This is a genomic window from Trinickia symbiotica (genome assembly GCF_003028655.1).
In the GTDB taxonomy this organism is placed as follows: domain Bacteria; phylum Pseudomonadota; class Gammaproteobacteria; order Burkholderiales; family Burkholderiaceae; genus Trinickia; species Trinickia symbiotica_A.
The window spans coordinates 1-224,623 of the sequence record NZ_PYUC01000011.1 but is presented as its reverse complement, the minus strand read 5'-3'; the positions used below and the strand labels follow the sequence as shown (position 1 = coordinate 224,623).

Sequence of the window (224,623 nt, the reverse complement as noted above, 5' to 3'; positions counted from 1 at the left end):
TCTCAGTAAGCGCGCCCGTTGCTGATCGGTGCCGCCCGTCGCGCCGCGCGCCGGTTACAGGCGCGGCGTCGTCTCGTCAGCGTCGGTGCGTCGACCTCCCGAGCATGTCGCCGGCGGCCGGCGCCCGATCGGACGCTACAATAGAGGCCCGCGCAGGCCACCTGCCTGCGCGGGCTTTTCGTTTTCGAGCCCGATGATCCTCGCCGCCAAACCGATCGCCGCCGCTGTCAATCACCTGCTCGCTCGCGAAGCCTGGGCGCGCGAGCGCCTGGCGCCCTATGCGGGCAAGACGGCCCGGCTCGTCTTCTCGTCCGTCGTCCTGACGTTCGTCGTGGAACCCGAAGGCTATTTGAACGGTGTCGACGAGTCGGAGGCGCCGCAAGTCGACGTCGCCATCGCCGTACCGGCCGATGCTTTGCCTGCATTCGTGCAGGGCGGGCAAGCGGCGGTCATGAAGCACGTGAAAATCGAAGGCGACGCCGAGTTCGCGACGCTGCTCGGCAAGCTGGCCGAGCACTTACGTTGGGAACCCGAGGAAGACCTCGCGAAGCTGATCGGCGATGCGCCGGCACACCGTGTCGCCACGCTCGTGCGGACGGCCGGCGAGCAGGCGGCGCGCGCGGGCCGCAATTTGCGCGACTCGGTTGCCGAGTACCTGCTCGATGAGAATCCGCAACTCGTGCGCCGTCCATCGCTCGACCTTTTCAACGCGGAGCTCGCACGCGCACGTGACGCGCTCGCACGGCTCGAAAAGCGCATTGAACGCATCGAGCGCGGCGGGCGAGCGGTGAGCGTACCGATGCGCGGCATGCGCTAGACGTCGGCCCCGGGATTTTTCCTCCATGCGTCTTCTGCGCTTTATCAAGATCGTCTTCACCGTCATCCGTTTCGGCCTCGACGAGATGATGCTCGCGCGCATCAAGGATCGCCGCGTGCGATTCCTGCTTCGCATCGGCACGATCGGCCGCCGCTTCAAGTCGCCGCCGGCCGTGCGGCTGCGCCTTGCCCTCGAAAGCCTCGGCCCGATCTTCGTCAAGTTCGGCCAGGTGCTCTCGACGCGGCGCGACCTGCTTTCGACCGAAGTTGCCGTGGAGCTTGCGAAGCTCCAGGATCAGGTGCCCCCATTCGATTCCAACGTGGCGATCGGGATCATCGAAAAATCGCTCGGCGCGAGCGTCGACGTTCTCTTCGACGATTTCGAGCGAATTCCCGTGGCGAGCGCTTCCATCGCCCAGGTGCATTTCGCCAGAGTGAAATCGGGACAGCACGCCGGCAAGCCCGTGGCCGTGAAGGTGCTGCGGCCCAACATGCTGCCCGTCATCGATTCGGACCTCGCGCTCTTGCGCGATCTCGCCGTTTGGGCCGAGCGCCTTTGGGCCGACGGCAAGCGCTTGAAGCCGCGCGAAGTTGTCGCGGAGTTCGACAAGTATCTGCATGACGAGCTCGACCTCATGCGCGAGGCGGCCAACGGCAGCCAGCTGCGCCGCAACTTCGCCGGACTCGATCTGCTGCTCGTTCCCGAGATGTACTGGGAATTCTGCACGCCGAGCGTGCTCGTCATGGAGCGTATGGTCGGGGTGCCGATCAGCCAGGTCGAGACGCTGCGGGAGGCGGGGGTCGACATACCAAAGCTCGCGCGCGAAGGCGTCGAGATTTTTTTCACGCAGGTTTTCCGCGACGGCTTTTTTCATGCCGACATGCATCCGGGCAACATCCAGGTGAGCCTCGATCCCGCGCATTTCGGCCGCTACATCGCGCTCGATTTCGGCATCATCGGCGCGCTTTCGGACTTCGACAAGAATTACCTCGCCCAGAACTTCCTGGCATTTTTCAAGCGCGATTACCACCGCGTCGCGACGCTTCACCTCGAGTCGGGCTGGGTGCCGCCCACGACGCGCGTCGAGGAACTCGAAAGCGCGATCCGTGCCGTTTGCGAACCGTACTTCGACCGGGCGCTGAAGGACATCTCGCTCGGCCAGGTGCTGATGCGGCTTTTCTCGACCTCGCGACGCTTCAATGTCGAAATCCAGCCGCAACTCGTCCTGCTGCAGAAGACCATGCTCAACGTCGAAGGCCTCGGGCGCTCGCTCGACCCCGAGCTCGATCTCTGGAAGACCGCGAAGCCTTATCTCGAGCGCTGGATGAACGAGCAAGTCGGATTGCGCGGCTGGTTCGAGCGGCTCAAGATCGAGGCGCCGCAATGGAGCAAGACGCTGCCGCAGCTGCCGCGCCTCGTGCATAACGTGCTCGCCGACGTGCGCGAGGGCTCGCGGTCGCCGGACGACGCCGTCATGCAGATGCTGCTCGTCGAGCAACGGCGCACGAATCGGCTGCTCCAGGCGCTGCTGCTATTCGGCGTGGCGGTCGGCGTCGGGGCCGTCGTCGCGCGCTTCTGGCTCGTGGTGGCATATGGGGCTTGAATTTCCGAATCGCCGCCCCCATCTCACGAGTGGCTTTCGGCCGCGGCCCGACATCGGGGCGTCAGCCGATTACGGCTATAATTCAACGTTTTGCAAGCTTTGAACCGTTTTCGTCGGAATTGACGGGAAGAGAATCATGCCGATCTACGCTTATCGTTGCGAATCGTGCGGCTTCGAGAAAGACGTCCTGCAGAAGATCAGCGATGCGCCGCTCACGCAGTGTCCCGAATGCCTCAGTGAAACATTCCGCAAGCAGTTGACGGCGGCCGGCTTTCAATTGAAGGGCTCCGGCTGGTATGTCACCGATTTCCGCGGTGGCTCGAGCGGCGGAAAGGGCGCGAACGGCGCCAAGGGCGCCGAAGGCGGCAAGCCCGAAGCCGGCGGGTCGAATTCCGACGGGTCGAATTCCGGCGAGTCGAATGCCGGCGCGGCGACGGGCGCGTCCACGAGTACGGCGAGCTCGACGGCCGCTGCGTCCAGCACGTCGGACGCGTGACACGGGTTCGGGCGGAGGGCGTGGCCGGAATGCCGGCGAGCGCACCGTCCGGGCGCCGTCGCCAGCCGCTGCCGCTCGACCAGCAGTAAGCGGCTCGCACCCCGCGCCGACTCATTTCCGCGGCGCACGACTACTCTCCCCAAGGGGGCTTGCCCCCAGGGGATGTTCGTGGCGCCGGTTTCGCGCCAAGGCAGCCGAACTCCCTCGGGGGCACGGAACGAAGTGAGCGCGGGGGCTCTAAAAAATTTCTGGCGGTACTCATGAAGAAGACGACGCTCAAATCCGTGTTCCTTACCGGTCTGCTCGTTATCGTGCCCTTAGCCGTCACGCTTTGGGTGCTCGGGCTCATCATCGGCACGATGGACCAGACGCTGCTGCTCCTGCCGTCCTCGTGGCAACCGGAGAAGCTTTTCGGCTTCCATCTGCCGGGCATTGGTGCACTGCTGACGATCGCGTTCATATTCGTCGTCGGTCTCTTCACTCAGAACCTGGTCGGTCAGAAGCTCGTCACCTGGTGGGATGCGATCGTCCGCCACATCCCGGTCGTCGGGCCCCTTTATACGAGCGTGAAGCAGGTCTCCGACACGCTGCTTTCAAGCAGCGGCAACGCGTTTCGCAAGGCGCTGCTGATCGAGTATCCGCGGCGCGGCTCCTACACGATTGCATTTCTGACCGGCGCGCCCGGCGGCGACGTCGTCAATCATTTGCAGGAAGAGCATGTGAGCGTCTATGTCCCGACCACGCCGAATCCGACGTCGGGCTTTTTCCTGATGGTGCCGAGAAGCGAGGTCGTCGAGCTCGACATGAGCGTCGATGCGGCCCTGAAGTACATCGTCTCGATGGGCGTCGTCGCCCCGGCCGCGCCGACGCCGGTTGCGCCGATACGACGTCCGGTCGAGCCGCCCCTTTAATGCGAAGCGCGCCGCATGGCGCGTCTCGCTCATTCATGCAAACGAAAGACGAACACCATGTCGATGAGATCTGAATACTGCGGTCTGGTGACCGAACACCTGCTGGGCCAATCCGTCGCGCTGTGCGGATGGGTGCATCGCCGGCGCGATCATGGCGGCGTCATCTTCATCGACCTGCGCGATCGCGAGGGGCTCGTTCAGGTCGTCTGCGACCCGGATCGGCCCGAGATGTTCAAGGCGGCCGAGGGCGTGCGCAACGAGTTTTGCGTGCGCATCGTCGGTGTCGTGCGCAACCGCCCCGAGGGGACGGTCAACACCGGCTTGAAGAGCGGCAAGATCGAGGTGCTTTGCCATGAGCTGACGGTGTTGAACGCATCGGTCACGCCGCCATTCCAGCTCGACGACGACAATCTTTCCGAAACGACGCGCCTGACCCACCGCGTGCTCGATCTGCGCCGCCCGCAGATGCAGGAGAACCTGCGTCTGCGCTACCGGGTGGCCATGGAGGTGCGCAAGTACCTCGACGCGCAAGGCTTCATCGACATCGAAACGCCGATGCTGACGAAGAGCACGCCTGAAGGCGCGCGCGATTATCTCGTGCCGTCGCGCGTCAACGCTGGGCAATTCTTCGCGCTGCCGCAATCGCCGCAGCTCTTCAAGCAGCTTCTGATGGTTGCGAACTTCGATCGCTACTATCAGATCGTGAAGTGCTTCCGTGACGAGGACCTGCGCGCCGACCGCCAGCCCGAGTTCACGCAGATCGACTGCGAGACCTCGTTCCTTTCCGAGCAGGACATCCGCGACCTGTTCGAGAAGATGATTCGCCACGTCTTCAAGGAAACGATCGACGTGGCGCTCGACGATCCGTTCCCCGTCATGCAGTACGCCGAGGCGATGGCGCGCTTCGGCTCGGACAAGCCCGATCTGCGCGTGAAGCTCGAGTTCACCGAGCTCACCGATGCGATGAAGGACGTCGAGTTCAAGGTATTCAGCACGCCGGCCAACAGCAAGGATGGGCGAGTCGCCGCATTGCGCGTGCCGAAGGGCGGTGAGCTCACGCGCGGCGACATCGACGGTTATACCGAATTCGTGCGCATCTACGGCGCGAAGGGCCTCGCCTGGATCAAGGTCAACGATGCGGCGAAGGGGCGCGACGGTTTGCAAAGCCCGATCGTCAAGAACCTGCACGATGCCGCGATCGCCGCGATCCTCGAACGCACGGGTGCACGGGATGGCGACATCGTCTTCTTCGCCGCGGATCGCGCGAAGGTCGTCAACGACAGCCTCGGCGCGCTGCGTCTGAAGATTGGTCACTCGGAGTTCGGCAAGGCGAACGGCCTCGTCGAGCAGGGTTGGAAGCCGCTCTGGGTCATCGATTTTCCGATGTTCGAGTACGACGAAGAAGAAGCACGCTACGTCGCCGCGCATCACCCGTTCACGAGCCCGAAAGACGAGCATCTCGAGTATCTCGAGAGCGATCCTGGCCGATGCCTGGCCAAGGCCTACGATATGGTGCTGAACGGCTGGGAAATCGGCGGGGGCTCGGTGCGGATCTATCGCGAGGATGTTCAAAGCAAGGTGTTCCGTGCGCTGAAGATCGGGCCCGAGGAGGCGCGGGCGAAGTTCGGCTTCCTGCTCGACGCGTTGCAGTACGGCGCGCCGCCGCACGGCGGCATCGCGTTCGGTCTCGATCGCATCGTGACGATGATGGCCGGCGCCGATTCGATCCGCGACGTCATCGCCTTCCCGAAGACGCAGCGCGCGCAGGATCTGCTGACGCAGGCGCCGAGCGCTGTCGACGAGCGCCAGTTGCGCGAGCTGCATATCCGCTTGCGTCAGCCGGAACAATCGAAGGTCTGAGAGGGCCTCGCTGTTTTGTTGGAAGAAAAAAGGCGCGTTGGCGCCTTTTTTCTTCTCACGGGCTACGATTGAAAAACCATGCAAAAGCCGCCAAAGATTCCGGAGTCCGTCCTCGTCGTCATCTACACGCCCGAGCTCGACGTGTTGATTATCGAGCGCGCCGATCGCCCGGGGTTCTGGCAATCGGTGACGGGCTCGAAAGACCATTTCGATGAACCGCTCACGCAGACAGCCGTGCGCGAAGTAGCGGAGGAGACGGGGATCGAGATCGGCGGTGCGCAAGTGCGGGCCGATGCACTGATCGACTGGCATCACCAGATCGAGTACGAAATCTATCCCGTCTGGCGGCATCGATACGCCGAGGGCATCACCCGCAACGTCGAGCACTGGTTCGGGCTCGAGGTACCCTACCGGATGGCGGTGACGCTTGCGCCGCGCGAGCACACCGCGTATTTGTGGCTGCCCTATGCCGAAGCGGCGGCACGCTGCTTCTCTTCGTCGAACCGCGACGCGATCCTCGAACTGCCGCGCCGCGCGCGTGCACGGGACGCATGAGCCGGCGCCGCACGCGCCGGCTGGCGCGATTCGGCGCGGGCCTGCTCTCGCGCCGAGGCCTCGTGCGGCTGGCGTTCACCGCGGGCAACGACGTTCGTCTCCTGAGCTCGGGCGGCGACTACTTCGCGGCGCTGATCGCTCGCATCGATGCGGCGCAAGTGAGCGTCGCGCTCGAAACCTATATCTTCTGCGACGACGCGGCCGGGCAGCCCGTCTCGCACGCACTGATCCGCGCGGCAAAGCGCGGCGTGCGTGTGCGTATCATCACCGACGGTATCGGCACGGGGCGCCTGCCGTTTGTCGATGAATGGCTTGCCGCCGGCGTCGAGCATCGCGTCTACAATCCGCATCTTTTCGGCCGTTTCGGCTTTTCGCGCACGCACCGCAAGATCGCCGTCGTCGATGAGCGTTTTGCCTTTTGCGGCGGCATCAACATCGTCGACGACTACGACTCGAACGGCGTGAGCCTGCCGTTTCCGCGCTGGGACTTCGCCGTCGAGCTGGAGGGGCCCGTCGTCGCGCAGGTGAGCGCCGCGTTCGACATCCAATGGCGGCGCATCGAGGGCGGACATCGCCCGCATCCGCTGGAAGCGCTGCGAGCAGGCGCCTGGCTGCCGGCCTGGGCGCGCGGCCGGCGAGGCGCGTCGATTCCGCTCGGCGCGTCGGCCGTTGCCTTCGTGGCACGGGACAACCTCGTCAACCGGCGCGCGATCGAGAAGGCTTATCTCGTCGCGATCGGCCGGGCGCGACGCGAAATCCTCGTCGCGAATCCCTACTTCATGCCCGGACGCAAGATCCGCCGCGCCCTCGCGAGCGCGGCGCGCCGCGGCGTCGACGTGCGGCTCGTCGTCGGGCGCAAAGAGTTCGTGCTGCTCGACCACGCGGTCCGCTACCTCTACCGGACGCTGCTGAAAGCCGGCGTGCGCATAGCCGAGTATGAAAAGACGATGCTCCATGGCAAGGTGGCCGTGGTCGACTCCAACTGGGCGACGGTCGGCTCGTCCAATCTCGATGCGCTCAGTCTCGTCCTCAACAACGAGGCCAACGTCGTGCTCGTCGAGCATCCGGAAATCGCGCTGCTGCGCGAGGCGATGCTCGCCGCCTTCGACGAAGCGCGGCCGATCGATGCCGCTCGGTACGCCGCGCGGCCCTTTTTCGAGCGAGCGGTCAACGGGGTCGCCTACATCGCTTACCGGGCCGTCATGAAACTCATCACCATCGGCGGATACGATTGATGGGATCGAGGGGCTTAACGTAACGGCGCGGTAACGGAGCCGCAACGGCGGGCGCGCTATCGCAATCCGCGAAAGCCCTCTTTTCCGCCCTCGGCAAATGAGGCAAGAATAAGGCCCCCGGTTAGATACGGCGTTCTAATAAAGTCCTTGTTTCGACGACGGCCGCACTCAATAATAGTACGGCCGTTCTATTTTTTGGTTCGATCACGAAAAGAACGGTACGAGGCCATGCGAAAAGGTGAACAGACGCGCGCCGCGATTCTCGATGCAGCGCTGGACCTGGCGAGCCGCGACGGGCTCGAAGGTCTGACGATCGGTCTTCTGGCCGAGCGCATGCAGATGAGCAAAAGCGGCGTGTTTGCGCATTTCGGCTCGCGCGAGGATCTGCAGGTGGAAGTGGTGCGCGAGTACCACCGCCGGTTCGAGGAAGAGGTGTTTTACCCGAGCCTGCGCGAGCCGCGCGGTCTGCCGCGCTTGAAGGCGATGCTGTCTCGCTGGATGGATAAGCGCGTCCAGGAAGTGATGACGGGATGCATCTATATCAGCGGCGCCGTCGAGTACGACGATCGCGGTGACAACCCGGTGCGCGAGCAGCTCGTCGCGAGCGTTTCGACCTGGCGCGCGGCGCTTTTGCGCGCGATTTCGCAGGCGGTGGAAGAGGGGCATCTGCGTGCGGATACCGATCCGAACCTGATGCTATTCGAACTGTATAGCTTCACGCTCGGTCTGCATCACGACGCGCGGTTTCTGCATCTGCCCGATGCCGCGCGCCTCACGTGGGCCGCGTTGGAAAAGACGATCGTTTCTTACCAGAGCCGTTAGCGGGGCGCGTGGGAATGCCCGCCTCGATCGACGGCCGCGCTTGTCGCCGCAATCTTTGGGAGGGTAGTCATGGGCCAATACGCCGCGCCGCTGCGCGACATGCAGTTCGTTCTGCACGAGCTGCTCGACGTCGAAGCCGAACTGAAGGGCATGCCGAGGCACGCCGAACTCGACGCCGATACGATCAATCAGGTGCTCGAAGAAGCCGGCAAGTTCTGCGAAGAGGTGCTGTTCCCGCTCAATCAGAGCGGCGATCAGGAAGGGTGCGTCTACGAGGGCGAGGGCGTCGTCAAAACGCCCAAGGGTTTCAAGGAGGCCTACCGGCAGTACGTCGAAGCGGGATGGCCGGCGCTCTCCTGCGAACCCGAGTATGGCGGCCAGGGGCTGCCGAAGTTCGTCAACAACGCGCTGTTCGAGATGATGAATTCGGCGAACCAGGCCTGGACGATGTATCCGGGGCTCTCGCACGGCGCCTATGAGTGCCTCACCGCGCACGGCACACCCGAGCAACAGAGGGTCTATTTGCCGAAGCTCGTCGCCGGCATCTGGACGGGCACGATGTGCCTGACCGAGCCCCATTGCGGCACGGACCTCGGCATGCTGCGCACGAAGGCCGAATCGTATGGAGACGGCTCCTATTCGCTGTCGGGAACGAAGATCTTCATCTCGAGCGGCGAGCACGACCTCGCGGAGAACATCGTTCACCTCGTTCTCGCGCGGCTGCCGGATGCGCCGCCGGGGACGAAGGGAATCTCGCTTTTCATCGTGCCGAAGTTCGTTCCGACGGCGGACGGCGCGCCGGGTCAGCGCAATGCCATCCAGTGCGGATCGATCGAGCACAAGATGGGTATTCATGGCAACGCCACCTGCGTGATAAATCTCGACAACGCAAAGGGCTGGCTCGTCGGCGAGCCGAACCGCGGCCTGCAGGCGATGTTCGTCATGATGAACGCGGCGCGGCTCGGCGTTGCGATGCAGGGGCTCGGCCTCACCGAAGTGGCTTACCAGAACTCGCTCGCCTACGCGAAGGAGCGTCTGCAAATGCGCTCGCTCTCCGGCCCGAAGGCGCCGGATAAGCCGGCCGATCCGATCATCGTCCACCCCGACGTGCGCCGTATGCTGCTCACGCAAAAGGCCTACGCCGAAGGCGCGCGCGCGTTTTCGTACTGGGCCGCGGTGCAGATCGATCGCGAGCTCTCGCACGCCGACGAGTCCGTGCGCAAGGACGCGAGCGAGCTCGTCGCGCTGCTCACGCCGGTGCTGAAGGCATTCCTCACGGACAACGCGTTCGAGTGCACCAATCACGCGCTGCAGGTCTTCGGCGGGCACGGCTATATCGCCGAATGGGGCATGGAGCAGTACGTTCGCGACGCGCGCATCAACATGATCTACGAAGGCACGAATGCCGTGCAGGCGCTCGATCTGCTCGGCCGCAAGGTGCTCGCCGACATGGGCGCGAAGCTGAAGAAATTCGGCAAGCTCGTGACCGAGTTCGTCGAAGCGGAGGGCGTGAAGCCCGAGATGCAGGAGTTCGTCAACCCGCTCGCCGATATCGGCGAAAAGGTGCAGAAGCTCACGATGGAGATCGGCATGAAGGCGATGCAGAACCCCGACGAAGTGGGCGCTGCCGCCGTACCCTATCTGCGCACCGTCGGCCATCTCGTCTTCTCGTACTTCTGGGCCCGCATGGCACGCATCGCGCTCGACAAAGAGGCGTCGGGCGACCCGTTCTACAAGTCGAAGCTCGCCACCGCGCGCTTTTACTTCGCGAGGCTCCTGCCCGAGACGGCCGCGACGATCCGCATCGCGCGCGCGGGTGCGAAGCCGCTGATGGAGATCGACGAGGCGCTGTTTTAACTGGAGAGACACGTGAGCAACCTGATCATTCGCAAGGTGGCCGTTCTCGGCGCCGGCGTAATGGGCGCGCAGATCGCCGCGCACCTCATCAACGCCAAGGTGCCGGTGCTGCTGTTCGACCTTCCGGCCAAGGAAGGCCCGAAGAACGCGATCGCCCTCAAGGCGATCGACAATCTGAAGAAGCTCTCGCCGGCCCCGCTCGGCATCAAGGACGATGCGCGCTACATCGAACCGGCGAACTACGAAGACGATATTGCCCGGCTCGCCGAATGCGATCTCGTCATCGAGGCGATCGCCGAGCGCATGGACTGGAAGCACGATCTCTACCAGAAGGTCTCGCCGCATCTCGCGCCCCATGCGATTTTCGCGACGAATACGTCGGGCCTCTCGATCACTCAGTTGTCCGAAGGATTTTCGGACGAGCTGAAGTCGCGCTTTTGCGGTGTGCATTTCTTCAATCCGCCGCGCTATATGCATCTCGTCGAGTTGATTCCGACAGCGACGACGCGCGCGCAGATCCTCGACGATCTCGAGTCGTTCCTCACGAGCGTCGTCGGCAAGGGCGTCGTTCGTGCGAAAGACACGCCGAACTTCATTGCGAACCGCGTCGGCGTCTTTTCCATCCTCGCCGTCATGGCGGAAGCCGCGAAATACGGGCTGCGCTTCGACGAGGTCGACGACCTGACGGGTGCACGTCTCGGGCGCGCAAAGTCGGCGACGTTCCGTACAGCCGACGTCGTCGGCCTCGATACGTTGGTGCACGTCATCAAGACGATGCAGGACAATCTTCCCGAAGATCCGTTCTTCCCCGTCTACGAGACGCCTGCCGTGCTGGCATCGCTCGTGCAGAAGGGCGTGCTCGGACAGAAGAGCGGCAGCGGGTTCTATCGGAAGGAAGGCAAGACGATCAAGGTGCTCGATCCGAAGACGGGCGAGTACGTCGAGAGCGGTGCCAAGGCGGACGAGCTCGTCGGCCGCATCCTGAAGCGCGCGCCGGCGGAGCGCCTCAAGCTGCTGCGCGAATCGGAGCACCCGCAGGCGCAATTTCTCTGGGCCATTTTCCGCGATGTCTTCCATTACATCGCCGTGCATCTCGAATCGATCGCGGACAACGCGCGTGACGTCGATCTCGCGATTCGATGGGGCTTCGGCTGGAGCGACGGGCCGTTCGAAGGGTGGCAGGCCGCCGACTGGAAGCAAGTGGCCGAATGGGTGCGGGACGATATCGCCGCGGGCAAGGCGCTCGCGAAGGCGCCGCTGCCCTCGTGGGTGTTCGATGGCCCCGTGGCCGAGAAAGGCGGCGTCCATACCAACGAGGGATCGTGGTCGCCCGCCGCGAAGTCGTTCGTGCCGCGTTCCACGCTCGGCGTCTATGACAAGCAGATGTTCCGCGCACCGCTCGTCGGCGAGACGGGCCGCGATCCGAGAAAGCAGGGCAAGACGCTCTTCGAAAGCGAGACGCTGCGCGCGTGGGTCGACGATCGCGCCGGCGAAGACGATGTCGTCATCGTTTCGTTCAAGAGCAAGATGAACACGATGGGGCCGAGCGTCATCGACGGGCTCGTGCAGGCGATCGATCTCGCCGAGAAGGACTACCGCGCCGTCGTCATTTGGCAGCCGACCTCGTTGACGCTTGGCACGCCCGGCGGACCGTTCTCGGCCGGCGCGAACCTCGAGGAGGCGATGCCCGCGTTCATGATGGGCGGCGCGAAGGGCATCGAGCCGTTCGTGAAGAAGTTCCAGCAGGGCATGCTGCGCGTCAAATACGCGAACGTGCCCGTCGTGACGGCGGTGTCGGGCATCGCACTTGGCGGCGGTTGCGAGCTGATGCTCCACAGCGCAAAGCGTGTGGCGCATTTCGAGAGCTACGTTGGGCTCGTGGAAGTCGGCGTCGGGCTGTTGCCGGCCGGCGGCGGTCTCAAGGAGGCGGTGCTGCGCGCGGCAGAAACGGCCGCCGCCGTCGGCGCGCCGCAGGGCGAGCTGCTCAAGTTCGTCACCAAGTCGTTCGAGAACGCGGCGATGGCGAAGGTCTCGGGCTCCGCGCTCGAAGCGCGCGCAATGGGCTATCTGAAGCCGTCGGACACGATCGTCTTCAACGTCTTCGAGCTGCTGGATACGGCGAAGAAAGAAGCGCGCGCACTGGCGGCCGCCGGCTATCGCCCGCCGCTGCGGGCTTCGCAGATTCCCGTCGCGGGCCGCTCGGCGATTGCGACGATCAAGGCACAGCTCGTCAACATGCGCGACGGCAACTTCATCAGCGCACATGACTTCCTGATCGCCTCGCGCATCGCCGAGGTCATATGCGGCGGCGATGTGGAGGCGGGAAGCTTCGTCGACGAGGAGTGGCTCCTTACGCTCGAGCGCCGCGCGTTCGTCGAGCTGCTGGGCACGCAAAAGACGCAGGAGCGGATCATGGGCATGCTGCAGACCGGCAAGCCGGTGCGCAACTAACGCGGTGGCAATGAGGAGCTGCAAATGAGCAAACAGCTGCAAGACGCATACATCGTCGCGGCGAGCCGCACGCCGATCGGCAAGGCGCCGCGTGGGGCGTTCAAGAACACGCGCCCGGACGAGCTGCTCGTCCATGCGATCAAATCGGCCGTCGCGCAGGTGCCGGCGCTCGATACGAACGTCATCGAAGACGCGATCGTCGGCTGCGCGATTCCCGAGGCCGAGCAAGGGCTCAACGTCGCCCGCATGGGCGCGCTGCTCGCGGGCCTGCCGAGGTCGGTCGGCGGCGTGACGGTCAATCGTTTCTGCGCATCGGGCCTGACTGCGCTCGCGATGGCGGCCGACCGGATCCGTGTCGGCGAGTCCGATGCGATGATCGCGGGCGGGTGCGAATCGATGAGCATGGTGCCGATGATGGGCAATACGCCGTCGATGTCGCCGCATATCTTCGATCGCGACGAAGACTATGGCATCGCCTACGGCATGGGGCTGACGGCCGAGCGCGTCGCCGAGCGCTGGCAGGTGAGCCGCGAGGACCAGGATCGCTTTTCGCTGAGTTCACACGAGAAGGCGATCGCCGCGCAAAAGGCTGGCGAATTCAAGGATGAGATCGCGCCTTATGCGATCGTCGAGCGATTTCCGGATCTGGGCTCGGGCGAGGTCAAAGTCAGCACGCGCGAGCTCGCGCTCGATGAGGGCCCTCGGCCCGACACATCGATCGAAGGACTCGCGAAGCTCAAGCCTGTGTTCATGAGCAAGGGGTCGGTGACGGCCGGCAACAGCTCGCAGACGTCGGACGGTGCGGGCGCCCTTGTCGTCGTTTCGGAAAAGATCCTGAAGCAGTTCAACCTGACGCCGCTGGCGCGTTTCGTGAGCTTCGCCGTGCGTGGCGTGCCTCCCGAAGTGATGGGCATCGGGCCGAAAGAGGCCATTCCCGTTGCACTGAAGGCCGCCGGCCTCAAGCAGGACGATCTGGACTGGATCGAGCTCAACGAAGCGTTCGCGGCGCAGTCGCTCGCCGTCATTCGCGAGCTCGGGCTCGATCCGGCAAAGGTCAATCCGATCGGCGGCGCTATCGCGCTGGGGCATCCGCTCGGCGCGACCGGCGCGATTCGCGCGGCCACGGTCGTGCATGGCCTGCGCCGGCGCAACCTGAAGTACGGGATGGTGACGATGTGCGTCGGTACCGGGATGGGTGCGGCCGGCATTATCGAGCGCCTTTGATCGGCCTGACGCGGTGGACATCGGTGACGGCTCGCGGGCTCAATGATCGCTCGTCGACGATCGGACAGCTTCGCGAGCCATCGCTTTTTCTGGAGTCGACAGATGACGGACGAAATTCTGGTGGAGCGCGCCGATGGCGTGATGACGATTACGCTCAATCGTCCGAATAAAAAGAATGCGATCACGTCGGCGATGTATGCCGCGATGACCGAAGCGCTCGAGGATGCCCGCGACGATGCGGCCGTGCGTGCGATCGTGATTCGCGGCGTCGGGGGCGCATTCAGCGCGGGCAACGATCTCGAGGATTTCGTGAAGTCGCCGCCGATGGGCGAGGACGCGCCGGTTCTGCGGTTCCTGCGCAGCATCAGCACCGCGCCAAAGCCGGTTGTGGCATCGGTAGCGGGCCTCGCGGTCGGGATCGGCACGACGCTGCTGCTTCATTGCGATCTCGTCTATGCGGCCGATTCGGCGACGTTCTCGTTGCCGTTCGCGCAACTCGGGCTCTGCCCCGAGGCTGCTTCGAGCCTGCTGTTGCCGCGCCTGGCCGGTCATCAGCTCGCTGCGGAAAAATTGCTGCTGGGTGAGGCGTTCGACGCACGCGAGGCGCATCGGATGGGAATCGTGAACCGCCTCTTGCCGGTGGGTGAAGTCGATGCGTTTGCTCTCGCGCAGGCCGCCAAGCTGGCGACGTTGCCTGCCACGTCGCTGCGCGTGACGAAGCGCTTGATGAAGCAGGCGGGAGAACAGGAAGTCGAGCAGCGGATCAAGGAGGAAGTCGTGCACTTCGGCAAGATGCTGCTCGCGCCCGAAGCACGCGAAGCGATGACGGCATTTCTTCAAAAGCGCAAGCCGGACTTTCGCCAGTTCAATTAGCGGGCTGCGCCGATCCAGCGGTGCGCCGCCCCGGTCGCGGCGCGACGCTCCCTATGCCGTTTCGTAGTCGACATACCCGGCCTCGCGGCAAAAGCTCAACAGCCGGATGCCTGCCTGACGCGCGATCGTGACAGCCAGCGACGACGGTGCCGATATCGTCGCGACCATCGGGATGCCGACGCGCGCCGCCTTGCGTACCAGCTCGTAACTGGCACGGCTCGAAAGGAAGACGAAGCCGTCGGTCGTATCCGTGCGATCGAGGACGAGCTGGCCGATCAGCTTATCGAGCGCATTGTGTCGGCCGACGTCCTCGAAGGCGCGCCGAATCGAGCCGTCGGCCGCGCACCATGCGGCGGCATGCAGGCCGCCCGTGAGCTTCGTGAGCGCCTGATGCTCGGGCAGCGCGCGCGCCGCGTGTGCGATCGCGTCGGGTGCGAGGCGTGACAGGAATCCCGTATCGGGCACGCGCTCGGGCGCAAGATCGAGCAAGTCGATGCTCTCGATACCGCACACCCCGCATCCGGTGCGGCCGGTGAGCGCGCGCCGCTTTTCCTTGAGTGCGACGAACGCCTGCTGGACGACGGTCAGTTCGACCTGAGCGTGCGGAAACGGCAATTCTTCGCCGTGCATCGTCACTTCGATGTCGTGGATGTCGCTGCGGCGCTCGACGATCCCTTCGGAAATCGCGAAGCCGACCGCGAACGCCTCGAGATCGCGCGGCGTACACATCATGACGGCATGCGAGATGCCGTTGAAGACGAGCGCGACCGGCCACTCCTGGCCGATCCGGTCGGCGGCGGTCTCGACGGCGCTCCCGCGATGCCGGTGCACTCGCTGCTCAACGACGCCCGATTGCTCGGCGTAATCCAATGGTTCGTTCAAAATCGCTCCTTGCTGGCCGCATTGACGCGCCGATAGAAGTTCTAAAATACCCGAACCGGACCATATCTGCCTGCCGAAACAAGGCTTTCTTGACCGAGAGGACATCGTCATGGGACTGCTCGAAACGCCGTTCTTGTTCGATTTCGAAGTGGTGTCGTCAGAAGACTTCAAATTCATGCCGATGTCGGTGCGCTTCAACCTCGATCGCTTCGGGCTGCGCATCTCGCTCGCGCAATGGCAGATGCTGCCCTATCCGGACCGCGTGCTGCTCGCGCGCTTTCCCGTCGACGACGATACGGCGATCGAGCCGAATTTCGACCACGCGCTCTTCGAGATGATGCGCACGCATGCGAATGTCGAGCCGGAATGGTTCACGCCGGACGCCGACCCGGCATGGCGAAAGGTCGATACCGTACCCGAAGGCGTTGCCCATCAGTGCGGCATCGCCGGGATTCCTGTCCCCTCGAAGGACCGCTGGACACAGCTCGCGCCATTCAAGCGCTATGTGCTGGCGAAGCTGTCGCGCAAGCCGGAAGGCAATCACGACTTCATCCCGGCCATGAAGGAATTCGGGCTGGCGGCTTGAATTTAACAATCGTTGAGAATATTGCGCCGAGCGATCGAGCACCGATTCGTTTCGTGATTTCGTCATACGAATAATTGAGCATGTCGTTTTGCTTTTTTGCGCTCACACACTCAACTTTTGCGCGACGCTGCCGTTATCCACGAGTTGGCGTGTCAAAAAACCCGCATTCCTTCGTACTCCTTCAATAATGGGGTGCCTGCCCCGCAGGATGGGTGCGTCGTCCCCCGGTGCGAACGACGTTCGATAAATGACATCTTTTTTTTCGAAGCGGTTGCTGGTCAACTTCGTTGTCGTCGCGGCTGCGGTTGGCGCGAATGCATTTGTCGCCTATTCCCAGATCCGTACTGAACGCGCGACGAATCTACGAACTTTGCGCTCGATGAGCGTAACGAGCGATCTCGACGCCTATCGCGCCACGCTCGGCCGCGGACTCGCCGCGCTCGGCCGCTTCGGGTTGGAGGGTACGGCCGTGCCGCCCGCGCTCGATGCCGAGCAGGGTGCGGCGCTCGCGCGCATCCGGGAGCGGCTCGCCGGCGAGTTCGCGAACGACGAGACCACGCGCGCACAACTACGGGCGCTTTTTGCCGGCACCGACCCCATCGAGCGCGGGACGCAGGCGGCGTTGCGCCGAGCTCAGGCCGAGCCCGGCGGCGGCAACGCTGCGGGCGCGGGCCCGCGCGCCTGGGCGGCGGCGGCCTACGCGCGTCTCGGGGCACGGCTCGACGGCGTCGACGGTGCGCTGGCGGCTCTGCGGCAGCGCGAGCATGACGCGCTCGAGGTGTCGCTCGCCGCTTCGGCGCGTTCCACGCGTTTTGCCGTGCTGCTTCTCATCCTGACGATGATTGCGGGCTGCGGCCTGCTGATCTATACGTTCGGGGCGCGCGAGGGCGCCGCGCGCGCGAAGCTGCGTGTCGCACGCGCAATGCGCCGCAGCGACGAGCGCTTTCGCGAACTTTTCGACGCGCATCCGGTGCCGATGTGGATCTACGACCGCGAAACGCTGAGCTTTCTCGCGGCGAACGACGCTGCCGTCGAGCAATACGGTTACAGCGAAAGCGAGCTGCTTTCGATGACGATTCGCGAGATTCACCCGCCCGACGAGCTCGCGCGGCTCGATTCGTATCTGGGCCGCACCAGCGCGACGCCGCGCCGCGGCCGTGTCATGGCCGGGGTTTGGCGCCACCGGCGTCGCGACGGCTCCCTGCTCTCGGCCGATATCTCGAACCACCTGCTGAGCTTCATGGGCCGTCCGGCGATGTTCGTGCTGGCCGACGACGTGACCGATCAGATCAAGGCCGAAGCCGAGGCCCAGCGCTCGAACCAGATGCTCGAGACCGTCATCGACAACATCCCGCAGCGCATTTTCTGGAAGGACCGCGAATCGCGCTATCTCGGCTGCAATATGGCGTTCGCGCGCGACGCGGGGCTTGCCTATCCGGAGCAAGTGATCGGCAAGACCGACTACGACATGCCGTGGAAAAGCATGGCTGACTCGCTGCAGCGAGCCGATCGCGAAATCGTCGTGACCGGCGTGCCGAAGATGAATCTCGAGTTCGAAGTTGTGGTCGAAGGCGCCTTGCGCGCCGGCATCACGAGCAAGATTCCGCTCACGAACGGCGACGGCACGGTGATCGGCGTGCTCGGCTCTTACACCGACACGACGGATCGCAAGCGGTCCGACCTGGCACTGCGCCTGCAAAGCCGCGCGCTCGACGCGAGCGTGAATGCGATCGTCATCACGGGGCCGGCCGAAGGCGGCCATGTCATCGAGTACGCGAATCCCGCCTTCAAGCGGATCACGGGCTACGAGCCGGCCGAGGTCATCGGCCACGACGCCCGGCTCCTGCAGCGCGACGATCGCGAGCAGGACGGGCTCATCGCCATTCGCGAAGGACTCGCGGCGAACCGTGAAGTCAGCGCGGTTTTGCGCAACTACCGCAAGGATGGCGCGCTGTTCTGGAATCAGCTCTACGTCGCGCCCGTGCCCGATACGGACGGCCGAATCACGCACCATATCGGCGTCATCAACGATGTGACCGAGCTGATCCGCTATCAGGAACAGCTCGAATATCAGGCGAACTATGACAGTCTCACGAGGCTGCCCAATCGCATCCTCCTGCGCGAGCGGCTGCAGCAATCGATGGCGCGCGGCATCGAGCTCGCGGTTGTGTTCGTCGACCTCGACGGCTTCAAGAACGTCAACGACAGTCTCGGCCATAGCGTCGGCGACCGCCTGCTCGGCGTCGTTGCCGAGCGGCTTGCGCGCACGGTTCAGGCCGGCGATACCGTCGCGCGGCATGGCGGCGACGAGTTCGTGATCGTGCTGACGGAGCTCGTCGGCGACGGTGCGCTCGTGAAGTGGATGGAGCGCGTGCGCGCGGTGATCTCGGAGCCGGTCATGCTCGACGGCACCGAGCTCTATGTCGGCTGCAGCATGGGCGCGAGCCTCTTTCCGCAAGATGGTGAGGACGTCGAAACATTGCTGAAAAAGGCCGACCTCGCCATGTATCGCGCGAAGGACATGGGGCGCAACACGTTCCAGCTCTATCAGCCCGAGATGAACACGAGCGTCGGTGCGCGCCTGAGTCTCGAGCGGCGCCTGCGCCGCGCGCTTCGCGACGGCGAATTCCTGCTTCACTACCAGCCGCAAGTCGACATCGGGACCGGACGCATCGTCGGCATGGAAGCGCTCGTGCGCTGGCACGACCCGGAAGTCGGGCTCGTGCCGCCCTCGGCGTTCATTCCCGTCGCGGAAGAAAGCGGCCTCATCGGCCCGTTGTCGGAGTGGGTGCTGCGCGAGGCCTGCCGCCAGAACAAAGCCTGGCAGGACGAAGGGCTGCCGCCCGCGCGCGTCTCGGTGAATCTGTCGGCCCGCCAGTTTCAGCAGCGCGACATCGCCAAGCTCGTCATGTCGATCCTCGAGGAGACCGGGCTCGAGCCGCGCTACCTCGAGCTCGAGCTGACCGAGAGCACGATCATGCGCAATGCCGAGGAAGCGGTCATCATGCTCAACGAGCTTCACGCGCTCGGTATCGGCCTCGCGATCGACGATTTCGGGACCGGCTATTCGAGCCTCAGCTATCTGAAGCGGTTTCCGGTCGACCGGCTCAAGATCGATCGCTCGTTCGTCTCGGACATCGGCGACTCCAGCGATGACGAGACGATTACCTCGGCCATCATCGCGCTCGCGCATTCGCTCGATCTGCAGGTCATTGCGGAGGGTGTCGAGACGGCCGCGCAGCTCGACTTTCTGAAAGCCCGTGCCTGCCATGAAATGCAGGGCTACTATTTCGCACGGCCGATGCCGCAGGATGCGATTCCCCAGCTTTTGGAGCGCGACCGAGGGCGCACGGCCGAACACGCCGACGCATAGGCGCGGCGCCGGCGGTGCTTCAGCCGAGTTCCGGCAGCTTGCGCGGACGGCGATCGCGATCGGTGGCGACATAGGTGAGCGTGGCTTCCGTCACCTTCACGACCTCCTCGGCGAGGCTCATGCGCTGCGCGAACACCTCGACGTCCACCGTGATCGAGGTGTTGCCCGTCTTGACGATCTCGGCGTAAAAGCTCAACAGGTCGCCGACGAATACCGGCTGCTTGAAGACGAACGAGTTCACGGCCACCGTCGCGACGCGGCCGTTGGCGCGGCGGCTCGCGGGGATCGATCCCGCAATGTCGACCTGCGCCATGATCCAGCCGCCGAATACGTCGCCGTGGACGTTCGCGTCCGACGGTTGGGGCATGACGCGCAAGGCGCAGGATTTTTGCGGAAGCATGGGTGAAAAGGTCATCGGTGCACCGTGAAAAAGTAAAAACGATCCGCGCCGCGGCAATGCGCAAACGCCGCCGATCGGGTTCTGCGACAATACCGGCACGGGCGGTGTGACGGCGTTGGAATTGTACGGGCAACGTCGAGCCCGAGTCCCCACATTTTGCAGAGTTGTTGCCGCGGCTGTCGCCGCCGATTTCATGCGACGTTTTTCCGCTTCCACGGAGCTCGCTCCGCCGTCCGACGCGCCGCGCCGCGATTGGCAGACGATTCGCTCACTGCTGCCCTACCTCGCCACCTACAAGGGGCGCGTCGCGCTCGCGCTGACCTGCCTGGTCGGCGCGAAAGTCGCGAACCTCGGCGTACCGATCGTCATGAAGCGCATCGTCGATGGTCTCGCATCGATGCGGCATCTGACGGCGCTCGGCCGGGCCGAGCACGAACCGGCGATCGTGCTCGCGGGCGGCATCGCGCTGCTCGTCGTCGCCTATGCGGTCGTGCGGCTTTCGACATCGGCGTTCACCGAGCTGCGCGAGATTCTGTTCTCGAAAGTCACGGAAAGCGCCGTGCGAGAGCTTGCGTTGAAGGTCTTTCGTCACCTCCATTCGCTTTCGTTGCGCTTTCATCTCGAGCGGCAGACGGGCGGGATGTCGCGCGACATCGAACGCGGCACGCGAGGCATTCAGCAACTGATTTCGTATTCGCTCTACAGCATCTTGCCGACCCTCGTCGAAGTCGGTCTCGTGCTCGGCTTTTTCATCGTCAAGTACGAGGCCTACTACGCCGTGGTCGCGTTGATTGCGCTCGTCGTCTACATCGCGTTCACGGTGAAGGTCACGGAATGGCGGACGCATTTTCGCCGGACGATGAACGAACTCGATTCGCGTGCGAACTCGCGCGCCATCGATTCGCTGCTCAACTACGAGACCGTCAAGTACTTCGGGAACGAGGAGTGGGAGGCGAAGCGCTACGACGAAAACCTCAAGCGCTACCGCGCGGCGGCGATCAGATCGCAAAACTCGCTTTCGTTGCTGAACTTCGGGCAGCAGACGATCATCGGCACGGGTCTCGTCTTCATTCTCTGGCGCGCGACGTCGGGCGTGATGGCGGGACGGCTCACGCTCGGCGACCTCGTGCTCATCAACACGTTCATGCTCCAGCTTTATATCCCGCTGAACTTTCTCGGCGTGGTCTATCGCGAGCTGAAGCAGGCGCTCACCGATATGGACCGGATGTTCACGCTGCTGGGCGCCGCCCGCGAGATACCCGATGCGCCCGGCGCCGCGTCGCTCGCCGTACGCGGGGCAGAGCTCTCGTTCGAGCGCGTCTCGTTCGCCTACGAGCCGTCACGGCAGATCCTTCACGACGTGAGCTTCACGATCGCCGCCGGCACGACGACGGCCGTCGTCGGCGCGAGCGGTTCCGGCAAGTCGACGCTCGCGAGGCTCCTTTTTCGCTTTTACGATCTCGACCGGACGTCGGGCGGTGCGATCCGCATCGACGGGCAGGACATCCGTGACGTGAAGCAGGAGACGCTGCGGGCGGCGATCGGCATCGTGCCGCAGGACACGGTGCTATTCAACGATACGATCTACTACAACATCGCTTACGGCAGGCCGGGCGCCACGCGCGAGGAAGTCGTCGCCGCCGCGCGCGCCGCGCATATTCACGACTTCATCGAGGGATTGCCGAAGGGTTATGACACGCCCGTCGGCGAGCGCGGTCTCAAGCTATCGGGCGGCGAGAAGCAGCGCGTGGCGATCGCGCGCACGCTCCTGAAGGACCCGCCGATCCTCGTTTTCGACGAAGCCACCTCCGCGCTCGATTCTCGCTCGGAGCGCGCGATCCAGGCGGAGCTCGATCAGATCGCGCGCGGCCGCACGACGCTCGTCATCGCACACCGACTCTCGACGGTTGTCCACGCGCATCAGATCATCGTGATGGATCACGGCCGCATCGTCGAGCGCGGCACGCATGCCGAGCTCGTGCAGGCGGGCGGTCATTTTGCGCAGATGTGGGCGCTCCAACAGCAGCAGGCCGCGCGCGAGGCGCCGCTCGCCGACCCGGCGATCGTCAACGGGTCCGCGCGCTGAGTATCGAGTCGAGCTCGCGCAATTGCTGGGGCGTCCCGACGTTTTCCCAGAGTCCGTCATAGCGCTCGCCGCTTGCGCGGCCGGCTCCGATGGTTTCGCGGTAGTACGGCTTCAACGCGCAGCGCTCGCCGCGGCCGAGGCCGCGGAACATTCGTGTGTCGTAGAGCCCGATGTTGCCGAACGTGTAGCGCGGGGCGCCGTCGAGTGCAAGCTGACCGTCGATCAGCGCGAAATCGCCCGCCGGATGAAACGGCGGGTTCGGGACCATGACGAGGTGCATGCCCGGTTGCGCCGTTTGCGCGAGTCGCCCGGCGGGCTCGTGTAAGCGGGCGTAATCGAAATCACAGTAGATGTCCCCGCTCACCGCGACGAAGATCTGCGGTCGGCCGTCGTCCTCGAGAAGCGGCAGCGCCTGCGCGATGCCGCCCGCCGTTTCCAGTGCGACGGTTTCCGCCGAGTAGGCGAGATGCACGCCCCAGCGCGAGCCGTCGCCGAGCGCCGCTTCGATCCGCTCGCCGAGCCATGCATGATTGACGACGATCGTGGTGAAGCCCGCGCGAGCGAGGCGCTCGATCTGCCAGACGATGAGCGGCTTGCCGCCCACCTCGAGCAACGGCTTCGGGCAGGTATCGGTAAGCGGCCGCATTCTTTCGCCGCGGCCCGCCGCGAAAATCATCGCCTTGTTGATCGGCGCCGCGTTCGCGGCTTCTGCCGCCGCTCGTTGTGTCGCGTTGATCGGCTTGGCCGTCATGTCGTCTTGATTGTCCGGTTCTTGGAAACGTCGAAAGGCTCAGAATGTATAGCCGATTTCGACGGCACGGCCGTCGAGTTCGTCGATCAGTTGCGCGAACGGCGCGAGCGGCCGGTACCGTTCGCTGACCTTGCGCGCGTAGCCGATGAAGCGTGGAAGATCGGCGAGATAACGCGCTTTCCCGTCGCGGTGATTGAGTCGCGCGAAGAGTCCGAGGATCTTGATGTGGCGCTGCAGGCCCATCCACTCGATCTGCCTGTAGAACTCGCCAAAATCGGGGTCCACGGGAAGCCCCGCCTTTTTGGCGCGCTCCCAGTAGTAGACGAAGCAATCGAGCTCGAACTCCTCGTCCCAGGTCAGAAAGGCATCGCGCATGAGCGACGCGACGTCGTAAGTGATCGGCCCCATCACCGCATCCTGGAAGTCCAGCACGCCCGGGTTCGGCTCGCAGATCATGAGGTTGCGCGGCATGAAATCGCGCAGCATGTAGACCTGCGGCTGCGCGCGTGCACTCGCGATGATGAGCGCGTAGGTGCGGTCGAGCACGCCGCGCGTTTTCTCGTCGACGGGACGGTTCAGATGGCGGCCGATGTACCACTCGGGCATGAGCTCCATCTCGCGCCGCATGAACGCTTCGTCGAAAACGGGCAACACGCCTTCGCGCGATGCGAGCTGCCAGCGGATCAGCGCGTCGAGCGCGTCCCGCATGAGCGGCCGCGCGCTTTGTGGATCGTTCGTGTCGAGTGCCGCGATGTAGGACCGCGTGCCGAGATCGGTCACCAACATGAAGCCGCGCTCGAGATCGCATTCGAGCACTCGCGGCACGTGCACGCCCGCTTGCGCGAGCAGGCCCGCGATCTCCGCGAATTCGCGGCATTTCTCGGGCGGCGGGGCGTCGACGGCGATGAGCGTCGCGCCGTGATCGCCAGCCGATGCCAACCGGAAATAGCGGCGGAAGCTTGCATCGGCGGAAGCGGGTGCGAGCGTGGCAAGGTCGAGCGCATAGCGCGCCGCGTGCGTGCCAAGCCACTCGCCCAGCGAATCGAGGCGGGCGTCGGCGGGGGAGGTCGTCGTCATGAAAGGCGGGAGGCAAAACGTCTTGCCATATAATACCCGACGACTTTTTTTGATGCGCCCCGTGTTGGCCCTCGCACGGTCCCGTTGGACCGCCTTTCATCGCGCGCCCTGGCAAGCGGGCGCTCGATGAGACCGCCACGTCCCGCGGCGGTGCACGCAGGCAGCGACCGGCCCGTTGCCGGCCCGCCGGCCGATTCGAATATCGATACATGCCGCCCAGACACCTTCGAACGCATCCCTTCGGCTTCCGCATCTGCGATCGCGCCCCGCGCATGAAACGGCTCGCCGCGGCATTGATTGCCGTGCCGGGTCTCATGCCGTCGATCTCGAATGCGCAGCTTTCCGGCGCCGCAGCCGAGCCGCAGCAGATCGACGTGCCTTGGGGGCTGCGGCTCGCGCCGCAGATCGAGGAGCATCCGCTTGCCCCGGGCAACGCGCCCTCGACCTTCGTGCTCGGGGACCAGGCGAGCGGCACGGCGGACCGCGATCTGGCCGCGAAGGGTGCGGCCGAAGTGCGGCGCGGCCTGTCGGTCGTGAAAGGCGATGCGCTTCACTACGATCAGGACACCGACATGGCCGATGCGTACGGTCACGTGCGCATCAGCACGAACGGTGCGGTGTTTTACGGGCCCGAGGCCCATATGCAGGTCGAATCGAGCCAGGGCTTCATGCCGGTGCCGAAGTATCACTTTACGACGCGCGGCGGCTCGGGAAGCGCAAAAGAGGTCAAGCTGCTCGATAGCGAGCGTTCCGTATTCACCGATGCGACCTACACGGCGTGCCAGTGCGAAACACGCCCGGCCTGGTACATCCGCGGCAGCAAGTTCGAATTCGATACGGGCGAGGACGAGGGCGTCGCGCGCAACGGCGTGCTGTTTTTCCAGGGCGTGCCGATCTTCGCAAGCCCGTGGCTTTCGTTTCCGCTCAGCAACGAGCGCAAGAGCGGCCTGTTGCCGCCGACCTTTTCGTTCGGCTCGACGAATGGGTTCGATTTCTCGCAGCCGTACTATTTCAATATCGCGCCGAACCGCGACCTGACGGTGACGGGGCGCTACATCGAAAGGCGCGGCGTGCAATTGCAGCAGCAGTTCCGCTATCTTTCGCCGAGTTACTCGGGCACGTTCTATACCGATTACCTGCCGAACGACGCCGCCGCCCACCGAAACCGCTACGCGATCTTCTGGCAGCACAATCAGAACCTCGGCAACGGGTTCGGCTTTTACGTCAACTACAACAAGGTCTCGGATATCAACTATCCGTACCAGCTCGGCTCGGCGGGCAACCAGTACACGGTCGGCGCGCAGCTCGTGTATGCGCAGGAAGCCGGCTTCACCTATAACAGCGGGCCTTGGTCGGTGCTGTTGCGCGAGCAGCACTGGCTATCGTTCGATCCCGGTGCGACGCCTTACGGCCGCGAGCCGCAATTGAACGTCAAATACACGCGGTACAACGTCGGCGGCTTCGACTTCGGCGCGGAGGCCGACGCGACGCGTTTCACGATACCGGTTTCCAATTCCACGCAAGGCGACCGGTTTGCTTTCAATCCGTACGTGTCTTACGGCATCTATGCGCCCGGCTACTTCATCGTGCCGAAAGTGCAGGCCCACTTTGCCGCGTACAACCTCACGAATATCGGCACGGACGTGCCGGCGGGCGAGCCCAAGACCTTCACCGAGGCGGTCCCGACGTACAGTTTCGACAGCGGCCTCATCTTCGAACGATCGGTGCGGCTTTTCGGCGGCGACTACATCCAGACGCTCGAGCCGCGGCTCTACTACGTCTATTCGCCGTACCGCAATCAGAATCGCGCGCCGCTCTTCGACACGGCTCCGCTCGACTTCGGGCTTGCCGAGATGTTCATGCCCAATACGTTCGTCGGCAACGACCGGGTGGCCGACGCGAACCGCGTCACGACTGCGCTGACGACGCGATTCATCGACGCGGCCACGGGCGACGAGCGCGCGCGCTTCGTCATCGCCCAGCAATACAACTTCGTCAACCAGCGCGTGCTGGTCAGCACGACGAACGTGCAACCCGGGACAAAAGGCTCGAACGTCATCGCGGGCGGGTCGCTCAAGATCGGCGGCGGTTTTTCGACGCAGGCGGCGGTCCAATATAATGCCGAGCAGAGTCAGTTCGTCCAGGCCATCACCGGCTTCGGCTTCAGCCCCGCCGATCGCAAAGTGATCAACATGTCGTATCAATACACGCGGGCCGATCTGGCACTCAACAACAACGAGCCGATCAACCAGTTGCTGATCTCGGGCGAATGGCCGATCACGCGGCGCATCTTCGCGGTCGGGCGGATCGAGTACGATTTGGCCGACAACCGTGTTGTCGACGGACTGGTCGGCTTCCAGTACGATGCCGACTGCTGGGGCTTCGGGATCGGTCTGCAACGCTATGTGAACGGGATCACGGCCTCGGGCGTGCCGAGCTCCGGCACGCGCGTGCTCGCGCAACTGACGCTGAAGGGCCTGTCGCACGTGGACAACGGGCTCACGGCGGCGTTCAGGGCCGGTGTGGAAGGGTATCAGCCGCCCCCGCCGCCGGCGCCGCCGCTTTCGCGGTTCTCCGATTACGAGTGAGGACGAGGCGGCGGTCAGCATTTTCCGGCGCGCCCCGGGCGCGAGGAGCATTTTGCAAGACGACGGGGAAGGGCCTCGTTTTTCGACGGCCCGACAACAATGGAGTAGCTGTGGCAATCACGAATAAGCTTCGCATGGCAACGCTTGCGGCCAATATTGCCGCCGCTTGCGGCCTATTTGTCGTTTTTCTCGTCGTCCCGGCAACGCCGGCGGCGGCGCAGGCATTGCAAGGCGCGCCCGCGTCGACGCCCGGAGCGTCTCAGGCGGCGCAGCCCGTCGATTCCGTGGCGGCCGTCGTCAACGACGACGTCATCACCGAGCGCGAGCTGCAAATGCGCGTCGATCTGGTCGCGCGTCGTCTGCAGCAGCAAAATGCGCCGGTGCCGCCCGCCGAGCAGTTGAAGCAGCAGGTGCTCGACCAAATGGTGCTCGAGCGGATCCAGCTGCAAAAGGCGAAGGAAGACGGCATCAACATCGACGATGCGGCCGTCCAGTCGACGTTGCAACGCCTCGCCCAGGCCAACAACATGACGCTCGAAGTCTACCGGGCGAGGCTCGAAGCCGAAGGCGTGCCGTGGTCCGTCTTCACGCGCGACGCGCGCACCGAGCTCACGCTTTCGAAGCTGCGCGAGCGAGAGGTCGACAGCCGGATCAGCGTATCCGATGCGGAAGTCGTCAACTACATCGCGAGCCAACGCGGTCCCGGCTCGAAGGCGGAACAGGACTTGCGCATCGAGCATATCCTCGTGAAGGTGCCCGACGGCGCGACGCAAGACGTCCTCGCGGCGGCCCAGCAGAAGGCCCAGGCGATTCTCGATCGCGCCAAGAAGGACGGCGCGAACTTCGAGTCGCTCGCCAAGGACGAATCGCAGGCGGCCGACGCGAAAAAGGGCGGGGACCTCGGCTTCCAGCCGCCGTCACAGTTGCCGAGCGAGTTCGTCGAAGCGTCTTCGCAGTTGCGCCCCGGTCAGGTCAGCCCTAATTTGGTCCGCACGAGTGAAGGCTTCGAGATCATGCGTCTCGTCGATCGGCGCACGGGCGTCGGCGGGTCGACGAGCCAGGCGGCGAAGCTCATGCAGACGCATGTGCGCCATATCCTGCTGCGCGTGAGCCCGACCGGCCTGTCGGAGCAAGAGGCGCGCAGGAAGGAGCTCGAAATCCGTCAGCAGATCGAGGCCGGCGGCGACTTCTCGAAGTTCGCGCAGTCGTACTCGCAGGACGGCTCCGCTTCGCAAGGCGGCGACCTCGGCTGGATCAGCCCCGGCGAGACGGTGCCCGAGTTCGAGCGCGCCATGAATAACCTGAAGGACGGCGAGGTGAGCGAGCCCGTGCGCACCGAGTACGGCTATCACTTGATTCAGGTGCTCGGCAGGCGCGAGGCGCCGGGCTCCATCCAGCAGCAGATGGATATGGCGCGGCAGGCGATCGGCCAGCGCAAGGCCGAGCAGGCATACGCCGATTGGCTGCGGCAGCTGCGCGATTCGGCCTACGTCGAGTACAAGCTCGGCAGCTCGCTCGCGCAGCAGTAAGGCCACGAGAGAAGTGGCGCCGGGCGCGAGCGAGGCGCCGGCCGCTGCAAGTGAGGCGTGCAGCGGCGCACTGAGCGACGAGAGATGACGAACGCGACGACGAACGAAAAGCGTTCCCCCCTGCGGATCGCGATCACGACGGGCGAGCCGGCTGGCGTCGGCCCGGAGCTGACGGCGATGGCCGTCGCGGGCGCCGCGGCCCATTGGCCCGATGCCCACTTCACCGTATTCGGCGACGAGGCTTTGCTGGAGGCGCGCTCGCGCGCCGTCGGCGTCGACTGGACTGCGCTTGTCGGTGGCTCCGCTTCGGCCGGCATGACCGCAACCACCGGGCGCCCGCCGAGTGGCGTCCGCGTGCAGGTCGAGCATCGTCCGCTCGCTACCGCCGCTCAGGCCGGCCGGCTCGACGCGGCCAACGGTCGCTACGTACTCGGCCTGCTCGACGGCGCCATCGACGGCGCGCTCGCCGGCACATTCGATGCAGTCGTGACGGCTCCGCTCCAAAAGAGCACGATCAACGACGCGGGCGTGCCCTTCACGGGCCACACCGAGTATCTGGCTCAGCGCACGGGAACCGCGCGCGTCGTGATGATGCTCGCGGGCACGGGCGCGCGCCCGCTGCGCGTCGCGCTCGCTACGACGCATCTGCCGCTGAAAGACGTGCCGGCGGCGCTGACGATCGATGGGCTCGTCGAAACGCTCTCGATCATCGATCACGATTTGCGGCGCGACTTCGGGCTGCCCGTGCCGAGAATTCTCGTTACGGGCCTGAATCCGCACGCGGGCGAAAACGGCTATCTTGGGCGCGAGGAGATCGATGTGATCTCGCCGGCGCTGACGCTCGCGGAGCAGCGCGGCATCGATGCGCGCGGCCCTTATCCCGCCGATACGCTGTTTCAACCGCGCTACCTCGAGCAAGCCGATTGCGTGCTCGCGATGTTCCATGATCAGGGGCTGCCGGTGCTCAAGTACGCGACGTTCGGGGAAGGCGTGAACGTGACGCTTGGACTGCCGATCATCCGCACGTCGGTCGATCACGGCACGGCGCTCGATCTGGCCGGCACCGGGCAGGCCGATGCGGGCAGCCTCATCGCCGCGATCGACACGGCCGTCGCGATGGCGCGGAACCGGCGCGGCGCTTGAGCGAGCGCTCGAGCCGATTCGCCGCGCCGCTCGGCTATCCCTAACTTCGATCCCATCTTTTCCGCGCTTTTCACGACCCGATGTCCACGAGCAGACAGCATCAAAGCCGCCAGCATCAAGGCCACCTGGCGCGCAAACGGTTTGGGCAAAACTTTCTCGTCGACATGGGCATCATCGATTCGATCGTCGACGTGATTCGCCCTGAGCGGGGCCAGCGCATGGTCGAGATCGGCCCTGGCCTCGGCGCGCTGACGGAGCCGCTGATCGAGCGGATCGCGACGCCCGACTCGCCGCTGCATGCGGTCGAGCTCGATCGCGATCTTCTCGCGCGATTGGAGAAGAAGTTCGGGGAACGGCTCGCGCTGCACGCGGGCGATGCGCTCGCGTTCGATTTCGGCTCGCTCGTCGAGACGCGCGACAGGCCGACGCTGCGCATCGTCGGCAATCTGCCCTACAACATTTCCAGCCCGCTGCTCTTTCACCTGATGTCGTTCGCGCCGATCGTCGTCGACCAGCATTTCATGTTGCAGAACGAGGTAGTCGAGCGGATGGTCGCCGAGCCGGGCTCGAAGGCGTTCGGGCGCCTGTCGGTCATGCTGCAATACCGCTACGTGATGGACAAGCTGCTCGACGTGCCGCCCGAATCGTTCCAGCCGCCGCCGAAAGTCGATTCGGCGATCGTGCGGATGATTCCGTTTGCTCCGGACGAGCTCGCGCCCGTCGACGAGCGCGTATTCGCCGATCTCGTGCTGGCCGCGTTTTCGCAGCGGCGCAAGATGCTGCGCAATACGTTGTCCGCCTACCGGGAGCAGGTCGATTTCGATGCGCTCGGATTCGATCTCTCCCGTCGAGCCGAAGACGTGTCCGTCGACGAATACGTGCGTGTGGCGCAGGCGCTCGCGCCGGGGCGAGTGCCGTCAGCGTGAGCGCGCCGTGCGGCGTGCCGTTTCGGCGCTCGAATCGCGCCGGGCTCGCAGCGGCGTTCCGGCTTTCTTGATAGATTCCAGGTTTGTCGCGTTCCGTTTTTTGACCGAAGGGAGGACATCATGCGCCTGCTTCATACGATGCTGCGAGTCGGCGATCTCGATCGCTCGATCGCGTTTTATACGAACCTGCTCGGCATGAAGGTGTTGCGCCGGCAGGACTATCCGGAGGGCCGCTTCACGCTCGCATTCGTGGGGTATACGGACGAAAGCGAGGGCACCGTCATCGAGCTCACGCACAACTGGGACACGCCATCGTACGACCTCGGCACGGGATTCGGTCATCTGGCCGTCGAAGTCGACGACGCGTACGCGGCCTGCGAACAGATCAAGGCGCAAGGCGGCACGGTCGTGCGCGAGGCCGGCCCGATGAAACACGGCACGGCGGTGATCGCATTCGTCACCGATCCGGATGGCTACAAGATCGAGTTCATTCAGAAAAAGCGTTGACGTCGACGCGCCGTGCGCGCCATTGCGTGCGCGGCTCTGCGCTCCATCGCACTGTCCGATCGGCCTCGCGTCACCGCCCTCGCGCTCGAGCGCGACCCGCCAAAAGCCTCAACGCCGCACCAATCCGGTAAAATTCATCGTTTCGCAGCGCGGGTCGCATGAATTGTCGCGTCCCGCGTCCGGCCGCGCACACGAAAGTCCAGCCCGGCCGGCCTTTCGACACGTCGGCGGAACTCAGCGGCCTCATGCGCCGCCCGCCGCAAAAGGCACGACATGCTCACGTTCCAGCAAATCATCCTGACGCTGCAGTCCTATTGGGATCAACAGGGCTGCGCGCTGCTTCAGCCGATCGACATGGAAGTCGGCGCCGGCACCTCGCACGTGCACACATTCCTGCGCGCTGTCGGCCCCGAGCCGTGGCGTGCCGCCTATGTGCAGCCGTCGCGCCGCCCGAAGGACGGCCGCTACGGCGACAACCCGAACCGCTTGCAGCACTACTACCAGTACCAGGTCGTGCTGAAGCCCGCGCCCGAAAACATTCTCGATCTCTATCTCGGCTCGCTCGAGGCGCTCGGCTTCGACTTGAAGCTAAACGACGTGCGCTTCGTCGAAGATGACTGGGAGAACCCGACGCTCGGCGCCTGGGGGCTCGGCTGGGAAGTCTGGCTGAACGGCATGGAAGTGACGCAGTTCACTTATTTCCAGCAGGTCGGCGGCCTCGATTGCAAGCCGGTGCTCGGCGAAATCACCTACGGCCTCGAGCGCCTCGCGATGTATCTGCAAAAGGTCGAGAACGTCTACGACCTCGTCTGGACCGAATGGGAAGAGGCGGGCCCGAACGGTCCCGAGTTGCGGCGCCTCACCTATGGCGACGTCTATCACCAGAACGAGGTCGAGCAATCGACCTACAACTTCGAGTTCGCGAACGTCGATCTCCTCTTCACGCTCTTCAACAGCTACGAGTCCGAGGCGAAGCGGATGATCGAAGCGCAGCTCGCGCTGCCGGCCTACGAGCTGGTGCTGAAAGCTGCGCACACGTTCAACCTGCTCGATGCGCGCGGCGCGATTTCGGTCACGGAGCGCGCGGCCTATATCGGCCGGATCCGTGCGCTTTCGCGGCTCGTTGCGCAGGCCTACTACGATTCTCGCGAAAAGCTCGGCTTTCCGATGCTCGGCAACCCGGTGCACGGCGTGAGAGGCCTCACGACCGATGAGCAGGACGCCGCGATGCCGGCCTGGACGCCGCCGCTCAGAGCGGAGCGAGCGGTCGACGAGAAGTGACGAGACCCGACAAAGATCCGACAAAATGAATCAAGACTCCACCGCCTCCCTGCTCGTCGAACTGCTGACCGAGGAGCTGCCGCCGAAAGCGCTGGCGCGGCTCTCCGATGCCTTCGCGCAAGGGCTCGTCGAGCGGCTCGCGGCGCGCGATCTGATAGACGGCGAGCCGACTTTCGAGCGCTTCGCGACACCGCGCCGCCTGGCCGTGCTCGTCAAGCGCGTGCGCGCCGTCGCGCCCGAGAAGCATGTGCGCGAGAAAGTACTGCCCGTTTCGGTCGCGCTCGACGCGAACGGCCAGCCCACCGCGCCGCTCGCGAAAAAGCTCGCCGCGCTCGGCTTTCCCGACGCTCGGCTCGATGAGCTCGAACGCGCGTCCGACGGCAAGGCGGACGCGTTTTTCCTCCGCTACTCGGCGCCCGGCGCGACGCTTGCCGACGGCCTGCAGGCCGCGCTCGACGAAGCGCTCGCGAAGCTGCCGATCCCGAAGGTGATGACCTACCAGCGTCCCGACGGCACGAGCGTCCAATTCGTGCGCCCGGTCCAGCGGCTCACCGTCCTGCATGGCGAGGAGGTCGTCCCGGTCACGGCATTCGGCATCGATGCCGGCGACGCGACGCTCGGCCACCGCTTTATGTCCGACGGCCTGGTGGCGATTCTCCATGCCGACGAATACGCATCGACGCTGCGCACGAAGGGGCGCGTCGTCGCGAGCTTCACGGAGCGCCGCGAGACGATCGCCACCCAACTGCTCGCGCATGCGCAGGCCGACAAGGTGCTGATGCCGGATGCCTTGCTCGACGAAGTGACGGCGCTCGTCGAGTGGCCGGCGGTCTATGAATGCCGCTTCGAGGACGAGTTTCTGCAGGTCCCGCAGGAATGCCTGATTCTCACAATGCAGACCAACCAGAAGTACTTCGCGGTGACCGACGCGGCCGGCAAGCTGCGCTCGAGATTTCTGATCGTCTCGAATATCGAGACCAAAACGCCTGGCGAGATCGTCGAAGGCAACGAGCGCGTGGTGCGCCCCCGGCTGGCCGATGCCAAGTTCTTTTTCGAGCAGGACAAGAAGAAGCCGCTGGCCGAGCGCGTGCCCCTCCTCGCCAACGTGGTCTACCACAACAAGCTCGGGTCCCAACTGAAGCGCGTCGAGCGGCTCGTCGCGCTGACGGGGGCGATCGCTCCGTTCATTCATGCCGATGTCGAGCTCGCGCGGCGCGCTGCCTATCTGGCGAAGGCGGACCTGCTGACCGACATGGTCGGCGAGTTCCCCGAGTTGCAGGGCACGATGGGCACTTACTACGCGCGGCACGACGGCGAAGCCGAGGATGTCGCGCTTGCCTGCAGCGAGCACTATCAGCCGCGCTTCTCGGGGGACGCGCTGCCCTCTACGCGCGTGGGCACCGCGGTCGCGCTGGCCGACAAGCTCGAGACGCTCGTCGGCATCTGGGGGATCGGCCTCGTGCCGACCGGCGAAAAGGATCCGTTCGCGCTGCGCCGCCATGCGCTCGGCGTGCTGCGCCTCTTGATCGAAAAGCAGCTGCCGATCGATCTCGTCGATCTGCTGCACGCGGCCTATGCCTGCTTCGCGAGCGAGCCGCATGTTGCCGAAGCGACCGAAGCGCTCTACGCCTTCTTCGTGGACCGCCTGCGCGGCTTGCTGCGCGAGCGCGGCTATACGGCAGGCGAGGTCGAGGCCGTGCTGAGCCTCGAGCCGAGGCGGCTCGACGATATCGTCGAGCGGCTCGACGCGGTGCGCGAGTTCGCGGCGCTGCCTGAAGCCGAGGCGCTGGCCGCGGCCAACAAGCGGATCGCCAATATCCTCAGGAAGTCGGAAGCCGAGGCAAAGCCCGCGCCGACCACCGTGTCCGCGTTGGTTGCCGACATCCGGCCCGGCGTCGAGCCGAAGCTGCTCGTCGAAGCCGCTGAAAAGGCGCTCAACGACGAGCTCGGCAAGGTCGCGCCGGCAGTCCAGCTACAGCTCGCGCAGCGCGACTACACGCGCGCGCTGTCGGCGCTCGCGACGCTGCGGGACCCCGTCGATACCTTCTTCAACGACGTCATGGTCAACGCCGACGACGAGGCGCTGCGCAAGAACCGGCTCGCGCTGCTCGCCGCGCTGCACGCGCAAATGAATTGCGTCGCCGATATTTCGAAGCTTGCGGCCTAGCCCATGACCAAGAAACTCGTCATCCTCGATCGCGACGGAGTCATCAACGTCGATTCGGATGCGTTCATCAAGTCGCCCGACGAATGGGTCGCGATTCCGGGTAGTCTGGAGGCCATCGCGCGGCTCAATCAGGCGGGCTATCGCGTCGTCGTCGCCTCGAATCAGTCGGGCATCGGGCGCGGGCTCTTCGACATGGCCGCGCTCAACGCGATGCATGCGAAGATGCAACGCGCGGCGGCGGCCGTCGGCGGGCGCATCGACGCCGTGTTTTTCTGCCCGCACACGGCGGACGACCAGTGCGAGTGCAGAAAGCCGAAGCCAGGTCTCCTCAAGATGATCGTCGAGCGCTTCGAGATCGAGCCGGCCGTGACGCCCGTCGTCGGCGATTCGCTACGCGACTTGCAGGCGGGCGCCGCGCTCGGCTTTCCGACGCATCTCGTGCTGACGGGTAAGGGCGGCCAGACGCTGGTCGCGGGCGGCTTGCCCGAAGGCACGCGCGTGCACGAAAATCTGAAGGCGTTCGCACTCACGTACCTCGCCGATGAGAACGAGTGACGCCAATCGATCGACGACACCGATGCGCTTCCTCCGCTCGCTTCTGCTCTTCCTCTACTTCGTCGTCTACACGATTCCGTACGCGATCGCCTGTTTCATCGCCTTTCCGTTCCTGCGTGCCGACAAGCGGTACTGGATGGCCGTCGGCTGGTGCCGCTCGACACTCTTCGTGCTGCGGCACCTGAACGGGATCCGCCATCGTGTCGAGGGGCTCGAAAATCTGCCCGACGGACCCGCCGTGCTGCTCTCGAAGCATCAATCGGCCTGGGAAACGCTGGCGCTGCCGGCGACGATGCCGCACCCGCTTTGCTTCGTCTTCAAGCGTGAGCTGCTTTACGTGCCGTTCTTCGGCTGGGCGCTCGGCATGCTGAAGATGATCCATATCAATCGCAAGGAAGGAAAGTACGCCTTCGCTTCGGTCGTCAAGCAGGGGCGTCGGCGCCTCGAGGAAGGCGCCTGGGTCATCATGTTTCCCGAAGGCACACGCACGCCCGTCGGCAAGCAGGGCAAGTACAAGACCGGCGGTGCGCGTTTCGCGCTCGATACCGGAGCGCTCGTCGTCCCGATCGCGCACAATGCAGGACATGTTTGGCCGCGCAACTCGTTCATCAAGTACCCGGGCGTCGTCACCGTTTCGATCGGTAAGCCGATCGATCCGAAAGGATTGACCCCCGACGAGCTCAATACGCTCGTCGAGACATGGATCGAAGCCGAGATGCGCCGCATCGACCCAGGCGCCTATTCGAACAGGGAAGCCGATGCCGAAGCACGTAACGCCCCGTTCAGCCAAAGCACTCGATAGCCGGCAGCTCGACTTGCCGCTATTCGTCGAGCCGCACGTCGATGCCGCATTGCCGCCATCGGCCCCTTCGTCGCCGACTCAGACGCCGGCTTCTCCCTTTTCCCCCGCCACCAAGCTGCGCCGCCTGACGCTGAACGGACGCACGCTCGAGTACAGCTTGAAGCGGTCGGCCCGGCGCACGATCGGTTTCGCGATCGACGGCACCGGCCTCACGATCACGGCGCCGCGCTGGATCACGCTTGCCGACATCGAGGCGGCCATCGTCGGCAAGGAACGCTGGATCTTCGCCAAGCTGGCCGAATGGCAGACGCGCGCCGAGCAGCGCGCGCTGCCGCGGATCGACTGGCAGGACGGGGCGCAGATTCCCTACCTGGGCAAGCCGGTGCGCATCGCGCTCGCGTCGGCGCACGGAAGGTTGACCTTCGACTTGGACGCGGCCTTGCTTGCGCTCGCGCTGCCGGCGTCCGCCGACGCGCAGCAGATCAAGGACCGCGTGCAAGGTTGGCTGCAAGGCGAGGCGAAGCGGCTTTTCGGCGAGCGTCTTGACGTCTACGCGCAAAAGCTCGGCGTCGGCTTCAAGGGGTATGCGTTGTCATCGGCCGCGACGCGCTGGGGCAGCTGCTCGAGCGACGGGCGCATCCGGCTCAACTGGCGCCTCATTCACTTCCCGCTCTCGATCATCGATTACGTCGTCGCGCACGAACTCGCGCATCTGCGCGAGATGAACCATAGCCCGCGCTTTTGGCAAACGGTCGAGTCGATCTTTCCCGAGTTCCGCGAAGCGCGGCATACGCTCAAGCATCATCCGCCGGAGTTGCTGCCGGCGTTGTGAGGCGGGGCTGCGTTTCTCGCTTCTTCGATCCGCGTTGCAGCCCGCCAAGCCGTTGGGTGATCAGGCTGCCTGTGCTGGCGCTTCAGTCGTTGCGCCGCTTTTGCCTGGCCGGTCCGAACGCGAAGCCGAAGGCGAGCAGGATCAGCGACACGGCGAGCACGATGTTGTTGCCCGCCGCGATATAGGGGGTGCGGCCTGCCGTGCCCTGAACCGTCACATCGAGCGAGCCGATCGTCATCGCAGGCAGCTTCGCCACGACGCGGCCATGCGCGTCGATCGCGGCCGTCGTTCCCGTATTCGTCGCCGCGAGCATCGGGCGGCCCGTCTCGAGCGTGCGCATGCGCGCCATCTGCAAATGCTGATCGAGCGCGATCGTGTCGCCGAACCATGCGAGATTCGACACGTTGACGAGCACGCCGGCGGGCGTCGCCGTTTCGCGCAGCGAGCGCGCGATCTCTTCGCCGAAGATGTCTTCGTAGCAGATATCGACGTCGACCGGCTGGTTGTGGACCATGAACGGCCGCTGCACCGGCTGGCCGCGTGCAAGATCGCCGAGCGGGATGTTCATGAGCTGGACGAACCAATGAAAGCCCAACGGCACGAACTCGCCGAATGGGACGAGATGGCGTTTGTCGTAGCGATAAAGCTCGTTCGAGTTAGGCGTGATGCCGAACAGGCTGTTCGTTGGATCGATCATCTGGCCATCGGGCGTGATCGTCGCGCCGAACGCGCCAACGAGGATGGATGAGCCGGTGCTGTCGGCAAACTTTCGCACAGCCTGCGCGAACGGCGGCGGAAACTGCTGCGGCAGCAGCGGCACGGCTGTTTCCGGCGTGACGATCAGATCGGCCGGCTTCTCCGTGATCATCCTTTGATAGAGTGCGATAGCGTCCCTCACGCCCGCTTCGTCGAACTTCATTTCCTGCTTGACGTTGCCCTGCAGAACGCGTGCGTTGAGCGGCGCGTTCGCTGGCAGGGTCCACGTGACGCGCGTGAGCAGCATGCCGCTCGCGATGAGCGCCAGCGCGAGCAGCCCGGGCCATATCGCGGCGGCCACCCACCGCTCGCGGCCGCGGCGCGCGATGCCCGCATGGACCGCCTGAACGATGAGCGCCGCGACGAGCGCCCCGATCCACCCGACTCCATAGACGCCCGCGATCGGCGCGAAGCCCGCCAGCGGGCCGTCCACCTGTGCGTACCCGCTCGCGAGCCACGGAAAGCCGGTCAGCATCGTGCCGCGCAGCCATTCTCCGATTGCCCACGCGCTCGCGAACGCGAAGGTGCCGTGCCACGTCGGGTAGAACGGCAGTTCGCCGCGTCGCCTGCCGTTTTCGGCATGGCCGGCGCAAAACGACCATAGGCCCGCGGATAGGGCGGGGTAGAGCGCGAGATAGAGCGAAAACAGCACGACCGCCGCGCCCGCGAGCGGCGCCGCCATCCCGCCATAGTCGTGCATGCTGACGTAAAGCCACCAGACGCCCGTGACGAAGTTGCCGAGGCCGAACGCGCCACCCGTCAGCGCCGCGCTTTTCCATCCGGTCGTGCGCGTGAGCCACGCGTAGAGAAAAGCGAAGAGCGCGAGCGCGAGCCAGCCGCCGTGCGGCGTCGGCGCGAACGACAGCGTGTTGGCCGCGCCGGCCGCGAGCGCGGCAAGGTAATGCCAGCGGGGCAGCGCTCGCGGCGCCGAGAGCGGTCGGTCGACCGGGCGGCCGGGGCGATCGTAACGCCCCGCGCTACCGGAACGGAGGCTGGCGCCGGCGGCTTGCGCCGCATCGGCCGAGGTGGCGGCGCGTTGGCGCGCGCGAGGGAAACTCGGTTCGGCCACTCAGCTCTCCACGTGCTGCTGTTCGCGCTCGCGCTGGCCGGCGAGCGGATCGCGCCGTACGAGCAGCATGTGGATTTGGCGGGCGTCGGTGCGCAGCACCTCGAAGATCAGGTCGTCGATGCGCATACGCTCGCCGCGGTGCGGCACGCGGCCGAAGCGATGCGTGACGAGGCCGCCGATCGTGTCGACTTCCTCGTCGGAGAACTGCGTGCCGAAGGTCTCGTTGAACTGCTCGATTTCGGTCAGCGCCCGCACGCGGTAGCGGCCGTCGGGCGACGCGATGATGTTCCCGCTTTCTTCGTCGAAGTCGTACTCGTCCTCGATGTCGCCGACGATCTGCTCCAGCACGTCTTCGATCGTGATGACGCCGGCGACGCCGCCGTATTCGTCGACGACGATCGCGATGTGATTGCGGTTCACGCGGAAATCATGCAGCAGCACGTTGAGCCGCTTCGACTCGGGAATGAACACGGCGGGCCGCAACATGCCGCGCACGTCGAAATCCTCTTCGGCGTAGTAGCGCAACAGGTCCTTCGCGAGCAGGACGCCGATCACGTTGTCGCGATTGCCTTCATAGACGGGATAGCGCGAGTGGGCCTTCTCGAGGACGTACGGAATGAACTGCTCGGGGGGCTCGGCGATGTTGATCGCGTCCATCTGCGCGCGCGGGATCATGATGTCGCGCGCGGATAGGTCGGAGACCTGGAATACGCCTTCGATCATCGAGAGCGAATCTGCATCGATGAGATTGCGCGTATGCGCGTCCTGGAGGATTTCGAGCAGCTCGCTGCGCGTTTCGGGCTCGGGCGAGATGAGATCGGTCAGGCGTTCGAGCAGCGAACGCTTTTCGTGCGGTTTGTCGGTGTGTCGTCGACTGGGATAGGAGTCGTTCATGGCGAAGCGTCCGAGACGGCCGGACGCGTGGTAAGCGGAAAGTTAAGGATACACCAGGCGTAAGACTCTCCAAGCGCGCGCGCCATCCTGATAAAGTCGCGCAACGCGCATCGACGAATGCGCGCATACCTCATGCACGGTGCTCTTTTACCCTTCTCGCGCGAAACAAATATGTCGGACGATTTTGAAGTGCACGGTCCCCATGACGAGGCCCTCGAACATGCGGCTCATGGCGGTCATCATGCGCCGCCCGATCCGTTCGCGGGCCGGGTCGCGGTCATGACGGCCGTGTTCGCGACGTTGGGCGCCATTTTCTCGTATCAGGGCGGCTCGACGGAAGGGCTCGCGCTCTTTTACAAGAACGAAGCGGCGATCCGCAAGACCGAGGCGGCCGATCAGTGGAGCTACTATCAGGCGAAGGGCGAAAAGCAGAACCTCGCCGAGCTCGGTGCCGCCTTGACGAGCAAGGATGCGGCGGCGAGTGCGAAGTTCGGGGCCGATGTCGCCAAGTACGAGCAGCAGAAGGCGGCGATCCGCGAGCATGCCGAAGCGCTCGAGAAGGGCGTACGCGAAGCCGACGCCGAAAGCGAACAGCAGCTCCACAGGCATCATCGCTGGGCGCAGGCCACGACGCTTACGCAGATCGCGATTTCGCTGGCGGCCATTACGCTGCTGACGCGACGCCGATGGCTGCTCGTCGGGGCGTTGGGTGTGGCCGGCGTAGGCGTGCTCGTCGGCGTGGCGGCCGCGGCGGGATTTTGAGTCCGCGAAGACAGGGCCTTCGGAAAGCTCAATGGTCCGCGCGGCAGCGCGCGAGCAATGCCTCTAGCGCGCGATCGGGCATGCCGCTTTCGCGCAATGCCTGCACGGTGCGGCTCACATAATCGAGCGTCGTGCCGTAGCGCCCGCGCGCGCAGCCGAACACCGCCTTGACGACGGCATCGGGCAGCTTCCCGGTATAGGTGGGGACATCGCGCCGCATGACAAACGCGAGCGCCGGGACGCACCGCCCGTCGACGAGCCGGCAGGGCAGCCACTGCGGCCGATACGAGCCCATCGGCATTTCGCGTTGCCACAGCGCTTGCAGATGCGGCATCGCCGTTTCACCGGTGAGCCGGAAGGCCACGCCGGTACACGAGCCGCCGCGATCGAGCGCGAGTACGAGCCCCGGCTGCTCCGGGGTGCCGCGGTTCACTCGCGACCATAGGTAGAGCCCGCGGTGGTAACCGTTCACGCGCGCACGCACGCTTTCGGCCACCGGCATGCCCGGGTTCCAGATGAGGGATCCATAGCCGAAGAGCCAGAGATCGCGCTTGCCGTCCCAGTCTTTCAATGCACGGGCGAGCGACGCGGCGAGCTCCTCGTCGGACAGCAGCCGGCCTTCGGCCAACGCGGGCGGGTAGGCGCAATCGCCGGCGGCAGCGGCGCCGCTATCGAGGCGAAGGTTGGGGGAATCGGGAAATCGCGCCATGTCGAAATTCGTGGGACGCCGTCAACGCTCGTGCTCCGCGTAGGGATTGGCGAAACCGAGTCCTCCAAGAATATCGGTTTCGAGCGCCTCCATCTCGCGCGCTTCGTCCTCCTGCTCGTGGTCGTACCCCTGCGCGTGCAGCGTGCCGTGCACGATCATATGTGCGTAGTGCGCCTCGAGCGCCTTGCCTTGCTCGGCCGCTTCTCTCTCGATGACGGGGCAGCAGACGACGATGTCACCCGTGACCGGCTCGTCGGCGCTTTCGGCATAGGCGAACGTCAGCACGTTCGTCGCATAGTCCTTGCCGCGATAGGTGCGATTGAGCAGACGGCCTTCGTCGGCATCGACGAAGCGCAGCGTCAGCTCGCCGTCGGCGAAGAGGGCCGCCTTGATCCACTTCGCGACGCGCGCGCGCGTCAGCAGGGCCTTATGGCGCGGATAAGCCGACGCTGCCGGGAATTGCAGCGCGAGCGTCAGCTTGGGCGTATGCGTCGCGCTCATGTGGGCAAGCCGCCTCTGTCGTCGTCGCTTCCAAATGGCGCGCAACGCCATGATCCGCGCCGGCGCCGCGGCATACGGGCGCTAACGATCGTCGCGCCCGGGCTTTTCCTGGTCGTCGTTTTTCGCATGTTTGTCATAAGCCTCGACGATGCGGGCAACGAGCGGATGACGTACGACATCGACACTCGTGAACCGCGTGAGCGCGATGCCGCGCACGTTCGCGAGCACCTGCTGCGCTTCGATGAGCCCGCTTTTCGCCCCGCGCGGCAGGTCGACCTGCGTCGTGTCGCCGGTGACGACCGCTTTCGAGCCGAAGCCGATACGCGTAAGGAACATCTTCATCTGCTCGGGCGTCGTGTTCTGCGCTTCGTCGAGAATGATGAACGCATGATTGAGCGTGCGGCCGCGCATGTAGGCGAGCGGGGCGATCTCGATCATCTGCCGCTCGAACATCTTGGCCGTCTTGTCGAAGCCGAGCAGATCGTAGAGCGCGTCATAAAGCGGGCGCAGATAAGGATCGACCTTCTGCGCGAGGTCGCCCGGCAGGAAGCCGAGGCGCTCGCCGGCTTCGACGGCCGGCCGCGTGAGGACGATGCGCTTCACCTGATCGCGCTCGAGCGCATCGACGGCGCAGGCAACGGCGAGATAGGTCTTGCCGGTTCCGGCCGGCCCGACGCCGAACGTCACATCGTGCGAAACGATCTGTTTGAGGTATTCGCGCTGGTGCGGCGTGCGCCCGCGCAGATCGGCCCGGCGCGTATACAACTTGGGACCGAGCTCTTCCAGATCCTCGTCGTCGAGCCCCGCCGGCTCGTCGAACGGGTGATCGGGGTCATAGCGGACGCCCGCCGCCTCGAGCGGCTCGTCGGCCATGCCCGCGCCACGGTTGCCGGGATGGCGTGCCTCGACGAGGGCGAGCTGAATGTCGTCGACCGATAGCGGCTCGCGCGCGCGATTGTAGAAGTTCTCGAGCGCGCCGAGCGCAACCTTGGCGCCGCGCCCGCGGATCGCGATCCGGTGTCCGCGGCGCTGCAGCGTCACATCAAGTGCCTGCTCGATCTGCCGCAGATTCTCGTCGAGCGGTCCGCAAAGGTTGGCAAGGCGCGCATTGTCGTCGCGCGGTGCGTTGAATTCCAGGGGCTGGGCTGTTTTCAAGGTCAAACGGTGGTCCGGAACGGTAGTCCTGAAAGAGGGTTCTCAATGCGCCGCGGCGTCAGCGTCGGCGTCGGCGAGCACGAGCTCGCCGCGCAGCGAGTGCGGATAAGCATGGCCGATGCGCACGTCGATCATTTGCCCGATGAGGCGCGCGTGCGCCGCGGGCGGCGCGGGAAAGTTGACGACGCGATTGTTCGCCGTGCGTCCGGCGAGCTCGGTCGGATCCTTGCGCGACGGTCCTTCGACAAGAATGCGCTCCGTGCCGCCCACCATCGACTGGCTGATCCGCACGGCGTTGGCGTCGATCGTCGCCTGCAAGTGTTGCAGGCGCTTCAGCTTCACTTCGCGCGGCGTATCGTCGTGCAGGCTCGCGGCCGGCGTGCCGGGGCGCGGGCTGTAGATGAACGAAAAGCTCGTGTCGTAATTCATTTCGTCGACGAGCGCCATCGTCTTGGCGAAATCGGCTTCGGTTTCGCCCGGAAAGCCGACGATGATGTCGGTCGAGAGCGACAGGTCCGGGCGGATCGCGCGCAGCCGGCGGATCACCGATTTGTATTCGAGCACCGTATAGCCGCGCTTCATCGCCATGAGGATGCGGTCTGAGCCATGCTGCACCGGCAAGTGCAGGTGCGAAACGAGCTTGTCGACCTTCGCGTAGGTGTCGATGAGGCGCTGCGTGAACTCTTTGGGGTGCGAGGTCGTGTAGCGGATCCGCTCGATGCCGGGCATGTCGGCGACGTACTCGATCAGCGTGGCGAAGTCGGCGATCTCCGAGGCGCCCGCGGTGAGCGGTCCGCGGTACGCGTTGACGTTCTGGCCGAGCAGCGTCACTTCACGCACGCCCTGGTCGGCGAGGCCGGCGATTTCAGTCAGCACGTCGTCGAGCGGGCGCGAAACTTCCTCGCCGCGCGTGTACGGCACGACGCAGTAGCTACAGTACTTGCTGCAGCCTTCCATGATCGAGACGAACGCGCTCGGGCCTTCGACGCGCGCGGGCGGCAGATTGTCGAACTTCTCGATCTCGGGAAACGAAATATCGACTTGCGCCCGCCCCGTCGCGCGGCGTGCGCCGATCATCTGCGGCAGGCGATGCAGCGTCTGCGGGCCGAAGACGAGATCGACATAAGGCGCGCGCGCGACGATGGCCGCGCCTTCCTGGCTCGCGACACAACCGCCGACGCCGATCAGCAGATCGGGGTTCGCTTCCTTGAGCTCGCGCACGCGGCCGAGATCCGAGAAGACCTTTTCCTGCGCTTTTTCACGCACCGAGCACGTGTTGAAGAGGATGACGTCGGCCTCTTCGGGCGTATCCGTCTTGACGAGGCCCTCCGCCTGCCCGAGCACGTCGACCATCTTGTCGGAGTCGTACTCGTTCATCTGGCAGCCGAAGGTCTTTACATACACTTTTTTGGTCATGAAGTCGCCGATCGCAGTGGTTGACCTGGGGGCGGTGGAAGTCGAGAAAAAGGGCGCGATGTCGACCGGCCGGACCGGCACGCCACGCTCCGCATAGCCCTGAATTATAGCCCTTCGGGTTGCCGGCCTCGGCTCGGAGATACTCGGGCGAGGCGGCGAGCACGCGTCGGTTCGTAGCGAGCCGCCGCGCCACGTCGTTCGCCGGCATCGCCGCGCTCGTGCCGAATCGGCACGACGCGGGGCCCGTGGGCCTCGCGCGTGAACTGCGCGTGCTGAAGGAGCCGCAGGTCTGGTTCGCGCTCGCCATGACCGTGCTCGGGTTCGGCGGTGTATTCGTCGTCTTCACCTACATTGCGCCGATTCTCGAGCAGGTGACCGGCTTTGCGCCGCGCACCGTGACGTTGATCCTCGTGCTGTTCGGTGCGGGGCTGACGGTCGGCAATGTCGTCGGCGGCAAGCTCGCCGATCGCGCGCTGATGCCCTCGCTGATGGCGATTCTGGTCGCGCTCGCGGCCGTCATGGCCCTCTTCGCGAAGACGAGCCATCTGCCGCTGCCCGCCGCCATCACCGTGTTCGTCTGGGGCGTCATGGCTTTCGCGACCGTGCCGCCGCTGCAGATGCGCGTCGTCGAGAAGGCGCGGCACGCGCCCAACCTGGCGTCGACGCTGAACATCGGCGCGTTCAATGTCGGCAATGCCGGGGGCGCCTGGCTAGGCGGGCTCGCGCTCACGCATGGGTTCGAACTCGACGCGCTGCCGTGGGTGGCCGTCGCCGTGACTTTTGCCGCGCTTCTCGTCACGGTAGCGGCGGCGCGGATGGACCGCCGGCGCGTGACGGAGCCGCGCCGGGCAACCGAGCAGGTCTGCTGAGCCGAGGTGGTTGCAGCGCCGCCCGGAGCCTGGGTTCGATTACTGCCGCAGGGGGCGGAGTCCGCTATCGCCCCGGCTGGCGGCGACGGCACCGGCGAGCAGCCCCGGCAGCTCTTCCATCCGCTCGATGATGTGACGGACGCCGAGATGGCGCAGCACCTGCGCATAGCCGCCCGGCGACCGGCTGGCGCCGACGAACGCAATCGTGGTCATGCCGGCGTCGCGCGCGGCGGCGAGCCCGGCCACGTTGTCCGAAACGGCGATGCAACGGGCGGGCTCCGTGCCCAATTGCCGGGCCGCCGACTCGTAGAGATCGGGATACGGCTTCGGCCGGGCGACGTGCTCGGCGCTGAACAGGCGCTGCTCGAAAACGCGTGCGAGCCCAGCGCGCGCGATCGCGGCGGCAAGGTTCGCGCGTCGTTGATTCGAAATCGCCGCTGCCGGGAGCGGAACGCGGCCGAGCGCATCGCGGACCGCCGCGATCGGTGCGCGCGAGTGCTCGAGCGCGCGTTCGAGATTGGAGGAGAGCCGCGCCGCGAAATCGGGGGGCAACCTGATGCCGAAATGGCGCTCGATGCCCGCGAACGCCGTGGGCGTCTCGGGATACCACGCCGAACGCGATGCGGACGTCGCGTCGATCTCGGGAAACGCCGCCGTCAGCATCTCGACGAGCACCCGGTGAGCGATGACTTCGCTGACGACGAGCGCGCCATCGCAATCGCAAAGGAGATAGTCGTACATGGTCAAGGGGCGCATCCCTGGAGGCGGCCGACCTCGCGGGATGCTTTTTTGTGTGATAAGGCCCCATGATACGTAGATTGCGCGGTCGCTGCTCTACGTTCGTCGAGCGTGTCGGGGTTCGTCGTTTGCGCCGTCAATGCATATGCATATAGACCCACGATGCCATCGCCCCGCCCGCGAGCGGCCCGCAAACCGGGATCCACGCATAGCGCCAGTCGCTCCCGCGCTTGCCCGGAATCGGCAGCAGCGCATGCATGAGGCGCGGCGCCAGATCGCGCGCCGGACTCATCGCGTAGCCGGTCGGGCCGCCGAGCGAGATGCCGATACCCAGCACGAGCAGGCCGACGGGCAGTGCGTCGAGCGCGCCGAGCCCCACCTGCGGCGAGGCAAGATAGAGCACGCCGAGAATCAGCACGAACGTGCAGATCATTTCCGTTACGACGTTGTGCGGCACGCTGCGGATCGCCGGCGCGGTGCAGAAGCAGGCGAGCTTGACGTCGGGATCGTCGGTCTTCGAAAAGTGTTGCCGGTAGGCGAGCCAGACCAGCAAGGCGCCCGCCATCCCGCCGAGCATCTGCGCTGCCACGTAGCCGGGCACCTTGCTCCAGGCGAATTTGCCCGCGAGCGCGAGACTCACGGTGACGACCGGGTTCAGGTGAGCGCCGCTGAACGAAGCCGTGACGTACACGGCGACGAACACGGCCATTGCCCAGCCCCAGACGATGACGATGAGATCGGCGCCCTTGCCCTTCGTGCGCGCGAGCAACACGTTGGCAACGGCGCCGTTGCCGAGCAGCACGAGCAGCGCCGTGCCGACGAATTCAGCGATTAGAGGTGACATGGTTGTCTCCGGAATGGCATTCGTTGGTATTGAGTCGCGGGTTGGGGCGATGCCGACCGCGCTTGCTTTTTTGTCGTTCGGATCGGCTTCTCTCCGGTCGCACGGCCCATGCGATCGATGAGGGGGTCTCGGCCGTCCGCCGGCGCGAGTCAGGTGGCGTCCGCCCAGGCTTTCGCGGCCGCGACCGCGCGCTGCCAGCCGGCCAGGCACTCGCGCGCCGCCCCGCGCTCCATCGTCGGCGAGAAACGCTTGTCGAGTTGCCACTGGCTCTCGAGCTCGCCGATGTCTTTCCAGTACCCGACTGCCAGCCCGGCGAGATAGGCGGCGCCGAGCGCCGTCGTCTCGCTGATGCGCGGGCGCACGGCCGCCACGCCGAGCAAGTCGGCCTGAAACTGCATGAGCAGATCGTTCGCGCAGGCGCCGCCGTCGACACGCAACTCGCCGACGCGGATGCCCGAATCGGCTTGCATGGCCGTCAGCACGTCGACTGACTGATAGGCGATCGAGTCGAGCGCCGCGCGCGCGAGGTGTGCGCTCGTCGTGCCGCGCGTCACGCCGAACACGGTACCGCGCGCTCGCGGATTCCAATGAGGCGCGCCGAGGCCGGCGAAGGCCGGCACCATGTAGACGCCGTCGCAATGGGGCACGCTCGCGGCGAGCGCTTCGACTTCGCTCGCCGACTTGATGATGCCGAGCCCGTCGCGCAGCCACTGAACCACGGCCCCCGCGATGAAAATGCTGCCTTCGAGTGCGTAGTCGACACGATCGCCGATCTTCCAGGCGAGCGTGGTAACGAGGTTGTTCTTCGATTCGATCGGCTTCGCGCCCGTGTTCATGACGAGAAAGCAGCCGGTGCCGTAAGTGTTCTTCACCATGCCCGACTTCGTGCACATTTGCCCGAAGAGGGCGGCGTGCTGATCGCCCGCGATGCCCGCGAGCGGAATCTTCGAGGCAAAGACGGTCGTCACCGCCGGCCCGTAGACCTCGGACGAGGACCGCACTTCGGGCAGCATGCTGCGCGGGATATCGAGCGCTTCGAGCAGGTCGTCATCCCATTGCAGCGTATGGATGTTGAAGAGCATCGTGCGCGAGGCGTTCGTCACGTCAGTGACGTGCAGCGCGTGCTTCGTGAAGTTCCAGACGAGCCAGCTGTCCACCGTGCCGAATGCGAGCTTGCCTTGCTTGGCTTTTTCACGCGCGCCCTCGACGTTATCGAGAATCCAGCGGATTTTCGTCGCCGAAAAGTAGGCGTCGATCGGCAACCCTGTCTTCGCGCGGACCTTGGCCTCGAGCCCTTGTGCTTTGAGTGCGTCGCAGAGCTCGGCCGTGCGGCGGTCCTGCCAGACGATCGCGTGGTAGATGGGCTGGCCCGTCTCGCGATCCCAGACGATCGTCGTCTCGCGCTGATTCGTGATGCCGATCGCGGCGATCGAGCCGCCGTTCAAGCCTGCGCGCGTGACGGCTTCGGCTGCGACGCCGGCCTGCGTCGACCAGATCTCCTGCGGATCGTGCTCGACCCAGCCGGGCCGGGGGTAAATCTGCGTGAACTCCTTTTGGGCGACGGAGACGATATTGCCCATTCGGTCGAAGACCATCGCGCGCGAACTGGTCGTGCCTTGATCGAGCGCAAGAATGTATTGGTCCTGCATTGTCTGCCCTCCATGTGATTGTCGTCATTCGCCGCGGCCCGCGTGCGGCGTGTGTTTGGTCCGGCCGCGCTTTGCGCGCCGCCGGTTACTGCGAAAAAACGGAATCCCGCGAAGCGCTGTCACGCGACCGGGATCGGGTGAACCACGTGTCGATCCGCGATCGCACCGCGTCGAGCGTGCCCGGCGCGAGATGAAGACCGAGCTTCGAACGGCGCCAGAGCACGTCGTCGGCGCAGCGCGCCCACTCCGCGCCGCTCAGATAGGCCAGTTCGCGTTCGTACAGCCCGGGTGCCAGCTCGGCCCCGAGATCGGAGACCGAGCGCGCCTCGCCGATCATGCGCTCGGCCCGGGTGCCGTAAGCTCGCGCATAGCGGTGCACAAGCTCCGCCGGAAGCCAAGGATGCCCGCTCGCGAAACGTGCTGCAAACCGATCGAATTGCCCGTTCGCGATGTCGCCGCCCGGCAGCGCCGCACCCGCCGTCCATCCGGGCGCGCGGTGGTCGAGCGCCTCGCCGAGGAGGTCCACGGCCTCTTCGGCGAGCTTGCGAAACGTCGTGATCTTGCCCCCGAAGACCGACAACAGAGGGGCGTCTGATCCGCTCGCGTTCGTGCCGGTATCGAGTTCGAGCCGGTAGTCGCGCGTGACGGCCGACGGGTCGGCGGCGCCTTCCTCCTCGAGGAGCGGTCGCACGCCCGAGTAGCTCCAGCATACGTCGGCCGGTGCGATCTTGCGCTTGAAGTAGCGATTGATCGATTCGCAGAGGTAGCGTATCTCCGCGTCGTCGATGGCGACTCGGGCTGGATCGTCGTGATACTCGACGTCGGTCGTGCCGATCAGCGTGAACTCCCGCTCGTACGGGATCGCGAAGATGATCCGCTTGTCGGGGTTTTGAAAGATGTACGCGTGATCGTGCTCGAAGAGGCGCCGCGTCACGATATGACTGCCTTTGACCAGTCGCACGGTATGCTGTGCGCCGCGCCCTAGCGCCTCGTGCAGGAGCTGGCCGACCCACGGCCCCGCCGCGTTCGCGAGTGCGCGGGCACGGACGGCCAGCCGCGTGCCGTCGGCGCGCTCGAGCTCGGCTTGCCATTCGCCTCCGGCACGGACGGCTCTGACCAGCTTCGTGCGGGTTTCAATCGCGGCCCCGCGTTCGCTCGCGTCGAGCGCGTTCAGCACGACGAGCCGCGCGTCGTCGACCCAGCCGTCGGAGTAGACGAACCCGCGTTCGATCGAATCGACGAGCGGCGCTCCGGCCGGATGACGGCGCATGACGATGCCGCGCGAGCCCGGCAGCAGCTCGCGCCGCGCGAGGTGGTCGTAGAGGAAAAGCCCGGCGCGAATCAGCCACGCCGGACGCAGATTCGGCATATGCGGCATCACGAAGCGCAGCGGGCGGATGATGTGCGGTGCGGCGCGCAATAGTGTCTCGCGCTCCTTCAACGCTTTCCGAACGAGCGAAAACTCCTTGTATTCGAGGTAGCGCAGCCCGCCGTGAATGAGCTTCGTGCTCGACGACGAGGTATGTGCGGCGAGATCGTCCTGTTCGACGAGCAGCACGGCGAGCCCGCGCCCCGCGGCGTCTCGCGCGATTCCCGCTCCGTTGATGCCGCCGCCGACGACGAGCAGATCGTATCGCGCCCCTTCCCTCAGTTCTGTCACTCGCTCACCTCTTTGCCTGGCCATCTGCATGGCCGCGATTCGCCGGTATTGGAAAGCATAGCGAACGCGTCATGTTCGTTTTCGAAATCTATCGAACATTTTCGAAAAAGTAAAGGGAATGACTCGTGCGCCGCGAGAGCGGCGCGCATGCCGTCAGCGCGCGAGGGTGTGTGCGGCGCTACTATGACGAAAACTGCGAAGAGGTGGACGATGCGAGGATTCGGATGGTGCGGTGTGGCGCTGGCGGTCGTGCTCGCTACGGGATGCGCGGCGGGCGTGGCCGGATTCGGCGCGCCGCCGCTCTCGGCGCTGCAGGCGCAATGCGGCGTGCAGGCGGACTACGGTGCGGATGCGCCGGCCGTCTATTCGGCGCTGCTCGACGCCTATGTCGGCTATCGGCACCGCCGCGTGACACAGGCCGACTTTTGCGCGTTTCAAAACTCCATTGCCGAGAGGCATGCGGCGCTGGTCGCGGGCGGTCCGGACGCCCGCCCCGCCTGGGCGGAGTTTTTCAACGAGGCGCGCGTGAAGGCGATCGATTGGCGCGCGAACGTGGATCCGTCGCTGCGCGGAGGCTAGGGGTGAACTGAAGGGCGCAGTGGAGCGGTTCCACCCGAACCCGAGCGCGCCGCATCGCGGCGGGTGCGCTGCCGGCCTGAGTAGACCACGGGATCGGCCTGCGGTGGCGCCGCACGCAAGCCCGCCTTGCGGCGCGGTGCGCCGTAAGGCATTCGAAAGCGGGTGAAACCGGTGGACCCTACGACAGGCGTTTGATTGCTTTGACCGCCGAATCGCCCGATTCGGTCAGGCGCAATTCGCGGTGGCCCGAGGCTAGGCTCTCGAGACTCACGAGTTGTTGCTCGAGGAGTGCATCGAGTTCTTCTCGGTCCATATCGACTTGGTTTGGAGCATCCTTCACGAGTAGCAACGTAGCGAATTCATGCGGACTCAGCATCGTTCTCTCCATGCATGGGCAATCGAATTGCCGCGGCGGCCGCATTTGCGGCTGCCGTCGAACTCAACCTTGGCGGAAGAGGGAGACTTCGCGGCGCTTGAACGCGGTCAGGCGCCGGGGAACTGGAGTGTAGTCAAGGGGACTGCCTTATCCAAATCGTCCCCTGATAATTTTCTGTTTGACAATTGATCGGGGCCAAAGCGGTTTGCCGCTCGTGGCGATTTCGCGAAAGTACTTCAAGTTTTGCGTGCGCCGCAGCATGATAAGGCGGCTACGCGCGCGCCGGTCACTGCGCCTCGGCGATATAGACCTGTGTGCCGGCGGCTTTGATGGCCTCGTCCATTTCCGCCGGGACCGGCCCATCGGTGAAAAGCGCGTCGACCTGGTTCAGGTGACCCTGCCGGACGAGCGCGGGGCGGCCGAATTTCGAGTGGTCGGCGGCCAGGAATACCGTCCGCGCATGTTCGATGATGGCCTCGGCCACGCGAACCTCGCGCGTGTCGAAATCGCGCAGCGTGCCATCGGTCTCGATGCTCGAGGTGCCGATGATCGCGAAGTCGACCTTGAACTGGCGAATGAAATCGATGGCGAGCTCGCCGACGATCCCCTTGTCCCACGGCCTCACGATGCCCCCGGTCACGAGCACCTCGCATTCAGGGTAGCCGCTCATCATGTTCGCGACGTTGAGGTTGTTCGTGATGACGCGCAATCCGCGGTGACGGTTCAGTGCGCGCGCGACTTCCTCGGTGGTTGTGCCGAGGTTGATGAAAAGCGATGCCTGATCGGGGATATGGGTGGCGACGAGCGCGGCGATGCGGCGTTTCTCGTCATGGAACATCCGCTGACGGGCCGTGTAGGAGACATTTTCCGAGCTCGTCGGCAGGCTTGCGCCGCCGTGATAGCGGCGCAACAGATTCATGTCCGCGAGCCAGTTGACGTCGCGGCGGATCGTCTGCGGCGTCACATCGAAATGCGAGGCCAGATCCTCCACGGTGACGAAGCCGTCGCGCTGGACCCATTCGAGCAGTTCCTGTTGGCGCGCATTGAGGCTCAGGCGGGGGTCTCGGGTCATGGTCGGCGGCGTTCGCATGGGGCAAATTGAAGTGTGCGTATTGTAAGACGAGCGCGTTGGAGGACGAGCGTCATAGGCGAGCGCGCGAGGCGCCGCTGCGCGCACCCGTTCGTAATACACCGAAAGACGTATGGACCCATCGGCGGCCGATCGAGATGATCAGGGCCGGAACCGGCGATACGCTTTGGCGGTCATTGGAGTGTGCCAAAGCACTTTGGGCCAACTCCGGCTAACATGCCGGCATAAGGTTTAATTAACTGAAGCGCCGCATTTGATTTCCGGCACGCATAGGTGGCCCGAGGCTTGCCTCAATTGCGTCTTTGGAAATCTCTCGATTGGGTATTCGCGCGAGCTGACCGGCGTGCGGCCGAGCCCATGGGATGCGGCTTTGGGAGCTCAATGCAATGACGTATACGGACTCCACGCATGTGATGCCCTGGCGTATCGAGGACATCGATTTAACCCGGATCGACCGCCAACGCGCGGCCGCGAACGAGGACTTGCTGCTGCTTTTGTGCGCGGCTTCGTTCATTGAAAGCGGTTCCGATCTGTACACGAGCAACCTCACGTCCTACTTCGACGACGATCCGGAAGTCTCGGCCTGGCTCAACCATCAGTGGGAGCCCGAGGAACTGCAGCATGGACGGGCCTTGAAGGCCTACATCGCGTATGTTTGGCCCGAATTCGACTGGGACACCGCGTTTCGCAACTTCTTCGACGAATACTCGCGGACCTGCTCCGTCGAAGAGTTCGAGAAGACGCGCGCGCTCGAGATGGTGGCGCGCTGCGTCGTCGAGACGGGCACGGCCACGCTTTACCGCGCGATCAACGAGTGCTCGGATGAGCCTGTGCTGAAGGAGATCACCGACAACATCCGCACCGACGAAGTCCGCCATTACAAGCACTTCTTCAAATACTTCAAGAAGTACAACAAGGTCGAAGGCAACGGCCGGCTGGCCGTCCTTGGCGCGTTGATGCGCCGTGTGATGGAGATCAAGAGCGAGGATTCCGAGATCGCGTTGCGGCACGTCTTTGCCATCCGCTATCCGGAGCGCGTGCACGACACGGCTTACAACCGGGAGCGCGCCGCGCGTATCAACGCGCTCGTGCGTCGCAACCTGTCGGCTGAAATGTGCGTGAAGATGCTGCTGAAGCCGCTCGACCTTCCTGCGCGCATTCAGCCCGGCGTCCACTACCCGCTTGCGAAAATCACGCAGCATGTGTTTTTTCGATAGGGTATCCGGAGCACGCAGATGAGCGATCCTTCCGCTCGAGCGCGTGTGCTCGAGTCGCAAGTCTTCGACGAATGGCCGTCCGAGCTCCGCGCGTTGTTCGACGGGACGGCGCTCGCCCGTGAGACCGGCTTTACGGCATCGCTCGTGACAGTCGATGCGAACGGGCACTTGCGCACCTCGCTCCTGAGCCTCGGCGAGCTCTATGCGCCCGATGGGCGCACGCTCTCGTTTTCGCTATGGCCCAGTGCGCGCGCCGCACGCGCACTGACCGAACAGGCGGCGAAGGGCGCTGCTCGCGCCGCACTGACGTTCGTTCACGATGCGGCGTTTTATCAAGTGCAATTGAACGTCGATATCCTGCCGGACGATGGCGAGCTGGCTTATTTCCAAGCCTCGATCGATACGGGGGAGTTGCAGCGCGTCGCCTATGCGCGGCTCACGGGCGGAATCGCTTTCGAGCTCGCCGACGAGAGCCGCGATGCCGTGCTCGACCGTTGGCGGAGCCAGGTCGATCGTCTGCGGCTCGCCGTGCAAAACCGACGAGCCGAGCGGGGAGCGAGCGGCGATTGATGGCCGCTGCGGTTAGTCGCCGGTAGCGGCTGAAGGACGCGACCGGCCGCCGAGCAGCGCGCCAGGATTGCTTGTACGCTGGCCCCGGCCGCGTGCTTCCATTTCGTGCCTCGTATTGCTGCCGTCGGGTTTGCGCGTATCGGCGCCCGGCGCTGCATTCGGCTTCCCGCCGCGAGCGGGGTTACGACCATGCTTGTCGCTTTCGGCGCCGCGTTTTGCATCGGGCCGCTTGGCGTCCGGGCGCGTCGAATCGGGGCGCTTCGCCTCAGCACGCTTCGGGTCCGCGCGCTTGGCGTCGCCCCGCTTTGCATCGACGCGCTTGGTATCGATACGTTTCGCATCGCTCGTCTGCCCGCCGCGAGTTTCGGCGCGCGGCGCGGCATGACTGCTTCCCGGCTCTTTCCCTCGCGCCGCCGGTTGCGGCCGGCTTTCGTCCGAGCGCGGCTTGCGGTTCGCGCCGCCTTGGTTGCGGCGCGGCTGGATCGGCTCAGGCTTGGCGTTCGGATCGGGTTCGAAGCCCGGGATTACTTCCTGCGGCACTGCGCGCTTGATCAGCTTTTCGATGTCCTTCAGCAATTGCCGCTCGTCCACGCAAACGAGCGAAACCGCCTCGCCCGTGGCGCCTGCGCGGCCCGTGCGGCCGATCCGGTGCACATAGTCCTCGGGCACGTTCGGCAGATCGAAGTTGACGACGTGGGGAAGTTGATCGATATCGATGCCGCGCGCGGCGATATCGGTGGCGACGAGCACTTGCAGCGTGCCATCCTTGAACTCCGCCAGCGCGCGCGTGCGCGCGGACTGGCTCTTGTTGCCGTGAATGGCGAGCGCGCTCACGCCATCCTTCGTCAACTGCTCTGCGAGTCGGTTCGCGCCGTGCTTCGTACGCGTGAACACGAGGACCTGAAACCAGTTGCGCGTCTTGATCAGATGCGTGAGCAGCTCGCGCTTGCGTTCGCGATCGACGGGATAGATCGTTTGCGTGACGAGCTCGGTCGTCGTATTGCGGCGGGCCACCTCGATCAGCGCGGGCGCTTCGAGCAGACTGTCGGCCAGCGCCTTGATCTCGTCGGAGAACGTGGCCGAGAACAGCAAGTTCTGGCGCTTCTTCGGCAACTGCGCGAGCACGCGCTTGATGTCGTGAATGAAGCCCATATCGAGCATGCGGTCGGCCTCGTCGAGCACGAGGATCTCGAGCCGCGACACGTCGATCGTCTTTTGCTGCATGTGATCGAGCAGCCGGCCCGGCGTCGCGACGACGAGATCGACGCCTCGCTTGAGCGCCTCGATCTGCGGGTTGATGCCGACGCCGCCGAAGAGCACCGTCGACTTGAGCTTCAGATATTTGCCGTAGGCGCGCACGCTGGCTTCCACTTGCGCGGCCAGCTCGCGCGTCGGCGTTAGGATCAGTGCGCGCACTGGACGGGCCGCTCGCGCGCTGCTCTCTTGACCGGTGGACGAGCGGGAGAGACGTTCTAGGATCGGCAGCGTGAAGCCGGCCGTCTTGCCCGTCCCGGTCTGTGCGCCGGCGAGCAGATCGCCGCCTTCGAGAACGGCGGGAATCGCCTGCTTTTGTATCGGCGTCGGCGAAGTGTAGCCGAGCTCATGGACGGCCCGTACCACTGGTTCGGACAGGCCGAGGGAATCGAATGACATAGCGTTATCTTTACGAGAGGCGCGACGCGTGACTCACGCGTCATCGCCAAAAAAGGCGAGGGCGCGGCCGCGGTTGCCCGCGTGGCCGCGCCCTCGCGCATCATGGGCTCAATCGAGCGGTGCGGAGCGCAGGTCGCTCACCTGCTGCGGCGAGACCGGCGTGCCGTGGTTGCCCCACGACATACGGATATACGTGACTACAGCCGCGACTTCCTGGTTCGACAGAGCCTGAGCGAACGGCGGCATGCCGTACGGCTTCTGATTGCCACCCGTGCTCGGCGGATAGCCGCCATTCAGCACCATGCGGATCGGGTTCACGGCCGAAGGCATCTGGATCGACTGGTTGTTCGCGAGCGGCGGGTACGCCGGCGGCTTGCCGAGGCCGTTGTCGGCGTGGCACTTCGCGCAGTTGTCCTTGTAGATCTTCTGGCCCTGGTCGAGCAGCTCGCTGCCGAACTTCTGCGACGTTTCGTACTGCATCGTCTCGGGCGCTTCGCTCTTCTGCGGGATCGTCTTCAGGTACGTCGCCATCGCGCGGACGTCGTCGTCCGACAGATACTGCAGGCTGTTGTGGACGACCTCGGCCATCGGCCCGAACACGGCGCCGCGCTCGGAGACACCGGTCTTGAGCAGGCTGGCGATGTCCTTGATGTCCCAATCGCCGAGACCCGCTTCCTTGTTCGACGTGAGCGACGGCGCATACCAGTTTTGCAGCGGAATCAGGCCGCCCGCGAATGCCGCCGAGTTGACCGGGCCGCCCATCATGTTGATCGACGTATGGCACATCGTGCAGTGCCCGAGACCCTCGACGAGGTAAGCGCCGCGGTTCCATTCGACCGATTTGGTCGGATCGTCCTTGTACTCGCCTTCACGGAAGAAGAGCGTGCGCCAGCCGATCAGCAGATTGCGGTTGTTGAACGGGAAGCGCAGCTCGTGCGGACGGCTCGGCACCTCGGCCGGGGGAACCGTGCGCAAGTACGCGTAGATCGCGTCGGAATCGGCACGCGTCACCTTCGTGTAGCTCGCGAACGGGAACGCCGGATAGAGCAGGCTGCCGTCCTTCGAGCGGCCCGTGTGAAGGGCGCGATAGAAATCGTCGGCCGACCACTTGCCGATACCGTATTGATCGTCCGGCGTGATGTTCGGTGTGTAGAGCGTGCCGAACGGCGTCGCCATCGGCAGGCCGCCGGCGAATTGCTGGCCGCCGCGCACGGTGTGACAGGCGATACAGTCGCCGGCGCGGGCGAGGTATTCGCCACGCTTCACGAGCGCGGCCTGATCGGCCGGCGTGGCCGCGACAGCCGCGCCGTTGTGCAGGTTATCGCCGCCCGACCAGAGGACCGAGCCGAGCGCCGCGGCCGCGACGACGACGGCCGTGAGGGCGAACAGGGACTTGCGTTTCATGTTTATGTCTCTCCTCGCGCTTATTGCGGTTCGCTGCCGCAGGCAAGCGGAGTCTTCATCGAGCGGGCCGGAGCCGGAACGGGGTTTTGGGGAGCGCGCTGCGTCGCGAGCCAGGCCGCGACGGCGTTGACGTCGTCGTCGGTCAGGCGCGTCGCGATTTCATGCATGCAGTCGGGCGCTTTCGCGTGACGCGTGCCCGAACGCCAGGCGCCCAGTTGCGCGCTGATGTAGTCCTGATGCAGACCGACGAGACCCGGAATGGCCGGCTCCATGCCCGTCAGCGCCTTGCCGTGGCAGGCCGCGCAGGCCGGGACGTTCTTCGACGGATCGCCGTTCAAGACGATCTGCTTGCCGCGCGCGAGCGTATCGGCCGAGACGGTCGGCTTCGACGGATCCGGGTAGGGCGGACGCTGCTTCGAGAAGTAATCCGCGATCTGGTGCAGGTAGTCGTCCGAAAGGTACGTGACGAGGTAGTTCATCGGCGGATACTTGCGCCGGCCCTCGCGGAAATTCTGGAGCTGGTTGAAGAGGTACTCGGCCGGCTTGCCCGCGAGACGCGGGAAGTAGTCATTATCGGTGCCCTGCCCGTGACTGCCGTGGCACGCCGTGCAACCCTGCACGCGCTGTTCCATCGTATCGGGGGCTTGGGGCTGCGTCTGCGCTTGCGCACTGATCGAGAGACCGATACCGCCAATCAGCAGAAGGGCGAGTAGCGGGCGGAAAATGCGTCTTGAAGACACGCGTAACTCCATCGTTATTCGTGGGACCTGCCGGACTTCGATCGGCCCGGTGGTTCTCTGTGATTGGCTCGTGACTGCCGGATGTGGGCTCGGTGCCTACGGTGCGGGGCACCTTCCGGCCGGCGTGCTGCGGCGTTGCGACGCAGCATTCTAACATCGATGCCGGTCACGAGCTATTCGTTGCGCATGGCCGCGATCGCGCATGACGCGTTCCCGCGACAATTTGCCGCGTTCGAGCCGTGCGCAGGGCGCATGCGGGATGCGTTTGGGGTACGTCCGCGGATCGTGTCGATATCGACGCCGACGTGCGCTTCATGCGCATGCGATCGTCCGTGAACTCGCGTCGTCGGCCGCGGTCTGCCGACAGCGTACACTCTCGCCTGGCGCGCGAGGCGAGTGTCGCGGCATGCGCGACGCCTCCGCGCTTTTCGTCTTTCTGTCGTTTTTCTTTCGATCGGCCGCCCATGAAGCTTGTTCGTCAGTCCTCCCGCGTGCCCTGCGGCATGCTGCCGCATCCAGACGCCATTCCCCTATCGCTGCTCTTCGCGGGGCGCGCCGACCGATGAATCTGGACGGATTGCTGATCGGGCAGGCCACGCTGGCCGCATTGATGAACATCGCTTTCGCGCTCGTCGTCGGCTCGGCGCTTTTCGAGCGGTGGCTGGCGGGGGATGGCGCCGGGGTGCGTAGTGCGTCGTCGCATTCAGCCTGGCATCGGGCGCGCTCGTCCATCGTCGCCGCCGCGCTCGTCCTCGTGCTGGCCGACGGCGGCTGGCTGGTCTACGAGGCTGCCTCGATGAGCGGCGCGGGGTTGGTCGACGGCGTGGCCTACCTGCCCGACGTGCTCGTGAAGACGCACGTCGGCCACGCCTGGTGCGTGGCGTTCGGCGGGGCGGCCGTGCTCGTGGTCGCGGCTTGCATGTATCGCGGCGGGCCGTTCGGCCGATTCGCGATGGGGCTCGCGGCGCTGGCTTGCGCATCCGGTGCGGCGCTGCTCGGCCATGCGGCCGATGCGGGCGCGTTCTCGTTCGCGGCGGCGACGCAAGTCTTGCATGTGCTGTCGACGGCCGTGTGGGGCGGGCTCGTGTTGGCCGGCGGCTTCGTGGTGCTGCCCGCGCTCGACGCGTCGACGACGCGCGGCGCCATGATCCGCATGGCCGGCTCTGTGTCGACGACTTCGCTCGTCGCGCTCGTCGTCGTCGCGGCGACGGGCCTCGTCAGCGCCGAGCGCGGCCTGGGCGGCACGCTCACCGCGCTGCGCACGAGCACCTGGGGCCATGTGTTGGCGCTCAAGGCCGCCCTCGTGTTGTTCGCCATCGTGCTCGGCGGGCTCAACCGGATTTCGGTGTTGCCGCGCTTGCGCCGCTCGGCGTCGACGGCCGATGCGCACACGTTCAACAATGTGCTGCATCTCGAGGCGTTCGTGATACTGGGCGTGTTCATCGCGGCGGCTGTGCTTGCGCTTACGCCGCCGGCATGAGGCCGAAACCCGGCTGCGGCGGCGGTCGTCCACGATGGCGGCGCGGCGCCCGCCGGAAGATTGCGTTCGCGACCGCTTGGCGCCTATTCGTAACCCAGCTTGTGGCTCACGATCGGCGCACAAAACAGCGCGATCGCGCAGCCGATGACTTTGCCTTCGAGCTCGGCGGTCACTGTCGGTATCAGGTACGCATGTGACAGCAGATCGACGATCTGCGGGGCGCAATAAAGAACGGCGGCGGCAATGCCGGCCTTGTCGACCGAAGCGACATGCCAGCCGCGGCGCAAAGCAAACGCCGCGGCCAGCACGCGCAGCACGCCGAAAATCACGAGCGCGCCCACCGCCATTTGTTCCCGGATCAGATAGTCCGGCAGATACTCCGCCATGGCGGCCTCTCCCTGATTGGTCGTTTTGCGGTGAGACTTTGCAAAAGACAGGCCAGGTCGGGGACTGCGGATGCCGAGGGATGCGCTCGAAGGCGCGCTGCCTGATGGGGCGAGGCGTTGCGGGAAGACGCGCGATTCGCGCAACGCCCGGCGGGCGACTGGTTCGGCGAGGATTGCCCGCGGCGTTACGCTGTTCGTGTTACGTGTTACGGCCGCACGGTGACGGCTTTTCGATCACCATTCGGCGACACTGCCGTCCTCGTGGCGCCAGACCGGGTTGCGCCAGCGATGACCGACCTTCGCCATTTCGCGTACCTTCGCTTCGTCGACTTCGATGCCGAGCCCCGGGCCTTGCGGGATCGATACGAAGCCGTCTTCGTACTGGAAGACTTCGGGGTTGCGGATGTAGTCGAGCAGGTCGTTGCCCTGGTTGTAGTGAATGCCGAGGCTTTGTTCCTGGATGAACGCGTTGTAGCTGACCGCGTCGATCTGCAGGCACGCCGCGAGCGCGATCGGTCCGAGCGGGCAGTGCAGTGCGATGGCGACGTCATAGGCTTCGGCCATGGTCGCGATCTTGCGGCATTCGCTGATGCCGCCGGCATGCGAGGCGTCAGGCTGCAGGATGTCGACGTAACCGCCCGCGAGGATGTTCTTGAAGTCCCAACGCGAGTAGAGCCGCTCGCCGAGCGCGATCGGCGTGTTGGTCTGGTTGACGATGTCGCGCAACGCTTCCGCGTTCTCGGAAAGCACCGGCTCTTCGATGAAGAGCAGCTTGTACGGATCGAGCTCTTTCGCGAGCACCTTCGCCATCGGCTTGTGAATGCGGCCGTGGAAATCCACGCCGATGCCGACGTGCGGGCCAACGGCCTCGCGCACGGCGGCGACGTTCGCGATGACGCGCTCGACCTTGTCGTGGGTATCGACGATCTGAACTTCCTCGGAGCCGTTCATCTTGAGCGCCTTGAAGCCGCGCTCGACGACCGCCCGCGCGTTGTTCGCGACGTCGCTCGGGCGGTCACCGCCGATCCATGAGTAGACCTTGATCCGATCGCGAACCTGCCCGCCGAGCAGCGCATGCACCGGTACGCCGTGGTGCTTGCCCTTGATGTCCCATAGCGCCTGGTCGATCCCGGCGATCGCGCTCATCGAGATCGGACCGCCGCGATAGAAGCCGGCCCGATACATCACCTGCCAGTGGTCTTCGATGGCGAGCGGATCTTTGCCGATCAGATAGTCGGCGAGCTCTTGGACGGCGGTTTCGACCGTATGCGCGCGGCCCTCGACGACGGGCTCGCCCCAGCCGACGATGCCCTCGTCGGTCTCGATCTTGAGAAAGAGCCAGCGCGGCGGGACGACGAAAGTTTCGAGCTTGGTGATCTTCATGGGGGCGGGTTCTCCTGTCTCCAGCGATTCTGATGACGATTGGCAGCAGCGCGGATGCCGACTTGGCGCTTGCTCAGCGGCGACTGCGCTTTGAGACGAATGGTACACCAACTCGCTATGAAGTACTATTAATAGTACTACTAGTCGTAATCTGACATGGGCTTGCGCTTTTCCTGCATGTCGCGATAATCGCCGTCGTCGGCGCGAGTTGAAAGGAAAGCGCCGGCATCGACGAGACCACACATTTGGGGAGAACGATCATTCAGCGCGATCTGCATGGGCGCGTCGCCTACCTGCTTGCGACCGGCATTCTGCGCGGCGACTATGCACCGGCCTCGACGCTGCCGCGCGAAGCCGAGTTGATGGAGGCATTCGGCGTCAGCCGCACGGTGTTGCGCGAGGCGCTGCGCACGCTGACATCGAAGGGGCTCGTCGAGTCGCGGCCGAAGGTCGGCACGCGCGTGCGGCCGCGCCACGCCTGGAACTTGCTCGACGCGGACTTGCTGGAGTGGTACTCGCAGGTGGCGCCGCCGCTCGAATTTGCGCTCAAGCTGCAGGAGATGCGCGAGATGGTGGAACCTTACGCCGCCGCGCTTGCGGCGCGTGCGCAAACGGAGGAGGCGATGGGCGCGCTCGCCGACGCGCACGCGGCGATGGCGGCGGCGCGCAGCATCGACGAGTGGGTGCGGGCGGATCTGCGCTTTCACCTCGGGATCCTGGCCGCCAGCAGCAACGAGCTTCTGATGCCGCTAGGCTCGGTCATCGAGCGCACGCTCGAGGCGCAGTTGCGGCTCAACGCGAAGCGCGCCGATGTGTTCAACGCGGCGCTCGGCGAGCACACGGCCGTTTTCGATGCGATCCGCGCGCGCAACGTGGAGGCGGCGCGCGAGGCGATGGCCGGGCTGCTCGGCATGACGAGGCGGCGCATCGAGGCGTGAGGCGATGGGCCAGGGCGGCGGGCAGGTGCGGCTCCTGGAATGGGGGTTGCTGGATTCATCAGTACACCGAACTAACGGTGAACGAGTCCGCAACTACCACAGGAGAGGACCATGCCACTGCGAAAAGGTACATCTCGTGAGGACGTCTCCAAGAACGTCAAGACCGAAATGAAACACGGCAAGTCGCAAAAGCAGTCCGTTGCGATCGCGCTGAACCAGGCGCGCAAGCACGGCGCGAAGATTCCGAAGAAGCACGAGCGGTAGGGCGACTAACGCGATCGCATAGTGCGATGGACGGGCATGGCCGGTGACCTGAGAATCTATCGCCAGTTGCCCGTCACGGAATCGTCACTGAACCCGGCGAAGCTACGAACATCGAGCGTGAATGCTACCGCGCTCGAACGATGCGGGGCGTCAGCGCACGTCCCGTTCATCGGCTGACTTTTTCAGTACGAGACCGTTCTGTGGCCTTGCAACTCGACGATATTCGCGCCCTGTTCAAACGGCATGGCGACATTTCATACAGCGGCGAACCCGTCACGCAGCTTCAGCACGCGCTTCAGTGCGCCATGTGCGCCGAGCGGGAAAATGCGGGCGACGCGCTCGTCGCGGCCGCCTTGCTGCACGATCTCGGTCATCTGCTGAACCTGCAAGGCGACACGCCTTCCGCGCACGGCATCGACGACATGCATCAATACTTTGCGCTGCCGTTTCTGCGCCCCGTCTTGCCTGATAGCGTGCTCGAGCCGATTCGCCTCCATGTCGATGCAAAGCGCTATCTCTGCGCTGTCGACGACAGCTATTACGAGCGGCTCTCGGCTGACTCCAAGCGCAGCCTGGAACTGCAGGGCGGCGTGCTCAGCCGAGAGGAAGCCGCGGCCTTTTCTCGCAAGCCGTATGCGGCCGACGCCGTACGTCTGCGTCGATGGGACGACGCCGCGAAGGACGCCTCAATCGTCACTCCCGACCTCGAACATTTTCTCGCCGCGGTTGCGCACGTCATGAAACCCGCGCACGACGAAAGAGCCTCAACCGGTACGACCGCCGTCTGAGTCCCGCCGCTCGACGCTGCACATCCCCGACGCCGCCACTTACCCGAGCGGCGACGCCTTCCCCGAGCGTTATCCGATCGGCATCGGTCGACGCAGTCGCGCGCCGCGGTTGCACGCGCGAAGCCATCGGCCTATAAACGTCACTAGTCCGTCCGCGCGGCGAAGCGGTCGCCGGCCTCGAAATACAACCAACTCGGAGACAACCTGATGAACTACGTCATCGGCATCGATATCGGCACGCAAAGCACGAAGGCGATACTCGCCGATGAAAACGGAACGATCATTGCGCAGCATGCGCAAAGCTACCGGCCCGATACGCCGCGGCCGTTGTGGGCCGAGCAATGGCCGAGCGTATGGTTCGATGCCGTCGTGAACTGCATCGTCTCCTGCACGCGCGACGCGCGCGCCAAGGGCGTCGACGCACCCGCCATCAAGGCGCTCGCGATCAGCAGTCTCTATGGCGGCTCCGGCATTGCCGTCGACGACGAAATGCGTCCGCTTCACCCGTGCCTCATCTGGATGGATCGGCGCGCGACAGCCGAAGTCGAATGGGTGCGCCGCAACGTCGACATGGAGCGGCTTCTCGCGATCACGGGCAATGGCGTCGATAGCTACTATGGCTTCACGAAGATGCTTTGGCTGCGCGAGCACAAGCCCGACGTCTGGGCCAAGACGCGCTATTTCCTTCCGCCAAACGCTTACGTCGCCTATCGGCTGACCGGCGAGGTCGCCGTCGACCACAGTTCAGCGGGCAACATCGGCGGCATCTACGACGTGGCCGCGCGCCGCTGGTCCGACGAAGCGCTCGCGATGCTCGGCATTCCAGCCGCCATGCTGCCGCAGCGGCTCGTCGAGTCGTCTGAGGTCGTCGCCGGGCTGCTTCCGCAATGGGCGGACGAGCTCGGTCTCGAAGCAGGCATGCCGATCGTCGCGGGCGGCGTCGACGCGGCCATCGCGACGCTCGCCGCCGGCGTCTCCCGCGCCGGTCAACACGTTGCGATGATCGGCACAAGCATGTGTTGGGGCTATATCAGCCAAAGCGTCGACGCGCGGCATGGGCTCGTCAGCATGCCGTACGTCGTCAACGGGCGCCGCGATCTCTACGTGTTTGGCGGCGCGAGCTGCGCGGGTGCCTGCGTGGCCTGGTACCGCGATCAGTTTTGCCAGGCCGAAGTCGAAGCGGCCAAGGCCGCCAAGGAGGCCGGCAGCCTCGCCCCCGGCGACGCTCATGTGCTGCTGGAGCGCGCCGCCGCCGAGGTGCCGGCGGGCTGCGGCGGCGTGGTGTTTCTCCCGTACTTGATGGGCGAGCGAAGCCCGATCTGGGATGCGCAGGCGAGCGGCGCGTTCGTCGGTCTCAATCTCGTCCATACGCGCGCTCATCTGTATCGCGCCGTGCTCGAAGGCGTCGCCTTCGCGCTGCAACACAACATCGAGGCAGGCCGGCGCGGCGCGGGCGCCCTCGACGAACGGCTCATCGTCGTCGGCGGCGCGGCCCACTCGGATCTCTGGATGCAAATCATTGCCGACGTGACCGGATACCCGGTCTTTACGATCGAGCAGGAAGTCGAGGCGGCGATGGGGGCGGCCCTGCTGGCGGCGATCGGCTCAGGGCTCGCCGACGAGGTGGCGGCGACCCGCGGCTGGGTGACGCTGCGCGAGCATGCGCGCCCCGACCCTGCCCGCCGTGCGATCTACGCGCGGCAGTTCGAGGTCTACAAGGAGCTCTATCCCGCGTTGCAGGCGTCGATGCATCGATTGCGTACCGATGACGCCGACAAGACCGATCGGTAGAGATGATCGTAACAACCTATTGTCACGATCATATCGGCTGCGCTAGGATGGGTGCCAGTTAGCGCTCGGCTTTCCCTCGCATTGCGAAAGCGGCGAGCGCTTTTCGCATGATCGAGGCCCCCCATTCCTATGTCCGAAGCTCCCTCGAACTCCGTCGTCGCGCTGCGCCAGGCGCCGCTCGTGCACGCGGCGCGAAACGCGGGCGTTCCATTCGACGCCGGATGGTTCGATACGTTGCGCGTCAACCATTCGGCCGTCGAGCGGCGCACAGCCACGCTCGGCACGCGCCGCTCGGTCAAGAAGGATGCGCAAGCGGCCTGGCTGCTGAAGGCCATCACCTGCATCGATCTCACGACGCTGAACGGCGACGACACCGAAGGCCGTGTGCGTCGTTTGTGCGCGAAAGCGCGCCGGCCCGTTCGCGAAGACATTCTCGAGGCGCTGGGCATGGCCGGCGCGCCGATCGCGACCGGTGCGGTCTGCGTCTATCACCGGTTCGTCGCCGCGGCGGTCGATGCGCTCGCGGGCAGCGGCATTCCCGTGGCGGCCGTCTCGACCGGCTTTCCGGCCGGCCTGACGCCGCATCCCCTGAAGCTGAAGGAAATCGAAGCATCGGTGGCGGACGGCGCCGCGGAGATCGACATCGTCGTCACGCGCGAGCATGTCCTGACCGGCAACTGGCGCGCGCTTTACGACGAGGTGCGCGATTTTCGCGCGGCTTGCGGCCCGGCACACCTGAAAGCAATCCTCGCCACGGGCGACATTCGCACGCTTTCGAACATCGCAAGGGCTTCGATGGTCTGCATGATGGCCGGCGCCGACTTCATCAAGACCTCGACAGGCAAGGAAGGCGTGAACGCAACGCTCGACGTGTCGCTCGTCATGGTGCGCGCGATTCGCGAGTATCGCGAGCGCGCGGGCGCGATGGTCGGCTTCAAGCCGGCCGGCGGCGTCTCCACGGCGAAGGCGGCGCTTGCCTACCAGATGCTGATGAAGGAAGAGCTCGGCCGTCCGTGGCTCGAGCCGGCGCTCTTTCGCATCGGTGCGTCGAGCCTCTTGGCCGATATCGAACGGCAACTCGAACATCACGTGAGCGGTCGTTACTCCGCTTTCCACCGACACCCCGCAGCCTGACCGAGCCGATTTCCGATGAGCGTAGCCGAGTATTTTTCTTCGATGGAGTACGGTCCCGCCCCTGAGGACGACCAGCCTGTGCGCGAGTGGCTCGCGCGCCACGGCGAGGGATTCGGCCATTTCATCGGCGGCGCCTGGCGCGCGCCGGCCGCCGGGACGTTCTTCGACGTCTTCGCGCCGGCCACGGGCGAAACGCTCGCGCGCGTCGCGCAGGGCGACGCGGCCGACGTCGACGCGGCCGTCGCGGCGGCGCGCGCAGCGCAGCCCGCGTGGCATGCGCTTGGCGGCCCCGGACGTGCACGGCATCTTTACACGCTCGCGCGGATGGTCCAGCGGCACAGCCGTCTCTTCTCGGTGCTGGAGGCGCTCGACAACGGCAAGCCGATCCGCGAGACGCGCGACATCGACGTGCCGCTCGTCGCGCGTCACTTTCTTCACCACGCCGGGTGGGCTCAGCTGCAGGACAGCGAATTTCCGGAATGGGCGCCGCTCGGCGTGGTCGGGCAGATTGTGCCGTGGAATTTCCCGCTGCTGATGCTCGCGTGGAAGATCGCGCCGGCCATCGCGCTCGGCAATTGTGTCGTGCTCAAGCCCGCCGAGTACACGCCGCTCACCGCGCTGCTCTTCGCCGAGCTCGCGCAGCGCGCGGGGTTGCCCGACGGCGTGCTCAACATCGTGACCGGCGACGGACGGACCGGCGCGGCGCTAGTCGACCATCGCGGCGTCGACAAGATCGCGTTCACGGGCTCGACGGAAGTCGGCCGGCAGATCCGCGCGGCGACGGCGGGATCGGGCAAGTCGCTCACGCTCGAGCTCGGCGGCAAATCGCCTTTCATCGTCTTCGACGATGCGGATCTCGATTCGGCCGTCGAGGGCGTCGTCGACGCGATCTGGTTCAACCAGGGGCAAGTCTGCTGCGCGGGCTCGCGGCTGCTCGTGCAGGAAGGCGTCGAAGCGCAGTTCATCGCGAAGCTGAAGCGCCGTATGGCGACGCTGCGCGTCGGCCATTCGCTCGACAAGGGCATCGATATGGCCGCGATCGTCGATCCTGTGCAGCTCGCGCGTATCGAATCGCTCGTCGAGACAGGGCGGGCTGAAGGCTGCACGATCTGGCAACCGCGCGAAGTCGTGCTGCCCGAGCGCGGCTCGTTCTATCCGCCCACGCTCGTCACGGACGTGGCGCCGGCCTCGACGCTCGCGCAAGAGGAAATCTTCGGACCGGTGCTCACGGCGATGAGTTTTCGCACGCCCGAGGAGGCGGTCGCACTTGCGAACAATACGCGCTACGGGCTCGCGGCCAGCATCTGGAGCGAGACGATTGGCCGCGCGCTCGACATTGCCCCCCGGCTCGCCTGCGGCGTGGTCTGGGTCAACGCGACGAATCTTTTCGATGCAGCGGTCGGGTTCGGCGGCTATCGCGAATCGGGCTACGGGCGCGAGGGCGGGCGTGAGGGTGCCTACGAATACCTGAAGCCGCAGGCATGGAGCAAGCTGCCGCTGCGTACGCCGCGACGGGCCGATGAAGCCGGTCATGTCGACGATGGGTCGCGCATCGAGAGAATCGACAGGACTGCCAAGCTTTTTATCGGCGGCAAGCAGGTCCGGCCCGATAGCGGCTACTCGCGGGCCGTCCATACGCCGGGCGGCGAGCTCGTCGGCGAAGTCGGCGACGGCAACCGCAAGGACGTGCGCGATGCCGTGGCCGCCGCGCGCGCGGCGGGCAAGTGGTCGCAGGCGAGCGCGCATGGTCGCGCGCAGGTGCTCTACTACCTCGCCGAGAACCTTGCCGCGCGCGCCGATGAATTCACTCGGCAGCTCGCGCGTCGCGCGGGCGTGGTCGCCCTCGACGCGCAACGCGAAGTCGACGCGGCGATCGGGCGGCTTTTCAGCTACGCGGCGTGGGCCGACAAGTTCGACGGCGCGGTGCACGCCCCGCCGCTGCGCGGCGTCGCGCTGGCGATGCACGAGCCCGTCGGCGTGATCGGCATCGCCTGTCCCGACGAAGCGCCGCTTCTCGCTTTCGTCTCACTCGTTGCGCCCGCGCTTGCGCTAGGCAATCGTGTCGTGGTACTGCCGAGCGAGGCTTGCCCGCTGATGGCGACCGACTTTTATCAAGTCGTGGAAACGTCGGATGTGCCGGATGGGGCGCTCAACATCGTCACCGGCTCGCGGGGCGCTTTGTTGCCGGCGCTCGTGAAGCACGACGACGTCGATGCGGTATGGAGCTTCGGGCGTGCCGACGAGTCGACGCTCGTCGAGCGCGAGTCCGTCGGCAATTTGAAGCGGACTTTTGTCGATTACGGACGGCAAATCGACTGGTTCGATCGCTCGAGCGAGGGGCTGCCGTTTTTACGTCAGGCTACCCAAATCAAGAACATTTGGATACCGTACGGCGATTGACCGCTTTCGTTCGCCGGATCGAGACAGATGCTCGATAGGGCGAGGCGCCTAACTGGGGCATCCCGTGGCGCGAAGCGGCATGCCATCTAAACGGAGGAGACATATGCTCAAACAACTCGACCCGCTGTTGAACCCCGACATCCTCTACGCGCTGAGCGCGATGGGACATGGCGACGAACTCGTCATCTGCGACGCGAACTTCCCGGCCGATTCGGTCGCGCGCGCGACGACGCTCGGGCGGCTCTTGCGCATGGACGGCGCCGACTCCGCGCGTGCCGTGCGCGCCGTTCTTTCGCTGCTGCCGCTCGACACGTACGTAGAAGCGCCCGCGATGCGCATGGAAGTGGTGGGCGACCCGAACGCGCTGCCCATCGTTCAGCGCGAGGCCCAGGCGGAAGTGAATGCCGCCGAGGGGCGCGCCGTGCCGTTCGCGCCCATCGAGCGCCACGCGTTCTATGCCCGTGCGCGCAAGGCCTATTGCGTGATCGTTACCGGCGAGCAGCGCGGCTATGGCTGCTTCATCTTCACGAAGGGCGTGATTCTCGCGCCCGATGCGCCGAGCGGCGGCGCGACGGAGCGGGGACAATGAGCGGGCGCGTCGTCATCCTCGGCATTTACGTCACAGATCTCGCGTTTCGCGCGAATCGCATGCCGCTCATCGGCGAGACGATCGCCGGTTCGGCTTTCGCGCTCGGGCCGGGCGGCAAGGGCTCCAATCAGGCCGTGGCGGCGGCCCGCGCCGGTGCCGAAGTCGTGTTCTGCACGCGGCTCGGGAACGACGCGTTCGGCGAAATCGCCCGCTCGACCTGGCAAGCCGAAGGCATCGCGGCGCGCGCGAAGGTCCTCGACGGTGTGGCGACGGGCGCGGCGCACATCTTCGTCGAGGAAGGAACCGGCCGCAACGCGATCATCGTTGCCGCTGGCGCGGCCGCGACGATGGACGCGAGCGACGCCGACGCGATCGAAGCGGACATCTCGGCCGCCCAGGTCTTCGTCACGCAGCTCGAACAGCCTGTCGCGGCCGCGCGCCGAGGTCTCGAGATCGCGCGCCGCCATGGTGTCGCGACGGTGCTGAACCCGGCGCCCGCGCTGCCGCTTCCCGACGACATCTTTCCGCTTTGCGACTACATCACGCCGAACGAAACCGAGGCGGCCGCGCTGACGGGCATCGAAATCCGCGATGCCGACGATGCGCGGCGCGCGGCCGACATCCTGCTGGCGAAAGGCGCGAGCGCGGCGATCGTCACGCTCGGCGAGGCCGGCGCGCTACTGCATTCACGTTCGCAATCGGTGCTCGTGCCGGCGTTCCGGTGCGGTACGGTCGTCGAAACGGCAGGCGCCGGGGATGGCTTCACGGGAGGTTTCGCGGCGGCGCTTGCGCGCGGTGCCGAACCCCTCGAAGCGGTGCGCTTCGGCTGTGCGCTCGCCGGCATCTCGGTGACGCGCGCGGGCACCGCGCCTTCGATGCCGAGTCTGGCCGAAGTGCAAGCGTTGCTCGGCAACGCCGCGCCGATGCGTGAAAGCGCGTAACAACCGAGATTGCGATTAGGAGCCCATTGTCGCCATGTGGTCCTCATTGACGCTTCGCCGATGGTTCGCCGATCGGCAACTGAACTTCCTCTTGACCGTCAACCTGCTCGTGGTGCTCGTCGCCGTCTGGTTCTCGCAAGGGCAGTTCGTCGGCATCGACAACCTGCAGTCGATGGGCTCTCAGCTGCCCGAAGTCGGCCTGCTGGCATTCGGCATCATGCTGTCGATGCTGTCGGGCAACGGCGGCATCGATTTGTCGGGCGTCGGGCTCGCCAACCTGTCGGGGATGGTCGCCGCGCTCGTCGTGCCGCGCTTCGTCAACGGCGACGATTCGCCGGTACTCTATACGTCGCTTTTTTGCGTGATCGTCGTCTGCATGGGACTCGCAGGCGGCTTTCTGAACGGCATGGTCATCGCGCGGCTGCGCCTCACGCCGATTCTCTGCACGCTCGGCACGCAGCTCGTCTTCACGGGCTTCGCGGTCGCGCTCAGCAATGGCGCCTCCGTTCATATCGACTACATCGAGCCGCTCTCCGACATCGGCAACGGCACGTTCCTCCAGGTGCCGATTTCGTTCGCCATTTACATTGCCGTGGCGCTGCTGCTGGGTTGGCTGCTCGCGCGCACGCCGTTCGGCTTGCGGCTCTATCTGATGGGCACGAATCAGCGCGCGGCCTTCTATGCGGGGGTGCCCAATGCGCGGATGCTCGTCATCACCTACACGATCTGCGGCGTGCTCGCCTCGGTCGCCGGGCTCATCAGCTCGACTCATACGATGAGCGCGAAGTGGGACTACGGTAACTCATATCTGCTGATCGCGATCCTGATCGCCGTCATGGGCGGCGTCAACCCGGCGGGCGGGTACGGACGCGTGATCTGCGTCGTCTTCGCCGCGACCGTTCTGCAGTTTCTGTCGAGCCTTTTCAACCTCATGAATCTCTCGCAGTTCTTTCGCGATTGCACATGGGGGTTCCTGCTCCTGCTTTCGCTCGCGTTCGCGGGCGGCGAGCGTGTGCGCGCGATCTTCGGCGTCGGCGGCGCGAAGCCGCCTGTTGCCGCGGGCAAGCGCGAAGGCGGCGGTTAGCGTCCTCGAACGAACAGCATTCGGCAATCGACGAGCGCCAAGCCTCGGGCGCCGCGTCGCGTAACAAGGGGCGTCAAGCGAAAAAAGAAGGAGACACGGCATGAAATTGAATCGATTGAGCCTTGCGCTCGCGGCGTGTGCATTGAGCGCGGGCATCGTCGTGGCCGCGCAGGCGGCGACGAACGAAACGATCGTCACGGTGGTGAAGGTGACCGGCATCAGCTGGTTCAACCGGATGGACGAAGGCGTCAAGGAATTCGCGAAAGCGCAGGGCGTCAACGCTTACCAGACCGGGCCGGGCACGGCCGATGCCGCGCAGCAGTCGCAGATCATCCAGGATTTGATCGCGAAGAAGGTCACCGCGCTTGCCGTCGTCCCGTACGATCCGCCGACGCTCGAGCCCGTCCTCAAGAAGGCGATGGACAAAGGCATCAAGGTCGTCACGCACGAGGCCGACAACGAAAAGAACACGATGGTCGACCTCGAGGCTTTCGACAACTCGGCATACGGTGCCGCGCTGAACGATCGGCTCGCCAGCTGCATGCACAGCGAAGGCAAGTGGGCGACGCTCGTCGGCTCGCTCGGCAGCCGCTCGCAGGTGCAATGGGCGGACGGCGGCATCGACAACGCGAAGAAGAAGTACCCGAAGATGGAGCTCGTCGAGAAGAATCTCGAGACGAACAACGACGGCGAGCACGCCTACGTCGTCGCCAAGGAGGTGCTGCGCAAGCACCCGGACATCAAGGGCTTCCAGGGCTCGTCATCGCTCGATGTGCTCGGCATCGGCCGCGCCGTCGAAGAAGCCGGCTTGCAAGGCAAGGTCTGTGTCTATGGCACGGGTCTGCCGACCGAAGCGGCCAAGTATCTCGAGAGCGGTGCGATCAACGGCATCGCGTTCTGGGATCCGAAGCTCGCGGGCCTCGCGATGAACAAGATCGCGCAGATGCTGATCGACGGCAAGACCGTCAAGAACGGCGACAATCTCGGACTGCCCGGCTACGAGAGCGTGACCGTCAGCAAGGGACCCGGCAAGGGCATCATCGTGCGCGGCAAGGGCTGGGTCAGCGTCGACAAGTCGAACTACAAGCAGTACAACTTCTGATCGGATCGGCGAGAAGGACGGCGCGCGCTCGGACGTCGAGCGCGCGCCTGAGTTCTGTAAAGGTTTGACGCAAATGGTGGGCGGTTACTCGACGATGAACGGAGACAAGGCTTCCGAGCCGCTGCTGCAGGTGGTCGGCATCCACAAGCGCTTCACGGGCGTGCATGCGCTGCGCGGCGTCACGCTCGCGTTCGAGCGAGGCCAGATCTATCACCTGCTCGGCGAAAACGGCTGCGGCAAGAGCACGCTGATCAAGATCATTTCGGGTGCGCAGCCGCCCGATGAAGGCGAGCTCGTGATCGAGGGCAGGCATTATGCGCGGCTGACGCCGCTGCAGGCGTTGGATGCCGGCATCGAGACCGTCTATCAGGACCTTTCGCTGCTATGGAACATGAGCGTGACCGAAAACGTCGCGCTCACGCCCGAGCTCGCCGAGCATGGCGGACGCCTCGCGCGGACGCTCGATCGCCGCGTCCTCGCGGCGACCGCCGCGAAGGCGCTCGAATCGGTAGGACTGCCGAGCGATGCCGACTTTCAGGCGACGCTGATCGAGCAGCTGCCGCTGGCCACGCGTCAGCTCGTCGCCATCGCGCGTGCGATCGCAAGCGAGGCGAAGTTCGTCATCATGGACGAGCCGACGACGTCGCTCACGCAAAAGGAAGTCGCGAATCTGATCGAGGTGCTAGGGGCGCTGCGTGCGCAGGGCGTGACGGTGCTGTTCGTCAGCCACAAGCTCGACGAGTGTTATGCGATCGGCGGCGAGGTCGTAGTGTTGCGCGACGGTCAGAAGGTCGCGCAGGGGCCGATTACCGACTACACGAAAGCGCAGCTATCCGAGCTGATGACGGGGCGGCAGCTATCGCAGGAGCGCTATCGCGAAGCGGCTTCGCAAAGCGAGGTCGTCCTCGATGTGCGCGACCTTGCTCGCCGCGGACAATTCCGGGACATCTCGTTCGCCTTGCATCGCGGTGAGATTCTCGGCGTGACGGGCTTGCTCGATTCCGGCCGCAACGAGCTCGCCCGCGCACTGGCGGGCGTCGCGCCTGCCGATGCAGGGCGCATAACGCTCGAAGGAAAGCCCGTGACGCTCGCGACGCCCGCCGACGCGAAGCGACACCGGATCGGCTACGTGCCCGAGGATCGCTTGAGCGAAGGCCTGTTTCTCGACAAGTCGATTCGCGAGAACGTCATCACGGCGATGATTTCGAGCTTGCGCGACCGCTTCGGCCAGATCGATCGCAAGCGCTCCCGTGCGCTCGCCGAGCGCACCGTGAAGGAGTTGCAGATCGCGACGCCCGACGTCGATCGCGCCGTGCAGTCGCTCTCGGGCGGCAATCAGCAGCGCGTGCTGATCGGGCGCTGGCTCGCGATCGATCCGCATGTGCTGATCCTGCACGGGCCGACCGTCGGCGTCGACGTGGGCTCGAAAGACATCATTTATCGCATCGTGCAGCGGCTGTCGCAGCAAGGGATCGGCATCTTGTTGATCAGCGACGACCTGCCCGAGCTTTTGCAGAACTGCGATCGGATTCTGATGATGAAGAAAGGCCGCGTCGTCGGCGAGTATGGCGCCGAAGGGCTCACCGAGGCCGCGTTGTACCGTGCCCTTCTGTCGGACGCCCCTCTCTCGGACGCCCCTCTCTCGGAACCAGCACGATGAATCAAACGATGAGCACCCCCAAAGCCATGGATATCGCGCGAGAAGGTCGGCCGCCCGCCTGGCGCGCGAAGCTCGCACGCAATCCCGAATGGTTCACGGTCGCGCTGATCGTGCTGACGTCGATCGTCGTCGCGGTACTCAATCCGCGCTTTCTGCAGTGGGCGACGCTTTTCGACATGCTGCATTCGGCCACGACGACATCGCTCTTCGCGCTCGGCACGCTCGTCGTGCTGGCATCGGGCGGCATCGACGTGTCCTTCACCGCGATCGGCGCGCTGACGATGTATTCGATCACGAAGGCCGTACTCGTCTGGTGGCCCGATGCGCCGTTTGCGCTGATTCTTTGCACGGGCGCATTGGGCGGCGTGCTGCTCGGCGTCGTCAACGGCTTGCTCGTGCATCGGCTCAAGGCGCCTTCGCTGATCGTGACGATCGGCACGCAATATCTCTATCGCGGCATTCTGCTGACGTTCGTCGGGACGACGTTCTTCATGAACATCCCGCACAGCATGGATCGCTTCGGCCGCATTCCGCTCTTTGCCTATCAAACCGCCGACGGCCTCCACGCGGTCCTGCCCGTTTCGGTGATCGCGCTCCTTGTCGCCGCGGTCATCACCTGGTGGCTGCTGAACCGGACGATGATGGGGCGCGCCGTCTATGCGATGGGCGGCAGTCTCGCGATCGCCGAGCGGCTCGGCTACAACCTGCGCGCCGTCCATCTGTTCGTGTTCGGCTATACGGGCCTGCTCGCCGGCATCGCGGGCATCATCCACGTGTCGAACGGGCGAATCGCGAATCCGTTCGATCTCGTCGGCTCCGAGCTCGACGTGATCGCGGCCGTCATTCTCGGCGGCGCGCGCATTACGGGCGGGACCGGCACGGTGGTGGGCACGTTGCTCGGTGTCGTGCTCGTCACGCTCATCAACAGCGTGCTGATTCTCGTCGGTGTGCCGAGCACGTGGCAAAAGGTCATCATCGGCGCGTTCATCCTCGTCGCGGGCACGCTCTTCGCGTTGCGCCGGCGCGGCTGATTGCCAAGCGGTGCTTCCTTGCCCGCGGCGGCGCGCGCCGCCGCCGCGTCACGTCTTGCGCGTTTGCCGCTCCTGCCCCTTCTCGGTGATGATCGAATCGAAGTCTTCGATCTGCGAGAAGCGCACGGCCTTGACGATGCCGAACTTGCTCGAATCCGCGACGAGATGCCGCTCCACCGCGTTGGCCATCGCCGCCTGCTTGATTGCGACCTCGTGAAAGTTCCAGCAGGTGACGCCGCGCGCGGCATCGATGCCGCCCGCGGAAATGAACGCCTTGTTGATTCCCATCCGGCGTAGCGTCTCGAGGCTTTCGTCGCCCGCGAACGAATCGGACGACGGCACGTAGACGCCGCCGAGCATGATCATCCGCACATTCGACATGCGCCGCACGATCTCGGCGATGTTCAGCGAATAGCAGACGACCGTCAGCTGCATGCTGGCCGGAATGAGGCGGGCGAGCGCGGTCAGCGTCGTGCCGCAGTCGATGAAGATCGTTTCGTGATCGGCGATGAGCCGCGCCGCGTGTGCCGAGGCCTGCGCCTTCGCCTGTGCGAAATGGTCCTTTTCCTGCTCGAGCGAGTAGCCCGCCGCGTTCGGCACATCGACGGCGCTGACGATGTAGCCGCCCAGATAGGTGAAGCGGTCCGGATGCGCGGCGATGTCGCGCCGCACCGTCATCTCGGACACGCCGAGCAGCGAGGCCGCATCGCGCAGATGCATGACGTTGTGCTTGGCGAGCGCATCGACGAGCGAGCGCAGGCGTTCGGTCTTGAGCATAGGAATGGGGTAGCGCAACCGCCCGGCGCGTAGCGCGCGGAACGTTATATTTGTATCGATGATGTGATCGAATTATAACAAGCATGCTCAAAAAAAGCCGCCCTTCGAGGAAGGGCGGCACAGCGTGAAGCGCGAACGCGGCACGCGCTCTTTGGATCGATCCGGGCGCTCAGGGCGAGGCAAACACGTCGGTCGGATCCGAGGGCGAGACCGTCTGGATGAAGAATGGCAGGAACGACGTGCCATGAGCGTCGAGGCCTGCGTAGTCGCCGACGAAATACCCTTCGGCATACGGCGCCAGTTTCATGTCGAACGAGCCGGCAAGATGAATTTCGTTGCCGAAACTCGCGCCGTCGTCCGTCGACGTCTTCTGCCAGTAATCGGTCGGCAGCGTCGTCGTGTTCCCGGCCGCGAGGTTGCGCAGGTCGTAGTAGGTGACGGCCACGGTGCTCGCCGAATTGACGCGGACGGACGGATTGAACGCGGCTCTGCCCGTCGGCGTATTGACCCGTATCGGCGCGCTCCAGGTATTGCCGCCGTCCGTCGAAGTCGATAGCGCGACTTCGTCGTAGTTGCCGCCGTTGAACCGCGAGTCTTGCCAGACGACGTAGAGCTGGCCCGTTGCCGAATCGATCGCGGGCTCCGGGATGATGTCGCCCGTGCGCAACGGCTCTCCTGTGTTCGGGTCCGTCACGCCGACCGTGCGCAGATCGGCGATGATTTGCGGCTTGGTCCAGGTCGCGCCGTCGTCGGTCGACTTGATGAAAGCCACCTTATTGGCCGTGACGCTGAAGGGCGGCGTAATCAGATTGAAGAAATCGTAGAGCGTTCCACTGCGCGGATCGACGACGATCTGATTGCCGATCGTTTGCTGGCGCGAAGGGACTTTTACGATTTCGACGGGCGCACTCCATGTCGCGCCGCCATCGACCGTCTTGGAGAACATCGTGGGGCCGCGATAGGCGGCCGTGTGCAGGTTCGCATACGGATTGCCGTTCGGGAGCTCGAGCCGGTCCCAGACGGCGTAAGCGACGCCTGCTTTGACGGGGTTGGCGGTCACGGATTCTTTATCGTTGAAGAACTGCAGCGACGGCTCATTATCGGCAATGATGACGCTCAGATTGCCCCACGTCTGACCGCCGTCCTTCGAGACGGCCGCGGCCACCGAGTTGTCGTTGTTCGATTGGTTGAACGAGATCGAGACGGAGTAGGCCGTGCCGTCAGGCCCAATCGATACCCATGGGTCCGATGCGCGCTCGTAGCCGAGCCCGCCCGCGCAGGCGGAAAAGGGCAGGTTCGTCTGCGCCCAAGTGTGGCCGCCGTCGAACGAGTAGCCGGCCACGAGGCCGTGCGCGCCGCCGTTCGACCAGCGGTCTTGTTGCCAAGCGCCGATGACGTTCGAGGGATTCGCCGGATTGATCGCCACCCACGGCTCCACCTCGGCATTCACGAAAACCGTGCCCGGTCCTCCGATCGTGCACGAGGCGAAGGGGCTAGGCCCGGACACCAGGACGGGCGCGGCCGATGCCGCGCCGGCGCTCAACAGCGCCCCCAGGGGAATCGCAGCGAACAAAGCACGAGGTCTGCAATTGCGTCGCATAGAAAGCTCCTCTTCTCCATGCGGCCGGCAACGTCGGCCGGTGTCCCTTCAGCGAACCGCCACGACGGCGACCGAGGTAGGGGCAGCGCATCTTGCCCGTGCGTCGTGGGAAGGACATTTCCGGCGCGCTCGTTCGCATCGTTGTTGCTCGCCAAACATGACTACCGCTCCAACCGCCGCAGGCCGGGAACGCTGGAAGCCGCCAGCGCGTCGGTGATGCTTCGCGACAAACGCCCGCAATCCGGTAACGCAATGCACTTTAGGTAACGTAGGACGATTATCTAGAAATTTTTTGTAACAACTCGTTGATTGATCGCGAGTTGGATTTTGGGGGGCGGAACGCGCCAGGGCAGCGGGCCCGCGAGGGCACTCGTCCAGCGCCCGCGCGGGTTACGTATCGAAGCCAGCCACGGCGCCCGCGCCGACGGCGCTCGTTGGCCGGCCTTACTTCGGCAATACGGGAATCATCCAGGTCAGCACGTGCTGCTGCAGGAACACCAGCACGCCGAGCAGCAACGTGAGTAGAACGCTATGCCAGAACGTGCGCGCGAAGACGATCCCTTCCTGCCCTTTGAGATCGGTCGTCGATACGCCCGTGGCGATGTTCTGCGGCGAGATCATCTTGCCCATCACGCCGCCCGACGAGTTCGTCGCCGCCATCAGCACCGGGTCGAGGCCCAGCTGCCGCGCGGCCACGACCTGCAGATTGCCGAACAGCGCATTGCCCGACGTATCGCTTCCCGAGAGGAACACGGCGATCCAGCCGAGCGTCGCCGAAACGAGCGGGAAGAGCGCACCGGTCGACGCGACACCGACGCCGAGCGTATAGCTCATGCCCGAGTAGTTGAGCAGGTAGGCGAGGCCGACGATCATCATGACGGTCAGAATCGCGATGCGCGTCTGCTTCCATGTACCCGCGACGCAGCGGAAGAAGTCCGCCACCGAGAGCCGCGTCCACACTGCCGTGACGATCGCGGCAAGCAAAATGGCGGTGCCCGTGCCGAGCGGCTGGAAGTCCCAAATCGCCGCATACTGCTTCTTGTAGAGCGTCATGTAGACGGCGTTGTGAAGGCCCGGCCACTTGATCTTGACATCGCCGATCGCCGCAATGTTCGCGTGGACCCAGATGATGACGATGACCGATACGACGAGCCACGGCAGCCAACCGCCGTAGCCGACGCGGCTTGCGCCATGATTGCGGCTCGCCGCCGACGTGCCTGTCCGGTTGCCGTTGCTCGACATGGCGAACTCCGGATCGAGCTCCGGCTTCCAAACCTTCAGGAACGCCACCGTCACGATTAGCGAGGTCAGCGAGGAGAACACGTCGGTCAGTTGGTACCCGAGGAAATTCGACGTGATGAACTGAGCTAGCGCGAAACTGCCGCCCGAGACCAGCAGTGCGGGAAAGAGCTTGCCGATCGAGCGGAAGCCGCCGTAGATGCCTACGACGTAAAACGGCAGCAACATCGCGAAGAACGGCAACTGGCGTCCCACCATCGCTCCGAGCGGCGCGGGCGGCAGCGAGGTCACGGCGCCGAGCACGGTGATCGGCACCCCGAGCGCGCCGAATGCGACAGGCGCCGTGTTGAAAATCAGCGTGAACGTCAGCGCTTCGACGGCCGGAAAGCCGAGTCCGATGAGCAGGGCGCTCGTGATCGCGACCGGCGTGCCGAAACCCGATATTCCTTCGAGCAGGCAGCCGAACGAGAAGGCGACGACGAGCAGCACAAGCCGCCGGTCGTCGGGCAGGTGATCGAGCATCCATTGCCGGAACTGATCGAAGCGGCCCGTCTTGACCGCGATGTTGTAGAGCAGCAGTGCGTTGAAGACAATCCACATGACCGGGATCAGCGCGAGCGTCATGCCCGCGGCGACCGCATTGAACGCGAGACCCGCGGGCATGCCCCAGACGCCGATGGCGATGATGAGGCCGGCGACGAGTCCGGCGAGCGACGCTTGCCACGCTGGCCTGCGCAGTACGCCGAGCATGACGAGCGCAATCGCTATTGGCACGATCGCAAACAGAAAAGAAAGCAGCAGCGAATTCCCGACCGGGGTCAACGGTTGGGCAAATAGGGTTCCTGGCGGTAAAGCCAAACTTGGGTTCATTTTGTCTCCGGTCCATGCTGAGGTCTTACTGGAGTCAGCGCTTCAGCGCTTACTCACATCCTTTAGTGGAAAGCCTTTCCGGCTGATTGAAATTGTTGAAAGCAATCGATTTACTTCAAAAAGCTGATCCCCCAATAGTTAAAACCGTTAACGCTCGATCGAAGCGAATCGTTCAATCCGATTCACGCTGCGAACGCCCTGCTGCGCCGCGAGCGGGCGAGTTGAATCACGCGGAGCCAGCCGCACCCGCCGATGCACATCCCTCCGGCTGGCAGGCCGTCGGTCCATCGGCCTGCCAGCTTCTCGGTTTGCGCATCGGTCGTCAAAGCGGTCCGACCAGCTTTCGATGCAGCTTCAGTTTTGATTCGATTGCGCTGCAATCGAGGTTCGGCGGGTTCGCGCGAATGTCGCTTCGAATGCGCCTTTCAGTGCCCCGCGGACTTCTTGACCTCGAGCCTGAATCGATGCAGCAAAGGCTCGGTATAGCCGCTCGGCTGCGCACGGCCTTGCAGCGCCAGCGCACAGGCCGCCTTGAAAGCGACGGAAGCCGCATAGCCGGGCGCCATCGGCCGGTAGTGCGGATCGCCGGCGTTCTGCTTGTCGACGACGATGGCCATGCGCTCGAAGACTTCCTTCACGAACGCTTCGTCGACGATCCCGTGGCGCAGCCAGTTCGCGATGTGCTGGCTCGAAATGCGCAGCGTCGCGCGGTCTTCCATGAGGCCGACATTGTGGATATCCGGCACCTTCGAACAGCCGACACCCTGATCGATCCAGCGCACCACGTAACCGAGAATGCCCTGCGCGTTGTTCTCGACTTCGTGACGGATATCGTCTTGCGACCACTGGGCGCGCTCGACGACGGGCACGGTCAAGAGGCCGTCGATGAGTGCGTTGCGCTCGCTCGCATAGTCGATCTTCTCCAGCTCTTTTTGCACTGCCTGCACGTCGACATCGTGATAGTGGAGCGCGTGCAGCGTGGCGGCCGTCGGCGACGGGACCCAAGCCGTGTTGGCGCCCGCGCGCAGTTGCGCGGACTTCTGCTCGAGCATCGCATGCATCATGTCAGGCATCGCCCACATCCCCTTGCCAATCTGCGCGCGGCCGCGCAGCCCGCAGGAGAGCCCGACGAGCACGTTGTGGCGCTCGTAGGCCGAGATCCACGTCGAGGTCTTCATGTCGCCCTTCCTCAACATCGGGCCGGCTTCCATCGCCGTATGCATCTCGTCGCCGGTGCGATCGAGGAAGCCCGTGTTGATGAATGCGACGCGGGTGCTGGCCGCTGCGATGCAGGCAGCGAGGTTCACGCTCGTGCGGCGCTCCTCGTCCATGATGCCCATCTTCAACGTGTTACGCGGCAGACCGTAGAGATCCTCGACGCGATCGAAGAGCTCCCCGGCAAATGCGACTTCGGCCGGGCCGTGCATCTTGGGCTTCACGATGTAGATGGAGCCCGTGCGCGAGTTCAGCTTGCTCGCGCGATCGTGGAGCGCGCAAAGCGTCGTCACCGCCGCATCGAGAATGCCTTCAGGAATTTCGTTGCCATCGCGATCGAGCACGGCGCCGTTCGTCATCAAATGGCCGACGTTGCGCACGAAAAGCAATGAGCGTCCATGCAACGTCAGGGTCTTGCCGTCCGGCGTCCGATAGCTGCGGTCCGCGTTCAGGCGGCGCACGAACGTCTTGCCGCCCTTCGTGACCTCCTCGGTGAGCGTGCCCTGCATGAGGCCCAGCCAGTTGCGATAGAGGGCGACTTTGTCGTCTGCGTCGACGGCGGCCACCGAGTCCTCGCAATCGATGATCGTCGTCACGGCGGCTTCGAGCAGCACGTCTTTCACGTGCGCCGGGTCCGTGCGGCCGATTGGCGTCTCCTCGTCGATCTGAATCTCGATGTGCAACCCGTTGTGCTTCAGCAGGACGGCCGTCGGCGCATCGGGCTCGCCGAGGAAGCCCACGAACTGGGCTGGCGTGGCGAGCTTCGTCGCGCCCTTCGCCGTGCCGACGGTGAGCTCGCCGTCGAGTACCGCATAGCGCGTCGCGTCGCGATGCGAGCCGTTCTCGAGCGGCGCGGCGCGATCGAGGAACGCGCGCGCGTATTGAATCACCTGTGCCCCGCGAATCGGGTTGTAAGCGCCGCCTCGAGTCGCGCCGTTGTCCTCGGGCAATGCGTCGGTGCCGTACAGCGCGTCATAGAGGCTGCCCCAGCGCGCGTTCGCCGCGTTGAGCGCATACCTGGCGTTCGAGAGCGGCACGACGAGTTGCGGGCCGGCTTGCTCGGCGATCTCGACATCGACGTTCGACGTCGTCACCTGCACGCGCTGAGGCGCGGGTGCGAGATAGCCGATCTGCTCGAGAAAGGCGCGATAGGCGCGCGGATCGGTCACGGGACCGGGATGCGCGCGGTGCCACTCGTCGAGTGCCGTCTGCAGACGGTCGCGCTCGGCGAGCAGCGCGCGATTTTTCGGCGCGAGATCGTGGACGATCGCCGAGAAGCCTTGCCAGAATGCGTCGCGGTCGACGCCGGTACCGGGCAGCGCTTCGTCTTCGATGAAGCGGACGAGCGCGTCGTCGACGCGCAAGCCGTGAAGGTCGGTCAGATTGCTCATGGTGGTCATGCGTGTGTGGTTTTTTGTTGAAGAGGGCCTCAGGCGGCACGCTGCGTGACGCTTGCGGCGCCGGCCTTGGCGATTTGCGCGTCCTGGTCCGACTTCACGCCGGATACGCCGACCGCACCGACGCACTGCCCATCGACGAGGATGGGCACGGCGCCTTCGAGCGTGCCGGCGAGCGGCGCGCTCAGGAAGGCGTAGCGTCCGCCGTTGATCATATCTTCATAAGCTTTCGATTCGCGCCGGCCGAGGGCCGAGGTGCGCGCCTTCTCCGTCGACATATAGGCGCTGCTCGGCGGGGCGCCGTCGAGGCGCAGCAGGCCGAGCGGATGGCCGCCGTCATCGACGACCGCGATCGCCACCGCCCAGCCGTGCCGTTCGGCTTCGGCGCGCGCCGCGGTGAGGATGTCGTTGACCTCGGCGACGCCGAGTACGGATTTCGTTTGCATGTCGATTCTCTCTTTTCTCTTCGGACTACTGACTGATCTGGCGCGGGCGTCCGTGCTCGCCGATATCGATCGACGAATCTCGATTCAGGAGGACGCCAGCGATGCGTCGACGAGTTCGATCCAGTGCCGCACGGGCGTGCGGCCAGCACCGTTCAGGTGCGTCTGGCAGCCGATATTGGCCGTCACGATCGTGTCGGGACTGCCGGCTTCGAGCGCGTCGAGCTTATTGTCGCGCAACGTGCGGGCGAGCTGGGGCTCGGTGATGGAATAGGTGCCGGCCGAGCCGCAGCAAAGGTGTCCGTCGGCCGCTTCGGTGAGATCGAAGCCGAGACGCCGCAGCAGCGCTTCGACGCTGCCGCCGAGCTTTTGCGCGTGCTGCAGCGTGCACGGGCAATGCACGGCGATACGGCCCGCGCGGTGCGCGCGATCCTTCTCGGTCGAGCCGGGCGGCTGTAGCGTCTCGACTGGCTCGGCCGCAAGGATTTCGACGAGGTCGCGCGCAAGGTCGCTCACGCGCCGCGCTTTCGCCGAGTAGGCCGCGTCGCCGCGCAACAGATCGCCGTACTCCTTGACGAAGGCGCCGCAGCCGCTCGCCGTCAGCACGATCGCTTCGGCGCCGGCCTCGATCGCCGGCCACCAGGCGTCGATGTTGCGCCGCGCACGCTCGAGCCCGGCGTCCTGCGCGTTGAGATGGTATTCAGCCGCGCCGCAGCAGCCGGCCTCGCGGGCAGGCGTCACGCTGATGCCGAGCCTGTCGAGCACGCGCGCGGCCGCCGCGTTCGTGTTGGGCGAGAGCGACGGCTGGACGCAGCCCTCGAGCAGCAGGACGCGCCGCGCGTGCCGTACCGGCGGCCGCGGTAACGCGCGAGCGGCCGACGCCGGAATCTTCCGGCGCAGCGAGCCGGGCAAGAGCGGGCGCACCGCACGGCCCGCTGTCAAAAGCTTGCCGAAGAGCGACGCGTTCGGCACGACGCGGCGCAAGCCGGCGCGCAGCAGCCGTTCTTTCACGGGCCGCTCGGTGCGCCGTTCGAGCTCGGCGCGGCCGATGTCGAGCAGCGTGTGATAGCGGACGCCCGACGGACAGGTCGTCTCGCAGTTGCGGCAGGTGAGGCAGCGGTCGAGGTGGGTCTGCGTCGTGGCGCCGACCGGCTTGCCTTCGAGCAACTGCTTGATCAGATAGATGCGGCCGCGCGGACCGTCGAGCTCGTTGCCGAGCACTTGATAGGTGGGGCAAGTCGCGTTGCAGAACCCGCAATGGACGCAGGCTCGCAAGATCGCTTCGGCTTCGTCGGCCCGGGCGATCGACCGGGCTTCTTCGCTGAGAGTGGTTTGCATCGATTCTGGTAATCGGGTTCGGGTGTTAGCGTGATCGTCTCTTCGCCCGCGGTGCCTTCGGCGCCGGGCGTTTAGAGTCCGGCGTAAAGGCGGCCGGGGTTGAAGATCCCATGCGGATCGAGTTGCGCCTTCAACTGTCGATGAATGCGCAGCAGCGCGGGGGAAAGCGGCTCGAACGGTTCATCCACGAGGTCGGGCGTGAAGCAGGTGGCATGGCCGCCGAGCGCACGCACCGCATTGCGCACGACAGTGGGCGGCGCGTCGGTTTTGAGCCAGCGCTGCATGCCGCCCCAGTCGAGTAATGACTTGCCCGGCAGTTCCACGACCGGGGCCGAGGCAGGCACGGAGAGCCGCCAAAGCGGCTCAGGACGCGCGAAGAACGGCAACGCGAATGCGCGCAGCGCGGCCCAGAACGCGCCATCCGACACGACGCCGCCCAAGCGCGCCCGCGCGTCGCGCACCGAACCCGCGCCGCCTTCCAGCCGCAGCCGGAGCTTGCCGTCGTCGAAGCAAGCGCCTGCGATCGGTACGCCTTCTCGCAGCCACTCCGCGAGCTTGGGCAACGCGGCCGCGGCCGGCATGTCGAGCGCGAGATCGGCCGTGGCCCGCGGCTTCGGCACGACTTTCAGCGAGACTTCGGTGATGAGCCCGAGGCAGCCGAGGCTGCCCGCGAGAAGGCGCGAAACATCGTAGCCGGCGACGTTCTTCATGACCTGGCCGCCGAAGCGCAGGTGCTTGCCGTGACCGGTCACGACGCGGCAGCCGAGCACGAAATCGCGCACGGATCCGGCCCATGGGCGGCGCGGCCCGGAGAGGCCCGCGGCGACCATGCCGCCAACCGTTGCGCGGCCGTCGAACGTGGGAGACTCACAGGCCAGCATCTGCCCGGCTTCGTCGAGCGCGGCCTCGAGATCGGCGAGCCGCGTGCCCGCGCGAGCCGTGACCACGAGTTCAGTCGGGTCGTAGCTGACGATGCCGGCGTGAGCGGTCGTATCAATCGGCACCGCGTGGTTATCGTGCCGATCGACCGGTCGGCCGAGGAAAGCCTTCGTGCCGCCGCCGCGGATCGCGAGCGGCGTGCGCTTGTCGATGGCGGCGCGCACGGCTTCGACGAGCGCTTCGCTGCCGTCGGTCGAGTTGAACTCTCGTCGCATCAAAAGCGCTCCAGCTCGGGGAACGGCAGGTTGCCGTGGTGCACGTGCATGCCGCCGAACTCGGCGCAGCGATGCAGCGTCGGGATGTTCTTGCCCGGGTTCAAAAGGCGCGACGGATCGAATGCGGCCTTGACGGCATGGAAGAACTCGATTTCGTCGCTCGAAAACTGCACGCACATATGGTTGATCTTCTCGCGGCCCACCCCATGTTCACCGGTGATGCTGCCGCCCACCGCCACGCAGAGCTCGAGGATTTTGCCGGCCAGCGCTTCGGTGCGCTCGAGCTCGCCAGGTCGATTCGCGTCGAACAGGATCAACGGGTGAAGGTTGCCGTCGCCGGCATGAAAGACATTGGCGACGCGCAAGCTGTATTCGTCGGAAAGGGCCGCGATCCCTTTCAGCACGCCGGGCAACTCCCGGCGTGGAATCGTGCCGTCGATGCAGTAGTAATCGGGCGCGAGCCGGCCGACCGCGGGAAACGCGGCCTTGCGGCCCGCCCAAAGCCGCAGGCGTTCCGCTTCGTCGCGCGCGATCCGGATTTCGGTCGCGCCGGCGCTTGCCAGCAGCTCGCTCACGCGCGCCAGATCTTCGTCGACGTCGCTCGCAGCGCCATCGAGCTCGCAAAGCAAAATCGCCGCGGCGTCGACGGGGTAGCCCGCATGGATGAAATCCTCGGCGGCACGAATGGCGAGGTTGTCCATCATCTCGAGCCCGCCCGGAATGATGCCGGCGCCAATGATCTGGGCCACGGCGTTGCCGGCCGTCTCGACGTCGTCGAAGCTCGCCATCAGCAACTTTTGGCATGGCGGCTTGGGCAGCAGCTTGACCGTCACTTCGACGACGACGCCGAGCATGCCCTCCGAGCCCGTGAACAGCGCGAGCAGGTCGAAACCGGGACTGTCTAGCGATTCGGCGCCGAGCGTCATGCGTTCGCCATCGATCGTGACGATGTCGACCGCGAGAATGTTGTGCACGGTGAGGCCGTACTTGAGGCAATGCACGCCGCCGGCGTTCTCGGCGACGTTGCCGCCGATCGAGCAGGCGATTTGCGACGAAGGATCGGGCGCGTAGTAAAGGCCGTAAGGCGCGGCCGCCTGCGAGATCGCGAGATTGCGTACGCCGGGCTGAACCCGTGCGATACCGGCCGATGCGTCGACCTCGAGAATGCGATTGAACTTCGACATCGCGAGCAGGATGCCTTTCTCGAGCGGGAGCGCGCCGCCCGAGAGCCCAGTGCCGGCGCCGCGCGCAACGACAGGCACGCCGCGCTTCGCGGCGAGCTTCAGGACGGCGCAGACCTCGTCGACCGTTTCGGGCAGGACAACGCAAAGCGGCACCGTGCGGTAGGCCGAGAGCCCGTCGCACTCGTAAGGGCGCAGCCGTTCCGGCTCGTGCAGGACTTCCATGGTCGGTGAAAGGCGATGCAGCGCGGCGATCAGCGCCTCGCGATCGACCGGCGGCAAGGCGCCGTCGATCCTTTCGTCATAGGTGAAGCTCATTCGATGTTCCCTCGCGGCCGCGTCTCCTTGCGGCGCGAATGATTGTTGTACGCGGGCGCCACGTCTGTCCATGGGGAAACCTGCTGGTCATACCAGTTTTTCGATGACCTCTTTGCGAGGATGGTCGGGCGAGCCATATAATCCATGGCATAGGAGCGCGATGCAGACGCTGCGCCAAGATTGCATGCAGGTGGTCATACCAGTGGAACACAAGCTCGAGGAGAGGGCGGCCCGGCGGGTCGCCGACGTCGTTGCGGAGCGGATCGAAACGTTGATCGTGGACGGCGTTTTGAAAGAAGGGCAGGCGTTACCGTCCGAGCGGCGCTTGACGGAGAAGCTCGGCGTTTCGCGTACCGCGTTGCGCGAGGGGCTCAAGCTGTTGCGCGCGCGCGGCATCATCGAGACTGACCAGGGGCGCGGCTCGTTCGTCGCGCGCCTCGCCTCGCGCGAACATACGACGCCGATGATGCACTTGCTTGCTTCGCAGCCGCGCACGCTCTATGACCTCTTCGAGGTCCGCGGGCTGCTCGAGGGCGAATCGGCGCGGCTTGCCGCGCTGCGCGGCACCTCCGCCGACTACGTGCTCATTACGCGCCGCTACGAGGAAATGATCGACGCGAGTGCGGGCGAGCGCGACGCCGAGACGCATGCGCGGCTCGACCACGCGTTTCACCTTGCGATCTGCGAGGCATCACATAACCCGATCCTCGTGCATACGCTTCGCTCGCTGACGGACTTGCTCCTCAGTTCCGTCTTCGCGTCGGTCAATAACCTTTATCATCGCGAAGCCGAAAAACGCACGATCGACCGGCAGCATGCGCGGCTTTACAACGCCGTCGTGGGCAAGATGCCGGAGCAGGCCCGGCGCGCGGCAAGCGATCATATCCGCACGGTGGCGCTCTGCCTGAGAGAGATCGAACAGGAAGAGCAGCGTCTCGTACGATCGACGCTCAGGCTCGAAGGATGGGAGTAGCGCGCGAAGACAGGGGGCGGGCGCGCCGTCCGAGCACCGTGATGGCCGATTGCGCGATCAAAAACAAGGAGCCGCTTCCACCGTTTCCGGCGCAAGCGGCTCGAACGACTGAGTCGGGACAACTCGTTGACTACGTATTCGATACCCCCGTTGGTCTCTTCGCTGCTCTGATACCCCGTTGCGCCTGACGGCCAGGCGGCGCCGACCTTCGGCGCCGCGGCCGCCATTCTGGACGCGAATGCTTTACATCAACTGCTGAATCGACATTGTCAGTACTGCCAACTACGAACTGCAACCCGTGTACTGCCGATCGCGCCCGCGTGAATCGACAACCTGTCGCGGCTGCGCGCTGCTGCCACTACTGAAGTGCTGTTGAACTGCTACCGCTGTTGGTACGGCCTTGGCTTCCGGCACTGCTGAACTGCCCACGCGAGGGGAGCGCGCGGATGGGGTCGATGTCGCACCCCATGACGAGAAGTGTAGGCGCGGGCCCGTTGGATCAATTCCTCGAAACGAGCGGTGTATGGTGCCCAATTCGATCGATCGCGGCGAACGCGTTGGTGCGCCGCCCCGTCACCCCCCGATTCTCTAAGGGTATGTCCGGGTTGGGCGACTCCGGACAAAGCACTGCAGATAAAATATCGCGGCGATACGCGCCGGCGACCCGATGACCACGCGCAACGCCGCGCAAACATGTATGTGCAACGTGACTCGCCGGGTCGCGGCGGCGGGTCTTGCGTCTCAGTTCTCAACGTCGATAGAGGTAGAACATGTCGAGAAATGTCGGTGTCATCGGACTTGGCGCCATGGGCGCAGGCGTTGCACAGTCGCTGCTGCGCGCGGGCTTCGCGGTCCACGCGTGCGACCTGCGCCGCGACGTGCTCGACGCGTTCGCGGCGCAAGGCGGCGTAGCGTGCGCGACGCCGGCGGAGCTGGCGCAGCGTTGCGAGGTCGTCCTGACGCTCGTCGTCAATGCGGCACAGACTGAAACGGTGCTCTTCGGCGAAGAAGGCGCGGTGCCCGCGATGGCGCGCGGCGGTGTTGTGATCGCGAGCGCGACCGTGGCTCCGGAGTTCGCGGCTGCGCTCGGCAAGCGCGTCGAGGCGGCGGGCCTTCAAATGCTCGATGCCCCGGTTTCGGGCGGCGCCGCGCGCGCGGCGTCGGGGCAGATGACGATGATGACGTCGGGTCCGGCCGCCGCCTACGAGAAATGCGAGGATGTCCTGAGCGCGATCGCGACGAAGGTCTACCGACTCGGCGCCGCGCACGGCATCGGCTCCAAGGTCAAGATCGTCAATCAGCTTCTGGCCGGCGTGCATATCGCGGCCGCGGCCGAGGCGATGGCGCTCGGCATGCGCGAAGGCGTCGACCCCCAAGCGCTTTACGAGGTGATCACGAACAGCGCCGGCAACTCGTGGATGTTCGAGAATCGCGTGCCGCATATTCTTGCCCGCGATTTCACGCCGCTTTCCGCGGTCGATATCTTCGTGAAGGATCTCGGCCTCGTTCTCGATACGGCGCGACGCAGCCAGTTTCCGCTGCCGCTCTCGGCGGCCGCGCACCAGATGTTCATGATGGCTTCGAGCGCGGGGCACGGAGGCGAGGACGATTCTGCCGTCATCAAGATCTTTCCCGGCATCATCGAATAGCTATCCGAGGAACCACACCATGCCGCGCTTTGCTGCGAATCTGAGCTTGATGTACAACGAGGTTCCGTTTCTCGAGCGCTTCGCCGCGGCGGCGAAGGACGGCTTCAAGGCGGTCGAGTATCTTTTTCCGTATGAGTTTGCCGCGTCCGAAATCAAGGCGCGGCTCGACGCGCATGGGCTCGTGCAGGCCCTTTTCAACGCCCCGCCCGGCGACTGGAGCGGCGGCGAACGCGGTATCGCCGCGCTGCCAGGGCGCGAAGACGAGTTCGAGCGCGGCATCGAGACGGCGCTCGAGTATGCGGCCGTCATCGGCAACAAAAAGCTGCATGTGATGGCGGGGCTCGTCGGCGCCAACGACGATCGTGGCCGTCATCGAGACGTCTACCTGCGTAACCTCGAGCATGCGACAAAAGCGGCGCGTTCGGCTGGCATCACGGTTCTGATCGAGCCCATCAATACGCGCGACATGCCCGGATATTTTCTGAACCGCCAGGACGAGGGCCAGGCGATCCGCCGCGAGCTCGACGCGGCGAATCTGCTCGTCCAGTTCGACTGCTATCACTGCCAGATCATGGAGGGCGATCTCGCCGTGAAGCTGAAGCGCGATATGGCCGGCATCGGCCATATCCAGATTGCCGGGGTGCCCGAGCGGCACGAGCCCGATACCGGCGAAATCAACTATCCCTATCTCTTCGAATGCATCGACGCGCTCGGCTACGACGGATGGATCGGTTGCGAATACCGGCCGCGCGCGGGCACGTCCGAAGGGCTCGGATGGTTCGCGCCGTATCGCTGACACTCATAACCAAGGGGACGCTCAATGAAAGTATTGATCACGGGAGGCGCGGGTTTTCTCGGCCAACGCCTTGCGCGCAAGCTGCTCGAACGCGGCATTCTCGCCGGTCCAGACGGTAAGCCACAGCCGATCTCGCAGCTCGTGCTGCTCGACGTTGCCGCCGCGCCCGACATGGGCGATGCGCGAGTGCGCGTCCATACCGGCGACATCTCGCAGCGCGATGTTCTCGAAGCCGCCATCGATTCGGACACCTACGCGATTTTTCATCTCGCCGCGATCGTGAGCGGCCAGGCCGAAGCGGATTTCGAGCTCGGCATGCGTATCAACTTCGACGCGTCGCGGCTGTTGCTCGATACATGTCGAGCACGAGGGCATCGTCCGCGGGTCGTCTTCGCGAGCTCGGTGGCCGTCTACGGTGGCACGCTACCGGACGTCGTGCGCGACGACACGGCGCTCAATCCGCAGTCGTCCTACGGTACGCAAAAGGCGATGACCGAGCTGATGGTTTGCGATTATGCGCGGCGCGGCTTTATCGAAGGTCGCGCCGTGCGACTTCCGACGATCAGTGTTCGACCGGGCCGGCCCAACGCGGCGGCGTCGTCGTTCGCGAGCGGCATCGTTCGCGAACCGCTCGCGGGCGTCGAGGCGATCTGCCCCGTCGAGCCGAAGACGCGCTTGTGGCTGCTCTCGCCGCGCGCCGCGATCGACGCGCTGATCGCGGTATATGAACTCGAGCAGCGCGCTTTCGGCGATCGCCCGGTCCTCAATCTGCCCGGTCTTTCGGTCAGCGTGGAGGAGATGGTCGACGCGTTGCGCCAAGTCGCGGGCGACGCCATCGTATCGCGGGTCATATGGCGGCGTGACGAGCGCATCGAACGGATCGTCGCGAGCTGGCCCGGCCGATGCGATACGTCGCGCGCGAAATCGCTCGGCTTGCGCGGCGACCTCGCCTTCGCTGATGTCATTCGCGCCTACTTGCATGACGACGCGCCGCGCGTGTGACGACGGTGATCGATTCCTGATTGCGTTAGCTGCCCCAGCTGACGTTCACCTGGGCAAACGAAGGGCTCGATAGAGCGACTCAACCGCGCCGATTGTTATCGCTTTTTGCGAAAGTGTTGTTGCGAATCGCGTATTTATCGCGAGTCTTCACCTCCGTAGACTTCAATCACCAGCTGCTGATAACCATCGCAGCGGCATTCAGGAAAACCAAGTTTCGGAGGAATCGATCATGAACTCGCTCATCAAGGCTGTTATCGTTGCTGTCGCCGTTGCCGCTCCCGTTGCTTCGTTTGCTCAGGACGCTCAACCCGTTACTCGCGCGCAAGTCAAGGCGGAGCTGCAGCAACTCGAGGCGGCCGGCTATCGTCCCAGCGCCGGCACGGACCCGTACTACCCCGCCGATCTGCAAGCCGCGCAAGCGCGCATCGCGGCTGCCAATGGCAACGTGCAAACGCCGGCTCAAGACGTCGGTGGCGTGACGGGCGGTGCCGCTCACTCGAGCGTATCCGCGAACAACGCCGGCACGAAGTCCATTTATTTCGGCATGTAAGCGCGGCGAGAGCGGGGCACTGCGCCGGATGGCGCATGCGCCGCGACCCCGGCCCCAATCCGATCGACAAGCCCGCGCGCCATGCGCGGACTTGTGTTTTCTGGCGAGGCCGGGTGCACCCCTTGAAATCGCATCGCTTCCCCCGCATCTGACAGCCACCGATTTTTGTCAGGATCGCTGATCATGGGAAGCCGTCCAGCCTTTATCGACGACCTTGCGCGCGATATGTCCGGCGACGATGCGCCGGGCACCGCGAGCAAGCTGTCAAGTGAGAGTGACGATGCACTGCTCGACGCCTACTCGCGCACCGTCATCGGCGCGCTCGAGCGCGTGCAGCAGGCCGTCGTGTTCATCTCTGTAGACCGCAGCGCGCCCGGAGAGACCGGGCGGCGCGGTGCACGCGGGGGAAGCGGTTCGGGATTTCTGTTCACGCCGGACGGCTATCTTTTGACGAATAGCCACGTCGTTCACGGCGCCACGTCCGTTCGCGTGACGCTCGCGGAGGGTTCCACGCACGAAGCCAGCATCGTCGGCGACGATCCGAGCACGGATCTCGCGGTGTTGCGAATCGGCTCGGCGGAGCCGCTGCCGCATGCGGAGCTCGGCGAATCGTCGAAGTTGCGCGTCGGGCAGATCGCCATCGCGGTAGGCAACCCGCTCGGCCTCGCGCAAACGGTGACGACGGGCGTCGTTTCCGCGCTTGGCCGTTCGCTGCGCTCGATATCGGGCCGCATGATCTACGACGTGATTCAGACCGATGCCGCGCTCAATCCGGGCAATTCGGGCGGACCGCTCGTCAACTCGGCGGGCCAGGTGATCGGCGTCAACACCGCGATCATCCCCGGCGCACAGGCCATCTGCTTCGCAACGGCGATCGATACGGCAAAGTGGGTGATCATGCAACTCTTCGCCTACGGCCGCGTGCGGCGGGCCCATATCGGCGTGGCCGGCACGACGGTGCCGATCCCGCGCAAAGTGCAGCGCTACTTCGAATTGCCGGGCACGACGGGCGTGCGCGTGATGGAGGTCGTCAAAGGCAGCCCCGCAGCCGAAGGCGGCGTGCGTGTCGACGATACGATCGTCGCGATCGACGGCATCCCGGTCGATGGCATCGACGCCTTGCAACGCACGCTCGATGCGTCGCGGATCGACCGCGTCGTCGAGATTGCCGTCTTGAGGTTGACGCACAAACTCGTACTGCGGCTGACGCCCGTCGAGCAGACGAACTGATCGATCATCAATAGCGATCGTCCCAGTCATGATGATGGTGGTGGTGGTAGCCGTCGTCCGGCACGATGATGCAACCGCTCAGCGCGCCTGCGAGAAATGCCGCCGCCAGCATCCAGCCGATGATCCGCTTCATGGAAGAGTCCCCGTGGGTGAGTGGTGCGCTCAGTTTAGGGAGCGACCGTATTACCGATGTGTGGGTGTGTAACAAGACGTGGCACGCGGATCGCGCTGACGTTGCACGCCGACGAGCGCCCGCGTCCCCAGCCGAAATAATCGGTTTCAGAACTCACAAAGCACCGCCCGCAGAGGGCGGGAGACATTGCTGAGCGGCCTACGATTTCAAGAGTCTGGCGAGCCTTTCGCAAAAATTTTTCTTTGTCTAAACCGGTGCATCATCCTACGATGTGTGCTTGGTTCTCCCACAACACTGTCGTGAGCAGCTCACGGCGACTCGATCCACCGATGACCCAAGAATCCGAAACCGCCGAGCCGGCATTGTGCGACGAGGTATCCGAAGCGGTCGTTTCCGCGTCAGCGGTATCGCGCGGGGACGACGCGTACGAGCGAATCCGCCGGGACATCCTCTCGTGCCGCTTCATGCCCGGCTCGACGCTGACCGAAAGCCAGTTGATGAGCACCTATCAGATCGGCAAGAACAGCTGTCGAATCGCGCTCGTGCGTCTCGTGCACGAAGGTTTCGTCCGCTCGATGCCGCGTCAGGGCTATCGCGTCGCGCCGATCACGCTGCGCGACGTGGAAGAGGTGTTCGCGCTGCGTGTGCAGCTCGAGCCGCTCGCCGCGCGGCTCGCGTGCGGCCGCGTCGACGTACCGCTCCTGAGAAGGCTCGAGGCCGCCTGTCGTGTCCCTCACCCCGAGCGAGAGCTGTCGGATCAGATCGGCGTCTTCCTCGATGCCAACCGCGAGTTCCATCTGACGATTGCGCGGGCAAGCGGCAACGAACGTCTGCATCGCGCACTCGCGAATCTGCTTGACGAGATGACGCGACTCGTCGCGCTCGGCTTCGGCGTGCAGGGCACGAAGCCTGAAATCAAGCATGACCACAACGCGATGATCGAGGCGTTCGAGGCGGGCGACGAACGCCGGGCCGAAACGATCGCACGCCGTCATATCGAGACCTTTCGCGACATGACGATGGAAAAGGTTTATGCAAGCCTGTCGAGCGCCGGAGCATCGCTGCCGGTCTTCTCGGTTGCGGAGCTGCGGCGATGATCGACGCCTGATCCACGCGCCGGCAGTCGATCAGGCGCCGCCTGCTTCAGATGAGTCCATTCGATAATCATTCGGAGTCCTAAATGGCATCCTCCCTCCCGTCGACGATGAAGGCGCTCGTCCTGCGTGCGCACGGCGACATTGATCAGCTCGCGGTCGTGAACGACAAGCCCGTGCCGCGCGCCGCGGCCGATGGCGTGGTCATCCGCGTGCGCGCGTCGTCGTTCAACTATCACGACGTCTTCACGGTGAAGGGCATGCCCGGCATCAAAGTACCGCTGCCCGTGGTGATCGGGCTCGATATGGCGGGCGAGATCGTCGAGGTCGGTGACGGTGTCGACGGCTGGAAGACGGGTGATCGCGTGCTCGTGAACCCGCTCAATCGCGAAAAAGGGCTGATGGGCGAGATGCTCGACGGCGGCATGGCCGAGTATTGCGCCGTCTCGGCGGCGCAGCTCATCGCGCTTCCCGAGGCGGTCGGATTCAACGAAGCGGCGGCGCTGCCGGTCGCTTATGGCACCGCGCACCGCATGCTCGTCACGCACCGCACCGTCAAGGCCGGCGATCGTGTGTTGATCCTCGGCGCGAGCGGCGGCGTCGGCACGGCGTCGCTGTTGCTCGCGAAGCAGCTCGGCGCCGAGGTGATTGCGTGCGCCGGCAGCGACGAGAAGGCAGCACAACTGAAGGCGCTCGGCGCCGACCATGTCGTCAACTATCGGACGACCGATTTCTCGAAGTGGGCGATCGAGCACTATGGCAAGCCGCAGCGGCGTAACTATGAGGGCGGCGTCGATGTCGTCGTGAACTTCACAGGCGGCGAAACATGGGTGCCGTCGCTCAAGTGCCTCAAGCGCGGCGGCACGCTGCTCGTCTGCGGCGCGACGGCCGGCCACGATCCGAAGGAAGACCTGCGCTACATCTGGAGCTTCGAGCTCAAGGTGATCGGCTCGAACAGCTTCTACGACGACAACTTGCGCGCGCTCGTCGAGCAGATCGCGCGCGGCGAACTGAAGCCGTCGATAGACCGCGTGCTTTCGCTCGGCGAGGCCGCTGAAGGCTTGCGTCTGATTCGCGACCGCGAGGTGCTCGGCAAGGTCGTCGTCAATCCCTGAATCGAACATCGAACCATTCCGATTCATCCGGACTCATTCCCATTCAATTCGAGGAAGCGAAGATGACCGAAAACGCGGATGCGAAAGCGCTGCCCGATGCGCGCGAAATCGAGGCGCGTCTGCGGCGCGCGCCGTTTCACGACTGGCTTGGGCTCAAGGTGCTGTCCGTGGGCGAGGGCGAGATCGAGCTCGCGGCCACATGGCGCGACGAGTGGGTCGTGAACCCCGAGAAGCGTTATACGCACGGCGGCATTCTTGCCGCGCTCGTCGATCTCGCCGCGGATTGGGCGCTGGTCTCGAAGACGGGGCGCGGCGTACCGACGATCGATCTGCGTGTCGATTACCATCGCGCCGCCTTCCCGGGCGATTTGCGCGTGACCGGCAAGGTTATTCGCTTCGGCGGACAAGTCTCGACTGCCGAGGCCTATGTCTACGACTCGGACGGTAAGCTCGTCGCGAGCGGCCGCGGGACATACGCGAGCGCGACGCCTTCGGCGCCGCCCGCGGCGAGCAAGGCGTGACGCTCGATCATCTCGTCGTCAACGCGCGCTTCGATATCGACGCGGCCGCGACGCTCTTCGCGCAGCTCGGCTTCACGGTGACACCGCGCGGCTATCACACGCTCGGGTCCGTCAACCATACGATCGTGTTCGACGACCACTATCTCGAGCTGGTCGGTCTGCCGGCGGATGGTGAGACGATTCGCGAGGAGATCGTCGCGAGCCCGATCGGGCCCGAAGGTCTGGTGTTTCGCAGCGACGACGCTCGTCGGACATTCGAGTGGCTAGGCCGCGCGGGCTTCGATGTTGGTTCACCGCAAACCTTTTCCCGCCCGGTGGAGCCGTTCGGCGATGCGCGCTTTACGACGGTGCGTCTCGCACCGGGACAGTTGCCGGCCGGCCGGGTCTACTTCTGCCAGCATTTGACGCCCGAACTCGTGTTCCGCGAGCAGTGGAGGAGTCATGCAAACGGGGCCTATGCGCTCGCGCAGCTCCATCTGATCGGCGCGGACCGCGAAGCTTATGAGCGCCTTGGCGAACCGACGTCAGGGTTTTCGTTGGCCTTCTGGACGCGCGCGGACTTCGTTGCGCGTTTCGGTGCGGCAGCCGCGCGGATCGAGGATCGATCGCCGCGCTTCGCCGCCATCACCATCCGCACGCCGCAATGGCGCGAGACGGGTACGCGCGCGCTCACGGCAGGACAGCCCGTCGAAATCGACGGCATGCGCAGCGTAGTTGCGCTGCCGCGCTTCGACATGTTGCTGGAGTTCATCCCGTGACCCCATCGGCCAACCTCGGCATGTTGATCGGCCGCGAGAACGGCGCGCATGCCGATGCAGTGGCGCTGATCGAACTGGATGACGCGCTGGAACCTGTTCGATACACCTTCGGTGCGCTCGACGCGATCGCCGACGACGTGGCTGCGACCTTGGCCGGCCAATACGAGCGCGGGGATCGCATCGCGATCCTCGCCGCGAATTCGGCGCATTTCGTCGCTGCCGTGCTCGGCATCATGCGTGCGGGCCTCGTCGCGGTGCCGATCAATTTCCGCTTTCCGCGGGCGCTCATCGAGGAGGTGATCGCGGACAGCGGTGCGCGGCTCGTCTTTTGCGATGCCGCGCGAGTCGATCACGTGCCCGCCACGCTGCCGGGCGTCGTGTTCGATGCGTGCGGCAATCCCACGTTGTCCGAACCGCCGCCCGCCAACGTAATGACTTTTTCGGCGTTCGTTGCAGGCGCGACCCGTGGCGATGATACGGAGGCACACGGCGCGCGTTTCGTAGCAATCGATCCCGAGCCGCGCGAGGCGGCGCTGATTCTCTATACGTCGGGATCGACGGGCCGGCCCAAGGGCGTCGTGCTTTCGCACGAGAGTCATTGGTGGGTGGTTCGGACGCGCCTCCAATCGCAGCCGCTCGCCGGCGAGCGGCTGCTGATCGCGGCGCCGCTCTTTCACATGAATGCCTTGGCGCTTGCGTTCCTCGCGCTCGCCGCGCGCTCGACGATGGTGATGCTGCCGCAATTCAACGCGGCCAACTACATTCGCGCGATCGACGCATGGCGTTGCACATGGCTCACGGCCGTGCCGCCGATGATTGCGATGATGATGCAAGAGCGCGCATTGCTCGCACAAAGCGACTTGTCGTCGGTGCGCTTCATTCGCATGGGCTCGGCGCCTGTCAGCGCTGCGTTGCTCGATCAGATCCATGAGCTGCTGCCCAACGCACGCATCATCAACGCATACGGCACGACCGAAGGCGGTCCTGTCGTGTTCGGCCCGCACCTGCGGGGATTGCCGACGCCGACGCTGTCGGTCGGCACCGCGCATCCGCTCGTCGATCTTCGTCTCGTCGACGAGACAGGTGCCGAAGCCGACGAGGGCGAGTTGCAGCTGCGCAGCCCGGGCCTCATGAACGGCTATCACAATCGGCCCGGCCTGCCGCTGCCTTTCACGTCCGACGGCTATTATCGGACCGGGGATGTGTTTCAGCGTGACGCGAACGGTTTCTACACCTTTATCGGCCGGCGCGACGATATGTTCGTCTCGGGCGGCGAGAATATTTATCCCGGCGACGTCGAGCGAATGTTGGAACGCCATCCGCTTATCGAGCAGGCGTGTGTCGTGCCCGTCGTCGACGAAATCAAGGGCACAAAACCGGTCGCGTTCGTGAAGCTGAAGCCCGGCGCCGCACTGAGCGCCGACGACGTCAAACGATTCGCGCTCGAGCACGCTCCCGCCTATCAGCATCCACGCCGCGTCTGGTTCGTCGACGGATTTGCGCTCGCCGCGACGAACAAGATCGATCGCGCCGCTTTGAAGAAGGCGGCGATCGAACGCCTGCAAGACGAGAGGCGCATCGAAGGCGCGTAGCCGCCCCGGGGTTGGGACTGATGTTTCGCCGCCAAGTCCCAATTCCCTCAGGACGACATCAAATATCGATAGACGTCCTATTCCACTTCGCGTGAAAAGGATCGGTAAGAAATCGAGAATCAACGATTCTCGGCGCATTTATCCGCGAGCGGCTGTAGGAATATCCTGAATCTTGGGTAAGGACGCTAGAAAGCGTCGAAAGGAACTGTAAAGTAGTACGAATGCAGGTCGTAATACGGCTGCGTCACTGCGCGATTTGCATCGAGCATGGCCCGCTTGAAAGCCACTTGTGTTTCGGAGATTGCATGAGCATCGCTAACCTTTCCATTGCCCGGAAGCTTTACGCTACATTCGGGATCGTCATTGCCATATTGGTGATATTGGGCATTACGTTCTATTCGTTCTTTTCGTCGGTGATGGAGGCGAACCGATGGAACGTCCACACGTATCAGGTAATCGACGAGACGCGCGCGTTGACCGAGAGTCTCATCAACATGGAAACGGGTCTGCGCGGCTATGCGATCGTCGGTGACGATGCGATGCTCGAGCCATACCGTAACGGCAGCGAATCGTTCAAGCAGCACCTGGCCACGATCCGGAATCTCACGAGCGACAACGCGCAGCAACAAGAGCGGCTGCGCAAGCTCGAGAATCAGGAGACACAATGGGCGTCGAGCTTTGCGGACGATCTGCTTACCAAGCGCAAGACCGTGATCTCAGGCAGCACGACGATGGACCAGTTCATCGCGTCGTTCAAGGGGAACACGGGCAAGGCGCAAATGGACGCGATGCGCGCGACGTTATCGGAAGTGGCAGGCAATGAGTCTTCCCTGCTTTCCGTGCGCGAGGCCGAGGTCAAGTCGCTGCAGACGAAAACGCAGATTGTGCTGATCGCCGGTACCTTGGTGGCAATTGCGCTCGCGCTCGTTTTTGCTACATGGATCGCGCGGCTCATCGCGGGGCCGCTGCGCGAAGCCGTAACGCTTGCCGAGGCGATTGCGGGCGGCGACCTCACACGCACGATCATCTCGCGGACCACCGATGAAGTCGGCTCGTTGATGCGTGCGTTCGCCGGCATGCAGGACAAACTCGTCTCGGTCGTTTCCTCCATCAAGACTTCAACCGACTCGATCAACGTGGCGGCAGGCGAGGTGCGTGCCGGCAACGCCGACCTGTCGTCGCGCACCGAGCAGCAGGCCGCGTCCCTCGAGGAAACGGCATCCAGCATGGAAGAGCTGACGGCGACGGTGAAGCAGAACGCGGACAATGCGCGTCAGGCGAGCGGTCTCGCCGCCAATGCGTCGGAAGTCGCGGACAAGGGCAACGACGCGGTAGGCCGCGTGGTGGCAACGATGAGCGACATCAACGAGAGCTCGAGCAAGATCGGTGACATTACGGGCATCATCGAAGGCATCGCGTTCCAGACCAACATTCTCGCGTTGAACGCTGCCGTGGAAGCGGCGCGCGCCGGCGAGCAAGGCCGGGGCTTCGCCGTCGTCGCGAGCGAGGTGCGCAGCCTCGCGCAGCGCTCGTCGGCCGCGGCCAAGGAAATCAAGGAACTCATCGGCGCCTCGATCGACAAGATTCGCGGCGGCATGACGGAGGTCGAGGAAGCGGGGCGGACGATGTCGGAAGTGACGCTGGCCATCAGCCGTGTGACGGACATCATGGGCGAGATCGCCGCCGCGTCGGACGAGCAGAGCCGCGGCATCGAGCAGGTCAATCAGGCCATCACGCAGATGGACCAGGTGACCCAGCAGAATGCCGCGCTCGTCGAGGAAGCCGCCGCCGCCGCTCAGTCGCTCGAAGACCAGGGCAGCGAGCTCGGACGCGCCGTTTCGGCTTTCCGGATCGCCACGAGCGTGACGGCCTTCACCTCGGCCAAGGTTTCCGCTCGCCCCGCGACACGTGCGCCCGCGAGGCCGTCCGCACCGCTCAAGCGGCCGGCGCTGCAGCCGGTGAAGCCCGCAGCGGTCGAGTCGGCGGACGCCGCGCCGGCCGTCTCGGCGCAGGCCGCCGTCGAATCGGCAGGCGCCGACTGGCAGACTTTCTGACGAATGCGCGATTTCATGAGCGACATTGACAGGCAAGCGGTGGCGGCCCTATTGACGTATACGTCGGCAGCGCAAAACATGGGTGATATGGTGGGATCCTGGGCCGAGATGGTCGAAGGGTACGGCGAGGCGGTGTCGCGCATCGGCGCGCGCATGGTCGTGCTCTGCAAGTTCGTCGATGCGGTGCTGCCGCAATTGACGGCTGGGCAGTGCGCGGACATCGACCGGTCGTTCCGACGCGGCGTCGAGGATGCAATGGCGCGCACCGACGACATGGAGCTGCCGGGCGTCTACCATTCGACGTTGCTCGATCAAACCAACGTCCTGCTCAGCGCGCTCGAGAGCAGGGGCGTCCGGCGGCGATAGGGCTCGTTGCCCGTGCGGGCGCGGCCGCCTTCTCGCCGCGCTCACGATCGACGCATCAGGTCGTCGATATCAATTCCGAGTTCGGTGGCCATCCGTTCGACGAGCGCCTGCAGCCGGTTCACCTTCTCGATCAACTCCTTTTGCTCGGCCTTCAGTGCTTCGATCGCCGCTGGCGAGATGGCGTCCTCGCTGCCGCCGTGCTCAGGCGCTTCGCTTGCACTGACTTCACCACAGAGGAGATGCATCCAGCGACTCTCCCGTTCACCCGGTGCGCGCGGCAGTTTGACGGTAAGCGGCGGCTCGCGATGGGCGAGTTCGTCGAGAAATGCCTCGACCGATGAAATATCGGCGAAGTTGTGCAGACGCGCGCTGTTGAGCCGCAATTCCGCGGCCGTCTGCGGGCCGCGCAGTACCAGCGTCGCAAGCAACGCGGCGCTTTGGCTTTGGATGCCGAGCACGCGGTTGATGTTGTGCTCGAAGCGCGGCACGCGGCTGCTGCTGCCTTCCAGCACCAGACTCAGGCGCTTCAAGCCGTCGATCGCGGTCAGCACCTCTGCCTCGCTGACATTCATCACCGGCGCACGAGCCGTTTTCTGATTGCAGCCGGAGACCAAGGCGTTGAGCGATAGCGGATACGTATCGGGCACCGTGTACTGCTTCTCGAAGAGGACACCTACCACACGCGCCTCGAGCTGCGTGAGATGACGTATTGCGGGGCGCGAAGAGCTGTCTGCGCTGGAGTTCATGGGAGTCTCTTTAGGAGTCGCTGGTTTCCGTCGTGTGGCACAGGAGTCGGGCGGCCGCGAAATTCCGCTCGGAGCCCTATGATATCCGGCGCGAGTCCTCGTACCGCAACACCGACGGTACGGCGGCGCAACGATACGCTGCGCGCATCCACGCAGGCGGGTCGGCTCTCTCATCGACATTGCGATGCGGCCTCGCCCCGGCGCGACGAGGGATTTTCCTCAAAAGTGGAAAATCGATAGCAGAAATGCTTCGTTTGCCGCACGCGCGGCGCTGTCTACACTCCGGTCTCATCTTGTCATTACAAGTGGAACATGACCGGAAGCAACCTCGTGCCGCTGGTGCCGCAGCCGCTATACGTCCAGATCAAGGATACGCTGCGCGCGCGCATCCTCGACGGCACGTATCCGTCCCATAGTCGAATGCCGTCCGAGCATGAACTCTGCGCGATGTTCGGCGTGAGCCGCATCACCGTGCGGCAGGCGCTCGGGGACTTGCAGAAGGAGGGCCTCGTTTTTCGCCTGCATGGCAAGGGCACGTTCGTCTCGAAGCCGAAGGCGTTCCAGAACATCCGGTCGCTGCAAGGGTTCGCGGAGGCCATGTCGTCGATGGGCTATGAAATCGTCAACCAGCTTCGCAGCTTCAGCATCATCAAGGCCGATCGCCATATCGCAGCGCGGCTCGCATTGCCGGAGGGCGCACCGGTTGCGCAAATCCACCGCGTGCGGCTGCTGAACCGCGAGCCTGTCTCGCTCGAGCTGACATGGGTGCCCGAGGCGCTCGGAAAGCGGCTCGCCAACGCAGATCTTGCGACGCGAGATATCTTCCTCATCCTCGAAAACGACTGCGGCGTGTCGCTCGGCCACGCGGACGTATCGATCGACGCGATCCTCGCGGACGAGGACATCGTCGATGCACTTCGCGTCGAGGAGGGCAGCCCCGTGTTGCGCATCGAGCGCCTGACGCACGACGCAAGCGGCAAACCGATCGATTACGAATACCTCTATTTCCGCGGCGACGCATTCCAGTATCGATTGCGCATCGACCGTGACAAGGACAGCGGCCGCAAACCCGCAAGGAAAGCGCGATGAACACCGAAGTACTCGAATACGACGTCGTGGTGGTGGGCGGCGGCACCGCCGGACCGATGGCGGCCGTCAAGGCCAAGGAAAGCGATAAGAACTTGCGCGTGCTGTTGCTCGAAAAGGCCAACGTCAAGCGCAGCGGCGCGATCTCGATGGGCATGGACGGGCTCAACAACGCGGTCATCCCCGGCCACGCGACCCCGGAGCAGTACACGCGCGAGATCACGATCGCGAACGACGGCATCGTCGACCAGGAGGCCGTCTACGCCTATGCGAAGCACAGCTTTACGACGATCGAGCAGCTCGACCGCTGGGGCGTGAAATTCGAAAAGGACGGCACCGGCGATTACGCCGTCAAGAAGGTGCATCACATGGGGTCGTACGTGCTGCCGATGCCGGAGGGGCACGACATCAAACGCATTCTCTATCGGCAGCTGAAGCGTGCGCGCGTCGACATCACCAATCGCATCGTCGCAACGCGGCTTCTGACGGACAGCGAAGGCCGGGTGAACAGCGTGCTCGGTTTCGATTGCCGAACCGCGCAGTTCTATGTGGTGCGCGCGAAGGCGGTCATTCTCTGTTGCGGCGCGGCGGGCCGGCTCGGCTTGCCGGCCTCGGGCTATCTGATGGGCACCTACGAGAACCCGACGAACGCGGGCGACGGCTACGCGATGGCGTATCACGCGGGCGCCGCGCTCGCCAATCTCGAATGCTTTCAGATCAACCCACTCATCAAGGACTACAACGGCCCTGCCTGCGCCTATGTCACCGGCCCGCTCGGCGGTTTCACGGCCAACGGCAAGGGCGAGCGCTTCATCGAATGCGATTACTGGAGCGGACAGATGATGTGGGAGTTCTATCAGGAATTGCAGAGCGGCAACGGCCCCGTGTTCCTGAAGCTCGACCACCTTGCCGAGGAGACGATTCAGACGATCGAGCAGATCCTGCATACGAATGAGCGGCCGAGCCGCGGACGTTTTCATGCGCATCGCGGAACCGACTACCGGCATCAGATGGTCGAGATGCATATCTCCGAGATCGGCTTTTGCAGCGGACACAGCGCGTCGGGCGTCTACGTCAACGCGCGAGCGGAGACGACGGTGCCTGGGCTGTACGCGGCCGGCGACATGGCGGCGGTCCCGCACAACTATATGCTCGGCGCGTTCACTTACGGATGGTTCGCGGGAGAAAACGCTGCTCGCGATGTCGAAGGCCGTGCGCATACGCCGATAGACGAGGAGCAGGTTGCGGCGGAACGAGCGCGCATCTATGGCCCCCTCGAGCGTGAGAGCGGTCTTGCGCCGATGCAGGTCGAGTACAAGCTGCGTCGGATGGTAAACGACTATCTCCAGCCGCCGAAGGTGACGCGCAAGATGGAGATCGCGCTGCAGCGATTCGACGAGATCGCCGAGGACATCGAATCGATCAAGGCGAATAACGCGCATGAGCTCATGCGGGCGGCGGAAGTGCGCGCGATTCGCGATTGCGCGGAGATGGCCGCTCGCGCCTCGCTCTTTCGGACCGAGAGCCGCTGGGGCTTGTACCACCATCGCGTCGATTTTCCGCATCGAAACGACGCCGAGTGGTTCTGTCATACGCATCTCTACAAGGATACGGACGGCCGGATGGCGAGCACGAAGCGCGAGGTTGAACCGTACATCGTTTCGCTTGCCGACGAAGAGCGAAGCGCGTACGAGTTGCTGCGGATTCGTGAGCCGGCCGCGGGTGCCGAGGCCGTGGCCCATTGAGGAACGCGACATGTCCCACACTCCGCACGAAATCTTTCAGCGCACGAGCGCCCCGGTGACGATAGACGAGGATCTCTGCATTGCCGAGAAGGGCTGTACCGTCTGCGTCGACGTATGCCCGCTCGATCTGCTTGCGATCGACATGACGAAGGGCAAGGCCTATATGCGGTTCGACGAATGCTGGTACTGCATGCCGTGCGAGCGCGACTGCCCGACCGGTGCCGTGAAAGTCGAGATTCCGTACCTGTTGCGCTAACGACGCGAGCGGCCGCGCGCGGCGGTCCCTCTTCAACCGGAATCGATACGCTATGGCTCCACCTGTCACTGCCGCGAATGCCGATGCGTTGCCCGCTCGAGCGGCTGCGCCCATTGCGCGTCTTACCGATGCGGACGCTACCGTGCGTCGCATTGCGGTCCTCGATATTGCCGATCTCGAGGACGCGGATCTGCTGCCCGCGCTCGTCACCGTATTGCGCAACGACGACGCCCCCGAAGTGCGCAGCGAGGCGGCGCGCGTGCTGGCGTCGTGGGAGGAGGGCGACGTGATCGCCGCACTATGCGAGGCGTTGCTCGATGCCGATGCCGACGTTCGCGAGGCGGCGGCGCAAACCCTTTCCGAGCTCAAAGATCCGGCGTCCGCACCTGTCCTCGTCGGATGGGCCGACCGGCCGGAACCGTTTGTACGGACGGCTGTATTGCGTGGTCTGCGTGAATTGCGGTTCGCGGACAGCTTCGCGCTGGCGCAGCGTGCGCTTGCCGACGAGGCCGCAACGGTCAGGCTGGAGGCCGTCGCTGTGCTGGGATGGCTCAAGGATGCGCGCGCGTTGTCGATGCTGGCACGCAAGGCGACGGCCGACGCTGACGCCGGCGTACGCCGCGCCGCGGTCGGCGCGCTTGGTTTTGCGGCGCCCGCGGACGGGTTCGTCGTTGCGGCGCTTCTCGATGCGCTCGTCGATGACGCATGGCAAGTGCGGGAGGAAGCGGCGACCACGCTCGGCAAATTGCGCGCCCCGATTGCACGCGATGCGCTCATTGCGGCGCTCGACGATGCGTATTGGCAGGTCCGTGTGCGTGCGACGCGTGCGCTGGGCCAACTTCGCGATGCCATGGCGGTCCAGCCCTTGCAGGCATTGTTGACCCATACGATCAGCAATCTGCGCAAGGAAGCGGCGCTCGCGCTCGGGGAATTGCGGGATCGCGCGGCTCTGGCTGCATTGCACGACGCGCTCGACGACTCGGATCCCGATGTGCGCAAAGCGGCGCGGATCGCAATTCAACAGATCGAAAATGCCGGCCGATGAAGTGGCCCTCCGAAGTCCGATTAGACCGAGGCGCACGCGTGCTCACGCTGCGCTGGCCGGACGGCAACGAACTAACGATCGGCCATGCACAGCTTCGCGAGGCGTGTCCTTGCGCCGAATGCCGCCGGCTCCGCCTTGGCGGCGATGTGGTGCGCGCGGCACAAGGTCTCACGGTGACCGATTTGCAATCGATGGGCTACGGCATGCAGATCGTGTTCAGCGATGGCCACGCGCGCGGCATTTATCCGTGGACCTATCTTGCACAACTTGCGTGAAGTGAATCGTAGTGCGCATGGCACTGCGTAGCCGTAGCGCGGGAGCCGTTCGCGCCGCATGCATAGTTCATGTCAGTTGTCTACTGGGTCGCTGGATCGGCCGATAGCCGGTAAACTTTCACCTCCTGATCGAGCGGGTAGCGAGTCGGCGCGATATGGCGCTCATGATCTCGGATTTGTCGAATCCTGCGCTACCAGCCATGCACCAGTGAGGCTTACCGTGGATGATCGATTCGACCGGCGCGAACTTCTTCTACATCTTGGCGATGTGCTCGAGGCAGCGAGCGGCGTCGCGAAGATTGACCGACCCGACGTGCCCGTTTCGCGACTCGCTTTGAGCGACTCCTCGTTGCAGGCCTTTCCGTTCTTGCGCAACGTGGCGACTCGCGTGCTTGCCAAGGATTTTTCGCAACGCGTGGCGAGCGCATATGGGCATTGGCCGCGGGCGCTGCTCGAAGCGGAGCTCGATCATGCGGCGCTGGCTTTGCCTGTCCGGCGCGAACTCTTCGATGGCGGCGCGGACGGTTGGGACGCGTATGTCGGCTATATGCGGCAAAAGGTTATTTGGTTCGGGGTGGAGCTTCCCGATAACGCTACGTCGGATACTAAAACAGCGGGGCCATCAACCGCAGCGCCCGTGCAAGAGCGTTCACCGCTTGAAAAAACCGGATGGCCATGGACGCCACTCGGTTGATGACGGCGGCACGGCCGCCAGGCGCTTAAGCGGCCTGCGGCAGCCAGCCTTCCTCCGTATCCTGGAAGATCATTTTTTCGTCGACATGTCGATCGAGATTCGAGATGCGCTCGATCAATTCCTGCAGCTTCACGTTGCCATCGACTGTCTCGAGGTAGATGGCGCGGAACATCCTGTCGGCGGTTTTGGGAATCTTCCCTCGTTTCTCCCAAAGCGCTACGGTTTGCTCCGAAGTGCCTAGCAGGTCCGCCGCGCGATGCTGCGAGAGATCGAGTTCCTTACGCAGGAAGCGGAATTCGGCGCCTGTGAGATAGCTCTTGCGCGCAAGCGCGCGGCCGATGGCGCGATGAAGGCCGTCCGCATCTTCGATGGATACGGCTTTGCCATACGCCGTTTTCCGAACGTGATAGCCGTTGGCCAGCCACACGTTCTGCAACCCTGTTTCTGTGTAGTGGTACATACCCATAATTATTATGGGTTGCTGGCGAAGAAGCAAGAGGTGCGGTGTTTCTCTACAGACGATCGCTCACCCACGCACGGTACTTTGCTTGGCGTGCGGGCCCTATGCGCCGGCTGGCCGGCGGATCCGTGACTGACGCGCTATCGCCTTGCCGATCACTGCGCCGCAGCGGTAGCCCGATTCTGCGAAGTTTCGTCGGGCTTGATCACCGCGTTCCGAGGCCAAACGACGACATCGTCATACGCATAGAGCTGGCAGTGGGTGAAGCCTTTCTTGCCGCACATAGCCATGGCCTTTTCGATGGCATCCTTGTTGTTCGACCAGTATGTATGGTGTCCGCCGTCCGCGATCACAAATGCCTTCGGTGGTTTGCGTTCGAGGTAAGCGGCGTAGTCCTTCCGCGCGCGCTCGTAGGGCACGGCGTCGACGTTATTGGCGTCCGCGTAACCGGTCGCGGCCGGCAAAGACGCCTGGGCGTGCCCCGTTCCTCCTGCTCCGGGAATGCTGACAACGGAGTTGGTGCCCATGCGCACCAGGATCAGATCCGGATAGTCGTAGGCAGCGCCTGAAGACGTGTCGACAACAACGCCGACTGCGCCGCCGAACAGAACATTGCCGAATGCCATGGGCTTGGTCGACGATTTCACTGTTGCAAAGCCGGCATCCATTTCCGCTTTGTCGCACCGTACGTTGAGATTTCCATAAGCGCGATGAATCGTCACGGTGCCCGGCGTCGTGACGTAATACGTGCCTTTGCTGTTGGTGAGCTTGCATGTCGCGCCGGATACAGGCACGTCGTCTTTTTTCGTTTCCACGGAAACTATCTGGCGCGTGCCGCCGACGATGGAAGCGCAGCCGGCAAGGGCGCCGCAAACGATAACTAAAGACAATCGCATCATGGCTTCTAGGTTTTATATTCGACGTGTTACCGGCTTTTCGGCGTTCCCCGTCAACGCCTCACGCTCTCGCTCCAACGACTCGCGAGTCATCGAGGCGGATTGTGCCATCGTCCTGCCACTGCAATCGGTTGTTTTTGTCTATCGACCCTATTTACCAATAATGGGTGCTGCGGCCCGGGTTTCGTGGCGAAAACCACAATCGCCACCGACATGCGATCTACGCCAATGCGATTGCGACGCTGAAGGATCCGACTGGAGGGAGAGCTCACCCACTGTCAATCTTCCCCAGCCGCTGCCGCATCTGCCTCGATAGGCGCCATTCCCACTCGCGCGCGCTTACGGATCTCCGAATCGAGAATCAGCCGCCCGCGCAGTTTTCCCTTCATCCGTTTCACATGCTTGGGCGCCTCGGTCATGTGCTCGACCATCAGCGCACGTACGCGCTCAGCATCGCGTTCGCGCGCGGCCTGCAGGATCGCCTTGTGGATCGACACGTTCGCTTCGCCAAAGCGCTTGTGCTCCACGAGCGGCGTATCGTTCCTGAACTCGATCAGCTGCCGAATCATCTCATTGATCAGCTCACAGCTGAACCGCAGGAACGGGTTGGGGTTCGCGGCCGCGAGGATGTCGTGGAATGTCGTGTCCTCCTGGCGCTGGCGCAGCATGTGGCCGCGGTCGCGCACGCCCGATGCGCCGTCGCAGCACGCGATGTTCGCCTCCAGCGCCGCGAAGTCGCGCTCGGTGAGGTGCGGCACGGCGCCGGCCGCCAGCTCGGGTTCGAGCAGCTTGCGCACCGTGTAGATGTCATCGATCGTCACGTCCTTGAAGAACAGGTAGTTCTGCAGGAGCTGCAGCGTGCGATCGAGCGGCACCTCGACGACCATCCCGCCGCCGGACGGCCCTGTCGTGACCTTGATGAGCCCCTGCACCTCGAGCGACTTCAGCGCTTCGCGGACCGTGCTCTTGCTCACCGCATAGAGCTGCTGCAGCTCGGCCTCGCGCGGCAGGCGGTCGCCCGGCTTAAGGTCCTTCTCGGTGATCAGCCGCTTGATCTCCTCGGCCACGAGGTCGGCCCGCTTCGGCTGCTTGATTTCGACCGCGAGGCCGGCCCTGGCTCGGTCCATGACCATCTTCAAGACTCCTTTGTCTGACGGCGCCCCGCGTCATCGTCGACGATCCCGGCGCGGGTACCGAATTTTGCCTGATTGACACCGTTTTTGATCAACTCTAGCATCAGGTTCATTCTATTTATAGTGATAAATAGGATCAACCGGCGGCGCGCATCCTGCAGGGCGTGGGCACGGTTTGGCAGTCGGTGGTATCGCGTGTGTCCCACTTTAGAGGAGCGTCAACTTGAATCGCCGAGAACTGTTGAAACTGGCCGCCTTGTCGGCCGTGCCGGGTGCGCTCGGCAGCATGTCGTCCCGTGTCGCATTCGCACAGGGCTCGCCCATCGAGCTTGCTTGCCCCGTGCCGATGTCCGGGCCGTTCGCCGCCAACGGCAAGTATGCCGACCTCGGCATGCAGCTCGCCGTCAGGCAATACGGCAAGGTGCTTGGCGCGCCGCTCGCGTATACAACGCTCGACACCGAGGGCAAGCCTGCGACCGCCGTGCGGCGCGTGCAGGAAATCGCGCAACAGAAGGGCGTGCGCTTCTTCGCGGGCGGCATCCTGTCGTCCGAATCGCTTGCGATGGGCAAGGAAATCCAGAAGGCGGACGGCGTGTTCATCACGACCGCCGGTGCGGACGAGATCACCGGCAGGGATTGCAACGCCGCGACGTTCCGCTGGTCCGTGCCGACCTTCGGCGCGATCGAACAGACGGTGCGCCCGTTGATCCAGATGGTGCCGAAGGCGAAGCGGTGGTACACGATCACGCCGCAATACGTGTTCGGCGACGGCCTGCTGTCGGCCGCCAAGGCGATCTTCAGCGAGAAGGGCATCGAGCACGTCGGCAACAGCTATCACTCGCTCGCCGAGAAGGAGTTCAGCGGCTACCTGACGAATGCGGCGGCCGCGCAGCCGGACGTGCTCCTGATCTTGAACTTCGGCTCGCAATCGTCGGACACGCTGCGCCAGGCTGTGAGCTTCGGGATGAAGCGCAACTGCACGATCCTGCTCGCGTGGGCATCGGGCCTCGAACAGTTCGAGGCGCTCGGGCCCGACATCTGCGACGGCGTGTATTTCGGCGCGCAGTACTGGCACGGCATCGATTCGCCGTTGAACCGCGACCTCGTGAAGCGCGCGAACGCCGCGTTCAAGGCGAATCCAAACTACAGCCTCGCGGGTTCGTACATCTGCTCGAAGATCCTGATCGACGCGATGGTGAAGGCCGGCAGCGCCGATCCGAAGAAGGTCGTCGCGGCGATGGAAGGCATGAAGTACGACGGCCTCACGGGCCCGGAGGAAATCCGCGAGGGCGATCACCAGGTGCTGAAGAACTATTACATGCTGAAAGGCAAGCCGAAGGGCCGGATGAAGAACGCCGACGACTATGCCGATATCGTCAGCTCGGGTCAGTCCTTCCTGCCGCTCGACAAGTCGGGCTGCAAGCTCGCGTGAGCCTGTGTATGCGTTCGCGGCGCGCGGCGCGCCGCGGACGTCCGTTACATTCCTTTCCGACAGGGAAGCCATGAACGTCTATTTGCTGCAGATCGTCAACGGCATCGGCGTGGGCATGCTGTATTTTCTACTCGCCGTCGGCCTGTCGATCGTGTTCGGCCTGCTGCGCTTCGTGAATTTCGCTCACGGCGCGTTCTACCTGCTCGGCGCTTATCTCTGCTACCAGGCGCTGCAATGGTCGGCCAACTTCTGGGTCGCGCTCGCGATCGTGCCGCTCGTGGTCGGCGCATTCGCGTGGGGTATCGAGAAGCTCGTGCTGCGGCATGTGTACGCGCAGCAGCATGAATTCCACATCCTGGCGACGGTCGGGCTCGCGCTCGTGTTGCAGGAGTGCGCGATCCTCGCATGGGGCCCGCTCGGCGACAACGTGCCGCCGCCCGACGCGCTGAACGGCGTCGTGATCTGGGGCGGCTTCGTCTACCCGAAATACCGGCTGTTCGTGATCGCGTTCACGGCCGTGCTCGCTGCATTGCTCTGGTGGGTGCTGGAAGGCACGCGGCTCGGCAGTACGGTACGCGCGGGCAGCGAATCGACGGAGATGGTCTCGCTGCTCGGCATCAACGTGACGCGCGTGTTCAGCCTCGTGTTCGCGCTCGGCGCGGCGACGGCCGCGCTCGCGGGCGTGCTCGCCGCACCGATCCGCGGCGTCGATCCGTTCATGGGCATCGAGGCGCTCGGCGTCGCATTCGTCGTGGTCGTGATCGGCGGGATGGGGAATTTTCTCGGCGCGCTCGTCGGCGGGCTGCTGGTTGGCATCGTGCAGAGCCTGATGAGCACGCTGTGGCCGGAAGGTGCGCGGTTGATGATCTATGTCGCGATGGCGGCCGTGCTGCTGTTGCGTCCGAACGGGTTGCTGGGGAGGGCCGCATGATCGAATCGTCGAAACCGCTGCGGTCGGGGGCGGCGGCCTCTCAACGCCTGCAGCGGTGGCGCGGCGCGCCGGAAGGCTGGCTCGCGGTGGCCGTCGCGTGCGTGCTGCCAGTTGTGCTGAGCTCGGGCTCGCTCGCGACCGAAGTGCTGGTGTTCGCGCTCGCAGCGCTCGGCAGCAACCTGCTGCTCGGGTATACGGGGCTGCTGTCGTTCGGGCAGGGCATCTTCTTCGGGCTCGGCAGTTATACGGCGGGGCTAGTGCTGACGCACGGCGTCCAGTCTGCGATGGCCGCGCTCGCCGCGGCCGCCGTGCTCGGTGCCGTCGCGGCCGCGCTCGTCGGCTGGTTCTCGATCCGGCAGCGCGGCACCTATTTCGTGATGCTGACGCTTGCATTCGGGCAGCTGTTCTACTTTCTCGCCTATACGGCACCGAACATCACGGGCGGCGACAACGGACTGCTCGACATCCCGCGTCCCGCGCTGTCCCTATTCGGGCATCCGCTCGTCCCGCTCGATTCGCCGTGGCGCTACTACGTCTTCGTCGCGGTGCTTTTCGTCGCGGTGTTCTGGCTGCTGTTGCGTGTCTCGCGCTCGGTATTCGGCCGTACGCTGCTCGCGATTCGCGACAACGAGGCGCGCGCGGCGGCGGCCGGCTACGACGTGAAGCGCTTCAAGCTCGCGGCGTTCGTCATCTCGGGCGCGGTCACGGGCCTCGCGGGTGCGCTGCACGCGTTGATGACGGGCATCGCGCCGCTGTCGAACATCGACTATCACACGAGCGAGATGATCCTCGTGATGACGGTGATCGGCGGCACGGGCAACCTGTTCGCGTCGGTGCTCGGCGCCGCGTTCTACGTGCTGTTCGCGGACTGGCTGTCGACGCTGTGGCCGCGCTGGCTGCTGCTGCTCGGCCTCGTGCTGATCGCGGTCAGCTTGTTTGCGCAGCGCGGGTTGTGGGGACTCGGCGAACGCGTCGTGGCATCGCTGCGGCGCTCCGATCGCACTGCGGCCACGATCAAGGAGCAGCAATGAGCGAAGCGATTCTCGAAGCGAGCGGCGTCGTCAAGCGCTACGGCAAGTTCACGGCGCTGGGCGGCGTCGACCTGCGGATCATGCCGCACACCGTGCATTCAGTGATCGGCCCGAACGGGGCGGGCAAGACGACGCTGTTCCATACGCTGACGGGCACACTGCCGATTACGTCGGGCTCGATCCTGTTCGACGGTCATGACGTCTCGCACGAACCCGATCACAAGCGCGTGCGGCGCGGCATCGCGCGTTCATTCCAGGTGACGAGCCTGTTTCCGAACCTGCGCGTGCGCGAGAACCTGCGCGTTGCCGCACAGGGCGTCGAATCGCGGCGCGCGCTGAATCCGTGGTCGCCGCCGCGCGGCGTGCTCGCGCAAGAGCGCATCGTCGACGACGTGCTCGAGCGCCTCGGCCTGCAGCGCTTCGCCGACACGGCGGCCGGCGTGCTGTCACACGGCCAGCAGCGCCGGCTCGAAGTCGGGATGGCGCTTGCGGCGCGGCCGCGTGCGATCTTTCTCGATGAGCCGACGTCCGGCATGGGAATCGACGATCTCGACGACATGAAGGCGCTGATCCGCGGCCTGCGCGACAACTACACGGTCGTCCTCATCGAACACAACATGGGAATCGTGATGGATATCTCGGACACGATCACGGTGATGCAGCAGGGCCGCGTGCTGGTGGAAGGCAAGCCCGACGCGATCCGCGGCGACGAACGCGTGCGCAGCGCGTATCTCGGCAACATGATCACCGGAGGCCGCGCATGATGCTCGACGTGAACGATGTGCATGCCTGTTACGGCAAGAGCCACGTACTGCAGGGCATTTCGCTGAACGTGAGCGAAGGCGAGACGGTGACGCTGCTCGGCCGCAACGGCGCGGGCAAGTCGACGACCCTCAAGACGATCGCGGGCGTCGTCGCGCCGACCGGCGGCACGGTGACGTTCGGTGGCCGGCCGGTGTCGGGGCTGCCCGCGCACCGGATCGCCGCGCGCGGCCTGTGCTTCGTGCCCGAGCATCGCGGGATTTTCCGGCTGCTGTCGGTCGAGGAAAACCTGCGGCTCGGCGCGCGCCGCGATTCGCCGTGGCAGCTCGACGACATCTACCGGATCTTTCCGCGCCTGAAGGAGCGCTGCCGCAACGGCGGCGCGCAGCTGTCGGGCGGCGAGCAGCAGATGCTCGCGATCGGCCGGGCGCTGATGAACCACCCGCGGCTGCTGATGCTCGACGAGCCGGTCGAGGGGCTCGCACCCGTGATCGTCGAGGAGATCGTCGAGCAGCTGAAGCGGATCAAGGCGGCTGGCGTCGCAATCCTGCTCGTCGAACAGAACTTGGAAGTATGTACGCAGCTCGCGGATCGCCACTTCGTGATCGAACAGGGCGCGATCGTCTACGAAGGCAGCAACGCGGCGTTCGCCGCCGATCACGAGGTGAAGGACCGTTACCTGGGCGTCGGCGTCGCGTAGGCGCCGTACCCCTTCATTGCGAGGAATACCATCGATGCAAGTTCAGGATTCGACATTGGGCGTCGCGGCGTCCGGCTTGCGCGTCGACGGCGCGCGGCTGTGGGACAGCTTGATGCGTCTCGCGCGGATCGGCGCGACCGACAAAGGGGGCGTGTGCCGCCTCGCGCTTACCGAACTCGATCGCGACGCGCGCAATCTATTCGTCGCATGGGCGAAGGAAGCCGGCTGCACGGTGCGGGTCGACGCGATCGGCAACGTCTTCGCGCGGCGGGCGGGCGAACGCGACGATCTGCCGCCCGTGACGACGGGCAGCCATATCGACACGCAGCCGACCGGCGGCAAGTTCGACGGCAACTATGGTGTGCTCGCGGGCCTCGAAGTGCTGCGTACGCTTGACGACGCGGGCGTACGCACGCGCGCGCCGCTCGAGGTCGCCGTCTGGACCAATGAGGAAGGCTCGCGCTTCGTGCCCGTGATGATGGGCTCAGGCGTGTTTGCGGGTGCGTTCACGCTCGACCATGCGCTCGCACAACGCGATCGCGACGGCATCTCGGTGCGCGATGCACTGGCCGCGATCGGCTATGCGGGTGACGCGCGCGACGCGCACGCTGTCGGCGCGTATTTCGAAGCGCATATCGAGCAAGGGCCGGTGCTGGAAGCGCACGACACGACGATCGGCGTGGTCGAGGGCGCGCTCGGGCAGCGCTGGTATGACGTGACCGTACACGGGATGGAGGCGCATGCGGGCCCCACGCCGATGGCGTTACGGCGCGACGCGCTGCTGGTCGCAGCCGACCTCGTGCGCGCGGTGAACGGCATCGCGCGCGCGCATCCGCCCCACGGGCGCGGCACGGTCGGCTGGGTCGACGTGCATCCGAACTCGCGCAACGTGATTCCGGGCCGGGTGACGCTGACCGTCGATCTGCGCGCGGCCGACGATGCGACGCTCGCGACGATGGATGCCGAACTGCGTGCGGCGTGCGCCGACCTGGGTGCGCAGGCCGACATGCGGATCGATGTCGAGCAGGTCGTGTACTTTCCGCCGCAGCCGTTCGATACGGCGCTGGTCGAGCAGGTGCGCGCGGGCGCGAGCGCGCTCGGACTGTCGTCGATGAACGTAATCAGCGGCGCCGGCCATGACGCCGTGTATCTCGCCCGCGTTGCGCCGACCGCGATGATCTTCGTCCCGTGCAAGGATGGGATCAGTCACAACGAGATCGAGGACGCCGATCCGGCGCATCTGGAAGCCGGCTGCAACGTGCTGCTGCACGCGATGCTGGGCGTTGCCGGAATCGCGGAGGGTGCTGCGCGATGAAGATCCTGATTGCCCGGATGAACCACGAGACCAACACGTTCTCGCCGGTGCCGACGCCGCTCGCCGCGTTCGGCCGCAACGGCCCCGACTGGGGCGACGACGCGTACCGCGCGAACCGCGGGATGCGCACCGCGATGGCCGCGTTCATCGACGCGGCGGCGCGGGAGAACGTTCAGATCGTCACGCCGGTATCGGCGGCCGCGAACCCGAGCGGGCCCGTCGCGGCCGACGCCTATGCGGCAATCTGCGATGCGATCGTCGCGGCCGCGCCCGGCTGCGACGCGGTGATGCTCGACCTGCACGGTGCGATGGTCGCCGAACAGAGTGCGGACGGCGAGGGCGACCTGCTCGCGCGCGTGCGCGCCGCGCTGCCCGATGCGCCGATCGCGGTCGCGCTCGACCTGCACGCGAACGTCACGCAGAAGATGGTCGATCACGCGGACGTGATCGTCAGTTTCAAGACCTACCCGCACGTCGATATGTACGAGACCGGCGAGCATGCGGCGCGCGTGCTGTTCGATCGGCTGCACGGCCGAGCGCGGCCCGTGCTCGCCTGGCGGCAGCCGCCTCTGATGACGTCGACGTTGCGCAGCGCGAGCGCCGAAGGCGCGATGCGGCGCGCGGTGGAAGCCGCGCGCGCGGCCGAGGCAGAGGGAATGCTCGCCGTGTCGGTGTTGCCCGGCTTCTCGCTCGCGGACATCCCTACGCCGTGCATCAGCGTCGTCGTGGTCGCCGACGGCGACCGCGCGGCGGCCGACGCGGTGGCCGAGCGCATCGCCCGGCAGATCTGGGACGCGCGCGACGAATTCGTGTACCGCAGCGCGCCGCTCGCGGAATCGGTCGCGCAGGCCGCAGCGCTCGCGCGCGGTGCGGATCGTCCGGTGCTGATGCTCGATCACGGCGACAACTGTATGTCGGGCGGCCCTTGCGACACGATGGATCTGCTCGAGGAAGCGCTCGCGCAGGGGCTCGACGGGATCGTCAGCGGGCCGCTGTGCGACCCGGACGCGGTTGCGGCACTGATCGAAGCTGGCGTCGGCGCGAGCGTCACGGTGCCGGTCGGCAACCGGATGCCGTCGCCCGGCGGCGCGCGGCGCACGCCCTATCGCGCGACGGGCGTCGTGCGTGCGATCACCGACGGCGAATACGTGATTACCGGACCCACCTACACAGGCCAGCGCGCGTACATGGGCCGCACGGTGGTGCTCGATATCGGCGCGGCGACGCTCGTCGTTACCGAGCGCACGCAGGAGCCGTGGGATCTCGGCGTATTCGAGAGCGTCGGCATCGATCCGCGTCGCGCGCGCTTCCTGCTGCTGAAATCGCGGATGTACTGCCGGCCCGTGTTCGTACCGATCGCGGCCGCGCTCGTCGAATGCGACAGCCGCGGCGTCACGGCGTCCGACTACGGGCTGTTCCGTTACGAGCGACTCGTGCGCCCCGTGTATCCGCTTGACGAGATCGGGCGGTGGGAAGAGGCGCACGGAGCGTGACTGGCCCGTGTGAGCCGCGGGGACGCTCCGCGTGAAGTATCTAGACCCCGCTTCGGCGGGTTTTTTTCATTTTGGCGCCGGCATTATGACGAGTTACGCAACCGCCTCGTTGCTGCCGGCGCGAGATGGTGCTAACAGAGTCTCCTCCCTTGCGACCGCTGTACTCGCCGCTGGCGGCGCATTGCTGGCCGCGTTTCCGGTAGTGAGACATCCGGCGTTGTGCGCGCTGACGCTATCGGCTGCGCCGTCGCTGCCGACGCCCTTTGCGGTCCAATCTTAGTCGAGCTGCGGGGCGTGAAAACGACGACGCACGCCACGACAAGGCAGCACGCCGCAACACATACCTGCCGCCGACGAGCCCGAGCCTCGCTGGCCTTCCGTGCGCGAGCTTCGCGCACGTGCTGTGCGTATGCTTTCCTGGCTTCATGCAGACAGATGTCGGCGTTGCGGGCTGCTGTCCATTCTCGCAACGAAGCGTCGTATTCGGTGCGTCGGGCTACGTCCGCCAGCACTTCGTAGGCAGCGCGGATTTCGATGAACTGCGCAGTCGCTTCAACGGGACAGCCCAGATGGCGATCTGGATGCCATCTCATGGCGGCGCGCCGATATGCGAGCTTGAGTTCTGTTGCGGACGCCGTTTCCCGAACGCCGAGCAATTCGTAAAGAGTGTGCATCGGCTTTCTCGGCAGATTGTTTCGAAATTGAAGTGGCAAAAGCGGTTCAGTTTTGGGACAACCCGCCGTCCATTGCGAAGTCGCTGCATCCGTGCGACGTCGCAATCCTAGTAGCCGTCTGGCGAACGATGCGCCCGTGAGCGACGGTCGTCCGCAAGGTCGAGGCCGAAATCGCGGTCTGCGGAGTCCAAGCCGTTCGTGTTGTCCGAGCCGTTGCTACTCATGTGGCTAGCTGAGACGCCTCCAGCGTCGCCGTCAAGGTGACCGAGTCCATCATGCCGAGCGCCCCAGCTGCCAGCTCCACCGTTGCCATGTCTTCCGCCCGCGTGTGCCGACGCAGCGACAAGCAACGTTATCCCGGCGATCAGCGCAACACCCCATCGCAACTTTGCCATCTTCATTCTCCGTTGAGGTCATGCCCGTCGTCTTCGCTGTCTCAGCCTTCGTCAAGCAAAGCACGCGCCAATCAACTCGCCTGGCGTACGTTCGGCCTGAATGCAGGGACCATATGGGCGACTCCGACAACCTTGTCGCAACATTGAGACGCCGGACGCTTCGGTTTCTGTGGCGCGCATGCTTCGGCATGTGCGCTGTTGTAGTGCTCAAAAAATGCGGCGGACAGAAATCAGCAGGAATTTGCCAATTGAAGCTACGGGAACGACGGTGCTGTTGAGAGAGGGATTAGACCCTGAAGCCGGGTTCCAACGAATTATCGGTTGTTGCGATCCGACAAAACCATTAAGCGTAGGCAGTCTTGATAGCAGTCTTCCGCCATAACAGGACCACTATCGGAAAAAGATAAAAAGTAATTTTTGGTAACGCGCATGACCTATAATCACTGTCGCCAAGTAGGCCAGTTGCAAAGCGGGTTAGGGCGATTGTTGGTGTCAATTAATAACATCAATTAAACGACGAGGCTACTGCAACTTCTCATCAGAGCACGCCTTACACGACTTCGTTGTCGATTGTCGATACTTCGGGCATTGCTCTCAAAATTTGTCTTCAGCTCAACCCGAGCCGACGACGGGGGAGGGTTTGGTGTTGCCGGAATACGCCAGCAGTTCACCAATACCTTCGGCTAGCTTGTTGCGCCGCTGCCCGCCGGCATCGCGTTGGCCGTGGTTCGCGCCTCTTCGCGCGGTCTACATGATACCGGCCCGCCTCAAGAACAGGCTTTGGAAGAGGGACGTCGCCGTGACGGACTTGGTCCCGCTCATCAAGAGAGCCTTACAGGCCTTGGTGATTGCCGTATCCGTTACGTCGGCGCGGGAGTAGGACGCGAGCCTTCTAGCTACCATTCATCTGAGCCGCAGGACGGCCGCCCAATTGGGCGTCGCGACACGCTTAGGTACATGCTCAATGGAGGTTAATATGAACGGCAATACGAGGTTTTGGCGGCTCATCTTCGCGATGGCTACGATTGCCACGCTCTTGGGCTTCTCTGCGCGCGAGGTACTGGCTGACAGCAGTCAAAACCCATACATCGTGCCACCAGACCAAGCAGCGTCAACCACCGGGCAAACCTACGGCAAATGGTCGGGCCTGTGGTGGCAATGGATGCTTGCGATACCGTTTGGACACAATTTGCCCAACCCAACGTTTTATTCAGACGGCACACACTGCAATACCAATCAATCTGGAACCGTTTGGTTTCTGACCGAACCAGCGTCCGGCGGCGTAGCGACAGAACAATGCACTGTACCGTTTGGGCAATACATTTTCATTCCAATTCTCAACGCTGAGTGCTCGACCTACGAGCAACCGTTGGGAGTCTACCCATCATCTCCTTACGGGCCTGGCTGCACTGACGAAGCTAGCTGCAGCGCGTGCGCCAAAACTTTGGCTGACCTGATAAACACAGGCTCAGTGAGTGCGTCGGTCGACGGAACACCTGTCACAGGCCTGCAGTCGCCGTCATCGCCATTTCGGACGCAATCGCAGTCACCAACGTTTTTTCAATTCTCGGTCCCAACCAACAATTTCTTCGCCACCGAAGGGTTGAGCGGAGCGGGCTCCGGCATGTCGGTAAGCGACGGCTACTGGCTGATGATACGGCCGCTTACCGTGGGGCAGCACACCATTCACGTTGAAGCCGCTTTCACTAAGTTCAAATTCGGAGAAAACGTGACCTACAACATCACTGTGCCTAAGCCATGACCAAATCCCTTGGCATGACCGATGTGGGTTTCGCCGCTAGCCAGCGGGGCTGCGCGGGGGACGAGCATCCATCACCCGCGTCTCGAGGCGCTTGAAGCAAGTGACGACGGGCATGCGCCGCCGCCGATGGTAAGGAGCTATTCGATGACTTCACATTCTCTCTGGCCTTCACGCCGCACCATCCTTAGGACAGCGGGTGGGGTTGCAGCGGGGGCCGCGATTGGTGGGCTCGGTCTCTTGAACTCAAGTAAAGCCCGCGCCGATGGTTCTGTGACCATCCGGCCGATTTCAGATTTCCTTGATGTCCAGGGCACGTCTTGCGCGTCCGATCCCTTCGGCGGACCGGGTTGCTATCCATATGTCCCGCCGGCGCCGAATTTCCTTGGTTTTGCCACCCGTTTTCCAGGGGAATCAACGGCACTAGTCGGTGCATTGGACTACGCAGGCTTGGCGAACAAGTACTTCAACAACGCGTTCGGCACAACCTTCGGTTCCAACAGCACCGTGATCGAACAACCGCTCGCCGACGGTACTGCGCTCGTCCGCGTGCTGCTTTATACGCAGCAGGCGAATACCTGGGTCATTAGGATGACCGGAACCCCAACACTCGACACCTTGTCCCTCACTGGCTACGCCACGCAACTTAAGAACAACCGCACACTTTTCGGCCGTCGTCCTCAGGCCCAGGGTGTGAAGGCGAATGGTGTGGCTCTCGGAGACTCTTTCATCGATATCTTGTTCATTAACACGGCGCCTGGTGCCCCGCTGGTCGACTTGATGAGTCTCGCGCCGCCCGCGCTGCAGTTCTTCTCGTATCGCGCTCAAGCGAAAGGACCATTGACCGCAGCGTTCGGCGTACCGGACGGTACGCCAGGGCTTTGTACCGTCAGCCAGTCGGGGCTTTTTGCGACCTCCCTGGTTGCTAACCCGACAAGTCGGGTCGCTTTGGACTCCTTTCCGGCCGAGCTGGTCGATTTGCACGTAGTCGGCGGGTAGGGATACCGAAAGGGATGTCGGATGGCGGGTTATACGGTGTCAGAAACGACAAAGGGTTACAGCCAAGAAGCGCTGTAACCCTTTGTTTTATTTGGTGGCGAATCAGGGACTCGAACCCCGGACCTGCGGATTATGATTCCGTCGCTCTAACCGACTGAGCTAATTCGCCGAAAGAAGGCGAATTATGGCCGCGACGGCCGGTGCTGTCAAGGGCTTCGCTCGCGGCGGGCCCCCGCGGGCGGCGCTGAGCCTCGCGCCGCCCGCCAGGCACCGCTCGCCGCCCCGTGTCAGTCCTGCGAATAGATGTTCGAGTCCTTGGTCTCACGCACGAACAGCATGCCGATCACAAACGTGATCAGCGCGACGATCACCGGATACCAGAGGCCGGAGTAGATGTTGCCGCTAGCCGCGACGATCGCGAACGCCGTCGCCGGCAGGAAGCCGCCGAACCAGCCGTTGCCGATGTGGTAGGGCAGCGACATCGACGTGTACCGGATCCGCGTCGGGAACAGCTCGACGAGCATCGCCGCGATCGGCCCATAGACCATCGTCACGTAGATGACCAGCAACGCGAGAATCACGACCGTCATGGGCCAATTGAGCTGCGACGGGTCCGCCTTCGCCGGATAGCCGGCGCTCTTCAGCGTCGCCCCGAGCGTCTTCGTGAACGCCGCGCCCTTCTCCTTTGCCCCGGGCGCTTTTCCGTCATACGAATCGATGACCGTATCCCCGACCTTCACCTGCGCGATCGTGCCGGCAGGCGCCGCCACGTTGGCATAGTTCAGACCTGCTTTCGCCAGCGCGCTCTTGACGACGTCGCACGAGCTCGTGAAGCTCGCGGTGCCGACAGGGTTGAACTGGAACGAGCACTCGTCGGGGTTCGCGATGACGACGATCGGCGATTTCTGCGTCGCCGCCTCGAGCGCGGGGTTTGCGAAGTGCGTGAGCGCCTTGAACAACGGGAAGTAAGTCAGCGCCGCGATGAGGCAGCCGGCCATGATGATCGGCTTGCGGCCGATGCGATCGGAGAGCGATCCGAAGAACACGAAGAACGGCGTGCCGATGAGCAGCGCGAGCGCAATCAGGATGTTGGCGCTGGCGCCGTCGACCTTCAGCGTCTGAGTCAGGAAGAAGAGCGCATAGAACTGGCCGGCGTACCAGACGACGGCTTGGCCTGCCGTCAGCCCCACGAGCGCGAGAATCACGATCTTGAGGTTCTTCCACTGGCCGAATGCTTCGGTGAGCGGCGCCTTCGACGTCTTGCCCTCGTTCTTGATCCGCAGGAACGCCGGCGATTCGTTGAGCTGGAGCCGGATCCAGACGGAAATGCCGAGCAGGATCAGCGATGCCAGGAACGGAATGCGCCAGGCCCACGCGCCGAACGATTCCTCGCCCACCCACGTCCGCACGCCGAGAATGACGAGCAGCGAAAGGAACAGTCCGAGCGTGGCCGTCGTCTGAATCCACGACGTGTAATAGCCGCGCCGGTTGGCGGGCGCATGCTCGGCGACGTAGGTCGCCGCGCCGCCGTACTCGCCGCCGAGCGCAAGGCCCTGCAGCAGCCGCATCGCGATGAAGATCACGGGCGACGCGAATCCGATCGACGCATAACCGGGTAGCAGGCCGACGATGAACGTCGAAATACCCATGATCGTGATCGTGATGAGGAACGTGTACTTGCGGCCGACGAGATCGCCGAGCCGCCCGAACACCAGCGCGCCGAACGGCCGCACGGCGAAGCCCGCCGCGAAGCCGAGCAGCGTGAAGATGAACCCCGCCGTCGGATTGACTCCCGCGAAGAAGGTCTTGCTGATGTACGCCGCCAGCGAGCCGGCGAGGTAAAAGTCGTACCACTCGAAAACCGTGCCGAGCGACGAAGCGAATATGACCCGCTTCTCGTCGGCTGTCATCGGCGCGTGCGCCAATTGCCCGCCAACCGTTGCCATGAGTTGTCTCCTCAATTTAGATATGGGACAGCGCCGCCGTCGTGCGCGGCAGCGCTTGTCAGCGATTATTGGAAGGCAAACTTACTGAGGACTGACGCGCGGGCGCGTTATGGGCTAGGGCTGCGATCCACCCCCTTTTCTGATTTCTTCGCTCTTTTTCGCGGCAAAAGCCGGCATCCGCGCTCAAATATCGTGATTTCAGCCGCCTCGGATTGGTCTGAAGTCAATCGGCGAGCCACGCTCAGGGTAAATCCCGAGCCGCCGCAAGCAGGGGCAAGCTGACGCGTACTAGCGTGCCGGCGAGGCGCGGCGACGTCTGGTAGACGTGATCGTCGATCGTCACGGTTCCACCATGCATCGTCGCGATTTCACGGACGATCGCGAGACCGAGCCCGCTGCCGTCGCCTTCGCGGCCGAGTATTCGATAAAACCGCTCGACGACTTTCGGACGTTCGGCCGGTGCGATGCCGGGCCCCGTGTCCTCGACTTCGAGCTGGACTAGCCCCTTGACACAATCGGGCGCGACGCGCACGGTAATGCGCCCGCCCGCCGGCGTGTAGCGGATGGCATTGTCGATGACGTTCGAGAGCATTTCGCGCAGCATCACCGCGTTGCCTGTCACCATCACCGGTTCGTCGGGTCCTTCGTAGCCGAGGTCCATTTCCTTGGCAAGCGCCGCTTGTACCCAGTCGCGCACGGCGAGGCGGGCGAGATGCGCGATCTCGAGAGACGTGAAAATCTGCCCTGTCATCCGGTTTTCCGCGCGCGCGAGCGCGAGCAGCTGCGTGACGAGACGCGCCGCCTGATCGGCGCTCGCAGCGATGTGTTCGAGCGATAGCCGCACTTCGGGCGAGACTTCCTGCCGCAGCGCGAGCTCGGCCTGCGTATGAAGGCCCGCCAGCGGGGTTTTCATTTGATGCGCGGCGTCGGCGATGAACCGTTTCTGCAAGTCGATGTTCTGTTCGAGGCGCGTCAGCAGCTCGTTGAACGACGTGACGAGCGGCTCGATCTCGGGCGGCGCGCGGCGAGCCTCGAGCGGCGAAAGGTCGTCGGGCCGGCGCGCGCGCAAATTGGCCTGCAGCGCCGTCAGCGGTGCGAGCCCTCGCGAAAGTCCGAACCAGACGAGCACGATCGCGAGCGGCAGGATCACGAACTGCGGCAGGATCACGCCTTTGATGATGTCGTTGGCGAGCGCGCTGCGCTTGTCGAGCGTCTCGCCGACCTGGACGAGCACGCTTTGCCCGCCCGGCGCGGCGGGAAGCTCGACGGTCGTATAGGCGACACGAATGTCGTCGCCATGGAGGTGCGCATCGCGAAACTCGACGATACCCGGGTGCGGACGGTCGTCATCGGCTGGCGGCGGCATGTCGGGCACGCCGGCGACGAGCTCGCCGCGCGTGCCGAGCACTTGATAGAACACCTTGTCGGGGTTGTCGCCCGAGAGAAAGTCGCGCGCGGCTTCGGGCAGCGACAGCTCGGCCACGCCATTCACGGGATGGATCTGACGCGCGAGCACATAGACGTCGGTTTCGAGCGCACGGTCGAACGGGCCGTTCGCGAGCGTCTTGGCGACAAGATAGGTCACCGCGATGCTCATCGGCCACAGCAGCAGCAGCGGCGCGAGCATCCAGTCGAGAATTTCGCCGAAGAGCGAGCGCGGGCGTCCAGGCTCGGCGGCATCGGCTTCGTCGGCCGGCACAAACGGATCGTCTCGGCCCGCACGGCTCGTTGCGGCGCGGGCGGGGGCGGTCGGGGAAGAGGGCGCGGAAGAGGACGCGATAGCGGGCGCAGGCTTGCGCATCGGGTCGGACGGCCCCACCGGCCGCGGTGCGCCGCCGTCCTCCGAGGAAACGGGCGAGGCCACGGTTTGCCTACTTCACGGGCGGGGGCGCGATCGCCGAAGCGCTGACATCAGCCGCCGAACTTGGCCCCGGGCCGGCGGCCGCGGGCTTTTCGAGGCAGTAGCCGAGCCCGCGCACGGTGATGATGCGCACGCCGCTCGGCTCGATCTTCTTGCGCAGCCGATGCACGTAGACTTCGATGGCGTTGTTGCTGACTTCCTCGCCCCATTCGCATAGATGGTCGACGAGCTGTTCTTTCGACACGAGCCGACCGATTCGCTGGAGCAGCACTTCCAGCACGCCGAGCTCGCGCGCGGAGAGTTCGACCACCTGATCGTTGACATAAGCGACGCGGCCAACCTGATCGAACGCGAGCGAGCCGTGCCGCACGACGGTCGGCCCGCCGCCCATGCCGCGCCGCGTGAGCGCCCGGACGCGGGCCTCGAGCTCGTTCAGGTGAAACGGCTTGGCCATGTAGTCGTCGGCGCCGAGGTCGAGCCCTTTCACGCGCTCGTCGACGCTGTCGGCGGCCGTGAGAATGAGCACGGGCAGGTTCGAATTGCGCGCGCGCAGCCGGCGCAGGACCTCGAGACCCGACATCCGCGGCAGGCCGAGATCGAGGATCAGGAGATCGAACGTCTGCATCGACAGAGCCGCGTCGGCTTCGCTGCCGCCTTTCACATGATCGACGGCATAGCCCGATTGGCGGAGTGATCGGACGAGGCCGTCCGCGAGTATGCTGTCGTCTTCGGCAATGAGTATTCGCATGGTGCGCGAGAGGCGCGGGCGGGATGGCCCGATGCGCCGTTGTCTCCAATCCGCTGCTCCGCGTCTCGGCGGCTTTCCCCGTCTCGCCGTGCTGCGCTCGTTGTCGCAACGCAAATCCGCAACGCGTCGGGCTTGCAAAGAACCCTGTTTTTTTATACAGTGTCTGCGTTTCCCAGGGCTACCGCCGACCCTTTCCTCGGCGTCGGCCGCCCGCCGAGAGACGCTGCTCATCATAGCAAAGGACGATTCATGGAAGAAAGCAAGAAAGGCTCGGCTGGACTGACTGCGGAAAAGAGCAAGGCGCTCGCCGCCGCGCTTGCGCAGATCGAAAAGCAGTTCGGCAAGGGGTCGGTCATGCGGCTCGGCGACGGCGAAGTGGCCGAGGATATTCAGGTGGTTTCGACGGGCTCGCTCGGCCTCGACATCGCACTCGGCGTGGGTGGCCTGCCGCGCGGGCGTGTGGTGGAGATCTACGGTCCGGAATCGTCGGGTAAGACCACGCTGACGCTGCAAGTCATTGCGGAAATGCAGAAGCTCGGCGGCACGGCGGCATTCATCGATGCCGAGCATGCGCTCGATATCCAATATGCGGCCAAGCTCGGCGTGAACGTTTCCGATCTGCTCGTCTCGCAGCCCGATACGGGCGAGCAGGCGCTCGAGATCGCCGATGCGCTCGTGCGCTCGGGCTCGATCGACATGATCGTGATCGACTCGGTGGCGGCGCTCGTGCCGAAAGCCGAAATCGAAGGAGAAATGGGCGATGCGCTCCCCGGGCTGCAGGCACGCCTGATGTCGCAGGCGCTGCGCAAGCTCACCGGCACCATCAAGCGTACGAACTGCCTCGTCATCTTCATCAACCAGATCCGCATGAAGATCGGCGTGATGTTCGGCAATCCGGAAACGACGACGGGCGGCAACGCGCTGAAGTTCTACGCGTCGGTGCGGCTCGATATTCGCCGCATCGGCTCGATCAAGAAGAACGACGAAGTGATCGGCAACGAAACGCGCGTGAAGGTTGTCAAGAACAAGGTGTCGCCGCCGTTCCGTGAAGCGATCTTCGATATCCTCTATGGTGAAGGCATCTCGCGCCAAGGGGAAATCATCGATCTCGGCGTGCAGGCGAAGATCGTCGACAAGGCAGGCGCCTGGTACAGCTACAACGGCGAGCGAATCGGCCAGGGCAAGGACAATGCGCGCGAATTCCTGCGCGAGAACCCCGATATCGCCCGTGAAATCGAAAATCGCATTCGCGAATCGCTCGGCGTCAATACGATGCCGACCACGGCGAGCGCTGGCGCAGAAGTAGCCGACGAAGAGGAGTAAGCGTCGGTGACGGGCACGGACCGCGATGCGGCGGGCGCAACGGTTCGCGAGCGGCCTGCTCGACCGGGGCGCTCGCTCAAAGCCCGAGCACTCGGATATCTTTCGAGGCGCGAATATAGCCGCGGCGAGCTCGCTCGCAAGCTGGCGCCGTTCGCCGAAGAGCACGAATCGATCGACGCATTGATCGATACGCTCGAGCGGGAAGGGTGGCTATCGGACGCGCGGTTCGCGGAAAGCGTCGTTCATCGCCGTGCGTCTCGGATGGGCGTGAACCGGATCGTGGGCGAGTTGCGCCGCCATGACGTCGACGATGCGTTGATCGAAACGGTCGGCGCCCAACTGCGAGAAACGGAACGCTCGCGTGCACAAGCGGTTTGGCGCAAGAAGTATGGACAATTGCCGCAGACGCCGGCAGAGCGTGCGAAGCAAGCGCGCTTTCTGGCCGGGCGCGGGTTCTCGCGCGCTACAATCGTCCAGATCCTGAAAGGCGACGACGGCCTCGGCGACGAGTAGTCGCCGTTTCGTCCAGCTTGCTTCCGCTTCCTTCCCCGCTTTCCTGGCGGAACCCGGGCTTTCCACTATGTTAAAATTCCCCGGTTTCTTCTCCAGCCGTCTCTCCTAGCATGCCGCTCCTTCCGCCCCGCGTCCCGCCTTTGCACCATCGGCGTGCTATCCGGGCGCAAGCGTTCGAGCGCGACGATGGCCCATGGGACATTGAGGCGCCGCATAGGCGCGCCATCCCCGCTTGCCCGACGCGGCAGGCGTGAACGAATCAGCCCATCACGAAGTTCAATCCAACTCTCAGACTGAAGGGAATCACGCATGAAGATTCACGAGTACCAGGGTAAGGAAATCCTGCGGAAATTCGGCGTCGCGGTGCCGCGCGGCAAGCCCGTGTTTTCGGTGGATGACGCGGTCAAGGCCGCTGAGGAGCTCGGCGGTCCGGTCTGGGTCGTGAAGGCCCAGATTCACGCGGGCGGTCGCGGCAAGGGCGGCGGCGTCAAGGTGGCGAAGTCGATCGAGCAGGTTCGCGAGTACGCGAGCCAGATCCTCGGCATGCAGCTCGTCACGCACCAGACGAGTCCGGAAGGCCAGAAGGTCAACCGTCTGCTCGTCGAAGAAGGCGCGGACATCAAGAAGGAGCTCTATGTCGGCCTCGTGATCGACCGCGTGACGCAAAAGGTCGTCGTCATGGGCTCGAGCGAAGGCGGTATGGAAATCGAAGAGGTCGCCGCCAAGAATCCCGAGGCAATCCACAAGGTGTTCGTCGATCCGGCCGCGGGGCTGGCCGACGCCGATGCCGATTCGCTCGCCAAGAAGATCGGCGTGCCCGACGCTTCCGTGCCGCAAGCGCGCGCGGTGCTCCAAGGGCTTTACAAAGCGTTTTGGGAAACGGACGCATCGCTGGCCGAAATCAACCCATTGATCCTGACGGGCGACGGCAAGGTGATCGCGCTCGACGCCAAGTTCAACTTCGATTCGAACGCGCTCTTCCGTCATCCCGAGATCGTGGCCTACCGCGACCTCGATGAAGAAGATCCGGCCGAGATCGAAGCGTCGAAGTTCGACCTGGCCTATATCTCGCTCGACGGTAACATCGGCTGCCTCGTCAACGGCGCGGGCCTCGCGATGGCGACGATGGATACGATCAAGCTTTTCGGCGGCGAGCCGGCGAACTTCCTCGACGTCGGTGGTGGCGCGACGACGGAGAAGGTCACCGAAGCGTTCAAGCTGATGCTGAAGAATCCTGGCCTCAAGGCCATTCTCGTGAACATCTTCGGCGGGATCATGCGTTGCGACGTGATCGCCGAAGGCGTCATCGCCGCCTCGAAGGCCGTGCACCTGCAGGTGCCGCTCGTCGTGCGCATGAAGGGCACGAACGAGGATCTCGGCAAGAAGATGCTCGCCGAATCGGGCCTGCCGATCATCTCGGCGGACAGCATGGAAGAGGCCGCGCGGAAGGTCGTCGCGGCGGCCGAAGGCAAGGCGGCTTAAAGGGCGGGTTATGCGCCCGTGCGAAACAGGATACGGTTAGAGGTCAATATACATGTCGATTCTGATCAACAAAGACACGAAGGTCATCACGCAGGGCATCACCGGCAAGACGGGTCAGTTCCATACGCGCGCATGCCGCGAGTACGCGAACGGCCGTGAGGCGTTCGTCGCGGGCGTGAATCCGAAGAAGGCCGGCGAGGATTTCGAGGGCATTCCGATCTATGCGAGCGTGAAGGAAGCGAAGGCCGAAACGGGCGCGACCGTCTCGGTCATCTACGTGCCGCCGGCAGGCGCCGCCGCGGCGATCTGGGAAGCCGTCGAGGCCGATCTCGATCTCGCCATCTGCATCACCGAAGGCATTCCGGTGCGGGACATGATCGAAGTCCGGGACCGCATGCGCCGCGAAAACCGCAAGACGCTGCTGCTCGGGCCGAACTGCCCCGGCACGATCACGCCCGACGAGCTCAAGATCGGCATCATGCCCGGTCATATTCATCGGAAAGGCCGCATCGGCGTCGTTTCGCGCTCCGGCACGCTGACCTATGAAGCCGTGGCTCAGCTGACGGCGCTCGGCCTTGGCCAATCGTCGGCGGTCGGTATCGGCGGCGACCCGATCAACGGTCTCAAGCACATCGACGTCATGAAGATGTTCAACGACGATCCCGATACGGACGCCGTCATCATGATCGGCGAGATCGGCGGCCCCGACGAAGCGAACGCGGCCTACTGGATCAAGGACAACATGAAGAAGCCCGTCGTCGGCTTCATCGCCGGTGTCACCGCGCCTCCGGGCAAGCGCATGGGTCACGCGGGCGCGCTGATCTCGGGCGGGGCCGACACGGCCGAGGCCAAGCTCGAAATCATGGAAGCCTGCGGGATCAAGGTCACGAAGAACCCGTCGGAGATGGGCCGTCTTTTGAAGTCGATTCTCTAAGGATCGCTCGCAGTCCCTCCCGCGCGGCGGGTAGGATCGCGAAGCAAAGCGCATCAGACCGCGGTGTTTTGGTATCCTTGCGAAACCGTTTTGTAAGGTAACCGATAGCCGACGCAAAGCGAGGAAGCACGAACGGCTTCCTCGTTTTTTTTCGCGTGCGCCGATTGCCGCTCGTTGTCGGCGCCGCTTCGACACTTTGCTTCGATCGTCGCTGCCGTCCGGGAACGTCTATTGCGCCTCTTCTATGCTCGATTCCATGTTCGACTTCTTTACGACGCTCCATTGGGGCGCGGTTTTTCAGATCATCGTCATTGATATCCTGCTCGGCGGCGACAACGCCGTCGTGATCGCGCTCGCCTGTCGCAAGCTGCCGAGCAGCCAGCGGATGCAAGGGGTGATCTGGGGAACGGCCGGCGCTATCCTGCTTCGCGTCGTTCTCATTGCGTTCGCCGTCGCTCTGCTCGATGTGCCGCTGCTCAAGTTTGCGGGCGGGCTTTTGTTGCTCTGGATCGGGGTGAGGCTGCTCGCGCCGGCGCACGACGCGCATGAGAACATCAAGCCTGCGGACAAGCTCATCGCAGCGATCAAGACGATCATCATCGCGGACGCAGTCATGAGTCTCGACAACGTCATCGCGATCGCCGGCGCGGCCGAGGCCGCCGAACCGCACCATCGTGTCGCGCTCGTCGTGTTCGGCCTCGTCGTCAGCATTCCGCTCATCGTCTGGGGCAGTACGCTCGTGCTGAGGCTGCTCGACCGCTATCCGATCATCGTCACACTTGGCGCGGCGTTGCTCGGCTGGATCGCGGGCGGTCTCATCGTCAACGACCCGGCCGGCGATCGCTGGCCGCTACTCGATACGCCCGCCGCTGAGTATGGGGCCCGCATTGCCGGTGCGGTGTTCGTCGTTGCCGCGGGCTATGCGATCAAGCGCCGAATGCGCCGGCGAGAGGCTGCGCGGGACGCGTCCCACCGTACCGACACATCTCGCTCGTCCGGCCGCGACTGAGCGCTTTTTCGCATCACTCCGGGACGCCGCCGTTCGCCGTTCTTTTGATCGATCGGTTTCTGCGCGCGAATTGGCCATTCGGCTGACTGCCACCGCCGGCATCCACCCGCTACTCTCCGAACCACTGCCCCTGCTCGAAAGGGGCGCTTTTCCATCCGAGGCGTCCATCCGGCGCGGATGCGGGTTTCGTCTCGCGTCGCTCCGTTTCGGACGTTCGGGCCGATCCGGTTCGAGGAGTTTGGCAATGTCCGTCGTTGTTTTCGTATCCGCGCTGGCATCGATGGCGCGCGTTCGCCGCAAGTATGGTTGCGGTTCAGGTTTTACGCTCGTCGAGCTGATGATCGTGCTCGCGATCGTCGGCGTGGTCGCGGCATACGCGATTCCCGCTTATCAGGACTATCTTGCGCGCAGTCGCGTGGGCGAGGGGTTGTCGCTTGCCGCGGCCGCCCGGCTCGCCGTCGCCGAAAACGCCGCGAGCGGTAATGCGCTTGGCAGTGGCTACGCGTCGCCGCCGCCCACGCGCAACGTCGAATCGATTGCGATCGACGACGACAGCGGCGAAATCTCGATCCGCTATACCGCGCGCGTGGCGCCGCAGGGTAGCGAGACGCTGGTGCTCGTCCCATCGGTGCCTGACGACGCCTTCACGCCGACGGGCCGCGTCGCGCTTACGCGCGGCGCCATGCCGGCCGGCGCGGTGAACTGGGAATGCTTTGCCAGCGGCAAGAGCGCCTCGTCGCTGCCGGCGCCGGGCTCGGGACCCATGCCGGCCGAGGCCGCGACGCTACCGGCGAACGTCGCGCCGCCCGAATGTCGAGCATGACAAATAGCCCGTCGAGTTGGAGCGACGGGAACGGGCGGCTCGAAAGGTTATGAAGGGCGTCGCACAGCGTAACGTTTTTTTTGTATAGTGCGCCGATTGCCGACCGTCCGTTCCCTTCATGACTTCACCGTTTGCGCGCTATCTGTCGTTTGTGCTGTTGGCCCTCGCGATGTTGCTTCCGTACGCGGTGACCAACCATACCTACCCGATCCCGACTTTTTATTCCGAATTCACCGCTCTCGCACTCTATCTCCTGGTCGGCGCTTCGGTTGCATGGCTTGCGACGACGGCGCGGCCGTCTCCCTCATTCGCGACGCCGACGGTCGCGCTCGTGCCGCTTCTCTTCGGGCTCATCCTGATCGCGCAGACATTCGTCCTCCGCCTCGAGCAGCCGTCGATGAACTGGCTCGGCGCCGGGTTCCTGCTCGCGGCATTCATGGCGGCGCATGCGGGATATGGGTTTGCGCGTGCGAATCTCAGTAGAGAGGCGCTGCAGTGGGTGGCATGGGCGCTCGTCATCGGCGGGCTCTTCGCCGTGTTTTGCCAGCTCGTTCAGCTTTTTCATGCCGAGGCGCGCTTTGCGCCATTCGTGGTGGCCTACAACGTGACCGTCGATCGCCGGCCGTTCGGCAATATGGCGCAAGCCAACCACCTGGCGACCGTCATCGCGTTCGCGCTCGCCGCGGCGATGTATCTGGTGCAGACGCGTCGGCTCGACGGCCTGCTGTGGGCGGTCCTTTCATCGATTTACGTCCTCGGCCAGGCGCTGACGGTCTCACGCGGGCCGTGGCTGCAGACGGGGGTCGTCGTCGTGGCCGGATTCTGGATGGCGGCCGTCACGGCACGGCGCGATCATTGGCGTGCGGGCGGGCGCCCGTGGCTGATCCCTGTCGTGCTCGTGGCGCTTTTCGTCATCGTGAACGTCGCCGTTCGCTGGGCGAACGTTCGCTACCACCTTAACCTCGACGTGTCCGCGGCGCACCGCTTCCATGACATAGGTCAAATCGCGCCGCGGCTCGCCATGTGGAAATACGGCTGGACGATGTTCGAGCAGCATCCGTGGCTCGGCGTCGGCTGGGGCGAGTTTCCGCGTTATCAGTTCGACCTCGTGAAGACGCTCGGCGACGTGGAGATCGCCAATAACTCGCACGACGTTTTCATAGACCTGCTTGCGAAGACGGGCGTGATCGGCCTTGGCGTGGTGCTGATCGGCCTCCTCGCCTGGCTCGTACGCGTGCTGCGCGTGCGGCATACGCGTTCGCGTGTATTCGGCCTGTCGCTCATCGGCGTGCTCGTCATGCATGCGCTCGTCGAGTACCCGCAGCAGTACATGTTCTTTCTGCTGCCTGCGATGTTCGTATTCGGCATCCTGGAGACAAAACCGCTCGGCTTCGTGCGGCCGCGCGCGTCTTTGGCGCTGCATACGCTCATCGTCATCGCCGGGCTCGCGGCGCTCGAGCCGATCCATCGGGATTATGCGCGCGCCGAGGTGCTCTATTACGGCGCCCGCCCGGGCGAGCAATATCGCGCGGCGCCGTCGTTCCTGTTCGGCGCGTGGGGTGAATACGGGATGGCCACGCTGCTCCCGATCGACAGCAACGATCTCCGGACGAAGCTCGAGATGCACAAACAGGCGATCGCGCTGCTGCCGGGCGAGACAGTGCTGAGGCGCTACGCGGTGTTGCAAGCGCTCGATGGCCGGCAGGCCGATGCGCTTGATACCGTCGAGCGGCTGAAGATCTTTGCCACCGTGCTGCACGACTGGCCCGCGCAGCTTTCGGGCCTTTACGAGCTTTGCGATGACGAACCGAAGCTGGACGGATTCAAGGCTGAACTCGCGAAGCGATACGGCAATCCGCCGGAAACGGGACACGATGACGAGGGCGACGACGAGTAGGGGTTAACCGTTCTCAAGCAAGCGCCCCGCCGTGTCGATATCGAGTAAGAAGGGGTTCACCGGGGTTCGGGTAAGAGAATTGGCATGCACGGCACCTACAATCTGCCGCTCGTCGCACTGTCGCTCGTCGTGGCGACACTCGCGTCGTATACGGCGCTCGACTTGTCGGGCCGCATCGTGCTGCTCGGGAATACGCGATTGCGTCTCACCTGGCTTGGCGGCGGCGCTACCGCGATGGGCATCGGCATCTGGTCGATGCACTTCATCGGGGTACTGTCGTTCTCGCTGCCGATCCCCATCGGTTACGACCTCACGCTCACGGGCGTCTCGCTGCTGATTGCGATTCTCGTCTCGGGATTTGCGCTCTATGTGATCACCGGCGCGCGGCTGACGTGGCGGCGGCTTGCCGCCGGCAGCGTCCTGATGGGGTTCGGCATCGCCGGCATGCACTATACCGGTGACGCCGCAATGCTGATGCAGCCCGGGATCGTATACGACCCGACGCTGCTCGCCTTGTCGATCGTCATTGCAATCGTTGCCTCGGGCGCCGCGCTATGGATCGCGCGTACGCTCAGCGACGCGGCGCAGCGTCACTTGAGCCGCAAGCGTCTCGGAGCCGCGTGTGTGATGGGGCTCGCAATCACCGGAATGCACTACACCGGGACCGTCGCGGCGACATTCCTGCCCGGTTCGGTATGCGGCGCGGCCAGCGGTATCGACATGTATTGGCTGGCGACGACAGTCACGCTGTTCACGTTCGCGATTCTGATCGTGACGCTGATCCTCTCGCGCTTCGATGCGCGGACGGCATTTCTCGCCAGTTCCGTCTCGCAACTCAATGGCCAGATCGTGCGGATGGCCACCTTCGACAGCCTCACGGACCTGCCGAACCGCCGGACGCTGAACGAGCGGATGGAGCGGGCGATAGCGAGCGCGAGCGCGAGCGCGGCCGATACTCAGGTCGCAATCCTGTTCATGGACCTCGACGGTTTCAAGACCATCAACGACTCGTTGGGCCACTCGATGGGCGACGAGGTGCTGAAAGCCTTTGCATGGCGGCTGCGAAACTGCGTTCGCGGAACGGACACCGTCGCACGGCTCGGAGGCGACGAATTTGTCGTGCTGCTCGAAGACATCACCTCGGGCGACGATGCGCGCCGGATGGCGGAGAGTCTGCTGCAGCGCATGCGCAAAGGGCTTCGCGTCGTCGGCCAGCGGTTGCAGGTGACGCCCAGCATCGGCATAGCGCTGTATCCGCACGACGGCGATACCGTCGAAGTGTTGTTGAAGAACGCCGATGCGGCGATGTACGAAGCGAAGCGCGGCGGGCGCAGCATGTACCGCTTCTTCGAGACGGCGATGAATGAGGCAGCCACGCGAACGCTGGAGATTCAGCGCGCGTTGCACGATGCGCTTCGGTCAGGTCACTTCGCGCTGCATTTTCAGCCGAAATTCCGCGGCGCCAATGCCGATCTCGTGGGCGCTGAGGCCTTGCTGAGACTGTCGCATCCGGAACTGGGCGTACTCGCGCCGCAGGAGTTCATTCCCATTGCGGAACGCTCTGGCCAGATCGTGCAGATCGGCTATTGGGTCGTGCGGGAGACATGCCGCCATATGCGGCGCTGGCGAGCGGAGGGGCTTCCGACGGTTCGCATTGCCATCAACCTTTCACCGCGGCAGCTGGCGCAACCGGATCTCGTCGCGTCGATCCTCGACATCGTGCGTGCGGAGCAGGTCGCGCCCGAACATTTGATGTTCGAGATCACGGAGACCGTTGCAATGCAGGATGCACCGCGCACGACCGAGATGATTCGGGCGTTTCAGGAGAGCGGTTTCGAGATCGCGATCGACGATTTCGGTACCGGCTACTCGAGCCTCGCCTACCTGCAGCGATTCCGCGCGAAGCAACTGAAGATCGACCGCTTTTTTACGAGCGGGCTCGACGGGGACGGCTACGAAGGCAGCGCGATCGTGCAGGCCATCATCGCACTGGCCCATTCGCTGCAGATGGACGTGGTCGCGGAGGGAGTCGAAACGGTGTCGCAGCTCGAGCGGCTGAAAGCGCTCAAGTGTGACGAAGTACAGGGCTTTTTGCTCGGCCGGCCGCAGGACGCCGAGAAGTTCGCGGCGTTGCTCGGGAGCCGCTCGGTTTGTGCAGCGCTTCTCGGCCTCCCGCATTGAGCGGCCGTTAGCGCTATCTCAGGCGACTATCGTACGTCCACCTGTTGCGCGATTTGTGGAAGCGCAGCCTGGCGGCATCGGGATGCCGAGGGTTGATGAGAACGTTCCGTTCCTGTGGGACGATGACAGATGGCACCTTATAGAGCGCGCTTGCACGACTGGCAACCCATTTTTGGCCGGCCCGCTGGCTGACCATCCCGAACGGAATGGCGTCCCACCCGGGGTGGCCGTGCGCATCGAGTTCCAACGCGCCGCTCCACAAGTCGTGCGGCACTTCGATTCGGACAACGTACCGGTTCAACGGAAGCGACCCAGCCTTAATATGAACGAGCGTTTCGAGGCAGGCTAGCGCGATACTCTCGGAACAGTAAAGCATCGGCGTGCCCTTCGCATTCCAACGGCCGCCCGTTGCTTTTGCGCCGGCGCCGGTTCGGTCGTCTGCGACATATTCGGTGGTGTCGGTGGCAATTCGCCAAATATTGATAGAAGCAGCTGTTGTCGTCCTCAAGCGTAGGCTCCCGACTGGGTCATGGCGAGCAGGTTGGAAACGACCTCTCGCCCTTCCGCTGTATCCATAAGTTCGGCCGGCCGTTGCCCGCCCAGCGCCGGCAGCGGCTCCTCGAGCCAGCGAGCTACCCACTTTGCTGCATCGAAATCCGTTGCGTCGCCCGATTGTTCGACTATCGCTTGTACTTGGCCGATCAACTTGGCCATTGCCACGATTCGTTCACTTTGGTCTGGGGATAGGCTCTCGCCCGATTTGGCCTTGCGGTCGATGGTCGTCGTGGACAGACCCAGCGTCTCCGCCAGTTCTTCTTTGGTGTAGGCCATCGATTTTGCCAAGATCAGAAAGATCTTCGGGCTGACGCCTTTCTTAATGATATGAATGCGCGTCTGCGGCTCGATCGCGTAGACCGCGGCGATCAGATTCGCCGAAGGCAGGACGTGGCCTCTCTTCGGCTTATCGCCATGGAGATAGAACTCCTCGAGCAACGAGCCGGTCGCCTCGGGTTCCAAGGCTTTCCTGCGGTGGGATGATTTGACGCTCGTTAACATGACGGCCTCCATTTGGAGGGAAATTATACCTCAAACGGGGGCTGTGCCTTACCCCACAAAGCCCTAACCCTCGGCCACCCAATCCCCCGACTTTCCTCCATGCTTTTCCATCACCTTCACCTCGGTGATGACCATCCCCCGATCGACAGCCTTGCACATGTCATAGACCGTCAGCAGGCCGACCTGCACCGCCGTCAGCGCTTCCATCTCCACGCCGGTGCGCCCGAGCGTTTCCACTTGCGCCGTGCAATGCACGCCGGGCAAAACATCGTCGAGCGCGAAATCGATCGCCACGCGCGTCAACGCGAGCGGATGACAGAGCGGGATCAGATCCGCCGTCCGCTTGGCACCCTGAATCGCGGCGATGCGTGCGACGCCGAGCACATCGCCCTTCTTCGCGGTGCCGCCGCGAATCAGCGCGAGCGTCTCCGGCAGCATGCGGATGGAGCCGCGCGCGATCGCTATGCGTTTCGTTTCGTCCTTTCCTCCGACGTCCACCATATGCGCCTGGCCGGCCGCATCAAAATGTGTCAGTTCCGCCATCACGTGGGCTCCTTAAGAGGGCGCCTATGTTAGCAGCCGCCCGCGCGCTCGGCGCTAGCCGAGCCGACCGAGGTGTGCACGACTGGATCAGTGAACCAGTATGCGCGAATCCGCGCGACGAAGCATCGGTCAGCGGATCTCGACCTGATAAGCGAATTCGCTCGCCGGCCCGCGCGATCGGCGCCATTCCAGTGGGCGACGGTCATAGCCATAGGCGATCCGCTCGACGACGACCACGGGCGTGCCCGGATCGATGCGCAAGAGCCGCGCGTGCATCATGTCGACGATCTCGATCGTCAGTGTCTCCCTCGCGGAGGCGATCACCTGGTGGCAATACGTTTCATAGACCGGATAAAGAAGATCGCCGATCTCGCTCGTATCGAGCATGGCGAACGCCGCGAAAGGCTTGTAAGGCAGCCAGATTTCCTCGGCCAGGATCGGCGCATCGCCGACGAGCCGCAGCCTCGACATATGAATGACGCGCGCGGACCGCTCGATTCGCAACGTGGCGGAGACTTCCGAAGGCGCCTCCGTCACCTCCCGCATCAAAATTCGGCTCGCGCGAGCGGATCGGTCGTGCCGTTCGTCGTGCAAGCGAAAAAAGCGCAGAAGCGAGCCGTCGAAGTTCGGCCTGCGCACGAACGTGCCGCGGCCCTGGAAACGTTCGAGCAAGCCGTCGGCGACGAGCCGATCGATGGCCTTGCGAACGGTGCCGATCGCAAGGCCATAAGTGCTTGCAAGTTCGTGCTCGGTCGGGATCGCCTGGCCGGGTGCCCAACGGTGTTCGGCAATCTGCCCGGCGAGTTCGTCGCGAAGCCGTTGATAGCGCGGCAAGCGAGTGTCGATCGACATCTTCCGTCCCTCGATATGCGGCGCGACCCTTCACATTGCGAGAACAGTCCGTTAGCCAACTAGTCGTTTGTATGTTTATAGGAGTCGCGCCTAACTTGCAGTGTAGGCGCTCGTTGCAAGGATGGGCGGACCTTGGCCGGGAGTTCGACTTCGCGTCAATCGCCTGACGAATTTATCGTGCCGACACTCGCGGAGGCGGGGCTCGCAACGAAGCTGAAGCGACTGGCGATATCGGCTCGGGCGATGGTCTCGATCGGCAAGTCCTGACCGTCGCGCCAATGGAAGCGACCCACACCGCCATTGTCGGCGAGCGACGCGAAGTCGCTGAAAAGGTCGAGATCGTGATCGTGCAGCAGCGCCACGCGCGGCCGCGTTGCCGCATCGACAAACAGCACGGCGCCTTCTTCGTCGATCAGCGCCGAGCGAGGCTCGAATGCGCCGCCGGTCTGATCGGTGAGCGTCAGCGTGCGCTGTCCATTGCTATCGGTGAGCGCGAGCCGCACGACCCATGGCGTATAGGCAAGCTCGATATAGACGCGTTGCGGTCCGTTCTGGAAGAACCACATGCCGCGCTCGTCGCATTCGTAGTTGCGGTTGATGAAGCCTAAGAGCGCGGCATGCCTGATAGGCGTGCCGAGTTCGCCGAGCGCTTGGGCGCGTTCGTCGCGCATGCGCCAGGCGCCGCGTCTGTCGAGCAGCAGCCAGCCGGTGCAGTGCGGCACGTTCGGCCACTTGGCGAGCGCCGCCTTGACGATGTCATCCATTTTTCGCGTATGGCTCTAGAAACGAGAAGACGCGCCGCGGCAGCCAGTCCATGCGCCCGGGAAACGGCCCGGTCATGAAACCGACATGCCCGCCCGCTTCGGGCTGATCGAGCTCGATGGCCGGCGAGACTTCGGCGCGCGTCGGCAACGCCGTGCTCGGAAGAAACGGGTCGTTGCGCGCATTGAGGACGAGCGTCGGCACGACGACGTCGGGCAAAAGCGGCCTAGTGGTCGCGCGCGTCCAGTAATCGTCCGTATTGCGGAATCCGTGCAGCGGCGCCGTCACGACGTTGTCGTAATCGTACATCGTGCGGCTCGCAAGCATCGCGTCGCGGTCGAAGAGCCCCGGGTATTGCTCGAGCTTTTGCAGCGCCTTCTTTTTGAGCGTTTTCAGGAAGCTCAACGTGTAGACGAGCGCGAAGCCTTGCGAAAGCGCCCGCCCGCCGGCGTGAACGTCGAGCGGCGTCGAGACGGCCGCCGCGGCGGCGATGAATGCGGCGTCCGTGCCGCGCTCGCCGAGCCAGTGCAAAAGCACGTTGCCGCCGAGCGAAACGCCGGCGACGACGATGGGCCCGCGATGCCCGTCTCGTAGGCGGCGCAGCACCCAGTCCACCTCTGCGCTGTCGGCGAGGTGATAAAAGCGCGGCGCGAGATTGAGCGGGCCGCTGCAACTACGAAAGTGCGGCACAACGCCGTGCCAGCCGAAACCGCGCGCCGTGGCCATCAGCACGCGCGCATAGTGCGAATCGGAGCTGCCCTCGAGACCGTGGAACAACACGAAAAGCGGCGCGTCGGGCAGGGGCGCCGCCGCGCTGCCCTCTGGGTAAGCAATCCAGTCGAGCTCGATGAAGTCGCCATCGGGCGTCGTCCATCGCTCGCGCCGGTAATCGACGGCGGGCAGGCGTGCGAAGAGCGCCGGGATGATCGTCTGCGCATGGTTCGTCGGCAGCCATCGCGGTGGGCAATAGAGCAAATCGATGAGCGTCTCGGCGGCGACCCGGCTCGCTGCCGGAACCGAAGTTGACTTCCCGTTTGCCGTGCTCATTGCTTTCCCCAACACCAAAACGCGGCGGGCGGCGGCAAGCCGTCCCGCTTAGTGCAATGCGCCCTGTCCGTGGCGCATCTTCGCGACGAACTCGTTGGCCGTCTCGTTCGGCATCGTGCTCGCGTGAACGTGCGCGATGCGCCATTCGCCGCGCTCGTGAACCATCACGTAGGTCGTGTAGACCATGCGCGGTGGCGCGAGCGGGTCATGCAGCCGGTGCGCTTCCGCGACGGCATAGACGACGGTTCCGAGGCTGTCGTAGACACGGACGTCGAGCGGCTCGACCGCGGCCGGCAGCGCCTGCCCGGCCGCCAATTGCGCAAGCCCCGCGCGAATGCTGTCGATGCCATGCCAGTGTGAGCCGCTCGCGTCGATGAAGCTCGCGAAGTCCTCGTCGATCCACAGGGCCATCAGGCCGTCGATATCGTTTTCAGCGACGGCCTGGTAGTACGCGTTCAGTGTGTCGGCTGCGGCTTCGAAGAGTCGGGCAAAGCGTGGCATCGGATAGCTCGTCCAGGTTTTTTCTCGCGCACGAAGGCGCTTCGTTCGGCTGGCTTGGTCGGCGTATGCGCACACTGCAACCATGCGCGTTCGCCTGCCGGCCAAGCCCAGTTCTTCCGCCCGCCGTGTCGCGCCCTCGCTCAATGAACGCACGAAGGCGGGTGCGGCGTCCGTGCGTCAGCGCTCGCCGAGCAGCATCCCGCGCAGATCGCCGAACACCTGCTCGGCCGTGAGCTCACGCAGGCACCGCAAGTGACCGAGCGGGCATTCGCGCGCAAAGCAGGGGCTGCATTCGAGGTGGAGCCATTGTACCTTCGCAAGGTCCGATAACGGCGGTGTGTGGCGTGGATCGCTCGAGCCGAAGACGGCGACAAGCGGGCGCCGCAGCGCCGCGGCCACGTGCATGAGCCCGGAGTCGTTGCTGACGACGGCGCTCGCGCGCGCGATGAGCGCACACGCTTCCCCGAGCGAAGTCTGGCCGCAGAGGTTGCGCAGCGTCGGCGCCCGCTCGGCGATGGCTTGTGCCAGCGGCGCATCCTTGCCGGAGCCGAGTGCGACGATCTGCGTATAAGGGAACGATTGCCCGATCATCTGCGCGAGCGACGCGAAATGCTCGGCAGGCCAGCGCTTCGCATTGCCGTACTCGGCGCCCGGACAAAAGACGACGAGCGGCACGCGCGTGTCGAGATTGAAGCGCGTCGATACGCGCATCGACTCGTTGAGGTCGGTCTCGAGACGGGGCGTCGGCAGGCGCGCCGAAAGGTCCGAGAGGTTGGCGCCGGGCGCATAGGCCAGCGCGGCGTAATGCGCGGCCATCGGCCCGCGCGCGTCCTTGCTCGGATTCGCATGACGGACGTTGAGAAGCCCGTAGCGCCGCTCACCCGTATAGCCGATCCGCAGCCGGATGCCGGCGAGCCACGGAATGAGCGCCGACTTCAGCGAATTCGGCAACACATAGGCCGCGTCGTAGCCCACGTCGCGCAAATCGGCGGCAAGTTGCCAGCGCCGCATGAGCTGCAGCTTGCCGTGAGCGAGGTCGGTGGCGTGGACCTCGTGGATTTCGGGCATGCGCTCGAGGACGGGCGCGACCCAGGCGGGCGCGAGCGCATCGATGACGATGCGCGGATGCAGCTGCCTCAGCAGCGCAAAAAGCGGCTGCGCCATCAATGCGTCACCGATCCAGTTCGGTGCGATAACCAACGCGCGACGCATCAGTGTCAGTGTCCGAGGTCCAAGTCAAACGCGGCCGTTCATGGGGCCGCCAGAGGCAGTGAAATTGAGCGAAGCCGCACGCCGCCCGTTCGATCCGAGCGGGGCGCAGCGGCTTCGGTAATTCAATGCGGCGTCGAGCGTGCCGTCAGTGATGACCCTTGACGACTTCTCCGTCGCGCAGCTTGTAGCGCGTGCCGCAGTAGGGGCAGCGAGCTTCACCGTGCGAGACGTCGATGAATACGCGCGGATGCGTGCTCCAGCGTGGCATGGAGGGGTTGGGGCAGTAAGCGGGCAGATCTTTCGCTGACAGCTCGACCAGCGGCATTTCTTTGATGGTGCTCATGAGGGCCAATTCTCGTTGTATGCGATGTGCTGCGGCGATGCGGGCGCGGCAAGCGAGGCCGGACCATTGCCGGCGTCGCGGCGCGGGCCGTGCGTCACACCTTCGTGAGCCAATGGGCGTATTTGGCGTTCTTGCCCGAGACGATATCGAAGAACGCCGATTGCAGCTTCTCGGTGATCGGGCCGCGCACGCCGCTGCCGATCGTCCGATTGTCGAGCTCGCGAATCGGCGTCACCTCGGCGGCCGTGCCGGTGAAGAACGCTTCGTCGGCCGTATAGACTTCGTCGCGCGTGATCCGCTTTTCGATGACTTCGATGCCGGCTTCCCGCGCAAGCGTGATGATGGTATCGCGCGTGATGCCGTCAAGGCACGACGAGAGGTCAGGCGTGTAGATCTTGCCGTTGTTCACGAGGAAGAAATTTTCGCCCGAGCCTTCGGAAACATAGCCGTCGACGTCGAGCAGCAGCGCCTCGTCGTAGCCGTCGGCCGTCGCTTCCTGGTTCGCGAGGATCGAGTTGACGTACCAGCCCGATGCCTTTGCGCGCACCATTGAGACGTTGACGTGGTGGCGCGTGAACGACGACGTTTTCACGCGAATACCCTTCGTGATGCCTTCCTCGCCGAGGTAGGCCCCCCAGGGCCAGGCCGCGATCGCGACGTGAATGGTGTTGCCCCGCGCCGACACGCCGAGCTTTTCGGAGCCGACCCAGGCGATCGGCCGGAGATAAGCCGACTCGAGCCCGTTCGCGCGCACGACCTCGGCTTGGGCGGCGATCAGCGTTTCGCGATCGAACGGAATATCCATCTGGAAAATCTTCGCCGAATTGAAGAGCCGTTTCGTATGCTCTTTGAGGCGGAAGATCGCCGTGCTGCCGTCAGCCGTCTTGTAGGCGCGCACGCCCTCGAAGACGCCCATGCCGTAGTGCAGCGTATGGGTGAGGACGTGGATCGTGGCATCGCGCCACTCGATCAGCTTGCCGTCCATCCAGATCTTGCCGTCGCGGTCGGCCATTGACATTCGTAATCTCCTAGCGGGTGGGCCCCGTGCGGTAAATGCGCCATTTTAGCGTCTTTTGCACTCATTCCGGACATGGAGTGCGCAAAGGGGCGATATAATCGGGCGCTTGCCGGTTCCGCCGTTCTTTGCCCCGATGCTCTCCCGCCTAAGCCCGACCGACCGTGCCGCTTTTCTCGACGGCGCGCGCACGTACTCGCCGACGGTGATGGCGTTGATCTCGTGGGGCCTCGTGACGGGGATCGCGATGAGCAAATCGGTGCTGACGATGCCGCAGGCGCTCGTGATGTCGGTGCTCGTTTATGCCGGCTCGTCGCAGCTTGCCATCCTGCCGCTCCTTGCCGCCAAACTGCCGATCTGGACCATTCTGCTGACGGCGGCGATGGTCAATCTCCGGTTCGTCATCTTCAGCGCCGGCCTCGTGCCGCACTTCTCCTATCTGTCGTTCTGGCGGCGCGTCGCGCTCGGCTACTTCAACGGCGACATCGTCTATCTGCTCTTCCTGAAAAAGTCGTTCCCGACGGGGCGCGTGCCCGGCAAGGAAGCCTACTTCTGGGGGATGGCGGCCGTCAGCTGGACGAGCTGGCAGGTGTCGTCGATTGCCGGCATCGTGCTTGGGAGCATTTTTCCCGACAACTGGGGGCTCGAGCTCGCGGGCACGCTTGCGCTCGTGCCGCTCGTCGTGGCGGCCATTGCCAACCGGTCGACGCTCGCGGCTGTCGCCGTGGCCGCCGTCATCGCGATCGTCGCGATCGATCTGCCGTTCCGGCTTGGGCTGCCGCTCGCTGTCCTCGCGGCGCTCGGCGCGGGCAGTGTTGCGGATCTGCTCGCTGATCGGGCGGCCGGGCGCCGCATCGGCACCGAGGCCGGTCCCGGCGTGCGCGAGGAGAAGGCGCCGTGAGCGCGACGCAGATCTGGCTCACCATTGCGGGGATGACGGTCGTCACCGCGGTGACGCGCGCGTTCTTTCTACTCGGCGGTGAGCGCGCCACGCTGCCCGAGCGCGTCCAGCGCGCGCTGCGTTACGCGCCGGCGGCCGCGCTCGTCGCCGTGATCGTGCCCGACGTGCTCGAGACGCCTGAGGGCTTATCCGTCGCGCTCGGCAATCATGCGCTCTACGGCACGCTTGCGGGCCTCGCCTGGTTTCTCTGGCGACGCGGCATGCTCGGCACGATCGTTGTTGGGATGCTTGTTTTTACGGCACTGAGGATTTGGGGTTAGGCGGCGCCGACAACATCAGCGAGCCCGCCTTTTCCAGAAGCTCTAGCGGCGTCAGCAAAATCGCAGCCTGTCGGTTGCCGTCCTCACCTGTCTTCGACGTACGAAGCGCTGGTGACGCCTTTTGCGCCGAGCGCATCTCGTACGTTGGCTGTGCTTGAGGCTGCGAGTTCCGAAAGCGTGCGATCACGGTCTCGACATACCGGCGCGTTTCCGGGAACGGGGGAATGCTCGATCCATATCGTTCCACGGCGTTCTCGCCCGCGTTGTAAGCGGCGAGCGCAAGCTCGAGATCGTTGCCGAACCGATCCAAAAGCCACTTCAGATAGGCGGCGCCGGCGCTCAGGTTTTCGCGCGGATCGCGCAGGTCTTCAAAGCCGAAACGCCGCCCGGTCGCCGGCATGACCTGCATCAGACCAATCGCCCCTTTGGATGACACGGCTGACGCGTCATATCCCGATTCTGTTCTCACGATTGCATGGAGCAATCCGGCGTCGAGCCGGAACGCGTTGGCGGCCGATGCGATAAGCGGATCGTAGCGCGCTTGCCTGCCTGAGTCGATCGAAGGCTGCAATGATGGAGCGACTCGCGAGGCTGCACGCGGCGGTATCGTCGGGCTGAGCGTTGGCGGCGGCGGCGTGGGTCCGGTTTCCCATACGAGCGGCGCATTAAACGGACTTTCATCGGCGCGGGCGGGCGTGATATTGACGAAGCCTGTTGCGATCGCGAGGCCTGCGCAAAGTGCGCGGACGTGGGCATTCATGCGATGACCCGAGCAGGCACGTTCAATCCGAGACATCTTCTTCTTTCTGCCCTTCGTCTCGCTCGTATTGAAGCTTCATGACGAGGCGCAGGATCTGCGCGACTGGCTCGAACAAGCTCGACGGAATATACCCGCCTGCCTCCGTATGCGCCGCGAGAGAGCGCGCGACGCGGATATTCTCGACGACGGGAACGCCTGCCTTGTCGGCGAGATCGACGATGTGTTGCGCACGCGCGCCGCGGCCGATCTCGAGAACTTGCGGCAGTGGCGTTTCAGGCGGGCGGTAGAAGAGACAAACGGCGATATGCGTGGGGTTGCGTACGACGACGTTCGATTTGCCGACGTTGGCGGCCAGGCTGCCGCTTTGCACCTCGCGGTGGACCTGCTTGCGCTTGTGCTTGACGTCAGGGTTGCCCTCCGAGTTCTTGTACTCCTGTTTAACATCGTCGATCGACATCATGAGCTGCTTCATCGTGTTGTAGCGTTGAAACGCGTAATCGGCGATGCTGAACAACACATAGAAGGCGAGCAGGGCGCACCACATCCAGTAGAGCAGCTTAATGCTTAGTCGCAAGCCGCACGAAACACTGCACAAGGGCAAAAACTGCAGGGAAGGACCGTATTGGCGAATCAGATAGAAGAAGATGAGCGAAAGCAGCCCGACCTTCGACGTTGATTTGGCCAACTCGAAAAGGCTGCGCATCGAGAACATCTGTTTCAGGTTTGCGAGTGGATTGACCTTGTGGAGCGATGGCTTGATCGCCTCGTGGGCGAGTAGAGGGCCGGTTTGCGCGACCACCGCGGCAACTGTCACCACAACGAGAAGCGCAGCGATGCCGACAGTGAAGCGCAGCACCAGCTCGGTGATCGCGCCCATGAGCCGGCCCGCGGCGCTCACGAAATCGTCGTTGGAGACTTCGACCGAAAGCGCGCTGAGCGCTTCGAACCCCTGCAGCAGATGCCTGCCTTCCACGATGAAGTAACCGAGCAGGCTGGCCAACTGCACGCCGGACGTAATCTCGACACTTTTCGCGACCTGCCCCTTCTTGCGTGCGTCGCGCAGCTTCTGCGGAGTGGGCTTTTCGGTCTTCTCGCTCATCGCTTCAGCGAAAGCAACACACGGGCGGCGTGGGCGAACGTCGACGAGTATTCGACGAATGCGTGAAACGCAAAACCCGAGCTCATGATCAAGAGCAGGGCCGCGAATGCGCTTTTCAACGGCATCGATAGAAAGAAGACGTTCAGCTGCTGCGCGGAGCGGTTGACGAGGCCGAGTGCCATGTCGACGAGCAAAATGCCCACTAGTGCGGGCATTGAAAAGCGCAGGCAGAGTTCGTACATCAGTTGCCAGTCGCGCAGAAAAAACGAGAGCCACTTCGCATCTCGGGCGAGCGTCACTCCGGGAGGAAGCGTGCGATACGAGTCGTAGATCGCCGCGACGAGTTCGTTGAACCCGCCGGTCATCATGAACAAGAGGCTGAATACATGCGAGAAGACGATGCCCAGCAGGGAAGACTGTTGCCCCAGCATCGGATTGAGGACGTTGGCCATCGTCGCCCCACGCATGGTGTCGATGAACGAGCCGGCCATATCGAGAGCCCAGAACGGAATCGCGGCGGCAAAGCCGATCACGAGGCCGATCACGATCTCGGTACAGGCTGTCGACAACCAGGTGGGCCACGCACGGCGAGCGGTGTCGACGGCAGGCCACGCGTCATGAAGCGGCAGCAGCGGAAGCGCGGTCAGCAGAATCAGCGCATTGCGTGTCAGCGTGCCGCCGAGCGTCGAGCGGTTGAAGAGCGGCACCATCAGAACGACGGCAAGCGGGCGCAATAGGGAGAACCCGAGGGCCGACAGCCATTGCGCCCACGATGCGGCACTCATGACGCTGATCGCACTCATGGCTTCATGCGTGCGATCTGGTCGAACGACTGGTTTGCATAGTTGAGCAGAACGTCTCCCATCCAGTGATAGGTGCCGGCGAGCGTTGCCGCGACCGCGAGCAGCTTGATGAGGAACTGCACTGTCTGATCCTGGACCTGCGTGAGCGCCTGGACGAGGGAGACCAGTACGCCGACGACGGAGGCGACCACGACGACCGGAAGGGAAAGCAACAAGACGAGCCACATCATCTGTGCGGCAAGCTGAGTGACGACGGCCTCGCTCATTGAAACGTTCCAGGTATCACGAAAACGACAGCAGCAACTGGCCGATGAGCTTCTGCCAGCCGTTCATGAGCACGAAGACGAGCAGCTTGAGCGGCAGTGAGATCGTCATCGGCGAGACCATCATCATCCCCATCGCGAGAAGCACGTTCGATACGACGAGATCGATCGCCACGAAGGGAAGGTAAAGCAACAGCCCGATCTTGAAGCCCTCCTTCATCTGGCTGACGGCGAACGCCGGCATCAGGACGAGCAGCGACTCATCTGCGATACGAGAACGGTACTTTTCCGGCCACATGTTATGTCCGATATCGGCGAAAAAGCGGACCTGATCGGGTGATGTATTGCGCTGAAGGAAGACGCGATAGGGCGAGAGCACGCTCGTTTCGGCTTGGTTCGTGAAATCGTCTGCGTCGAGCGCAAGCGGGTGGCTTGCGAGGTTGTCGCGGATCTCGAGTCCGATCGGCGCCATGATGAACAGCGTCAGGATCAAGGCGAGGCCGTACAACGCGATGTTCGGCGGAATCTGCTGCGTCCCCAATGCGTTACGGAGCAACGAAAAGACGATCGTCAACTTGAGGAACGACGTTCCGAGAACGACGATCAGCGGGGCAATCGAAAGCGCGAACAATAGAACGACGAGCTGAATGGGCTGATTCAGCAATGTCATTGAGGACTCCGGGATGCATCACGGTCGGGGCTGGATTGTCGAGCCTGCCGGTGCGCGCGGACATCGGGCCGGCACCTGAATATCCTGCGCCGTTGTTACATCGCTTCAATCCTTGCCGCCAGCCGCCCGTCGATATCGAGCAACGTCGCGCGCGCAATCGTACGTCCGCCCACTTTCAGCGCGACGAGCTCGTCGACGCGCGCCTGACCGTCCAGGATGTCGCCGGGTCTCAGCGCGGCGAGCGCGCTGATCGGCACATCGAAGCGGCCAACAACGGCTACGACTGTCACGATCGGGTCATGCGCTACCTGATCGTCCGATGCAGTCTTTTCCCGTGCGGGCGTGGTCGGCTCGACATCGAGCCAATCGTCGAAATCATCCATGACTTCCTCGATGGAAAAAACACCGGCCTCGCTGTATTCCACGCGAGCGAGCGGCTTGTTTGCGAATAACCCGAACTCACCTCGCGCGACACGGTACGCTTGACGAAGCACGAGCGCATCGCCGATGCGCAGACTCTCGGCGAGGTTGCGCGCGATGCTGCTCCATCCGGCGACGAGGCTTGTCCGAACGCGTATTTCAGGCAGGTCGTCCACAGGGCACGGCGCGAGCCGATCGGCGAGTGCATCGAGCCAGTGGACCGGGGCTTCAAGTACGAGCAGGTCGAGATCGTCATTTCCTCGCTCGGCTCGCAGGCACCAGTCGAGCCGCCGCTCAACCGTGCACCCTCGCAGCGACGCGCCGACAGGCCAAGGCGGCGGCTCGCCATCGGCCGATCCTTCGAGGCCGGAGCCGATCGTATCGAACGTCCATGCCGCGAGTGCGTCGTGGAGCTCGGCCGGAATCGTCGAGGCATCGGGAACGGCGAGGAGAGGCTCGATCCAGCGGCACCACTGCCTCTCGTCGACCCAGAGCCGCACGGGGTCGGGGCCGAGCGCACCCGAGAGCACGAGCCCGTTGCCGCCGGGCGAGCGCCGATAAGCGAGCGCCAATGCGCGGTCGGCGAAATCGATGCGGCGTCCAGCGCCTACCTTGCGCAGCAGCCGGGCACCCCGCTCGTCAAGGCGCGGTAGTCGGCGAATTGCAGTGCTCAAGTGCTCCCTCCATCTCGACCGACACGTCGAGCCCCAGCTGCGCGGACAGCGCCTGGGCCAATTCTTTGGCTGAAACGGGTTGCGCGTCGCGGTGCAGGACGGCGCGTGCGCGCACGCGGATCGAAAGGTGTTGGCCCCGGCGGTACGCCTCGATTTCGGAGCCGGCCAACGGGCCGTTCGCCAACCGAACCTTCAGCGCGTCAAGATCGAAGCGCGCCGGCGCGGCGAACGCATTCATGCTCTGCTCGCCTTGGGTCGGTGCGCGCAACGCGTTGGAGGATCGCGGCGACTGCGCGAGCGTGGGGCGTTCGCGCAGATCGTCGCGTGGTCGCAGAGCCGCAGTGGGTAGCGAATCGCTCCTGTTGGCGACCTCGTCCAGAAGCGCCCGAAAATGGCGCTCGTCGCCGGCGCTGCCATTGGCGCCTTCGCGGCCCGCCTCGAGGGATAAACGAGAGCCGTATCCCACGGCCTTTGGTAAGCGCATGGCTTCTACTCCAGCAATGTCATGAACTTGTCCTGCGCGATCACCGCCTTTTGCAGCAGCCGGTTTTGCCGATCGCGTTCGATTCTCACTTCCTCGAGCAACCGGTTGACCGCATCGATGCGCTCGAGAAAGCGACGCTCGGCCAGGTAGTAATCGCCGAGTTCAACCTTGAGGTCGCGCAGCGCCTCCTGGTCGAGGACATCGACGATGTCGCACCGTTCTCGCCACCGCTCGCGCAGACCGGCAAGCTCCACGCGAATCTCATCGAATTGGGCGAGCAACGCGCGTTCGCGGCGCGAGAGCGCATGAAGCGCCGCGCGGATCGATCGCTCGCGGCGCGCCTTGAGCGACACGAGTTGCCTCAGCACTACCCTTGCACCGTCTTCCACAGCAGTGAGACCGTCTCCTCGAAATCGTTCGTTTCGCCAGTGCGTTGGCACAAAAAGGCGCGTATCGCTTCTTTGCGGGCGAGCGCTTCGTCGGCCTCGGGGTCCTGCCCTTGCTGATATTCGCCGACGCGCACGAGCAACTCGATTTCCTTATATGCAGCCATCAGGCGGCGCAGTCGGCCGGCGAGCTCGACGTGCTCGGCGCTTGACACTTGCGACATGATCCGGCTCACGCTCGCGCCGACGTCGATGGCCGGATAGTGATTCGCTTCGGCCAGCTTGCGTGAGAGCACGATATGCCCATCGAGAATCGATCGAACTTCATCCGCAACGGGCTCGTTGAGGTTGTCGCCTTCGACGAGCACGGTATAGATACCGGTGATGCTGCCCGTGCGCGCAGGACCGGCGCGCTCGAGCAGACGCGGCAAGCGGGCGAAAAAGCTGGGCGGATAGCTGCCTGCCGCGGGCATTTCCCCGGCCGCGAGGCCGATCTCGCGGCACGCGCGGGCGAAACGGGTCAGCGAATCCATCATCAGCAGCACGTCCTTGCCCTGATCGCGGAAATATTCGGCGATCGTGGTGGCCGTGTAGGCAGCCTTCAATCGTTCGAGTGCGGGACGATCGGAGGTCGAAACGACGACGACGCTGCGTTTGCGCGCTTCCTCGGAAAGCGTGTGATCGAGGAACTCTCGGACTTCGCGGCCGCGCTCGCCGATCAGCGCGAGAACGATGACATCGGCGCCGGAATGCTCCCCACGCGCACTGACCAGGCTGCCGTCGCAGATCATGCCGAGCAATGTGCTTTTCCCACCGCCGGCTGCCGCGAAAACGCCGATTCGTTGTCCTCGCCCACAGGTGAGCAAGCCGTCTATCGCGCGAACGCCGAGAGGCAGGGGTGTGTCGATGATGGGGCGCGTCAGCGGATCCGGTGCGTTGCTGTCGAGCGCGCGATACGCGCAATTGCGCGCCGTGACGGCCGCATCGAGCGGCCGCCCCATTCCGTCGAGCACCGCGCCGAGCAGAAACGGGCCGAGCGCGATTTCGTGCGGACGCCCGAGCAGCTCGACTTCGCTGCCGGCCTTCATGCCGAGTGGCTCGGCGAACGGCGAGAGCAGAGCAAACTCGCCGTGCACGCCGACGACCTCGGCCTCGATGCCCGAAGGATGCAGCCGGCATAACTCCGCGAGCCCCGCGCCGGGCAGCGACGCGCGCAGCAGCGTCGGCCCGACTTCGGTGACGCGGCCGTAGACCTTTTCGACAGGCAGCGCGTCTCGTACGCGTTCGACGCGGCGCGAGAGGCGAACGGCCAGCGCAGCCTCGATCGTTTGGGCATCGGGATGACGCATCGTCATTGCGCTTCGAACCACTCAATGTTACCCATGACACGCAGCTCGGCCTCGTCGCCGATCTCCTGAAACGAGAGGACGGGGACCGCGAAGAACTCGCGCTCGATGAGCTTGCGCAGGAAACGCCGCACGTCGATCGCCGTGATCAGGATAACGTTGCGATCCTCGGTGCCGGCGAGCGCTTCGCGCACGTGTTCCACGATCGCCTTGCTCTGATGCGGATCGAGCGCGGAATATGAGCCCGCCGACGTTTGCCGCACGGATTCCCGGATCATGTTTTCGATTGCGTCGCCGATCATCCAGCCGTTGATCCACGGACGGCCCGCCCGGTGGCGCGTGGTGATGTGACGCCGCAGGGCGAGGCGCGTGTACTCGGCCAGCATCACCGGATCCTTCTCTCGCGGCGCCCATTCGATCAGGGCTTCGAAGATGCTGCGCAGGTCGCGAATCGACACATTCTCTTCGACGAGACGCTGCAATACGTCGGCGATGCGCCCGATCGGCAATTGCCGCTGCACTTCCTTCACGAGTTCCGCGTAGCGACCTTCCATCGCATCCATCAGGAAGCGCGTCTCCTGAACGCCGACGAACTCCGCGGCGTGATGATCCACCACCAGCGAAAGGCAATGCGCGATGCGCGCGTCGCCCTCGTAGAGCGTCGTGCCAAGCGCCTGCAGCGCACTGGCGCTTTCTCGCTCGACCCATTGAAGCTGAAGACCGCCGAACGGTAGCTTGTCGACGCGTGCGGGATCGTCAAGTGGCGCGGTGCGGGCATCGGCCAGCAGCATGTCATCGGCAATGACCACACTCAGCACCGGCTCCTGATACACCAACACCTGCAGCGCGCCCGCGTCGAGCGACGAACCGTGAGCGACCTGTATTTCGGGCAACGGAATGCCGAGCGCTTCGAACTTCTGCGCGCGCAAGTCGTTGAAGAGCGCGGTGTAGCGGTCGGCGCGCATCAGATCGCCGGCGACACGGATCATGAGAGGAACCGCGCCTGGCGTCATGCCGGCGCCCGCATGACTCGCCTGGGTGTCGCCGCGCTCATCGGCGCCGTCTCCCGAGACGGGTCCCGCCATGCCGCTCGCGCGGCGCTTTCTGATCCTCCACGCGCAGCCGAACACCGCGATGGCGAGAAGCGTGAAGTAGGCAATGGGAAAGCCCGGAATCAATGCGAATACGACGAGCACGCCAGCCGCAAGCAAAAGCGCCTGAGGCTGTCTGCCGACCTGCTCGGCGAGATCGGCCGCAAGATTGCGGCGTTGCTCGCCGGGAACGCGCGTGACGACGATCCCGGCCGTGATCGAGATGAGCAGGGCGGGAATCTGGCTGATGAGCCCGTCGCCGATCGAGAGGATGGCATATGTCGACATCGCCTGCGTCGCGCTCATGCCGTGCATGAATACGCCGATCGCGGTGCCGCCGAGAATGTTGACGAGGATGATGATGATGCCGGCGATCGCATCGCCCTTGACGAACTTCATCGCTCCGTCCATCGCGCCGTAGAGTTGGCTTTCCTTCTGCACGAGACCGCGCAGGCGCCGCGCTTCGTTGGCGTCGATGACGCCCGCGCGCATGTCGCCGTCGATGCTCATCTGCTTGCCGGGCATACCGTCGAGCGAAAACCGCGCGCCGACCTCGGCGACGCGCTCCGAGCCTTTGGTGATGACGATGAACTGTACGATCGTGATGATCGTGAAGACAATGATGCCGACGGCCAGATTGCCGCCCACGGCGAAGTTGCCGAACGTGTAGATGATTTCCCCGGCGTCGGCCTGCAACAGGATCAGGCGAGTGGTGCTGATGGTGAGCGCGAGACGATAGAGCGTGGTGATGAGCAGTACCGACGGGAATGCCGAAAACTCCAGCGGCTCGCGAATGTAAAGCGCCATCATCAACAGCACGATGGAGATCGTCAGATTGATCGCGATCATCAGGTCGACGAGTGCCGTCGGCAGCGGAATGATCATCATGAAGACCGCGACGAGCAACATCACGGCGAGGATGATGTCCTGGCGCTTGGCAGCGATCGCGAGCCATGCCGTCAGCCGTTTCATGCGCGCCCGCCTGCGTGGTGCTCGAGCATGCGGCGCATCGCCTTGTAGCAGGTGAGCCACTCGCCGCTGTCGCTGCCGGGCGCGGGCGAGCAGGCGAGCAATTGATAGTCGCGCACAGCAAAGGCGCGTACCGGCACGCCATGCATCGCGGCGGGCCGCCAGGTTGAAAGCAGCTGCTTCAGGATGCGCGCGCGCTCCTTGGCGTCGACGCGAGCCGCGAGCGTCATCACCACGCGCTCATTGACCACCTCGACGTAGAGTCGAAACGGTGGCAACGCGAACTCCATGCGCGGTTCGATTCGAATGACAGGTAGCTCGGCGAGGCGAACGAATTGCTCCAGCCGTCGCTGCGTTTGCAGATTCATCTCGTTTGCGTGTGTGCGCGGGCGGCGCCGGCGGACTGCCGATGAGGCGTGCATTGTCCGCGATGCCAACGAGGCGGCGACATCGGGCGAAGACCTGAAAGCCGTGGCGATGGCTTTCGCGCAGATATCAGTGACGCGCGGACCGCCCATTGGCCAGGGCGGACGTGCGCAATCCGAGGCGGTACGCCCAGTTCGCGAGGTCGACCGCGTTATGCGCATCGAGCTTGCGCATCAAATTGAGCCGATGGGTCTCGACCGTCTTGATCGATATGCTCAGCCTGTCGGCGATATCTCTGTTGCGCGCGCCTTCGGCAACGAGTTGGAGCACTTGGCGCTCGCGGCTTGTCAGCGTCGACCGTATCGTCGAATCGGACGAGCCCGAGTCGATCTGCGTCCGATCGAGCGCAGGGTCGAGATATCGGCCGCCACGAACGGTCGTTGCAAGCGCGGCCATGAGCGCATGCTTCGAGCCCGCCTTGCGCACATAGCCATTCGCGCCCGCATCGAGCGCCTCGCGCGCCCTGGCCTCCGTTCCGTCGGCGGTTAGCACCACGACGTACATTCCGGGCCATCTGCGCTTCAATTGGCGAATGACTTCGATGCCGTTCATGCCCGGCAATGCCAAGTCGATGATGACGATATCGGGCTGCAGCGCGTGGCAAGCCGCGCAGACTTCCAACCCGTCGGCGGCCTCTCCGACGACTCGATAAGACGGCTCTGCATTCAGCGCGTGCTTGATGCCATCGCGGAGCAAAAGATGGTCGTCGACGATCAGCAAGCGATGTATCTTGAGCACTGCGATCCTCCCAAGGGCTAAGCGAAGAGACGGACTCGCGGGCGTGCCGTGCGTGCACCTCCCGTGTTTCCGAAAAAGAAAATTCGAGAGAAAGCTAAGGCTATCACCGGATCGTTAGCGTGAGCGCGGACTGCCAAAATCTCAGTTTTTTCACCGCTATCGCAATGCACTTTCCGTCACCGCTTGCCAATCTGGGATCGATCTCGAGCGTCGAGCAACGCGGGGCGCGGTGGTTCTTCGAGATCGCCGGCGCGCAAGCCTGGTGTTGCGACTTTTCTCAGGGCTTGTGCGTTGCCGTGAAATTAGTATGCGCATCGATCGATGACGATTGGCTCGAACGAGCGACCTTATGGCTTGCTTCGATCCGCGATGCGCTCGACGATGCTTTCGCGCTCGACGACGACGGATTGTGGCTTGTGCGGCGGTACGAACCGCAACTGGCGGACACGGAATGGGAAGCGCTCTTCAATCAGCAGGTGGCGATCGCGAATCGACTCGGCGATCGGCAACGGCACCGGTGCCAGCGCACGAACAACGAGCGGACGCCAAACCTCGAGGCATGGGCGTAGTGAGCCGAGGCTTCTCGGCTGCCGCCCGGTGCTTCGCCATTGCGGCGCTCTTCATACCGCAGGCAGGCGCCGAAGCGGCGATCCGGACGAACGGGGCGCCGGCGTTCGTCTTTTCGACACACGGTGCAAAGCTTGCCGCGGTCGTGCGCGATATGGGCGCCAACTACGGCGTACCCGTTTTGGTGAGCCCGCGCGTCGACGGCGCGTTCATCGGGCGCGTCGATGCCATGCCATTCGAGCGCGCGCTCGATTCGCTAGCCCGCCTTTATCGCCTCGCGTGGTACTACGACGGTCGAGCGATCTATGTCTACAAAGCGGACGAAGTCGGTGCCGATCTTTTTACGCCGGCCTACTTGCCCGTCGATACTTTGATGACCGAGTTGCGTGACACGCAGTTGATGGCCGCAGGGCGCTGCGATGTGCACCCCGTGTCCGGTTCGAACGCCATTCAGGTGCACGGGGTCCCGGTTTGCGTCGAGCGCGTCACGCAGTTTCTCAAGCGCGTCGACGAGCAAAAGCTCGATCGCGAGCGCAACGAGGAAGGGATCGAGCTGTTTGCGCTCAAGTACGCGGCCGCAACTGACGCCACCTACGCTTATCGAAGCGAGCATGTGACCGTCCCTGGTGTCGTCTCCCTGCTCAGAGAGATGACGCAGGGGCGCACGCCGCAGTTGAGTAACGACAAGGCGGCGCAGGCGGCGGGCGACAGTGTTCTGCCAATGTTCTCGGCCGACCCGAGGCAAAACGCAGTGGTCGTCCGTGACAAGAAGATCAACCTGCCGCTTTATGCGAAGCTGATCGCGCAGCTCGATCATAAGCCCAAGCTCGTGGAGATTTCGGTAACGATCATCGATGTCGACGAGCAGAACCTCGGCCAGCTCGGCATAGACTGGGCCGCGACCACGCGGATCGGCGGGGGATCTGTGACTTTCAACGGATCCGCCTCGCCCGGCGATTTCTCGACCATCGTCGGCAACATGGGGGCCTTTCAGGTGCGGCTGTCCGCGCTCGAGCAGGACGCGAAGGCTCGCGTGCTGTCGCGGCCGTCGGTGCTGACGCTCGACAATCTGCAGGCCATCCTCGACAGGAATGTCACGTTCTATACGAAGCTCGTTGGAGAGCAAGTGGCCAAGCTCGAGTCCGTATCGACAGGGTCGCTCTTGCGCGTGACACCTCGTGTCATCGAAAGCGACGGTCACGCTGACATCATGCTGAGCCTGAGTATCGAAGACGGGCGTCAGATCGACCCGATAAGCCGGGCCGAGCCGCTGCCGCAAACGCTCAATTCCGAAGTTACGACGCAGGCGCTGCTGAAAGCAGGGCAAGCGTTGCTGCTCGGCGGGTTCGTGCAAGACGAGGAGCGCGCAGGCACACGCAAGATTCCGCTGCTTGGCGATATCCCCATGCTCGGCAAGCTGTTCGGCACGACGCAGAAAGCCAGCCGCCGCGCCGTCAGGCTCTTCCTGCTCACGGCCGAACCTCGGACGCCGTCGTAACCGGACGACATGGACAGCGGATATAAGCTCAAGTGGCTGAACGGGTTGCTCGCGGGCCGCGAGCTGGCCTTGCCGGCCGGCGAGATTTCCCTTGGCGGGCCGGACGCGGACGTCGCCGTCACGCTCGAAGACGGGCGGCAGGCCGTGCTCGTCGTCGACGATGGCGGCGTCAAGCTGAACTCGCAAGTTCCGATGTGGGTCGACGGCCATCGATGGGAAAGCGACGACAGGCTGCCGCTCAACGTGACGATCGACATCGCCGGGCAGGCGTTTGTCCTTGGCGTGGCGTCGGACACGCTGGCGAACCTGCCGGTCCCCGCTCGCTGTGGCCGAGCATCGCTGCGAGCGAATGAGGGGCTGAAAGGGCAGCAGGAGAGGCGAGGGTGGCCTCGGTGGCAAAAGCCAATCGCACTGCGCACGCTCGGCGTTTGCATCGTCGCGATCACTGCGCTCGGTTGCGCGGTGGCGGCGCTGCTGTTGTCGAAGCCGACACGAGAGGCGGCGCCGGCCCGATCGGAACCGTCGCTCATCGCGCGTTTGCAGAGACAGCCCCCGCACGGGGTGGAGATCGCCGAGGACGCGTCCGGTCTCGTCGTCCTCTCGGGATACTGCGCGGATTCAGCCGAGATCGACCGCCTGCGGCAGCAACTGCAGCAAGCGGGGCGATTGGTTCGCGACGATAGCGTGTGTGCGGACGTACTGCGCCGAAACGTACGTGCCGTTTTGAATTCGAATGGTTATGAAGACATTGATGTGCGGGACGCCTCCACGCCAGGAGCGGTCGTCATCCATGGCGCCATTGCTACGGATGCGCAATGGCGATCGACAGCTGAGCAATTGCGCGCCGTCCGCGGACTGCGCAACTGGTCGGTCGTGGACGACGGCGCCGAGTCGTTCGAGAGGCTGTTGCAAATGTTGAAAAAGCGCGACTTGATCGAAGGGATCAGCCTCTCGGTCGACGGGAGGTCGCTTGTCGTGACGGGCGCATTGTCGGCGGAGCGGTCACGGATGGTCGAGGACGTCATCGCGCAATACAACCTCAGCGCGGTGGGCATCCCGGCGCGCTTCGAAAAAATGGCAGCGGCCGCGGCCACCATCGGATTGCTGCCAGCCAGCATAGTGAGTGTCGGGGGAAATGCGAACGCGCTTTTCATCGAACTCGAGAACGGCATGCGCTTGCAGCGCGGTGCGGTATTGCCGAATGGGTTTTCAGTGTATGCGCTTAGCACGTCATTCCTGGAGCTGCGAAGGGGACCGCTGCTCATCGCAGTACCGCTCAATCTATAACGGATCGTATTCAAAAATAGGCGACGAGGTTCTTATGACTCGCATCACCTGTCTGGAAGACATGCTTTACGAGGATGGCGAAGGATCGGCGCGCGTTGTGCTGCTGGAGGAGCTGCGCCGTGCGGAGGGGGAACTGCGCAGGCAATTGCGGACGCCGGAGAAGCGCGAGAAGCATGACGCGATGCTGCGTTGTGCGCAGGCGATGGCAAGTGCTCAGGTCGTGATCGAAACGCTTTGGCGTCGCTATCACGTCCATGCCGCATAGTGATTGCCGGCGGAAATGGCTTAGACGCGGTGGTTCATCCGCAATCTCGTCGAAATTCGAAAGAGCACGCAGGACAATTGGCCTATCGTTGGATTGGGTAAAGCCCATCCATACCTTTCTTTGGAGGTCGACTTATGACTATCAAGCCTACCGCGTCGTTTCCGTCCGCGTCTTCCATATCCGAGGTCAAGCCATCCGACCCATCTCGAGCGGCAGGTCGTGCCAGCGCTAATTTCTTGACGGAAAGTGAGAAATGCGAAATGTTGCAGAACCGGGGTTACAGCAAGCTGCTAAAGGAGCGCACCGGCAACCATTTGATGCTTACCGCTCACCGCGGAATGGGGCCCACGAGCGTATTCGGCTCGACTTTTCCTGAGAAGTATCTGCCCGAAAATAGCCTTGTGGCGATAAGGGCAGCCATTCTTCAAGGCGCTGATGCGATCGAGATCGACATCTTCAAATCGAAGGACGGCCAGGTCATCGTTACCCACGACGACGAGATATGGCGCAACGAATTCGGAGCGGACCGGAGCGGTCCAAAGCCCCCTCTCCGGGAAACGACCTCTTCCTATCTCGTCGGCCAAAAGACCGCCGACGAGCTGAAACAGGTGCGCATCGGGCGCAACGGCGAAACGATGCCAACGCTCTCCGAAGTGATGGAGTTGGTCAACGATGCAAACGTGACGCTGACGCAATATGGCGAGAAGCCCATCCTTTTAAATATTGAGCTGAAGGATGCAACGGCCGTTTCGGCGACGCTAGATCTGATTGCCGATGGCGCTGCAGAGAACGGGGGCACCCCGATCGAAAATATCGTGTTTTGCTCGTTCAAGCACGAGGCGCTCCGACAATTGAAGGCTGAGGCGGAGCGCAGGGGGATGAGCGGAATCAATATTGCTCCTGGCATCAAGACCGCCGATCTCTTTGGCAAGGAGCAAATGAATGCGGACTTCACGCTCAAAGACCCGAAAGCTAAGTACCAAGCGAATGCGGAGGCAAATCTCCGGAAGCTCGTCGAAGGCAATGGCTTCCAGGGTTACGATGGCATACTTTGGGATCTGCGCAAGCCGATTGTCGATCTCGCACTAGACGGAGGAAAAGCGCTCCACGCGTCGACGTCCGACTTCCGTCAGTACAACGATAATCGTGACTTCGCCCGGGTCTTGCTCGAACTGAGCAAGCGCGTCGACACGTTCTTCAAGTGCGACAACGTCGATGACGCGAGAAAGGTACTGCTCGAATCCAGCATGCTGATGGCGGGCATTGGCATTCAAGTGATGCACAAGACGGCGGAGGACGGCAGCGACTGCTTTTACTTCTGCCAGGCCGGCGGAACCGACACCCGCGATATTTTGGCGACCGGTGCAAAAAAGCCGATCGCATATTCGAAGCTCGGACGCGACTGATTGCCGAGCGCGGCGAGTAATGCAGCCTTGACGCGACGCCGCCATTCGCGTCGCGTCAGCGTTCCGCCTCGTGTTTCGCGCAGGCGCTCTCTCGTGGGAAGCCGCCGATTGTCACCAACGGGCGGCCCAGTCGGCCCCCCTTGTCCGGCCGACTAGTCGGCCAGCATATCGAGGCAACTGGAGAAAGCCTCGAGCATGACGTCTCTCTGCTCGTCGTCGTTGAAGCAGTCGCCCGGCAGCAGCTTGACGACTTCGCTCAGCCTCTGCACGAGCCGGTATTGCTGTGTCTCGTCAGTCATCAGAGCGCCCGCGCGGTCGGCAATCCAGTTCTTATCGAGCCAGACTTCCTGAACGGCATCGATCAACAGCCCCAATACCGTATCCCCATCGACGTCCGCACTGTGCAATGAGCGGGCGAGTCGCTCACAATGATCCTCCATGCCGAGGAATTGCAAAATGCGCTTAAGATCCCCGATAACCGCAGCGAGCTGCGCTCCCGTCGCGGGGCCCTCCGCCGAAAGCTCGAACGCGAGCGCGCGAATCAACGTCTTCAGCTTCCGTTTGCGGTCCGCAAGCCCGCGCAACTGCTCGAACCATTGCGCAAGCCTCGGACGTTGCGCCGACGCGCGCCGGTAAAGCTCGCGAAGCTCCGCGAGTCCCGCTCGACCAACGGGGCCGAATTCGAGGCGATTGAAGAGCAGCAGCACCCACTCTTCGCTTTCCATGACGGTGGATAAAGCCTCTTCGAGGCGACGGCGGGCTTTCTCGTCGAGCTTGCCGCCTCGCAGACAGGCCGCGAGGACCAGTGCCATTTCGCCGGCGTCGAACTTTGCCCGCCGCATTTCGTCATAGGGCGCGGGCGATTGCTCGATTTCTGGAACGCGTGCGCGCAGTTCGTCGACGTGCTCAGTGGCAACCTCCGCTAGCTTGCCGAGCATCGCCTTCGCACGCGTCTTATCGGCACGGCCTTCTTTGAGTGCGCGCGCGTCGCGTGCCCGCGCCCCAATCGCGAAGCCGATATCTTCGACAGTTTCAGTGTAGGACGCCTTATCGATGCCGCTCAAGCTGGCTTGCAGAGAGGCAAACTCGCCAGGGTTTGAGCTCAATTCGTTTTGCGCCATCTCGAAGGCGGAATCCGCCGGGAACGCCTGGCTCGCGTCCGCCGGAACAGCGGGCTGAGATGGATGTAAGGCCTGTGCCGTTTGCGGCTTGGGACCCGACGCGTTCACCTTGTCGACAATCATGGCGTATGGTCTCCTTCGTTGCCTGTGCCTCGCAGTTGCGCCAGTACCGATTGCAAATGGGTGTCGAGATCGATGCGTATCTGGACGAACGGCGTTTCGATGACGGCCTGCGCATTCGTCAGCGTCGGGTCTGCCGTCACGTCGACCCGCCACCCGTTCTCGTCGCTCGCGCATTCGCGGCTCGTCGCGTCAAACGTTTCGCGCGCCACGCGCAATGTCATGGTGCGATGCTCGGCACTTTGCCTCAAGCGCTCGCGGACCCGCTCAGAAAGCCGCGTCGCGTCGTCTTGCTCCGCCACGAACTCTGTGAGGGCCTCGGCAATGACCGCACCGATGCGCTCGTCAATGCGCGCCGCGATCTCTGCTTCGAGCGCGCTTTCGGCGATGCACCATTGCACGGTTTCGGCGACGAGCGAGGCTCGCATGGGCTCGAGCTCTGCTTGCGCGTCCGCGAGGCCCTGTTCGTGTGCCTGTGCGCGGATGCGCTGCGCGTCGCGTGTCGCATGGGCAAGCGTTTCCTCGGCGCTCGCGATCAGCGCGTCGGCCTCCCGGCGTGCCTCCGAGACGATCGATGCCGCGTCGAAGTAGAGCGCGAGCTCCTGCGCTCGGATGACAGGATCGGGCGGCACGCGGCCTTGCAGATAAACGATGGGAACCTGCATGAGCTCAAAGAAAGCGTGACAGCTTGACGAGGTGCTCAACCGCGCACCCCTCGTTCACGCATGGACTGTCGTCATCGGGGGGCAGCAACGTGGCAAGAAGGCGCGCGCAGACGCTGCGCTGCGCATCGCGGTGCCACCAGCGTGCACCGGCCAGGAAGGCTATGTCGGCGAGCTCATTCGGCGGGAGGCACGCGGCCCCTGTGTCCCAGCTATCGTGCAGTGCCAAAAGTTGATCGCAGGATTTCAGGTCGAGGTAGTTCGCGAGCGCCTCGCGATGAGATTTCAGCAACAGATGATCGACGCATCCGAGGGTGACAACGCCAAGCGCTGTCACCAATGCCGGCAAACGACGCTCGAGTGCGATCAGCAACTGGTCCGAGCCGTAGAGCGAGGCGGGAAGCGGTTGCGACGGAAACGCACGCTGCCTGACGATCAGGCGATCGATCGAAGGGCGACACGCAGGGCGGGCCAGATAGCTCGCGCGCCAACCGTCGAGCGACAGGCGACTCCACCATGCCTCGTGCATCCATGCACCCGGGCGCCATGCGAGCTCGTGAAGTCGCCGCAGACCCGCGTCGACGGTCGTGCTCATGATGCAGTGCGCCTGCGGCGAAAAAACCATACGCTCGCGGCGACCGCGGCCCCGGCGAGTGCGGTGGCCATGACGAGCAAGGTCGCTAGCCATCCGCCGAGCCATGAGGAGGCCGGCGCATGGGCGCGCGCCGTTTCGCTAGCCGCCGCCGTCTCGTGCGGCGCGCCTGGCAAGTATCGATAGTCGGCGCGCTGCATCACGACACTGATGTTTGCAGGGCTCAAGCCTGGGACGCCTTTCAGAACGAGATTTCTGATGTCCGTCTCCCTGCTTTCGAGATTACGGTCGGGGCTGTATTTGATAAAGACCGACGCGGACGGTATCGGAGGATCGTATCGATTGGGGCTCGGACTTTCGGCAATGGCGACCTGGGCGTCGATGACGCCATCGATGCCGCGCAGCATGTTGCCGAGCCCTTGTTCCTTCAGAAAGATGATCTTCGCCTGCTCTTGCGCCGGCGAGCTCACGAGCTGTCCCGAGGGGAACAAGTCCTGGACCGTGACGACACTCGCGCGCGGCAGGCCGTTCTGACGGAGCAGCTCGATCGCGTTGACGAATTGCGACTTGTCCACGAGGATTGTCGCCGTGTCGCTCTTGAGGATCTTCTTTTCGGCGTCGATATGGCGCAGTAGAAGCAGCGCAAGCATCGTGTTCGCCTCCCCTTCGGGGAGATTGCTATAGAGCTCGACCTTGCACCCGCCGAGGAGCGAGACCGCAAGAACGATGCATCCGAGCCTGAGGTGCCGCCGCATCACTGCATGCTCGTCAGTTTGTTGATGCCCTGCGACACGGCACCTGCTACTTTCGCGGTTAGGTCGACTTCGACGATCGCGCGCAGCAACGTCGATTGCGCCGTGAGCATCTCGATGGGCCCCTTCTCGACGACCGACGGTTCGCGTGCATTTCGAATGGCCGTGTCGACGCCGGTGGATGTCTGGTTCAGACCGGATGTGACGACGTCCTCCGGCAGTTGTCGAGCCGCGCCGAAAAGCGCTTGCGTGAACGCGTCGACCTCGTGCGCGGACGGCGTGCGCTGCGAGTCGCGCACATTGGCGAGCCGCTGGGTCTGGGTGGCTTGGGTCGGATCAATGTCCATGCCGGATATCCTTGCGGGAATGGGTGTGGCGGGTGAGCGGCGCGAAATGCACAGCGCGGGGATCGACCGCGCCTGCGCGCTTCTCGGGCAGCAGCAGGCGAAGCGTTCCGGCTTCCGCCGAAGCGTCGTTTTCGAGCAGGTGCGCCGCTTCCTCCAGTTCGCCGAGGCCGATCAGGATCGTTGCCTCCAGCAGGCGGCGAAGATCGGGCGCCGGAACGAGATCAACGAGCGCAGCGCGGATCGCTTGCGCTTCGGCGAACAAGCCGTGGTTGACCGCGGCGAGGCCCGCTTGCACAACGAGCCGGCGAATATCGCTCTCCATCAGATTTTCTGAATGATGCCTTGCATCATGTCCTTGACGGCCTTCAAGACCGCGCTTTGGTAACCGATGAAGATCGAGTACTGCTGGATCGCGAACTGCGCCTGCAGCATTTTCGCGGGGTCCGTGAGATCGGCTGAAGTCATTTTCGACTGCACCTCTTGGCCGGCCTGCGCCGCAAGCTGAGAAAGCTGATTGTTGACGACTTCGACATCCATGATTGGCTCGCGTGAGAGCGGGTGTTCGATAGGGGGCGATCAAGCGGTCTTCAGGCGGCGGCGCCTTGCGCGAATCCGAGTTTTCTTGTCTCGCTCATGCGAAATTGCGTCGGATTGCAATGAAACCGCTTGCGGAAGCTGTCGGTGAAGTGGGCGTGGTTCGCGAAGCCGCATTCGAGTGCGATATCGAGTACGCGCATGGAAGTCGACTGCAGCATCTCGCGAGCACGCGTCAAGCGCTTTTCGAGCAGCCAGCGCTTGGGCGACATCCCGTACTTTTCTCGAAACAGCATGTCGAATTTGCGACTTGGCATGCCGAACTCGTGCGCATACCGTTCCACAGACCATTGCTTGAGGCAATTCGCTTCGATGAATTCGATCAACGCGGCATCGCCGGCCATCGCGTATCGCGCGAGCGCGGAAAAGTAGGCGCGGTCGAGCGCGAGACAGTAGGCGTAGACGAAGCGAAGGAGCATCTGCGGCGCGGTGTCGGCGAGCAGCACGAGCGTTTCGACGACGCCGGGGGACGCTGCGACGATGCGCACGGGCTCCGGCACGAATCGAAGTGGAATCGTCGTGTCGAGCAGATCGGCGATGTCGGGATAAAGCCGCTGAAAGTCCACCGAACCGACGTTGATTTCGTGAAGCTCCTTTGCGGCGTCTGTTCCGCAAATGGCGGCATCGCCGCATGCTACAGCGATGCTATGTGCCGCGATGGCATGCGCCGCGCCTCGCACGAGGACGTGGCCAGATTGTTTGCCGTACAAGAAATGCACTTTTTGCATGAAACGCTCCGCTGAGGCATTGCGCCGTTCGAGCAATGGTGCGACCTGGCTTGATGTCCGGGTATCAGGCCAGCACCTGAAGCGTTAGTCGTTGTTGCGCGAGGGCGCCGACCCGCCACCCCGCGAGCGGCAAATTGGCGCAAAAGAAAAAAACGCAAAGCGTCGCGGACTTTTGTAAGTCGGCGGCCAAAGAGCCATCTACGATTCGATCATCGATTTGCCGCCGTTATCGGCTCGGAAACGTCGGCACGGATATCGATGTGAATGTTACTTCGAGGGGGATCATGGAGCAGCTCGATAAATTCAAAAACGTGGTTGACACCTTCAAGAAGCAGGAATTCGCGTTAAAGAAGCAAGCACGGGAGTACGAAGCGTTGCAGCGAGAAATCGCCGTCTTGAGGGAGCGAGCCGCTTTTGATGCTGACGCGCGCAGAAAGCTGGAGCGGCTCGACGAGGTCATGAGCTCGGGTGGCCAGCAATTGCAAAATCAGGTACAGGAAAAGACGCGACGTTTGCAATCGGTCATCAATGGCATCGCGGATCAATTTATAGAGCTTTTGCCAAAAGACGGTGGGCGAGCAGTTAAAAGTAAGCCATCGCCGAAACGCGCGACCGCGAAAAAGGCGGCTCGCAATTTTGTTTAATCGATGAAAGAAGGAGAGAAAAATGACGGGCAATGTAAGCCAAATCGCACAAGTCAACGTATCCACCTTTTACGCGAGTCTTGGGGAAGATGCGAAGGCTCAACTGGCGAAGTACATGTCCAGCGGCGACAGCGGGTCGCAAGGCGACGAATCGCCGCAGCTCACCGCCGGTTTCGTCAGGTTGCTGAAATTTGCGAAGCCGGGCATCAGCGAGGCGCAAGCCCACAAGCAAGTGGCATCGTTTCATTCCCACATTGCGACGGAGTTCGCCTCGAAGGACGACTCGATTGCCCTGCGGAACAACGACTCTCCAATGGGGCGCGGCATCTTGACGATGTCGCAAATGATGGCGCTGCTCAACTACGTGGCAAATGCACTCATGGATGACATTGACGCCGAGCAGAATGTTGCCCGGCACGCGCAGGATATGTCGAATGACGTTGGGGCGGTGATCGGAGAAATCACAGACGCCACAACATCAAAAACGCTGCCAGCCGATGTTATCAAGTACCTTCAGGATAACGGCATCAATGTCGACGGCGTTGATATTAACGGCTCTCTCAACAAGGGCCAACTCCAGCTCGTCAAAAACGCGATCGATAGCCGCCAGACCCAGGCTTCCAACTTCGTGCAAACGAGCCAGCTGAAAATCCAGCAGGTCATGCAGACGTACAACATTGCCACGCAGATGGTCAACAGCCTGCTGTCCATGGGCGCGGAAATGAACAAGTCGATCGCTTCGTCGATTCGTTAAACGAGAAGGACTCGGCGGGCGCGGTGGATAGCTGCCGCGCTTGTCGTTGCTCGATCAACGCAGGAATGAACATGACGATGTCGAATTCCGTCGCCGACGACGATCACGAGGTGCTGCAACGATTCTTTGCGAACGGAGGCTCCCTCTGGATGCTCACCGACATTCCGAAGAAAGACTTGGGCACGATGTACGCCTACGCGACGCAATTGTTCGAGGCCGGTGAATTCGAGGCGGCGCGCAACGTTTATTTGATTCTCGTGCGCGTCGACCATTGGAATTTCGACTACTGGTTCGCGCTCGGGCTTTGCTGCCAGCGTCTCGCCGCCCACAACGAAGCGGTCTTTTCCTTCGCCCGGGCCGGAATGATCCACATCGACGATCCGCGCGCGTCGTTCTTCGCGGGAATCAGCTACCGCGCGCTCGGCAACGAAGAGTACGCGCGCAAAGCCTTCGATGCCGCGCTCAGATGGTGCGGAGAGCAGCCACGCTACGACGAGATCAGAAAGAGCGTCGTCGAGCAGCTTTCGCACTGTTCATCCAAGGAGAAATAACAATGTCTGCCATTTCAAGTCTTCGATTTGCGGACTTAGCCGCCTTCGAACCGTCGACGCAGCCGCTCGATGAGCACAAAAAAGGCGTCCGTGCGGCTGGGGATGTTGCCGGATTGCTCGATTTGTCTTCACTCGCGGACAAAGCGCGAAATGCGCTGCCATTCCGTTGGGCGAAGCCCGCGGCGGCGGGCGAGGCGGTGACACAGCGCGAGGCGGCCGGAGCGCTGCAACGGGTATTCGCGCGTCTCGCGGGTCGTGAGCCCCATGGTCCACAGCCCCATATCGGAGTCGCCACGCTGCGGCAGGTGGAAAAACTGCCGATGGACACGCTGATGATGGCGGTCACCATGATGGCGGTTCAGGCGCTCGGCAACGTTGCCGACGCGAAGGGAAAGGCGCTCGAGATCATGGCGAACGCCGAGCGCCGAATTCAGGACAAACAAGCGCGGGATCTGTGCGACCAGATCGAAAAGGCCATCGAGCAGCAGCACAAGGCCCGCAAGGGCGGCATTTTCGGCGCCATTTGCGACTGGGTCGTGGGGGCCGTGGAAGTCGTCTCTGGCGTGGCGAAGATCGTCGGCGGCGCGCTGTCGGGCAACGCGATGATGGTGGCGGGCGGCACCATGGATTTGATGGCGGGCACGGCTGGACTCGTGAAAGCTGTCGCCGAAACGATGGCGCTCATCGACCCTAAGCACGCCGACAAGTATAAGTCGATCGCCAACACGGCAGGCAAGGTTCAGCTTGCCTTCGAGGTATTGGGTGCAATCGTCGACATCACGAGCGCAGCGCGAAACATGGTCGTCACCAAGGTTATTCCGAAAGCGGCCAAGGCCGCGCTGCAGGAAGGGGCCGAGCATCTGGTCACCGCGGCAGTGAAAGAGGGATCGAAAGTGGCCGTCAAGGAAGCGGCGAAGGAGCTCACCGAGCAAATCGTCAAGCAGATCTCGAAGGAGGCGCTCGACGTGCTGGGCAGGGAGGGGCTTCAGAAGGTTGTCGAGAATGCCATCAAGACTGCGGCGAAGCAAGCGGCCCAGCGCGGCGCCGAAGTGGCCGCGAAGGAGGTCACCGAGCAGGTCGTCAAGGAAATTCGCAAAGAGTTGATCAAGGCGATCGTGAAGGCGGCGACGCGCACGGCGGTCAACGTGACGCGCGGCGCGGTCAACGGCGTGGACGGCGTGTACTCCGGCATCATCGCGATCGAAAAGGCGAAGCTGCAAAAGGAGATCGACATGCTCATCGTGGATCAGCAGTTGATGCAGGCCATGTTCGATATGTTCGAGCAGCAGAAGAAGGATACGCGCGAGCAAATGAAGAATCTGATCGAAGGTCAGTCCACAGCGCTCCGAGGCGGCTCTGAGCAGATGCGACAGACCGCCGTCGTCGCTCAGCAAGGGGCGGCATCAATGGCCCACGTCGTCGCGAGCGCCATTTGAACTCGGTTAACCTCGAGGAGTAAAAAACATGACGACTATTCATTCTTCGCCCGCTGTCTCGACGAATTCAATCTCGCCGCCGGCGCAAACGGACTCGACGCCCTCCAACTACAATTTCGACAGTGCCGCGGCGTCGATCGAGGAGCTGATATTTCTGGTGCAAAAGCTCAATATCGACATGCGCGACATTCAGCGGCAGTTTGCGGGCAAGATGGAATATGCTGCTTTCGAGCGGCAGATGACGGCATTTGAAACAAAAAAAGAAGCGATCCTCAAACGGTTCGATGCGGCGGTCCTCGAAGCCGGCACGCAAATCGCCTCCGGCGCCATCGGCATGCTCGGCGTGGCTTCGGACAATGAGGCTCTCACCGCCGCCGGAGGCAAGATGATGGAGGGAACCGCCAGGTGGGGGGGCGCGTCCTGGCGACGCGATGCGGAGCAAATGGACCTGGACGGTGAACTTCAGAGCCAGTTTGCCAAGGACCTCGAGAAGACAGTCGATCAGGCGCTCGACCGCGCCAACGACGCTTCGCGTCAGCTCGTCCAGACCACCGCAGATTTGGTCGCCCTGCAGGGGCGCATCAAGGAAGCGGTGCGATTCTGATCGGAGGCAGTCAATGACGAGTACTGATCCGCTCGATCCGGTGACGCGGTTCCTCAAGGCCCAAGGCCTCGAGCCGACCGTCGCCTGCTTCGGGTCGAGCGATTTTGTCATCGGCTGGCGCGTTCGCCTGTCCGGCTTCGAGCTCGTTTATCGCGTCGAGGGCGATCAGATGATCGTCTGCGATTTTCTGCCGGGCGAAGGCGAGCGCGAATCGAACGGGGCCGTCATGGCATTCGTGCGCTTCGTTCATGGCCTCGAACGGCAGGTCCCGGAGCTCGGCAGCGTGCGCGGAATGTTCCTCGAATCGCTATCGAACCCGGCATTGACCGCGGAGCGGCGGCGCCTTGCGCGGGTGCTGCAGTTGCAAGGCGCGGCATGGCATGAAATCGATGGCGATCCATGGCTCGTCTATCCGATGTCTGCGGCCAAGCGCGGCGTCAATGCCAGCGCGGGTGCGATGGCCGCTTAGGCTCATCGAAGGCGCGGGTGTCGCCCGGTGCCCGCGTCGCTCCCTCCCCCTGCTGGGGCGATCCGTGCTGTTTTTGCGGCCACTCGTGTTGTCGGCAGTGTTCCCGCTAAGATCCGTTATTCCAAAATCGTTTGCAGGCGTGCGAGCGCGTCTTCGACAACTTCAATCGGGGCGCGCTCGACCTTGCGCGCACCACGCGCCTCAAGATCGAGCGTGCGAACCATGTTCACCAAGGCCACGCCCTGCGTCTCAGTGCCCGAACCCGAGAGCGGCACAGCGAATCCGGCGTATCGCGCGAATTCGCCTCCTTGCGTAATCGGTGCGACGAGCGCCACGCCGAGCGCGTTGAACGCCGCAGGCGAGAGAACGAGCGCGGGCCGAAAATCCCCTTGTTGCTCCTTCCCCATCGTCGGATTCAGGCTGACGCGCACGATATCACCACGCTCGAATTTGACGCGTCTCACCATGCTTCATGCCCGACCGGCTTGGCTTCGACCCACGCAGCAAGATCAGCCGGTTGAGGAGCATTCTGGTCGCACTGCGCGACCAGTTCATCAAGCGAATACTTGCGGCGAGCGGGCGTCAGCAACACCCCATCGGGCCGCACATCGGCGTTTAGGGAACTACCCGCCGACGCGCCGATTTGCTCCAGCAACACAGCGGGCAGCCGGACTGCCGCGCTGTTACCCCATTTCTGAATCTTGAGTTCCATATCTCGCTCCAAATGTAGAGCCATTGTAGACACTTGCCATGGAAAAGGCAAGCGATTTTGTATCTACATTGATTCTACATACGGCTCGCTTTGACGGCCCCATAAATGGCTACCCGGTTCAACGGCATCCCGCGTTGAAACTCAATCCTCCGCAAGCACCGCGTCAAGGGCCGTTACGGCATCGCGTCGCTCTCTCCATGACGTTTCAAGATGAGGCGCGACATGATCGACATGAGCGAGGCCCAAGAGAAGCTGCACCGTATCGAATGGGCGTCCCTTGGCGATAAGTCGGCTCGCAAAGCTCCGAGGCCCAGGTGGCAAGCAATCGTGATTTCGATCGGTTCGTCACCAGCTTTTAAGCCTCAGAGAAGACGAGAGTCCCGACGAGATTCGAAAAAGGCACGTTGCTGTCGCCGCGTTCCCAGCGGCCGGGCGGCATTGCAGTGCGTAATGCGGCCAAGAAGAGCCATTCGACAACGCGGGACCGCCGGACCGGCTTCTTCCCAACGTAGGGAATCGGGTTCAACGTCGCACAGGTGACCGTCGTTCGATCGGGGTACCATAAGGGACGAGGTAGAGGAGCATTGAAATGCCGTTGCAGCCATCGCATCGATCGGCGGACAAGTCGTTATATCCCATCACCATGAGCAGCGAGTTTCGAGTTCTCTTTGTTGGCAATAGCTATACAACGAGAAACGATATGCCGACGATGCTTGCCAGCCTCCTTGAGGCAAGCTTTGCCGGCATGCAGGTGAAGGCAGATGTGATCGCATTTGGCGGAGCATCTCTTGCGGCGCATTGGAACCGAGGCGAAGTTCAAAAGCGTCTAACTGCCCAGAGATGGAATGCGGTCGTGTTGCAGGACCAAAGCACTCGACCGCTCCGTGCATTGAAAAGCATGCAGGAACATATGCGAAGATTCGTCGATGCGATTCAAGTTGCTGGTGCGAAGCCATATTTGTACATGACATGGGCTCGGAAGAATGATCTGGCGTCGCAGGCAAACATTGTTACCGCGTTTCGGGGTTTGGCTGAAGCGACCGGAGCCAGAGTTATTCCAGTCGGCTTGGCTTGGGATCAGTTTCGCAGACTCCGACCTGAAATCGACCTATATGAATCTGATGGAAGTCATCCATCAATGGTAGGGTCATATTTAGTGGCGTGCACTCACCTTTTTTCGTTTGCCGACATTGAGGCAGTCCCCGAAACGTCAGCCGAAAATATCTTGAGTGCGATCGACCGGAATTTACTCCATGAGGTATGTCGGACGACCGCAAGCCATGCCGACCGCTAAGTAGCTCAACTAGACGGTGTCTACGCAGCGCCAAGCGGCAAGAGCGGAAAGCGTGCAACTGCGCGTCGAATGGTAGTTTTGGGTTTGCGAAAAGCCAGCTAAGGGTCGGTTCTGCCGACCGCATGAGGCAGTAGTCGGCCACAACTCGCCACTCAGCTAGCGGGGATACCTGCCGTTTGAACGGCCGCAGTACTCCGGAACCCGACAAACGTGCTACGCGCGCGGAATTCGGCCATTGCTGTCATTGGGGCAAGGTGTTGTCTATGTCAGCAATGTGGTGGATTGCTGACCGCAGTGGCATGGAGCAACCGAATGGCAGTTTCCCGCAACGCGAACTCACACCACCCACCCCTATGTAACAGGTCAGTTCAAAAAGCTGACTTGGCTCGTGATGTGGGCCGCCGTCACACCGGCCTTTACCAAATTGCGAATATGCCTTCAACGACTGCGGGAACGTCTCAAGGCATTGCTAATTGAAAAATGACCCGGGCGCACAGCGACCGAGTCGTCAAATCCCGCCCACACCGTTACACCGTTCGGCACCTTAAAAGTGACCTTAACTGAATGGCATTACTCTGATCAGAGGGCTTGTCGGCCTTTACTAATTGAGCGCCCGCGCAGCACGCTTTGCAGCTACTGGCTTCTTCGACCCGCGCGGCTTCCGCTTCGGTGAAGGCTCGGAATACGCCTCCAGTACAGTCGAGTATGCGTCGCTCGACGAGATAGCCTCAGCGGCGGCGGCCGCCGTCTTGAAGAGCTCGCTGTTTTCGACCATAGCGCCCACGAGCGCCTGTCCGTTCTCCGCAAAACCCTTCACCACGTTTAGACAAAACGTCAAAAGCGTATCAGTCGGCATTACCAAGGTAAATACTTCGCGTTCGATCGGCTCAGACTTCCCGGGAGCGGGATAAGCTGAAGAGAACGTGACCTTAGTATTTCTCGGGCTGAAAATAACTCCAGCAGAGTCGTCGACGTAGATTTCCAACTGGCTTGATTGTTGAGTCATTGTCGAACTCTAGTCTTAATGTGTGGAAGAAGTCATGTGTGGGGCGATCCATTGCGAACGCCGATAGTCGGACGTAGAACCGACCGAATAGTTTTTTGAGGCGATCTTACCGACCCCATGTTTTATATTCTTTAGCGCCACATCATGCGACGCGTGCGCCAATTTCTTGGCTTTTCCATACCAAGCGACACCAACCCGGGCAGCGTCCACAACCTGCACAACTTGGGTCGCCACAACCCGAGCTTCACTCTTAGGCTCGTTGGCAGCATCAACAGGCACGTTCACCGCCGCAGCAATGCGAGTCGCGCTTGGCTGATGACGGAAAATAGGAGCATCCAGGTCTAGCGGAACACCCTTCTCGTTTGCCAAAAACACAACCGTCTGCGGCATAGCCAGCGCCAACTTCATCAGCGTAACGACACCCTCCGTAGGTGTAATTTCGCCTCTTTCATATTTCGAAAACGAATTCTTTCCACCGCCAAAAATCAAAGCAGCTGAAGCTTGGCTGAGCCCGAACGACGCTCGCAAATCACTAATCCGCTCAGGACTGAGGTAGTGCGGCAACGCCGCTTGGAACGCCTCAATCTTGTCCGCGTTGCGGTCCAACTGCTCGCCAGAGCACGTAGATGTCTCGCATCGATTGCAGATCGAGTACTCCAGCCCCTCGACAATATGCTTCCTTCGCCCCACCGAAAACCGATACACGCGATCATGTCGCGCCTCCAGTTCTCCCTCACCGCAAACCGGGCAACTTTTCCTCATTTTCTCCACTTTTCATCCTCCCGTTATCGCTCAGCCAAATGCAAGCTGCAAATGAGCGCTGTCGAAGAACCGGTAAAAGGACTAAAACCAAACTTCACATAAATCTTTTCGGCGCCCACCCAGCGCCCACGCACGCGCGAAAACTCGGTCGCATACGCATCGCAATCGATTCTCGCCTTGGAACTAGTCAGACACCACTGCGAATTGATGTAGTCGTCAGCCTGAAGCGCGCAAATCAAAGCAACAACATCTCGCTGTCGCCACACGGGAGACGGCAACGGCCTCCTACCCGCACCAAGCATAGCCTCCGATGCCGCATCATTCATAATCTCCACGCCATGCTCCGTCACCAATTGCTGAACGACCTTCAAGTCATAAATGCAACCAGGAACGGACCTGTTACTGTCATCGAGGACTTCCGGCCCCGGAGGCGACCACCTAAGCCGAGGCGGAGGCGGTAGCGAAAGCTTCGCCCGCTTGGGCTCTGCACCTATAGTCACCATTATGGTTAGGTCTAGGACGTTAAGCAAGCTAAACAATGCGAACGAAGCAGCTTTCAGCTTCGCCGGCGAATCATGTAAGCCTCTGATGTATAAGGAGTTTCTATCGAAACGCTCATTTCTTACCGTTGATTCTAGCAGACGAAGGTAATTGTTGCTCTTTTTCATCTAACCATGATGGTTATCTACTTCAATGATTCACGGCCTACAGCGTAGGCTCCCCCTTGTCACCCTTACGCTGCCGAGCGTAGTGTCCGCCGGCGACAACCTAGGCCAGCGGCCTCCACCCCAGCGCACCTCAATCGAGTCGCACGAAAACGACACGGCGCGGCCGGAAATGTGTCCACTACCCGGCGATTGACCAACATACGTACATATCTTCGATCACGGCGTCCAGCGCCCTGCCAACAATCTCAGCCACATCCAACACCATCTGGTCACCTCGCCCAGCCAACAGCTCCAAGATCTCCCATCTAGGCGGCGTCAGACTCTCAAGCACGAGATCCACCGACACGAACGATATGAACGCCCCTTGCTCTACTCCACGAAACGCATCCCGAAAGCGCTCCGAAACCACTTCGCGCCCATGCTGGGTGCACCGAAGAAAAAGGTCCTAACCGACGCTAAGCCCTTGAATCTTTGGGTAGCTCGTACTGGATTCGAACCACTGACCAGTGGATTAGAAGTCCACGGCGGTGAAAGCTGACGCTCAGATCTCCTCTACAAGCAATTGGGTGATCGGCCATAGTGGGCGTCCGAGTCAGGCCATCCGGAACGGCCGTTGTACTGCAAAAGCGGTCGTTGCAGTTGCGGCGACGCGAATGGCAGGAAGGGGTAGTTTGCTGTCCTTGCGTAGGGCCAAAGCGGTCACTCAAGAAGCCCGTTGCACCGGCGACGGCAAATCAACACATAGCGGTCATTGGCCGCCGCTCGGCAGATGACCGAAATGCCGATGAAGCAACACTCACCGCGGTCCATGGGATGGCCGATTGCTTGGCGAGGCGGGCGCGTGTGCGACCGGGACATGGCGCTAGACAGTGCTCTTTCAGCGCCGATACCGGCGCCGATTTTGATGTGGTCCAGGTCCGCGTTCGCCATTGGTCGAAGTACTCCAGCGGGCCTGCTGCGCTTTCTGTTCGACCGCGTCAACGAGTTGGAGACTGAGGAACTGGAATTCCTCTCGCAATCCAACGAACTGGCGGGACACATGGCGATGAACCTAGCCAGCGTTGTGTCCGGTATCGGTAGCCTTGTTGCCTGCGACGACCATGCAGGCAACTTCCGCGATGACGGCGACAGTTTGAGTGACTTGTTATTCACGATCGCTAACCAAGTCGAAGTCATCGGGGAACTCAGCAACATTGGTTTCGAAGCCACTACGTTGCTGAGGACGAACGATGGCGACGGTGCGGGTGAACCCGGCTGTCGGCGAGGAGGGCGACACAATGGATAAAATCAGCGATCTTGCTAGCCGTGCTTGGAACATCCACAACATCACGGCATTCATGTCAGAGGCCCTCGCTGACGATGCGTTGGGTGCGCTTCCAGTTCGATCGACGATATTTCAATTGCGCGAGATGTCGTCGGAGCTGGCGCTCGGCATCATGGACCTGGAGGCTGAGTTATGCTGCGGCTGACAACAACACCTAACCGTAGGCGGGCAGGAGTGCAGCGTGCATAAACTATATGTGCGTCACGTGTTGACGCACCAGGAGCGCGACACATGGAAGCCCTGACGTTCTCTCGAAACGAGGTTGAAGAATTGGCCTCGCACTTCGAGGCCATCTCCCAGAAGGTTCCGCTGCACAAGATCAACACAGAGCATGACTACGATCTTGCCGTGCGTGCACTGAATGCGTTGCTTGACTCGGGCGCAGCAGACGAAGGCCACAAGTTGGCACTGCTCGCGGATGCGCTGGGTGAATTCATCGGCGACTACGATAAATCACATCACCAACTGCCGGAGGCATCGCCCGCAGACGTGCTCCCTGTTCCGGCAGCGGCGCGGAAAGCGCCACGGAGTTCCTAGCCAGCGAGCCTTCTTTCGGAAGGCAGAAGTCGCTGGTTCGATTCCAGCCGGGTCCAGGAGGCTTTCCCCAGTTCACGCGTGTGCTTTCGAGGCATGCAACTGCAGTCCGATGGCCCTGATCACCTTCAGGATGGTATCGAAACTTGGATTGCCTTCACCCGACAGTGCTTGATATAGCCCTTCGCGACTGACGCCCGCGTCACGAGCAACCTCGGACATACCACGCGCGCGCAATCACGCCGAGCGCATGGGCGATGAACGCCGGATCGTCGCCCCCTTCCTGAAGGCAGGCTTCAAAATATTCGGCAATGTCATCTTCCGTTTTCAGGTATTCGGCCGAATCCCACGGCCGAGTCTTGATTTTGCTCATGTAACCCTACGTCGAATACTTCGGTCGCGCGGATGTTCAGCAGGTTTGCATTGCATTGTTCACGGGGCGTTACAAGTCTGTCAACTATAGTTCACAGCGATCCTCGGTACGCCACTATCGGACCGCCTTGGTCAAAGTCGACAACCTAGTCATAACCCGCTTTCCCCCAACGCCCCGCCGACCCGCCCCGGCAATGGGCTAAAATGCACGTTCGCCGCCGCGCCTCCCGCGCGCCGCCCCCCAGGCCGCGCACCGTTCGCGACGCCGTTAAGCCCTCCAACCTCCGATGCGAACACTCCCATGAGCCAAGTATTGCGTCTCTCCGATCTGATCGCGAAAGGCTTGCTCTCAGGCAAGCGCGTTTTCATCCGCGCCGATCTGAACGTCCCGCAGGACGACCAGGGCAACATCACCGAAGACACGCGCATCCGCGCCTCGGTGCCGGCGATCAAGGCCGCGCTCGATGCCGGCGCGGCCGTCATGGTGACGTCGCACCTCGGCCGGCCGACCGAGGGTGAATTGAAGCCCGAGGATTCGCTCGCGCCGGTGGCAAAGCGGCTCGCCGAGCTCCTGGGCCGCGACGTTCCGCTCGTCGCGAATTGGGTCGAGAACGGTGTGAACGTGGCGCCGGGCGACGTCGTGCTGCTCGAAAACTGCCGCGTGAACAAAGGCGAGAAGAAAAACTCGGACGAGCTCGCGCAGAAGATGGCGAAGCTTTGCGACGTCTACGTCAATGATGCGTTCGGCACCGCTCACCGCGCCGAGGCGACGACGCACGGCATCGCCAAATACGCGCCGATCGCCTGCGCGGGCCCGCTGCTCGCCGCCGAGCTCGACGCGCTCGGCAAGGCGCTCGGCAATCCGAAACGTCCGCTCGTGGCGATCGTCGCGGGCTCCAAGGTATCGACGAAGCTCACGATCCTGAAATCGCTCGCCGAGAAAGTCGATCAGCTGATCGTCGGCGGCGGCATCGCCAACACGTTCATGCTGGCGGCGGGCTTGCCGATCGGCAAGTCGCTCGCCGAGCCCGATCTCGTCGGCGAGGCGAAGGCGATCATCGATGCGGCCCGCTCACGCGGCGCCTCGGTGCCGATTCCGACCGACGTCGTGACGGCCAAGGAATTCTCGGCGACGGCCGCCGCGCAGACGAAGCCTGTCGCGCAGATCGAGGCCGACGACATGATCCTCGATATCGGCCCGGAAACGGCCCGCGCGCTCGCCTCGCAGCTCGCGAGCGCCGGGACGATCGTCTGGAACGGCCCCGTCGGCGTGTTCGAGTTCGATCAGTTCGGCGGCGGTACGAAGACACTCGCCGAGGCGATCGCGCGCTCGTCGGCGTTTTCGATCGCGGGCGGTGGCGATACGCTCGCCGCGATCGCGAAGTACGGCATTCATGACAAAGTGAGCTACATTTCCACGGGCGGCGGCGCCTTCCTCGAGTTCCTCGAAGGCAAGAAGCTGCCGGCGGTCGAAGTGCTCGAATCGCGGGCTTAAGACGCGTGGCCACTCGCGCACCGAAGGCAAGCACTGCCCGACGCGCAGCGGACCGCCGAAGGACTGACCCGGTGCCGCCCAGCGCGCCGGACGATCGGCGCGCAAAGGACGCTCAGGGGGCCCAGAGCGCCACGCGCGCCACGACATCTTCAGACAAAGCGACGCCGGCTCGAGCCGGCGCGCGCCCCGACGCGAACCTGCAGGCAGAGGTCGCGCCGACGCATCCTACTCGCAGCGCTCCACTCAGCGATTCAACCGAGACGAGGAGATTCATGCATCGCGCCACCAAGATTGTCGCCACCATCGGTCCGGCGTCGAGCTCGCCCGAAATCCTGCTGCAAATGATGCGAGCGGGCCTCGACGTGGTGCGCCTCAACTTTTCGCACGGCACGGCCGACGATCACCGCAAGCGCGCCGAGGACGCGCGAGAGGCCGCGCGCAAGCTAGGCCGGGAAGTGTCCATCATGGGCGACCTGCAAGGCCCCAAGATTCGCGTCGGCAAGTTCGAGAACGGCAAGGTGCAGCTCACGCCGGGCGAGCCGTTCATTCTCGACGCCAACTGCGAGCTCGGCAACGAGGAGCGCGTCGGCCTCGACTACAAGGACCTCCCGCGCGACCTGAAGCCTGGCGATGTGCTGCTGCTCAACGACGGGCTCATCGTGCTGACTGTCTCGCGCGTCATCGGCGAGGAGATTCACACGGTCGTCAAAGTGGGCGGCGAGCTCTCGAACAACAAGGGCATCAACCGTCAGGGCGGCGGCCTCACGGCGCCGGCGCTGACCGCGAAGGATATGGAGGACATCCGCACGGCGATGTCGATCGGCGTGGACTACATCGCCGTCTCGTTCCCGAAGAACGCGACCGACATGGAGATGGCGCGCCAGCTCGCGAACATCGCCGGCATGCCCTACGGGATCAAGCCGAAAATGATCGCGAAGATCGAGCGCGCCGAGGCGATTCCGGCGCTGCAAGGCATTCTCGACGCGTCGGACGGCATCATGGTCGCGCGCGGCGATCTCGCCGTCGAAGTCGGCAATGCGGCCGTGCCGGCCCTGCAAAAGCGGATGATCCGCATGGCGCGCGACTCGAACAAGCTCGTCATCACGGCAACGCAGATGATGGAATCGATGATCCACGCGCCGGTGCCGACGCGCGCCGAGGTCTCGGACGTCGCGAACGCGGTGCTCGACGGCACCGACGCCGTGATGCTCTCGGCAGAGACGGCCGCGGGCAAGTATCCCGTGCAGACGATCGAAGCGATGGCGGCGATCTGCGTCGAGGCCGAGAAGTCCGAGCACGTCGAGCTCGATCGCGATTTTCTCGATCGCACGTTCACGCGGATCGACCAGACGGTCGCGATGGGCGCGCTTTTCACCGCGCACCATCTTGGCGCGAAGGCGATCGTGGCGTTGACCGAGTCGGGTGCGACGGCGCTGTGGCTCTCGCGCCACTGGACGCATGTGCCGATCTTCGCGCTGACGCCGCGCGTCGGCAGCGAGCGCGCGATGGCGCTGTTCCGGAACGTGACGCCGCTCGCGATCGAGCCCAACAGCGATCGGGATCAGGCGCTGAAGCAGGCCGTCGAGGTCGTCGTGTCGAAGGGATTCGCCGCGCGCGGCGACATGGTCGTGCTGACCGTCGGCGAGCCGATGGGCCAGGCGGGCGGCACGAACACGCTCAAAATCGTGCGGATCGGCGATCCGTACTGAAGCGCGTACCGAACTGAAGTGACGACATAGCGGGCCCCGAATCGGCGCACACGGCGGGAATCTGCCGCCGGCCGGCGGGGAACGGGGCCTGCTTCGCGATAAAATCGCGGTTTCGCTCAAGAAAGTGCCGCTCGAGCACCCGGTTTCCATCCCCAAGGAGTATTCAGCATGCCTCTCGTATCTATGCGTCAACTGCTGGACCACGCAGCCGAGCACGGCTACGGCCTCCCAGCGTTCAACGTGAACAACCTCGAGCAGGTGCAGGCGATCATGGCCGCGGCGGACGAAGTCGGCGCGCCCGTCATCATGCAGGCGTCGGCGGGCGCTCGCAAATACGCGGGCGAGCCGTTCCTGCGCCATCTGATCGAGGCGGCGATCGAGTCGTATCCGCATATCCCGGTCGTGATGCACCAGGATCACGGGCAATCGCCGGCCGTCTGCATGGCGGCGATCCGCAGCGGCTTCACGAGCGTCATGATGGACGGCTCGCTGCAGGCGGACGGCAAGACCGTCGCGTCTTACGAATACAACGTCGACGTCTCGCGCAAGGTCGTCGAAATGGCGCACTCGATCGGCGTGACGGTCGAGGCTGAACTCGGCGTGCTCGGCTCGCTCGAAACGATGAAAGGCGACAAGGAAGACGGCCACGGCGCCGAAGGCACGATGACGCGCGAGCAGCTCTTGACCGACGTCGAGCAGGCCGCCGATTTCGTGCGCGCCACGCAATGCGACGCGCTCGCGATCGCGATCGGCACGTCGCACGGCGCCTATAAGTTCACGAAGAAGCCGACCGGCGATATCCTCGCCATCGACCGCATCAAGGAGATTCACTCGCGCATTCCGAACACGCACCTTGTCATGCACGGCTCCTCGTCGGTGCCGCAGGAGCTGCTTGCCGAGATCCGCGAGTTCGGCGGCGACATGAAAGAGACGTACGGCGTGCCCGTCGAAGAGATTCAGGAAGGCATCAAGCACGGCGTGCGCAAGGTCAATATCGATACGGATCTGCGGCTCGCGATCACGGGCGCGATCCGGCGCTATTTTGCGCAGAACCCGAGCAAGTTCGATCCGCGCGACTATCTGAAGCCGGCCCGCGAGGCCGCGAAGAAAGTTTGCGTCGACCGCTACCGCGCCTTCGGCTGCGAGGGGCAGGCGGCGAAGATCAAGCCGCTGCCGCTCGAGAAGATGGCCGAGAAGTACAAGTCCGGCGAGCTCGCGCAGGTCGTGCGCTAAGCCCCGGGGCGCTCGCGAGAGCGCCCTTTCACCCGTTTTCATCCCTTTCCGGTTCACGACGATGTCTACCCTTTACGAATCCTCGCTTCGCTCGCTGCCTTTGCTCGGCCGCGGCAAGGTCCGCGACAACTACGCGGTCGGCAACGACCGCCTGCTGATCGTTACGACCGATCGCCTCTCGGCGTTCGATGTCGTGATGGGCGAGCCGATTCCGGACAAGGGGCGCGTGCTGAACCAGATGGCGAACTTCTGGTTCGAGCGCCTCGGCCATATCGTTCCGAATCATCTGACGGGCGTGGCGCCCGAGACGGTGGTCGCGCCCGACGAAGTGGAGCAGGTGAGCGGACGGGCGGTGGTGGTCAAGCGTCTCACGCCGATCCTCGTCGAGGCGGTCGTGCGCGGCTATCTGGCCGGCAGCGGCTGGAAGGACTATCAGGCGACGGGCGCCATCTGTGGCGTGGCGCTTCCGCAGGGGCTCTCGAACGCGGAGAAACTGCCCGAGCCGATCTTCACGCCGGCCGCAAAAGCCGAGATCGGCCACCATGACGAGAACATCACGTTCGCGGACGTGGAGCGGCGAATCGGCGGCGACCTTGCGGCGCGGATTCGGGGCATCTCGATCCGCCTTTACCAGGAAGCGTCCGAGTATGCCGCGACGCGCGGCATCATCATCGCCGACACGAAGTTCGAGTTCGGCCTCGACGAGAACGGCGAGCTCGTGCTGATGGATGAGATCCTGACGGCGGATTCGTCGCGGTTCTGGCCGGCCGAGGGGTATCGCGTCGGCAGCAACCCGCCTTCGTTTGACAAGCAGTTCGTGCGCGACTGGCTCGAAACGCAGAACTGGGGCAAGACGCCGCCGGCGCCTAAGCTGCCCGACGACGTGATCGCGAAAACGAGCGAGAAGTACCGCGAGGCGCTCGAGCGGCTGACGGGGCAAAAGCTGGGAACGACCGCACCATGAGCGAAGCCGCCGTGACCGCCGCCGGCAGCGCGGGAAGCGAAGCGCGCGCGCATCAACATGATTCGCCGCTCGTCGGCGTGCTGATGGGATCGAGCTCCGATTGGGACGTGATGAAACACGCGGTATCCGTCCTGCGCGATTTCGACGTACCGTACGAAGCGAGAGTCGTGTCCGCGCACCGGATGCCCGACGAAATGTTCGCGTATGCCGAGCAGGCACGGGAGCGCGGATTGCGCGCGATCATCGCAGGCGCGGGCGGAGCCGCCCATCTGCCCGGCATGCTGGCCGCGAAGACGACGGTGCCCGTGCTCGGCGTGCCGGTGGCGAGCAAATATCTGAAGGGTGTCGATTCGCTCCACTCGATCGTGCAGATGCCGAAAGGCGTGCCCGTCGCGACGTTCGCGATCGGCGAGGCAGGCGCGGCCAATGCGGCGCTCTTTGCCGTGGCGCTGCTCGCCGGCACGGCGGATCTGTATGCCGAGCGCCTCGCCGCATTCCGTTTGAAGCAAAACGAGGCGGCGCGCGCGATGGTACTGCCGGCGCTTTGACGCATACTGAAATGACACAAGACAACACCCCCGTTTCTCCGATCCTTCCGGGCGCCTGGCTCGGCATGATCGGCGGCGGCCAGCTCGGCCGCATGTTCTGCTTCGCCGCGCAGGCGATGGGCTACCGCGTCGCCGTGCTCGACCCCGACGAAGCGAGCCCGGCCGGCAGCGTGGCCGACAAGCACTTGCGTGCCGCCTATACCGACGAAGCGGCGCTGACGGAGCTTGCGCGGCTCGCGGCGGCCGTCTCGACCGAATTCGAGAACGTCCCCGCGGCAAGCCTCGATTTTCTTGCGCGCACGACGTTCGTGAGCCCCGCGGGCCACTGCGTGGCCATCGCGCAGGACCGCATCGCCGAGAAGCGCTTCATCGCGAGCTGCGGCGTGCCGGTGGCGCCTTATTTCGCGATCGAGTCGTCCGACGCGCTCGCCGCGCTCTCCGATGCCGAGCTCGAAACGGTGCTGCCGGGCATCCTGAAGACGGCGCGGCTCGGCTACGACGGGAAGGGGCAGGTACGCGTGACCAGCGCCGATGCCGTGCGCGAGGCGCACAACGCGCTGGGCGGCGTGCCGTGCGTGCTCGAAAAGCGCCTGCCGCTCAAGTTCGAGGTCTCCGTGCTCATCGCGCGCGGGGCGAACGGCGCGACGGCCGTCTACCCGCTCTCGCAGAATGCGCACCGCAACGGCATCCTATCGGTGACGATCGTGCCGGCGCCCGACGTCACGCCGGCGCTCGTTCAGCAGGCCCAGCAGGCCGCGCTGCGCATCGCCGACGCGCTCGACTATGTCGGCGTTCTTTGTGTCGAGCTCTTCGTGCTCGAGGACGGTTCGCTCGTCGCCAACGAAATGGCGCCGCGTCCGCACAACTCGGGTCACTACACGGTCGACGCCTGCGCCACGAGCCAGTTCGAGCAGCAGGTGCGCGCGATGACGGGCATGCCGCTCGGCGATACGCGCCAGCATTCGCCGGCCGTCATGCTCAATATCCTCGGCGACGTCTGGTTCGCGCGCAGCGGACCTGCCGGCGGCCAGGGGCCGGCCTCGGCGTCGACCTTGGTACCTGTGACGCCGCCATGGCAAGAAGTCGCCGCGATGCCGACCGCGCGACTCCACCTGTATGGCAAAGAGGAAGCGCGCCCCGGGCGTAAGATGGGGCATATCAATTTCACGGCCGCGACGCTCGACGAGGCGCGCACGGCCGCGCGCGATTGCGCGCGGCTCTTGCACATTCCGCTCGGCTAACCGAGGCGGCGGCCATTTAGCGAGCGAGCATTCGAGCAGCGTTCCGTAGCGATCGGATATCGCTTCGCAGAACAGCCACGACCGATGTCCCCGAGACCCACTCCCCCCGACGCTACTTCGGCGACGCTCGCCGTCACCGAAGCGCAAATCGAACGAGCTGCCGCGCTGCTCGACGCAGGTGAACTCGTCGCTTTCCCGACGGAGACCGTCTACGGGCTCGGCGGCGACGCGACGAGCCCGCAGGCTGTCGCGCGCATCTATGCGGCGAAGGGGCGGCCCGCCAACCACCCGGTCATCGTCCATCTCGGGCCGAAAGGGGATCCCGGCTATTGGGTCAGCGAGTGGCCGGCCGATGCGCAACGGCTCATCGACGCGTTCTGGCCGGGCCCGCTCACGTTGATCCTGAAGCGCGCCGCGCATATACCGGCGGCGGTGAGCGGCGGACAGGATTCCGTCGGCTTGCGCTCGCCGTCACACCCTGTCGCGCAGGCACTGCTGGACGCATTCGACGCGTTGCGCGGGGGGCGAGCGGGCGTCGCGGCGCCGTCGGCGAACCGCTTCGGCCATGTGAGCCCGACCACGGCGCAGCATGTGCGCGACGAGTTCGGCGATGCCGTGCACGTGCTCGACGGCGGGGCATCGGAGGTCGGGATCGAGTCGACGATTCTCGATCTCTCGCGCGGTTTCCCCGCGCTGCTGCGGCCGGGCCGTGTGACGCCGTTGGAGATTGCGGAAGTGCTCGGCGTGGCCCCCCGGCTGCCCGACGGCGGCGACGCTACGGCGCCGCGCGCGTCGGGCACGCTGAAGGCGCACTATGCGCCGCGCACGCCGCTCGCACTGGCGCCGTTCGAGGCGCTGGAGCCGTTGCTTTCGTCAGCGCGCGATAGCGGGGCGCGGGTCGCGCTCGTGGCGCGGCGCTCGCGCGCCGCTGCCTGGGCCGACGCGCGCGACGTGCTCTTCGTCGCCGCGCCCGAGGAGCCCGATGCTTACGCGCGTGAGCTGTACGGGATGCTGCGCGCGCTCGACCGTTCGAACGTCGCCCGCATCCTCATCGAAAAGCTGCCCGATACGCCCGAGTGGATCGCCGTCAACGATCGGCTCGGGCGCGCAGCGGCGGCTTTCGAGGCCGACAGCTTCAGGGCTTGACCCCCGCGGCCGCAAGTTGCTGCTCGACGTACTGCGCGAAGAGCGCGTGCAAATGCGTCGTCGGGTGGACCGTATCGGCGAACATGTACGACTGGTCGGCACCCGCCACCGTCTGCGTCTGAGGCGAGCAGAACAGCGACGAAGCCAGCGCCGCACCGAACTGAGCCGCCGTCTGCCCAGGCAGCAGCACACTCGGATTCGCTTCCGCGTAGGACGTGGCCGACGCCTGCATCTGCTGCAGGTTGCAGGCCGTTCCCGTATTCGACACCGAGAAACCGTTCGCCTGGAAGTTGGCGAGCGTCGTGTCTTGCCACGTGAACGAGTCGATGAAGATGACCTTCGACGACAGGTTCTCCGCTTGAAGGAAGCTCGCGACGAGGCCGTTGAACGTCTGGGCGATGCCCGACAGAAGTTGCTGGGCTGCCGCGCCTTGCTGCGCCGCCGTCTGTACGCCCAGCGGTGTCTGGCCGATGTCGGGCACGTTCACCAGCACCACGTGCGTAGCACCGTTGGCGACGATGGTGCCGACCTGGTCGACGAGCGATTTCGCGACCGGGCCAAGCGTCGTGCTCACTTCTTTAAGGATCGCGGCTTGCGCCGTCAAGCCGGCCGCGATGTCGGTCTCGATCGCTGTGATTAGTGCCGTGCTATTGGCGAAGATATCGTTCGCCCCGCCCTGGATCAGCACGATCTGATTGGAGTTGAAGCTGCCGTGCGCGCTCAGGTAGTTGGAGACCTGTGTGACGATCGGCGTCGTGGTTGCCGCAAGATTATTGGGCGCCCAGCCGATGCCCTGCGGCTCCGTTACCCGCGCGCCGCCTTGCGCGTAGCCGAAGCCGCCGGTCGCCTGTAAGGCCGAGCCGAAACCGCCCTGATAGGCCGGCGTGAGTGTGTCGCCAAAGGATTCCGCAACCTTCTGCGTCCAGACTTCGCCGGGGTTCGTCGTGAATCGTCCGCCGCCGAAGTGCGGCAGAACATAGGCCGCATAAGTGCCGACGTCGGACAAGCTGTCGCCGAACGAGACGACCTGCATCTTGGTGGCCGCGGCGGTCGTCGCGGTGCTGCCCCCGCCGCCCCCGCCGCCGCATGCGGCGACGATTGCAAAAGCCGCGCCGGCGAGCGCGCATTGAGCGGCCCGCAGCAACCGGTTTCGTTGGGGTTCGTTACGCTGTTTCATCGACTTCATCTCCTCGTATGTTCGGCTCGTCGGCCGTGGTTTCATGCCCCATTTGATGTCGTTATTCACCGCCTCATGGTTGATCGCGGTGGCGTGTTTCGTCTTGTCCGTCTCTCCCCCGGCCCGCGATCAGGCGTCGACTCGCCGCTGCGTCGAGCCCGTGACCGCGGAGGGCCGCGCGTTGGCCGCATGGAATGCGGCGGCCCACTCGGGTGGCGCGAAGAGCGCGCGCAGCTTGTTGGCCGGCCCCTTGGCGTTTGCGAGATCGGCGAGCATCGACGCCCATTCATGGAACGTCGCCCTTAGCGGATTAAAGGTCGGTAGCGGCTCGACGATGCCGTACGCGGGCGGATCGTCGGGATCCTCTGCGACGTAGCTTCGAAAGAGCCTGTCCCAGACGACGAGCACGCCGGCATAGTTGCGATCGATGTAGCGCGCATTGCGTGCGTGATGGCAACGGTGCGTCGACGGTGTGTTCAGCACGTACTCGAGCCAACCGAGCCGGCCGATCGCCTGCGTATGGACGAAGAACTGAAAGGCGAGATTGACGAGGACGATCGCGACGATCTGCTGCGGAGGAAAGCCGAGCACGGCGAGCGGCGTCCAGAAGACCCACATGCCGGCCACCGGATACATGAGGCTTTGGCGGAATGCCGTCGACAGGTTGAGCCGCTCCGACGAGTGGTGGACGACGTGCGCGGCCCATAGCCAGCGCACGCGATGGCTCATGCGATGAAAGACGTAGTAGAGCAGGTCCTGCGCGATGAAAAGGACGGCAAACGAGAGCCATCCCGGCTGCCAGGTGACGATACGAAAACGCTCGTAGACGAAGGCATAGAAGGGCACGACGGCGAGCCATGCCAGCTTGTCCGCGCCCTGATGCATGAGCGCGAGTACGGCGTTGCAAAGCGTGTCCCGCCAGTTGTAGATACGCGCCGCGGGCCGTGTGCGCGCGAAGTGCCACGCCTCCCAGCCGATGCATGCGAGAAAGACGGGCGCCATGGAAATCAGAAGCAATTCGGCGTCGAATTGCATGGACGTCTTCCTCCGGAATCTTTTCCTTGCTTTGATTTCAGCGCGCTCGCCGCGGGCGGTGCGCGCTGCTGTCCCCTTTTCGATACGGAGGCGGGAGCATCATGGCGGCCGTCCGATCGTTGCTCGACAGCGTACACGCTGGCGGCCGCCGCAGTCGCTATTTGTCGTAGAAGGAATATTCGATCGAAATCCCCCCGAGACAGAGGGGATCTCGGTGCGCGCTTAGCGCATGCCGCGATAAACCCAGTCGAGCAATGCGTCGTGAGCGGCGCGCGCGGCCGCCGCGCGGTCGTCGTTGATGAAGCTCACGACGACGTAGCTCTCGCCGTTGGCGGCGGCGACGTAGCCGGCAATCGCACGCACATCACGCAGGGTGCCGGTCTTGATGTGCGCATTGCCGAGCACCGGGTCGTGGCGCAGGCGATTACGCATCGTGCCATCGACGCCGGCCACGGGCAGCGAGGCGACGAAGACCTGGGCGACGGGGCTTGCGTTGGCCGCCTGCAGCAAGTCGGCGAGCGAAAGGGCGCTGATGTGCTCGTCGCGCGAGAGACCCGAGCCGTTCTCGAGCGAGAGCTCGGGCATGGCGAGCCCTTTGCTGCCGAGGAATCGCTCGATCGCCTGCGCCGATTTTTGCGGCGTTGCCGGCGGTTTGTCGGCGACGGCGCCGATCGTCAGGAACAGGTTGCGCGCCATCACGTTGTTGCTGAACTTGTTGATGTCGCGGACGATGTCGCCGAGCGGCGGCCCTTCGTGGGTCGCGACGAGGCGCGCGCCGATCGGCACGGCGCCCTCGCGTGTCGTGCCCTTGAACGTGCCGCCTTGCTGCTGCCAGAGCGCGAGGAAGCCACCCGCGAAGAACGCCGTATGGTCGAGCACCGCGAGGTTGACCGTGCGCGCGCCGCAGCGCATGGGGTACTCGCCCGAGAAAAGCGCCTCGACCGTGCCGTCGCTTTCGGGCGTGACGTTCGGCATCGCCGCTTCGGTGTTCGTGCAGGCGCCGGCGCGCGTTCGAAGTTCGTTGTCGATCTTCAGTTGCGCGAGCGCCGGCACGACATCGATATCGACCGTGCCCGCGCTCGACGGCGTGACCGTGAACGACAGCGACTTGAATGCGTAGAGAAGCGGGTCGGGGCCGACGTTGTACGGTGCGTTCGCATCGTCGTCGAAGGCCGGCAGATCGCGCGTCGACGGGTCGAAGAAGCGCTTGTCGAGCACGAGCGCACCGTCGATGCCGGTGATGCCGGCCTTGCGGATCCGGTCGACGAGATCGATCAGCTCTTCGGGCACGAGCTTGGGATCGCCCGTGCCCTGGATGTAGAGATCGCCGTGCAGCACGCCGGCGGTGTCGAGCGTTCCGTCGACATACGCGCGTGTGCGCCACCGGTAGTCGGGGCCGAGTATTTCGAGGCCGGCGTAGGTCGTGACGAGCTTCATCGTCGAGGCCGGCAGCATCGGCTTTCCGGCGTTGAGCGCGACGACAGGCGTCGGCGAGCCGATGCGCTCGATGACGACGCTCATCGCCGAGAGCGGCACGTGCGCGCGTTCGAGCGCGCGCGTGACGGAAGCAGGGAGCTCCGTCGTGACCGACACGCGCGGGCGGTGCTTGAGCTTGCGCGCGTCGGCCGGCGTGGCGAACGCGAGCGCCGCGCACAGGCCGAGCGCAAGCGCGGCGCGTCCAAGCCCTCGGCCGGAGGGAGCACCCTCGCGGGGCGAGGCGGAACGGACAGTAGGCGAAATGAAAGAAGAAACGAATTGCGGCGCGCGGCGCGAAAAGAGGATGAGCGAAGCGATCGGCATGGAAGGTACGGCGACGGGGTCGGGCAAATGCGAGAGCGAGCGGTCTGGTGTGGACGGCGCGCGGGACAGCACATTGTAGGGCTTGCCGCGCATGACGCCGCGGCGAACTTCCCCGAATCGACCAAAAAACCACGGACCTGGGAGCCGCTACAATGCGATCCATGACTGACTTCCGGCGCATAGGGCGATCGAGGCGATGCGGATACTGCTGGTCGAAGACGACAGGATGATCGCCGAAGGCGTACGCAAGGCGTTGCGCGGGGAAGGCTTTGCCGTCGACTGGGTGCAGGACGGCGAGTCGGCGCTCACGGCCGCGGGCGGCGAGCCCTACGATCTCGTGCTGCTCGATCTCGGCCTTCCCAAGCGCGACGGGCTCGACGTGCTGCGCGCGATGCGCACGCGCGGGCTCTCGATGCCGGTGCTCATCGTGACGGCGCGCGACGCCGTGGCCGACCGCGTGAAAGGGCTCGACGCCGGTGCCGACGATTACCTCGTCAAGCCATTCGATCTCGACGAGCTCGGCGCAAGGATGCGCGCGCTGATCCGGCGTCATTCGGGGCGCAGCGAGTCCGTGATCCGCCACGGCGCGCTGACGCTCGATCCGGCCGCGCACCAGGTCACGCTGAACGGCGCGCCCGTCGCGCTCTCGGCGCGCGAATTCGCGTTGCTCGAGGCGTTGATCGCGCGTCCCGGCGCCGTGCTGTCCAAGAGCCAGCTCGAAGAGAAGATGTACGGCTGGGGCGAGGAGATCGGCAGCAACACGGTCGAAGTCTACATTCACGCGCTGCGCAAGAAGCTCGGCGCCGATCTGATCCGCAACGTGCGCGGCCTGGGCTACATGATTGCCAAGGACGCCCCCTGAGCGGGCCCGGGAGACCGCTTCCATCCTCTATGCGTTCCATTCGCCATCAACTGTTGTTCTGGCTCGTCGCGCTCGTCGTGGCGGGCGTCGGCGCCGCGGGCTGGCTCATTTACCGACAGGCGCTCGCCGAGGCGAACGAGCTCTTCGACTATCAGCTTCAGGAGATCGCGGCGGCGCTGCCGTCCGAGCCGTTCGCGCAGATTTTGGGCGCGCACAACGATGCCGACGAAGGCATCGTCATCCAGATCTGGAGCCGTACCGGCGCGCTGATGTATTACTCGCATCCGCGCGCGCCGCTCGCACCGCGCGCGGAGCTCGGGTTCTCGACGGAGCGCACCGAGCGCGGTGACTGGCGCGTCTACGGCGCGATCGTCGGCGACAACGTCGTTCAGCTCGCGCAGCCGCTTTCGGTGCGTAACCGGCTCGCGGCCGACGTCGCGTGGCGCACGCTCTGGCCGCTCATCGTGCTGTTGCCGTTCCTGGGTCTCGCGGTCTGGGTCATCATCGGGCGCGGGCTCGCGCCGCTGGCACGCGTGACGCGCGCGCTCGAGGCGCGCCGTCCGCAGGCGCTCGATCCGCTGCCCGACGAGCGCTTGCCGCTCGAGGTGCAGCCGCTCGTGCGCGCGTTGAACGGCCTGCTCGCGCGGCTCACCGAGGCGCTCGACACGCAGCGCGCATTCGTTGCCGACGCCGCGCACGAGTTGCGCACGCCGCTCGCCGCGGTGCAAATCCAATCGCAGCTCGTCGCCCGCGCGCAGGATGCGGATTCTCGCCGCGAAGCGCTCGTCGATCTGCAGGCGGGCGTCACGCGCGCCACGCGCCTTGCCGAGCAGTTGCTCGCGCTCGCGCGTGCCGAGCCTGTCGACGGGGCCGTTCGCGTACCGGTCGACTTGCGCACGCTCGTCGCCGAATGCGTCGCGGCGCATGCGCCGCTTGCCGAGCGGCGCGACGTCGATCTCGGCTTCGAGGAATCCGAGCCCGCCACGATCGTCGGCGACGCCGACGCGCTGCGCGCGATGGTCGGCAACCTGCTCGACAACGCGGTCAAGTACACGCCGCACGGAGGACGCATCGATGTCGCGCTCGAGCTCGACGATGACGGCCGCCCGTGCCTGCGCATCGGCGACAGCGGCCCCGGCATTCCGGCCGAGGAGCGCGAGCGCGTCTTCGACCGGTTCTACCGCGACGCTTCGGCGCGTGCCCGCACCGATGTGGCGGGCAGCGGTCTGGGGCTTGCCATCGTCAAGCGTGTCGCGGCGCAGCACGGCGCGGCGGTCGAGCTCGGGCAAGCACCGCTCGGCGGCCTTCTGGTGACCGTCCGGTTCCCTTCAGGAAACGTCCAAAAAGCGTTAAGTCCCGTTTAAGTGAGCCCTCGTATTCTGCGAACCATCAAGCAAGGAGGCCCTTTCGATGAATACGAAGACCCTGTCTCGCAGCGCAGTCGCGGTTGCGGTGGCGGTTGCGCTCTCGACCGGCTACGTGGCCGGCACCCGCCACACCGATCCGCAGATCATCGCGTCCGCGCACGCCGCGGCCATGATGCCCGCCGAAGCGGCGGCCAAGACCGGCATTCCCGATTTCTCCGGGCTCGTCGAGACGTACGGCCCGGCGGTCGTGAACATCAGCGCCAAGCATGTCGTCAAGCGCCCCGCGCGCCGCTCGATGCAACAGCTGCCGATCGATCCTAGCGATCCGTTCTATCAGTTCTTCAAGCGGTTCTACGGTCAATTCCCCGGCTTCGGCGGGGGCGGCGACGACGACGGCGGCGCGCAAAGCGACATCCCGAGCGCGAGCCTCGGCTCGGGCTTCATCATCAGCAGCGACGGCTACATCCTGACGAACGCGCATGTGATCGACGGCGCGAACGTCGTGACGGTGAAGCTCACCGACAAGCGCGAGTTCCGCGCCAAAGTCGTCGGCTCCGACAAGCAATCCGACGTCGCCGTGCTGAAGATCGATGCCTCGAGCTTGCCGACCGTCAAGATCGGCGATCCGAGCCAGAGCAAGGTCGGCCAGTGGGTCGTCGCGATCGGCTCGCCGTACGGGTTCGAGAACACAGTAACCTCGGGCATCATCAGCGCGAAGGGCCGCTCGCTGCCGGACGAGAACTACACGCCGTTCATCCAGACCGACGTGCCGGTCAACCCCGGCAACTCGGGCGGGCCGCTCTTCAACCTGCAAGGGCAGGTGATCGGGATCAACTCGATGATCTATTCGCAAACGGGCGGCTTCCAGGGCCTATCGTTCGCGATTCCGATCGACGAGGCGATCCGCGTCAAAGACGAGCTCGTCAAGACGGGGCACGTGAGCCGCGGCCGTCTCGGCGTGGCCGTGCAAAGCGTCGATCAGACACTGGCGAACTCGTTCGGCCTCTCCAAGCCGGCCGGTGCGCTCGTGAGCTCCGTTGACCCGGGCGGCCCGGCCGCGAAGGCAGGGTTGCAGGCCGGCGACGTCATCCTCGCCGTGAACGGCCAGAGCGTCGATGACTCGACTGATCTGCCTGCGCAGATCGCGGCGATGAAGCCGGGCTCGAACGCGACACTCGACATCTGGCGCGACAAGACGAAAAAGCAGATGACGGTGAAGATCGGCTCGATGTCGGACACGAAGGTGGCCAGCAACGGCAGCCCGAGCGCCCAGCAAGGGCGGCTCGGCGTGGCGGTGCGCGCGCTCACGCCGCAGGAAAAGAACGGCAGTTCGCTCACGCACGGCCTGCTCGTGCAGCAATCGTCGGGCGCGGCCGCGAGCGCGGGCATCCAGCCAGGCGACGTGATCCTCGCCGTCAACGGCAGCCCCGTCTCGTCGCCTGAGCAACTGCGGCAGATCATCTCCAAGGCCGGCAACAGCGTGGCGCTCCTGATTCAGCGCGACAACGCGCAGATCTTCGTACCCGTCGATCTCGGCTGATCCGCGCAGCGAGGCGGCCCGGCATCCCGAAGCCTCGGGTGCCGGGCCGCGTCTGCCTCGGCATCGATCGACAGGCGCTCCAGCGCATAGGCATGCGGCTTGCTGCGCAACATCATGGGGCGGGATGCCGTTCCCCGGCGACGCGCCGGGCTCAGGATCCCGACATGCGGTCATTGAAAGGAGCGATGCGATGAAAACGCCAGGCAGCGGATCGGCGGATAAACGGATGACGAAACGAGCAAGCAAGCGGGTTCGCGTCGTCGCCGCGATGGCACTCGCGCTCGGTTTCGCCGGCAGTGCGCTCGCGCAGCAGGGATCCTCGGCTGTCGTCGGCGGCACGACGACCGACGCGACGAGCGCCGGCAACGAGAACGGCGGCGGCATGCCGCAGATCCAGCACGAAGGCGCCGTGTCGTACGTGTCAGGCGGCGTGGGCCTCGACGAATCGACGGCGCTCAAGCGCGCGGAGCATCAGTGGCCGCTCGCGATGCGCTTTACGGGACCGACGGCCGACTACCTCGCCGATGTGCATGTCCGGATCGTCGGGCCGCAGGGCGCCGACGTATTGAGCACGGACTCGCGCGGTCCCTATATGCTCGTCAAGCTGCCGCCGGGCCGTTACACGGTTCATGCGCGCTACAAGGACGAGGAGCAGACGCGCACGGTGACGGTCTCCTCGGAGCCGGGCGCGCGAGCCGATTTCCACTGGAATATCCAATAGCGTGAAACGCGGCCCGCGCACGGCGGCGGGCTTTGACAGATAATGAGAGCCACGGGTGTCCGCCCGTGGTTTTTTTTCGGCATGCGTCGGACCGCCCCAAGCATGTCGACGCCCCCGCAACCGCAGGTGCGCCCGGGAAGTCCCTTGGAGGGGCGCCCGGGAAATCGCCTTGGGCGAGGGGCAATGTTGGCTCTCTATAATCTGACGCGCCGGCGGGCGGCCGAGCGAACCAGATCCCAGGGGAATCGCCATGACGAATGACGCTGTTCATCGTGTCGAGATCGCGGCCAATCAGCACCGATTGCGCGTGATTCACGGCGGCATCACGCTCGCCGATACCTGGCGCGGACTCACGCTCATGGAGACGGGCGAGCCCGTGGTCTTCTACTTTCCGCGCGAAGACGTCAATATGTCTCGCTTCGAGCGGTCGGATCATACGACGCGCTGCCCCTACAAGGGCGTGGCGACGCATTTCCACTTGCTCACCGAAGAGGAAGGCAAGGTCGAAAACGCTGCCTGGAGCTACGAGGCTCCGCTCGGGGCTGCAGTGCGCGTGAAGGGCTACCTCGCGTTCTATCCGTCGCTCGTGGACAGAATCGACCAGACCTCATAGGCGAAAAGGCGCATGCATCGAAGGGGACCACGATGGAGTTGACCGATGCATTGCGCATTCCGCTCGATCCCACGATCGTCGCCGAATCGCTCGACGACGGCGCGCTCTTGCGCGCAAGCCTCGAGAATTGCGAATCGTTCGAGCGCCGCCCCGGCGGCGAGTACGCGCTCGTGGTGACGGTGCCGGTCGGGCCGCTGCGCGGCCGTTACGAAGTTCGCATGCACATGACAAGTCCGGGCGGCGTACACGGCGGCTTGCCCGTCGGGGGCGAGCATCGGCTCTCGCGTACGCTGAATCTGAAGGCATCGGCCGCGGGCGTGGGCTCGTTAAGAGGACAGGTCACGATTGAGCTCGAGGCGGATAGCGAGCACGCCGACGGGCAGACGAGTGCGAGAGGGAGCACCAAGGCAGGCGGTGACGACGCGAGCGCCACACGCGTCCAGTATGCGATATGGGCGACGCTGACCGGGCCGCTCGCCGAGCTCGCGCCGCGGCAAGTCGAAAACGCGCTGCAGGCGCTGGCCGACGATTTCTTCGCGGAGTTCTCGGCGGTGCTCCAAGCGAAGTACGGCAAAGGGCCGAACCGGGCGCGCTCCGGCGCCGCGCGCCGCCAGCACGTGTTCCTGCGCCCGATCAGCCTGGCCGGGCTTGCGCGCAGGACCGCATCGACCGATTCGCTCGACGCCGCCTCGCGCCGTGCGGGCGACGCCATGATCGGTCAGCGCGGTGCGGAGGGGTTGGGTCGCGGCAGGCCGCAGGCGATGCCGGCCTGGGCATGGGCTGCGGCATTCGCCGTCGGGATCGCCTTGCTCTATCTGCTGCATCGGTTCGAGTAGCGGCCGCTTCGGCGCCGCACAGGGGGCCCAAGCGCGGAAAATCCCATCGAGGGCGCTCGGCCGCGGCGCCGTGCCGAGCCGCCGTCTTCAGCCTTTTTCTTTTTCACCGCCCGCCCGCAGCCGCAAGGCAGGGCTCCTGCGCACCGTATCGAGCGCCGCGTCGATGAACGGCTCGATATGCGCGGCGAAATCCATCGACGGCGGAATCATCAGCGAGTCACGCAGGCAGCCGCCGATGAACGCATGGAGAAAAAGCGCCGAGCGTTGCGTATCGAGATCGGCGGGTACCTGGCCTTTGGCGACGGCCTGCCGCAAATCGCGCTCGATCTTGCCGACGCCTTCCTGCATGTTCGTCTGATGACGGACCTTCACCGGCCCCATTTCGTCGACGAACTCGCACTTGAGAAAAAGGATGTCGAACACGCGCCGCCGTTGCGGATCGTTGCAGCACGCATGCAGACACCATTTCATCGTCTCGGCGAGCTTGCCGAGCGGGTCGGCGGGGTCGTCGTCGCCTTCGATGAGCTCGTCGAGCGGCAGCAGCACGCGGTCGAACATCGCCGTAAAGAGATCGCCCTTGTTCTGAAAGTGCCAATAGATCGCCCCGCGCGTCACGCCCGCATGCGCGGCAATCTCCGCAAGAGACGTCCGCGACACCCCTTTGTCGTAAAAGACCCGCTCGGCGGCATCGAGAATGCGGTTACGCGTCTCTCGCGCCTCTTCCTTCGTTCGTCTGACCATGTTGCATGCCCGCTTCAAGGGCTTTCTGTAGACTAATTGGCTCTTTCCGAGCGTCGAATCGGCCATGCGGCGCACAGCGCGAGCGGATTGTTGCCTCTCGGGGTTAGATCGTGCAACGAAAACCTTTTACATACATTCCCGAATGTATATACAATACGCGCTACGTTTGGATGGTTCAAGTTCGATGCACCGGGGGAAATCCCGGTAATATCCGGCACTGACCGACGCTCGCACGGTTGCGGGGAGTTCGCACGCTTTCGCACCGCCGGTTCTCGCGAGCGCACTATCGGGTCGATGCGGGGGCGATGCGGCGTTCGGCAGTCTCGACGCCCCGCCGGCCGCAGCCTGTCGGCTTTCATCAAGCGTTCTTGCGACGTGACGTCGCGCCGCGCGCCTTGTGGGGATCGGGCGCAGCGGGCCTACATGTGTCCCAGTCATTGACCAGAGGTCGCTCCATGCGTGTCGAACCGGTTCACCTCCGCCTAATCTGCGCCGCGACGGCTGCCCTCATCCTTGCGGCATGCGGACAAAAACAATCGGCGCCGCCGCCGCAAACGCCCGAGGTCGGCGTCGTCGACGTGAAGACGAGCGCCGTGCCGGTCGTCACCGAGCTCCCCGGGAGAACGAATGCGTACCTCGTCGCGCAGGTGCGCGCGCGCGTCGACGGCATCGTGCTGTCGCGCGATTTCACCGAAGGCAGCGAAGTAAAGGCGGGGCAGCGTCTCTACAAGATCGATCCGGCGCCTTATATCGCCGCGCTGAACAGCGCGAAAGCGACGCTCGCGAAGGCCGAGGCGAACCTCGCCAGCACGACGGCGCAGGCAAATCGCTATAAAGTGCTCGTTGCGGCGAATGCCGTCAGCAAGCAGGATTATGACAACGCCGTGGCGGCCGAGGGCCAGGCCGCGGCCGACGTCGCGTCGGGCAAGGCCGCGGTCGCGACGGCGCAGATCAATCTCGGCTACACGGACGTCATCGCGCCGATCACCGGGCGCACCGGCGTCTCGCAGGTCACGCCGGGTGCCTATGTGCAAGCGAGCCAGGCGACGCTCATGGATACGATCCAGCAGATCGATCCCGTCTATGTCGATCTCACGCAATCGAGCCTCGAGGGGCTGAAGCTTCGCCGCGACATTCAGGAAGGGCGCCTGAAGACGAACGGGCCGAATGCCGCGAAGGTCACGCTGATTCTCGAAGACGGTCGCGAGTTCCCGGAAAAGGGCAAGCTGCAGTTCACCGACGTGACGGTCGACCAGTCGACGGGCTCCGTCACCGTGCGCGCGATCTTCCCGAATCCGGGCCGTGTCCTGCTGCCGGGCATGTTCGTGCGCGCGCGCATCGAGGAAGGCGTCAACGAGAACGCCATGCTCGTGCCGCAGATCGGCGTGACGCACGACCAGAAGGGGCAGGCGATCGCGCTCGTCGTCGGTCAGGACGGCAAGGTCGCGCCGCGTACGCTCACCACCACCGGCATGCGCGGGCCGGACTGGATCGTCGAGGCGGGCTTGCAGCCCGGCGATCGCGTGATCGTGCAAGGCACGGAGAAGGTCCACCCCGGCATGACCGTGAAGCCGGTGCCGGCCCAGCTTCCCGCTCAGGCGGGCGGCGCCTCCTCCGTGGGCAATAGCCAAAGCGCCTCCTCGGGGGCGCAGGCCTCCGGCGCCTAACCACGGGAGTCCCGTCAAATGGCCAAGTTTTTTATCGATCGCCCGATTTTCGCGTGGGTGATCGCCATCATCCTGATGCTCGCGGGCGTCGCGTCGATCTTCAATTTGCCGATCGCGCAATACCCGACGATCGCGCCGCCTTCGATTCAGATTTCCGCGAGCTATCCGGGCGCCTCGGCGAAGACGGTCGAGAACACGGTGACGCAGGTCATCGAGCAGCAGATGAGCGGTCTCGATCACCTGCTCTACCTGTCGTCGACGAGCGACGACTCGGGCACCGCGACGATCACGCTGACGTTCGCCGCCGGCACGAACCCTGACATCGCGCAGGTGCAGGTGCAGAACAAGCTGTCGCTTGCGACGCCGCTCCTGCCGTCCGTCGTGCAGCAGCTCGGCACGAAGGTGACGAAGTCGAGCAGCAGCTTCTTGATGGTGCTCGCCTTCGTCTCCGAAGACGGCAGCATGAACAAGTACGACCTCGCGAACTACGTGGCGTCGAACATTCAGGATCCGGTGAGCCGTATCGACGGCGTGGGTACCTTGTCGTTGTTCGGCACCCAGTACGCGATGCGGATCTGGCTGGACCCGAACAAGCTGACGAACTACGGGCTCACGCCGGTCGACGTCTCCACGGCGATCCAGAATCAGAACGTGCAGATCGCGGCCGGCCAGCTCGGCGGCACGCCCGCCGTGCAGGGGCAGATGCTGCAGGCAACGATCACCGAGCAGACGCTGCTGCGCACGCCGGAGCAGTTCGGCAATATCCTGCTGAAGGTCAACCAGGACGGCTCGCAGGTACGCATCAAGGATGTTGCGCGCCTCGAGCTCGGCGGCGAGAACTACAACGTCGATACGGCGTACAACGGCCAGCCGACGGTCGGCATGGGCATTCAGCTCGCCACGGGCGCGAACGCGCTGCAGACGGCGAAGCTCGTGCGCCAGAAAGTCGCCGAGCTGTCGAAGTACTTCCCGCACGGCCTCGCCGTGAAGTACCCGTATGACACGACGCCGTTCGTGCGCCTCTCGATCGAGGAAGTGATCAAGACGCTGCTCGAAGGCATCGTGCTCGTGTTCCTCGTGATGTATCTGTTCCTGCAGAACCTGCGCGCGACGCTGATTCCGACGATCGCGGTGCCGGTCGTGCTGCTCGGCACGTTCGCGATCATGAACGCCGTCGGGTTCTCGATCAACGTGCTCTCGATGTTCGGGCTCGTGCTCGCGATCGGTCTGCTCGTCGACGACGCGATCGTCGTCGTGGAGAACGTCGAGCGCGTGATGGCCGAGGAGGGGCTCTCGCCACGCGAGGCGACCAGAAAGGCAATGGGCCAGATCACCGGTGCGCTCGTCGGCGTCGCGCTCGTGCTGTCCGCGGTGTTCGTGCCGGTGGCGCTTTCGGGCGGCTCGGTCGGCGCGATCTATCGGCAGTTCTCGCTCACGATCGTCGCGGCGATGGTGCTCTCGGTGCTCGTCGCATTGATTCTGACGCCGGCGCTTTGCGCGACCATTCTGAAGCCGATTCCGCAAGGGCATCACGAAGAGACGAAAGGCTTCTTCGGCTGGTTCAACCGGACGTTCAACAGCAGCCGCGAGAAGTATCAGAGCGGCGTCCACCACGTGATCCGTCGCTCGGGCCGGTGGCTGCTGATTTACATCGCCGTGATCGTCGCAATCGGGATGCTCTTCGTGCGGCTGCCGAAGTCGTTCCTGCCCAACGAAGACCAGGGCTACGCGTTCATCCTCGTGCAGACGCCCACCGGTTCGACGCAGGAAACCACGGGCAGGACGCTCTCGAACATCGCCGACTATCTGCTCAACCAGGAGAAGTCCGTCGTCGAATCGGTCTTCACCGTCAACGGGTTCAGCTTCGCCGGCCGCGGTCAGAACTCGGGCCTCGTCTTCGTGCGGCTCAAGGACTACAGCGAACGGCAGCACGCGGATCAGAAGGTGCAGGCGGTCATCCAGCGCATGTTCATGCATTACGCGAGCTACAAGGACGGGATGGTGATCCCGTTCAACCCGCCGTCGATCCCCGAGCTCGGCACGGCGGCCGGCTTCGACTTCGAGCTGACCGACAACGGCGGGCTCGGCCACGAGAAGCTGATGGCCGCGCGCAACCAGCTCCTCGGCATGGCGGCAAAGGATCCGACGCTCGCGCTCGTGCGCCCCAACGGCCTCAACGACACGCCGCAGTTCAAGATCGACATCGATCGCGAAAAGGCGCAGGCGCTCGGCGTCACGGCCGAAGCAATCGACCAGACGTTCTCGATCGCCTGGGCGTCGAAGTACGTGAACAACTTCCTCGATACGGACAACCGGATCAAGAAGGTCTACCTGCAGGCCGACGCACCGTTCCGCATGTCGCCGGAGGACATGTCGAAATGGTACGTGCGCAACGGCGCCGGGACGATGGTGCCATTCACGTCGTTCGCATCGGGGCAATGGACGTTCGGATCGCCGAAGCTCGAGCGCTACAACGGCATCTCGGCGGTCGAAATCCAGGGCCAGGCCGCGGAAGGCAAGAGTACGGGCCAGGCGATCACGGCGATGGAGAAGCTTGCCGCGAAGCTGCCGGCCGGCATCGGCTATGCCTGGACGGGGCTCTCGTACCAGGAACTCCAGTCGGGCTCGCAGGCGCCAATCCTTTACGGCGTGTCGATTCTCGTCGTCTTCCTCTGTCTGGCGGCACTCTATGAAAGCTGGTCGATTCCGTTCTCGGTCATCATGGTGGTGCCGCTCGGCGTGATCGGCGCGCTGTTGGCGGCCACGCTGCGCGGGCTCGAGAACGACGTGTTCTTCCAGGTCGGCCTCTTGACGACGGTCGGTCTCTCGGCGAAGAACGCGATCCTGATCGTCGAGTTCGCGCGCGAACTGCAGCAATCCGAGGGGATGGGGCCGGTGGAAGCGGCGATGGAAGCGGCACGGCTGCGGCTGCGGCCGATTCTGATGACGTCGATGGCCTTCATTCTCGGCGTGTTCCCGCTCGCGATCAGCAACGGCGCCGGTTCGGCAAGCCAGCATGCGATCGGCACGGGCGTGATCGGCGGGATGCTGACCGCGACGTTCCTTGCAATCTTCTTCATCCCGATGTTCTTCGTCGTGATTCGCGCGAAGTTCGCGGGTGAGACCGAGGATGCCGACGCCGCGGCGCGGCTCGCCGCCGAGCACCATGCGCTGCAATCGGCGAACGGCGGCAACGGCGATCTCAACGGGAACGGCAACGGTGGGGACGGCCGTGACGGGGGCAACGGCGGTCCGCGCGGCGGCTCGGGCAGAGGACACTAAGATGCTGAAGAAAAAATACTCCCTAATCACGGTGGCCGTCGCGACCTTCGCCGCCGGCTGCTCATTCCAGCCGAAATACGAACGTCCGGGCGCCCCGGTGGCCGCGACGTTCCCGAGCTCGGGCGTCTACGCGCCCAAGCCGGTTCCCGCGCCGGAAACCCCGCCCAAAGGGCTGCCCGCGGAGCCGGCGACGCAGCCGGTTTCAGCGCGCAGCGCGAACGGTCAGGCTGCCGCCGATATCGGATGGCGCGACTTTTTCGCCGATCCTCGGCTGCAGCGGATCATCGAGATCGCGCTCGCCAACAACCGCGATCTGCGTGTGTCGATGCTGAATGTCGCTCAAGCGCGCGCGCAGTACCAGATCACGCGTGCGGAGCTGTTCCCGACGCTCAATGCGACGGGGGAAGACAGCGTCCAGCGCACGCCGAAGGATTTGTCGTTCTTCAACCGGACGGTTTCGAGGACCTACCAGGTCGGTCTGAGCTCCTCCTGGGAGCTCGACTTCTGGGGCCGCATTCGCAGTCTCAAGGATCAGGCGCTGCAGCAGTACTTCGCCACGGCCGAAGCGCGCAAGGCGGCCGAAATTTCGCTCGTGTCGCAGGTCGCGGATCAGTATGTGACGATGCTCGCCGACGACGATCTGCTGCAAGTGACCGAGGAGACGCTGAAGACGGCGAGGGCCTCCTATGAGCTCACCAAGCTGCAGTTCGAGAACGGCACGGGCTCGGAGCTCGACCTGCGGCAAGCGGAGTCCGTCGTCGAGCAGGCGAATGCGAATCTGCAGGCGCAGGCGCGCGCGAGGGCGCAGGCCGAGAATGCGCTCGTGCTGCTGCTCGGTCAGCCGCTGCCCGACGATCTGCCGCCGGGTCGCAAGCTCGACGATCAGGCACTGCTCGCCGACATTCCGGCCGGCTTGCCGTCCGACCTGCTGACGCGGCGTCCCGACATCATGGAAGCCGAGGCGTCGCTGCGCGCGGCCAACGCGAATATCGGCGCGGCGCGTGCGGCGTTCTTCCCGAAGATCACGCTGACGGGCTCGTTCGGCACGGCGAGCCCGACGCTCGGCGGGCTCTTCAAGCCGGGATCGGCGGCGTGGACTTTCGCGCCGCAGATCTCGCTGCCGATCTTCGAAGGCGGCCAGAATGTCGCCAATCTCGATCTCGCGCACATCCAGAAAAACATCCAGGTCGCGAACTACGAGAAGGCGATTCAATCGGCGTTCCGCGACGTAGCCGACGGGCTCGCCGCTCGCAGCACCTACGATCAGCAGATCGACGCGCTCGAACGCAATACGTTCGCCGAACAGCGCACGCTCGATCTTTCGACGTTGCGGTACAAGAACGGCGTCGACAGCTATCTGCAAGTGCTCACCGCGCAGACGAATCTCTATAGCGCGCAGCAATCGCTCATCAACGCGCGCATGGCGCGGCTCACGGCGCTCGTGAACTTGTACGTCGCGCTCGGCGGCGGCTGGCTGCAGCATGCCGGAGAGACGCCGCGCGCGCCTGACGACGGCACCGATTACCGGACGATGAGCGGGCTGCAGGGCGGCGCGTCGGCGGTGAAAGCGGCTGCCGCACCGGGCTGACGATCGGCGCGACTCGCGCTTTTTCCAATGCGCTCACACGGGTCGGCATCGCGCCGGCCCGTGTGCGTTTTTGCATGCGAATTCGCGTTGTCTCGCGTTGTTGCTCTGAGCTCGGGCGCGCTCAGTAGGCGAGCCGCGGCGCGACGTATCCGCCGAAGTTCGGCCCGATGCCGGAGGCCTGCGCCGGTATCTTGAAGCCGCCGACGAAGTGGCCCTGGATGTACTTGCTGCTACCGCCATAGCTGCCATCGATATGAAACGCGGCGAACGCGACGACGGGGACGTACGACTTGTTGTAGATCTGGCTGGCGACAGGCATGAGGACGGTGACGTTCGTCGGCACGCTGGTGTATATCGTGTCCTTGACCCCCGGCTGCAGCCAGATGTCGTCGCCGATCGAGATCGGTGACGGATTGCCGCTCGTGATCAGCTCCCGAACCGTCGGGACATTGTTGAACGATGTCAGGAACGAAGTCCACTGGCCGGCATAACAGGTGCCGCCGTACAGTTGACCGTTGCCGATCTCGAATTCATAGGGGTTGCCCGACGAATCGAGCACGGGCTGATTCGTCGCCGAATTCCAGTACTGGTTGTACACGCATTCGTCGAGCACGACCGGAAAGAGGGCGCCCGCGGGAATCGTGGAAGGCGACGCGACGACGGCGACGGCGGTGGCATGGTCGGTCGTCGTCGGCATGCCGAGCAATGCGCCGAGCAGCAGCGCGATGAGTCCGTTCGACGACGCACTGCGCACGATCGTCACTTTCACCGCAGGCACGACGGTAGCGGCGGGCGGTAACGCGACCGTGCTCGGCGGCAGAATTGCCGGCGACGACGCGGCGAGATCCCAGTAGCCGGTCACCACGGTACCGGTCGAGAGCGGTGTGCCATCCGACTTGTTCAATGGAATGGCGGCTGTTGCCGACGTCGCCGCGCCGGACCAGTTCGGCCCGCTCGTGCCCGTCGAGAGCGTGGCCGCGCCCGTGAGCGCGGCCGCATCCGCCGCGTTCTGCAGTTCGTTGGCGGCGGAGAAGACGCGTGGCACGTCGACGGCGAATGCGCCGAACATGAGGAGCGGTGCCAGCATGAACAGCATCCAGATCGCGATTGCGCCGCGCTGGCGCGCCGCGGCGCGCGAAGACGCGTGCGCACGCGGGCGCACGGCGTGCTGCCGGCCGAACGCGGCCATCGAGGCGCTGCGCATCGCTTTCGCGGACTGACGGGGCATGTCATTCACAGTTTTTCACCGCGGTGGCCGTGACGGTTACGGGGCCGGTCAACGAGCTCAGCGCTGAACCGAGGACGATTCCGTTGTACGTGTAGCTGATGGTGACCTGCAGCGCATTGCCGCTTCCGGCCGTGGCGCAACTGCCCGATGGGCTGACCGTGACTGTCGGGGTCGTCGCCGTGCCGCCCGTGACGAGATTGTTCGTCGTGTACGCGAGCGCCACGCTCTGGATCTGGCTCGCGGTGAGCGGCGACGCGCGCAGAACGACGCCCGCGCGCGCCGCTTCGCCGGCGGCATTCGTGATGACCGCCTTGTCGCAAAGGACGAGGCTCGTATCGATGATGCCGAAGAGAACCAGCATCAGAAACGGCAGCATCAGGACGAACTCGAGCGCCGCGATGCCGCGCTCGTTCGTCGCCGGGCGCCGTCGCGCTCTCATCGAAGCGCCTCGCTCGCCGATTCGGAAGCGACGGGCTCGCTGTGCCGCTCGCGCGTCTCGCCGGACGTCGCGGGCGCGCCAAGCCGCGCGCGCAGGCCGCGATAGAACTGCAAGTCGTCTTCGGCGGACTCCGCCGGCATATCGGCGCTGAGAATACGCTTGGCCGCGTCGTCGTTGCCGAGCATCCCGTAGGCGAGCGCAAGGTTTTGCCTCGCTTGCGGCGGCGCGTCAGGCAGGCCCGCGATGTCGAGCAGGACGTTTGCGCCTTCACGCGCACGGTTCGACAGGGTCAGCGAGAGGCCGAGGTCGGTTTTCAAGCCCTGCACCTCGGGATGTCGCTGCAAGGCCGCGCGATAGACGGCCTGGGCTTCGTCATGCCTGCCTTGCAGATCGAGCGCTGTGCCGAGACCTTCGGCGGCCACGGCGTTTTCCGGGTGGGCCGCGACGAGCTTGCGGTAGCGGGCGAGTGCCTCGTCGAGGCGGCGCTCGCGCAGCGCGACGCGAGCGAGCCCGAGTTGCGCGCGGGGGTCCTCCGGCGCCTGCGCCTCGACGCGCGCGTAAAGCAGCCCCGCTCGCGCGAGATCGCCGATCGCGTACATCGCGTCGCCGAGACCGAGCTGGGCCGTGGCCGAGTTCGGATCGGCCTTCAGCATTTTCTCGAAGAGCGAGACGGCGAGCTGTGTGTCGCCGGCTTCGAGCGCGCTTTCCGCGATGCGCTGATCGGCCGCCGCATCGGGCGCGCGCGTTGCCGCCACGGGTTGCGGGACGACGTAATGGTTGCTCGCGCAACCGGCAAGGACGCTCGCGATGAAGACGGGTGCGGCCAGCGCGAGCGTGATCGATCGAGGCCGGGGCGTTTGCTTCATGAGTCGATCTCCGAATGTCATCAAGGCGTCAATGGTGGCGAAACACGACCATCAGCCGGATGACGGCGGGCCCTGCCGCGATCAGCCCGACGGTCGGCATGATGAACAGCATCATCGGCAGCGTCATCTTCGGTGCGAGTTTCGCGGCTTTCTCCTCGAGCCTGACGATCTGCATGGCGCGCTCCGTGCGCGAGAGCGTGCGCAGCGACTGCGTAATCGGCGTGCCGTACTTTTGCGACTGAATCAGCGTCGTCACGAGCGCGCGCATGGAGGAAAGCCCGATGCGCTCCGCCATGCCATTGAGCGCTTGGGCGCTGTCGCCGCCGATCGACAGTTCGTCCGCCGTGACCGAGAGCTCGTCGGCGAGCGGCGGGCAGATCGTCTCGAGCTCTTTCGCCACGCGCTTGATGGCGACGACGAGACTGTTGCCGGCATTCGTGCAGATGACGAGCAGATCGAGCGCATCGGGCAGCGCGACCGCGATTGCCTTGCGGCGCCGCCGGGCCACGAAGCCGATCGCGTATTCGGGCAGCATCATGCCGATGACGAACGCCCCCGCCATCAGCAGCACGCGAAAAATGAAAAGCTGGCCGAGCCCCGGCAAGTGTCCGCCGACAGCGATGGCGCCGAGCGCGAGGCATGCACCGGCGAGGATCTTGAACCCGGAGACGACCGCGATTGCGCGCCGGTCGCGAAACCCCGCGCCGGCGAGTCTCGCCGCGAGCTTGGCGCGTTCCTCCGCCTGCACGACGGGCATCCGTTCGCCGAGCGAGGCGACGCGTCCGACGAGCTTTTGCGGCATGGTCGTCGCCGCGTTTGCGCCTGTCGCATGCGCGGCCGCGGCGCGCGCAACGACATGCCGTGCGCGCTGCGCGACACGCGCGCGCCGGCTCGCGCCACGCAGGACGAGCCAGAGCGTAGCGGCGAGGAGCAACGCGAGCAGGGCGGCGTTGCGCCAGAAATCGGCGGTCATCATCGTGATGTGTCCAGGTTGGAAATCTTGCGGATCATCCAGAGGCCGAGCGTCATCAGGGCGGCGGCCGTCACGAGAATCTTGTGTCCGGCACGTGTGTTGGTCAGCAGCTGGACATAGGCGCGGTCGACGAGAAACATGAAAGCGAACATCACGAACGGGACCGCCGCGATCATCTTGCTGGCGAGGCGGCCTTCCGCCGTCAGCGCCTTACTCTTGGCCCGGATGTCGCGCCGCGTGCGCACGATGGAGGCGAGGTTCTCGAGCGTATCGCCGAGATTGCCGCCCGTTTCACGCTGCAGGATCAGGCAGACCGTGAAGAACGAGAAATCCGCGAGCTGCAAGCGCTGCGCGGCCAGCTCGAGCACGTCTTTCAGCTCGGCGCCGACGAGTAGCGCATCGCCCATGGTCCGGAAGGTCGCGCGGACCGGCTCTTCGCTTTCGACGCCGGCCGTGCAGACCGCCTGGACGACGGGGATGCCCGCTCGCACGGCGCGAATGATGAGATCAAGCGTATCGGGGAATTGATTGAGAAAGCGTTGGCGAAAGCCCGCAACCATCCACGCATAAGCCGAGCGAAGGGCGACGAACGCGACGCCGACGCTCGCTGCAAGGCGCAAAAGCGGGGATAGTCCGAGAAACGACAAGCCGACGAAACAGACGATGAATGCCGCCGCGGCGGCGAGGCCGAGCGTGCGCATCCCGTTCGCGCCGGCAACAGTCCGCACGCGTTCGCGCCACGCGGTGAGCGCCGCCAGCATGGCTTGATCGCTCGCGCTGAAGCGCTTATGAAGCAGCTCGTGCCGCGGCTTTTCCGCTCGCTTCGGCTTGGCGCCGTCGCGCGGATCGCGGAACGCTGCAACGCGCGATTGGATGCGCGAGGCGGGCCGCTGTCTCGCCATTGCGCGTAGCGTGCGCGCGGCAAGCCCCGCGATGACGATCACGAAGAATGCGCCGAGTGCCACGACATCCGCGGGCGTCATGATTGCATCGCCGCGAGGAGCGCCTCTTCGAGCCCGTAGTAGGCGGCCCGCTGCGCGAAGACGGGGCGCAGCGAGGCGCTTTCGAACGCGCCTCGGACCTGCTCCTCATAGGCGCTCGCGTTATAGCGGAACGTGAAGAGGTCTTGCGTGATGACGACGTCGCCTTCCATGCCGGCGATTTCGGTCACGTGGGTGACGCGCCGCATGCCGTCCCGCATGCGTTCGATTTGCAGAATCAGATGAACGGCGCTCGCGATCTGACGGCGGATCGACATCAACGGCAGATTGCCGTTGGCCATCATGACCATGCTCTCGAGCCGCGTGATCGCATCGCGGGGCGTGTTCGCGTGGACCGTCGTCATCGATCCGTCGTGGCCGGTGTTCATCGCCTGCAAAACGTCGAATGCTTCGGTGCCGCGCGTCTCGCCAAGAATGATGCGGTCGGGGCGCATGCGCAGCGCGTTGCGCACGAGGTCGCGCTGCGAGACGCCGCCGAGTCCCTCGCTGTTCTCGGGCCGCGTCTCGAGGCTCACCACGTGCGGCTGCTGCAGCTGCAGCTCCGCGGCGTCCTCGATCGTCACGACACGCTCGCTTTCGTCGATGAAGCGCGACAGTGCGTTGAGCAATGTCGTTTTCCCCGAGCCCGTTCCCCCGGAGATGACGATGTTGAGCCGGCATGCCGTCGCAATGCGCAGCACGTCGACCATCGTGGGCGAGATATTGCCCTGCTGAGCCATACGCCCGAGCGTGATGTTGCGCTTGGCGAACTTGCGAATCGAGATCGACGCACCGTGCAAGGCGATCGGCGGAAGGACGACGTTGACCCGGCTGCCATCGGCAAGGCGCGCGTCGACCATCGGGCTGCTCTCGTCGACGCGCCGCCCGACGGCCGCCGCGATCCGCTGCGCGACGTTGACGACGTGCGCGTTGTCGCGGAATTTGAGCGGCGTCAGCTCGAGCTTGCCGCCCCGCTCGACGTAGACCTGATCGGGGCCGTTGACGAGGATGTCGGTCACCCGCTCGTCGGCGAGCAGCGGTTCGATCGGGCCGATGCCGAACATGTCGTTGACGATTTCGTCGACGATCAGCGACTGGTCGGCGAGCGACAGCGTGAGGCGATCTTTCGCGATGAGCTCGGCGGCGATTTGCTCGATGCCTTCTCGTACCTCCTGGCGCGACATCGTGAGCGCGGCCGACATGTTCATCGAAGAGAAGACGGCCGAGCGGATCGTCCTGAACGTTTCCGAGCGAATTAGCGCTTCGTGGCGGTCGGCGGCGGAAGCTCCGCCTGGCGATGGCGGTATCGGCGCGGGCGGGTCGGCCGCCGCCGCCTCCTGCGCGAGCGGCGTGCTCTTGCTCTTGCCCGCGACGAAAGGATGCGCCGCCTCGGCTTCGTTCGCGCCGCGCTCGACGGTGGCGTCGATCGGCATCGAGGCGTTGCGGCGGCCGAACATCAGCGTGCCCTCCGCTTGGCGAAGAGCCGCGCGTACCAGCGCTTCGAGCTCGCGGTTGCTACCGGTTCGCTGCCCGTGATCGCGTTCGAAAGCGAGACGATCGCGCGTGCGAACGACGATCGATTGGGATCGCCGAGTGCTTCGCCAAGGCTTTCGGCGATGGCGAGCGTTTGCGGCTCATAGGGCAGCGCATGTACCGACCCGCGTCCGAGCGCGCTCGTGAAATCGGCTGCCTGCACGCGGCCCGCGACGGGTTGCCTCGCTTCGTTGAGCAGAACGACGATGGAGGGATTGGAATCGCGGCCCTCGGCGAACCGGCACAAGCGCGCGGCTTCGCGCGTGGCGTGCACGGAATGATCGGCCACGACGTGAATCATCGCGCTCGCGTCGAAGGCTTCCTGGACGAGCCCGCCGGCGCGTTGGGGCAAGTCGAGCAAGATGTAATGAAAGTGGCGCTTCAGCATCGCCACCAGGTCCGTGAGCGCGCCGTGTCTCAGGGCGAAGTCGCTGTTGTACGGGAGTTCCGATGCGAGCACGAAGAGCCGATCGTCGTGGGCGACGAGCGCCTGATGGAGCAGTTGCTGATCGAGCCGCTGGGTATTGAGCATGAGCTCCATGAGCCCGCTGGTATTGGCGACATCGAGCATGGATGCCGCGGCGCCGCCGTACGGATCCAGATCGACGTAGGCGACGCGGCGGCGCGTCGTTCCGGCAAGGTGACGGGCGAGCGCCGTCGCGATCGTGGTCGTGCCGACGCCGCCGCGCGCGCCGACGAAGCTGATCGCCTTGCCCGTGCGGGCCGAGGCGCCCGGGTCCGTCGAGTCGATCGCGCGCCGCACCAACTCGACCGTGAGCGGCTTGACGAGATACTCCTGCACGCCGAGCTGCAAGAGACTCCGATAGAGCCCGACGTCGTTGCGCTCGCCGACGACGACGACGGCGACCGACGGATCGACGACTTCGGCAAGCCGCATGAGATCGGAAATCGGCATGGCCGAGCCCGAGACATCGACGATGAGGTGGCGAGGGGACTCGCTCGCCTTCTTCATGATGTCGATTGCCTCGTCGAGCGTGCCGCGCGCGACGTGCGAGTTCGCGATCGCCCGATCGCGAATGACGTTGCCGATGACTTCCTCGCTGCTCGCATCGGCGACGACGGCGACGAGCTGCTCGCTACCGGAAGACCGGCCGCGGCGTTTCAGAACGTTCGATTCGAGGGCACCCATGTGTGTCGTCTCCGTTACTGAGAGCCGTTCGAAGGCGAGGAAGACGGGGAGGATGTCGAGTATCCCGACGTCGACGAATTGCCGAGCGGCGCGACGCGCCCTTCCTCGTAGCGACGCACCGCGCTCGCGGCGAGTGCCGCATCCGCGCCCGCATAGGGCCGCGGGGCGATGAGATCGGCGGGCCGCGCGAGCATGGCCGCGAGGTTCGAGTAGGTCGCGCAACCGAATGCGACGCCGGGACGCCGCATGCCGGCGTCGCGCATGCCCGAGCGCTGATTGAGCGATGCGCACGAAGGCGGCACGGCATGTCCCCCGTCGCCGGGCGTAAAGCCGATGACGGATGCATCCGGGATATCGAGCGGCGGATGCGACGACATGCAGCCGGCAAGCGCGACGCCTGCCGTGCATGCGGCAGCGCCGATGATGCGTGTCGCGATGGAGGCGAGCCGTGAGGTCATGGCGATTTCCCTCGGCGAATCAGTAGACGAACCCGGCCGCGCCGACGAGTCGCGGCGAGGCGCCCGATAGCGGATCGATGCCGAGCGAATGCTGGACCGCGTATTCGATATCGCTGCTCGGGCGCATGACACTGTCGATCGCGCCGCGCAATTGACCGGGGCCGGTCGGATTGACGATGTAAGGCGTGACGATGATGACTACCTCCGATTTGTTGTTGAGGTAGTTCTTCGACGAGAAGAGCTTGCCGAGCACGGGCAGCCGCGCGAGCCCGGGCAGCTCGGCGAGCACGTCGCTCGTCCGGCTTTGCAGCAGCCCGCCGATCGCGAAGCTCTGTCCGCTCGAGAGCTCGACGGTGGTCTCCATGCGCCGCACCGTCAGTGCGGGCACGACGATCGAATTGAGCGTGATGCTGTTGGTCGGATCGATCTCGCTGACTTCAGGCTTGACTTTGAGGCTGATGCGGTTGTCGGCGAGCACGGTCGGCGTGAAGTCGAGCGAGACGCCGTACGGCTTGTACTCGATCGTGATCGTGCTCGTCGTGCCGGTCTGCGGCACCGGAATCGGCAATTCGCCGCCCGCGAGGAAACTGGCTGTCTGCCCGGACATCGCCGTGAGGTTGGGCTCGGCCAGCATCGTCAGGAGTCCTTCCTGATCGAGCGCATCCAGCACGCCCTCGATCGTCGTTCTGCCGGCATGGAACGCGCCGAGTATCGAAAACGCGCCGGTGGACGACAGATTGAACAAATTGTTGGTGAAGAGCTGTCGGCCGCTGAAGAGTCCGCCGATGAAGTTTCCGCTCTGCCCGAGCGAGCTCCAGTTGATACCGAGCTGCTGCGTGATGTTGCGATCGACTTCGGTGATCCTCACGCGCAGCAGAACCTGAATCGGATGCGCGATCGTGAGGCGATTCACGAGCTGCTCCTTGTCGTGCAGATACGGCTGCACCGTCTGCACGACGGCATCGGCGTCGGCGGCGCTCGGCACGTTGCCCGTCACCATCAGCGATCCGGGCGCGCTCGTCACCCTGACGCCGAACCGCGGAAAACGCGTGTCGAGCAGGCGCGCGATGGCGGCGGTGTCCGTCGCGACGCTGACGGTCTTGCTCAAGATGCGGCGATTGTTCGGGCCGAGCGCATAGAGCGTCGTCGTCCCTGCTTTCTTGCCGAGCACGAACACCGAGCGCGGCGTCGGCACGTGAACGTCGGCCACATCGGGATCGGCGACGAAGACGGCGACGGCCGGCTCGGGCAGTGTGATCATCGTGCCGCTGCCGGCCGGCACTGACAGTACGTCACCATCGTTCGCCGATCGTGCCGCCTCGTTGGCTTGCGCGGCCGTTGCCGCAAGGGCGGGCGGCGATGCGAACGATGCGAGCATCAGAAGGCAAAGCCCCGCGCAGATCATCGCCGTGAAAGAACGGAAGGCCGGCATGCGCGTCAGCCGACGCCCAGCGAGGGACCGCTGCGGCGTCGAGCCGATCTGGCGCGTGTGCGAAGGGGCGCGAGTGGGGCGTCGCATTTTTGATCCTATGCCGCGGGCTTAACAGGTGCGCCTGGCGCGGGCCCCGGCGCAGCTGCCGGCGTGCCGGGCGGTAGCGGCGGGAGGCCCGGTGTGCCGGTGGAACCGCTCACGGATGTTTTGTCGTTGTTGGAGTCGCCTACCGTCGAGCCGCGATAAATGATGACCTGAGGGGCAACGGTTGGCGTAGCGGTTCTGCCGGGCGTCGGCGCGGGCGCGACCGTGCGCAGCGCGGGCGAGACATCGCCGGCCCAGACTGGCGCCGTTCGCGTTTGAGCGAGATCCTCGGCGTCTGATGCATGCCGGTCGCGCGTGGCGAAGCTGCGCAACGCGAGCGAGAGCGAGCCGAGGTGCGCGGCGACGGTGATCGCTTGGGCGCTATGCGGCGTCACTTCGAACGTGGCCGTGCGCGCGCTCGTATTCGGCGCGGCGGCGTCGTCTTTGGGGCGCCGGAATGCCGAGCCGACCGCGAGCACGCGCACACGCTCGGCCACGGTCTCGGATTCGACCGCATGCGCGGGCGGCACGTTGACGCCGCCGTCACCGCGGATCTGTTGCGTGAGCAGCACGTCGACGTAATCGCCGGGCTGGATCAGTCCGGCATTGCCCGATACGTCGTCGACGGCCACCGAGATCGCGCGCATGCCGGGTTTCAGCGCGGCGGCGAGGAAGCCCGGCGCGCTCGGCGAAATGACGTCGGCCGCTCCGAGCGGCGTGTCGGCGTGCACGGCATGGCGCAACAGGTCGCCTTTGAGATCGTCGTCGCCGGCGGCGTCGGGTTGACCTTGCACGAGCGCACCGGCCGGCACCTGGCTGCGCGGCATCGGTTTCCAGACGAGGTCGGCGTCGCGCAACAGCAAGCCATCCGGCAGATCGGCGGCGGCGGCTCGCACGTGGACCACGGAAGCCGGCGATGCGGGGCCGGGGCGCGAGGCCGCGACGAAGAGCGCGCGAATGACGAAAGCGCCGATCGCGGCAATGGCGACGAGCGCGGCGAGTTTAAGGAAGTTCTGCATAGGCGGCCTCGGCCTCAGGCCAGCGGTGCGTGAAGGCCGAGGGCCAGCCACGCGCATCGATCAGGCGCGAGCTCGAGCAAGGCGAGCGCGGCACGATCGTGCAATGAAGGCTGAGCCAGCACGGCGGCGATCCCGCCAAGCGCAAGCGCGACGCCATACGGCACGCCGCTTTCGGGCGAGAGCCATGCAGCACGCTCGCTCGCGCCGCGCACCGACACGCGGCGGCGCACCAGCGCACTGGCGATCAGCATCGAGAGCGCGACGAGCGTGCCGCAGGTAGAGACGATGACGAGCACGGGAATCGCATCAGTCGGCCCGCACCAGAAAAAGACGGCTGCGGCGAGTTTCGCGTCGCCGCCGGCAAGCCAGCCCAAACGAACGAGCAGAGCGGCCAGAATGAATGAGAGCGCGGCCGCGGCCGCATGTATCGCGAGTGAACGCCAGGCGCCGCCGCTCATTGCGGCTTCGGCCAGATACAGCGCGGCGAGGCCGGCTACCCACGCGTTAGGCAGGCGACGCGATCGCAGATCGGACACGGCCAGCATGGCGAGTAATGCGCAAGCTGCGGCTTTGACCGGATCCATAAGATGACCTCTGGCACCGAACGCGTGAGAAAGAGGAGTGTCGGCCTGACGCTCGGCGCAGGCCGGACACTTCGTCGGCCGATCGATTAAATGGCGCCCGTGATCTTGGTCATCAGCGCCGTGAAAAGCGATGGGATACCGCTTGTACCGCTCTGGATGACGGTACCTACCGAAACGAGCGCGACCACGACGATGCCGGCCAGAATCGCATACTCGAGAGAGCTGACGCCGCGCTCGTCGCGCGAGAGGGAACTAATAAAACGCAGCATGGAATGACTCCTTGAAGTAAGCCGAAGTCGGCCGCAGCGCCGCTTTGGCAAGACCGAGAGGGAACCATTTCGCCTCTCGAACGTGTTTACGGCAAACGTTTGCGCTAGTCGGATAAGGACAACTACCGACAACTGCGCATAAAAAGCTTATCGACGAAGCCAGCAACGCAAAGCGTCGAAATGAGCAGGGAAAATGCGTCATTTCTTCGCTTGGTAACATATGAAGAATGCCCGTCGAACGATAGTTCGGAGGCCTAAACATTCCGGCAAATGCTTGGGATTCCTAAGTTTCCGGGGAATGGGCGGACGCCTTTTGCCAGCCGCCGTCGCTCTGGGCGATCCAGGTATACCCCTAATGCCCGTCAAGGGGGAATTCGAGCGTCGGTAGTACTACTAATAAGATTATTCGGACTGCTAACTATGTCCGCGAAGAAGCTTCGGACTCCGAACGATCGACGCGATGGCACGGGAGGGGCTCGCTACTGCGCGAAGTCGGCTGTCAATTGACGATTGTCGTTTGGCGGGGCGCCGTTGGGATGATCGGAACGCCGGCAAAGAGCGCCGCTGTCGCGGCGGCGCTCTTTGCGCTCATCGCTCAAACATCGGCGCGGCGCAGCCTGAAGAGGCCGACGATACGGGCGAGCCCGTGTGCCTGCTCGTTGAGCGTGGCCGATGCGGCCGTCGACTGCTCGACGAGCGCGGCGTTTTGCTGGGTGGCGTGATCCATCTCGGCGACGCTCTGATCGATCTGGCTGATCCCCGCGCTTTGCTCGTTCATGGCGCCATCGATTTCGGCGATGATGCGGTTCACGCGCTCGATGCTCTCGACGATCTCGTGCATTGCGGCACCCGCGGCCTGCACGCGCTGAGTGCCCGTTGCGACGCTCGATGCCGACGACTGAATCAGATCTTTGATTTCGCGCGCCGCGGTGGCGCTGCGCTGAGCCAGCGTGCGCACTTCGCCGGCGACGACCGCGAAGCCGCGGCCGTTTTCGCCGGCGCGCGCCGCTTCGACGGCGGCGTTCAACGCGAGGATGTTGGTCTGAAAGGCGATGCCGTCGATGACACCGATGATTTCGCTGATGCGCGACGAAGACTGGCTGATCTCGTCCATCGTGCTGACGGCGCTCGTCACCACTTCACCGCCGCGGGCGGCCGCGTCGCTGGCCGACGTCGCGAGCCGGGCGGCCTGCATCGCCGCTTCGGCCGATTGCTTGACGCTCGCCGTCAGCTGCGTGAGCGCGGCCGACGTCGTTTGCAGGTTGCTGGCCGACGTTTCCGTGCGCTGCGACAAGTCGCGATTGCCCATTTCGATTTCGCCGGTCGCGATCTTCATGTTCTCGACACCGGCGCGCACATCGTGCAGCACGTTGGCAATCTTCTCGACGAATGCGTTGAACGATGCCGAGATCTGCGCCACTTCGTCGCCGCCCGACGCGGGCAGCCGATGCGTCAGATCGCCGCTGCCCGAGGCGATCGTCGCCATCGCGTCGCGCACGCGCGACAGGCCGCGGAACGACTGAGAGGTCAGGAACGCGGCGGCGCCGACGGCCGCGAGCGTGAGCAACACCAAGGCCACGCCGAGCGTCTGCAGCACGTGCCTGAGGCCGGCCGTCGCTTCCGCTTTGTCGAGCGCGATGACGAGGTACCAGTTGGTGCCTTCGACCGCTTTGGCCTTCAGCAGCTTCGGCGCCCCGCCGAGCTCGACTTCGATCGGCGCCGTTGCGTTCGCGAGCGATGTGAGCTCATCGGACGTGAGTGCCGCCGACACATCCGTGACCGGCTTCAGCATTAGCTTCGCATCCGGATACGCGATGACCTGACCGTCGCGCGCCACTACGAACGCGAGACTCGACGGCGTGGGGTGCACCGCCGCGACGATCTCGCGCACGCCGTCGAGAGGCACCGCGCCGCTCAGCGCGCCGGTCGTCTCGCCGTTGCGAATCATCGGCGCCGCGAAGGAGACGTAGGGAACGCCCGTCGATGCATCGCCGTACGGCTTTGTGACGATGAGTTTTCCGGCCGCGACGGCTTCCTTGTACCAGGGGCGCGCGGTGGGATCGTAGTCCTTGGGCGTCGTGGCGCTCGTCGACAAAAACGTCTTGTCCGTCCACCCGACCGTCGTGATCGGAAAGCCGTCGGCCGCGCCCATGAGCTTGACGAAGCCCTGCGGGTCGCCGTGCTCGACCGCATCGGCGGTCGTGCGCACGGCCAGCGCTTTCGCCGCGACCCATTTGTCGATGGCGAGTGTATTGGCGCTCGAGATTGCGACAAGATTCTGCTCGATCGTGTCGATCGTATTGGCGCGCACGGTGAGGTAGGTGGCGGTGCCCGATACGGCAAGCGCACCGATGACGGTGGCCGATGAAATGATCAGGATGCGGCTACGGAGTGAAACGATCATGTTGGGATGTCGATTCGAATTAGAGCGAGGGTGTAGGGAATCAAGCCGCCTCGTTCGGCAACTCGGCGCCGATCGGACTGGTCACGGTTGATATCGGGTCAAAGCAACTACGTTACGGACTACGGCAGAAAACACGCTGACTTGAGGTTGACGAGAGAAAGGACTGCGCGCCCCAGCGGCCGCGTCTGGGTGCATCGCGTGCCGACAGCTTCGTGCTTCAGGAAGCACTCCCTTATGATTCGATACAACGGTTCGTCGGCCGCAGCGCTTGCGCGCGTGAGCTGACGCACTCAGCGAATCACGAGCGTCCCTTCTTTCATCAGATTATTGGCCACCACCATGCGCTTTCTCGGGATCGACCTCGGCACCGCTTCGCTGAAACTCGCTATCCTCGATGGCGACGGACACGAGGTGGCGTCCGCGGGCGCCGCTTATGCCGTCGACACGCCGCATCCTGGCTGGGCACAAACGAATGTCGGCGACTGGTGGCGGGCGCTGGTGGAAGCGGCCGCGCGCTTGCCGGTCGAAGAGCGACAGGCCGTTGACGCGATCGGCATCGCGGGGCAGATGCACGGCGTCGTCCTCGTCGATGACGCCGGGCAAGCGCTGCGACCGGCGATCCTCTGGCCCGATACGCGCGCGGCCAGTTGGCTCGAGGCGTGGCGCGAGCCGCAACCGAATCCGGTCGCACCGGGGATGGCGGGCCCGATCCTGCGCTGGATCGTCGCGAACGAGCCGCGCACGGCCGAGGCGACGCGCTGGGCGCTTCAACCGAAGGACTGGCTGCGCGTCGCGCTCGGCGGTGAAGTCGTAACGGATCCATCGGACGCGTGCGCGACGGCGCTGGCCGACGCCTCGGGCGCATGGGACGCGGCATTGATCGAGGCGCTAGGCTTGCCGCGCGCATGGTTCGCTGAGGTCGCTCCCCATTCGTACGGGGAAGCCGGCTCGCTATCGGCGGAAGCGGCACGCGCGCTCGGACTGCGCGCTGGCATCCCGCTCGCGACGGGAGCGGCCGATACGGCGAGCGCGGCGCTAGGAAGCGGATTGTCGCGCGAGGGCGACGCGCTCCTCACTACCGGCAGCGGCGGGCAGATCGTCGTGCTGTCCTCGAGCGAGCCGTCACCCGCGCGCGGTCTCCATCGCTATCGCACGGCGACGGGTGCGTGGTATCGCATGGCGGCGATGCAGAACGTGGGCGTGGCGCTGGAAACGGTCCGCTCTTGGCTCTCGTTTCCCAGCTGGCCCGCGGCATACGACGCCGCATTCGAAACCGATCTCGGCGAGGCCGCACCGACGTTCCTGCCGTATCTGAGCGGCGAGCGTTCGCCATGGATGAACCCCGATGCGCGCGGCGGATGGTTGGGACTCAGCCTCGCCGATACACGAGGCACCTTGATGCGTGCGGCGTTCGAAGGCGTGGCGTTCTCGTTGCGGGCGGGGCTCGACGCTATTCGCACCGGTGCGGCAAATGTCCGCACGTTGCGCCTCGCGGGCGGCGGCTCCATCGATGCGCGCTGGCGTCAATTGTTGGCCGACGTGCTCGACGCGGAACTCGAGGCGCTGGCCTGCCCGAACGTCGGCGCGCGCGGCGCGGCACTGATCGCCGGGCTCTCGCGCGGCCATTGGCGCGAGGCCGACCTGCCGGCGCTCGCGCCGCCGGCTGAGCGAGTCGCCGGACCGAGCGGCGATGCGGCCGTCGCTGGTCGGTATGCGCGGTTCCTGGCGCTTTATGAGCGCGCTGAACCCTGGTTCCGGACTCACGCGGCGACATGAGTCAATCGGCGTCGCCTAAGCGAAACGCCGCGTTAGGTGCTACGATCTGACGCGTTTCTCCGAGCAATTTCGGCGATTGCGCTTCGAATGCCCGGAGAACGACGGACCGATCGGCATGCCTATCCAATACCTTCGCGGTTTCACCGTGCCTGAGCGCACCGACGAGGCAAACCGCCGTCTCGGTCGGTCGCTCGCTTTCGTCGCCGGTGCCGCCAATGCCGGCGGCTTTCTCGCGGTCGGTCAATACACGTCGCATATGTCGGGGATCGTCTCCTCGCTCGCCGACAATCTCGCGCTCGGCAGCCTCGGGATGGCTGGGGCGGGCTTGGCATCGCTGGTTTCGTTCATCCTCGGGGCCGCGACGTCGGCGATCCTGATCAATTGGGGCAGGCGCCGCGAACTGCGTAGCCATTACGCGTTGCCGCTCGTCCTCGAGGCTGCCCTGCTGATTTGCTTCGGACTCCTCGGCTCGAATCTCGAGGCCCATCGCATTCTTTTCGTGCCCGCGACGGTGGCGCTGCTCTGCTATGTGATGGGTTTGCAAAACGCGATGATCACGAAGATCTCGAAGGCCGAGATTCGTACGACGCACATGACGGGGCTCGTGACCGACATCGGCATCGAACTCGGCCGGCTCGTCTACTGGAACGGCCCACCCAATGGGCCGATGCGAGATTCGGCGTTCGTGCGGTGCGATCGGCAGCGGCTCGCGTTGCTGGCCTCGCTGCTCGCGTCGTTCCTCGTCGGCGGTTTGGCCGGCGCGCTCGGCTTCAAGCATCTCGGCTTCGTCTCGACCGTTCCGCTTGCGACGGTGCTGGTCGCGCTCGCGGCCGTGCCGTTGATCGACGACATGCTGGGGCAGCAGCGCTAGGGGCCACGACGTTGCGCTTCGCGTGGCGGCCCCATGCACGCGCAAATGCGGACCATCTCGAGCTCAGCTGACGCCGTCCCCGATTTCGCCCCCGCGTTGCCGACTTGCCCGGCATGCGGCAGCGCACCATAAAAAGTGGTTTTCCCCGCCTTGACAGTCCCGGGCGCGTATCCGATCATTCGATCACGACACGAGCAAATGCTCTCTCAATGAGCGTTAGTTCACAAGCATAAAAACGGGTCAATTGATCACCCAGCGGAGACGGTTCGTGAAATTGCACGACAAAGTGGCGATCCTGACCGGCGCCGGGAGCGGTATCGGCGAAGCGGTCGCGCAACGCTATCTGGAGGAGGGCGCGAAATGCGTGCTCGTCGACGTGAAGCCGGCGGATGCCTACGCGCAGCCGCTCGCCCGCCGTTACGCGGAGCGTGTCCACGCCATTTCCGCCGATATCACGCAACGTACGGATATCGAGCGCATCATCGCCTCGAGCGTCGAGCGCTTCGGGCAGATCGACATCCTCTTCAACAATGCGGCTATCTTCGATATGCGGCCGCTCCTCGACGAATCCTGGGACATCTTCGACAAGCTCTTCGCCGTCAACGTAAAGGGTATGTTCTTCATGATGCAGGCCGTCGCGCGGCATATGGTCGAAGCGGGCCGCGGCGGCAAGATCGTCAATATGTCGTCGCAGGCCGGCCGTCGCGGCGAGGCGCTCGTTTCGCATTACTGCGCAACGAAGGCGGCTGTCCTAAGCTACACGCAATCGGCCGCGCTCGCGCTCGCGCCCCACAAGATCAACGTGAATGGCATCGCGCCGGGCGTGATCGATACGCCGATGTGGGAGCAGGTCGATGCGCTTTTCGCCCGCTACGAGGGGCGCCCGCTCGGCGAAAAAAAGCGACTCGTGGGCGAAGCCGTGCCGCTCGGCCGCATGGGCGTGCCGGCCGATCTGACGGGCGCGGCGGTTTTTCTCGCTTCGTCCGATGCCGACTACATCACCGCTCAGACGCTCAACGTCGACGGCGGCAACTGGATGAGCTAGTCGTTCGGCGCTGCGTGCGGGGATATGCGACACGCAGCGCTCTATCCCGCAGTTCCGTACAACGAACAAGAGAAGGAGACAAGTTATGGACGACCCCCACGCTCTCTATCGCTCGCTGCCCCCCGAGGGGGCTCATGCCTCCCTTGGGGCGGCCCGGCGGGAGGCATGCATGCAATCCAACCTCGGTTCCCCCCGTCGTTTCGCGCGCCGTGCGATCGCCACGGCAGCGCTGGCCTGCGCGGCAGGAGGCGCCGCGAACGCAATGGCTGCGACGATCACGATCGCGGTGGTGAACAACCCCGACATGATCGAGATGAAGAAGCTCTCGTCCGATTTCGAAAAGAGCAATCCGGACATCAAGCTGAACTGGGTCGTGCTCGAAGAGAACGTGCTGCGCCAGCGCGCGACGACCGACATCACGACCGGCAGCGGCCAGTTCGACGTGATGATGATCGGCGCCTACGAGGCGCCCCAGTGGGGCAAGCGCGGCTGGCTTTCGCCGATGTCGAATCTGCCCGCCGACTATGACGTGAACGACGTCATGAAGCCCGTGCGAGACAGCCTCTCGTACAACGGCATGCTCTATGCCCTGCCGTTCTACGCCGAAAGCTCGATGACGTTCTATCGCACGGATCTTTTCAAGGCCAAAGGCCTCACGATGCCGTCGAAGCCAACCTACGACCAGATCGCCGAGTTCGCCGACAAGCTGACCGACAAGTCGGCCGGCGTCTATGGCATCTGCTTGCGCGGGAAGGCGGGCTGGGGTGAGAACATGGCCTATCTGACGACGCGCGTGAACACCTATGGCGGCCGCTGGTTCGACGACAAATGGGACGCGCAGTTGACCACGCCCGAATGGAAAAAGGCAGTCACCTCCTATATCGACCTGATGAAGAAAGACGGCCCGCCCGGAGCGAGCTCGAACGGTTTCAACGAAAACCTCACCTTGATGTCCTCGGGCAAGTGCGCGATGTGGATCGATGCCACGGTCGCGGCCGGGATGCTTTATAACAAGAGTCAGTCGCAGGTGGCGGACAAGATCGGATTTGCCGCCGCACCGACGGAAGTCACGCCTAAGGGCTCGCACTGGCTTTGGGCATGGGCGCTTGCGATCCCGAAGACATCGAAGAAGCAGGACGACGCGAAGAAGTTCATCGAATGGGCGACGGGCAAGCCCTACATCGAGCTCGTCGCCAAAGACGAAGGATGGGCGTCGGTGCCGCCCGGCACGCGCGAGTCGACCTATAACCGTCCCGAGTACAAGCAGGCCGCGCCGTTCGCCGAATTCGTCGAGAACGCGATCAAGACCGCCGACCCGAACCACCCGACGGAGAAGCCGGTCCCGTACACGGGCGTGCAGTTCGTCGGCATTCCTGAATTCCAGTCGTTCGGGACCGTGGTCGGACAGAGCATCGCCGGCGCGCTGGCGGGTCAGATGTCGGTCGATCAAGCGCTGGCCGCGGGCAATGCCACGGCCAATCGCGCCGTGAAGCAGGCCGGCTATCAGAAGTAAAGCCGGCCGACGAGGCGATGCTTACCTCACGCATCGCCTCGTTCCAGCGGTCCGCTTGAATGTCGTGCGGCTTACGGCTTCGCGGCAGGTGGCCCGCTCATCGATGTAACGAGGTGACAGGGATCAGGAGGCCGTAACGATGCGACATCTTCATTTACCGCTCACGCACGGAGGGGCGCACGAAGCCGCTCTGCCGACCCCCGAGCGGCGCGCCGGAGCGACGCGCTGGCTCGCCGCCCCCTCGGTCGCCCTCCTCGTGCTCTGGATGACGATACCGCTCGCGATGACGATCTGGTATTCGTTCTCGCGCTACAACCTGCTCAATCCCGACGAAAAAGGCTTCGCCGGCTGGAACAACTACGTCTACCTGATCACCGATCCGTCGTTCGCGCCGTCGATCATCCATACGCTCGAACTGATCGGGTGGGTGCTCGTCATCACGGTGGTCGGCGGCGTCCTCATGGCGGTCCTCTTCGATCGCAAATTCGTCGGGCAGGGTATCGCGCGGCTTCTCGCCATCGCACCGTTCTTCGTCATGCCGACCGTCAGCGCGCTGATCTGGAAGAACATGATGCTGCATCCGGTCTACGGGATCGTTGCGGCCGCGATGCGTGGGCTCGGGTTGCGACCGATCGACTGGTTCGCCACCTATCCGCTCTCGGCGATCGTCGTCATCGTCGCCTGGCAATGGCTGCCGTTCGCCTTCCTCATCCTGTTCACGGCGATCCAGTCGCTCGACGAGGAGCAAAAGGAAGCCGCGCGCATCGACGGCGCGGGACCGTTGTCGATGTTCTTCTATATCACGCTGCCGCACCTGAGGCGCGCGATCGCCGTCGTCGTCATGATGGAGACGATTTTCCTGCTGTCGATCTTCGCCGAGATCTATACGACGACCTCGGGCGGGCCCGGCAACGCCACGACGATCCTCTCGTACCTGATCTACGCGCTGGGCCTGCAGCAGTTCGATGTCGGCCTCGCATCGGCGGGCGGGATTCTCGCGGTGGTGCTCGCGAACATCGTGGCGTTCTTCCTCGTGCGCATGCTCGCGAAGAACTTGAAAGGGGAGTATGAAAAATGAGCAATCCGACCGTGCCTGTCGCGCGCCCGCCCGTGCACATCACGGTGCCGGCACTCGGCGCCGTCAAGCGCGTGCTGCCCGGCGCGCTCGCATGGCTGATCTCGATCGCGCTCTTCTTCCCGATCTTCTGGATGACGATCACGGCGTTCAAGACCGAGCGCGATGCCTACTCGTTGTCGCTCGTCTTCTCGCCGACCTTCGACAGCTTCCGCGAGGTCTTCGCGCGCAGCGATTACTTCGCGTTCGCGCGCAACTCGATTCTGATCTCCGTCGGCGTGACGGTCCTGTGCCTGGCGCTCGCCGTGCCGGCCGCCTATACGATGGCCTTCTTTCCGACGCGCCGCACGCAAAAGCTGCTGCTCTGGATGCTCTCGACGAAGATGATGCCGTCGGTCGGCGTGCTCGTGCCGATCTATGTGCTCTGGAAGGACGTGGGGTTGCTCGATACCGTCTCCGGCCTCGTCATCGTCTATACGCTGATGAATCTGCCGATCGCGGTATGGATGGCCTTCACGTACTTCAACGAGATTCCGCGCGACATTCTCGAAGCAGGGCGCATCGACGGCGCGGCGACGTGGCAGGAGATCGTTTATCTGCTGATGCCGATGGCGTTGCCCGGGCTCGCATCGACGGCGTTGCTGCTCGTGATTCTTTCGTGGAACGAAGCGTTCTGGAGCATCAATCTGTCGAGCTCGGCCGCGGCGCCGCTCACGGTGTTCATCGCGTCGTACTCGAGCCCCGAAGGGCTTTTCTGGGCGAAGCTGTCGGCCGCCTCGCTACTCGCCGTCGCGCCGATCCTGCTCGTCGGCTGGCTGTCGCAGAAGCAGCTCGTGCGCGGGCTCACGTTCGGGGCCGTCAAATGACGAGAGAAGCGAGCGAAGACGTATCGCGCGAACCGCGTCTGCTCATTTGCGATTGTGACGGCGTCCTCATCGATAGCGAGGCTGTCGCGGCGAGCATGCTCGTGCGCGAGCTGAGCGCGCGGTGGCCCGATAGCGATATCGAGCCTGTGGTGCTGCCGCTTCTGGGCTTGCGCATCGAGCGCGTGCTCGAGGAAAGCGCGGCCGCGCTCGGCAAGACGCTCGCCGCCGCCGATATCGATGCGATACGCGGCTCGGTGGAGGCGGCGGCGCGCAAAGCGCCTGTCGTTGACGGAGTCGAGGCAGCGCTCTCGCAGATCGAATTGACGAAAGCTTGCGCGAGCAACAGCTATACCGGCTATGTCGAGGCCGTGCTTGCGCGTACCGGGCTCGGGCGTTTCTTCGGCAAGCGGCTTTTTTGCGCGGATCGCGTCGCGCGGCCGAAGCCCGCCCCCGACGTCTATGTCGCCGCGGCCGATACGCTCGGTGTCGCGCGCGAAGCGTGCCTCGTCGTCGAGGACAGCGTGGCCGGCGTGGCGGCCGCGACGGCGGCGGGCATGCCCGTATTAGGCTTCGTTGGCGGTGGACACGCCACCCGGGCGCAGATCGAAGCGCTCATCACCGCCGGTGCGAAACATGTGTTCGACGATATGCGCGAGTTGCCGGCGCTCGTCGATCGATGGATCGAGGCGCGGCTCGAAAGCGCGCGCCTGGCAACGAACATCAAAGGAGACGAATCATGGCAAGCGTGACCTTGCGCGGCGTTGCGAAGCGCTACGACGAGCACGAGGTGCTCAGGAATGTCAACCTCGATATCGCCGACGGTGAATTCGTCGTCTTCGTCGGCCCGAGCGGCTGCGGAAAATCGACGCTTTTGCGCATGATCGCAGGGCTCGAAGAGATCAGCGCCGGCGATCTCACGATTGACAATGCGCGGATGAACGAAGTGCCGCCCGCGAAGCGCGGCATCGCGATGGTGTTCCAGTCGTACGCGCTCTATCCGCACATGTCGCTCTACGACAACATGGCATTCGGGCTCAAGCTCGCCGGCACGAAAAAGCCCGAGATCGACGAGGCTGTCCGCAACGCGGCCAAGATCCTCCATATCGATCACCTGCTCGATCGCAAGCCGAAGCAGCTTTCGGGCGGCCAGCGCCAGCGCGTCGCGATCGGGCGGGCGATCACGCGCAAGCCGAAGGTGTTCCTCTTCGACGAGCCGCTCTCGAACCTCGATGCCGCGCTGCGCGTGAAGATGCGGCTCGAGTTCGCGCGGCTGCATGACGAGCTCAAGACGACGATGATCTACGTCACGCACGATCAGGTCGAGGCGATGACGCTGGCGGACAAGATCGTCGTGATGTCGGCCGGCAACGTCGAACAAGTCGGCAGTCCTAATCGTCTTTATCATGCGCCGGCCAACCGGTTCGTGGCCGGTTTCATCGGCTCGCCTAAGATGAACTTTCTTTCTGGCGTCGTCGAAGACACGAATGCGGACGGCGTGCTCGTTCGCTACGAGACCGGTGAGACGCAACGCGTGGCCGTCGAGCCGCGCGGCGTGCAAAGAGGTACGCGTGTAGCCGTCGGCATTCGGCCCGAGCACCTCCATACGCGCGCGGCCGGGGCGGCCGAGTTTGGCGTGGCTTCGACCGTCACGGCGGTGGAATCGCTCGGCGATGCGGCTTATCTCTACGCCGATTCGCCTGTCGCGGCCGATGGCTTGATCGCGCGCATTCCACCGCTCGAGCGGCACGAGCGCGGCGAAGCGCTGAAGCTCGGCGCGGACCCGGAGCATTGCCATCTCTTCGACGAGGAAGGACACGCATTCGAGCGCAAGATCGTCGAGGTGCTGTCGGCAGCTTAGCTTCCTTCGAACGATTACGCCGGGTGCGCGATGAAGCTGACGCGAGCAGCCGAAGCTTCAAGCGCGCACTCAGATGGTCGGATCGCCTTCCTGGTCACTTCAAATCACGCGCGACGCGAAACCCATTCGCCGTGTAGCGAACGCCGCTGTCGTACTTGAAGCGCGTGGCGGTGAGCATATACGAAGCGCCGTCGCGCCAAGAGCCGCCGCGAATCACGTGGGACTGGCAATTGGGCTCGTCCCAAGAGCGGCCGTCGGTCGGCGCGTTCTTGTACGAGATGTGCCAGCAGTCGCTGACCCATTCCCAGACACCGCCCCCCATGTCGTAGAGACCGAACGGATTGGCGGCGAACGAGCCGACATCGGCCGGAGCCTCGTCGTGCCACGGTTGCCCGCAGTCCTTGCAGTTCACCTTGCCCGCGCGCATTTCATCGCCCCACCAGTAGCGCGTCGTCGTGCCGCCGCGCGCCGCGTACTCCCATTCGGCTTCGGTCGGCAGGCGGTAGTGCTTGCCCGTCGTTTTGCTCAGCCACGCCACGTATTGCTGCGCGTCGTCCCAACTGACATCGTGCGCGGGCGCGTTGGGTGATGTACTGTTGTCGCTCGCGAGGGGGGCGCATGCACGCGCGTTGACACACGCATTCCATTGCGCGACGGTAATCACGTATTTCGCGAGCGCGAACGCGTGGTCGATCGTCACGCGATGAGGCGGCCGCTCAGAAGGATCGTCCGCGTTCGTGCCCATGACGAAGCTGCCGGGCGCGATCGAGACGAGCGACGGGCAGGCGGCGCAATCTTTGATCTCATGCGCGCCCGTCGCGGCGGAAGGGCCGGGCGCCGCGGGTGCCATCGCCGCGGCGGGTGGCGCGCTCGAAGCCGCTGCAGCAGCCGGTGCCTTCGCAGCGGGCGTCGGTGTTTGAGCCGGTCGCGCATTCGGTGCGGCGGTTGCGGGCGCTGGTGCGGCCGGCGACTTTCCCGCCGACGCCGACGTCGGCGACGTCGCCGACGCGGCGGCGCGCAGGCGAGCGAGGCGCGCTTGCGCGAGCGGCGCGAAACGACCATTCGGATACGCCTTCAGGTAGGCCTCGTAGTCGCCGGCGTAGTTGCTGTCCTTGATCGACTCCCAGAACGTGATCTCGTACTGCTCGCTGCTGTCCTTCGGCAGCACGCCGGCGTGCACGAGGCCAGCCCCCGTGCAGACCGTCGACGCGAGCAGCGCAATGCACAGCAGTCTTGGCAGCATCGAAACCCCCGTTCCCGCATCGATATCGATAGCAGCAGTTTGCGCGCAGGGAAGAACGCGCAGTCTGTGCGCCAGCGCGCAGTAGCGCCCCATGCGCATGGGCCAGCATACGGTTCTAGCCTGTCGCGGCCCATCGAGCGTCGGCATACGCCGCTCGAATCAGAAAGATCGCGCCGGACGACCGTAACCGCTATGCGGGAAATCGCGAAGAGAAGGGGGGCGGCCATGCAACGTAGAACGATGCTCATCGCATGCGTGGTCGCCGGCGTCGCGCCGCGCGTTGCGTTCGCCGGCCCCACACCCTCACCGCCCGGCGCGCAGGTCTACATCATCTGGCCATACGACGGCGCCCGCATCAAGGGCGCGTTCTGGCTCCGCATGGGGCTGACCAACATGGGCGTGTGCCCGAAGGGCGTGGACCGGCCTGCCACGGGTCATCATCATGTGTTGATCGATACCGACTTGCCACCCATGGACCAGGCGATTCCATCGGACAGAAACCATCTGCATTTCGGCGCGGGCGAAACGGAGGCGCGCATCGAGCTGCCGCCGGGCAAGCATACGCTGCAGTTGCTCATGGGCGACTACAACCACGTCCCTCACAATCCGCCCGTCTACTCGAAGAAGATCACGATAACGATCGAGTGACTGGACGCCCCAGCCCTCGCCCTCGCCCCGAGCAAGCAAGGCTTTGATGAAATGTCGGAGCTCACGTCATGAATCATCGTTTCGGTTTCTCCGCAATCGCCGCACGATTCGTGTCTTTCACGGTAGCAACGCTTGCAATGACGCTGCTGGCGATTTCGATCCCGGTAGCTCCAGCCTTTGCGGGCGATACGCCGGCCGATCCGCGTGCGCTCGTCTATATCGGCTGGCCCAACGATGGCCAAGTGCTGCCGGCCGGCAGGCCGTTCAAGGTCTGGTTCGGGCTTCGCTACATGGGCGTGGCGCCCGCGGGCGTGAAGTTCCCGAATACGGGCCATCATCATTTGCTCATCGATACGGACCTGCCGCCGATGGACCAAAGAATCCCGTCCGACCGGAACCACCTCCATTTTGGCGCGGGGCAAACCGAAACGACGATCGAGTTGCCACCGGGCAAGCATACGCTGCAACTGCTGCTCGGCGATGAGAATCATGTTCCGCACAATCCTCCCGTCTTCTCGAAGAAGATCACGATCTACGTGAAATGAGGCGGGCGCTGAAAAGTGTCCGCAATCGGCGGCATCGTGCCGACGGCGAGCGCGTTCGCATCTCAATCGGCATCAGCATCTGCATCAGCATCGGCATGTCGGTTCTCCACCGACACCTCGTCCTGTGACTGTTGGCGTCGCGCTATCACTCCTGATGCGCCGTATTCCTCGGCGCGCGTACGCGCAAAGCTCCTGTCATCGCTGAGCCCCTTATCTGGCAAGCAATTCCGAGCCGCTGTGCATCGTCACGGGCACGCATGGCACACCCTGTGCAGTAGAAGGCACGAGCCCGCAACACATTGCAGCTCAATTCGAAACCCAGCCTTTTCTTTACTTGCCTTCAGGAGAACTGCCATGAAATCGCTCATGATCGAAGACCTCGGTGTCGCCAAAGAACTCGACGGCCGTGCCATGTCCGCCGTACGCGGCGGCACGGGTTATTTGCTGCCGCTGCCGTACTACTCGCCCGTTCATGTCACCGACACGACGAACTTCAGCGCGCAACAGCTGATCAGCCAGTCGAACAGCATCGTCAACAACACGGGCAACGATGTCGCGTTTGCTTCGGGCATCCACTCGACGGTCAACCCGTCGCAAAGCGCGAAGAACACGATCAACTTCTGATCGCATTCACGCGCTCGAGCCGCGAGCCGTCCGTCAGGCGGCACATCGCCTGACCTGACGGCGGCCCGGCCCGAAAGAGCCCGTCGCGACGACGGTCACGCGCAA

The 224,623-nt window shown here is 64.4% G+C and carries 215 protein-coding genes, 1 tRNA gene and 4 pseudogenes (1 of these 220 cut by a window edge); 126 read left to right on the top strand and 94 right to left on the bottom strand.

Annotated features, from left to right (window positions below; genetic code table 11):
- From C9I57_RS22305 to C9I57_RS22245, 13 genes are all read left to right on the top strand, one after another.
- Positions 1-9, top strand: partial view of a hypothetical protein gene (locus C9I57_RS22305; RefSeq protein ID WP_107152781.1) — the 3' end only. The gene continues 606 nt to the left of window position 1, outside the view; the window shows 9 of its 615 coding nt (coding positions 607-615); the start codon falls outside the window, past its left edge; its stop codon occupies positions 7-9.
- A 184-nt stretch (positions 10-193) separates the two neighbouring features.
- Complete coding sequence (locus C9I57_RS22300; RefSeq protein WP_107152820.1) at positions 194-817, top strand: ubiquinone biosynthesis accessory factor UbiJ; 624 nt, start codon at positions 194-196, stop codon at positions 815-817.
- A 25-nt stretch (positions 818-842) separates the two neighbouring features.
- Positions 843-2,420: a ubiquinone biosynthesis regulatory protein kinase UbiB gene (gene ubiB, locus C9I57_RS22295; protein ID WP_107152780.1), complete on the top strand. Its 1,578-nt coding sequence runs from the start codon at positions 843-845 to the stop codon at positions 2,418-2,420.
- Positions 2,421-2,556: 136 nt separating this feature from the next.
- Entirely contained in the window at positions 2,557-2,916 is a 360-nt protein-coding gene (locus C9I57_RS22290) for an FmdB family zinc ribbon protein (RefSeq protein WP_107152779.1), read from the top strand.
- Between the two features lie 260 nt (positions 2,917-3,176).
- Positions 3,177-3,827, top strand: a complete 651-nt coding sequence (locus C9I57_RS22285) for a DUF502 domain-containing protein (protein ID WP_018443709.1) — start codon at positions 3,177-3,179, stop codon at positions 3,825-3,827.
- 57 nt (positions 3,828-3,884) lie between these two features.
- The gene (gene aspS / locus C9I57_RS22280) at positions 3,885-5,687 is read left to right on the top strand and encodes an aspartate--tRNA ligase (RefSeq protein WP_107152778.1); all 1,803 of its coding nucleotides are present in this window, start codon (positions 3,885-3,887) and stop codon (positions 5,685-5,687) included.
- Positions 5,688-5,765: 78 nt separating this feature from the next.
- A complete protein-coding gene (nudB, locus tag C9I57_RS22275) occupies positions 5,766-6,242 on the top strand; it encodes a dihydroneopterin triphosphate diphosphatase (RefSeq protein ID WP_107152777.1) in 477 nt (158 codons plus the stop codon).
- Positions 6,239-7,477: a cardiolipin synthase ClsB gene (clsB, locus tag C9I57_RS22270; RefSeq protein ID WP_107152776.1), complete on the top strand. Its 1,239-nt coding sequence runs from the start codon at positions 6,239-6,241 to the stop codon at positions 7,475-7,477. The genes nudB and clsB overlap by 4 nt, the downstream gene beginning before the upstream one ends.
- 228 nt (positions 7,478-7,705) lie before the next feature.
- Positions 7,706-8,299: a TetR/AcrR family transcriptional regulator gene (locus C9I57_RS22265; protein WP_018443713.1), complete on the top strand. Its 594-nt coding sequence runs from the start codon at positions 7,706-7,708 to the stop codon at positions 8,297-8,299.
- A gap of 69 nt (positions 8,300-8,368) precedes the next feature.
- A complete protein-coding gene (locus C9I57_RS22260) occupies positions 8,369-10,156 on the top strand; it encodes an acyl-CoA dehydrogenase C-terminal domain-containing protein (RefSeq protein WP_107152775.1) in 1,788 nt (595 codons plus the stop codon).
- A 12-nt stretch (positions 10,157-10,168) separates the two neighbouring features.
- Positions 10,169-12,607, top strand: a complete 2,439-nt coding sequence (locus C9I57_RS22255; RefSeq protein ID WP_107152774.1) for a 3-hydroxyacyl-CoA dehydrogenase/enoyl-CoA hydratase family protein — start codon at positions 10,169-10,171, stop codon at positions 12,605-12,607.
- A 24-nt stretch (positions 12,608-12,631) separates the two neighbouring features.
- Entirely contained in the window at positions 12,632-13,831 is a 1,200-nt protein-coding gene (locus C9I57_RS22250) for an acetyl-CoA C-acyltransferase (protein WP_107152773.1), read from the top strand.
- Positions 13,832-13,933: 102 nt separating this feature from the next.
- Positions 13,934-14,704 (top strand): enoyl-CoA hydratase, encoded by a 771-nt coding sequence (locus tag C9I57_RS22245; protein WP_107152772.1) that lies wholly within the window; start codon positions 13,934-13,936, stop codon positions 14,702-14,704.
- Positions 14,705-14,755: 51 nt separating this feature from the next.
- Here C9I57_RS22245 and fdhD read toward each other — a convergent pair whose 3' ends face one another.
- The gene (fdhD, locus tag C9I57_RS22240) at positions 14,756-15,586 is read right to left on the bottom strand and encodes a formate dehydrogenase accessory sulfurtransferase FdhD (protein ID WP_107152771.1); all 831 of its coding nucleotides are present in this window, start codon (positions 15,584-15,586) and stop codon (positions 14,756-14,758) included.
- A gap of 109 nt (positions 15,587-15,695) precedes the next feature.
- Here fdhD and C9I57_RS22235 point away from each other — a divergent pair, with 109 nt between their 5' ends.
- Together C9I57_RS22235 and C9I57_RS22230 are read left to right on the top strand one after the other, a co-directional pair.
- Positions 15,696-16,172: a nitrate reductase associated protein gene (locus C9I57_RS22235; protein WP_107152770.1), complete on the top strand. Its 477-nt coding sequence runs from the start codon at positions 15,696-15,698 to the stop codon at positions 16,170-16,172.
- Between the two features lie 247 nt (positions 16,173-16,419).
- The gene (locus tag C9I57_RS22230; protein ID WP_107152769.1) at positions 16,420-19,545 is read left to right on the top strand and encodes a sensor domain-containing protein; all 3,126 of its coding nucleotides are present in this window, start codon (positions 16,420-16,422) and stop codon (positions 19,543-19,545) included.
- Positions 19,546-19,564: 19 nt separating this feature from the next.
- Here C9I57_RS22230 and C9I57_RS22225 read toward each other — a convergent pair whose 3' ends face one another.
- A complete protein-coding gene (locus C9I57_RS22225; protein WP_107152819.1) occupies positions 19,565-19,960 on the bottom strand; it encodes an acyl-CoA thioesterase in 396 nt (131 codons plus the stop codon).
- 178 nt (positions 19,961-20,138) lie between these two features.
- Between C9I57_RS22225 and C9I57_RS22220 the strand changes: the two genes are divergently transcribed.
- A complete protein-coding gene (locus tag C9I57_RS22220) occupies positions 20,139-22,031 on the top strand; it encodes an ABCB family ABC transporter ATP-binding protein/permease (RefSeq protein WP_107152768.1) in 1,893 nt (630 codons plus the stop codon).
- Here the strand turns inward: C9I57_RS22220 and murU are convergent.
- Both murU and C9I57_RS22210 read right to left on the bottom strand, forming a co-directional pair.
- The gene (gene murU, locus C9I57_RS22215; RefSeq protein WP_107152818.1) at positions 22,012-22,707 is read right to left on the bottom strand and encodes an N-acetylmuramate alpha-1-phosphate uridylyltransferase MurU; all 696 of its coding nucleotides are present in this window, start codon (positions 22,705-22,707) and stop codon (positions 22,012-22,014) included. The two genes, C9I57_RS22220 and murU, sit on opposite strands and share 20 nt — an antisense overlap.
- 114 nt (positions 22,708-22,821) lie before the next feature.
- Complete coding sequence (locus C9I57_RS22210; RefSeq protein ID WP_107152767.1) at positions 22,822-23,859, bottom strand: aminoglycoside phosphotransferase family protein; 1,038 nt, start codon at positions 23,857-23,859, stop codon at positions 22,822-22,824.
- A 209-nt stretch (positions 23,860-24,068) separates the two neighbouring features.
- On the opposite strand from C9I57_RS22210, the gene C9I57_RS22205 reads away from it, so the two are divergent.
- The 10 genes from C9I57_RS22205 to C9I57_RS22160 all read left to right on the top strand — a co-directional run bounded on the left by C9I57_RS22205 (position 24,069) and on the right by C9I57_RS22160 (position 36,189).
- On the top strand, positions 24,069-26,447 hold the full coding sequence (locus C9I57_RS22205; protein WP_107152766.1) for an LPS-assembly protein LptD: 2,379 nt from the start codon (positions 24,069-24,071) through the stop codon (positions 26,445-26,447).
- A 134-nt stretch (positions 26,448-26,581) separates the two neighbouring features.
- On the top strand, positions 26,582-27,976 hold the full coding sequence (locus C9I57_RS22200) for a peptidylprolyl isomerase (protein WP_440130240.1): 1,395 nt from the start codon (positions 26,582-26,584) through the stop codon (positions 27,974-27,976).
- Positions 27,977-28,060: 84 nt separating this feature from the next.
- Complete coding sequence (gene pdxA / locus C9I57_RS22195) at positions 28,061-29,119, top strand: 4-hydroxythreonine-4-phosphate dehydrogenase PdxA (RefSeq protein WP_107152765.1); 1,059 nt, start codon at positions 28,061-28,063, stop codon at positions 29,117-29,119.
- A gap of 80 nt (positions 29,120-29,199) precedes the next feature.
- The gene (gene rsmA, locus C9I57_RS22190; protein ID WP_107152764.1) at positions 29,200-30,045 is read left to right on the top strand and encodes a 16S rRNA (adenine(1518)-N(6)/adenine(1519)-N(6))-dimethyltransferase RsmA; all 846 of its coding nucleotides are present in this window, start codon (positions 29,200-29,202) and stop codon (positions 30,043-30,045) included.
- A gap of 120 nt (positions 30,046-30,165) precedes the next feature.
- Positions 30,166-30,552: a lactoylglutathione lyase gene (gloA, locus tag C9I57_RS22185; RefSeq protein ID WP_107152763.1), complete on the top strand. Its 387-nt coding sequence runs from the start codon at positions 30,166-30,168 to the stop codon at positions 30,550-30,552.
- Positions 30,553-30,825: 273 nt separating this feature from the next.
- On the top strand, positions 30,826-31,833 hold the full coding sequence (gene glyQ / locus C9I57_RS22180) for a glycine--tRNA ligase subunit alpha (RefSeq protein ID WP_107152762.1): 1,008 nt from the start codon (positions 30,826-30,828) through the stop codon (positions 31,831-31,833).
- A gap of 25 nt (positions 31,834-31,858) precedes the next feature.
- Positions 31,859-34,000 (top strand): glycine--tRNA ligase subunit beta, encoded by a 2,142-nt coding sequence (gene glyS, locus C9I57_RS22175; RefSeq protein WP_107152761.1) that lies wholly within the window; start codon positions 31,859-31,861, stop codon positions 33,998-34,000.
- Between the two features lie 3 nt (positions 34,001-34,003).
- Complete coding sequence (gene gmhB, locus C9I57_RS22170) at positions 34,004-34,555, top strand: D-glycero-beta-D-manno-heptose 1,7-bisphosphate 7-phosphatase (RefSeq protein WP_107152760.1); 552 nt, start codon at positions 34,004-34,006, stop codon at positions 34,553-34,555.
- 22 nt (positions 34,556-34,577) lie between these two features.
- On the top strand, positions 34,578-35,357 hold the full coding sequence (locus C9I57_RS22165; protein WP_107152759.1) for a lysophospholipid acyltransferase family protein: 780 nt from the start codon (positions 34,578-34,580) through the stop codon (positions 35,355-35,357).
- Positions 35,314-36,189, top strand: coding sequence for a M48 family metallopeptidase (locus C9I57_RS22160; RefSeq protein ID WP_107152758.1), 876 nt, complete (start codon positions 35,314-35,316; stop codon positions 36,187-36,189). Before C9I57_RS22165 ends, C9I57_RS22160 begins: the two co-directional genes overlap by 44 nt.
- An 82-nt stretch (positions 36,190-36,271) precedes the next feature.
- Here C9I57_RS22160 and lnt read toward each other — a convergent pair whose 3' ends face one another.
- Both lnt and C9I57_RS22150 read right to left on the bottom strand, forming a co-directional pair.
- Positions 36,272-38,014, bottom strand: a complete 1,743-nt coding sequence (lnt, locus tag C9I57_RS22155) for an apolipoprotein N-acyltransferase (protein WP_107152757.1) — start codon at positions 38,012-38,014, stop codon at positions 36,272-36,274.
- Positions 38,015-38,908, bottom strand: a complete 894-nt coding sequence (locus C9I57_RS22150) for an HlyC/CorC family transporter (protein ID WP_107152756.1) — start codon at positions 38,906-38,908, stop codon at positions 38,015-38,017. It lies immediately after the preceding gene.
- A 171-nt stretch (positions 38,909-39,079) separates the two neighbouring features.
- On the opposite strand from C9I57_RS22150, the gene C9I57_RS22145 reads away from it, so the two are divergent.
- Positions 39,080-39,670, top strand: a complete 591-nt coding sequence (locus C9I57_RS22145; protein WP_107152816.1) for a DUF4337 domain-containing protein — start codon at positions 39,080-39,082, stop codon at positions 39,668-39,670.
- Positions 39,671-39,698: 28 nt separating this feature from the next.
- Here the strand turns inward: C9I57_RS22145 and C9I57_RS22140 are convergent, their stop codons facing one another.
- From C9I57_RS22140 to miaB, 4 genes are all read right to left on the bottom strand, one after another.
- A complete protein-coding gene (locus tag C9I57_RS22140; RefSeq protein WP_258187778.1) occupies positions 39,699-40,379 on the bottom strand; it encodes a gamma-glutamylcyclotransferase in 681 nt (226 codons plus the stop codon).
- Between the two features lie 21 nt (positions 40,380-40,400).
- Entirely contained in the window at positions 40,401-40,880 is a 480-nt protein-coding gene (gene ybeY, locus C9I57_RS22135) for an rRNA maturation RNase YbeY (RefSeq protein WP_107152755.1), read from the bottom strand.
- A gap of 81 nt (positions 40,881-40,961) precedes the next feature.
- Positions 40,962-42,035: a PhoH family protein gene (locus C9I57_RS22130; RefSeq protein WP_018443740.1), complete on the bottom strand. Its 1,074-nt coding sequence runs from the start codon at positions 42,033-42,035 to the stop codon at positions 40,962-40,964.
- Positions 42,036-42,077: 42 nt separating this feature from the next.
- Positions 42,078-43,451, bottom strand: coding sequence for a tRNA (N6-isopentenyl adenosine(37)-C2)-methylthiotransferase MiaB (miaB, locus tag C9I57_RS22125; protein WP_107152754.1), 1,374 nt, complete (start codon positions 43,449-43,451; stop codon positions 42,078-42,080).
- A gap of 191 nt (positions 43,452-43,642) precedes the next feature.
- On the opposite strand from miaB, the pseudogene C9I57_RS22120 reads away from it, so the two are divergent.
- Positions 43,643-44,320: pseudogene (locus C9I57_RS22120) on the top strand (MFS transporter); the annotation flags it as partial.
- Between the two features lie 39 nt (positions 44,321-44,359).
- Here C9I57_RS22120 and C9I57_RS22115 read toward each other — a convergent pair.
- The 4 genes from C9I57_RS22115 to glpD all read right to left on the bottom strand — a co-directional run bounded on the left by C9I57_RS22115 (position 44,360) and on the right by glpD (position 49,235).
- Positions 44,360-45,061, bottom strand: a complete 702-nt coding sequence (locus C9I57_RS22115) for an HAD-IA family hydrolase (protein ID WP_107152753.1) — start codon at positions 45,059-45,061, stop codon at positions 44,360-44,362.
- Between the two features lie 133 nt (positions 45,062-45,194).
- On the bottom strand, positions 45,195-45,902 hold the full coding sequence (locus tag C9I57_RS22110; RefSeq protein WP_107152752.1) for an MIP/aquaporin family protein: 708 nt from the start codon (positions 45,900-45,902) through the stop codon (positions 45,195-45,197).
- 149 nt (positions 45,903-46,051) lie between these two features.
- Positions 46,052-47,551 (bottom strand): glycerol kinase GlpK, encoded by a 1,500-nt coding sequence (gene glpK, locus C9I57_RS22105; protein ID WP_107152751.1) that lies wholly within the window; start codon positions 47,549-47,551, stop codon positions 46,052-46,054.
- A gap of 85 nt (positions 47,552-47,636) precedes the next feature.
- Positions 47,637-49,235, bottom strand: coding sequence for a glycerol-3-phosphate dehydrogenase (glpD, locus tag C9I57_RS22100; RefSeq protein WP_440130237.1), 1,599 nt, complete (start codon positions 49,233-49,235; stop codon positions 47,637-47,639).
- A 159-nt stretch (positions 49,236-49,394) separates the two neighbouring features.
- Between glpD and C9I57_RS22095 the strand changes: the two genes are divergently transcribed.
- Positions 49,395-49,790, top strand: coding sequence for a hypothetical protein (locus tag C9I57_RS22095; protein ID WP_258187777.1), 396 nt, complete (start codon positions 49,395-49,397; stop codon positions 49,788-49,790).
- Between the two features lie 178 nt (positions 49,791-49,968).
- On the opposite strand, the gene C9I57_RS22090 is transcribed toward C9I57_RS22095, so the two are convergent.
- Together C9I57_RS22090 and C9I57_RS22085 are read right to left on the bottom strand one after the other, a co-directional pair.
- Entirely contained in the window at positions 49,969-50,166 is a 198-nt protein-coding gene (locus C9I57_RS22090) for a hypothetical protein (protein ID WP_107152812.1), read from the bottom strand.
- A 286-nt stretch (positions 50,167-50,452) separates the two neighbouring features.
- Positions 50,453-51,238 carry a DeoR/GlpR family DNA-binding transcription regulator gene (locus tag C9I57_RS22085; protein WP_107152811.1) on the bottom strand — a complete coding sequence of 262 codons (786 nt, stop codon included), beginning with the start codon at positions 51,236-51,238 and terminating at the stop codon, positions 50,453-50,455.
- Between the two features lie 404 nt (positions 51,239-51,642).
- Here C9I57_RS22085 and C9I57_RS22080 point away from each other — a divergent pair, with 404 nt between their 5' ends.
- On the top strand, positions 51,643-52,473 hold the full coding sequence (locus C9I57_RS22080) for a ferritin-like domain-containing protein (protein WP_018443748.1): 831 nt from the start codon (positions 51,643-51,645) through the stop codon (positions 52,471-52,473).
- An 18-nt stretch (positions 52,474-52,491) separates the two neighbouring features.
- Positions 52,492-53,043, top strand: a complete 552-nt coding sequence (locus tag C9I57_RS22075; protein ID WP_107152750.1) for a hypothetical protein — start codon at positions 52,492-52,494, stop codon at positions 53,041-53,043.
- Between the two features lie 12 nt (positions 53,044-53,055).
- Here C9I57_RS22075 and C9I57_RS22070 read toward each other — a convergent pair whose 3' ends face one another.
- From C9I57_RS22070 to C9I57_RS22060, 3 genes are all read right to left on the bottom strand, one after another.
- Positions 53,056-54,696 (bottom strand): DEAD/DEAH box helicase, encoded by a 1,641-nt coding sequence (locus tag C9I57_RS22070; RefSeq protein ID WP_107152749.1) that lies wholly within the window; start codon positions 54,694-54,696, stop codon positions 53,056-53,058.
- A gap of 108 nt (positions 54,697-54,804) precedes the next feature.
- Positions 54,805-56,100 carry a c-type cytochrome gene (locus C9I57_RS22065; protein WP_107152748.1) on the bottom strand — a complete coding sequence of 432 codons (1,296 nt, stop codon included), beginning with the start codon at positions 56,098-56,100 and terminating at the stop codon, positions 54,805-54,807.
- A gap of 20 nt (positions 56,101-56,120) precedes the next feature.
- Positions 56,121-56,852, bottom strand: coding sequence for a c-type cytochrome (locus C9I57_RS22060; RefSeq protein ID WP_107152747.1), 732 nt, complete (start codon positions 56,850-56,852; stop codon positions 56,121-56,123).
- A gap of 550 nt (positions 56,853-57,402) precedes the next feature.
- Here C9I57_RS22060 and C9I57_RS22050 point away from each other — a divergent pair.
- Positions 57,403-58,320, top strand: a complete 918-nt coding sequence (locus tag C9I57_RS22050) for a copper resistance D family protein (RefSeq protein ID WP_107152745.1) — start codon at positions 57,403-57,405, stop codon at positions 58,318-58,320.
- Positions 58,321-58,403: 83 nt separating this feature from the next.
- Here the strand turns inward: C9I57_RS22050 and C9I57_RS22045 are convergent, their stop codons facing one another.
- Together C9I57_RS22045 and dgoD are read right to left on the bottom strand one after the other, a co-directional pair.
- The gene (locus C9I57_RS22045; protein ID WP_107152744.1) at positions 58,404-58,706 is read right to left on the bottom strand and encodes a hypothetical protein; all 303 of its coding nucleotides are present in this window, start codon (positions 58,704-58,706) and stop codon (positions 58,404-58,406) included.
- A gap of 234 nt (positions 58,707-58,940) precedes the next feature.
- Positions 58,941-60,089, bottom strand: coding sequence for a galactonate dehydratase (dgoD, locus tag C9I57_RS22040; protein WP_107152743.1), 1,149 nt, complete (start codon positions 60,087-60,089; stop codon positions 58,941-58,943).
- Positions 60,090-60,334: 245 nt separating this feature from the next.
- Between dgoD and C9I57_RS22035 the strand changes: the two genes are divergently transcribed.
- The 12 genes from C9I57_RS22035 (at position 60,335) to C9I57_RS21985 (ending at position 73,811) form a co-directional block, all read left to right on the top strand.
- Positions 60,335-61,027 (top strand): FadR/GntR family transcriptional regulator, encoded by a 693-nt coding sequence (locus C9I57_RS22035; protein WP_258187776.1) that lies wholly within the window; start codon positions 60,335-60,337, stop codon positions 61,025-61,027.
- A gap of 111 nt (positions 61,028-61,138) precedes the next feature.
- Complete coding sequence (locus C9I57_RS32835) at positions 61,139-61,291, top strand: DUF6496 domain-containing protein (RefSeq protein WP_018443759.1); 153 nt, start codon at positions 61,139-61,141, stop codon at positions 61,289-61,291.
- 200 nt (positions 61,292-61,491) lie between these two features.
- Complete coding sequence (locus C9I57_RS22030) at positions 61,492-62,079, top strand: phosphonate degradation HD-domain oxygenase (RefSeq protein WP_107152742.1); 588 nt, start codon at positions 61,492-61,494, stop codon at positions 62,077-62,079.
- A 207-nt stretch (positions 62,080-62,286) separates the two neighbouring features.
- On the top strand, positions 62,287-63,870 hold the full coding sequence (locus C9I57_RS22025; RefSeq protein ID WP_107152741.1) for an FGGY-family carbohydrate kinase: 1,584 nt from the start codon (positions 62,287-62,289) through the stop codon (positions 63,868-63,870).
- A gap of 129 nt (positions 63,871-63,999) precedes the next feature.
- Complete coding sequence (gene deoC, locus C9I57_RS22020; RefSeq protein ID WP_107152740.1) at positions 64,000-65,004, top strand: deoxyribose-phosphate aldolase; 1,005 nt, start codon at positions 64,000-64,002, stop codon at positions 65,002-65,004.
- A 15-nt stretch (positions 65,005-65,019) separates the two neighbouring features.
- The gene (locus C9I57_RS22015) at positions 65,020-67,404 is read left to right on the top strand and encodes an aldehyde dehydrogenase family protein (protein ID WP_107152739.1); all 2,385 of its coding nucleotides are present in this window, start codon (positions 65,020-65,022) and stop codon (positions 67,402-67,404) included.
- Between the two features lie 103 nt (positions 67,405-67,507).
- Entirely contained in the window at positions 67,508-67,993 is a 486-nt protein-coding gene (locus tag C9I57_RS22010) for an RbsD/FucU family protein (protein ID WP_107152738.1), read from the top strand.
- Positions 67,990-68,934, top strand: coding sequence for a ribokinase (gene rbsK, locus C9I57_RS22005; RefSeq protein ID WP_107152737.1), 945 nt, complete (start codon positions 67,990-67,992; stop codon positions 68,932-68,934). Before C9I57_RS22010 ends, rbsK begins: the two co-directional genes overlap by 4 nt.
- A 34-nt stretch (positions 68,935-68,968) precedes the next feature.
- Positions 68,969-70,018 (top strand): ABC transporter permease, encoded by a 1,050-nt coding sequence (locus C9I57_RS22000; protein WP_107152736.1) that lies wholly within the window; start codon positions 68,969-68,971, stop codon positions 70,016-70,018.
- A gap of 100 nt (positions 70,019-70,118) precedes the next feature.
- Positions 70,119-71,120: an autoinducer 2 ABC transporter substrate-binding protein gene (locus C9I57_RS21995; protein WP_107152735.1), complete on the top strand. Its 1,002-nt coding sequence runs from the start codon at positions 70,119-70,121 to the stop codon at positions 71,118-71,120.
- 73 nt (positions 71,121-71,193) lie between these two features.
- The gene (locus tag C9I57_RS21990) at positions 71,194-72,780 is read left to right on the top strand and encodes a sugar ABC transporter ATP-binding protein (protein WP_440130236.1); all 1,587 of its coding nucleotides are present in this window, start codon (positions 71,194-71,196) and stop codon (positions 72,778-72,780) included.
- A gap of 8 nt (positions 72,781-72,788) precedes the next feature.
- Positions 72,789-73,811 (top strand): ABC transporter permease, encoded by a 1,023-nt coding sequence (locus C9I57_RS21985; protein WP_258187775.1) that lies wholly within the window; start codon positions 72,789-72,791, stop codon positions 73,809-73,811.
- A gap of 48 nt (positions 73,812-73,859) precedes the next feature.
- Here the strand turns inward: C9I57_RS21985 and C9I57_RS21980 are convergent, their stop codons facing one another.
- The 8 genes from C9I57_RS21980 to glcD all read right to left on the bottom strand — a co-directional run bounded on the left by C9I57_RS21980 (position 73,860) and on the right by glcD (position 85,343).
- Positions 73,860-74,588 carry a DeoR/GlpR family DNA-binding transcription regulator gene (locus C9I57_RS21980; RefSeq protein ID WP_107152733.1) on the bottom strand — a complete coding sequence of 243 codons (729 nt, stop codon included), beginning with the start codon at positions 74,586-74,588 and terminating at the stop codon, positions 73,860-73,862.
- Between the two features lie 169 nt (positions 74,589-74,757).
- Positions 74,758-76,188, bottom strand: a complete 1,431-nt coding sequence (locus C9I57_RS21975; protein WP_107152732.1) for a sialidase family protein — start codon at positions 76,186-76,188, stop codon at positions 74,758-74,760.
- Between the two features lie 444 nt (positions 76,189-76,632).
- Complete coding sequence (locus C9I57_RS21970; RefSeq protein ID WP_107152731.1) at positions 76,633-78,297, bottom strand: L-lactate permease; 1,665 nt, start codon at positions 78,295-78,297, stop codon at positions 76,633-76,635.
- Positions 78,298-78,722: 425 nt separating this feature from the next.
- On the bottom strand, positions 78,723-80,894 hold the full coding sequence (locus C9I57_RS21965; protein WP_107152808.1) for a malate synthase G: 2,172 nt from the start codon (positions 80,892-80,894) through the stop codon (positions 78,723-78,725).
- A 47-nt stretch (positions 80,895-80,941) separates the two neighbouring features.
- Positions 80,942-81,355: a GlcG/HbpS family heme-binding protein gene (locus C9I57_RS21960; protein WP_107152730.1), complete on the bottom strand. Its 414-nt coding sequence runs from the start codon at positions 81,353-81,355 to the stop codon at positions 80,942-80,944.
- 84 nt (positions 81,356-81,439) lie between these two features.
- Complete coding sequence (gene glcF, locus C9I57_RS21955) at positions 81,440-82,690, bottom strand: glycolate oxidase subunit GlcF (RefSeq protein WP_107152729.1); 1,251 nt, start codon at positions 82,688-82,690, stop codon at positions 81,440-81,442.
- Positions 82,691-82,761: 71 nt separating this feature from the next.
- Positions 82,762-83,844, bottom strand: coding sequence for a glycolate oxidase subunit GlcE (gene glcE / locus C9I57_RS21950; protein ID WP_107152728.1), 1,083 nt, complete (start codon positions 83,842-83,844; stop codon positions 82,762-82,764).
- A complete protein-coding gene (gene glcD, locus C9I57_RS21945; protein WP_107152727.1) occupies positions 83,844-85,343 on the bottom strand; it encodes a glycolate oxidase subunit GlcD in 1,500 nt (499 codons plus the stop codon). The genes glcE and glcD overlap by 1 nt, the downstream gene beginning before the upstream one ends.
- Positions 85,344-85,527: 184 nt before the next feature.
- Between glcD and glcC the strand changes: the two genes are divergently transcribed.
- The 7 genes and pseudogenes from glcC to C9I57_RS21910 all read left to right on the top strand — a co-directional run bounded on the left by glcC (position 85,528) and on the right by C9I57_RS21910 (position 91,543).
- Positions 85,528-86,316 carry a transcriptional regulator GlcC gene (gene glcC / locus C9I57_RS21940; protein ID WP_107152807.1) on the top strand — a complete coding sequence of 263 codons (789 nt, stop codon included), beginning with the start codon at positions 85,528-85,530 and terminating at the stop codon, positions 86,314-86,316.
- A 643-nt stretch (positions 86,317-86,959) separates the two neighbouring features.
- Positions 86,960-87,052 (top strand): annotated as a pseudogene (locus tag C9I57_RS33635) (GntR family transcriptional regulator); the annotation flags it as partial.
- 34 nt (positions 87,053-87,086) lie between these two features.
- Positions 87,087-87,965: an L-threonate dehydrogenase gene (gene ltnD / locus C9I57_RS21930; protein WP_107152726.1), complete on the top strand. Its 879-nt coding sequence runs from the start codon at positions 87,087-87,089 to the stop codon at positions 87,963-87,965.
- 19 nt (positions 87,966-87,984) lie between these two features.
- Positions 87,985-88,761, top strand: a complete 777-nt coding sequence (gene otnI, locus C9I57_RS21925) for a 2-oxo-tetronate isomerase (RefSeq protein ID WP_107152725.1) — start codon at positions 87,985-87,987, stop codon at positions 88,759-88,761.
- 24 nt (positions 88,762-88,785) lie between these two features.
- Positions 88,786-89,763 (top strand): D-erythronate dehydrogenase, encoded by a 978-nt coding sequence (gene denD, locus C9I57_RS21920; RefSeq protein ID WP_107152724.1) that lies wholly within the window; start codon positions 88,786-88,788, stop codon positions 89,761-89,763.
- 229 nt (positions 89,764-89,992) lie between these two features.
- Positions 89,993-90,313, top strand: a complete 321-nt coding sequence (locus tag C9I57_RS21915; RefSeq protein ID WP_107152723.1) for a DUF4148 domain-containing protein — start codon at positions 89,993-89,995, stop codon at positions 90,311-90,313.
- A 183-nt stretch (positions 90,314-90,496) separates the two neighbouring features.
- Positions 90,497-91,543 (top strand): S1C family serine protease, encoded by a 1,047-nt coding sequence (locus C9I57_RS21910; protein WP_107152722.1) that lies wholly within the window; start codon positions 90,497-90,499, stop codon positions 91,541-91,543.
- A gap of 7 nt (positions 91,544-91,550) precedes the next feature.
- On the opposite strand, the gene C9I57_RS33350 is transcribed toward C9I57_RS21910, so the two are convergent.
- Entirely contained in the window at positions 91,551-91,676 is a 126-nt protein-coding gene (locus tag C9I57_RS33350; RefSeq protein ID WP_018443784.1) for a hypothetical protein, read from the bottom strand.
- Between the two features lie 329 nt (positions 91,677-92,005).
- Here C9I57_RS33350 and C9I57_RS21905 point away from each other — a divergent pair, with 329 nt between their 5' ends.
- The 7 genes from C9I57_RS21905 to C9I57_RS21875 all read left to right on the top strand — a co-directional run bounded on the left by C9I57_RS21905 (position 92,006) and on the right by C9I57_RS21875 (position 99,176).
- Positions 92,006-92,773 (top strand): GntR family transcriptional regulator, encoded by a 768-nt coding sequence (locus tag C9I57_RS21905; protein WP_107152721.1) that lies wholly within the window; start codon positions 92,006-92,008, stop codon positions 92,771-92,773.
- A gap of 107 nt (positions 92,774-92,880) precedes the next feature.
- On the top strand, positions 92,881-93,885 hold the full coding sequence (locus C9I57_RS21900; protein WP_181321917.1) for a zinc-binding dehydrogenase: 1,005 nt from the start codon (positions 92,881-92,883) through the stop codon (positions 93,883-93,885).
- A gap of 62 nt (positions 93,886-93,947) precedes the next feature.
- A complete protein-coding gene (locus C9I57_RS21895) occupies positions 93,948-94,406 on the top strand; it encodes a PaaI family thioesterase (protein WP_107152719.1) in 459 nt (152 codons plus the stop codon).
- The gene (locus C9I57_RS21890) at positions 94,403-95,164 is read left to right on the top strand and encodes a VOC family protein (protein ID WP_107152718.1); all 762 of its coding nucleotides are present in this window, start codon (positions 94,403-94,405) and stop codon (positions 95,162-95,164) included. The genes C9I57_RS21895 and C9I57_RS21890 overlap by 4 nt, the downstream gene beginning before the upstream one ends.
- Positions 95,165-95,184: 20 nt before the next feature.
- Positions 95,185-96,756 carry a class I adenylate-forming enzyme family protein gene (locus C9I57_RS21885; RefSeq protein ID WP_107152717.1) on the top strand — a complete coding sequence of 524 codons (1,572 nt, stop codon included), beginning with the start codon at positions 95,185-95,187 and terminating at the stop codon, positions 96,754-96,756.
- A 305-nt stretch (positions 96,757-97,061) separates the two neighbouring features.
- A complete protein-coding gene (locus C9I57_RS21880; RefSeq protein WP_258187774.1) occupies positions 97,062-98,810 on the top strand; it encodes a methyl-accepting chemotaxis protein in 1,749 nt (582 codons plus the stop codon).
- A 15-nt stretch (positions 98,811-98,825) separates the two neighbouring features.
- The gene (locus C9I57_RS21875) at positions 98,826-99,176 is read left to right on the top strand and encodes a hypothetical protein (RefSeq protein WP_258187773.1); all 351 of its coding nucleotides are present in this window, start codon (positions 98,826-98,828) and stop codon (positions 99,174-99,176) included.
- Positions 99,177-99,217: 41 nt separating this feature from the next.
- Here the strand turns inward: C9I57_RS21875 and C9I57_RS21870 are convergent, their stop codons facing one another.
- Entirely contained in the window at positions 99,218-99,922 is a 705-nt protein-coding gene (locus C9I57_RS21870) for a YceH family protein (RefSeq protein WP_107152715.1), read from the bottom strand.
- Between the two features lie 312 nt (positions 99,923-100,234).
- Between C9I57_RS21870 and C9I57_RS21865 the strand changes: the two genes are divergently transcribed.
- From C9I57_RS21865 to C9I57_RS21840, 6 genes are all read left to right on the top strand, one after another.
- Positions 100,235-101,011: a GntR family transcriptional regulator gene (locus C9I57_RS21865; RefSeq protein ID WP_107152714.1), complete on the top strand. Its 777-nt coding sequence runs from the start codon at positions 100,235-100,237 to the stop codon at positions 101,009-101,011.
- Positions 101,008-102,753 carry a fumarate reductase/succinate dehydrogenase flavoprotein subunit gene (locus tag C9I57_RS21860; RefSeq protein WP_107152713.1) on the top strand — a complete coding sequence of 582 codons (1,746 nt, stop codon included), beginning with the start codon at positions 101,008-101,010 and terminating at the stop codon, positions 102,751-102,753. Before C9I57_RS21865 ends, C9I57_RS21860 begins: the two co-directional genes overlap by 4 nt.
- A gap of 10 nt (positions 102,754-102,763) precedes the next feature.
- Positions 102,764-103,009, top strand: a complete 246-nt coding sequence (locus C9I57_RS21855; RefSeq protein WP_107152712.1) for a 4Fe-4S dicluster domain-containing protein — start codon at positions 102,764-102,766, stop codon at positions 103,007-103,009.
- 52 nt (positions 103,010-103,061) lie between these two features.
- On the top strand, positions 103,062-104,054 hold the full coding sequence (locus tag C9I57_RS21850) for a HEAT repeat domain-containing protein (RefSeq protein ID WP_107152711.1): 993 nt from the start codon (positions 103,062-103,064) through the stop codon (positions 104,052-104,054).
- The gene (locus tag C9I57_RS21845; RefSeq protein WP_107152710.1) at positions 104,051-104,329 is read left to right on the top strand and encodes a gamma-butyrobetaine hydroxylase-like domain-containing protein; all 279 of its coding nucleotides are present in this window, start codon (positions 104,051-104,053) and stop codon (positions 104,327-104,329) included. Before C9I57_RS21850 ends, C9I57_RS21845 begins: the two co-directional genes overlap by 4 nt.
- Positions 104,330-104,549: 220 nt before the next feature.
- Complete coding sequence (locus C9I57_RS21840; protein ID WP_107152709.1) at positions 104,550-105,023, top strand: hypothetical protein; 474 nt, start codon at positions 104,550-104,552, stop codon at positions 105,021-105,023.
- 25 nt (positions 105,024-105,048) lie between these two features.
- Here C9I57_RS21840 and C9I57_RS21835 read toward each other — a convergent pair whose 3' ends face one another.
- The 3 genes from C9I57_RS21835 to C9I57_RS21825 form a co-directional block, all read right to left on the bottom strand.
- Positions 105,049-105,483 carry a helix-turn-helix domain-containing protein gene (locus C9I57_RS21835; protein WP_107152708.1) on the bottom strand — a complete coding sequence of 145 codons (435 nt, stop codon included), beginning with the start codon at positions 105,481-105,483 and terminating at the stop codon, positions 105,049-105,051.
- A gap of 155 nt (positions 105,484-105,638) precedes the next feature.
- Positions 105,639-106,382, bottom strand: a complete 744-nt coding sequence (locus tag C9I57_RS32830; RefSeq protein ID WP_181321913.1) for a hypothetical protein — start codon at positions 106,380-106,382, stop codon at positions 105,639-105,641.
- A 275-nt stretch (positions 106,383-106,657) separates the two neighbouring features.
- Positions 106,658-107,512, bottom strand: coding sequence for a FadR/GntR family transcriptional regulator (locus tag C9I57_RS21825; protein ID WP_107152707.1), 855 nt, complete (start codon positions 107,510-107,512; stop codon positions 106,658-106,660).
- A gap of 223 nt (positions 107,513-107,735) precedes the next feature.
- Here C9I57_RS21825 and C9I57_RS21820 point away from each other — a divergent pair, with 223 nt between their 5' ends.
- From C9I57_RS21820 to C9I57_RS21790, 7 genes are all read left to right on the top strand, one after another.
- Positions 107,736-108,944: an ABC transporter substrate-binding protein gene (locus C9I57_RS21820; RefSeq protein ID WP_107152706.1), complete on the top strand. Its 1,209-nt coding sequence runs from the start codon at positions 107,736-107,738 to the stop codon at positions 108,942-108,944.
- A gap of 70 nt (positions 108,945-109,014) precedes the next feature.
- Positions 109,015-109,875 (top strand): branched-chain amino acid ABC transporter permease, encoded by an 861-nt coding sequence (locus tag C9I57_RS21815; RefSeq protein WP_107152805.1) that lies wholly within the window; start codon positions 109,015-109,017, stop codon positions 109,873-109,875.
- Entirely contained in the window at positions 109,872-110,906 is a 1,035-nt protein-coding gene (locus C9I57_RS21810) for a branched-chain amino acid ABC transporter permease (protein WP_107152705.1), read from the top strand. Before C9I57_RS21815 ends, C9I57_RS21810 begins: the two co-directional genes overlap by 4 nt.
- Entirely contained in the window at positions 110,903-111,670 is a 768-nt protein-coding gene (locus C9I57_RS21805) for an ABC transporter ATP-binding protein (RefSeq protein WP_107152704.1), read from the top strand. Before C9I57_RS21810 ends, C9I57_RS21805 begins: the two co-directional genes overlap by 4 nt.
- Positions 111,667-112,368 (top strand): ABC transporter ATP-binding protein, encoded by a 702-nt coding sequence (locus C9I57_RS21800; protein WP_107152703.1) that lies wholly within the window; start codon positions 111,667-111,669, stop codon positions 112,366-112,368. Before C9I57_RS21805 ends, C9I57_RS21800 begins: the two co-directional genes overlap by 4 nt.
- Positions 112,369-112,402: 34 nt before the next feature.
- On the top strand, positions 112,403-113,683 hold the full coding sequence (locus C9I57_RS21795; protein WP_107152702.1) for a Zn-dependent hydrolase: 1,281 nt from the start codon (positions 112,403-112,405) through the stop codon (positions 113,681-113,683).
- On the top strand, positions 113,680-115,176 hold the full coding sequence (locus C9I57_RS21790; RefSeq protein WP_107152701.1) for a M81 family metallopeptidase: 1,497 nt from the start codon (positions 113,680-113,682) through the stop codon (positions 115,174-115,176). The genes C9I57_RS21795 and C9I57_RS21790 overlap by 4 nt, the downstream gene beginning before the upstream one ends.
- A gap of 131 nt (positions 115,177-115,307) precedes the next feature.
- Here C9I57_RS21790 and C9I57_RS33685 read toward each other — a convergent pair whose 3' ends face one another.
- Entirely contained in the window at positions 115,308-115,850 is a 543-nt protein-coding gene (locus tag C9I57_RS33685) for a J domain-containing protein (protein WP_107152700.1), read from the bottom strand.
- A gap of 1,371 nt (positions 115,851-117,221) precedes the next feature.
- Here C9I57_RS33685 and C9I57_RS32485 point away from each other — a divergent pair.
- Positions 117,222-118,007 carry a hypothetical protein gene (locus tag C9I57_RS32485; protein ID WP_146166249.1) on the top strand — a complete coding sequence of 262 codons (786 nt, stop codon included), beginning with the start codon at positions 117,222-117,224 and terminating at the stop codon, positions 118,005-118,007.
- Positions 118,008-118,151: 144 nt separating this feature from the next.
- Complete coding sequence (locus C9I57_RS21780) at positions 118,152-119,003, top strand: hypothetical protein (RefSeq protein ID WP_146166248.1); 852 nt, start codon at positions 118,152-118,154, stop codon at positions 119,001-119,003.
- Between the two features lie 92 nt (positions 119,004-119,095).
- On the opposite strand, the gene C9I57_RS21775 is transcribed toward C9I57_RS21780, so the two are convergent.
- The 4 genes from C9I57_RS21775 to C9I57_RS21760 all read right to left on the bottom strand — a co-directional run bounded on the left by C9I57_RS21775 (position 119,096) and on the right by C9I57_RS21760 (position 123,558).
- Positions 119,096-119,172, bottom strand: a tRNA-Met gene (locus C9I57_RS21775).
- Between the two features lie 118 nt (positions 119,173-119,290).
- Positions 119,291-120,949 carry an MFS transporter gene (locus tag C9I57_RS21770; RefSeq protein ID WP_107152698.1) on the bottom strand — a complete coding sequence of 553 codons (1,659 nt, stop codon included), beginning with the start codon at positions 120,947-120,949 and terminating at the stop codon, positions 119,291-119,293.
- A 241-nt stretch (positions 120,950-121,190) separates the two neighbouring features.
- Positions 121,191-122,750, bottom strand: coding sequence for a sensor histidine kinase N-terminal domain-containing protein (locus tag C9I57_RS21765; protein ID WP_440130239.1), 1,560 nt, complete (start codon positions 122,748-122,750; stop codon positions 121,191-121,193).
- A 70-nt stretch (positions 122,751-122,820) separates the two neighbouring features.
- Entirely contained in the window at positions 122,821-123,558 is a 738-nt protein-coding gene (locus tag C9I57_RS21760) for a response regulator transcription factor (RefSeq protein ID WP_107152696.1), read from the bottom strand.
- Between the two features lie 249 nt (positions 123,559-123,807).
- On the opposite strand from C9I57_RS21760, the gene recA reads away from it, so the two are divergent.
- From recA to C9I57_RS21720, 8 genes and pseudogenes are all read left to right on the top strand, one after another.
- The gene (recA, locus tag C9I57_RS21755) at positions 123,808-124,881 is read left to right on the top strand and encodes a recombinase RecA (RefSeq protein ID WP_107152695.1); all 1,074 of its coding nucleotides are present in this window, start codon (positions 123,808-123,810) and stop codon (positions 124,879-124,881) included.
- Positions 124,882-124,905: 24 nt separating this feature from the next.
- Positions 124,906-125,394 (top strand): annotated as a pseudogene (gene recX, locus C9I57_RS21750) (recombination regulator RecX); the annotation flags it as partial.
- Positions 125,395-125,703: 309 nt separating this feature from the next.
- Positions 125,704-126,876: an ADP-forming succinate--CoA ligase subunit beta gene (sucC, locus tag C9I57_RS21745; RefSeq protein ID WP_018443809.1), complete on the top strand. Its 1,173-nt coding sequence runs from the start codon at positions 125,704-125,706 to the stop codon at positions 126,874-126,876.
- A 52-nt stretch (positions 126,877-126,928) separates the two neighbouring features.
- The gene (sucD, locus tag C9I57_RS21740) at positions 126,929-127,810 is read left to right on the top strand and encodes a succinate--CoA ligase subunit alpha (protein WP_107152693.1); all 882 of its coding nucleotides are present in this window, start codon (positions 126,929-126,931) and stop codon (positions 127,808-127,810) included.
- Between the two features lie 256 nt (positions 127,811-128,066).
- Positions 128,067-128,819: a TerC family protein gene (locus tag C9I57_RS21735; RefSeq protein WP_107152804.1), complete on the top strand. Its 753-nt coding sequence runs from the start codon at positions 128,067-128,069 to the stop codon at positions 128,817-128,819.
- Between the two features lie 244 nt (positions 128,820-129,063).
- Positions 129,064-129,642 (top strand): pilin, encoded by a 579-nt coding sequence (locus tag C9I57_RS21730; RefSeq protein WP_107152692.1) that lies wholly within the window; start codon positions 129,064-129,066, stop codon positions 129,640-129,642.
- 118 nt (positions 129,643-129,760) lie between these two features.
- Positions 129,761-131,539, top strand: coding sequence for a Wzy polymerase domain-containing protein (locus C9I57_RS21725; protein ID WP_107152691.1), 1,779 nt, complete (start codon positions 129,761-129,763; stop codon positions 131,537-131,539).
- An 84-nt stretch (positions 131,540-131,623) separates the two neighbouring features.
- A complete protein-coding gene (locus C9I57_RS21720) occupies positions 131,624-133,720 on the top strand; it encodes a putative bifunctional diguanylate cyclase/phosphodiesterase (protein WP_107152690.1) in 2,097 nt (698 codons plus the stop codon).
- Positions 133,721-133,733: 13 nt separating this feature from the next.
- Here the strand turns inward: C9I57_RS21720 and C9I57_RS21715 are convergent, their stop codons facing one another.
- The 10 genes from C9I57_RS21715 to C9I57_RS21670 all read right to left on the bottom strand — a co-directional run bounded on the left by C9I57_RS21715 (position 133,734) and on the right by C9I57_RS21670 (position 141,054).
- A complete protein-coding gene (locus C9I57_RS21715; RefSeq protein ID WP_308836365.1) occupies positions 133,734-134,228 on the bottom strand; it encodes an RES family NAD+ phosphorylase in 495 nt (164 codons plus the stop codon).
- Positions 134,225-134,776 carry a type II RES/Xre toxin-antitoxin system antitoxin gene (gene parS / locus C9I57_RS21710; protein ID WP_258187772.1) on the bottom strand — a complete coding sequence of 184 codons (552 nt, stop codon included), beginning with the start codon at positions 134,774-134,776 and terminating at the stop codon, positions 134,225-134,227. Before parS ends, C9I57_RS21715 begins: the two co-directional genes overlap by 4 nt.
- A gap of 63 nt (positions 134,777-134,839) precedes the next feature.
- Positions 134,840-135,319, bottom strand: a complete 480-nt coding sequence (moaC, locus tag C9I57_RS21705; RefSeq protein ID WP_107152688.1) for a cyclic pyranopterin monophosphate synthase MoaC — start codon at positions 135,317-135,319, stop codon at positions 134,840-134,842.
- 129 nt (positions 135,320-135,448) lie between these two features.
- The gene (locus C9I57_RS21700; RefSeq protein ID WP_107152687.1) at positions 135,449-136,171 is read right to left on the bottom strand and encodes a GntR family transcriptional regulator; all 723 of its coding nucleotides are present in this window, start codon (positions 136,169-136,171) and stop codon (positions 135,449-135,451) included.
- Between the two features lie 155 nt (positions 136,172-136,326).
- Positions 136,327-136,935 carry a DUF2946 family protein gene (locus C9I57_RS21695; RefSeq protein ID WP_107152686.1) on the bottom strand — a complete coding sequence of 203 codons (609 nt, stop codon included), beginning with the start codon at positions 136,933-136,935 and terminating at the stop codon, positions 136,327-136,329.
- Complete coding sequence (locus C9I57_RS21690; RefSeq protein ID WP_181321912.1) at positions 136,928-137,980, bottom strand: YheT family hydrolase; 1,053 nt, start codon at positions 137,978-137,980, stop codon at positions 136,928-136,930. The genes C9I57_RS21695 and C9I57_RS21690 overlap by 8 nt, the downstream gene beginning before the upstream one ends.
- A 48-nt stretch (positions 137,981-138,028) precedes the next feature.
- Positions 138,029-138,481: a nuclear transport factor 2 family protein gene (locus C9I57_RS21685; RefSeq protein ID WP_107152801.1), complete on the bottom strand. Its 453-nt coding sequence runs from the start codon at positions 138,479-138,481 to the stop codon at positions 138,029-138,031.
- Between the two features lie 177 nt (positions 138,482-138,658).
- A complete protein-coding gene (waaF, locus tag C9I57_RS21680; protein ID WP_107152685.1) occupies positions 138,659-139,693 on the bottom strand; it encodes a lipopolysaccharide heptosyltransferase II in 1,035 nt (344 codons plus the stop codon).
- Between the two features lie 145 nt (positions 139,694-139,838).
- Positions 139,839-140,036, bottom strand: coding sequence for a zinc-finger domain-containing protein (locus C9I57_RS21675; RefSeq protein WP_107152684.1), 198 nt, complete (start codon positions 140,034-140,036; stop codon positions 139,839-139,841).
- 94 nt (positions 140,037-140,130) lie between these two features.
- On the bottom strand, positions 140,131-141,054 hold the full coding sequence (locus tag C9I57_RS21670) for a branched-chain amino acid transaminase (protein ID WP_107152683.1): 924 nt from the start codon (positions 141,052-141,054) through the stop codon (positions 140,131-140,133).
- A gap of 133 nt (positions 141,055-141,187) precedes the next feature.
- On the opposite strand from C9I57_RS21670, the gene C9I57_RS21665 reads away from it, so the two are divergent.
- Together C9I57_RS21665 and C9I57_RS21660 are read left to right on the top strand one after the other, a co-directional pair.
- A complete protein-coding gene (locus C9I57_RS21665) occupies positions 141,188-141,952 on the top strand; it encodes an AzlC family ABC transporter permease (protein ID WP_107152800.1) in 765 nt (254 codons plus the stop codon).
- Positions 141,949-142,272: an AzlD domain-containing protein gene (locus tag C9I57_RS21660; protein ID WP_107152682.1), complete on the top strand. Its 324-nt coding sequence runs from the start codon at positions 141,949-141,951 to the stop codon at positions 142,270-142,272. The genes C9I57_RS21665 and C9I57_RS21660 overlap by 4 nt, the downstream gene beginning before the upstream one ends.
- On the opposite strand, the gene C9I57_RS21655 is transcribed toward C9I57_RS21660, so the two are convergent.
- From C9I57_RS21655 to C9I57_RS21600, 12 genes are all read right to left on the bottom strand, one after another.
- Positions 142,247-143,032 carry a lytic transglycosylase domain-containing protein gene (locus C9I57_RS21655; protein ID WP_258187771.1) on the bottom strand — a complete coding sequence of 262 codons (786 nt, stop codon included), beginning with the start codon at positions 143,030-143,032 and terminating at the stop codon, positions 142,247-142,249. The two genes, C9I57_RS21660 and C9I57_RS21655, sit on opposite strands and share 26 nt — an antisense overlap.
- A gap of 22 nt (positions 143,033-143,054) precedes the next feature.
- On the bottom strand, positions 143,055-144,131 hold the full coding sequence (locus C9I57_RS21650) for an EscU/YscU/HrcU family type III secretion system export apparatus switch protein (RefSeq protein WP_107152680.1): 1,077 nt from the start codon (positions 144,129-144,131) through the stop codon (positions 143,055-143,057).
- Positions 144,128-144,934 (bottom strand): type III secretion system export apparatus subunit SctT, encoded by an 807-nt coding sequence (sctT, locus tag C9I57_RS21645; RefSeq protein WP_258187770.1) that lies wholly within the window; start codon positions 144,932-144,934, stop codon positions 144,128-144,130. Before sctT ends, C9I57_RS21650 begins: the two co-directional genes overlap by 4 nt.
- A complete protein-coding gene (locus C9I57_RS21640; RefSeq protein WP_107152679.1) occupies positions 144,931-145,200 on the bottom strand; it encodes an EscS/YscS/HrcS family type III secretion system export apparatus protein in 270 nt (89 codons plus the stop codon). Before C9I57_RS21640 ends, sctT begins: the two co-directional genes overlap by 4 nt.
- Before the next feature lie 16 nt (positions 145,201-145,216).
- Entirely contained in the window at positions 145,217-145,867 is a 651-nt protein-coding gene (gene sctR, locus C9I57_RS21635; protein WP_107152678.1) for a type III secretion system export apparatus subunit SctR, read from the bottom strand.
- Between the two features lie 95 nt (positions 145,868-145,962).
- Entirely contained in the window at positions 145,963-146,961 is a 999-nt protein-coding gene (gene sctQ, locus C9I57_RS21630; protein ID WP_107152677.1) for a type III secretion system cytoplasmic ring protein SctQ, read from the bottom strand.
- Positions 146,927-147,199, bottom strand: a complete 273-nt coding sequence (locus tag C9I57_RS32480; RefSeq protein ID WP_146166247.1) for a hypothetical protein — start codon at positions 147,197-147,199, stop codon at positions 146,927-146,929. Before C9I57_RS32480 ends, sctQ begins: the two co-directional genes overlap by 35 nt.
- 251 nt (positions 147,200-147,450) lie before the next feature.
- Positions 147,451-147,813 (bottom strand): hypothetical protein, encoded by a 363-nt coding sequence (locus C9I57_RS21620; protein ID WP_107152675.1) that lies wholly within the window; start codon positions 147,811-147,813, stop codon positions 147,451-147,453.
- A complete protein-coding gene (gene sctN / locus C9I57_RS21615) occupies positions 147,813-149,180 on the bottom strand; it encodes a type III secretion system ATPase SctN (protein ID WP_107152798.1) in 1,368 nt (455 codons plus the stop codon). Before sctN ends, C9I57_RS21620 begins: the two co-directional genes overlap by 1 nt.
- 2 nt (positions 149,181-149,182) lie before the next feature.
- Entirely contained in the window at positions 149,183-151,240 is a 2,058-nt protein-coding gene (locus C9I57_RS21610) for an EscV/YscV/HrcV family type III secretion system export apparatus protein (protein WP_107152674.1), read from the bottom strand.
- A complete protein-coding gene (locus C9I57_RS21605; RefSeq protein WP_107152797.1) occupies positions 151,237-151,605 on the bottom strand; it encodes a type III secretion chaperone SycN in 369 nt (122 codons plus the stop codon). The genes C9I57_RS21610 and C9I57_RS21605 overlap by 4 nt, the downstream gene beginning before the upstream one ends.
- Positions 151,606-151,732: 127 nt before the next feature.
- Positions 151,733-152,401: a two component system response regulator gene (locus tag C9I57_RS21600; RefSeq protein ID WP_258187769.1), complete on the bottom strand. Its 669-nt coding sequence runs from the start codon at positions 152,399-152,401 to the stop codon at positions 151,733-151,735.
- Positions 152,402-152,565: 164 nt separating this feature from the next.
- Here C9I57_RS21600 and C9I57_RS21595 point away from each other — a divergent pair, with 164 nt between their 5' ends.
- The 5 genes from C9I57_RS21595 (at position 152,566) to C9I57_RS21575 (ending at position 157,424) form a co-directional block, all read left to right on the top strand.
- Complete coding sequence (locus C9I57_RS21595) at positions 152,566-152,970, top strand: hypothetical protein (protein ID WP_107152672.1); 405 nt, start codon at positions 152,566-152,568, stop codon at positions 152,968-152,970.
- Positions 152,961-154,466, top strand: coding sequence for an EscC/YscC/HrcC family type III secretion system outer membrane ring protein (locus C9I57_RS21590; protein WP_107152671.1), 1,506 nt, complete (start codon positions 152,961-152,963; stop codon positions 154,464-154,466). The genes C9I57_RS21595 and C9I57_RS21590 overlap by 10 nt, the downstream gene beginning before the upstream one ends.
- Before the next feature lie 9 nt (positions 154,467-154,475).
- The gene (gene sctD / locus C9I57_RS21585; protein WP_107152670.1) at positions 154,476-155,753 is read left to right on the top strand and encodes a type III secretion system inner membrane ring subunit SctD; all 1,278 of its coding nucleotides are present in this window, start codon (positions 154,476-154,478) and stop codon (positions 155,751-155,753) included.
- A gap of 34 nt (positions 155,754-155,787) precedes the next feature.
- Positions 155,788-156,018 (top strand): EscE/YscE/SsaE family type III secretion system needle protein co-chaperone, encoded by a 231-nt coding sequence (locus C9I57_RS21580; protein WP_181321911.1) that lies wholly within the window; start codon positions 155,788-155,790, stop codon positions 156,016-156,018.
- Between the two features lie 134 nt (positions 156,019-156,152).
- Positions 156,153-157,424, top strand: a complete 1,272-nt coding sequence (locus tag C9I57_RS21575; RefSeq protein WP_107152668.1) for a glycerophosphodiester phosphodiesterase — start codon at positions 156,153-156,155, stop codon at positions 157,422-157,424.
- Between the two features lie 152 nt (positions 157,425-157,576).
- Here C9I57_RS21575 and sctW read toward each other — a convergent pair whose 3' ends face one another.
- The 8 genes from sctW to C9I57_RS21540 are packed head-to-tail and all read right to left on the bottom strand — an operon-like array spanning position 157,577 to position 162,340.
- Entirely contained in the window at positions 157,577-158,668 is a 1,092-nt protein-coding gene (gene sctW, locus C9I57_RS21570; RefSeq protein ID WP_181321910.1) for a type III secretion system gatekeeper subunit SctW, read from the bottom strand.
- A complete protein-coding gene (locus tag C9I57_RS32825) occupies positions 158,665-159,330 on the bottom strand; it encodes a hypothetical protein (RefSeq protein ID WP_181321909.1) in 666 nt (221 codons plus the stop codon). The genes sctW and C9I57_RS32825 overlap by 4 nt, the downstream gene beginning before the upstream one ends.
- Before the next feature lie 4 nt (positions 159,331-159,334).
- Positions 159,335-159,922 (bottom strand): type III secretion system domain-containing protein, encoded by a 588-nt coding sequence (locus C9I57_RS21565; protein WP_181321908.1) that lies wholly within the window; start codon positions 159,920-159,922, stop codon positions 159,335-159,337.
- Positions 159,919-160,674, bottom strand: a complete 756-nt coding sequence (gene sctJ, locus C9I57_RS21560) for a type III secretion system inner membrane ring lipoprotein SctJ (RefSeq protein ID WP_107152665.1) — start codon at positions 160,672-160,674, stop codon at positions 159,919-159,921. Before sctJ ends, C9I57_RS21565 begins: the two co-directional genes overlap by 4 nt.
- Complete coding sequence (gene sctI, locus C9I57_RS21555; protein WP_107152664.1) at positions 160,674-161,018, bottom strand: type III secretion system inner rod subunit SctI; 345 nt, start codon at positions 161,016-161,018, stop codon at positions 160,674-160,676. The genes sctJ and sctI overlap by 1 nt, the downstream gene beginning before the upstream one ends.
- On the bottom strand, positions 161,008-161,340 hold the full coding sequence (locus C9I57_RS21550) for an EscG/YscG/SsaH family type III secretion system needle protein co-chaperone (protein WP_107152663.1): 333 nt from the start codon (positions 161,338-161,340) through the stop codon (positions 161,008-161,010). Before C9I57_RS21550 ends, sctI begins: the two co-directional genes overlap by 11 nt.
- Positions 161,340-161,555 (bottom strand): type III secretion system needle filament subunit SctF, encoded by a 216-nt coding sequence (sctF, locus tag C9I57_RS21545; RefSeq protein WP_107152662.1) that lies wholly within the window; start codon positions 161,553-161,555, stop codon positions 161,340-161,342. Before sctF ends, C9I57_RS21550 begins: the two co-directional genes overlap by 1 nt.
- A gap of 50 nt (positions 161,556-161,605) precedes the next feature.
- The gene (locus C9I57_RS21540) at positions 161,606-162,340 is read right to left on the bottom strand and encodes a helix-turn-helix domain-containing protein (RefSeq protein ID WP_258187767.1); all 735 of its coding nucleotides are present in this window, start codon (positions 162,338-162,340) and stop codon (positions 161,606-161,608) included.
- A gap of 284 nt (positions 162,341-162,624) precedes the next feature.
- Here C9I57_RS21540 and C9I57_RS21535 point away from each other — a divergent pair, with 284 nt between their 5' ends.
- From C9I57_RS21535 to C9I57_RS21510, 6 genes are all read left to right on the top strand, one after another.
- Positions 162,625-162,984: a hypothetical protein gene (locus C9I57_RS21535; RefSeq protein ID WP_107152661.1), complete on the top strand. Its 360-nt coding sequence runs from the start codon at positions 162,625-162,627 to the stop codon at positions 162,982-162,984.
- 22 nt (positions 162,985-163,006) lie between these two features.
- Complete coding sequence (locus C9I57_RS21530; RefSeq protein WP_107152660.1) at positions 163,007-163,738, top strand: hypothetical protein; 732 nt, start codon at positions 163,007-163,009, stop codon at positions 163,736-163,738.
- Between the two features lie 71 nt (positions 163,739-163,809).
- The gene (locus C9I57_RS21525) at positions 163,810-164,289 is read left to right on the top strand and encodes a SycD/LcrH family type III secretion system chaperone (protein ID WP_107152795.1); all 480 of its coding nucleotides are present in this window, start codon (positions 163,810-163,812) and stop codon (positions 164,287-164,289) included.
- A 2-nt stretch (positions 164,290-164,291) separates the two neighbouring features.
- Complete coding sequence (gene sctE, locus C9I57_RS21520; protein ID WP_181321907.1) at positions 164,292-165,725, top strand: type III secretion system translocon subunit SctE; 1,434 nt, start codon at positions 164,292-164,294, stop codon at positions 165,723-165,725.
- A 28-nt stretch (positions 165,726-165,753) separates the two neighbouring features.
- Positions 165,754-166,329 (top strand): pathogenicity island effector protein, encoded by a 576-nt coding sequence (locus C9I57_RS32820; RefSeq protein ID WP_181321906.1) that lies wholly within the window; start codon positions 165,754-165,756, stop codon positions 166,327-166,329.
- Positions 166,330-166,342: 13 nt separating this feature from the next.
- Positions 166,343-166,798 carry a secretion protein gene (locus C9I57_RS21510; protein ID WP_181321905.1) on the top strand — a complete coding sequence of 152 codons (456 nt, stop codon included), beginning with the start codon at positions 166,343-166,345 and terminating at the stop codon, positions 166,796-166,798.
- A 116-nt stretch (positions 166,799-166,914) separates the two neighbouring features.
- Here C9I57_RS21510 and C9I57_RS21505 read toward each other — a convergent pair whose 3' ends face one another.
- A complete protein-coding gene (locus tag C9I57_RS21505) occupies positions 166,915-167,265 on the bottom strand; it encodes a type II toxin-antitoxin system ChpB family toxin (RefSeq protein WP_107152656.1) in 351 nt (116 codons plus the stop codon).
- The gene (locus C9I57_RS21500) at positions 167,259-167,510 is read right to left on the bottom strand and encodes an AbrB/MazE/SpoVT family DNA-binding domain-containing protein (protein WP_076841588.1); all 252 of its coding nucleotides are present in this window, start codon (positions 167,508-167,510) and stop codon (positions 167,259-167,261) included. The genes C9I57_RS21505 and C9I57_RS21500 overlap by 7 nt, the downstream gene beginning before the upstream one ends.
- A 589-nt stretch (positions 167,511-168,099) precedes the next feature.
- Between C9I57_RS21500 and C9I57_RS21495 the strand changes: the two genes are divergently transcribed.
- Complete coding sequence (locus C9I57_RS21495) at positions 168,100-168,804, top strand: SGNH/GDSL hydrolase family protein (protein WP_146166246.1); 705 nt, start codon at positions 168,100-168,102, stop codon at positions 168,802-168,804.
- 601 nt (positions 168,805-169,405) lie between these two features.
- On the opposite strand, the gene C9I57_RS32475 is transcribed toward C9I57_RS21495, so the two are convergent.
- The 4 genes from C9I57_RS32475 to C9I57_RS33850 all read right to left on the bottom strand — a co-directional run bounded on the left by C9I57_RS32475 (position 169,406) and on the right by C9I57_RS33850 (position 171,649).
- Positions 169,406-169,810, bottom strand: a complete 405-nt coding sequence (locus C9I57_RS32475; protein ID WP_146166245.1) for a hypothetical protein — start codon at positions 169,808-169,810, stop codon at positions 169,406-169,408.
- Between the two features lie 15 nt (positions 169,811-169,825).
- Positions 169,826-170,572 (bottom strand): type II toxin-antitoxin system MqsA family antitoxin, encoded by a 747-nt coding sequence (locus C9I57_RS21480; protein ID WP_107152653.1) that lies wholly within the window; start codon positions 170,570-170,572, stop codon positions 169,826-169,828.
- A gap of 23 nt (positions 170,573-170,595) precedes the next feature.
- Complete coding sequence (locus C9I57_RS32470; protein WP_146166243.1) at positions 170,596-170,943, bottom strand: hypothetical protein; 348 nt, start codon at positions 170,941-170,943, stop codon at positions 170,596-170,598.
- Positions 170,944-171,418: 475 nt separating this feature from the next.
- Positions 171,419-171,649 carry an HVO_A0114 family putative DNA-binding protein gene (locus C9I57_RS33850; protein ID WP_107152651.1) on the bottom strand — a complete coding sequence of 77 codons (231 nt, stop codon included), beginning with the start codon at positions 171,647-171,649 and terminating at the stop codon, positions 171,419-171,421.
- 447 nt (positions 171,650-172,096) lie between these two features.
- Here C9I57_RS33850 and C9I57_RS21465 point away from each other — a divergent pair, with 447 nt between their 5' ends.
- The 3 genes from C9I57_RS21465 (at position 172,097) to C9I57_RS21455 (ending at position 173,101) form a co-directional block, all read left to right on the top strand.
- Entirely contained in the window at positions 172,097-172,525 is a 429-nt protein-coding gene (locus C9I57_RS21465; protein WP_146166242.1) for a hypothetical protein, read from the top strand.
- The gene (locus tag C9I57_RS21460) at positions 172,518-172,709 is read left to right on the top strand and encodes a hypothetical protein (protein ID WP_107152649.1); all 192 of its coding nucleotides are present in this window, start codon (positions 172,518-172,520) and stop codon (positions 172,707-172,709) included. Before C9I57_RS21465 ends, C9I57_RS21460 begins: the two co-directional genes overlap by 8 nt.
- An 86-nt stretch (positions 172,710-172,795) precedes the next feature.
- Positions 172,796-173,101, top strand: a complete 306-nt coding sequence (locus C9I57_RS21455) for a hypothetical protein (protein WP_181321904.1) — start codon at positions 172,796-172,798, stop codon at positions 173,099-173,101.
- Positions 173,102-173,173: 72 nt separating this feature from the next.
- Here C9I57_RS21455 and C9I57_RS21450 read toward each other — a convergent pair.
- Positions 173,174-173,471, bottom strand: a pseudogene (locus C9I57_RS21450) (addiction module antidote protein).
- Between the two features lie 300 nt (positions 173,472-173,771).
- Here C9I57_RS21450 and C9I57_RS21445 point away from each other — a divergent pair.
- The 7 genes from C9I57_RS21445 (at position 173,772) to C9I57_RS21415 (ending at position 181,806) form a co-directional block, all read left to right on the top strand.
- On the top strand, positions 173,772-174,965 hold the full coding sequence (locus C9I57_RS21445; protein WP_107152648.1) for a phosphoglycerate kinase: 1,194 nt from the start codon (positions 173,772-173,774) through the stop codon (positions 174,963-174,965).
- A 272-nt stretch (positions 174,966-175,237) separates the two neighbouring features.
- A complete protein-coding gene (gene pyk, locus C9I57_RS21440; protein WP_107152647.1) occupies positions 175,238-176,674 on the top strand; it encodes a pyruvate kinase in 1,437 nt (478 codons plus the stop codon).
- Between the two features lie 168 nt (positions 176,675-176,842).
- Positions 176,843-177,907 (top strand): class II fructose-bisphosphate aldolase, encoded by a 1,065-nt coding sequence (gene fba / locus C9I57_RS21435; protein WP_107152646.1) that lies wholly within the window; start codon positions 176,843-176,845, stop codon positions 177,905-177,907.
- A gap of 61 nt (positions 177,908-177,968) precedes the next feature.
- Positions 177,969-178,871 (top strand): phosphoribosylaminoimidazolesuccinocarboxamide synthase, encoded by a 903-nt coding sequence (locus C9I57_RS21430; RefSeq protein WP_107152645.1) that lies wholly within the window; start codon positions 177,969-177,971, stop codon positions 178,869-178,871.
- The gene (purE, locus tag C9I57_RS21425) at positions 178,868-179,419 is read left to right on the top strand and encodes a 5-(carboxyamino)imidazole ribonucleotide mutase (RefSeq protein ID WP_107152644.1); all 552 of its coding nucleotides are present in this window, start codon (positions 178,868-178,870) and stop codon (positions 179,417-179,419) included. The genes C9I57_RS21430 and purE overlap by 4 nt, the downstream gene beginning before the upstream one ends.
- A gap of 11 nt (positions 179,420-179,430) precedes the next feature.
- Positions 179,431-180,660, top strand: coding sequence for a 5-(carboxyamino)imidazole ribonucleotide synthase (locus C9I57_RS21420; protein WP_107152643.1), 1,230 nt, complete (start codon positions 179,431-179,433; stop codon positions 180,658-180,660).
- A gap of 84 nt (positions 180,661-180,744) precedes the next feature.
- On the top strand, positions 180,745-181,806 hold the full coding sequence (locus C9I57_RS21415; RefSeq protein ID WP_107152642.1) for an L-threonylcarbamoyladenylate synthase: 1,062 nt from the start codon (positions 180,745-180,747) through the stop codon (positions 181,804-181,806).
- Here the strand turns inward: C9I57_RS21415 and C9I57_RS21410 are convergent.
- The 3 genes from C9I57_RS21410 to dacB all read right to left on the bottom strand — a co-directional run bounded on the left by C9I57_RS21410 (position 181,796) and on the right by dacB (position 185,818).
- Entirely contained in the window at positions 181,796-182,983 is a 1,188-nt protein-coding gene (locus tag C9I57_RS21410) for an SGNH/GDSL hydrolase family protein (RefSeq protein WP_107152794.1), read from the bottom strand. The genes C9I57_RS21415 and C9I57_RS21410 overlap by 11 nt on opposite strands.
- Positions 182,984-183,112: 129 nt before the next feature.
- Entirely contained in the window at positions 183,113-184,018 is a 906-nt protein-coding gene (locus tag C9I57_RS21405; RefSeq protein WP_107152641.1) for a sterol desaturase family protein, read from the bottom strand.
- Between the two features lie 222 nt (positions 184,019-184,240).
- A complete protein-coding gene (gene dacB, locus C9I57_RS21400; protein ID WP_107152793.1) occupies positions 184,241-185,818 on the bottom strand; it encodes a D-alanyl-D-alanine carboxypeptidase/D-alanyl-D-alanine endopeptidase in 1,578 nt (525 codons plus the stop codon).
- 196 nt (positions 185,819-186,014) lie between these two features.
- Between dacB and C9I57_RS21395 the strand changes: the two genes are divergently transcribed.
- From C9I57_RS21395 to C9I57_RS21370, 6 genes are all read left to right on the top strand, one after another.
- Complete coding sequence (locus tag C9I57_RS21395; protein ID WP_107152640.1) at positions 186,015-186,680, top strand: response regulator; 666 nt, start codon at positions 186,015-186,017, stop codon at positions 186,678-186,680.
- Positions 186,681-186,709: 29 nt separating this feature from the next.
- Positions 186,710-188,044: an ATP-binding protein gene (locus C9I57_RS21390; protein ID WP_107152639.1), complete on the top strand. Its 1,335-nt coding sequence runs from the start codon at positions 186,710-186,712 to the stop codon at positions 188,042-188,044.
- Between the two features lie 46 nt (positions 188,045-188,090).
- Complete coding sequence (locus C9I57_RS21385) at positions 188,091-189,587, top strand: DegQ family serine endoprotease (RefSeq protein ID WP_107152638.1); 1,497 nt, start codon at positions 188,091-188,093, stop codon at positions 189,585-189,587.
- Positions 189,588-189,813: 226 nt separating this feature from the next.
- On the top strand, positions 189,814-190,308 hold the full coding sequence (locus C9I57_RS21380) for a carboxypeptidase-like regulatory domain-containing protein (RefSeq protein WP_107152792.1): 495 nt from the start codon (positions 189,814-189,816) through the stop codon (positions 190,306-190,308).
- Between the two features lie 250 nt (positions 190,309-190,558).
- Positions 190,559-190,921, top strand: a complete 363-nt coding sequence (locus tag C9I57_RS21375) for a DUF427 domain-containing protein (protein WP_107152637.1) — start codon at positions 190,559-190,561, stop codon at positions 190,919-190,921.
- A gap of 32 nt (positions 190,922-190,953) precedes the next feature.
- Entirely contained in the window at positions 190,954-191,757 is an 804-nt protein-coding gene (locus tag C9I57_RS21370; RefSeq protein WP_107152636.1) for a CoxG family protein, read from the top strand.
- A gap of 87 nt (positions 191,758-191,844) precedes the next feature.
- Here C9I57_RS21370 and C9I57_RS21365 read toward each other — a convergent pair whose 3' ends face one another.
- Positions 191,845-192,498, bottom strand: a complete 654-nt coding sequence (locus tag C9I57_RS21365; protein WP_107152791.1) for a TetR family transcriptional regulator — start codon at positions 192,496-192,498, stop codon at positions 191,845-191,847.
- A 455-nt stretch (positions 192,499-192,953) separates the two neighbouring features.
- On the opposite strand from C9I57_RS21365, the gene C9I57_RS21360 reads away from it, so the two are divergent.
- From C9I57_RS21360 to C9I57_RS21350, 3 genes are read left to right on the top strand one after another with little or no spacing between them, the layout of a single operon-like run.
- Positions 192,954-194,165: an efflux RND transporter periplasmic adaptor subunit gene (locus C9I57_RS21360; RefSeq protein ID WP_107152635.1), complete on the top strand. Its 1,212-nt coding sequence runs from the start codon at positions 192,954-192,956 to the stop codon at positions 194,163-194,165.
- A gap of 18 nt (positions 194,166-194,183) precedes the next feature.
- Entirely contained in the window at positions 194,184-197,447 is a 3,264-nt protein-coding gene (locus tag C9I57_RS21355) for an efflux RND transporter permease subunit (protein WP_107152634.1), read from the top strand.
- Between the two features lie 4 nt (positions 197,448-197,451).
- On the top strand, positions 197,452-199,035 hold the full coding sequence (locus C9I57_RS21350; RefSeq protein ID WP_258187780.1) for an efflux transporter outer membrane subunit: 1,584 nt from the start codon (positions 197,452-197,454) through the stop codon (positions 199,033-199,035).
- 121 nt (positions 199,036-199,156) lie between these two features.
- On the opposite strand, the gene C9I57_RS21345 is transcribed toward C9I57_RS21350, so the two are convergent.
- Positions 199,157-200,122: a pilus assembly protein TadG-related protein gene (locus tag C9I57_RS21345; protein ID WP_258187766.1), complete on the bottom strand. Its 966-nt coding sequence runs from the start codon at positions 200,120-200,122 to the stop codon at positions 199,157-199,159.
- On the opposite strand from C9I57_RS21345, the gene C9I57_RS33335 reads away from it, so the two are divergent.
- Positions 200,121-200,255 carry a hypothetical protein gene (locus tag C9I57_RS33335; RefSeq protein ID WP_258187765.1) on the top strand — a complete coding sequence of 45 codons (135 nt, stop codon included), beginning with the start codon at positions 200,121-200,123 and terminating at the stop codon, positions 200,253-200,255. The genes C9I57_RS21345 and C9I57_RS33335 overlap by 2 nt on opposite strands.
- A gap of 9 nt (positions 200,256-200,264) precedes the next feature.
- On the opposite strand, the gene C9I57_RS21340 is transcribed toward C9I57_RS33335, so the two are convergent.
- The 12 genes from C9I57_RS21340 to C9I57_RS21285 form a co-directional block, all read right to left on the bottom strand.
- Positions 200,265-200,702 (bottom strand): TadE/TadG family type IV pilus assembly protein, encoded by a 438-nt coding sequence (locus tag C9I57_RS21340; RefSeq protein ID WP_107152632.1) that lies wholly within the window; start codon positions 200,700-200,702, stop codon positions 200,265-200,267.
- Positions 200,699-201,568, bottom strand: coding sequence for a tetratricopeptide repeat protein (locus tag C9I57_RS21335; RefSeq protein WP_107152789.1), 870 nt, complete (start codon positions 201,566-201,568; stop codon positions 200,699-200,701). The genes C9I57_RS21340 and C9I57_RS21335 overlap by 4 nt, the downstream gene beginning before the upstream one ends.
- Positions 201,569-201,596: 28 nt before the next feature.
- Complete coding sequence (locus C9I57_RS21330) at positions 201,597-202,544, bottom strand: type II secretion system F family protein (RefSeq protein ID WP_107152631.1); 948 nt, start codon at positions 202,542-202,544, stop codon at positions 201,597-201,599.
- Positions 202,541-203,524 (bottom strand): type II secretion system F family protein, encoded by a 984-nt coding sequence (locus C9I57_RS21325; RefSeq protein WP_107152630.1) that lies wholly within the window; start codon positions 203,522-203,524, stop codon positions 202,541-202,543. The genes C9I57_RS21330 and C9I57_RS21325 overlap by 4 nt, the downstream gene beginning before the upstream one ends.
- On the bottom strand, positions 203,521-204,978 hold the full coding sequence (locus C9I57_RS21320; protein ID WP_258187764.1) for a CpaF family protein: 1,458 nt from the start codon (positions 204,976-204,978) through the stop codon (positions 203,521-203,523). The genes C9I57_RS21325 and C9I57_RS21320 overlap by 4 nt, the downstream gene beginning before the upstream one ends.
- Complete coding sequence (locus C9I57_RS21315; protein WP_107152628.1) at positions 204,978-206,204, bottom strand: AAA family ATPase; 1,227 nt, start codon at positions 206,202-206,204, stop codon at positions 204,978-204,980. The genes C9I57_RS21320 and C9I57_RS21315 overlap by 1 nt, the downstream gene beginning before the upstream one ends.
- Positions 206,205-206,218: 14 nt before the next feature.
- Positions 206,219-206,662 (bottom strand): CpaD family pilus assembly lipoprotein, encoded by a 444-nt coding sequence (locus tag C9I57_RS21310; protein WP_107152627.1) that lies wholly within the window; start codon positions 206,660-206,662, stop codon positions 206,219-206,221.
- A gap of 19 nt (positions 206,663-206,681) precedes the next feature.
- Positions 206,682-208,040, bottom strand: a complete 1,359-nt coding sequence (locus C9I57_RS21305) for a type II and III secretion system protein family protein (RefSeq protein WP_440130238.1) — start codon at positions 208,038-208,040, stop codon at positions 206,682-206,684.
- Between the two features lie 149 nt (positions 208,041-208,189).
- The gene (gene cpaB / locus C9I57_RS21300) at positions 208,190-209,197 is read right to left on the bottom strand and encodes a Flp pilus assembly protein CpaB (protein ID WP_107152626.1); all 1,008 of its coding nucleotides are present in this window, start codon (positions 209,195-209,197) and stop codon (positions 208,190-208,192) included.
- Between the two features lie 14 nt (positions 209,198-209,211).
- Entirely contained in the window at positions 209,212-209,781 is a 570-nt protein-coding gene (locus C9I57_RS21295) for an A24 family peptidase (RefSeq protein ID WP_107152625.1), read from the bottom strand.
- 86 nt (positions 209,782-209,867) lie between these two features.
- Positions 209,868-210,050: a Flp family type IVb pilin gene (locus C9I57_RS21290; protein WP_018440836.1), complete on the bottom strand. Its 183-nt coding sequence runs from the start codon at positions 210,048-210,050 to the stop codon at positions 209,868-209,870.
- Positions 210,051-210,645: 595 nt separating this feature from the next.
- Positions 210,646-212,454 carry a methyl-accepting chemotaxis protein gene (locus C9I57_RS21285; protein WP_107152624.1) on the bottom strand — a complete coding sequence of 603 codons (1,809 nt, stop codon included), beginning with the start codon at positions 212,452-212,454 and terminating at the stop codon, positions 210,646-210,648.
- A 339-nt stretch (positions 212,455-212,793) separates the two neighbouring features.
- On the opposite strand from C9I57_RS21285, the gene C9I57_RS21280 reads away from it, so the two are divergent.
- The 8 genes from C9I57_RS21280 (at position 212,794) to C9I57_RS21240 (ending at position 221,458) form a co-directional block, all read left to right on the top strand.
- Positions 212,794-214,230, top strand: coding sequence for a xylulokinase (locus tag C9I57_RS21280; RefSeq protein WP_107152623.1), 1,437 nt, complete (start codon positions 212,794-212,796; stop codon positions 214,228-214,230).
- A 115-nt stretch (positions 214,231-214,345) separates the two neighbouring features.
- Positions 214,346-215,101, top strand: coding sequence for a YoaK family protein (locus tag C9I57_RS21275; RefSeq protein WP_107152787.1), 756 nt, complete (start codon positions 214,346-214,348; stop codon positions 215,099-215,101).
- A gap of 268 nt (positions 215,102-215,369) precedes the next feature.
- Positions 215,370-216,146, top strand: a complete 777-nt coding sequence (locus tag C9I57_RS21265) for an L-iditol 2-dehydrogenase (protein WP_107152621.1) — start codon at positions 215,370-215,372, stop codon at positions 216,144-216,146.
- A gap of 169 nt (positions 216,147-216,315) precedes the next feature.
- Positions 216,316-217,659 (top strand): ABC transporter substrate-binding protein, encoded by a 1,344-nt coding sequence (locus C9I57_RS21260; protein ID WP_107152620.1) that lies wholly within the window; start codon positions 216,316-216,318, stop codon positions 217,657-217,659.
- 139 nt (positions 217,660-217,798) lie between these two features.
- Positions 217,799-218,737, top strand: coding sequence for a carbohydrate ABC transporter permease (locus tag C9I57_RS21255; RefSeq protein ID WP_107152619.1), 939 nt, complete (start codon positions 217,799-217,801; stop codon positions 218,735-218,737).
- The gene (locus C9I57_RS21250; RefSeq protein ID WP_018440828.1) at positions 218,734-219,600 is read left to right on the top strand and encodes a carbohydrate ABC transporter permease; all 867 of its coding nucleotides are present in this window, start codon (positions 218,734-218,736) and stop codon (positions 219,598-219,600) included. Before C9I57_RS21255 ends, C9I57_RS21250 begins: the two co-directional genes overlap by 4 nt.
- Positions 219,597-220,349 (top strand): HAD family hydrolase, encoded by a 753-nt coding sequence (locus C9I57_RS21245; protein ID WP_107152618.1) that lies wholly within the window; start codon positions 219,597-219,599, stop codon positions 220,347-220,349. Before C9I57_RS21250 ends, C9I57_RS21245 begins: the two co-directional genes overlap by 4 nt.
- Complete coding sequence (locus C9I57_RS21240; protein WP_107152617.1) at positions 220,337-221,458, top strand: ABC transporter ATP-binding protein; 1,122 nt, start codon at positions 220,337-220,339, stop codon at positions 221,456-221,458. Before C9I57_RS21245 ends, C9I57_RS21240 begins: the two co-directional genes overlap by 13 nt.
- 94 nt (positions 221,459-221,552) lie before the next feature.
- On the opposite strand, the gene C9I57_RS21235 is transcribed toward C9I57_RS21240, so the two are convergent.
- Positions 221,553-222,701 carry a formylglycine-generating enzyme family protein gene (locus C9I57_RS21235; protein ID WP_107152786.1) on the bottom strand — a complete coding sequence of 383 codons (1,149 nt, stop codon included), beginning with the start codon at positions 222,699-222,701 and terminating at the stop codon, positions 221,553-221,555.
- A 225-nt stretch (positions 222,702-222,926) separates the two neighbouring features.
- Here C9I57_RS21235 and C9I57_RS21230 point away from each other — a divergent pair, with 225 nt between their 5' ends.
- The 3 genes from C9I57_RS21230 (at position 222,927) to C9I57_RS21220 (ending at position 224,518) form a co-directional block, all read left to right on the top strand.
- On the top strand, positions 222,927-223,349 hold the full coding sequence (locus tag C9I57_RS21230) for a DUF4399 domain-containing protein (RefSeq protein ID WP_440130235.1): 423 nt from the start codon (positions 222,927-222,929) through the stop codon (positions 223,347-223,349).
- 68 nt (positions 223,350-223,417) lie between these two features.
- A complete protein-coding gene (locus tag C9I57_RS21225; protein ID WP_107152615.1) occupies positions 223,418-223,894 on the top strand; it encodes a DUF4399 domain-containing protein in 477 nt (158 codons plus the stop codon).
- A gap of 354 nt (positions 223,895-224,248) precedes the next feature.
- Entirely contained in the window at positions 224,249-224,518 is a 270-nt protein-coding gene (locus tag C9I57_RS21220; protein WP_107152614.1) for a hypothetical protein, read from the top strand.
- Positions 224,519-224,623 lie beyond the last annotated feature (105 nt).

What these genes read in the sequence shown, in the direction of transcription:
- C9I57_RS21725 (WP_107152691.1), top strand. Translation starts at nt 129,761, where the DNA reads ATGACTTCACCGTTTGCGCGCTATCTGTCGTTTGTGCTGTTGGCCCTC.
- C9I57_RS21325 (WP_107152630.1), bottom strand. Translation starts at nt 203,524, where the DNA reads ATGACGCCCGCGGATGTCGTGGCACTCGGCGCATTCTTCGTGATCGTC.
- C9I57_RS22110 (WP_107152752.1), bottom strand. Translation starts at nt 45,902, where the DNA reads ATGTCACCTCTAATCGCTGAATTCGTCGGCACGGCGCTGCTCGTGCTG.
- C9I57_RS21535 (WP_107152661.1), top strand. Translation starts at nt 162,625, where the DNA reads ATGGAGCAGCTCGATAAATTCAAAAACGTGGTTGACACCTTCAAGAAG.
- deoC (WP_107152740.1), top strand. Translation starts at nt 64,000, where the DNA reads ATGTCCGAAGCTCCCTCGAACTCCGTCGTCGCGCTGCGCCAGGCGCCG.
- C9I57_RS21340 (WP_107152632.1), bottom strand. Translation starts at nt 200,702, where the DNA reads ATGAGAGCGCGACGGCGCCCGGCGACGAACGAGCGCGGCATCGCGGCG.
- C9I57_RS21885 (WP_107152717.1), top strand. Translation starts at nt 95,185, where the DNA reads ATGTTGATCGGCCGCGAGAACGGCGCGCATGCCGATGCAGTGGCGCTG.
- C9I57_RS21855 (WP_107152712.1), top strand. Translation starts at nt 102,764, where the DNA reads ATGTCCCACACTCCGCACGAAATCTTTCAGCGCACGAGCGCCCCGGTG.
- C9I57_RS21420 (WP_107152643.1), top strand. Translation starts at nt 179,431, where the DNA reads ATGACACAAGACAACACCCCCGTTTCTCCGATCCTTCCGGGCGCCTGG.
- rsmA (WP_107152764.1), top strand. Translation starts at nt 29,200, where the DNA reads ATGTCCACGAGCAGACAGCATCAAAGCCGCCAGCATCAAGGCCACCTG.
- C9I57_RS32825 (WP_181321909.1), bottom strand. Translation starts at nt 159,330, where the DNA reads ATGCAGGTTCCCATCGTTTATCTGCAAGGCCGCGTGCCGCCCGATCCT.
- C9I57_RS22075 (WP_107152750.1), top strand. Translation starts at nt 52,492, where the DNA reads ATGAGCGATCCTTCCGCTCGAGCGCGTGTGCTCGAGTCGCAAGTCTTC.
- C9I57_RS21345 (WP_258187766.1), bottom strand. Translation starts at nt 200,122, where the DNA reads ATGCTGGCACCGCTCCTCATGTTCGGCGCATTCGCCGTCGACGTGCCA.
- C9I57_RS22265 (WP_018443713.1), top strand. Translation starts at nt 7,706, where the DNA reads ATGCGAAAAGGTGAACAGACGCGCGCCGCGATTCTCGATGCAGCGCTG.
- glcE (WP_107152728.1), bottom strand. Translation starts at nt 83,844, where the DNA reads ATGCGACGAGAGTTCAACTCGACCGACGGCAGCGAAGCGCTCGTCGAA.
- C9I57_RS21495 (WP_146166246.1), top strand. Translation starts at nt 168,100, where the DNA reads ATGCCGTTGCAGCCATCGCATCGATCGGCGGACAAGTCGTTATATCCC.
- C9I57_RS21590 (WP_107152671.1), top strand. Translation starts at nt 152,961, where the DNA reads ATGGGCGTAGTGAGCCGAGGCTTCTCGGCTGCCGCCCGGTGCTTCGCC.
- C9I57_RS21315 (WP_107152628.1), bottom strand. Translation starts at nt 206,204, where the DNA reads ATGGGTGCCCTCGAATCGAACGTTCTGAAACGCCGCGGCCGGTCTTCC.
- C9I57_RS21245 (WP_107152618.1), top strand. Translation starts at nt 219,597, where the DNA reads ATGACGAGAGAAGCGAGCGAAGACGTATCGCGCGAACCGCGTCTGCTC.
- C9I57_RS21310 (WP_107152627.1), bottom strand. Translation starts at nt 206,662, where the DNA reads ATGACCTCACGGCTCGCCTCCATCGCGACACGCATCATCGGCGCTGCC.
- C9I57_RS21880 (WP_258187774.1), top strand. Translation starts at nt 97,062, where the DNA reads ATGAGCATCGCTAACCTTTCCATTGCCCGGAAGCTTTACGCTACATTC.
- C9I57_RS21865 (WP_107152714.1), top strand. Translation starts at nt 100,235, where the DNA reads ATGACCGGAAGCAACCTCGTGCCGCTGGTGCCGCAGCCGCTATACGTC.
- C9I57_RS22115 (WP_107152753.1), bottom strand. Translation starts at nt 45,061, where the DNA reads ATGTACGACTATCTCCTTTGCGATTGCGATGGCGCGCTCGTCGTCAGC.
- C9I57_RS21415 (WP_107152642.1), top strand. Translation starts at nt 180,745, where the DNA reads ATGTCCCCGAGACCCACTCCCCCCGACGCTACTTCGGCGACGCTCGCC.
- C9I57_RS21295 (WP_107152625.1), bottom strand. Translation starts at nt 209,781, where the DNA reads ATGGATCCGGTCAAAGCCGCAGCTTGCGCATTACTCGCCATGCTGGCC.
- C9I57_RS21970 (WP_107152731.1), bottom strand. Translation starts at nt 78,297, where the DNA reads ATGAACCCAAGTTTGGCTTTACCGCCAGGAACCCTATTTGCCCAACCG.
- C9I57_RS22070 (WP_107152749.1), bottom strand. Translation starts at nt 54,696, where the DNA reads ATGTCATTCGATTCCCTCGGCCTGTCCGAACCAGTGGTACGGGCCGTC.
- C9I57_RS32820 (WP_181321906.1), top strand. Translation starts at nt 165,754, where the DNA reads ATGACGACTATTCATTCTTCGCCCGCTGTCTCGACGAATTCAATCTCG.
- C9I57_RS21730 (WP_107152692.1), top strand. Translation starts at nt 129,064, where the DNA reads ATGTCCGTCGTTGTTTTCGTATCCGCGCTGGCATCGATGGCGCGCGTT.
- C9I57_RS21650 (WP_107152680.1), bottom strand. Translation starts at nt 144,131, where the DNA reads ATGAGCGAGAAGACCGAAAAGCCCACTCCGCAGAAGCTGCGCGACGCA.
- cpaB (WP_107152626.1), bottom strand. Translation starts at nt 209,197, where the DNA reads ATGCAGAACTTCCTTAAACTCGCCGCGCTCGTCGCCATTGCCGCGATC.
- C9I57_RS21795 (WP_107152702.1), top strand. Translation starts at nt 112,403, where the DNA reads ATGCAAGTTCAGGATTCGACATTGGGCGTCGCGGCGTCCGGCTTGCGC.
- C9I57_RS21595 (WP_107152672.1), top strand. Translation starts at nt 152,566, where the DNA reads ATGCACTTTCCGTCACCGCTTGCCAATCTGGGATCGATCTCGAGCGTC.
- glcF (WP_107152729.1), bottom strand. Translation starts at nt 82,690, where the DNA reads ATGCAAACCACTCTCAGCGAAGAAGCCCGGTCGATCGCCCGGGCCGAC.
- C9I57_RS32830 (WP_181321913.1), bottom strand. Translation starts at nt 106,382, where the DNA reads ATGATGCGATTGTCTTTAGTTATCGTTTGCGGCGCCCTTGCCGGCTGC.
- C9I57_RS22290 (WP_107152779.1), top strand. Translation starts at nt 2,557, where the DNA reads ATGCCGATCTACGCTTATCGTTGCGAATCGTGCGGCTTCGAGAAAGAC.
- C9I57_RS21895 (WP_107152719.1), top strand. Translation starts at nt 93,948, where the DNA reads ATGACCGAAAACGCGGATGCGAAAGCGCTGCCCGATGCGCGCGAAATC.
- C9I57_RS21565 (WP_181321908.1), bottom strand. Translation starts at nt 159,922, where the DNA reads ATGAGCACGACCGTCGACGCGGGTCTGCGGCGACTTCACGAGCTCGCA.
- C9I57_RS21770 (WP_107152698.1), bottom strand. Translation starts at nt 120,949, where the DNA reads ATGGCAACGGTTGGCGGGCAATTGGCGCACGCGCCGATGACAGCCGAC.
- C9I57_RS21790 (WP_107152701.1), top strand. Translation starts at nt 113,680, where the DNA reads ATGAAGATCCTGATTGCCCGGATGAACCACGAGACCAACACGTTCTCG.
- glyQ (WP_107152762.1), top strand. Translation starts at nt 30,826, where the DNA reads ATGCTCACGTTCCAGCAAATCATCCTGACGCTGCAGTCCTATTGGGAT.
- C9I57_RS22260 (WP_107152775.1), top strand. Translation starts at nt 8,369, where the DNA reads ATGGGCCAATACGCCGCGCCGCTGCGCGACATGCAGTTCGTTCTGCAC.
- C9I57_RS22200 (WP_440130240.1), top strand. Translation starts at nt 26,582, where the DNA reads ATGGCAACGCTTGCGGCCAATATTGCCGCCGCTTGCGGCCTATTTGTC.
- glcC (WP_107152807.1), top strand. Translation starts at nt 85,528, where the DNA reads ATGCAGGTGGTCATACCAGTGGAACACAAGCTCGAGGAGAGGGCGGCC.
- C9I57_RS21735 (WP_107152804.1), top strand. Translation starts at nt 128,067, where the DNA reads ATGTTCGACTTCTTTACGACGCTCCATTGGGGCGCGGTTTTTCAGATC.
- rbsK (WP_107152737.1), top strand. Translation starts at nt 67,990, where the DNA reads ATGAGCGGGCGCGTCGTCATCCTCGGCATTTACGTCACAGATCTCGCG.
- C9I57_RS21360 (WP_107152635.1), top strand. Translation starts at nt 192,954, where the DNA reads ATGCGTGTCGAACCGGTTCACCTCCGCCTAATCTGCGCCGCGACGGCT.
- glpK (WP_107152751.1), bottom strand. Translation starts at nt 47,551, where the DNA reads ATGCAGGACCAATACATTCTTGCGCTCGATCAAGGCACGACCAGTTCG.
- C9I57_RS21405 (WP_107152641.1), bottom strand. Translation starts at nt 184,018, where the DNA reads ATGCAATTCGACGCCGAATTGCTTCTGATTTCCATGGCGCCCGTCTTT.
- C9I57_RS22000 (WP_107152736.1), top strand. Translation starts at nt 68,969, where the DNA reads ATGTGGTCCTCATTGACGCTTCGCCGATGGTTCGCCGATCGGCAACTG.
- C9I57_RS33685 (WP_107152700.1), bottom strand. Translation starts at nt 115,850, where the DNA reads ATGCACACTCTTTACGAATTGCTCGGCGTTCGGGAAACGGCGTCCGCA.
- C9I57_RS21395 (WP_107152640.1), top strand. Translation starts at nt 186,015, where the DNA reads ATGCGGATACTGCTGGTCGAAGACGACAGGATGATCGCCGAAGGCGTA.
- C9I57_RS22230 (WP_107152769.1), top strand. Translation starts at nt 16,420, where the DNA reads ATGACATCTTTTTTTTCGAAGCGGTTGCTGGTCAACTTCGTTGTCGTC.
- C9I57_RS21985 (WP_258187775.1), top strand. Translation starts at nt 72,789, where the DNA reads ATGAGCACCCCCAAAGCCATGGATATCGCGCGAGAAGGTCGGCCGCCC.
- sctN (WP_107152798.1), bottom strand. Translation starts at nt 149,180, where the DNA reads ATGCGTCATCCCGATGCCCAAACGATCGAGGCTGCGCTGGCCGTTCGC.
- C9I57_RS21320 (WP_258187764.1), bottom strand. Translation starts at nt 204,978, where the DNA reads ATGTTCGGCCGCCGCAACGCCTCGATGCCGATCGACGCCACCGTCGAG.
- C9I57_RS21825 (WP_107152707.1), bottom strand. Translation starts at nt 107,512, where the DNA reads ATGGTCATGGACCGAGCCAGGGCCGGCCTCGCGGTCGAAATCAAGCAG.
- C9I57_RS21815 (WP_107152805.1), top strand. Translation starts at nt 109,015, where the DNA reads ATGAACGTCTATTTGCTGCAGATCGTCAACGGCATCGGCGTGGGCATG.
- C9I57_RS21355 (WP_107152634.1), top strand. Translation starts at nt 194,184, where the DNA reads ATGGCCAAGTTTTTTATCGATCGCCCGATTTTCGCGTGGGTGATCGCC.
- sucD (WP_107152693.1), top strand. Translation starts at nt 126,929, where the DNA reads ATGTCGATTCTGATCAACAAAGACACGAAGGTCATCACGCAGGGCATC.
- C9I57_RS22050 (WP_107152745.1), top strand. Translation starts at nt 57,403, where the DNA reads ATGAATCTGGACGGATTGCTGATCGGGCAGGCCACGCTGGCCGCATTG.
- dacB (WP_107152793.1), bottom strand. Translation starts at nt 185,818, where the DNA reads ATGCCGATCGCTTCGCTCATCCTCTTTTCGCGCCGCGCGCCGCAATTC.
- C9I57_RS21465 (WP_146166242.1), top strand. Translation starts at nt 172,097, where the DNA reads ATGGCGCTAGACAGTGCTCTTTCAGCGCCGATACCGGCGCCGATTTTG.
- C9I57_RS22015 (WP_107152739.1), top strand. Translation starts at nt 65,020, where the DNA reads ATGAGCGTAGCCGAGTATTTTTCTTCGATGGAGTACGGTCCCGCCCCT.
- C9I57_RS21230 (WP_440130235.1), top strand. Translation starts at nt 222,927, where the DNA reads ATGCAACGTAGAACGATGCTCATCGCATGCGTGGTCGCCGGCGTCGCG.
- C9I57_RS21525 (WP_107152795.1), top strand. Translation starts at nt 163,810, where the DNA reads ATGACGATGTCGAATTCCGTCGCCGACGACGATCACGAGGTGCTGCAA.
- sctW (WP_181321910.1), bottom strand. Translation starts at nt 158,668, where the DNA reads ATGATTGTCGACAAGGTGAACGCGTCGGGTCCCAAGCCGCAAACGGCA.
- C9I57_RS21765 (WP_440130239.1), bottom strand. Translation starts at nt 122,750, where the DNA reads ATGCGCAAGCCTGCGCCCGCTATCGCGTCCTCTTCCGCGCCCTCTTCC.
- C9I57_RS21445 (WP_107152648.1), top strand. Translation starts at nt 173,772, where the DNA reads ATGAGCCAAGTATTGCGTCTCTCCGATCTGATCGCGAAAGGCTTGCTC.
- sctI (WP_107152664.1), bottom strand. Translation starts at nt 161,018, where the DNA reads ATGGACATTGATCCGACCCAAGCCACCCAGACCCAGCGGCTCGCCAAT.
- C9I57_RS21240 (WP_107152617.1), top strand. Translation starts at nt 220,337, where the DNA reads ATGGCAAGCGTGACCTTGCGCGGCGTTGCGAAGCGCTACGACGAGCAC.
- C9I57_RS22225 (WP_107152819.1), bottom strand. Translation starts at nt 19,960, where the DNA reads ATGACCTTTTCACCCATGCTTCCGCAAAAATCCTGCGCCTTGCGCGTC.
- C9I57_RS21860 (WP_107152713.1), top strand. Translation starts at nt 101,008, where the DNA reads ATGAACACCGAAGTACTCGAATACGACGTCGTGGTGGTGGGCGGCGGC.
- C9I57_RS21915 (WP_107152723.1), top strand. Translation starts at nt 89,993, where the DNA reads ATGAACTCGCTCATCAAGGCTGTTATCGTTGCTGTCGCCGTTGCCGCT.
- C9I57_RS22210 (WP_107152767.1), bottom strand. Translation starts at nt 23,859, where the DNA reads ATGACGACGACCTCCCCCGCCGACGCCCGCCTCGATTCGCTGGGCGAG.
- C9I57_RS21505 (WP_107152656.1), bottom strand. Translation starts at nt 167,265, where the DNA reads ATGGTGAGACGCGTCAAATTCGAGCGTGGTGATATCGTGCGCGTCAGC.
- C9I57_RS21365 (WP_107152791.1), bottom strand. Translation starts at nt 192,498, where the DNA reads ATGGTCAGACGAACGAAGGAAGAGGCGCGAGAGACGCGTAACCGCATT.
- C9I57_RS22245 (WP_107152772.1), top strand. Translation starts at nt 13,934, where the DNA reads ATGACGGACGAAATTCTGGTGGAGCGCGCCGATGGCGTGATGACGATT.
- sucC (WP_018443809.1), top strand. Translation starts at nt 125,704, where the DNA reads ATGAAGATTCACGAGTACCAGGGTAAGGAAATCCTGCGGAAATTCGGC.
- C9I57_RS21690 (WP_181321912.1), bottom strand. Translation starts at nt 137,980, where the DNA reads ATGAGCACGGCAAACGGGAAGTCAACTTCGGTTCCGGCAGCGAGCCGG.
- C9I57_RS32480 (WP_146166247.1), bottom strand. Translation starts at nt 147,199, where the DNA reads ATGAATGCGTTCGCCGCGCCGGCGCGCTTCGATCTTGACGCGCTGAAG.
- C9I57_RS21290 (WP_018440836.1), bottom strand. Translation starts at nt 210,050, where the DNA reads ATGCTGCGTTTTATTAGTTCCCTCTCGCGCGACGAGCGCGGCGTCAGC.
- C9I57_RS22250 (WP_107152773.1), top strand. Translation starts at nt 12,632, where the DNA reads ATGAGCAAACAGCTGCAAGACGCATACATCGTCGCGGCGAGCCGCACG.
- C9I57_RS21685 (WP_107152801.1), bottom strand. Translation starts at nt 138,481, where the DNA reads ATGCCACGCTTTGCCCGACTCTTCGAAGCCGCAGCCGACACACTGAAC.
- C9I57_RS21580 (WP_181321911.1), top strand. Translation starts at nt 155,788, where the DNA reads ATGACTCGCATCACCTGTCTGGAAGACATGCTTTACGAGGATGGCGAA.
- C9I57_RS22285 (WP_018443709.1), top strand. Translation starts at nt 3,177, where the DNA reads ATGAAGAAGACGACGCTCAAATCCGTGTTCCTTACCGGTCTGCTCGTT.
- C9I57_RS21610 (WP_107152674.1), bottom strand. Translation starts at nt 151,240, where the DNA reads ATGAAACGGCTGACGGCATGGCTCGCGATCGCTGCCAAGCGCCAGGAC.
- glyS (WP_107152761.1), top strand. Translation starts at nt 31,859, where the DNA reads ATGAATCAAGACTCCACCGCCTCCCTGCTCGTCGAACTGCTGACCGAG.
- C9I57_RS21275 (WP_107152787.1), top strand. Translation starts at nt 214,346, where the DNA reads ATGCCTATCCAATACCTTCGCGGTTTCACCGTGCCTGAGCGCACCGAC.
- C9I57_RS21850 (WP_107152711.1), top strand. Translation starts at nt 103,062, where the DNA reads ATGGCTCCACCTGTCACTGCCGCGAATGCCGATGCGTTGCCCGCTCGA.
- C9I57_RS22150 (WP_107152756.1), bottom strand. Translation starts at nt 38,908, where the DNA reads ATGAACGACTCCTATCCCAGTCGACGACACACCGACAAACCGCACGAA.
- glpD (WP_440130237.1), bottom strand. Translation starts at nt 49,235, where the DNA reads ATGGCCAGGCAAAGAGGTGAGCGAGTGACAGAACTGAGGGAAGGGGCG.
- C9I57_RS21455 (WP_181321904.1), top strand. Translation starts at nt 172,796, where the DNA reads ATGGAAGCCCTGACGTTCTCTCGAAACGAGGTTGAAGAATTGGCCTCG.
- C9I57_RS22010 (WP_107152738.1), top strand. Translation starts at nt 67,508, where the DNA reads ATGCTCAAACAACTCGACCCGCTGTTGAACCCCGACATCCTCTACGCG.
- gloA (WP_107152763.1), top strand. Translation starts at nt 30,166, where the DNA reads ATGCGCCTGCTTCATACGATGCTGCGAGTCGGCGATCTCGATCGCTCG.
- C9I57_RS21875 (WP_258187773.1), top strand. Translation starts at nt 98,826, where the DNA reads ATGAGCGACATTGACAGGCAAGCGGTGGCGGCCCTATTGACGTATACG.
- clsB (WP_107152776.1), top strand. Translation starts at nt 6,239, where the DNA reads ATGAGCCGGCGCCGCACGCGCCGGCTGGCGCGATTCGGCGCGGGCCTG.
- miaB (WP_107152754.1), bottom strand. Translation starts at nt 43,451, where the DNA reads ATGACCAAAAAAGTGTATGTAAAGACCTTCGGCTGCCAGATGAACGAG.
- sctR (WP_107152678.1), bottom strand. Translation starts at nt 145,867, where the DNA reads ATGACATTGCTGAATCAGCCCATTCAGCTCGTCGTTCTATTGTTCGCG.
- ltnD (WP_107152726.1), top strand. Translation starts at nt 87,087, where the DNA reads ATGTCGAGAAATGTCGGTGTCATCGGACTTGGCGCCATGGGCGCAGGC.
- dgoD (WP_107152743.1), bottom strand. Translation starts at nt 60,089, where the DNA reads ATGAAGATCACCAAGCTCGAAACTTTCGTCGTCCCGCCGCGCTGGCTC.
- sctD (WP_107152670.1), top strand. Translation starts at nt 154,476, where the DNA reads ATGGACAGCGGATATAAGCTCAAGTGGCTGAACGGGTTGCTCGCGGGC.
- C9I57_RS21225 (WP_107152615.1), top strand. Translation starts at nt 223,418, where the DNA reads ATGAATCATCGTTTCGGTTTCTCCGCAATCGCCGCACGATTCGTGTCT.
- murU (WP_107152818.1), bottom strand. Translation starts at nt 22,707, where the DNA reads ATGATTTTCGCGGCGGGCCGCGGCGAAAGAATGCGGCCGCTTACCGAT.
- C9I57_RS33335 (WP_258187765.1), top strand. Translation starts at nt 200,121, where the DNA reads ATGAACAGCATCCAGATCGCGATTGCGCCGCGCTGGCGCGCCGCGGCG.
- C9I57_RS22095 (WP_258187777.1), top strand. Translation starts at nt 49,395, where the DNA reads ATGACGAAAACTGCGAAGAGGTGGACGATGCGAGGATTCGGATGGTGC.
- C9I57_RS22220 (WP_107152768.1), top strand. Translation starts at nt 20,139, where the DNA reads ATGCGACGTTTTTCCGCTTCCACGGAGCTCGCTCCGCCGTCCGACGCG.
- C9I57_RS22160 (WP_107152758.1), top strand. Translation starts at nt 35,314, where the DNA reads ATGCCGAAGCACGTAACGCCCCGTTCAGCCAAAGCACTCGATAGCCGG.
- C9I57_RS22140 (WP_258187778.1), bottom strand. Translation starts at nt 40,379, where the DNA reads ATGGCGCGATTTCCCGATTCCCCCAACCTTCGCCTCGATAGCGGCGCC.
- C9I57_RS21665 (WP_107152800.1), top strand. Translation starts at nt 141,188, where the DNA reads ATGCTCTCCCGCCTAAGCCCGACCGACCGTGCCGCTTTTCTCGACGGC.
- C9I57_RS21810 (WP_107152705.1), top strand. Translation starts at nt 109,872, where the DNA reads ATGATCGAATCGTCGAAACCGCTGCGGTCGGGGGCGGCGGCCTCTCAA.
- parS (WP_258187772.1), bottom strand. Translation starts at nt 134,776, where the DNA reads ATGTTAACGAGCGTCAAATCATCCCACCGCAGGAAAGCCTTGGAACCC.
- C9I57_RS21500 (WP_076841588.1), bottom strand. Translation starts at nt 167,510, where the DNA reads ATGGAACTCAAGATTCAGAAATGGGGTAACAGCGCGGCAGTCCGGCTG.
- C9I57_RS22025 (WP_107152741.1), top strand. Translation starts at nt 62,287, where the DNA reads ATGAACTACGTCATCGGCATCGATATCGGCACGCAAAGCACGAAGGCG.
- C9I57_RS33350 (WP_018443784.1), bottom strand. Translation starts at nt 91,676, where the DNA reads ATGAAGCGGATCATCGGCTGGATGCTGGCGGCGGCATTTCTCGCAGGC.
- C9I57_RS21910 (WP_107152722.1), top strand. Translation starts at nt 90,497, where the DNA reads ATGGGAAGCCGTCCAGCCTTTATCGACGACCTTGCGCGCGATATGTCC.
- C9I57_RS21670 (WP_107152683.1), bottom strand. Translation starts at nt 141,054, where the DNA reads ATGTCAATGGCCGACCGCGACGGCAAGATCTGGATGGACGGCAAGCTG.
- recA (WP_107152695.1), top strand. Translation starts at nt 123,808, where the DNA reads ATGGAAGAAAGCAAGAAAGGCTCGGCTGGACTGACTGCGGAAAAGAGC.
- C9I57_RS21370 (WP_107152636.1), top strand. Translation starts at nt 190,954, where the DNA reads ATGGAGTTGACCGATGCATTGCGCATTCCGCTCGATCCCACGATCGTC.
- pyk (WP_107152647.1), top strand. Translation starts at nt 175,238, where the DNA reads ATGCATCGCGCCACCAAGATTGTCGCCACCATCGGTCCGGCGTCGAGC.
- aspS (WP_107152778.1), top strand. Translation starts at nt 3,885, where the DNA reads ATGTCGATGAGATCTGAATACTGCGGTCTGGTGACCGAACACCTGCTG.
- C9I57_RS21640 (WP_107152679.1), bottom strand. Translation starts at nt 145,200, where the DNA reads ATGAGCGAGGCCGTCGTCACTCAGCTTGCCGCACAGATGATGTGGCTC.
- C9I57_RS21655 (WP_258187771.1), bottom strand. Translation starts at nt 143,032, where the DNA reads ATGAATGCCCACGTCCGCGCACTTTGCGCAGGCCTCGCGATCGCAACA.
- C9I57_RS21330 (WP_107152631.1), bottom strand. Translation starts at nt 202,544, where the DNA reads ATGATGACCGCCGATTTCTGGCGCAACGCCGCCCTGCTCGCGTTGCTC.
- C9I57_RS21335 (WP_107152789.1), bottom strand. Translation starts at nt 201,568, where the DNA reads ATGAAGCAAACGCCCCGGCCTCGATCGATCACGCTCGCGCTGGCCGCA.
- waaF (WP_107152685.1), bottom strand. Translation starts at nt 139,693, where the DNA reads ATGCGTCGCGCGTTGGTTATCGCACCGAACTGGATCGGTGACGCATTG.
- C9I57_RS21410 (WP_107152794.1), bottom strand. Translation starts at nt 182,983, where the DNA reads ATGAAACAGCGTAACGAACCCCAACGAAACCGGTTGCTGCGGGCCGCT.
- C9I57_RS22300 (WP_107152820.1), top strand. Translation starts at nt 194, where the DNA reads ATGATCCTCGCCGCCAAACCGATCGCCGCCGCTGTCAATCACCTGCTC.
- denD (WP_107152724.1), top strand. Translation starts at nt 88,786, where the DNA reads ATGAAAGTATTGATCACGGGAGGCGCGGGTTTTCTCGGCCAACGCCTT.
- C9I57_RS21975 (WP_107152732.1), bottom strand. Translation starts at nt 76,188, where the DNA reads ATGCGACGCAATTGCAGACCTCGTGCTTTGTTCGCTGCGATTCCCCTG.
- glcD (WP_107152727.1), bottom strand. Translation starts at nt 85,343, where the DNA reads ATGAGCTTCACCTATGACGAAAGGATCGACGGCGCCTTGCCGCCGGTC.
- C9I57_RS21280 (WP_107152623.1), top strand. Translation starts at nt 212,794, where the DNA reads ATGCGCTTTCTCGGGATCGACCTCGGCACCGCTTCGCTGAAACTCGCT.
- C9I57_RS32485 (WP_146166249.1), top strand. Translation starts at nt 117,222, where the DNA reads ATGAACGGCAATACGAGGTTTTGGCGGCTCATCTTCGCGATGGCTACG.
- C9I57_RS21220 (WP_107152614.1), top strand. Translation starts at nt 224,249, where the DNA reads ATGAAATCGCTCATGATCGAAGACCTCGGTGTCGCCAAAGAACTCGAC.
- C9I57_RS21805 (WP_107152704.1), top strand. Translation starts at nt 110,903, where the DNA reads ATGAGCGAAGCGATTCTCGAAGCGAGCGGCGTCGTCAAGCGCTACGGC.
- C9I57_RS21605 (WP_107152797.1), bottom strand. Translation starts at nt 151,605, where the DNA reads ATGAATCTGCAAACGCAGCGACGGCTGGAGCAATTCGTTCGCCTCGCC.
- C9I57_RS21980 (WP_107152733.1), bottom strand. Translation starts at nt 74,588, where the DNA reads ATGCTCAAGACCGAACGCCTGCGCTCGCTCGTCGATGCGCTCGCCAAG.
- C9I57_RS21575 (WP_107152668.1), top strand. Translation starts at nt 156,153, where the DNA reads ATGACTATCAAGCCTACCGCGTCGTTTCCGTCCGCGTCTTCCATATCC.
- C9I57_RS21960 (WP_107152730.1), bottom strand. Translation starts at nt 81,355, where the DNA reads ATGCAAACGAAATCCGTACTCGGCGTCGCCGAGGTCAACGACATCCTC.
- C9I57_RS21385 (WP_107152638.1), top strand. Translation starts at nt 188,091, where the DNA reads ATGAATACGAAGACCCTGTCTCGCAGCGCAGTCGCGGTTGCGGTGGCG.
- C9I57_RS21255 (WP_107152619.1), top strand. Translation starts at nt 217,799, where the DNA reads ATGCGACATCTTCATTTACCGCTCACGCACGGAGGGGCGCACGAAGCC.
- C9I57_RS21995 (WP_107152735.1), top strand. Translation starts at nt 70,119, where the DNA reads ATGAAATTGAATCGATTGAGCCTTGCGCTCGCGGCGTGTGCATTGAGC.
- C9I57_RS21480 (WP_107152653.1), bottom strand. Translation starts at nt 170,572, where the DNA reads ATGAGGAAAAGTTGCCCGGTTTGCGGTGAGGGAGAACTGGAGGCGCGA.
- C9I57_RS21905 (WP_107152721.1), top strand. Translation starts at nt 92,006, where the DNA reads ATGACCCAAGAATCCGAAACCGCCGAGCCGGCATTGTGCGACGAGGTA.
- C9I57_RS21675 (WP_107152684.1), bottom strand. Translation starts at nt 140,036, where the DNA reads ATGAGCACCATCAAAGAAATGCCGCTGGTCGAGCTGTCAGCGAAAGAT.
- purE (WP_107152644.1), top strand. Translation starts at nt 178,868, where the DNA reads ATGAGCGAAGCCGCCGTGACCGCCGCCGGCAGCGCGGGAAGCGAAGCG.
- C9I57_RS21530 (WP_107152660.1), top strand. Translation starts at nt 163,007, where the DNA reads ATGACGGGCAATGTAAGCCAAATCGCACAAGTCAACGTATCCACCTTT.
- C9I57_RS21380 (WP_107152792.1), top strand. Translation starts at nt 189,814, where the DNA reads ATGACGAAACGAGCAAGCAAGCGGGTTCGCGTCGTCGCCGCGATGGCA.
- C9I57_RS21285 (WP_107152624.1), bottom strand. Translation starts at nt 212,454, where the DNA reads ATGATCGTTTCACTCCGTAGCCGCATCCTGATCATTTCATCGGCCACC.
- C9I57_RS21540 (WP_258187767.1), bottom strand. Translation starts at nt 162,340, where the DNA reads ATGCAAAAAGTGCATTTCTTGTACGGCAAACAATCTGGCCACGTCCTC.
- C9I57_RS21510 (WP_181321905.1), top strand. Translation starts at nt 166,343, where the DNA reads ATGACGAGTACTGATCCGCTCGATCCGGTGACGCGGTTCCTCAAGGCC.
- nudB (WP_107152777.1), top strand. Translation starts at nt 5,766, where the DNA reads ATGCAAAAGCCGCCAAAGATTCCGGAGTCCGTCCTCGTCGTCATCTAC.
- ybeY (WP_107152755.1), bottom strand. Translation starts at nt 40,880, where the DNA reads ATGAGCGCGACGCATACGCCCAAGCTGACGCTCGCGCTGCAATTCCCG.
- C9I57_RS21760 (WP_107152696.1), bottom strand. Translation starts at nt 123,558, where the DNA reads ATGCGAATACTCATTGCCGAAGACGACAGCATACTCGCGGACGGCCTC.
- C9I57_RS21375 (WP_107152637.1), top strand. Translation starts at nt 190,559, where the DNA reads ATGACGAATGACGCTGTTCATCGTGTCGAGATCGCGGCCAATCAGCAC.
- C9I57_RS22205 (WP_107152766.1), top strand. Translation starts at nt 24,069, where the DNA reads ATGCCGCCCAGACACCTTCGAACGCATCCCTTCGGCTTCCGCATCTGC.
- C9I57_RS22235 (WP_107152770.1), top strand. Translation starts at nt 15,696, where the DNA reads ATGGGACTGCTCGAAACGCCGTTCTTGTTCGATTTCGAAGTGGTGTCG.
- C9I57_RS22145 (WP_107152816.1), top strand. Translation starts at nt 39,080, where the DNA reads ATGTCGGACGATTTTGAAGTGCACGGTCCCCATGACGAGGCCCTCGAA.
- sctT (WP_258187770.1), bottom strand. Translation starts at nt 144,934, where the DNA reads ATGAGTGCGATCAGCGTCATGAGTGCCGCATCGTGGGCGCAATGGCTG.
- C9I57_RS21835 (WP_107152708.1), bottom strand. Translation starts at nt 105,483, where the DNA reads ATGTACCACTACACAGAAACAGGGTTGCAGAACGTGTGGCTGGCCAAC.
- C9I57_RS32835 (WP_018443759.1), top strand. Translation starts at nt 61,139, where the DNA reads ATGCCACTGCGAAAAGGTACATCTCGTGAGGACGTCTCCAAGAACGTC.
- C9I57_RS21845 (WP_107152710.1), top strand. Translation starts at nt 104,051, where the DNA reads ATGAAGTGGCCCTCCGAAGTCCGATTAGACCGAGGCGCACGCGTGCTC.
- C9I57_RS22045 (WP_107152744.1), bottom strand. Translation starts at nt 58,706, where the DNA reads ATGGCGGAGTATCTGCCGGACTATCTGATCCGGGAACAAATGGCGGTG.
- C9I57_RS22060 (WP_107152747.1), bottom strand. Translation starts at nt 56,852, where the DNA reads ATGGAGTTACGCGTGTCTTCAAGACGCATTTTCCGCCCGCTACTCGCC.
- C9I57_RS22080 (WP_018443748.1), top strand. Translation starts at nt 51,643, where the DNA reads ATGACGTATACGGACTCCACGCATGTGATGCCCTGGCGTATCGAGGAC.
- C9I57_RS21695 (WP_107152686.1), bottom strand. Translation starts at nt 136,935, where the DNA reads ATGGATGACATCGTCAAGGCGGCGCTCGCCAAGTGGCCGAACGTGCCG.
- C9I57_RS21260 (WP_107152620.1), top strand. Translation starts at nt 216,316, where the DNA reads ATGCAATCCAACCTCGGTTCCCCCCGTCGTTTCGCGCGCCGTGCGATC.
- C9I57_RS21235 (WP_107152786.1), bottom strand. Translation starts at nt 222,701, where the DNA reads ATGCTGCCAAGACTGCTGTGCATTGCGCTGCTCGCGTCGACGGTCTGC.
- fba (WP_107152646.1), top strand. Translation starts at nt 176,843, where the DNA reads ATGCCTCTCGTATCTATGCGTCAACTGCTGGACCACGCAGCCGAGCAC.
- C9I57_RS21700 (WP_107152687.1), bottom strand. Translation starts at nt 136,171, where the DNA reads ATGTCGATCGACACTCGCTTGCCGCGCTATCAACGGCTTCGCGACGAA.
- C9I57_RS21800 (WP_107152703.1), top strand. Translation starts at nt 111,667, where the DNA reads ATGATGCTCGACGTGAACGATGTGCATGCCTGTTACGGCAAGAGCCAC.
- C9I57_RS22165 (WP_107152759.1), top strand. Translation starts at nt 34,578, where the DNA reads ATGCGCTTCCTCCGCTCGCTTCTGCTCTTCCTCTACTTCGTCGTCTAC.
- sctJ (WP_107152665.1), bottom strand. Translation starts at nt 160,674, where the DNA reads ATGCGGCGGCACCTCAGGCTCGGATGCATCGTTCTTGCGGTCTCGCTC.
- C9I57_RS21900 (WP_181321917.1), top strand. Translation starts at nt 92,881, where the DNA reads ATGAAGGCGCTCGTCCTGCGTGCGCACGGCGACATTGATCAGCTCGCG.
- C9I57_RS32475 (WP_146166245.1), bottom strand. Translation starts at nt 169,810, where the DNA reads ATGACTCAACAATCAAGCCAGTTGGAAATCTACGTCGACGACTCTGCT.
- C9I57_RS21870 (WP_107152715.1), bottom strand. Translation starts at nt 99,922, where the DNA reads ATGAACTCCAGCGCAGACAGCTCTTCGCGCCCCGCAATACGTCATCTC.
- sctF (WP_107152662.1), bottom strand. Translation starts at nt 161,555, where the DNA reads ATGGATGTCGAAGTCGTCAACAATCAGCTTTCTCAGCTTGCGGCGCAG.
- moaC (WP_107152688.1), bottom strand. Translation starts at nt 135,319, where the DNA reads ATGGCGGAACTGACACATTTTGATGCGGCCGGCCAGGCGCATATGGTG.
- C9I57_RS22085 (WP_107152811.1), bottom strand. Translation starts at nt 51,238, where the DNA reads ATGACCCGAGACCCCCGCCTGAGCCTCAATGCGCGCCAACAGGAACTG.
- ubiB (WP_107152780.1), top strand. Translation starts at nt 843, where the DNA reads ATGCGTCTTCTGCGCTTTATCAAGATCGTCTTCACCGTCATCCGTTTC.
- C9I57_RS21430 (WP_107152645.1), top strand. Translation starts at nt 177,969, where the DNA reads ATGTCTACCCTTTACGAATCCTCGCTTCGCTCGCTGCCTTTGCTCGGC.
- otnI (WP_107152725.1), top strand. Translation starts at nt 87,985, where the DNA reads ATGCCGCGCTTTGCTGCGAATCTGAGCTTGATGTACAACGAGGTTCCG.
- C9I57_RS21460 (WP_107152649.1), top strand. Translation starts at nt 172,518, where the DNA reads ATGGATAAAATCAGCGATCTTGCTAGCCGTGCTTGGAACATCCACAAC.
- C9I57_RS21720 (WP_107152690.1), top strand. Translation starts at nt 131,624, where the DNA reads ATGCACGGCACCTACAATCTGCCGCTCGTCGCACTGTCGCTCGTCGTG.
- sctE (WP_181321907.1), top strand. Translation starts at nt 164,292, where the DNA reads ATGTCTGCCATTTCAAGTCTTCGATTTGCGGACTTAGCCGCCTTCGAA.
- C9I57_RS21390 (WP_107152639.1), top strand. Translation starts at nt 186,710, where the DNA reads ATGCGTTCCATTCGCCATCAACTGTTGTTCTGGCTCGTCGCGCTCGTC.
- C9I57_RS21780 (WP_146166248.1), top strand. Translation starts at nt 118,152, where the DNA reads ATGACTTCACATTCTCTCTGGCCTTCACGCCGCACCATCCTTAGGACA.
- C9I57_RS21990 (WP_440130236.1), top strand. Translation starts at nt 71,194, where the DNA reads ATGGTGGGCGGTTACTCGACGATGAACGGAGACAAGGCTTCCGAGCCG.
- gmhB (WP_107152760.1), top strand. Translation starts at nt 34,004, where the DNA reads ATGACCAAGAAACTCGTCATCCTCGATCGCGACGGAGTCATCAACGTC.
- C9I57_RS21305 (WP_440130238.1), bottom strand. Translation starts at nt 208,040, where the DNA reads ATGCTCGCATCGTTCGCATCGCCGCCCGCCCTTGCGGCAACGGCCGCG.
- C9I57_RS22065 (WP_107152748.1), bottom strand. Translation starts at nt 56,100, where the DNA reads ATGAAACGCAAGTCCCTGTTCGCCCTCACGGCCGTCGTCGTCGCGGCC.
- C9I57_RS22090 (WP_107152812.1), bottom strand. Translation starts at nt 50,166, where the DNA reads ATGCTGAGTCCGCATGAATTCGCTACGTTGCTACTCGTGAAGGATGCT.
- pdxA (WP_107152765.1), top strand. Translation starts at nt 28,061, where the DNA reads ATGACGAACGCGACGACGAACGAAAAGCGTTCCCCCCTGCGGATCGCG.
- C9I57_RS21250 (WP_018440828.1), top strand. Translation starts at nt 218,734, where the DNA reads ATGAGCAATCCGACCGTGCCTGTCGCGCGCCCGCCCGTGCACATCACG.
- C9I57_RS21550 (WP_107152663.1), bottom strand. Translation starts at nt 161,340, where the DNA reads ATGGAGAGCGATATTCGCCGGCTCGTTGTGCAAGCGGGCCTCGCCGCG.